Source organism: Mesorhizobium humile, assembly GCF_033977215.1.
GTDB classification, from domain to species: Bacteria; Pseudomonadota; Alphaproteobacteria; order Rhizobiales; family Rhizobiaceae; genus Mesorhizobium; species Mesorhizobium humile.
In genome coordinates this window covers 1-220615 of sequence record NZ_JAVIIV010000010.1, presented here as the reverse complement: position 1 = coordinate 220615, position 220615 = coordinate 1, and the positions used below count along the sequence as shown (strand labels likewise).

The 220615-nt window shown below is 64.4% G+C and carries 223 protein-coding genes, 2 tRNA genes and 1 riboswitch (1 of these 226 cut by a window edge); of the genes, 116 read left to right on the top strand and 109 right to left on the bottom strand.

Features of this window, described 5'->3' with window-relative positions; all coding sequences use genetic code 11:
• The 4 genes in view from pstA to phoB are tightly spaced (at most 20 nt apart) and all read left to right on the top strand, a layout consistent with a single transcriptional unit that may run on beyond the window.
• Positions 1-762 carry the 3' portion of a phosphate ABC transporter permease PstA gene (pstA, locus tag RFM52_RS17350; RefSeq protein ID WP_320296564.1) on the top strand. The gene continues 90 nt to the left of window position 1, outside the view, so 762 of the gene's 852 nt are visible here — the last part of the coding sequence; the start codon falls outside the window, past its left edge; it ends in the stop codon at positions 760-762.
• Positions 759-1562, top strand: coding sequence for a phosphate ABC transporter ATP-binding protein PstB (gene pstB, locus RFM52_RS17345; protein ID WP_320296565.1), 804 nt, complete (start codon positions 759-761; stop codon positions 1560-1562). The genes pstA and pstB overlap by 4 nt, the downstream gene beginning before the upstream one ends.
• 20 nt (positions 1563-1582) lie before the next feature.
• A complete protein-coding gene (gene phoU, locus RFM52_RS17340) occupies positions 1583-2290 on the top strand; it encodes a phosphate signaling complex protein PhoU (RefSeq protein ID WP_320296566.1) in 708 nt (235 codons plus the stop codon).
• A 16-nt stretch (positions 2291-2306) separates the two neighbouring features.
• Complete coding sequence (gene phoB / locus RFM52_RS17335) at positions 2307-2996, top strand: phosphate regulon transcriptional regulator PhoB (protein ID WP_010911896.1); 690 nt, start codon at positions 2307-2309, stop codon at positions 2994-2996.
• A gap of 328 nt (positions 2997-3324) precedes the next feature.
• Here the strand turns inward: phoB and RFM52_RS17330 are convergent, their stop codons facing one another.
• Positions 3325-4566, bottom strand: a complete 1242-nt coding sequence (locus RFM52_RS17330; protein WP_320296567.1) for an ROK family protein — start codon at positions 4564-4566, stop codon at positions 3325-3327.
• A gap of 366 nt (positions 4567-4932) precedes the next feature.
• Here RFM52_RS17330 and xylF point away from each other — a divergent pair, with 366 nt between their 5' ends.
• The 4 genes from xylF (at position 4933) to RFM52_RS17310 (ending at position 10185) form a co-directional block, all read left to right on the top strand.
• Positions 4933-5973, top strand: coding sequence for a D-xylose ABC transporter substrate-binding protein (gene xylF / locus RFM52_RS17325; RefSeq protein ID WP_320296568.1), 1041 nt, complete (start codon positions 4933-4935; stop codon positions 5971-5973).
• A 253-nt stretch (positions 5974-6226) separates the two neighbouring features.
• Positions 6227-7579, top strand: a complete 1353-nt coding sequence (locus tag RFM52_RS17320; RefSeq protein ID WP_320296569.1) for a sugar ABC transporter permease — start codon at positions 6227-6229, stop codon at positions 7577-7579.
• An 11-nt stretch (positions 7580-7590) separates the two neighbouring features.
• Positions 7591-8391: an ATP-binding cassette domain-containing protein gene (locus RFM52_RS17315; RefSeq protein ID WP_320296570.1), complete on the top strand. Its 801-nt coding sequence runs from the start codon at positions 7591-7593 to the stop codon at positions 8389-8391.
• A gap of 126 nt (positions 8392-8517) precedes the next feature.
• Positions 8518-10185 carry a CHASE domain-containing protein gene (locus RFM52_RS17310; RefSeq protein ID WP_320296571.1) on the top strand — a complete coding sequence of 556 codons (1668 nt, stop codon included), beginning with the start codon at positions 8518-8520 and terminating at the stop codon, positions 10183-10185.
• Between the two features lie 40 nt (positions 10186-10225).
• Here RFM52_RS17310 and RFM52_RS17305 read toward each other — a convergent pair whose 3' ends face one another.
• From RFM52_RS17305 to RFM52_RS17280, 6 genes are all read right to left on the bottom strand, one after another.
• A complete protein-coding gene (locus tag RFM52_RS17305; protein WP_027166589.1) occupies positions 10226-10471 on the bottom strand; it encodes a YMGG-like glycine zipper-containing protein in 246 nt (81 codons plus the stop codon).
• An 83-nt stretch (positions 10472-10554) separates the two neighbouring features.
• Positions 10555-10881, bottom strand: coding sequence for a hypothetical protein (locus RFM52_RS17300; protein WP_320296572.1), 327 nt, complete (start codon positions 10879-10881; stop codon positions 10555-10557).
• Between the two features lie 205 nt (positions 10882-11086).
• A complete protein-coding gene (locus tag RFM52_RS17295) occupies positions 11087-11257 on the bottom strand; it encodes a hypothetical protein (protein WP_320296573.1) in 171 nt (56 codons plus the stop codon).
• Positions 11258-11499: 242 nt separating this feature from the next.
• The gene (locus RFM52_RS17290; RefSeq protein WP_320296774.1) at positions 11500-12471 is read right to left on the bottom strand and encodes a sensor histidine kinase; all 972 of its coding nucleotides are present in this window, start codon (positions 12469-12471) and stop codon (positions 11500-11502) included.
• Positions 12472-12703: 232 nt separating this feature from the next.
• A complete protein-coding gene (locus RFM52_RS17285; RefSeq protein ID WP_018429836.1) occupies positions 12704-12868 on the bottom strand; it encodes a DUF1328 domain-containing protein in 165 nt (54 codons plus the stop codon).
• A gap of 170 nt (positions 12869-13038) precedes the next feature.
• Complete coding sequence (locus RFM52_RS17280) at positions 13039-13833, bottom strand: response regulator (RefSeq protein WP_320296574.1); 795 nt, start codon at positions 13831-13833, stop codon at positions 13039-13041.
• Between the two features lie 217 nt (positions 13834-14050).
• Between RFM52_RS17280 and RFM52_RS17275 the strand changes: the two genes are divergently transcribed.
• Together RFM52_RS17275 and RFM52_RS17270 are read left to right on the top strand one after the other, a co-directional pair.
• On the top strand, positions 14051-14254 hold the full coding sequence (locus tag RFM52_RS17275; RefSeq protein WP_320296575.1) for a NepR family anti-sigma factor: 204 nt from the start codon (positions 14051-14053) through the stop codon (positions 14252-14254).
• A 3-nt stretch (positions 14255-14257) separates the two neighbouring features.
• Positions 14258-14809: an RNA polymerase sigma factor gene (locus RFM52_RS17270; protein WP_040985057.1), complete on the top strand. Its 552-nt coding sequence runs from the start codon at positions 14258-14260 to the stop codon at positions 14807-14809.
• Between the two features lie 137 nt (positions 14810-14946).
• Here the strand turns inward: RFM52_RS17270 and RFM52_RS17265 are convergent, their stop codons facing one another.
• Positions 14947-15327, bottom strand: coding sequence for a response regulator (locus RFM52_RS17265; RefSeq protein ID WP_320296576.1), 381 nt, complete (start codon positions 15325-15327; stop codon positions 14947-14949).
• Positions 15328-15479: 152 nt separating this feature from the next.
• Between RFM52_RS17265 and RFM52_RS17260 the strand changes: the two genes are divergently transcribed.
• From RFM52_RS17260 to RFM52_RS17250, 3 genes are all read left to right on the top strand, one after another.
• Complete coding sequence (locus RFM52_RS17260; RefSeq protein ID WP_320296577.1) at positions 15480-16241, top strand: Crp/Fnr family transcriptional regulator; 762 nt, start codon at positions 15480-15482, stop codon at positions 16239-16241.
• Positions 16242-16345: 104 nt separating this feature from the next.
• Positions 16346-16672 carry an ElaB/YgaM/YqjD family protein gene (locus RFM52_RS17255; protein ID WP_320296578.1) on the top strand — a complete coding sequence of 109 codons (327 nt, stop codon included), beginning with the start codon at positions 16346-16348 and terminating at the stop codon, positions 16670-16672.
• A 6-nt stretch (positions 16673-16678) separates the two neighbouring features.
• Positions 16679-17140 carry a phage holin family protein gene (locus RFM52_RS17250; protein WP_320296579.1) on the top strand — a complete coding sequence of 154 codons (462 nt, stop codon included), beginning with the start codon at positions 16679-16681 and terminating at the stop codon, positions 17138-17140.
• 9 nt (positions 17141-17149) lie between these two features.
• Here RFM52_RS17250 and RFM52_RS17245 read toward each other — a convergent pair whose 3' ends face one another.
• Complete coding sequence (locus tag RFM52_RS17245) at positions 17150-17302, bottom strand: hypothetical protein (protein WP_320296580.1); 153 nt, start codon at positions 17300-17302, stop codon at positions 17150-17152.
• A 101-nt stretch (positions 17303-17403) separates the two neighbouring features.
• On the opposite strand from RFM52_RS17245, the gene RFM52_RS17240 reads away from it, so the two are divergent.
• Positions 17404-17607, top strand: a complete 204-nt coding sequence (locus RFM52_RS17240) for a hypothetical protein (RefSeq protein WP_320296581.1) — start codon at positions 17404-17406, stop codon at positions 17605-17607.
• Positions 17608-17615: 8 nt separating this feature from the next.
• On the opposite strand, the gene RFM52_RS17235 is transcribed toward RFM52_RS17240, so the two are convergent.
• On the bottom strand, positions 17616-18536 hold the full coding sequence (locus RFM52_RS17235) for a diacylglycerol/lipid kinase family protein (protein ID WP_320296582.1): 921 nt from the start codon (positions 18534-18536) through the stop codon (positions 17616-17618).
• 248 nt (positions 18537-18784) lie between these two features.
• On the opposite strand from RFM52_RS17235, the gene RFM52_RS17230 reads away from it, so the two are divergent.
• Entirely contained in the window at positions 18785-20140 is a 1356-nt protein-coding gene (locus RFM52_RS17230; RefSeq protein WP_320296775.1) for a PRC-barrel domain-containing protein, read from the top strand.
• A 111-nt stretch (positions 20141-20251) separates the two neighbouring features.
• Here the strand turns inward: RFM52_RS17230 and RFM52_RS17225 are convergent, their stop codons facing one another.
• The gene (locus RFM52_RS17225) at positions 20252-21805 is read right to left on the bottom strand and encodes an alkaline phosphatase family protein (protein ID WP_320296583.1); all 1554 of its coding nucleotides are present in this window, start codon (positions 21803-21805) and stop codon (positions 20252-20254) included.
• A 212-nt stretch (positions 21806-22017) separates the two neighbouring features.
• Here RFM52_RS17225 and RFM52_RS17220 point away from each other — a divergent pair, with 212 nt between their 5' ends.
• The 4 genes from RFM52_RS17220 to RFM52_RS17205 all read left to right on the top strand — a co-directional run bounded on the left by RFM52_RS17220 (position 22018) and on the right by RFM52_RS17205 (position 25203).
• Positions 22018-22950, top strand: coding sequence for a VOC family protein (locus RFM52_RS17220; protein ID WP_320296584.1), 933 nt, complete (start codon positions 22018-22020; stop codon positions 22948-22950).
• A 4-nt stretch (positions 22951-22954) separates the two neighbouring features.
• A complete protein-coding gene (locus RFM52_RS17215; protein WP_320296585.1) occupies positions 22955-23590 on the top strand; it encodes an alpha/beta hydrolase in 636 nt (211 codons plus the stop codon).
• Entirely contained in the window at positions 23583-23882 is a 300-nt protein-coding gene (locus RFM52_RS17210; RefSeq protein ID WP_027166574.1) for a GNAT family N-acetyltransferase, read from the top strand. The genes RFM52_RS17215 and RFM52_RS17210 overlap by 8 nt, the downstream gene beginning before the upstream one ends.
• A 262-nt stretch (positions 23883-24144) precedes the next feature.
• A complete protein-coding gene (locus RFM52_RS17205; protein ID WP_320296586.1) occupies positions 24145-25203 on the top strand; it encodes a dipeptidase in 1059 nt (352 codons plus the stop codon).
• A 41-nt stretch (positions 25204-25244) separates the two neighbouring features.
• Here RFM52_RS17205 and RFM52_RS17200 read toward each other — a convergent pair whose 3' ends face one another.
• From RFM52_RS17200 to RFM52_RS17185, 4 genes are all read right to left on the bottom strand, one after another.
• A complete protein-coding gene (locus RFM52_RS17200; RefSeq protein ID WP_320296587.1) occupies positions 25245-25496 on the bottom strand; it encodes a hypothetical protein in 252 nt (83 codons plus the stop codon).
• A gap of 1 nt (position 25497) precedes the next feature.
• Positions 25498-26751: an aminomethyl transferase family protein gene (locus RFM52_RS17195; RefSeq protein ID WP_320296588.1), complete on the bottom strand. Its 1254-nt coding sequence runs from the start codon at positions 26749-26751 to the stop codon at positions 25498-25500.
• Positions 26752-26962: 211 nt separating this feature from the next.
• Positions 26963-28537 carry a phytoene desaturase family protein gene (locus tag RFM52_RS17190; RefSeq protein ID WP_320296589.1) on the bottom strand — a complete coding sequence of 525 codons (1575 nt, stop codon included), beginning with the start codon at positions 28535-28537 and terminating at the stop codon, positions 26963-26965.
• Positions 28524-30143, bottom strand: a complete 1620-nt coding sequence (locus RFM52_RS17185; RefSeq protein ID WP_320296590.1) for a phytoene desaturase family protein — start codon at positions 30141-30143, stop codon at positions 28524-28526. The genes RFM52_RS17190 and RFM52_RS17185 overlap by 14 nt, the downstream gene beginning before the upstream one ends.
• A gap of 279 nt (positions 30144-30422) precedes the next feature.
• On the opposite strand from RFM52_RS17185, the gene RFM52_RS17180 reads away from it, so the two are divergent.
• From RFM52_RS17180 to RFM52_RS17165, 4 genes are all read left to right on the top strand, one after another.
• Positions 30423-31217, top strand: coding sequence for a class I SAM-dependent methyltransferase (locus RFM52_RS17180; protein ID WP_320296591.1), 795 nt, complete (start codon positions 30423-30425; stop codon positions 31215-31217).
• A 6-nt stretch (positions 31218-31223) separates the two neighbouring features.
• Entirely contained in the window at positions 31224-31910 is a 687-nt protein-coding gene (gene betI / locus RFM52_RS17175; protein WP_430699265.1) for a transcriptional regulator BetI, read from the top strand.
• Between the two features lie 146 nt (positions 31911-32056).
• A complete protein-coding gene (locus RFM52_RS17170) occupies positions 32057-33139 on the top strand; it encodes an ABC transporter substrate-binding protein (RefSeq protein ID WP_320296593.1) in 1083 nt (360 codons plus the stop codon).
• Between the two features lie 194 nt (positions 33140-33333).
• Positions 33334-34632, top strand: a complete 1299-nt coding sequence (locus tag RFM52_RS17165) for a flavin monoamine oxidase family protein (RefSeq protein WP_320296594.1) — start codon at positions 33334-33336, stop codon at positions 34630-34632.
• Here RFM52_RS17165 and RFM52_RS17160 read toward each other — a convergent pair.
• From RFM52_RS17160 to RFM52_RS17145, 4 genes are read right to left on the bottom strand one after another with little or no spacing between them, the layout of a single operon-like run.
• Positions 34596-35669 carry an ABC transporter ATP-binding protein gene (locus RFM52_RS17160; protein ID WP_320296776.1) on the bottom strand — a complete coding sequence of 358 codons (1074 nt, stop codon included), beginning with the start codon at positions 35667-35669 and terminating at the stop codon, positions 34596-34598. The genes RFM52_RS17165 and RFM52_RS17160 overlap by 37 nt on opposite strands.
• A gap of 37 nt (positions 35670-35706) precedes the next feature.
• The gene (locus RFM52_RS17155; protein ID WP_320296595.1) at positions 35707-36528 is read right to left on the bottom strand and encodes an ABC transporter permease; all 822 of its coding nucleotides are present in this window, start codon (positions 36526-36528) and stop codon (positions 35707-35709) included.
• Entirely contained in the window at positions 36525-37442 is a 918-nt protein-coding gene (locus tag RFM52_RS17150; protein ID WP_320296596.1) for an ABC transporter permease, read from the bottom strand. Before RFM52_RS17150 ends, RFM52_RS17155 begins: the two co-directional genes overlap by 4 nt.
• Positions 37439-37747: a hypothetical protein gene (locus RFM52_RS17145; RefSeq protein ID WP_320327864.1), complete on the bottom strand. Its 309-nt coding sequence runs from the start codon at positions 37745-37747 to the stop codon at positions 37439-37441. The genes RFM52_RS17150 and RFM52_RS17145 overlap by 4 nt, the downstream gene beginning before the upstream one ends.
• On the opposite strand from RFM52_RS17145, the gene RFM52_RS17140 reads away from it, so the two are divergent.
• On the top strand, positions 37736-39154 hold the full coding sequence (locus RFM52_RS17140; protein ID WP_320296597.1) for an aminotransferase: 1419 nt from the start codon (positions 37736-37738) through the stop codon (positions 39152-39154). The genes RFM52_RS17145 and RFM52_RS17140 overlap by 12 nt on opposite strands.
• A 42-nt stretch (positions 39155-39196) precedes the next feature.
• Here the strand turns inward: RFM52_RS17140 and RFM52_RS17135 are convergent, their stop codons facing one another.
• Both RFM52_RS17135 and RFM52_RS17130 read right to left on the bottom strand, forming a co-directional pair.
• Complete coding sequence (locus RFM52_RS17135) at positions 39197-40399, bottom strand: aromatic ring-hydroxylating oxygenase subunit alpha (protein ID WP_320296598.1); 1203 nt, start codon at positions 40397-40399, stop codon at positions 39197-39199.
• Positions 40400-40426: 27 nt separating this feature from the next.
• The gene (locus RFM52_RS17130) at positions 40427-40702 is read right to left on the bottom strand and encodes a hypothetical protein (RefSeq protein WP_320296599.1); all 276 of its coding nucleotides are present in this window, start codon (positions 40700-40702) and stop codon (positions 40427-40429) included.
• Between the two features lie 178 nt (positions 40703-40880).
• Between RFM52_RS17130 and RFM52_RS17125 the strand changes: the two genes are divergently transcribed.
• A complete protein-coding gene (locus RFM52_RS17125; protein WP_320296600.1) occupies positions 40881-41291 on the top strand; it encodes a hypothetical protein in 411 nt (136 codons plus the stop codon).
• A gap of 235 nt (positions 41292-41526) precedes the next feature.
• On the opposite strand, the gene RFM52_RS17120 is transcribed toward RFM52_RS17125, so the two are convergent.
• Positions 41527-43629: an ATP-binding protein gene (locus tag RFM52_RS17120; RefSeq protein WP_320296601.1), complete on the bottom strand. Its 2103-nt coding sequence runs from the start codon at positions 43627-43629 to the stop codon at positions 41527-41529.
• A gap of 251 nt (positions 43630-43880) precedes the next feature.
• Positions 43881-44657, bottom strand: a complete 777-nt coding sequence (locus tag RFM52_RS17115; RefSeq protein ID WP_320296602.1) for a response regulator transcription factor — start codon at positions 44655-44657, stop codon at positions 43881-43883.
• A gap of 45 nt (positions 44658-44702) precedes the next feature.
• On the opposite strand from RFM52_RS17115, the gene RFM52_RS17110 reads away from it, so the two are divergent.
• On the top strand, positions 44703-45404 hold the full coding sequence (locus RFM52_RS17110; protein WP_320296603.1) for a response regulator transcription factor: 702 nt from the start codon (positions 44703-44705) through the stop codon (positions 45402-45404).
• A gap of 57 nt (positions 45405-45461) precedes the next feature.
• Here RFM52_RS17110 and RFM52_RS17105 read toward each other — a convergent pair whose 3' ends face one another.
• Positions 45462-45626 carry a hypothetical protein gene (locus tag RFM52_RS17105; RefSeq protein WP_320296604.1) on the bottom strand — a complete coding sequence of 55 codons (165 nt, stop codon included), beginning with the start codon at positions 45624-45626 and terminating at the stop codon, positions 45462-45464.
• Positions 45627-45659: 33 nt separating this feature from the next.
• Entirely contained in the window at positions 45660-45992 is a 333-nt protein-coding gene (locus RFM52_RS17100) for a hypothetical protein (protein WP_320296605.1), read from the bottom strand.
• Positions 45993-46341: 349 nt separating this feature from the next.
• Here RFM52_RS17100 and RFM52_RS17095 point away from each other — a divergent pair, with 349 nt between their 5' ends.
• Positions 46342-46797 carry a L,D-transpeptidase gene (locus RFM52_RS17095; RefSeq protein ID WP_320296606.1) on the top strand — a complete coding sequence of 152 codons (456 nt, stop codon included), beginning with the start codon at positions 46342-46344 and terminating at the stop codon, positions 46795-46797.
• 199 nt (positions 46798-46996) lie between these two features.
• Here RFM52_RS17095 and RFM52_RS17090 read toward each other — a convergent pair whose 3' ends face one another.
• Together RFM52_RS17090 and RFM52_RS17085 are read right to left on the bottom strand one after the other, a co-directional pair.
• Positions 46997-50080 carry an efflux RND transporter permease subunit gene (locus RFM52_RS17090; protein WP_320296607.1) on the bottom strand — a complete coding sequence of 1028 codons (3084 nt, stop codon included), beginning with the start codon at positions 50078-50080 and terminating at the stop codon, positions 46997-46999.
• Complete coding sequence (locus tag RFM52_RS17085) at positions 50077-51378, bottom strand: efflux RND transporter periplasmic adaptor subunit (protein WP_320296608.1); 1302 nt, start codon at positions 51376-51378, stop codon at positions 50077-50079. Before RFM52_RS17085 ends, RFM52_RS17090 begins: the two co-directional genes overlap by 4 nt.
• A gap of 141 nt (positions 51379-51519) precedes the next feature.
• Here RFM52_RS17085 and RFM52_RS17080 point away from each other — a divergent pair, with 141 nt between their 5' ends.
• Entirely contained in the window at positions 51520-52053 is a 534-nt protein-coding gene (locus RFM52_RS17080; RefSeq protein ID WP_320296609.1) for a TetR/AcrR family transcriptional regulator, read from the top strand.
• Positions 52054-52201: 148 nt separating this feature from the next.
• Positions 52202-53812 (top strand): inorganic phosphate transporter, encoded by a 1611-nt coding sequence (locus RFM52_RS17075; RefSeq protein WP_320296610.1) that lies wholly within the window; start codon positions 52202-52204, stop codon positions 53810-53812.
• Positions 53813-53976: 164 nt separating this feature from the next.
• Here the strand turns inward: RFM52_RS17075 and RFM52_RS17070 are convergent, their stop codons facing one another.
• Positions 53977-55137: a patatin-like phospholipase family protein gene (locus RFM52_RS17070; RefSeq protein WP_320296611.1), complete on the bottom strand. Its 1161-nt coding sequence runs from the start codon at positions 55135-55137 to the stop codon at positions 53977-53979.
• Positions 55130-55918: an acetoacetate decarboxylase gene (locus RFM52_RS17065; protein ID WP_320296612.1), complete on the bottom strand. Its 789-nt coding sequence runs from the start codon at positions 55916-55918 to the stop codon at positions 55130-55132. Before RFM52_RS17065 ends, RFM52_RS17070 begins: the two co-directional genes overlap by 8 nt.
• Positions 55919-56167: 249 nt before the next feature.
• On the opposite strand from RFM52_RS17065, the gene RFM52_RS17060 reads away from it, so the two are divergent.
• The 3 genes from RFM52_RS17060 (at position 56168) to chrA (ending at position 59338) form a co-directional block, all read left to right on the top strand.
• Positions 56168-56956, top strand: a complete 789-nt coding sequence (locus RFM52_RS17060) for a 3-hydroxybutyrate dehydrogenase (RefSeq protein WP_320296613.1) — start codon at positions 56168-56170, stop codon at positions 56954-56956.
• 178 nt (positions 56957-57134) lie between these two features.
• The gene (locus RFM52_RS17055; RefSeq protein ID WP_320296614.1) at positions 57135-57953 is read left to right on the top strand and encodes a sulfurtransferase/chromate resistance protein; all 819 of its coding nucleotides are present in this window, start codon (positions 57135-57137) and stop codon (positions 57951-57953) included.
• Positions 57950-59338 carry a chromate efflux transporter gene (gene chrA, locus RFM52_RS17050; RefSeq protein WP_320296615.1) on the top strand — a complete coding sequence of 463 codons (1389 nt, stop codon included), beginning with the start codon at positions 57950-57952 and terminating at the stop codon, positions 59336-59338. The genes RFM52_RS17055 and chrA overlap by 4 nt, the downstream gene beginning before the upstream one ends.
• Before the next feature lie 34 nt (positions 59339-59372).
• On the opposite strand, the gene RFM52_RS17045 is transcribed toward chrA, so the two are convergent.
• A complete protein-coding gene (locus tag RFM52_RS17045) occupies positions 59373-59750 on the bottom strand; it encodes a hypothetical protein (RefSeq protein WP_320296616.1) in 378 nt (125 codons plus the stop codon).
• A gap of 153 nt (positions 59751-59903) precedes the next feature.
• On the opposite strand from RFM52_RS17045, the gene RFM52_RS17040 reads away from it, so the two are divergent.
• Positions 59904-60341 carry a hypothetical protein gene (locus tag RFM52_RS17040; RefSeq protein ID WP_320296617.1) on the top strand — a complete coding sequence of 146 codons (438 nt, stop codon included), beginning with the start codon at positions 59904-59906 and terminating at the stop codon, positions 60339-60341.
• Here the strand turns inward: RFM52_RS17040 and RFM52_RS17035 are convergent.
• Positions 60335-61309 (bottom strand): helix-turn-helix transcriptional regulator, encoded by a 975-nt coding sequence (locus tag RFM52_RS17035; RefSeq protein ID WP_320327863.1) that lies wholly within the window; start codon positions 61307-61309, stop codon positions 60335-60337. The two genes, RFM52_RS17040 and RFM52_RS17035, sit on opposite strands and share 7 nt — an antisense overlap.
• Between RFM52_RS17035 and RFM52_RS17030 the strand changes: the two genes are divergently transcribed.
• The 5 genes from RFM52_RS17030 (at position 61293) to RFM52_RS17010 (ending at position 63994) form a co-directional block, all read left to right on the top strand.
• Positions 61293-61577: a hypothetical protein gene (locus RFM52_RS17030; RefSeq protein WP_320327862.1), complete on the top strand. Its 285-nt coding sequence runs from the start codon at positions 61293-61295 to the stop codon at positions 61575-61577. The two genes, RFM52_RS17035 and RFM52_RS17030, sit on opposite strands and share 17 nt — an antisense overlap.
• A 206-nt stretch (positions 61578-61783) precedes the next feature.
• Positions 61784-61993 carry a hypothetical protein gene (locus tag RFM52_RS17025; RefSeq protein WP_320296619.1) on the top strand — a complete coding sequence of 70 codons (210 nt, stop codon included), beginning with the start codon at positions 61784-61786 and terminating at the stop codon, positions 61991-61993.
• 13 nt (positions 61994-62006) lie between these two features.
• Positions 62007-62576, top strand: coding sequence for a sigma-70 family RNA polymerase sigma factor (locus RFM52_RS17020; protein ID WP_320296620.1), 570 nt, complete (start codon positions 62007-62009; stop codon positions 62574-62576).
• Positions 62563-63471, top strand: a complete 909-nt coding sequence (locus tag RFM52_RS17015; RefSeq protein WP_320296621.1) for an anti-sigma factor — start codon at positions 62563-62565, stop codon at positions 63469-63471. Before RFM52_RS17020 ends, RFM52_RS17015 begins: the two co-directional genes overlap by 14 nt.
• A gap of 121 nt (positions 63472-63592) precedes the next feature.
• The gene (locus tag RFM52_RS17010; protein WP_320296622.1) at positions 63593-63994 is read left to right on the top strand and encodes an FHA domain-containing protein; all 402 of its coding nucleotides are present in this window, start codon (positions 63593-63595) and stop codon (positions 63992-63994) included.
• A gap of 70 nt (positions 63995-64064) precedes the next feature.
• On the opposite strand, the gene RFM52_RS17005 is transcribed toward RFM52_RS17010, so the two are convergent.
• The 6 genes from RFM52_RS17005 to RFM52_RS16980 form a co-directional block, all read right to left on the bottom strand.
• A complete protein-coding gene (locus RFM52_RS17005; protein ID WP_320296623.1) occupies positions 64065-64793 on the bottom strand; it encodes an SDR family oxidoreductase in 729 nt (242 codons plus the stop codon).
• A 33-nt stretch (positions 64794-64826) separates the two neighbouring features.
• Positions 64827-65933 carry an ABC transporter ATP-binding protein gene (locus tag RFM52_RS17000; RefSeq protein ID WP_320296624.1) on the bottom strand — a complete coding sequence of 369 codons (1107 nt, stop codon included), beginning with the start codon at positions 65931-65933 and terminating at the stop codon, positions 64827-64829.
• 3 nt (positions 65934-65936) lie between these two features.
• Positions 65937-66770 (bottom strand): carbohydrate ABC transporter permease, encoded by an 834-nt coding sequence (locus tag RFM52_RS16995; RefSeq protein WP_320327861.1) that lies wholly within the window; start codon positions 66768-66770, stop codon positions 65937-65939.
• Positions 66770-67711 (bottom strand): carbohydrate ABC transporter permease, encoded by a 942-nt coding sequence (locus RFM52_RS16990; RefSeq protein ID WP_320296626.1) that lies wholly within the window; start codon positions 67709-67711, stop codon positions 66770-66772. Before RFM52_RS16990 ends, RFM52_RS16995 begins: the two co-directional genes overlap by 1 nt.
• A gap of 100 nt (positions 67712-67811) precedes the next feature.
• Positions 67812-69098, bottom strand: coding sequence for an ABC transporter substrate-binding protein (locus RFM52_RS16985; protein WP_320296627.1), 1287 nt, complete (start codon positions 69096-69098; stop codon positions 67812-67814).
• Positions 69099-69223: 125 nt separating this feature from the next.
• On the bottom strand, positions 69224-70240 hold the full coding sequence (locus tag RFM52_RS16980) for a hypothetical protein (RefSeq protein ID WP_320296628.1): 1017 nt from the start codon (positions 70238-70240) through the stop codon (positions 69224-69226).
• Positions 70241-70625: 385 nt separating this feature from the next.
• Here RFM52_RS16980 and RFM52_RS16975 point away from each other — a divergent pair, with 385 nt between their 5' ends.
• From RFM52_RS16975 to RFM52_RS16965, 3 genes are all read left to right on the top strand, one after another.
• On the top strand, positions 70626-71894 hold the full coding sequence (locus RFM52_RS16975; protein WP_320296629.1) for an ADP-dependent glucokinase/phosphofructokinase: 1269 nt from the start codon (positions 70626-70628) through the stop codon (positions 71892-71894).
• Between the two features lie 12 nt (positions 71895-71906).
• On the top strand, positions 71907-72680 hold the full coding sequence (locus RFM52_RS16970; protein ID WP_320296630.1) for an SDR family NAD(P)-dependent oxidoreductase: 774 nt from the start codon (positions 71907-71909) through the stop codon (positions 72678-72680).
• 98 nt (positions 72681-72778) lie between these two features.
• Positions 72779-73621 carry a DeoR/GlpR family DNA-binding transcription regulator gene (locus RFM52_RS16965; RefSeq protein ID WP_320296631.1) on the top strand — a complete coding sequence of 281 codons (843 nt, stop codon included), beginning with the start codon at positions 72779-72781 and terminating at the stop codon, positions 73619-73621.
• Between the two features lie 3 nt (positions 73622-73624).
• Here the strand turns inward: RFM52_RS16965 and RFM52_RS16960 are convergent, their stop codons facing one another.
• A complete protein-coding gene (locus tag RFM52_RS16960) occupies positions 73625-74728 on the bottom strand; it encodes an ROK family transcriptional regulator (RefSeq protein ID WP_320296632.1) in 1104 nt (367 codons plus the stop codon).
• Positions 74729-74775: 47 nt separating this feature from the next.
• A complete protein-coding gene (locus RFM52_RS16955) occupies positions 74776-75426 on the bottom strand; it encodes an SGNH/GDSL hydrolase family protein (RefSeq protein WP_320296633.1) in 651 nt (216 codons plus the stop codon).
• Between the two features lie 443 nt (positions 75427-75869).
• Here RFM52_RS16955 and RFM52_RS16950 point away from each other — a divergent pair, with 443 nt between their 5' ends.
• From RFM52_RS16950 to RFM52_RS16920, 7 genes are all read left to right on the top strand, one after another.
• On the top strand, positions 75870-76895 hold the full coding sequence (locus RFM52_RS16950) for an ABC transporter substrate-binding protein (RefSeq protein ID WP_430699271.1): 1026 nt from the start codon (positions 75870-75872) through the stop codon (positions 76893-76895).
• An 80-nt stretch (positions 76896-76975) separates the two neighbouring features.
• Entirely contained in the window at positions 76976-78505 is a 1530-nt protein-coding gene (locus tag RFM52_RS16945) for a sugar ABC transporter ATP-binding protein (RefSeq protein WP_320296635.1), read from the top strand.
• On the top strand, positions 78502-79464 hold the full coding sequence (locus RFM52_RS16940; RefSeq protein WP_320296636.1) for an ABC transporter permease: 963 nt from the start codon (positions 78502-78504) through the stop codon (positions 79462-79464). The genes RFM52_RS16945 and RFM52_RS16940 overlap by 4 nt, the downstream gene beginning before the upstream one ends.
• 27 nt (positions 79465-79491) lie before the next feature.
• Entirely contained in the window at positions 79492-80418 is a 927-nt protein-coding gene (locus tag RFM52_RS16935; RefSeq protein ID WP_320296777.1) for an ABC transporter permease, read from the top strand.
• 56 nt (positions 80419-80474) lie between these two features.
• The gene (locus tag RFM52_RS16930; protein ID WP_320296637.1) at positions 80475-81155 is read left to right on the top strand and encodes an SGNH/GDSL hydrolase family protein; all 681 of its coding nucleotides are present in this window, start codon (positions 80475-80477) and stop codon (positions 81153-81155) included.
• 262 nt (positions 81156-81417) lie between these two features.
• On the top strand, positions 81418-81981 hold the full coding sequence (gene msuE, locus RFM52_RS16925; RefSeq protein ID WP_320296638.1) for an FMN reductase: 564 nt from the start codon (positions 81418-81420) through the stop codon (positions 81979-81981).
• A gap of 331 nt (positions 81982-82312) precedes the next feature.
• On the top strand, positions 82313-83719 hold the full coding sequence (locus tag RFM52_RS16920) for an NAD(P)-dependent oxidoreductase (RefSeq protein WP_320296639.1): 1407 nt from the start codon (positions 82313-82315) through the stop codon (positions 83717-83719).
• Positions 83720-83889: 170 nt separating this feature from the next.
• Here the strand turns inward: RFM52_RS16920 and RFM52_RS16915 are convergent.
• Positions 83890-83966 (bottom strand) — tRNA-Arg (locus RFM52_RS16915).
• Positions 83967-84107: 141 nt separating this feature from the next.
• Positions 84108-85271, bottom strand: a complete 1164-nt coding sequence (locus tag RFM52_RS16910; protein ID WP_320296640.1) for a M20 aminoacylase family protein — start codon at positions 85269-85271, stop codon at positions 84108-84110.
• Positions 85272-85493: 222 nt separating this feature from the next.
• Here RFM52_RS16910 and RFM52_RS16905 point away from each other — a divergent pair, with 222 nt between their 5' ends.
• Together RFM52_RS16905 and RFM52_RS16900 are read left to right on the top strand one after the other, a co-directional pair.
• Complete coding sequence (locus RFM52_RS16905) at positions 85494-86660, top strand: D-alanyl-D-alanine carboxypeptidase family protein (protein ID WP_320296641.1); 1167 nt, start codon at positions 85494-85496, stop codon at positions 86658-86660.
• Positions 86661-86668: 8 nt separating this feature from the next.
• Entirely contained in the window at positions 86669-87841 is a 1173-nt protein-coding gene (locus RFM52_RS16900) for a CobW family GTP-binding protein (RefSeq protein WP_320296642.1), read from the top strand.
• Between the two features lie 17 nt (positions 87842-87858).
• Here RFM52_RS16900 and RFM52_RS16895 read toward each other — a convergent pair whose 3' ends face one another.
• From RFM52_RS16895 to RFM52_RS16875, 5 genes are all read right to left on the bottom strand, one after another.
• Complete coding sequence (locus RFM52_RS16895; protein WP_320296643.1) at positions 87859-88098, bottom strand: sulfurtransferase TusA family protein; 240 nt, start codon at positions 88096-88098, stop codon at positions 87859-87861.
• 11 nt (positions 88099-88109) lie between these two features.
• A complete protein-coding gene (locus RFM52_RS16890; RefSeq protein WP_320296644.1) occupies positions 88110-89399 on the bottom strand; it encodes a murein L,D-transpeptidase family protein in 1290 nt (429 codons plus the stop codon).
• Positions 89400-89758: 359 nt separating this feature from the next.
• Positions 89759-90709, bottom strand: a complete 951-nt coding sequence (locus RFM52_RS16885) for an acetyl-CoA carboxylase carboxyltransferase subunit alpha (RefSeq protein ID WP_320296645.1) — start codon at positions 90707-90709, stop codon at positions 89759-89761.
• Positions 90710-90809: 100 nt separating this feature from the next.
• The gene (locus tag RFM52_RS16880; RefSeq protein WP_320296646.1) at positions 90810-91724 is read right to left on the bottom strand and encodes a site-specific tyrosine recombinase XerD; all 915 of its coding nucleotides are present in this window, start codon (positions 91722-91724) and stop codon (positions 90810-90812) included.
• Between the two features lie 10 nt (positions 91725-91734).
• Positions 91735-91887: a hypothetical protein gene (locus RFM52_RS16875; protein WP_042643428.1), complete on the bottom strand. Its 153-nt coding sequence runs from the start codon at positions 91885-91887 to the stop codon at positions 91735-91737.
• A 292-nt stretch (positions 91888-92179) separates the two neighbouring features.
• Between RFM52_RS16875 and RFM52_RS16870 the strand changes: the two genes are divergently transcribed.
• The 3 genes from RFM52_RS16870 to RFM52_RS16860 are packed head-to-tail and all read left to right on the top strand — an operon-like array spanning position 92180 to position 94868.
• Entirely contained in the window at positions 92180-92809 is a 630-nt protein-coding gene (locus tag RFM52_RS16870) for a shikimate kinase (RefSeq protein ID WP_320296647.1), read from the top strand.
• Positions 92806-93975, top strand: a complete 1170-nt coding sequence (gene aroB, locus RFM52_RS16865) for a 3-dehydroquinate synthase (protein ID WP_320296648.1) — start codon at positions 92806-92808, stop codon at positions 93973-93975. Before RFM52_RS16870 ends, aroB begins: the two co-directional genes overlap by 4 nt.
• Complete coding sequence (locus RFM52_RS16860; RefSeq protein ID WP_320296649.1) at positions 93972-94868, top strand: HlyC/CorC family transporter; 897 nt, start codon at positions 93972-93974, stop codon at positions 94866-94868. Before aroB ends, RFM52_RS16860 begins: the two co-directional genes overlap by 4 nt.
• Before the next feature lie 172 nt (positions 94869-95040).
• On the opposite strand, the gene RFM52_RS16855 is transcribed toward RFM52_RS16860, so the two are convergent.
• The 3 genes from RFM52_RS16855 to RFM52_RS16845 are packed head-to-tail and all read right to left on the bottom strand — an operon-like array spanning position 95041 to position 99876.
• The gene (locus RFM52_RS16855) at positions 95041-96585 is read right to left on the bottom strand and encodes a SpoVR family protein (RefSeq protein ID WP_320296650.1); all 1545 of its coding nucleotides are present in this window, start codon (positions 96583-96585) and stop codon (positions 95041-95043) included.
• Positions 96586-96596: 11 nt separating this feature from the next.
• The gene (locus RFM52_RS16850; protein ID WP_320296651.1) at positions 96597-97907 is read right to left on the bottom strand and encodes a YeaH/YhbH family protein; all 1311 of its coding nucleotides are present in this window, start codon (positions 97905-97907) and stop codon (positions 96597-96599) included.
• Between the two features lie 19 nt (positions 97908-97926).
• Positions 97927-99876, bottom strand: coding sequence for a PrkA family serine protein kinase (locus RFM52_RS16845; protein ID WP_320296652.1), 1950 nt, complete (start codon positions 99874-99876; stop codon positions 97927-97929).
• A 288-nt stretch (positions 99877-100164) separates the two neighbouring features.
• On the opposite strand from RFM52_RS16845, the gene RFM52_RS16840 reads away from it, so the two are divergent.
• A complete protein-coding gene (locus RFM52_RS16840) occupies positions 100165-100971 on the top strand; it encodes an alpha/beta hydrolase (protein WP_320296653.1) in 807 nt (268 codons plus the stop codon).
• 4 nt (positions 100972-100975) lie between these two features.
• On the opposite strand, the gene RFM52_RS16835 is transcribed toward RFM52_RS16840, so the two are convergent.
• On the bottom strand, positions 100976-101278 hold the full coding sequence (locus RFM52_RS16835) for a BolA family protein (RefSeq protein WP_320296654.1): 303 nt from the start codon (positions 101276-101278) through the stop codon (positions 100976-100978).
• A gap of 136 nt (positions 101279-101414) precedes the next feature.
• Here RFM52_RS16835 and RFM52_RS16830 point away from each other — a divergent pair, with 136 nt between their 5' ends.
• The 4 genes from RFM52_RS16830 to RFM52_RS16815 all read left to right on the top strand — a co-directional run bounded on the left by RFM52_RS16830 (position 101415) and on the right by RFM52_RS16815 (position 106115).
• Positions 101415-102038, top strand: a complete 624-nt coding sequence (locus tag RFM52_RS16830; protein WP_320296655.1) for a J domain-containing protein — start codon at positions 101415-101417, stop codon at positions 102036-102038.
• A gap of 124 nt (positions 102039-102162) precedes the next feature.
• The gene (gene cobS / locus RFM52_RS16825) at positions 102163-103149 is read left to right on the top strand and encodes a cobaltochelatase subunit CobS (protein WP_320296656.1); all 987 of its coding nucleotides are present in this window, start codon (positions 102163-102165) and stop codon (positions 103147-103149) included.
• Between the two features lie 54 nt (positions 103150-103203).
• The gene (gene cobT, locus RFM52_RS16820; protein ID WP_320296657.1) at positions 103204-105102 is read left to right on the top strand and encodes a cobaltochelatase subunit CobT; all 1899 of its coding nucleotides are present in this window, start codon (positions 103204-103206) and stop codon (positions 105100-105102) included.
• Positions 105099-106115, top strand: coding sequence for an esterase-like activity of phytase family protein (locus RFM52_RS16815; RefSeq protein WP_320296658.1), 1017 nt, complete (start codon positions 105099-105101; stop codon positions 106113-106115). The genes cobT and RFM52_RS16815 overlap by 4 nt, the downstream gene beginning before the upstream one ends.
• 45 nt (positions 106116-106160) lie before the next feature.
• Here RFM52_RS16815 and RFM52_RS16810 read toward each other — a convergent pair whose 3' ends face one another.
• The 5 genes from RFM52_RS16810 to rpmB form a co-directional block, all read right to left on the bottom strand.
• Positions 106161-106970 (bottom strand): hypothetical protein, encoded by an 810-nt coding sequence (locus RFM52_RS16810; RefSeq protein ID WP_320296659.1) that lies wholly within the window; start codon positions 106968-106970, stop codon positions 106161-106163.
• 223 nt (positions 106971-107193) lie between these two features.
• On the bottom strand, positions 107194-108969 hold the full coding sequence (locus tag RFM52_RS16805) for a GtrA family protein (protein ID WP_320296660.1): 1776 nt from the start codon (positions 108967-108969) through the stop codon (positions 107194-107196).
• A gap of 82 nt (positions 108970-109051) precedes the next feature.
• On the bottom strand, positions 109052-109726 hold the full coding sequence (locus RFM52_RS16800; protein ID WP_320296661.1) for a spermidine synthase family protein: 675 nt from the start codon (positions 109724-109726) through the stop codon (positions 109052-109054).
• Positions 109727-109811: 85 nt separating this feature from the next.
• Positions 109812-110498, bottom strand: coding sequence for a queuosine precursor transporter (locus RFM52_RS16795; protein ID WP_320296662.1), 687 nt, complete (start codon positions 110496-110498; stop codon positions 109812-109814).
• A gap of 111 nt (positions 110499-110609) precedes the next feature.
• Entirely contained in the window at positions 110610-110906 is a 297-nt protein-coding gene (gene rpmB / locus RFM52_RS16790) for a 50S ribosomal protein L28 (RefSeq protein ID WP_095767449.1), read from the bottom strand.
• Between the two features lie 257 nt (positions 110907-111163).
• Between rpmB and RFM52_RS16785 the strand changes: the two genes are divergently transcribed.
• Genes RFM52_RS16785 through RFM52_RS16775 form a run of 3 tightly spaced genes read left to right on the top strand, consistent with a single transcriptional unit; the run spans position 111164 to position 113553 of the window.
• Entirely contained in the window at positions 111164-111955 is a 792-nt protein-coding gene (locus RFM52_RS16785) for a DUF3108 domain-containing protein (RefSeq protein WP_320296663.1), read from the top strand.
• Positions 111956-111988: 33 nt separating this feature from the next.
• Positions 111989-112876, top strand: coding sequence for an aromatic amino acid exporter YddG (gene yddG, locus RFM52_RS16780; protein WP_320296664.1), 888 nt, complete (start codon positions 111989-111991; stop codon positions 112874-112876).
• Positions 112873-113553 (top strand): lysoplasmalogenase, encoded by a 681-nt coding sequence (locus RFM52_RS16775; RefSeq protein ID WP_320296665.1) that lies wholly within the window; start codon positions 112873-112875, stop codon positions 113551-113553. Before yddG ends, RFM52_RS16775 begins: the two co-directional genes overlap by 4 nt.
• Here RFM52_RS16775 and RFM52_RS16770 read toward each other — a convergent pair.
• Together RFM52_RS16770 and gloB are read right to left on the bottom strand one after the other, a co-directional pair.
• Complete coding sequence (locus RFM52_RS16770) at positions 113550-113984, bottom strand: cupin domain-containing protein (RefSeq protein ID WP_320296666.1); 435 nt, start codon at positions 113982-113984, stop codon at positions 113550-113552. The two genes, RFM52_RS16775 and RFM52_RS16770, sit on opposite strands and share 4 nt — an antisense overlap.
• Positions 113985-114105: 121 nt before the next feature.
• Positions 114106-114873 (bottom strand): hydroxyacylglutathione hydrolase, encoded by a 768-nt coding sequence (gloB, locus tag RFM52_RS16765; RefSeq protein WP_320296667.1) that lies wholly within the window; start codon positions 114871-114873, stop codon positions 114106-114108.
• Positions 114874-114989: 116 nt separating this feature from the next.
• Between gloB and RFM52_RS16760 the strand changes: the two genes are divergently transcribed.
• From RFM52_RS16760 to RFM52_RS16750, 3 genes are all read left to right on the top strand, one after another.
• A complete protein-coding gene (locus RFM52_RS16760; RefSeq protein ID WP_320296668.1) occupies positions 114990-115751 on the top strand; it encodes a class I SAM-dependent methyltransferase in 762 nt (253 codons plus the stop codon).
• 112 nt (positions 115752-115863) lie between these two features.
• Positions 115864-117693, top strand: a complete 1830-nt coding sequence (locus RFM52_RS16755) for an ABC transporter ATP-binding protein/permease (protein ID WP_320296669.1) — start codon at positions 115864-115866, stop codon at positions 117691-117693.
• 67 nt (positions 117694-117760) lie between these two features.
• A complete protein-coding gene (locus tag RFM52_RS16750; RefSeq protein ID WP_430699272.1) occupies positions 117761-118552 on the top strand; it encodes a DUF1194 domain-containing protein in 792 nt (263 codons plus the stop codon).
• 13 nt (positions 118553-118565) lie between these two features.
• Here the strand turns inward: RFM52_RS16750 and RFM52_RS16745 are convergent, their stop codons facing one another.
• Positions 118566-119525 (bottom strand): glycosyltransferase family 2 protein, encoded by a 960-nt coding sequence (locus RFM52_RS16745; protein WP_320327860.1) that lies wholly within the window; start codon positions 119523-119525, stop codon positions 118566-118568.
• Between the two features lie 301 nt (positions 119526-119826).
• Between RFM52_RS16745 and RFM52_RS16740 the strand changes: the two genes are divergently transcribed.
• Complete coding sequence (locus RFM52_RS16740) at positions 119827-120153, top strand: DUF1330 domain-containing protein (protein ID WP_320296673.1); 327 nt, start codon at positions 119827-119829, stop codon at positions 120151-120153.
• On the opposite strand, the gene RFM52_RS16735 is transcribed toward RFM52_RS16740, so the two are convergent.
• The 4 genes from RFM52_RS16735 to metX all read right to left on the bottom strand — a co-directional run bounded on the left by RFM52_RS16735 (position 120150) and on the right by metX (position 123853).
• Positions 120150-121103, bottom strand: coding sequence for a glycosyltransferase (locus RFM52_RS16735; protein WP_320296674.1), 954 nt, complete (start codon positions 121101-121103; stop codon positions 120150-120152). The genes RFM52_RS16740 and RFM52_RS16735 overlap by 4 nt on opposite strands.
• Before the next feature lie 135 nt (positions 121104-121238).
• A complete protein-coding gene (locus RFM52_RS16730) occupies positions 121239-121985 on the bottom strand; it encodes a Stf0 family sulfotransferase (protein ID WP_320296675.1) in 747 nt (248 codons plus the stop codon).
• 4 nt (positions 121986-121989) lie between these two features.
• On the bottom strand, positions 121990-122604 hold the full coding sequence (gene metW / locus RFM52_RS16725) for a methionine biosynthesis protein MetW (RefSeq protein ID WP_320296676.1): 615 nt from the start codon (positions 122602-122604) through the stop codon (positions 121990-121992).
• Between the two features lie 79 nt (positions 122605-122683).
• On the bottom strand, positions 122684-123853 hold the full coding sequence (metX, locus tag RFM52_RS16720) for a homoserine O-acetyltransferase MetX (protein ID WP_320296677.1): 1170 nt from the start codon (positions 123851-123853) through the stop codon (positions 122684-122686).
• Between the two features lie 95 nt (positions 123854-123948).
• Positions 123949-124026, bottom strand: a riboswitch (SAM riboswitch).
• Between the two features lie 128 nt (positions 124027-124154).
• Here metX and hisC point away from each other — a divergent pair.
• Together hisC and RFM52_RS16710 are read left to right on the top strand one after the other, a co-directional pair.
• Positions 124155-125267 carry a histidinol-phosphate transaminase gene (hisC, locus tag RFM52_RS16715; protein ID WP_488253296.1) on the top strand — a complete coding sequence of 371 codons (1113 nt, stop codon included), beginning with the start codon at positions 124155-124157 and terminating at the stop codon, positions 125265-125267.
• A 6-nt stretch (positions 125268-125273) separates the two neighbouring features.
• Positions 125274-126209 (top strand): prephenate/arogenate dehydrogenase family protein, encoded by a 936-nt coding sequence (locus RFM52_RS16710; RefSeq protein WP_320296679.1) that lies wholly within the window; start codon positions 125274-125276, stop codon positions 126207-126209.
• 315 nt (positions 126210-126524) lie between these two features.
• On the opposite strand, the gene RFM52_RS16705 is transcribed toward RFM52_RS16710, so the two are convergent.
• Together RFM52_RS16705 and RFM52_RS16700 are read right to left on the bottom strand one after the other, a co-directional pair.
• Positions 126525-127460: a sugar kinase gene (locus tag RFM52_RS16705; RefSeq protein ID WP_320296680.1), complete on the bottom strand. Its 936-nt coding sequence runs from the start codon at positions 127458-127460 to the stop codon at positions 126525-126527.
• Positions 127461-127467: 7 nt separating this feature from the next.
• Positions 127468-128466: a DUF2125 domain-containing protein gene (locus RFM52_RS16700; RefSeq protein WP_320296681.1), complete on the bottom strand. Its 999-nt coding sequence runs from the start codon at positions 128464-128466 to the stop codon at positions 127468-127470.
• Positions 128467-128589: 123 nt separating this feature from the next.
• Between RFM52_RS16700 and RFM52_RS16695 the strand changes: the two genes are divergently transcribed.
• The 3 genes from RFM52_RS16695 (at position 128590) to RFM52_RS16685 (ending at position 130892) form a co-directional block, all read left to right on the top strand.
• Positions 128590-129126, top strand: a complete 537-nt coding sequence (locus RFM52_RS16695) for a gamma-glutamylcyclotransferase (RefSeq protein WP_320296682.1) — start codon at positions 128590-128592, stop codon at positions 129124-129126.
• Between the two features lie 116 nt (positions 129127-129242).
• Positions 129243-130190, top strand: a complete 948-nt coding sequence (locus RFM52_RS16690; protein WP_320296683.1) for an aldo/keto reductase — start codon at positions 129243-129245, stop codon at positions 130188-130190.
• Between the two features lie 84 nt (positions 130191-130274).
• Entirely contained in the window at positions 130275-130892 is a 618-nt protein-coding gene (locus RFM52_RS16685) for a LysE family translocator (RefSeq protein WP_320296684.1), read from the top strand.
• A gap of 129 nt (positions 130893-131021) precedes the next feature.
• On the opposite strand, the gene RFM52_RS16680 is transcribed toward RFM52_RS16685, so the two are convergent.
• Together RFM52_RS16680 and RFM52_RS16675 are read right to left on the bottom strand one after the other, a co-directional pair.
• Positions 131022-131816 (bottom strand): lysophospholipid acyltransferase family protein, encoded by a 795-nt coding sequence (locus RFM52_RS16680; protein WP_320296685.1) that lies wholly within the window; start codon positions 131814-131816, stop codon positions 131022-131024.
• A gap of 161 nt (positions 131817-131977) precedes the next feature.
• Positions 131978-132880 (bottom strand): LysR family transcriptional regulator, encoded by a 903-nt coding sequence (locus RFM52_RS16675; RefSeq protein WP_320296686.1) that lies wholly within the window; start codon positions 132878-132880, stop codon positions 131978-131980.
• A 101-nt stretch (positions 132881-132981) separates the two neighbouring features.
• Between RFM52_RS16675 and RFM52_RS16670 the strand changes: the two genes are divergently transcribed.
• Together RFM52_RS16670 and RFM52_RS16665 are read left to right on the top strand one after the other, a co-directional pair.
• Entirely contained in the window at positions 132982-133533 is a 552-nt protein-coding gene (locus RFM52_RS16670) for a carboxymuconolactone decarboxylase family protein (protein ID WP_320296687.1), read from the top strand.
• A 43-nt stretch (positions 133534-133576) separates the two neighbouring features.
• Entirely contained in the window at positions 133577-134218 is a 642-nt protein-coding gene (locus RFM52_RS16665; protein ID WP_320296688.1) for a pyridoxamine 5'-phosphate oxidase family protein, read from the top strand.
• A 106-nt stretch (positions 134219-134324) separates the two neighbouring features.
• Here the strand turns inward: RFM52_RS16665 and RFM52_RS16660 are convergent, their stop codons facing one another.
• The 3 genes from RFM52_RS16660 to ftsE form a co-directional block, all read right to left on the bottom strand.
• On the bottom strand, positions 134325-135005 hold the full coding sequence (locus RFM52_RS16660) for a YdcF family protein (protein WP_320296689.1): 681 nt from the start codon (positions 135003-135005) through the stop codon (positions 134325-134327).
• 205 nt (positions 135006-135210) lie between these two features.
• Positions 135211-136203 carry a cell division protein FtsX gene (locus RFM52_RS16655; protein WP_320296690.1) on the bottom strand — a complete coding sequence of 331 codons (993 nt, stop codon included), beginning with the start codon at positions 136201-136203 and terminating at the stop codon, positions 135211-135213.
• A complete protein-coding gene (ftsE, locus tag RFM52_RS16650; protein WP_027167480.1) occupies positions 136196-136855 on the bottom strand; it encodes a cell division ATP-binding protein FtsE in 660 nt (219 codons plus the stop codon). The genes RFM52_RS16655 and ftsE overlap by 8 nt, the downstream gene beginning before the upstream one ends.
• 180 nt (positions 136856-137035) lie before the next feature.
• On the opposite strand from ftsE, the gene RFM52_RS16645 reads away from it, so the two are divergent.
• The 3 genes from RFM52_RS16645 (at position 137036) to RFM52_RS16635 (ending at position 138747) form a co-directional block, all read left to right on the top strand.
• A complete protein-coding gene (locus RFM52_RS16645; RefSeq protein WP_320296691.1) occupies positions 137036-137665 on the top strand; it encodes a hypothetical protein in 630 nt (209 codons plus the stop codon).
• Between the two features lie 84 nt (positions 137666-137749).
• The gene (hpt, locus tag RFM52_RS16640; RefSeq protein ID WP_095816886.1) at positions 137750-138292 is read left to right on the top strand and encodes a hypoxanthine phosphoribosyltransferase; all 543 of its coding nucleotides are present in this window, start codon (positions 137750-137752) and stop codon (positions 138290-138292) included.
• Positions 138293-138375: 83 nt separating this feature from the next.
• A complete protein-coding gene (locus RFM52_RS16635) occupies positions 138376-138747 on the top strand; it encodes a response regulator (RefSeq protein ID WP_320296692.1) in 372 nt (123 codons plus the stop codon).
• Here the strand turns inward: RFM52_RS16635 and RFM52_RS16630 are convergent.
• Entirely contained in the window at positions 138730-139683 is a 954-nt protein-coding gene (locus tag RFM52_RS16630) for a DMT family transporter (RefSeq protein ID WP_320296778.1), read from the bottom strand. The two genes, RFM52_RS16635 and RFM52_RS16630, sit on opposite strands and share 18 nt — an antisense overlap.
• 358 nt (positions 139684-140041) lie before the next feature.
• On the opposite strand from RFM52_RS16630, the gene RFM52_RS16625 reads away from it, so the two are divergent.
• Positions 140042-140926, top strand: coding sequence for a LysR family transcriptional regulator (locus RFM52_RS16625; RefSeq protein WP_320296693.1), 885 nt, complete (start codon positions 140042-140044; stop codon positions 140924-140926).
• Here the strand turns inward: RFM52_RS16625 and RFM52_RS16620 are convergent.
• The 4 genes from RFM52_RS16620 to RFM52_RS16605 form a co-directional block, all read right to left on the bottom strand.
• Entirely contained in the window at positions 140923-141525 is a 603-nt protein-coding gene (locus tag RFM52_RS16620; protein WP_320296694.1) for a 2-hydroxychromene-2-carboxylate isomerase, read from the bottom strand. The two genes, RFM52_RS16625 and RFM52_RS16620, sit on opposite strands and share 4 nt — an antisense overlap.
• A gap of 60 nt (positions 141526-141585) precedes the next feature.
• The gene (locus RFM52_RS16615; protein WP_320296695.1) at positions 141586-141951 is read right to left on the bottom strand and encodes a glyoxalase superfamily protein; all 366 of its coding nucleotides are present in this window, start codon (positions 141949-141951) and stop codon (positions 141586-141588) included.
• Positions 141952-142042: 91 nt separating this feature from the next.
• Positions 142043-144649, bottom strand: a complete 2607-nt coding sequence (locus RFM52_RS16610) for a TIGR02302 family protein (protein WP_320296696.1) — start codon at positions 144647-144649, stop codon at positions 142043-142045.
• Positions 144650-144763: 114 nt separating this feature from the next.
• The gene (locus RFM52_RS16605; protein WP_320296697.1) at positions 144764-145705 is read right to left on the bottom strand and encodes a threonine/serine dehydratase; all 942 of its coding nucleotides are present in this window, start codon (positions 145703-145705) and stop codon (positions 144764-144766) included.
• Between the two features lie 50 nt (positions 145706-145755).
• On the opposite strand from RFM52_RS16605, the gene RFM52_RS16600 reads away from it, so the two are divergent.
• Complete coding sequence (locus RFM52_RS16600; protein WP_320296698.1) at positions 145756-146058, top strand: ArsR/SmtB family transcription factor; 303 nt, start codon at positions 145756-145758, stop codon at positions 146056-146058.
• Between the two features lie 21 nt (positions 146059-146079).
• Here the strand turns inward: RFM52_RS16600 and lysA are convergent, their stop codons facing one another.
• The 3 genes from lysA to argH all read right to left on the bottom strand — a co-directional run bounded on the left by lysA (position 146080) and on the right by argH (position 149138).
• The gene (gene lysA, locus RFM52_RS16595; RefSeq protein ID WP_320296699.1) at positions 146080-147348 is read right to left on the bottom strand and encodes a diaminopimelate decarboxylase; all 1269 of its coding nucleotides are present in this window, start codon (positions 147346-147348) and stop codon (positions 146080-146082) included.
• 55 nt (positions 147349-147403) lie between these two features.
• Positions 147404-147610, bottom strand: a complete 207-nt coding sequence (locus RFM52_RS16590) for a lipoprotein (protein WP_127253283.1) — start codon at positions 147608-147610, stop codon at positions 147404-147406.
• Between the two features lie 127 nt (positions 147611-147737).
• Positions 147738-149138: an argininosuccinate lyase gene (argH, locus tag RFM52_RS16585; protein WP_320296700.1), complete on the bottom strand. Its 1401-nt coding sequence runs from the start codon at positions 149136-149138 to the stop codon at positions 147738-147740.
• A 33-nt stretch (positions 149139-149171) separates the two neighbouring features.
• Here argH and tlpA point away from each other — a divergent pair, with 33 nt between their 5' ends.
• Complete coding sequence (tlpA, locus tag RFM52_RS16580) at positions 149172-149858, top strand: thiol:disulfide interchange protein TlpA (protein ID WP_320296701.1); 687 nt, start codon at positions 149172-149174, stop codon at positions 149856-149858.
• A 29-nt stretch (positions 149859-149887) separates the two neighbouring features.
• Here tlpA and RFM52_RS16575 read toward each other — a convergent pair whose 3' ends face one another.
• Positions 149888-150928, bottom strand: coding sequence for an endonuclease/exonuclease/phosphatase family protein (locus RFM52_RS16575; RefSeq protein WP_320296702.1), 1041 nt, complete (start codon positions 150926-150928; stop codon positions 149888-149890).
• 253 nt (positions 150929-151181) lie between these two features.
• Here RFM52_RS16575 and RFM52_RS16570 point away from each other — a divergent pair, with 253 nt between their 5' ends.
• The 5 genes from RFM52_RS16570 to RFM52_RS16550 all read left to right on the top strand — a co-directional run bounded on the left by RFM52_RS16570 (position 151182) and on the right by RFM52_RS16550 (position 156387).
• Positions 151182-152534, top strand: coding sequence for an extracellular solute-binding protein (locus RFM52_RS16570; protein ID WP_320296703.1), 1353 nt, complete (start codon positions 151182-151184; stop codon positions 152532-152534).
• Positions 152535-152639: 105 nt separating this feature from the next.
• Positions 152640-153524, top strand: a complete 885-nt coding sequence (locus tag RFM52_RS16565; RefSeq protein ID WP_320296704.1) for an ABC transporter permease subunit — start codon at positions 152640-152642, stop codon at positions 153522-153524.
• Positions 153525-153532: 8 nt separating this feature from the next.
• Positions 153533-154447, top strand: a complete 915-nt coding sequence (locus RFM52_RS16560; RefSeq protein ID WP_320296705.1) for an ABC transporter permease subunit — start codon at positions 153533-153535, stop codon at positions 154445-154447.
• A 10-nt stretch (positions 154448-154457) separates the two neighbouring features.
• Complete coding sequence (gene ugpC, locus RFM52_RS16555; RefSeq protein WP_320296706.1) at positions 154458-155567, top strand: sn-glycerol-3-phosphate ABC transporter ATP-binding protein UgpC; 1110 nt, start codon at positions 154458-154460, stop codon at positions 155565-155567.
• 22 nt (positions 155568-155589) lie between these two features.
• Entirely contained in the window at positions 155590-156387 is a 798-nt protein-coding gene (locus tag RFM52_RS16550; RefSeq protein WP_320296707.1) for a phosphodiesterase, read from the top strand.
• A 1-nt stretch (position 156388) separates the two neighbouring features.
• Here the strand turns inward: RFM52_RS16550 and RFM52_RS16545 are convergent, their stop codons facing one another.
• The 5 genes from RFM52_RS16545 to RFM52_RS16525 all read right to left on the bottom strand — a co-directional run bounded on the left by RFM52_RS16545 (position 156389) and on the right by RFM52_RS16525 (position 161075).
• Entirely contained in the window at positions 156389-156787 is a 399-nt protein-coding gene (locus RFM52_RS16545) for a type II toxin-antitoxin system VapC family toxin (protein WP_320296708.1), read from the bottom strand.
• Positions 156784-157059 carry an AbrB/MazE/SpoVT family DNA-binding domain-containing protein gene (locus RFM52_RS16540; RefSeq protein ID WP_320296709.1) on the bottom strand — a complete coding sequence of 92 codons (276 nt, stop codon included), beginning with the start codon at positions 157057-157059 and terminating at the stop codon, positions 156784-156786. The genes RFM52_RS16545 and RFM52_RS16540 overlap by 4 nt, the downstream gene beginning before the upstream one ends.
• Before the next feature lie 181 nt (positions 157060-157240).
• On the bottom strand, positions 157241-158323 hold the full coding sequence (locus tag RFM52_RS16535; RefSeq protein ID WP_320296710.1) for an ABC transporter ATP-binding protein: 1083 nt from the start codon (positions 158321-158323) through the stop codon (positions 157241-157243).
• A complete protein-coding gene (locus RFM52_RS16530) occupies positions 158320-159894 on the bottom strand; it encodes an ABC transporter permease (RefSeq protein ID WP_320296779.1) in 1575 nt (524 codons plus the stop codon). Before RFM52_RS16530 ends, RFM52_RS16535 begins: the two co-directional genes overlap by 4 nt.
• 176 nt (positions 159895-160070) lie before the next feature.
• A complete protein-coding gene (locus RFM52_RS16525) occupies positions 160071-161075 on the bottom strand; it encodes an iron ABC transporter substrate-binding protein (RefSeq protein ID WP_320296711.1) in 1005 nt (334 codons plus the stop codon).
• 204 nt (positions 161076-161279) lie between these two features.
• Between RFM52_RS16525 and RFM52_RS16520 the strand changes: the two genes are divergently transcribed.
• The 3 genes from RFM52_RS16520 (at position 161280) to RFM52_RS16510 (ending at position 164590) form a co-directional block, all read left to right on the top strand.
• Positions 161280-161816 carry a sigma-70 family RNA polymerase sigma factor gene (locus tag RFM52_RS16520; protein ID WP_320296712.1) on the top strand — a complete coding sequence of 179 codons (537 nt, stop codon included), beginning with the start codon at positions 161280-161282 and terminating at the stop codon, positions 161814-161816.
• A 1-nt stretch (position 161817) separates the two neighbouring features.
• Positions 161818-162456, top strand: coding sequence for an NrsF family protein (locus RFM52_RS16515; protein WP_320296713.1), 639 nt, complete (start codon positions 161818-161820; stop codon positions 162454-162456).
• 229 nt (positions 162457-162685) lie between these two features.
• Positions 162686-164590 (top strand): PAS domain S-box protein, encoded by a 1905-nt coding sequence (locus tag RFM52_RS16510; RefSeq protein WP_320296714.1) that lies wholly within the window; start codon positions 162686-162688, stop codon positions 164588-164590.
• A gap of 30 nt (positions 164591-164620) precedes the next feature.
• Here the strand turns inward: RFM52_RS16510 and RFM52_RS16505 are convergent, their stop codons facing one another.
• The 7 genes from RFM52_RS16505 to RFM52_RS16475 form a co-directional block, all read right to left on the bottom strand.
• A complete protein-coding gene (locus tag RFM52_RS16505; RefSeq protein ID WP_320296715.1) occupies positions 164621-165499 on the bottom strand; it encodes a 3-hydroxybutyryl-CoA dehydrogenase in 879 nt (292 codons plus the stop codon).
• Positions 165500-165700: 201 nt separating this feature from the next.
• Positions 165701-166630 (bottom strand): electron transfer flavoprotein subunit alpha/FixB family protein, encoded by a 930-nt coding sequence (locus RFM52_RS16500; RefSeq protein ID WP_320296716.1) that lies wholly within the window; start codon positions 166628-166630, stop codon positions 165701-165703.
• Between the two features lie 23 nt (positions 166631-166653).
• A complete protein-coding gene (locus RFM52_RS16495) occupies positions 166654-167403 on the bottom strand; it encodes an electron transfer flavoprotein subunit beta/FixA family protein (protein WP_320296717.1) in 750 nt (249 codons plus the stop codon).
• A gap of 162 nt (positions 167404-167565) precedes the next feature.
• A complete protein-coding gene (locus tag RFM52_RS16490) occupies positions 167566-168369 on the bottom strand; it encodes a rhomboid family intramembrane serine protease (protein WP_320296718.1) in 804 nt (267 codons plus the stop codon).
• A 21-nt stretch (positions 168370-168390) separates the two neighbouring features.
• Positions 168391-168972, bottom strand: a complete 582-nt coding sequence (locus RFM52_RS16485) for a cob(I)yrinic acid a,c-diamide adenosyltransferase (RefSeq protein WP_320296719.1) — start codon at positions 168970-168972, stop codon at positions 168391-168393.
• 19 nt (positions 168973-168991) lie between these two features.
• Positions 168992-169183 carry a twin transmembrane helix small protein gene (locus RFM52_RS16480; protein ID WP_320296720.1) on the bottom strand — a complete coding sequence of 64 codons (192 nt, stop codon included), beginning with the start codon at positions 169181-169183 and terminating at the stop codon, positions 168992-168994.
• 25 nt (positions 169184-169208) lie between these two features.
• Complete coding sequence (locus RFM52_RS16475) at positions 169209-170075, bottom strand: SDR family oxidoreductase (RefSeq protein WP_320296721.1); 867 nt, start codon at positions 170073-170075, stop codon at positions 169209-169211.
• 58 nt (positions 170076-170133) lie between these two features.
• Between RFM52_RS16475 and RFM52_RS16470 the strand changes: the two genes are divergently transcribed.
• The gene (locus RFM52_RS16470) at positions 170134-170985 is read left to right on the top strand and encodes a YihY/virulence factor BrkB family protein (protein WP_320296722.1); all 852 of its coding nucleotides are present in this window, start codon (positions 170134-170136) and stop codon (positions 170983-170985) included.
• Between the two features lie 205 nt (positions 170986-171190).
• On the opposite strand, the gene RFM52_RS16465 is transcribed toward RFM52_RS16470, so the two are convergent.
• On the bottom strand, positions 171191-172066 hold the full coding sequence (locus RFM52_RS16465) for a DMT family transporter (protein ID WP_320296723.1): 876 nt from the start codon (positions 172064-172066) through the stop codon (positions 171191-171193).
• A gap of 154 nt (positions 172067-172220) precedes the next feature.
• On the opposite strand from RFM52_RS16465, the gene RFM52_RS16460 reads away from it, so the two are divergent.
• Entirely contained in the window at positions 172221-172514 is a 294-nt protein-coding gene (locus RFM52_RS16460; RefSeq protein WP_320296724.1) for a hypothetical protein, read from the top strand.
• On the opposite strand, the gene gluQRS is transcribed toward RFM52_RS16460, so the two are convergent.
• The gene (gene gluQRS, locus RFM52_RS16455) at positions 172509-173378 is read right to left on the bottom strand and encodes a tRNA glutamyl-Q(34) synthetase GluQRS (RefSeq protein ID WP_320296725.1); all 870 of its coding nucleotides are present in this window, start codon (positions 173376-173378) and stop codon (positions 172509-172511) included. The two genes, RFM52_RS16460 and gluQRS, sit on opposite strands and share 6 nt — an antisense overlap.
• A gap of 80 nt (positions 173379-173458) precedes the next feature.
• Between gluQRS and RFM52_RS16450 the strand changes: the two genes are divergently transcribed.
• Both RFM52_RS16450 and RFM52_RS16445 read left to right on the top strand, forming a co-directional pair.
• Positions 173459-174118 carry a DNA-3-methyladenine glycosylase family protein gene (locus RFM52_RS16450; RefSeq protein ID WP_320296726.1) on the top strand — a complete coding sequence of 220 codons (660 nt, stop codon included), beginning with the start codon at positions 173459-173461 and terminating at the stop codon, positions 174116-174118.
• A gap of 111 nt (positions 174119-174229) precedes the next feature.
• Positions 174230-174787, top strand: coding sequence for an HNH endonuclease (locus tag RFM52_RS16445; protein ID WP_027167440.1), 558 nt, complete (start codon positions 174230-174232; stop codon positions 174785-174787).
• A 320-nt stretch (positions 174788-175107) separates the two neighbouring features.
• Here the strand turns inward: RFM52_RS16445 and RFM52_RS16440 are convergent, their stop codons facing one another.
• Together RFM52_RS16440 and RFM52_RS16435 are read right to left on the bottom strand one after the other, a co-directional pair.
• Entirely contained in the window at positions 175108-175626 is a 519-nt protein-coding gene (locus tag RFM52_RS16440; protein WP_320296727.1) for a disulfide bond formation protein B, read from the bottom strand.
• 24 nt (positions 175627-175650) lie between these two features.
• Positions 175651-176238, bottom strand: coding sequence for a YqaA family protein (locus RFM52_RS16435; RefSeq protein WP_320296728.1), 588 nt, complete (start codon positions 176236-176238; stop codon positions 175651-175653).
• Between the two features lie 277 nt (positions 176239-176515).
• On the opposite strand from RFM52_RS16435, the gene RFM52_RS16430 reads away from it, so the two are divergent.
• Positions 176516-176600: transfer RNA gene (locus tag RFM52_RS16430), tRNA-Leu, on the top strand.
• 45 nt (positions 176601-176645) lie between these two features.
• Here RFM52_RS16430 and RFM52_RS16425 read toward each other — a convergent pair.
• The 6 genes from RFM52_RS16425 to RFM52_RS16400 all read right to left on the bottom strand — a co-directional run bounded on the left by RFM52_RS16425 (position 176646) and on the right by RFM52_RS16400 (position 182746).
• Positions 176646-177809, bottom strand: coding sequence for a YncE family protein (locus tag RFM52_RS16425; RefSeq protein ID WP_320296729.1), 1164 nt, complete (start codon positions 177807-177809; stop codon positions 176646-176648).
• Positions 177806-178639, bottom strand: coding sequence for a creatininase family protein (locus RFM52_RS16420; protein ID WP_320296730.1), 834 nt, complete (start codon positions 178637-178639; stop codon positions 177806-177808). The genes RFM52_RS16425 and RFM52_RS16420 overlap by 4 nt, the downstream gene beginning before the upstream one ends.
• 21 nt (positions 178640-178660) lie before the next feature.
• The gene (locus RFM52_RS16415) at positions 178661-179941 is read right to left on the bottom strand and encodes a GNAT family N-acetyltransferase (protein ID WP_320296731.1); all 1281 of its coding nucleotides are present in this window, start codon (positions 179939-179941) and stop codon (positions 178661-178663) included.
• On the bottom strand, positions 179941-181344 hold the full coding sequence (locus RFM52_RS16410; RefSeq protein WP_320296732.1) for a lipopolysaccharide biosynthesis protein: 1404 nt from the start codon (positions 181342-181344) through the stop codon (positions 179941-179943). The genes RFM52_RS16415 and RFM52_RS16410 overlap by 1 nt, the downstream gene beginning before the upstream one ends.
• Before the next feature lie 243 nt (positions 181345-181587).
• Entirely contained in the window at positions 181588-182043 is a 456-nt protein-coding gene (locus tag RFM52_RS16405) for a hypothetical protein (RefSeq protein ID WP_320296780.1), read from the bottom strand.
• Positions 182044-182473: 430 nt separating this feature from the next.
• Positions 182474-182746, bottom strand: coding sequence for a DUF4242 domain-containing protein (locus tag RFM52_RS16400; RefSeq protein ID WP_112131409.1), 273 nt, complete (start codon positions 182744-182746; stop codon positions 182474-182476).
• A gap of 238 nt (positions 182747-182984) precedes the next feature.
• On the opposite strand from RFM52_RS16400, the gene RFM52_RS16395 reads away from it, so the two are divergent.
• Positions 182985-185570 (top strand): ATP-binding protein, encoded by a 2586-nt coding sequence (locus RFM52_RS16395; RefSeq protein ID WP_320296733.1) that lies wholly within the window; start codon positions 182985-182987, stop codon positions 185568-185570.
• 200 nt (positions 185571-185770) lie between these two features.
• Here RFM52_RS16395 and secA read toward each other — a convergent pair whose 3' ends face one another.
• Complete coding sequence (secA, locus tag RFM52_RS16390; RefSeq protein WP_320296734.1) at positions 185771-188503, bottom strand: preprotein translocase subunit SecA; 2733 nt, start codon at positions 188501-188503, stop codon at positions 185771-185773.
• A 263-nt stretch (positions 188504-188766) separates the two neighbouring features.
• On the opposite strand from secA, the gene RFM52_RS16385 reads away from it, so the two are divergent.
• The gene (locus tag RFM52_RS16385; protein ID WP_320296735.1) at positions 188767-189690 is read left to right on the top strand and encodes a peptidylprolyl isomerase; all 924 of its coding nucleotides are present in this window, start codon (positions 188767-188769) and stop codon (positions 189688-189690) included.
• 278 nt (positions 189691-189968) lie between these two features.
• On the opposite strand, the gene RFM52_RS16380 is transcribed toward RFM52_RS16385, so the two are convergent.
• On the bottom strand, positions 189969-190574 hold the full coding sequence (locus tag RFM52_RS16380; protein WP_320296736.1) for a TetR/AcrR family transcriptional regulator: 606 nt from the start codon (positions 190572-190574) through the stop codon (positions 189969-189971).
• Between the two features lie 188 nt (positions 190575-190762).
• Here RFM52_RS16380 and argJ point away from each other — a divergent pair, with 188 nt between their 5' ends.
• From argJ to RFM52_RS16355, 5 genes are all read left to right on the top strand, one after another.
• A complete protein-coding gene (gene argJ / locus RFM52_RS16375) occupies positions 190763-192004 on the top strand; it encodes a bifunctional glutamate N-acetyltransferase/amino-acid acetyltransferase ArgJ (protein ID WP_320296737.1) in 1242 nt (413 codons plus the stop codon).
• A complete protein-coding gene (locus RFM52_RS16370) occupies positions 192004-192783 on the top strand; it encodes a GNAT family N-acetyltransferase (protein WP_320296738.1) in 780 nt (259 codons plus the stop codon). Before argJ ends, RFM52_RS16370 begins: the two co-directional genes overlap by 1 nt.
• Complete coding sequence (locus tag RFM52_RS16365; RefSeq protein WP_320296739.1) at positions 192780-193202, top strand: (deoxy)nucleoside triphosphate pyrophosphohydrolase; 423 nt, start codon at positions 192780-192782, stop codon at positions 193200-193202. The genes RFM52_RS16370 and RFM52_RS16365 overlap by 4 nt, the downstream gene beginning before the upstream one ends.
• 165 nt (positions 193203-193367) lie before the next feature.
• Positions 193368-193688: a hypothetical protein gene (locus RFM52_RS16360; RefSeq protein WP_320296740.1), complete on the top strand. Its 321-nt coding sequence runs from the start codon at positions 193368-193370 to the stop codon at positions 193686-193688.
• A 111-nt stretch (positions 193689-193799) separates the two neighbouring features.
• Entirely contained in the window at positions 193800-193979 is a 180-nt protein-coding gene (locus RFM52_RS16355) for a Flp family type IVb pilin (protein WP_320296741.1), read from the top strand.
• 31 nt (positions 193980-194010) lie between these two features.
• On the opposite strand, the gene RFM52_RS16350 is transcribed toward RFM52_RS16355, so the two are convergent.
• Positions 194011-194883 (bottom strand): methyltransferase domain-containing protein, encoded by an 873-nt coding sequence (locus RFM52_RS16350; RefSeq protein WP_320296742.1) that lies wholly within the window; start codon positions 194881-194883, stop codon positions 194011-194013.
• Between the two features lie 64 nt (positions 194884-194947).
• On the opposite strand from RFM52_RS16350, the gene RFM52_RS16345 reads away from it, so the two are divergent.
• From RFM52_RS16345 to RFM52_RS16330, 4 genes are all read left to right on the top strand, one after another.
• Positions 194948-195748, top strand: a complete 801-nt coding sequence (locus tag RFM52_RS16345) for a ComF family protein (RefSeq protein WP_320296743.1) — start codon at positions 194948-194950, stop codon at positions 195746-195748.
• Positions 195749-195819: 71 nt separating this feature from the next.
• On the top strand, positions 195820-196083 hold the full coding sequence (gene grxC, locus RFM52_RS16340) for a glutaredoxin 3 (RefSeq protein ID WP_320296744.1): 264 nt from the start codon (positions 195820-195822) through the stop codon (positions 196081-196083).
• 2 nt (positions 196084-196085) lie between these two features.
• Complete coding sequence (locus RFM52_RS16335) at positions 196086-196952, top strand: carbon-nitrogen hydrolase family protein (RefSeq protein ID WP_320296745.1); 867 nt, start codon at positions 196086-196088, stop codon at positions 196950-196952.
• Positions 196949-197374, top strand: coding sequence for a DUF1178 family protein (locus RFM52_RS16330; RefSeq protein WP_320296746.1), 426 nt, complete (start codon positions 196949-196951; stop codon positions 197372-197374). The genes RFM52_RS16335 and RFM52_RS16330 overlap by 4 nt, the downstream gene beginning before the upstream one ends.
• Here RFM52_RS16330 and RFM52_RS16325 read toward each other — a convergent pair.
• On the bottom strand, positions 197371-197865 hold the full coding sequence (locus RFM52_RS16325; RefSeq protein WP_320296781.1) for a MarR family winged helix-turn-helix transcriptional regulator: 495 nt from the start codon (positions 197863-197865) through the stop codon (positions 197371-197373). The genes RFM52_RS16330 and RFM52_RS16325 overlap by 4 nt on opposite strands.
• Positions 197866-197964: 99 nt before the next feature.
• On the opposite strand from RFM52_RS16325, the gene RFM52_RS16320 reads away from it, so the two are divergent.
• Entirely contained in the window at positions 197965-198897 is a 933-nt protein-coding gene (locus RFM52_RS16320) for a DMT family transporter (RefSeq protein WP_320296747.1), read from the top strand.
• Here RFM52_RS16320 and RFM52_RS16315 read toward each other — a convergent pair.
• Complete coding sequence (locus RFM52_RS16315; protein WP_320296748.1) at positions 198894-199475, bottom strand: winged helix DNA-binding protein; 582 nt, start codon at positions 199473-199475, stop codon at positions 198894-198896. The two genes, RFM52_RS16320 and RFM52_RS16315, sit on opposite strands and share 4 nt — an antisense overlap.
• Positions 199476-199586: 111 nt before the next feature.
• Between RFM52_RS16315 and RFM52_RS16310 the strand changes: the two genes are divergently transcribed.
• Positions 199587-200711 carry an LLM class flavin-dependent oxidoreductase gene (locus RFM52_RS16310; protein WP_320296749.1) on the top strand — a complete coding sequence of 375 codons (1125 nt, stop codon included), beginning with the start codon at positions 199587-199589 and terminating at the stop codon, positions 200709-200711.
• Between the two features lie 13 nt (positions 200712-200724).
• Entirely contained in the window at positions 200725-201228 is a 504-nt protein-coding gene (locus RFM52_RS16305) for a flavin reductase family protein (RefSeq protein WP_320296750.1), read from the top strand.
• A gap of 13 nt (positions 201229-201241) precedes the next feature.
• Here the strand turns inward: RFM52_RS16305 and ubiG are convergent, their stop codons facing one another.
• On the bottom strand, positions 201242-201991 hold the full coding sequence (gene ubiG, locus RFM52_RS16300) for a bifunctional 2-polyprenyl-6-hydroxyphenol methylase/3-demethylubiquinol 3-O-methyltransferase UbiG (RefSeq protein WP_320296751.1): 750 nt from the start codon (positions 201989-201991) through the stop codon (positions 201242-201244).
• Positions 201992-202274: 283 nt separating this feature from the next.
• Here ubiG and RFM52_RS16295 point away from each other — a divergent pair, with 283 nt between their 5' ends.
• Entirely contained in the window at positions 202275-202832 is a 558-nt protein-coding gene (locus RFM52_RS16295; protein WP_320296752.1) for a putative glycolipid-binding domain-containing protein, read from the top strand.
• Positions 202833-202857: 25 nt separating this feature from the next.
• On the opposite strand, the gene RFM52_RS16290 is transcribed toward RFM52_RS16295, so the two are convergent.
• On the bottom strand, positions 202858-203157 hold the full coding sequence (locus tag RFM52_RS16290) for an antibiotic biosynthesis monooxygenase family protein (protein ID WP_320296753.1): 300 nt from the start codon (positions 203155-203157) through the stop codon (positions 202858-202860).
• A gap of 212 nt (positions 203158-203369) precedes the next feature.
• Between RFM52_RS16290 and RFM52_RS16285 the strand changes: the two genes are divergently transcribed.
• The 9 genes from RFM52_RS16285 (at position 203370) to RFM52_RS16245 (ending at position 215753) form a co-directional block, all read left to right on the top strand.
• Positions 203370-204623: an aspartate kinase gene (locus RFM52_RS16285; protein ID WP_320296754.1), complete on the top strand. Its 1254-nt coding sequence runs from the start codon at positions 203370-203372 to the stop codon at positions 204621-204623.
• An 83-nt stretch (positions 204624-204706) separates the two neighbouring features.
• Positions 204707-206977: a phosphoenolpyruvate--protein phosphotransferase gene (gene ptsP / locus RFM52_RS16280; RefSeq protein WP_320296755.1), complete on the top strand. Its 2271-nt coding sequence runs from the start codon at positions 204707-204709 to the stop codon at positions 206975-206977.
• Between the two features lie 9 nt (positions 206978-206986).
• Positions 206987-208066 carry a peptide chain release factor 1 gene (prfA, locus tag RFM52_RS16275; protein ID WP_320296756.1) on the top strand — a complete coding sequence of 360 codons (1080 nt, stop codon included), beginning with the start codon at positions 206987-206989 and terminating at the stop codon, positions 208064-208066.
• Positions 208059-208937, top strand: coding sequence for a peptide chain release factor N(5)-glutamine methyltransferase (prmC, locus tag RFM52_RS16270; RefSeq protein WP_320296757.1), 879 nt, complete (start codon positions 208059-208061; stop codon positions 208935-208937). Before prfA ends, prmC begins: the two co-directional genes overlap by 8 nt.
• 304 nt (positions 208938-209241) lie before the next feature.
• Positions 209242-210273 (top strand): DUF4167 domain-containing protein, encoded by a 1032-nt coding sequence (locus RFM52_RS16265; RefSeq protein WP_320296758.1) that lies wholly within the window; start codon positions 209242-209244, stop codon positions 210271-210273.
• A 222-nt stretch (positions 210274-210495) separates the two neighbouring features.
• Positions 210496-213102, top strand: coding sequence for an ATP-dependent chaperone ClpB (gene clpB / locus RFM52_RS16260; protein ID WP_320296759.1), 2607 nt, complete (start codon positions 210496-210498; stop codon positions 213100-213102).
• A gap of 113 nt (positions 213103-213215) precedes the next feature.
• Positions 213216-213581, top strand: coding sequence for an MmcQ/YjbR family DNA-binding protein (locus RFM52_RS16255; protein ID WP_320296760.1), 366 nt, complete (start codon positions 213216-213218; stop codon positions 213579-213581).
• Positions 213582-213774: 193 nt separating this feature from the next.
• Positions 213775-215340 carry a L,D-transpeptidase family protein gene (locus RFM52_RS16250; RefSeq protein WP_320296761.1) on the top strand — a complete coding sequence of 522 codons (1566 nt, stop codon included), beginning with the start codon at positions 213775-213777 and terminating at the stop codon, positions 215338-215340.
• Positions 215337-215753 (top strand): lysozyme inhibitor LprI family protein, encoded by a 417-nt coding sequence (locus RFM52_RS16245; RefSeq protein ID WP_320296762.1) that lies wholly within the window; start codon positions 215337-215339, stop codon positions 215751-215753. Before RFM52_RS16250 ends, RFM52_RS16245 begins: the two co-directional genes overlap by 4 nt.
• Before the next feature lie 55 nt (positions 215754-215808).
• Here the strand turns inward: RFM52_RS16245 and RFM52_RS16240 are convergent, their stop codons facing one another.
• Positions 215809-216441: a TMEM175 family protein gene (locus RFM52_RS16240; RefSeq protein ID WP_320296763.1), complete on the bottom strand. Its 633-nt coding sequence runs from the start codon at positions 216439-216441 to the stop codon at positions 215809-215811.
• A gap of 166 nt (positions 216442-216607) precedes the next feature.
• Between RFM52_RS16240 and RFM52_RS16235 the strand changes: the two genes are divergently transcribed.
• Positions 216608-218161, top strand: coding sequence for an MFS transporter (locus RFM52_RS16235; RefSeq protein ID WP_320296764.1), 1554 nt, complete (start codon positions 216608-216610; stop codon positions 218159-218161).
• A 51-nt stretch (positions 218162-218212) separates the two neighbouring features.
• On the opposite strand, the gene RFM52_RS16230 is transcribed toward RFM52_RS16235, so the two are convergent.
• Positions 218213-220192, bottom strand: coding sequence for a M23 family metallopeptidase (locus RFM52_RS16230; RefSeq protein WP_320296765.1), 1980 nt, complete (start codon positions 220190-220192; stop codon positions 218213-218215).
• Between the last annotated feature and the right edge of the window lie 423 nt (positions 220193-220615).

The following is a 220615-nucleotide window of genomic DNA, read 5'->3' as shown; positions in this document are numbered from 1 at the left end:
GCCTGGCTGGCGTTGATCCTCGGGGCGCTGCTCTATAAGGGGCTCTCCGGGGTGAACCTGGCCGTGTTCACGCAGATGACGCCGCCGCCCGGCGACGCCGGCGGCCTGCTCAACGCCATCTACGGCAGCATCGTCATGACCATCATCGGCATCATAGTCGGCACGCCGATCGGCGTGCTGGCCGGTACCTACATGGCCGAGTACGGGCGCTTCTCGAAGCTCACGACGATCGTGCGCTTCATCAACGACATCCTGCTGTCGGCGCCATCGATCATCATCGGCCTGTTCGTCTATGAGCTGATGGTACGGCCGATGGGGCACTTCTCGGCGATTGCCGGCGCCGTCGCGCTGTCGATCCTGGTGATCCCCGTCGTGGTGCGCACCACCGAGGACATGCTGAACCTCGTGCCCAACGCGCTGCGCGAAGCGGGCACCGCCATCGGCGCGCCACGCTGGGTGGTGATCCGCTCGGTCGCCTACCGCGCGGCCCTGTCCGGCATCGTGACCGGCATCCTGCTGGCGATCGCCCGCATCTCCGGCGAGACGGCGCCGCTTCTCTTCACCGCGCTCAACAACCAGTTCTGGTCGAGCAATCTCAATGCCCCGATGGCCAGCCTGCCGGTGACCATCTTCCAGTTCGCCCTCAGCCCTTACGAGGAATGGCAGCAGCTGGCCTGGACGGGCGCACTCATAATCACCCTTACGGTTCTCGGGCTGAGCATCATCGCCCGCAGCCTGACCGGACGCAGAGAGGACAGATGAAACCGATGTTGTCCACCGACCTGAACGTAGCCGACACGACCGTCGAGAAGGCCAAGATCGAGGTCAAGAACCTCAATTTCTACTATGGCCAATCGAAGGCGCTGAAGGACATCAACCTGTCCTTGCCGGAGCGCAGCGTGACCGCCTTCATCGGCCCGTCGGGCTGCGGGAAGTCGACGCTGCTGCGCGTGCTCAACCGCATCTACGAGCTCTATCCGAAGCAGAGTGCCGAGGGCCAGGTACTGCTCGACGGCAAGAACATCCTCGACCGCTCGCAGGACCTCAACCTGCTGCGCACCAAGATCGGCATGGTGTTCCAGAAGCCGACGCCGTTCCCGATGTCGATCTACGAGAACATCGCCTTCGGCGTCAGGCTGTATGAGAAGATCAGCAAGGCCGAGATGGACAGCCGCGTCGAGTCGGCGCTGAAGCGCGCCGCGCTGTGGAACGAGGTCAAGGACAAGCTCAACGCCAGCGGCCTCAGCCTTTCCGGCGGCCAACAGCAGCGCCTGTGCATCGCCCGCACCGTGGCGGTGAAGCCCGAGGTCATCCTGCTCGACGAGCCGGCCTCGGCGCTCGATCCGCTGTCGACCGCCAAGATCGAGGAACTGATCGACGAGTTGCAGGCCGACTATACGATCGTCATCGTCACCCACAACATGCAGCAGGCGGCGCGCGTGTCGAGGCAGACGGCGTTCATGTATCTGGGCGAGCTGGTGGAGTTCGACCGGACCGAGAAGATCTTCACCTCGCCGCGCGAAAAGCGCACGCAGGACTACATCACCGGCCGCTTCGGCTGAGTTCATACGAGGACATCATCATGGCCGAACATACCGTCGCTTCCTTCGACGAGGATCTGAGGCAGATCAGCCGGCTCATCAACGACATGGGCGATCTGGCCGGCTCCATGGTCGGCGGCGCGACCAGGGCCCTGCTCGAAACCGACAATGCGCTGGCGCAGCGCGTCGTCTCCGACGACGCCATCATGGACGCGCGCCAGCGCGAGCTCGACGACCGCGCCATCACGCTGATCGCCAAGCGGCAGCCGATGGCGGACGACCTGCGCAACGTTGTCGGCTCGATCCGCATGGCGGGCGATCTCGAACGCATCGGCGATCTTGCCAAGAACATCGCCAAGCGCGTTGGCGCGGTCGGCGTCAGCACCGCGCCGCGCGACCTCACGCATTCGATCGATTCCATGGCGCAGCTGGTGCTGATCCAGGTCCAGGCCGTGACCCAGGAATATATGGTGGGCGACGCCACTGCGCTGGCCAAGCTGCGCAACGACGACGAGCGCATCGACGTCAAATACACGTCCGTCTTCCGCGAGCTGTTGACCTACATGATGGAAGATCCGCGCAACATCACCGCTTGCACGCATCTTCTGTTCTGCGCCAAGAATCTCGAGCGCATCGGCGACCATGTGACCAACATCGCCGAGAACGCCTATTATGTGCTCACCGGTACGCAATTGCCCGCCAACCGTCCCAAGCAGGACGAGACGGCAATGTCGGCGCCGGCGGCCTGACGAGAAGGTTACCCCGATGATCGCGCCACGCATCATGGTGGTGGAGGATGAGGAGCCGCTGGGGGTGCTGCTCCGCTACAATCTCGAATCCGAGGGTTACCAGGTGGAAGTGGTGACCCGCGGCGACGAGGCCGAAATCCGCCTTCAGGAAAACGTTCCCGACCTGCTCGTGCTCGACTGGATGGTGCCGGCGGTTTCCGGCATCGAGCTCTGCCGGCGCCTCAGGATGCGGCCCGAGACCGAGCGGCTGCCGATCATCATGTTGACGGCGCGGGGCGAAGAAAGCGACCGCGTGCGCGGGCTCTCGACCGGCGCCGACGACTACCTGGTCAAGCCGTTCTCGACGCCGGAATTCATGGCGCGCGTCAAGGCGCTGCTGCGCCGCGCCAAGCCGGAGGTGCTGTCCAGCGTGCTCAAGGTCGGCGACATCGTGCTCGACCGCGAGTCGCATCGCGTCTACCGCAAGAAGAGCGAGATAAGGCTCGGCCCGACCGAGTTCCGCCTGCTCGAATTCATGATGCGGCATCCTGGCCGCGTGTTCTCGCGCAGCCAACTGCTCGACAATGTCTGGGGCGAGACGATCTATATCGACGAGCGCACGGTGGACGTCCATGTCGGCCGCCTGCGCAAGGCGGTCAACAACGGCCGCATGCCCGACGTCATCCGAACCATTCGCGGGGCGGGTTACGCGATCAGGGAGGATTAGGGATAGGGCGCGGAAGCGCTGACGGGCTCCGCTCCCGGCATCTGCGATGGTGATTAGCCGAGACGCTTCTAGCGTCGTCATCCACGGGCGGAGCAAGGAGCGTAGCGACGCAGCGCAGACCCGAGGATCCATTCCGTGACTTCGACGCGCCGGGGCGGTGCAGAATTCTGCTCCGCTGCGCCTACGATCGAAGTAACGGCATGGATTCCAGGGTCTGCGCTGCGTCGCTTCGCTCCTGCTTCGCCCTGGAATGACGAAGCTGCGGGGCCATCGCTAATCTCAAGCGTCTGCTGCTGTCCTCAGCGACCAGCGGTCACTTCAAAGCCGCTCAGGCCACGTTTTTTCCGCTGCCCGCTCTTGCCTGCATGCCCGGCGCGAAAATCTCCTGGTCGACGAAGGTCAGCGCGCGCATGGCGCAGCCTTCGCGGATCAGCGGCAGCTCGTTAGGCTCGGTGTCGAAGGAGATCGATTCCGAGTGCTGGCCGCCCGCGGTCTGGGCGATCGCCGCCCTTAGCGCCGGCTCGATCAGGTCGAAGGCGGCCGCGCTGACGCCGACCATGGCCACGGGCGCCGGGTCGATGAGGGCGAACAGGCTGCCGAGACCGAAACCAAGCGCCTCGCCGGCCCGACGGTAAGCCTCCCGCTCGGGGCCGTCCTTCTCGCGCGCCTTGGCGGCGAGGGCTCGCATGTCGGCGTCGCCGACGTCGACCGGCTCGGCGTCCTCGCTCATTTTCATGGCGCTGCGCCAGATCGCGTAATTGCCGGCATAGGCCTCGACGCAGCCGCGCCGGCCGCAGCGGCAAAGCGCGCCGCCCGGGCGGTGGATCATGTGGCCAAATTCGCCGCCCGAGGAATGCGTGCCGGTGAACAGCGCGCCCTTCAGCACCAGACCCATGCCGATGCCGTGCGACAGGAGGATGGCGATGAAGTCGTCGCGATAGCGCTCGGGGTCGCGCCATTGCAGCGCCACCGCCATCATGTTGCAGTCGTTCTCCATGGTGGCGGGGATGCCGAATTCCTGCTCGAGGATGTCGGCGAAAGGAATGTCGGTCAGCGGCGTTATCGGCGACCACAGCATGGCCCGTGCGTGGGAATCGGTGATGCCCTGGATGCCCATGGCGAGGCGGGCGACGCTGCTCACGTCGAGGTCGGGATCCTGCAGCCGGCGCCGGACGATCGCCACGCATTCGCCGATCAAGTCGTCGCGGGGCATGACAAGCGTGTCCAAGCGCTGCTGCTCCTCGGCGACCACCTGGCCGGCATAATCGATCACGGCGACCGACAGGAAGTTCAGCGACAAGACCACGGTCAGCACCGCGGCGGCTTCGGGGTTCAGCGCCAGGCCGATCTGCGGCCGGCCGCGTTTCAGCGCCGTCGGCTCGCTGGCCTTGCTCTCGGTGAGAATGCCTTCCTGGATCAGATCGGCGGAGATCGCCGAAATGGTCGAGTGGCTGAGCCCGGTGGTGGCGGCAATCTCCGTGCGCGAAGGCTGGCCGGCGCGGCGCACGGCCGAAATCACCATGGCGCGGTTGCGCCGGCGCAAATCGTCGTGACGGATTCCGACCGACATGTCTTCGCACGTCCTCCCCGGTCATCGCGGCCTTGTGATGATGCCATGGCCTAGCGTTGACACGCCAGACGGTTCACCATTTGCGGAAACGGCGAACCGTCTGTCTTTTGTTCTGACGCAATTCCGGGCGGAAAACCGCTGCGCACTTTTCCTGGAATTGCTTCTGGATACTGGCAGAAGCCAAGGTCCATGTCATTATTTATTGCGGGTGTCGAAAAAAATGTTCGGACCCATCAAAACCCATCAGAATCGCAGTTGACAGCGTCGTTTTGCTGGATCACTATTTTTTTGAGGCTCGAAAAAAAGCCTCTTTACCGGCCTTCGGGCCAGTCTGGGTCGCGCCGCACAGAGCGCAGGGAGGATATCATGAAGAAATTCGCAGCCGCCATCCTGGCGGGCGTTGCCATGTCGCTGACGTTGGCGTCGGTCGCCGAGGCGAAGGACAAGGTGATCGGCGTCTCTTGGTCGAATTTCCAGGAAGAGCGCTGGAAGACCGACGAAGCGGCGATGAAGGCAGCCATCGAGGCCGCCGGCGACAAGTATATTTCGGCCGACGCGCAGTCCAATCCGGGCAAGCAGCTGACCGATGTCGAAAGCCTGATCTCGCAGGGCGCCAATTCGCTGATCATCCTGGCTCAGGATGCCTCGGCCATCGGTCCGGCGGTGCAGAAGGCGCTCGACGAAGGCATTCCGGTCGTCGGCTATGACCGCCTGATCGAGAACAAGGACGTCTTCTACCTGACCTTCGACAACAAGGAAGTCGGCCGCATGCAGGCCCGCGAGGTGTTCAAGGCCAAGCCGGAAGGCAACTACGTCTTCATCAAGGGCTCGGGTTCCGATCCGAACGCCGACTTCCTGTTCTCGGGCTCCATGGAAGTGCTCAAGGCGGCGATCGACAGCGGCAAGATCAAGAATGTCGGCGAGGCCTATACCGACGGCTGGCTGCCGGCCAACGCGCAGAAGAACATGGAGCAGTTCCTGACCGCCAACGACAACAAGGTCGACGCGGTCGTGGCGGCCAATGACGGCACCGCCGGCGGCGTCGTAGCGGCGCTGACGGCGCAAGGCCTGGCCGGCACCGTTCCGGTCTCGGGTCAGGACGGCGATCACGCGGCGCTCAACCGCATCGCGCTCGGCACGCAGACCGTGTCGGTGTGGAAGGACGCGCGCGAGCTTGGCAAGAACGCCGCCGAGATCGCCTCGCAGCTCGCCAACGGCAAGAAGATGGGCGACATCGCCGGCGCCAAGGACTTCACGACGCCTGGCGGCAACACCGTCAAGTCGCTGTTCCTGACCCCGATCGCGATCACCAAGGACAATCTCAACGTCGTCATCGACGCCGGCTGGATCAAGAAGGACGAAGTTTGCGCTGGCGTTGCCGCCGGCAGCGTCAAGGTCTGCAACTAAGTTTGCCGGCTCTCGATCAAAATCCTGCGCCGCGGCCTGGAGCGGTTCGATGAACCGCTCCAGTTCCTTGTTGCCGCAATCCCGGACGGGAAGCTACGGCGAAGTCGCCGATCCCAACCGCCACGCACTTTTCCTGGGATTGCTTTGAAGCCGCGGCGTTTTCTCAAAAAGATTTGTGTTTCCGCCTCTGGCGGATAGCTTCTAGGCTTGGCCAGGCATCCGCGTCAGACGGGCAGGCCGGCGGGAGGAAATCATGACCGATACGACGTCTACCCAATCGGCGGACACCGCGCGCGCGTCGGAACTTGGCGCTGTCGCCAGGTTCCTGAAGGCAACCGAGATCGATACCCGCATGCTCGGCATGATAGGCGCGCTGCTGCTGATCTGGGTCGGGCTGCACGTGATTTCCAGCCTGCGCCTCGGCGTCAATCCGCTCGACTTCGACAGCCGCACCTTCCTGACGCCGCGCAATCTGTGGAACCTGTCGGTTCAGACTTCGGCCGTGGCGATCATGGCCTCAGGCATGGTGCTGGTCATCGTCATGCGCAACATCGACCTGTCGGTCGGATCGGCCGAAGGGGTGATCGGCATGGTCATGGGCTTTGCCCAAGTGCATTTCCTGGTTCGCTTCGTCGGGCTTGAATTGGGCAATCCCTGGATCTGGGTCCTGGCATTGCTGATCGGCCTGGCGCTCGGCCTCATCATCGGCGCCTTCCAGGGCTTCATCATCGCCTATCTCGAAGTGCCGGCCTTCATCGTCACGCTGGGCGGATTGCTGGTATGGCGGGGCGCTGCCTGGTGGGTCACCAGCGGCCAGACCGTGGCGCCGCTCGACGCCACGTTCCAGCTGATGGGCGGCGGCCCGGCGGGCTCGATCGGCGCCAAGTGGAGCTGGGCCGTCGGCATCGCCGCCTGCCTGGCGGTCATCTTCATGCATTTCAACGGCCGCGTGCAGCGCAAGCGCTTCCGCTTCCCGCTGCGTCCGGTCTGGGCCGAGACGCTGCTCGCCACCGTCACCTGCGCGGTCATCCTGGGCGCAGTGTGGCTCGCCAATTCCTATCCCTGGCCGGTCGGCATCGTGAACCGCTACGCCGCCGCCAACAACATCACCGTTCCCGAAGGCGGGCTGTTCATCGCGCATGGCATCGCCATTCCGGTGCTGATGGCCGTCGCCGTCGGCCTGATCATGACCTTCGTCACCAAGCGCACGCGCTTCGGCCGCTATGTCTTTGCCATCGGCGGCAATCCGGAAGCAGCCAACCTCGCCGGCATCAACACGCGCTGGATCACCATGAAGGTGTTCATGATCATGGGCGTGCTGGCGACGATCGCGGCGGCGATCTCGTCGGCCAGGCAGAACTCCTCGACAAACGTGCTCGGAACGCTGGACGAACTCCTGGTCATCGCCGCGGCGGTCATCGGCGGCACCTCGCTCGCCGGCGGCTCCGGAACCGTGCTCGGCGCGATGCTCGGCGCGCTTCTGATGCAGTCGCTGCAGTCCGGCATGGTGCTGCTCGGCGTCGATTCGCCGCTGCAGAGCATCGTCGTGGGCGCCGTGCTGGTCGTCGCGGTGTGGCTCGACACCATCTATCGCAAGCGGGTCTGAGGAGAACGAGCATGGCTGAAAAATCCGCTCCCGCCGGCGTTCCGCTGGTCGACATGCGCAACATCTCGATCGCCTTCGGCGGCATCCGCGCCGTCGACGACGCCTCGGTCGATCTTTTCCCCGGCGAAGTGATGGCGCTGCTCGGCCACAATGGCGCGGGCAAATCGACGCTGATCAAGATCCTGTCCGGCGCCTACAAGCGCGACAGCGGGCAGATCTTCATCAATGGCGAGGAGGCTTCGATCTCCAATCCGCGCGACGCCAAGAAATACGGCGTCGAGACGATCTACCAGACGCTGGCGCTGGCCGACAATGTCGATGCCGCCGCCAATCTGTTCCTCGGCCGCGAGCTGATGACGGGTTGGGGCACGCTGGACGACGTCGCCATGGAAGCCGAGGCGCGCAAGGTGATGGGCCGGCTCAATCCACGCTTCCAGCGCTTCAAGGAGCCTGTCATCAAGCTGTCGGGCGGACAGCGGCAGTCGGTGGCGATCGCGCGCGCGATCCTGTTCAACGCCCGCATCCTGATCATGGACGAGCCGACGGCGGCGCTCGGCCCGCAAGAGACGGCGCAGGTCGGCGAACTGGTCAAGCAGCTCAAGGCCGACGGCATCGGCATCTTCCTGATCAGCCACGACATCCACGACGTGTTCGAACTCGCCGACCGGGTCTGCGTGATGAAGAACGGCCAGGTGGTCGGCACCGCGCGCACGACCGACGTCACCCAGGACGAGGTGCTCGGCATGATCATCCTGGGCAAATGCCCGCCAGGCGCCATCCCGGGTCCAGGCGCGCTGAAGATCGCGGCATGAACGGATAGCCGGCTAATTAACGGCTGCGTGATGTACCAGCCCCTGTGATGATTTGGCCGCGCCATTGTGTTGGCGCGGAGACTTGCCCATAAAGGTCGTCGACCGTCCACGGGCCGCATCGCTGATTTGAAGAAGCTCTTTCCGATCGTTGCCTTCGTCGCCGTCGCGCTGATCAGCCTGACGATGGCGGGGTTCGCTTATTTCGCGACGCAGGAGGCGGCGCGGATCAAGTTCGAGGGGACCGCCGACGACGCGCTCAACCGCATCGAAAGCCGCATCGACCTGCATCTGTCGCTGCTGCGTTCGACGCAGGCACTGTTCGATGCCCGCAACGGCGACATCACGCGCGGCGAATTCAAAGCCTTCTTCACCGCGCTCGACATAAGCGACAATTTCGCGGGGCTGCGCGGGATCGGCTTCCTGAGGCTCGCCAAGACCGGCGACGAGGCGGCGGTCGAACGCGACATCCTGCACGACCTCGGGACGGCGCATCCGGTCTATCCCGCAACGACCGAGCAATGGCGCACGCCCATCGTGCTGTTCGAGCCGCTCGATACGTCCAACCAGTCGATCATCGGCTTCGACATGTTCACCGAGCCGGTGCGGCGCGCGGCGATCGAAAAGGCGATGGCCGACGACCGGCAGCATGCGAGCGGCGTGGTCCAGCTCGGACAGGGCGCCGGCGTGGCGCAGACCTTCACGGGCTTCCTGGTCTTCGTGCGGCTGAACGTCGAAACCGCGCCCGAGGTCATCAATGCAAGCCGCTCTTCGACCGCCGGCTTCCTCTACGCGGCGTTCCGAGCCCAGGACCTGTTCCAGGTCGCGCTCAGCCGCTCGCCGCTGCTGCCGGTCAATGTCGAGGTCTTTGACGGCAAGCCGGAGGGCGGCAATCTGCTTTTCCGTTCTGAAGCACCGCCGGCGGAACGCATCGGCGCGAAACTTCTGGCGCGTCGCGATATCGTCGTCGCGGGCCGGCCCTGGACCGTGCTGTTCAGGCCGACAAGCGCCTTCGAGCCGCCGTCCTCACGCGCCATTCCGGTGATGCTCGGGTTGTTCGGCCTTCTGGCTGCCGGCGCTATCGCGTTGGTGGCGCGCTATCAGGAACGTGCCTATGACGCGAAATCGGCGCTGCACGAGGCGACCGAAAAGAGCCTGCTGGAGAAGGATCTGATCCTGCAGGAGATGAAGCACCGCATCAAGAATTCGATCACCCGCGTGCTGGCGATCGCGCGGCAGACGGCCTCGCAGGCCACCGACGTCAAGGAGTTTTCGGCATCGTTCTCGGCGCGCCTCCAGGCCATGGCGGCTTCGCAAGACATGCTCACCCGCTCGCGCTGGCAGAAAGCCGATCTCGGCGACCTGCTGCGCATCGAGCTCGGGCAGGTGTTCGGCAAGGACCTTCCCGCAGGTGTCTTGTCAGGCCCGGAAGTGCTGCTCGACGAGACGACGACGCAGGCGCTCGGGCTGACCTTCCACGAACTCGCCACCAACGCGCTGAAATATGGCGAAGCCGGCAGTTCCGTCGGCGCCCTCAAGGTCGACTGGAGCGTCGACGAAGGTCGCGGCCGGGAGCGGACGCTGGTCCTGAACTGGCGCGAGGCGGGTCAGAAGAAACTGGAAGCGCCGGCCAAGACCGGCTTCGGCACCAAGCTGATCGATCTCAACGTCACGCGCGAGTTGCGCGGAACGATCGCGCGCGACTATCAGGCCGAAGGATTGAAGGTGGAAATCAAAATTCCGCTGACCGCGTCAGCGGCCAAAATGTCCCCGATGGCGAGCCAACCAGCGGTTTGAAACCGGAGGCCGGTTGCCGGCCTCCGGTTCTCTTCCGGTATTAGTTACAGCGAGCCGTGTAGATCCGGCCGCGATGATCGCGATACTGGCAATAGCCGTTGCGCAGGTTGCGAACCAGGAGGCCAGACCCGGCGCCGACGGCCGCGCCGATCAGCGCACCCTTGCCGCCACCGACCAGGCCGCCCACGCCGGCGCCGATCAGGCCGCCACCGACGACATCCTGCTCGGTCGTGGTGCAGCCGCTGACAGCAACCACGGCAACCATGGCAATGATCATCTTCCGCATAGAATTGCTCCTCACTTTTGTCCTCACTTTTGGCAGTGCCGGCAATCATTTAGCATGAAAAACCGGGCTTTGCCTGTCCGATTTTACTGTTGCCTAACATAGTCTTTTTCGGGGCGCTCACGGTTCGACGCGACAAGCATGCCGGAAACCTCCAGGGATGCGACCAGCGTGCCGTCGGGTTTCACGTTCCAGACGATCTGGTCGTAATCATCCTCCCGCGCCGGATCGACGGCGAGGCATTTGCCGATGATGCGGGGAGCCTGGCCCTGCAGGTCGCCGAGGGCGAAAGGCCTTTCGGCCGTACAGGCCTGCTCGGTCTCGAAGACGCTGACCGGCACCTGGAGTTCGCGGCAGTCGGTCATCGAGCTGGAACAGCCGACGACGAAGAGCAATGCGGCGATGTGTTCCATGGGCTCCAAACCTCTCGCCGCAAACAACGATTCTCGGCGGACAAAAGTTCCGGGGCCCGAGCCTGAAGCGCTCCCAAAGCCGGTCGCGTAAAAAAAGATTCACGCGACCTGCTTTAGTTTTTGATTTTAAGCATGTCTTTGTCCCGAAACCGGCCCACTTTCGGGAGACATGCTTTAAAGCCTGGGCGTCAAAGCCGCATGCGGGTCAGAACAATTGCCAGGCCGCGGTCAAGGCCACGGCGGCCAGAAGCGCGATCGCGCCAAGGCGGAGAAGAAGAAGGGATGAATGTGGCGCCGGCGGCGGCTCGGCTTCCTGGAAGCCGCTCATCGAGACGCGGGCGGCCTGCTCCAGCCTGTTCATGTCGGCAACCATCATTCCACTCTCTCAGATCGCGCGCCGGGGGCGCGGACGGGTTTCCGGCAAATCGTTAGCCGGATACACAGGATCGGACTTTATGGTGAACAGCCGGTTAAGACCTTGGCCGGCAAGGCTCCGTTTCGGCGCAATTCCGGGCGGATAGCTACGGCGAAGCCGCCGAGCCTGGCTACGGCGAAGCCGCCGAGCCTGATCGCCAAGCGCCTTTCCTGGGAGCTGCTCTCGCGCCGTCGGCGGCGCCATCAATCCGTCTCGAAATTCCCATGCGGGACCGTGAGGCGGTATTCCATGCGGTCCTTGCCGATCTCCAGCGTCGCGGAGCCGTTCAGCGACATCGGCACGACGCGTTCCAGCGCCACGCTGCCGAAGCGCTTCTCATTGCGCGGCGCGGCGCCGACCACCTCCGTCCAGGTCAGCAAAAGGTTGGGCGCGATTCCGTTTTCGGCCTCGAGCCTGGCGCGAACCTCGACATGGCCATCCGGCCGGGACAGCGCGCCATAGCTCACGGAATTCACGGCCAGCTCATGCATCGCCAGGCCGATATGCAGGGCGGCATTGGGGTTGAGATAAGGATTTTCGCCCGCGAACCGCAGGCTCTGGGCCAGATCGCTGCTGTAGCGGCCGACCTGGCCGGATACGAGCTCCTGCAGCGCCGCTCCTCGCCAGTTGGAGGATGTGACCAGATCCTGCGAGGACGCGAGCGATTGCAGCCGGCCGCGAAATCGCGCCAGGAACTCACTGAGCGTCTCCGTATAGCGTCCGGTCTGGGTGGCGATGCTCTGGATGATGGCGAGGAGATTTTTCGATCGATGGCTGACTTCGCGCAGCAATGCCTTAAGCGTCTGCTCGCGGCGTTTCTGCTCCGTCGTTTCCACCATCGTCGTGACGACGCCGAGGACGTCGCCGGCGTCGCCACGGTCGGCATCGATCCAAAGCTGGAACCAGCGCACGCCCTGGCTTCCCGGAATGCTGAGCTCAAGCTGGTCCGCGTTGCCGGATTCGATTACCTTGAGTTTGGCGGCCCTTATGCGTTCGGCCTGCGCCGGCGAGAGCAAGTCCTTGCCGTCGGCGGTTTCGGCCGCCCAGGGCGCGTTCATGTTGCGCGCCCAGACCGTCTTCATCTGCCGATCCTGGTAGAGAACCGAAATCCCGGCATTGTGCAGGGCGTGAAGCAAGGCACGCCCGACCTGCATCCCGCTTTCGGAAGGATGCATCGCGATCACTTCACTGTTCTCCTTCTCAACCCTGTCCTTCGTGGGACCCTTGGAAGGCATTGGAAACATCCCCGCTCGGTCCTTGAACGGCTCAATCCGCAACTGGTTCCGCATGGTCACCACCCCGAAATTGCAGGGCTCTCCAAAAACGGTCCGCCGGACGGTGCTCTTTTGAAGCTCCGCCCGGCGGTGGCTGGAAACCGTTTGAGGGGTGCGGCTTCCAGTGTTGCGGTCAGGCTCTCCGGAAGAGGCCTGCGATGAGCGAAATCACCAGGAAGGCGAGGAAGATGAAGAACAGGATCTGCGCGATGCCCGCCGATGTGCCGGCAATGCCGCCGAACCCAAGCGCGCCAGCGATGATCGCAACTACGAGAAATACGAGCGCCCAGTACAGCATGATGCGTCTCCTTCTTACGTCGGGAAAAGAACGTGGTTCGGTGTCGTTTGTTCCACCATTTGCTGAAAAAGACGATCCCCTCGATGGGCTTTTCAGTCCGCAAACGGCCAAGCGTCACGCGCGGCGCGAAGGCCTAGCATGACGCTCGAAGTCCCAAGCTTCGGAAGGGATCAGGCGGCGGCTTTGGCCTGACGATCGAAGAACAGGGCCTGGCTGATCAGAGCCTTGACCATGTCGGGATTGAACGGCTTGGTGACCAGGAAGGCCGGCTCGGGCCGTTCGCCGGTCAGCAGGCGTTCCGGGAAGGCGGTGATGAAGATCACCGGTACCGGCGTCGAGGACAAGATCTCGTTGACGGCTTCGATGCCCGAGCTGCCGTCGGCGAGCTGGATGTCGGCAAGAACCATTTTCGGCCGCGTCTTGCCGAACACGGCCACGGCCTCGGCATGCGTGCGCGCCGTGCCGACCACACGGTGGCCGAGGCTTTCGACCATCTCCTCGATGTCCATGGCGATCAGCGGCTCGTCCTCGATGATCAGCACGTCGGTCGCGACCTGCCGGGAAATCTCGTTGCTCGCCTGGGCAAGCAGCTCCGAGAACTCATCCTCGTCGACATCGAGGATCTCCGCCGCCTCGTCCTCGCTGAAGCCCTCGACGGCAACCAGAAGGAAAGCCTGCCTCGGCAAGGGCGCGAGCGCGTTAAGATTGGCCGCGGCCCGCTGCTCCCAGGCTGTCTGCGCCTGTTCCTGCGGCACGCGGATGGCCACGGACGTGAACAGCCTGGCGAAAACCTTGTAAAGCGCGATGCGGTCGCTCGAGGCTTCGGGGAAGATATTGGTGTCGGCGATGATGGCTTCCAGCATCGCGGCGACCAGCGCGTCACCGCTCTCCTGCGATCCCGATACCGCCCGCGAGAAGCGGCGCAGGAACGGAAGATGCGGAGCGATGGTAGCGGACAAACCCATTGTTGACGTCTCCCTCAGATGACGTTGCACGTTCAAGGCCGCACTGATTGCAAGCCCCGGAAATCAAACGCCGGCTTTCGGAAAAAGTTCCGCCGGCTGTGGAACTAAATTAGCAGGCGGGCGTTTCGGGGGTCGGGATGGGCAACCAGACGAAGGTTCCGCTTGCGTTGTGGTTTGAAGTCGAAGAGCGGTTCAGGCGCTGGAAACTAGGGCTACTATGAAAGAAATGACAAAGAAACAGATGGCTGATGCCGCAAGCAGGCATTGGAACGGGGACGGCAATCCGCTGGGGGCAAACTCCGAGATAGCCCGCAAGCTCAAGCAGTATTATGACGAGTTGGTCTCGGACCATGTCCCGGACCGTTTCGCTCAGTTGCTCAGCCAACTGGAACAGACCGAACCTGCCCAGAAAAAGGACTGAGGCATGGCGGCGGTATCCCAGAGCTTCAAGACCGAGCTGCTCGGTGCGATCCCGAGCCTGCGGGCTTTTGCCGTGTCGCTGACGCAGAATGCCGACCGGGCCGACGATCTCGTCCAGGAAACGCTGGTCAAGGCGTGGGACAAGCATGAAAGCTTCCAGCCAGGCACCAATCTGAAGGCCTGGCTGTTCACCATCCTGCGCAACGAATTCTATTCGCAGATGCGCAAGCGCGGCCGCGAGGTGCAGGACAGCGACGGCATCATGACGGCCAGGCTTGCCGTTCATCCGGCTCAGCATGGCCAGCTCGACCTCAAGGATTTCCGCGGCGCGCTCGAGCAACTGCCCGAGGATCAGCGCGAGGCCATCATCCTGATCGGCGCGTCCGGCTTCTCCTATGAAGAAGCCGCCGAGATCTGCGGCTGCGCGGTCGGCACGATCAAGAGCCGCGTCAGCCGGGCGCGCGCCAGGCTGCAGGAGATCCTCAAGATTTCCGGAGAGGACGAGTTCGGCCCCGACGCGATCTCTGCGCAGGTGACAGGTTCGAACGCAGCCTAGAGCAATTCCAAGAAAAGTGCGCAGCGGTTTTCTGTCCAGAATTGCGCAAAAACAAGGAGTGAGAGCAGTTCAGCGATTCTATCAAACGCTGAACTGCTCTAAGCCGATCGCCAACGCTACCGATTGCAAGGATGGCCTCAGGCCGGGGCGACGCGGCCGCAGGCGATCGCCACGGCTTCGATCAGATCGTCGCCCGAGTAGGGCTTGGTGACCAGCCGGATGTCCGGGAACGAGCCCTTGATCTCGTCCGAATCCGAATAGCCCGAGGCGAACACGAACGGCACGCCCTCGCTGCGCAGCCGCGCGGCGAAATCCAGGGTCGAGACGCCACCGAGCATCAGATCGACCACCGCCGCGTCGAAGTTCGCAGGCAGCGCCTGCCCATCGATCTCGCCGAGCTCGCGCATGATCGTCACATCCGCGGCGCCGTGGTCGCGGCAAAGCTGCTCGACATCCATCGCGATCAGGAACTCGTCTTCGAGGACGAGAATGCGCAATCCGTCAAGCAATGCTGTCACTATCGATGTCTCCTTGGCAGGGGCGCACTGATGCGCGGAATCCATCACGATGTCATTTAAAAAAGACATGGGCGTGACGCTCCGCGGAACCCCTGCCTCTCTCGAACGTTTCCATGCGCCCATAAGGGCAGGGATTTCGAAGAGGGGTCGAAATGTCCAGCCAAAGCGCACGTCCGGCTGCCAGTCGTCAATATCCCTGCGAGAAGTGCCCGCTGCGGCCGTTGCCTGCATTTCGCGAGTTCGACAAGCAGGAGTTGTCATTTATCAGCACCTTCAAGCGTGGCGAGCTCGCCGTCGACAAAGGCGCGACAGTCCTCGTCGAAGGCAGCCACAGCGCGCATCTCTACACCGTGCTGTCGGGCTGGGCGTTCCGCTACAAGCTTTTGTCCGACGGACGCCGGCAGATCCTCAATTTTTCCATGCCTGGCGACCTCATTGGCCTGCAGGGAAGCCTGATGGGTGAGATGCAGCATTCGGTCGAGGCCTTGTCGCCGATGCTGCTATGCGTCTTTGAACGCGACCAGCTGCAGGAGCTCTATCGCAACCATCCCGGCCTTGCCTATGACATCACCTGGATCGCATCGCGCGAGGAACGCATGCTGGACGAGAACCTGCTCAGCATCGGCCGCCGCACCGCGCTCGAACGAGCGGCCTATCTCATCGCCTTCATCGCCAGCCGCGCGCGCAGCGCCGGGCTCAACGGCAAGACGCCGGTGCAGATCCCGATCACGCAACAGCACATCGCCGACACGCTCGGCCTTTCGCTGGTCCATACCAACAAGACGATCCGCAAGCTGATGGATCGCAAGCTTGTCATGTGGCGGGATGGCGGCTGCGAGGTGATCGACTATGACGGACTGAAGAAGCTTGCCCGATGGGAGGGGCTTGGTGAAGAACGCCGACCGCTGATCTAGGCCTGACCTGAATCCCAACATCCTCTACAGTGCTTGGGCGGCCAGGCCCGGAACCATGGCGCTGAACGGGCGTTGAAACCAACGCAAACGCAAGGAGTTAGAGAATGGCAACCGCCGCAGGCAAATCCGCAACGGACCAAGCAACCACCGCCGATCTCGAAGCCGATATCGAGCAGCTGAAGGCGGACATCCAGAAACTCACCGAGCAACTCGCCAGGACCGGTCAGCACGGCTATGGCGCAGCCCGTCGCGCCGCGCAGGACGGCGTCGAGCAATTGCGCGCGCAGGGCGAAGCCGCGTTCGAGAGCATGCGCGGAAGTGCCGAGGACATCGAAGCGCAGTTGATAGCCAAAGTGCGCGAGAAGCCGGTGACGTCGCTGGCGATCGCGGCCGGCGTCGGCTTCCTCTTCGCCCTGCTTTCGCGCCGCTAGCCGCAGATGGGGGCGCTTGTCTCGCTGATCTCGGCCCTCGTCTCCGGCGAGGCCATGGCCGCTGTGCACAGGGCTCGGACGACGGCAATCCTTTACGGACTTGCCGCCGTTTTTGCCCTGTGCGGTGTCGGCTTCCTCATCGGCGCCGCCTATATCTGGCTGGCGGCGCGTTATGGACCGCTGGCGACCAGTCTTGGCTTCGGCATCGGCTTCCTGGTGCTTGCCGGGCTCGTCCTTGTCATTCACAAGCTGACGACCAGCATGCGCAGCAGGCGGCGCGCGAGGCGGCGGCAGGCCGACATGACCGCGCTGGGCGTTACCGCGGCGCTTGCCCTGCTACCGGCGCTCGCAAAGAGCAAGGGCGGGTTGGGCGCCGCCGTCATCGCGCCCGCCCTGGCGGTCGTCGCCTACGCCATCTATCGCGAGAACACCAAGCCACCAAAGCCGGACCCGGAGGAGATGCCGTAAGCGGTTCGGTCACGCACGGACCGTCCACGTCAAGGACGGCTCCAGCGGCACCGACATCGCGGCGAAGACGCCGCCGGGATGGGAGAATTCGTGGCCGACATCGCGGTCGATGACCTCGGCGGGGCGGTGGTTCGGGATAGAGCCAAAGCACGATCGCCGCATGCTGCTTGAACGTGCTCCCCCGACGCGGAACCTTCCCGAACAGGGCCCGTTACCGCCATGTCGCAGCTGAAGCCCGCCGCCGTGCAGCATGGAGGCCTATCGTGACCAAGATCGTACCCGAAGACAAAGCACGCCAGGGACATTGGGGCTGGCATGCGCTCAGGATCCTCATCGCCGGGCTCCTGCTCGCCTTCATCGCGTGGGGGGCGGTCGAGATTTACGGCGAGCTGATCAAATCGCCGACGACGCAGCAGACCGTACCGCAAGCGCCGCCCGCGGCGCAGAAATCCGTCCAGGGCGGTTGATTTCCGCATCACGCCGCCTTTGCCTGCGCATTGCTTGACGGGACGAGCACCTTCAGCGCGCCCGGGTGAATCTCGATCGTGGTTTCGCGCTCCAGCCTGATCAGTTCGCCATCCAGCACCGCGCTGAATTTCCTGGTGGGCGAACGGATTTTCAGCACGACCTTGCCAGCCTGATGAACTTCGACATGCGCGCTCTGGCGCAGCCTGCCGCGCAGCATGTCCAGCAACAGCTTCGCCAGATGATGACGCCGGCGCGCGACGCTGACATAGATGCCGAGCACGCCGCCGGCCGGATTGTCGGCATAGGGCAGGTGGCCTTCGCCGAACAGATTATTGGAGATGCCGATGCCGGTCGTGCGGGTGACGATCTCGGCCTCTCCGACGCTGAGGCTTACCTTCAATGCCGGTGGGTTCTTGATCGCCGCCCATGCCGCGCGCACGGATGCCTGCATCTTCCCAAGGCGCGAGCCGAAATCCATTTTCTCGCGCAACTGAACCATCTTGGCATGCATACCGACGGAGAACTGATGCACGAAGGGCCGGCCGTTGGCGCTGGCCATATCGACGGCGATGACCTCGCCATCGGCGAAGGACTGCAGCGCCGCCTCGAGTGTCTGCGGAATGCCCAGGCCCCGCGCGAAAAGGTTCATCGTACCGGCGGGCAAGATGGCCAGGGCCTTCTTCTTGTTCATCAGGAGGGACGCCGCGGTGGAAATGGTGCCGTCGCCGCCTCCGGCAAGAACGACATCGATGTTTCGCCTGGCGATGGCCTTTTCCAGCGCCGCGGCGATGTCACGGCCGGCAACGATATCGACCTCGACCGAATGTCCCGCCGCTTCGAGCGTCTGACGCAGCTGTTCGGAAAATGCTTCAACGTCGATGGTGCGGAGCGTGCCGCCGTCCTGGTTCAGCACCGCAGCAAACCGCATACGCCACTCCATATCACCTTCGGGGCCGGTTGAGCCGACAGACCTCCTCAGCCGCAAGCCGGAACGAAGATGCCGCCGCAATGGTTCCACTACAGGGTCTAAACCAGGCACTCGTGAACGCGTCGTGGTTGGAACAACACTCCGGTCACAACGTTGTGAACCTGTCGATACTGCCGCTCCCGACCCGCCGATCAGAGGCCGGCCGAGGGAGCGTCATGCACACAGATCAGGCACGAGGAGAGACCATGATGATCCGCACTCTTTTTGCAACGACCGCGATCGCGACGCTGCTCGCGACCGGCGCTTTTGCACAGACGACGCCCGCTCCGGCTCAACAGGCCCCGGCAGCCGAAAATCCGGCTCCGGTCATGCGCTCGGACGGCGCGCTCATGACCAACATCATCGGCGAGTCCGTCTACAACGGCACCGGCGACGACGCCCAGAACATCGGTAAGGTCGATGATGTCGTCTTCGATGCCGGCGGCAAGGCCAAGTCGGCCATAATCGGGGTCGGCGGGTTCCTTGGCGTCGGCAAGAAGGACGTCGCCTTCGATTACAGCAAGCTGGAATGGGCCGAGAAGAACGGCGACCGCTGGCTGGTCGCCAAGTCGACCAAAGACGAGTTGAGCGCTTTGCCGGCATTCGACCGCAAGCCGTATGATCCGGCACCGGCGCAGTCGGCCGACGCTACGCAGCCCGCCAACAACACGACGACAACCCAGGCCCCGGCGGCGGCCCCGGCGGCCACACCGGTGAAGAAGGCGGATGGCAACCTCGCCAGCAACATCATGGGCGAGTCGGTCTATAACGGCACCGCTGACGACGCCCAGAAGATCGGCGACGTGAAGGACATCGTGCTCGCCAAGGACGGCAAGGCCGAGTCGCTGGTGATCGGCGTCGGCGGCTTCCTCGGCATCGGCACGAAGAACGTCGCCTACGACTTCGCCAAGGCCAAGTGGGCGGAGAAGAACGGCGACCGCTGGCTGGTGGCCGAGACGACGAAGGAGCAGTTGCAGGCCCAGCCCGAGTTCAACCGCAAGGCCTATGATCCAGCGCCGGGTTCGACGACGGCCGCGAACAACGCCCCCGCGGCGACCACGCCCGCGGTGGTGTCTTCGGATACGACCTCCGATAAGGGAGCGAAGCCGGCAGAGCCCGCCAAGTCGACGGCCGAGACCAAGCCTGCGGCGCCGGCTACGGCCACGGCTGAAAACAAGCCAGCCGACACCAGCGCCACCGACCAGACCAAGACCGCCTCCATCGACAAGTCGACGCTGACCGAGATGCCGATGGGCGATATTCGCGGCGACGATTTGAAGGGCGCAACCGTCTATGGCGCGAATGACGCCAAGATCGGCGAGATCGGGGACGTGGTGCTGAAGGACAACAAGCCGGATGCGGTGATCATCGATGTCGGCGGCTTCCTCGGGATCGGCGCCAAGGAAGTGGCGCTCGGCATGGATAAGCTCAAATTCATGACCGACAAGAACGGCAAGAAATATCTCTACACCAACTTCACCAAGGAACAGCTGCAGGCGCAGACGGCCTATGACAAAGGCAGCTACGCCGAGAAGCGCGACCAGCAGAGGATGATTTTGAAATAGGGAGTGAGGGAGTAGGGGAGTAGGGAGTAAGGAAGTATGGTTTGACGAGTGCCGTCGCGGCGCTTCGTCCTACTCCCTACTCCCTACTCCCTACTCCCTACTCCCTACTCCCTACTCCCTAGCGACATACCCGACCACGCCATCCTCCGTCAGTTCCGCCAATGCCAGCGACCGATCAAGATGCGCGGCGCGCCAGGCGAGCATGTTCTCGGCGAATTCGAGCCGCGTCGGCAGATAGGCCGGGTCGTTCGCCACGTTGTTCAGCTCTCCCGGGTCCTTCGACAGGTCGAAGAGAAGCGGCGGCAGGCCGCCGCCGAAATGGACATATTTGAAGTCCGCCGTGCGGATGACGGCGAGGTTGCAGGCGCTCGATCCGATACCGAAATGGCGTTCGGCTTCGCCTTTGGCGACCGTGCGGAAATCAAACTCCCAATGCGCGGCGTCGCGCCAGCTCTCCGGTCTCTTGCCCTCGATCCAGGGCGCGAGCGAACGGCCGTCGAGATGGCGCTGCGGCGCGGCGCCGATCAGGTCGAGCAAGGTCGGGAAGATGTCGACAGCCTCGGTGAAGCGGTCCACGGCCGCGCCAGCCGCGGCTCTGCGGCGCGGATCGCGGATGATCAGTGGGATATGATAGCTGGCGTCGAAGAAGCCGCCCTTGCCGAGCATGAAATGATCGCCCATCATCTCGGCGTGGTCGGAGGTCAACACGATCACGGTGTCGTCCCAGGCGCCCGCTGATTTGATCGCCTGCCAGATGCGGCCAAGCTGCGCGTCGACCTCGGAGATCATGCCGTAATAGATCGCGCGGATTAAGCGGAAGTTCTCCTCGCTCCAGTCCGGCACGTTGCCTTCGATGCCGGGAACGAATTTTGTGCGCTTCTGCCGGTCGAGATCATAGGCGAGATAGGGGTGGCTTTCCGCTTCGGTCCGCCAGCTTGCAGCGCGCCGGAAGGCCGGACCGTCGCCTGGATAATACATGGTGTTGTAGGGTTCCGGCACGATGAAGGGCGGGTGCGGGCTGATGAAGGAGATATGCGCGAACCACGGCGCGCCTTTCTCCTGCTCGCCGAGCCAGCGGATGAATTCGCCAGCGAGGAAAGCGGTCGGCGTCTGCTCCTTCGAATAGACCGGCGGCGCGTTGGTCACGTCCCCTTCCGTCTGTCCCTTGGCCGGGCGATGGATGCCGGGGCTGCCGGCGCCGGTGTCAATGCCCTGTGCCTTGAGCCATGACAGCCATTGCTTCTGATGCTCGGGCAGGGCCTGCCTAACGGTGAAGCCCGGCAACACGCCCTCGTAGCTGCGCAGGCGCGGATCCTCGGCCACAAGCTGGCGCGGATCGAGCGAGACATCGGTGTAGCCGAACAGGGTGGGATCGTAGCCCGCCGCGCGTGCCGAAAGCGCGATGTTGCCATGGCGCGCATCGAGCGGCGTGCCATTGCCGCAGACGCGGTTGTTCATCTGGTAGAGCCCGGTATAGAGGCTCGCGCGGGCGGGAGAACAGGGTGCTGCCCCGCCATAGTGACGCCGGAAAAGCACGCCTTCGGCGGCTAAAGCGTCCACATTCGGCGTCTGCACCAGCGGATGGCCGGCCGCCGAAAGGCAGTCGCCACGCCACTGGTCGCAGGTGATGAGGAGAACATTCGGGCGGCTCGTCGGATTGTCCAAGATCGTTTCCTTGTGGAAGCGCCCAGATGGAACGGAAATCACCGGCGTTGCAAGTCGATGCCTGTGATGGATTGGTGAACAAATTTTGAACAGTCGTTCACTTTTATGACACAGTCCATTCTGTGTTTGCCCGCTTTGCCGCGGGCCCGCCTATCCTCATATTGGCGTGGACAGCGGCGAGGGCCGCACAAGGACAAGGAAGGAGCAACATCATGCTCGATCAGATCAGGGGCCTGCATCACGTCACCTCTATGGCGAGCGACGCACGCCGCAACAATGAGTTCTTCACGAAGAAGCTCGGCCTGCGCCGGGTGAAGAAGACCGTCAATTTCGACGCGCCGGACGTCTACCATCTCTACTATGCCGACGAGGTCGGCACGCCGGGTTCGGTGATGACCTATTTTCCGTTCCCCGATATCGGCAAGGGCCGGCATGGCGTCGGCGAGGTCGGCACCACGGTGTTCTCGGTACCGGAAGGCACGCTGGCCTATTGGGAAAAGCGCTTCGCCGACGACGGCGTGGGCAATGTCGCCCGCACGGATAGCTTTGGCGAGAAGCGGCTCACCTTCACCGGTCCCGACGGCGACAGTTTCGCGCTGGTCGAGGACAAGGCCGACAAGAGAGCGCCCTGGGTCAAGGGCGGGGTTCCAGGCGACGAGGCGATCCGCGGCTTTCATTCGGTCTCGCTCCGGCTGAAGGACGGAGGCGCCACCGAGGAGCTGTTGAAGTTCATGGGCTATGAGGAGGTCGACAAGTCCGGCAACATCCGCCGGATGGCGATCAAGAACGGCAATGGCGCCGATGTCGTCGATATCGAATCGCTGCCGGGCGCCGGCTTTGCCAATCTCGGCGCCGGCTCGGTGCACCATGTCGCTTTCGCGGTCGAGGATCGTGCAAAGCAGCTCGAGGTGCGCAAGGCGCTGGTCGACACAGGTTACGGCGTGACGCCGGTCATCGATCGTGATTACTTCTGGGCGATCTATTTCCGCACGCCGGGCGGCGTGCTGTTCGAGGTGGCCACCAACGAGCCGGGCTTCGACCGCGACGAAGACACCGCGCATCTCGGCGAGGCGCTGAAGCTGCCGATGCAGCATCAGCATCTGAGGCCTTACCTCGAAGAGCACCTGCAGAAGCTGGAAGGCTGAAGCCATGAGCAAGGACGCTTACATCCACAAGGTGCTGCCCGGTTCGCCGGGCAGCCCGCTGCTCTTCGTCTTCCACGGCACCGGCGCGGATGAGAACCAGCTTCTCGGTTTCGGCCGCGAGCTTGTGCCTTCGGCGACGATCATCTCGCCGCGCGGCGATGTCTCGGAGCAAGGTGCTGCCCGTTTCTTCCGCCGCACCGGCGAGGGCGTCTACGACATGGATGACCTGGCGCGCGCGACATCGAAGATGGCGGGCTTCGTCAAGGCGCATGTCGAGGCGGCGAAGCCTTCGGCGGTGCTCGGCCTCGGCTATTCCAACGGCGCCAACATCCTGGCTTCGGTGGTGTTTGCCGAGCCCAGCCTGTTCGATGCCGCGGCGCTGATGCATCCGCTGATCCCGTTCGAACCCCGCGTCCAGGGCAGCCTTGCCGGCCGCCATATCCTGATCACGGCCGGCAGGCGCGACCCGATCTGTCCGCCCAATTTGACGTCGCGGCTAGAGGCTTATTTGCGCGCCGACGGCGCCGATGTCACTGTGGAATGGCACGACGGCGGCCATGAGGTTCGGCCGAATGAAATCGAAGCGGCGCGGCGGCTGTTCGCGCTCGCGCCCGCTGAAGGAGGCAAGAACAATGGCTGACCAACTGCCCGAGATCGAACTTGAAGACCGCGGCTCCAAAGGGCGCTACGTGCTGCGCGGACCTGGCGGCGCCGAGGCTGAGATGACCTTCACCAAGATCGGCGAGCACCAGCTCATCATCGATCACACCGAGGTGCCGGATGTCTTTCGCGGCCAGGGCGCCGGGCTTCGGCTCGTCACCCGCGCGGTCGAGGATGCGCGCGCCGCCGGCAAGAAGATCATCCCACTCTGCCCCTTCGCCAACGCCCAGTTCCGGCGTCATCCGGAATGGGCGGATGTGCTGAAGCAGTAGCGCAGCGCTCCCTTCTCCCCTTGCGGGAGAAGGTGGATTGGCGCGCAGCGCCAAGACGGTTGAGGGGTGCTCCAGCGGAGTGAGACGCCGGCTTTCCTTGGAACACCCCTCATCCGTCGCCTTCGGCGACACCTTCTCCCACAAGGGGAGAAGGAAAAGCGCGCCTCTGACATTTGCACCGCCCGGCCATCTTGCCTAAGTTGACAGTTCGCTCGGACGAAACCTGTCGTCCCGCCTGTCACCGATTTGAATGGCTTCCCTGATGACCGATACCGACCTGATCCCCGTTTTCGACGGACATAACGACACGCTGCTTCGACTTTACCAGTCGAAGGAAGCCGACGTCGAAAAGCTGTTCATCGAGGGGACGCCGGGCGGCCATATCGACCTGCCGCGCGCCAGGAAGGGCGGCTTTGCGGGCGGCATGTTCGCGATCTTTCCGCCGCCGGTCGAAAAGTCGAAGCGCAGCGCGGTGCCGCCGGCGCCGAGCGACAACGAGCCGCTGCCGCCGGAACTGCCGCAGGCCGAGGCGATCACCTCGACCATCGGCATGGCCTCGATCCTGTTCCGGCTGGAGCGCGCGGGTGCACTCACCGTCTGCCGCAGCGCAGGCGATGTGCGGAACGCGATGGCCAAGGGCTCGATCGCGGCCGTGTTCCACATCGAAGGTGTCGAGGCGATCGATCCCGGGCTTGCCATGCTCGACGTGCTTTATGCCGCCGGGCTGCGTTCGCTGGGCATCGTCTGGAGCCGTCCGAACGCCTTCGGCAATGGTGTGCCGTTCCGCTTTCCGTCGTCGCCCGACACCGGGCCTGGCCTCACCGATGCCGGCAAGGCGCTGGTCAAGGCGTGCAACCAGCTCAGGATCATGATCGACCTCTCGCATCTCAACGAGAAGGGTTTTCGCGATGTGGCCGAGCTCAGCGATGCGCCGCTGGTCGCCACCCATTCCAACGTGCATGCGATCTGCGGCCATTCGCGCAACCTGACTGACTGGCAGCTCGGCGCGATCCGCGAGTCGGGCGGCGTGGTCGGCCTCAACTTCGCCACCGGCTTCCTGCGCGAGGACGGCCGCATGAATGCCGACACCAGCATCGACATCATGGTGCGCCACATCGATTCGCTGCTGCAGGCTCTGGGCGAGGACGGCGTGGGTCTCGGCTCCGATTTCGACGGCGCCATGATCCCGGCCCCCATCGGCGACGTCGCCGGCCTGCCCAAGCTCATCGACGCGCTAGCGGCACGTGGTTTCGGGCGCGCGCTGATCGAGAAGATCGCCTACAAAAATTGGTTGAGCGTGCTGGAACGGACGATCGGATAGGATCGGAGCTCGGCACTTTTCTCGCGTCGTTACGGATCTGCCTAAGCACCCATGCGCTTCAGCCATTCCTTGCCGATGCCGCGGTCGCGGATGATCGGCAAGGGGTTTTCCGCGTCGAGCCGGGCGCAGATGCGGTAGACCTCCAGCGTCTCGGCGTTCATCTCGCCGCGCTTGAAGAAGAACATCGCCGCCGCGTAGCGGGTGCGGCCGGACCACATCTCGCCGAGCGGCGTGTTGACCAGCTGCCACTGCTCGGCGGCTTCCGTGTCCGGGTCTTCCGCTTCGCTTGCCATCTCAGAAATCCGCCGGCGGGTTGGCGGTGCGGCGGTCGAGCTTGATGAAGGGCCGCGGCACCACCTTCGCCTTCTTCATCAGCTTCTGGTACTGCAGCTCGCGCATGGCGTAAATCTCGACCCAGAGGTCGTCGACGATCGTGTCGCCATAGGGCCGCTGCAGCGAGGCGAGCGCGATGTTGCGCTTGGCCATGGGCGACCACATCGCCGCGCTGACCAATCCGACGTCCTGGCTCTTGCGATAATAAACGATGGCATGCTCCGCCGGGATGTTGCCTTCGATCTCCAGCCCGACCAGCACGTGGCGCAGCCTCTTCTTCGAGCGGGCTTCGAGGATCGCGCGGCGGCCGTTGAAATGCCCTTTGTCCGGGTCGATCATGAAACCGAGGCCGATCTCGTCCGGCATGCGCAGGCGGTCGGTGTGGATGGCGTGCTCGGCAGCAGTGAAGTCGGCATTGGCTACGATCAGGCCAGCTTCGAGCCGCGCCCGGTTCAATGCCGTGTAGCCGATGGCGCGGACGCCGCGCAGCTCGCCCGCCGCCATCAGCCGGTCCCACAGGCTCAGCGCCTTGTCCGCTGGCACGAACAGTTCGTAGCCGAGATCGCCGGTAAAGCCGGTGCGCGAGATGGTGACTTTGCCAGTTCCTTGGGGAGCGCCGTCAAGCGCGAATTCGGCAAGGTCGAAGATTTTCAGCCGCTCGACGCCGGCAAAGCCCGCGTCGCGCAGGATGGCGAAGGAGGTCGGGCCTTGCAGCGCCAGTCCGGCGATCGCTTCGGTCTCGTCCTCGATGCTCACCTCATAGCCGATCGCGCTGTCAAGCAGCCAGGGCAGATGCCGCTCCTGCGAGCACAGGCGGAAGCGCGTCGGCGAGAGCCGGAACAGCGTGCCGTCGTCGAGTACGAAACCGTCGTCGTCGCACCAGGCGGTGTAGTGGACGCGGCCGGGCTTCAGCCTGGTCACGTCGCGCAGCGTAACGCGATCGAGATAGGCTTCGGCGTCCGGGCCCTCGATCCGGTATTTGGTCATCGGCGAGATGTCGAACAGCGCCGCCTGGCTGCGGATGGCGAAATATTCGAGCTCCTCGTCCCACAGCGAATGCGGCGCGCGGTAGCCGGCCCAGCTGTACCAGTCCTGCTTCAGCCCCAGCGCGTCGATGCGCGGCTGGAACGGCGTGCCGAGCCGCAGCGTGCGGAAGTGGGATTGCGCGAGGGTGCGGGCTGCGGTTGACGGCTTGATGGTAGGATGGTGGTTCATGACGGCGTTCCTTCGCGCCCCTCTCTGTCCTGCCGGACATCTCCCCCTCTAGGGGGGAGATTGGCCGTCGCCGGCGATTTCGCCAATCTCCGGCGTTGCAAGAAGGGCGCCGACAAACCGAACTGCTGATCTCCCCCCAAGAGGGGGAGATGCCCGGCAGGGCAGAGGGGGGCGCCGTAGAGCGTGACTTCAGCGATTTGCAAAACCATCTCTATGTCCTCATCGCGATGATGCGGCGCGCGGCGTTTAGGCCGGGCGCGCCGGAAATGCCGCCGCCGGGATGCGAGCCGGCGCCGGCAAGGAAAAGCCCTTCGAGCGGCGTGTCGTAGCCCGACCAGCCGGAGACCGGTCGCGACATCAGCATCTGGTCGGCCTGCAATTCGCCATGGTGCCAGTGGCCGCCGGGCATGCGGTAGCGCGCCTCGATGTCGGCCGGCGTCAAAAGCTCGGCGTGGCGGACCGTCGCGCCGATGCCGGGCGCATGGGTTTCGAGCTGCGCCATGATTGCCTTGAGGAATTGCGGCTTGCCGGTGGCCCAGCCCTCTCTCAGCCCGTAGGGCGCGTATTGCACCACGGCCGACAGCACGCAGGCGCCGGAAGGGGCGAGCGAAGGGTCGACGAGGCTGGGCAGCGTGATCTCCATCACCGGCTCGGACGAGAACTCGCCATATTTCGACGGGTTGAAGGCGCGCTCGACATGGTCGGGCGAGGGCGCAATGACGAGGCGCCCCTTGTGGCCGGCGGCATCGACGTCAGTGAATTGCGGCGGCCGGTCGAGCGCCAGATGGAGTTTTGCTGCGTCACCCTTCATGCGGATGTTCTTCATCTTGCGCACGAAGCCGGTATCGACCTCGCGCGGGCCGACGAGATCGAGGATCGTCGTGGCCGGATTGATGGCGGAAACGACGGTCCTGGCGCGCAGCGTCTCGCCGCTCTGCGTGACGACGCCGACGGCGCGGCCTTTCTCGACGATGACCTTGGCGACCGGCGAAGCCGGGCGGATCGAAACGCCCGCTTTCTCGGCCGCCGCGCGGATGGCGGTGACGACGGCGCCCATGCCGCCTTTGGGTTGGATCTGCGCGCCGGCCAGCCCACCGATCTCACCGGCAAGCCGATAGTAGAGGCCGAGCAGCGAGGTCGGCGAGCGCGGTCCCAGATGCGAGCCCAGCGTTGCGTCGAAGGCAAGCAGGCCCTTCAGCCGGTCGTCCAAAAGCTGTTCGTCAAGCAGGTCGTAGACATTCATCAGAAGCACGCGCAGGAAGTCGCGCATGTCTTCCTTGCCGAGCCGTTTCAGGGCCAGCGCGGTCTGGCCAAGCCCGGTCATTTCGGCGAGCGACATGTTGCCGAGGTCCGGCGGCCGACGCGACAGGAAAGGCTTCAGGATGTCGGCATAGCGGAGCAATTGCGCGCGCAGGTCTTTCCAGGCGGACTGCTCCGCCGAAGTTGCACCGGTCAGCACCTCGCCATAGGCGCCATGCAGCACGAGCGGACCGTCCTTCGACAGCGCCACCGACGGCACGAAATCGCCGCGCTCGACCGTTAGCCCGTGCCGCTCCAGCTCCAGCGTCTTCACCACATCGGGGTGCAGGCGGTTCAGCAGATGCGCGACCGCGGAGACGCGGAAACCCGGCGCGAATTCCTCGGTGCGCGCGGCGCCGCCGACGTCATTGCCGGCTTCGAGCAGCAGCACCTTGCGGCCCGACTTCGCCAGCGTGGCGGCGGCGACGAGGCCGTTATGGCCGCCGCCGATGACGATGGCGTCCCAGTTCAAATCAGATGACGTCATGGGCGGGGCTCATATGCAGGGTTGGCTTGGCGAGGTCGCGCAGGATCTCGGCGGCGGCGTTGCGTCCGGGCGCGCCCATGACGCCGCCGCCCGGATGGGTGGAGGAGCCGCACATGTAGAGGCCGCCGACCGGCGAGCGGTATTGCGCGTAGCCCGGCACCGGACGGTTGAAGAGCAACTGGTCGAAGGTGAGCTCGCCCTGAAAGATGTTGCCTTCGGTGAGGCCGACCTCGGCCTCGATCTCGCGCGGCGTGCGCACTTCCATGTGGACGATGCGGTCGCGGAAGCCTGGCGAATATTGCGCGATCTGGGAAATCACGCTTTCGGCGAAGCCGTCGCGGTCGGCGTCGGTCCAGTCGCGGCCATCTATCTTCGGCGGGGCATATTGCACGAAGCAGCTCATGAAATGCTTGCCCGGCGGCGCCATGGTCGGGTCGAGCGTGGTTGGGATCATCATGTCGAGGAAGGGATCGGCCGACCAGCGCCCGGCCTTCCAGTCGTCATAGGCGCGCTCCATGCGCTCGATGGAATCGGTGAAGTGCATGTCGGCGCGGTAGACCGGCGAATCCTTGGGCAGAGCCGGGAACTCGGGCAGAGAATCCAGCGCAATGTTGACCTTGCCGGAGGAGCCGCGGATTTTGAAATTGCGGACACGACGCAGGAAGATGTCGGGCAATTCCTTTTCCTCGACCAGCTTCAGGAAGGTGCGTTTGACGTCGGCATTGGAGATAACGATCTTGCCGTAGATCTCCTCGCCGCCGGCAAGCACGACGCCCTTGGCCTTGCCGTTCCTGATCAGCACATGGTCGACCTCGGCGCCGGTGCGGATGGTGCCGCCGCTAGCCTTGAAGGAGGCGGCCAGCGCCTTGGTGACAGCGCCCATGCCGCCGCGCGCATAACCCCAGGCGCCGACCGAGCCATCGACCTCGCCCATATAATGGTGCAGCAGCACATAGGCTGTGCCGGGCGACATCGGCCCAAGCGCCGTGCCGATGATGCCGGAAAGCGCGAAGTTCGCCTTGATGACGTCGGTCTCGAAATACTCGTCGAGGAAGTCGGAGATCGACATCGTCCAGAAGCGCAGGGTCAGCGCCATCTCCTCGGCGGTTAAGCCGGCGAATTTCCTGCCGAGATAGAGCAGCTCGCCGAGGTCGCGCGGCTTGAGGCTGGTCGGGTCGGGCGCCGTGCGCATCAACAGCGGCTGGATGAAGCGGCACTGTCTGGTGACGTCGCGCGAATAGCGGTCATAGGCTTCGGCGTCGCGCTTCGAAAAGCGTGCGAACTCGCGGCGATGCGCGTCATGGTCGCGGTAGTTGGCGAGGTAGTCGCCGTCGCGCGTGAACACCGCGCCGCCTTCATAGGAGATCACCTGCAGGCCGAAGCGCGGCAGTTCCAGGTCGCGCATGATCTCGGGCCGGAACAGCGAGCAGACATAGGAGCAGTTCGAATAGAGGAAGCCCGGCGTCAACTCGCGACTGGTGGCCGCGCCGCCGACCCAGTCATTCTTCTCGACCACCAGCACATCCAGGCCAGCGCGCTGCAGATAGCAGGCGTTGACCAGGCCGTTATGGCCGCCGCCGATGACGATCGCGTCCCATGCCTTCATGCGCGCCGAACCTCCATCCGGTTGCCCTATCGTCTTGTTTCCACGCAATTCCGGACGGAAAGTTACGGCGAAGTGGCCGAACCTAACCGCTTCACGCTTTTTCCTGGGATTGCTCGGTGCTTTTTGTTCCCCGATTGCGCGAATTTGGCACGGATCACAGTTTTTTGTCCAGTCATATTGAATGAATGTTCAACAAATGGTGTTGCGTTTTCCCGTTGATGCGCTAGGCTTTGCCAGCATTCTGACTGATCCACATCGGCATTTGGGGTTGAGGATCCGATGATCGGGACGGCTGACGCCGAGCCGGAATATGACGACACCGCCATCCGCTTCCTCGAAGCGCTGTGGGGCGAGGGCTACCTGTCGCCGGGCGGTCCGGACGAGGTCGACCGGGTGGTCGAAGGCCTCTCGCTCAAGGGCAAGACGATCCTCGATATCGGCTGCGGCGCCGGCGGCATCACGCTGCATCTGGCCGCGCGGCATGGTGCGGCCAGGGCCACTGGCTTCGACGTCGAGAAGCCGGTGATCGAGGCGGCGAGGCGGGGGGCGGTCCGGCAAGGTCTCGAGGGCCGCGTCAGCTTCGTCCAGGCGCCGCCGGGGCCGCTGCCCTTCGCGGACGCGTCCTTCGACGTCGTCTTCTCCAAGGACGCGCTGCTGCATGTGCCGGACAAGGACGCGCTGTTCGCCGAAATCTTTCGGGTGCTGAAGCCCGGCGGGGTGTTCGCGGCGTCGAACTGGATGATCGGGCATGACGGCGAACCGTCGCCTCAGATGAAGGCCTATGTCGCGGCCGAAGGTCTCTCCTTCGCCATGGCCTCGCCGGCGCGCTATGCCGAAGCCATGCGCCGCGCCGGCTTCACCGAGATCACGGTGCGCGACCGCAATCCCTGGTACCGTGAGGTCGCGCGAGAAGAGCTCGCCCGCCTCAAGGGACCGCTTTACGCGCAGGCCGCGGCAGCGGTCGGCGCGGCCTATGTCGACAAGAACATCAAGACCTGGGAGGCGATGCAGAAGGTGCTTGACAGTGGCGAGCACCGCCCCACTCATCTGCGCGGTTGGAAGCCGGTTGGATAGCCGGCGATGCTGGAGACCGTCACCCTTATGAAGACAGCAGATGCCACCGACAACGTCGCTGAATCGGGACGAAAAGGCGACGCCGAAAAGCGCGGCCGCAAGGCCTCGAAAGAGGTCAGGCAGCTGCAGCTGATCGAGGCGACGATCGATTCACTGGCCAAGCGCGGCTATGCCGAAACGACGATGGCGGACGTGGCCGATGGCGCGGGCCTGTCGCGCGGCATCGTCAACTTCCATTTCGAGAGCAAGGAAAAGCTGCTGATCGCCACGCTGCAGCACATGTATGACGAGTATTCGGCGCATTGGCGCACAGCCTTGCAGAAGGCGGGCAACGATCCGGCGCGTCAGCTGCAGCATCTGGTGTGGGCCGATTTCGACCGCTCGATCTGCAACAAGCGCAAGCTCGCCGCATGGCTTGCCTTCTGGGGCGAGGCCAAGTCGCGGCCGACCTACCAGGCGCTGAGCAGCTCGCGCGACGCCTATTACCAGCAGGTCTTCATCGACCTCTGCACGACGCTCAAACAGAGCGGCAGCTACGCCTACGACCCTCAGGTCATCGCCCTGGCGCTCAGCGCCATGCTCGAAGGCCTGTGGCTGCGGCTGATGATGGGAACGGAGGACACGACCCGCGAAACAGCCCTGCAGTCGGCCAACGCATTCTTGGCCGCCGCCTTTCCGAAACACTATGGCTAGCAAAAGATGGGGCTAGCAAAAGATGGGGCTAGCAAAGGATGGGGCTAGCAAAGGATGGGGCTAGCAAAAGATGGGGCTAGCAAAAGCCGGGGTTAGCAACAGCCGGCCAAACAAGACCGGCAAAAACCAAAAGAGGATGGAACAGAATGAAGAAACTCAGCCGACGCCTGACACTGACATTGGCGCTTGGGAGCGCGATTGCGGCTTCGGCAGCAGCGTTCGCCGTCGCTGCCGACAAGGACCTGATCGTGTTCGACTGGTCCGGTTATGAGGATCCGAGCTTCCATGGCAAATATGTCGAGAAGAACGGCGCCTCGCCGACCTTCGCCTTCTTCGGCGACGAGGACGAGGCGTTCGAGAAGATCCGCTCCGGCTTCAAGTCCGATCTCGGCCATCCTTGTTCGCAGAGCGTGGTGAAATGGCGCGAGGCCGGGTTGCTGCAGCCGCTCGACACGTCGAAGATCGCCGGCTGGAAGGACCTCAACCCCGGCATCATGGCGATGAAGGATCTCGCCACGACGCCCGACGGCAAGGCCTGGTTCATGCCGTGGGACTGGGGCGATACCCAGCTCACCTACAATTCCGACAAGATCGCCGAAAAGGACGTGCAGTCGCTGAAGGTGTTCGCCGATCCGAAATATAAGGGCAGGGTGTCGATCGGCGACAATGTCGATGACGCCTATGCGCTGGCCAGCCTCGCCATCGGGCTGAAGGACTGGACCAAGATGACGGACGAACAGTTCAAGCAGGCGTCCGACTTCCTGCGCCAGGTGCACAAGAATGTGCGCTCCTACTGGACCGATACCACCGACATTGTGCAGTTGCTCTCCGGCGGCGAGGTCGATCTCGCCTGGGCCTGGAACGACGCGACGGTGCAGTCGGTCAAGGCCGGCGTGCCGATCAAGTCCAAGAAGGACACCGAGGAGGGCATGTCGACCTGGGTATGCGGTTACGTGCTGTTCAAGAACGCGCCGGGCAACACCGACAAGGCCTATGACTATCTCAACGCGGTCAACGACCCCGAAGTCGCCAAGACGCTGGTCAAGGACTGGGGCTACGGCCAGGCCAACGCCAAGGGCATGGCCGGCGTCGACCCGGCGATCCTGAAGGAAAAGGGCTACGACAACGTGGAAAAGTGGGTCGACAAGACACTGTTCCAGCAGCCGCTGCCCTCGGAGCTCAAGCTGAAGATGATCGCCGAATTCGAGAAGATCAAAGCCGGCTATTGAGCCTTGTGTTGGCGGTTGGCCAGGGCCTCGTTCCAGAGGCGGAGTTGCCCGTGACCCGCCTGCATGCATCCTCTTCCCGTCTTCGCGACGGGGAGAGTCGGTGCCGAGTTCAGCCATGTGACTTCGGTCGGGCTCGCCAACGGCTTTGAATCCTCCTACCTTCGGTCAGTATTCGTGAAGACCAAGGCCGGCTATTGAGCAGCATCATCGAAAGAACCGACGTCGTCATCGTCGGCGCCGGCTTCACTGGCCTTGCCGCCGCGCTCGAGTTTCAGCGCGCCGGCATCGATTTCCTCTTGCTGGAGGCGCGCGACCGCGTCGGCGGCAGGGTGGAGGCCGTCCGCAACGGGCTCGGCGAGCGTATCGACAGCGGCGGCCAGTTCCTGTGCGTGGACATGCCCGAAGTGATGGCGCTGGCCAAGGCCCACGGCAAGGCCTTCGTCGAGACCTATGTCGACGGCGAATTCATCACCCATCCGTCGTTGACGCCGGCGCGGGCGGAGCGCACCTACCATGTCTCGATGGCCATCCGCGAGCGTATGAACCGGATCGATCCGGACGATCCGGCCATTGCCGGGCTGACCGTTGCCGATTGGCTGCAGCGCCAGGACGATGAGCCCGATGCCAAGGCCGCTTTCCGTTCGCTGGTCGAGGGCCTGTGGTGCCTGGCGGCGGACAAGGTGCCGCTCTGGTACCTGATCGACAATGATCGCCGCATCACCAACGAGGTGTTCGAGCTGCAGTATTTTCTGGGCGACACCATGCAATCGCTGGCCGAGGACCTGGCCGGCGAACTCGGCGACCGGCTGCGGCTGAACGAAGCGGTGACGCGTGTCGAGCGGGGGCCGCAAGGCGTCCGCATCAGCACTGTTGCCGGTATGATCGAAGCGCGCGACGTCCTGGTCGCGCTGCCGCCGGCGACAGCCGCGAAGCTCGATTTCGCGCCTGCCCTGCCGGCAGAGCTCGCAGGCGCGCTCGGCGTCTGGGAAAGCGGCGCGGTGATCAAGATCCTGGTGCGCTACGCCAAGCCGTTCTGGCGCGAGCAGGGCCTGTGCGGCATGGTGATGTGGCGCGACCTGCCGGGGCTGTTCGCCTGCGACGGCAGCAAGGATGCCGACCATGCCGCGCTTGTCGTCTTTGTCGGCGGGCCGCTGGCGCTGCGCTGGCATCCGCTCGACGAGGCGGCGTTGCAGGCGGAAATCACTGCCAGGCTTGTTCAGGCGCTCGGCCCGCAGGCGGCCGACGTCGTCGATTTCAGCGCGCGCGACTGGACGCATGATCGTTGGAGCGGCGGTGCCTATAGCGACCTCATCGTCGACGTGACTGCGCGGCATGCCGAGCGCGTCATCCTTGCCGGCGCGCCGCCGGTCTATTTCGCTGCTTCGGAAGTCTCGCCGTCCTTCCCGGGCTATGTCGAGGGCGCGATCGTCGCCGGCCACATCGCGGCTGCGAAGATTCAGTCGGCCATCGCGACCAGCGCCTCGGGATCGTAGGCGAGGCGGATCGGCGCGCCGACCGGAATGTCGTCGGCGCCGAAATCGTTGGTCTCGGTCACCGAAAGCGGCTTTTCCAGTCCGGGGATCTCGACGATCAGATGCGTGATCTCACCGAAATAGTGACGCTCGACAACCTTGCCCGCGACCTCGAACTTCGCCGAGGCGTTGTCCCACAAAACGCGCAGCCGCTCCGGCCGTATGCCAAGCGTGGCCGCGCCGCCATTGCGCACGAAAGCCCTCGGCTTGTCGGTCCTGATGCGGCCGAAGCCCAGCGTGTCGAGCACCAGGGAAGCGCCGTTCTCCTCGACGATCTCAGCCTTGACGAAGTTCATGCCGCCGAGGAAATCGGCCACCTGGCGGTTGACCGGGCGCTGGTAGATTTCCTTGGGCGAAGCGACCTGCGCGATGCGGCCGCCGAACATGACGGCGATGCGGTCGGACATCGCCAAGGCCTCGTACTGGTCGTGTGTGACCAGCACGAAGGTGATGCCGACCGCCTGCTGCAGGCGGCGCAGTTCGACCTGCATCTGCTCGCGCAGCTTCTTGTCCAGCGCCGAAAGCGGCTCGTCCAGCAGCAGCACCTTGGGCCGCATGACCAGCGCGCGGGCCAAAGCCACGCGCTGGCGCTGGCCGCCGGAAAGCTCGGTGGCGCGACGCTTGCCGAGGCCGGTCAGCGACACTTGCGCCAGCGCTTCCTCGACGCGGCGCTTCTCCTCGCCGGCGCCGAGCTTCAGTCGCTTCAGCCCATAGGCGACATTCTGCTCGACATCGAGATGCGGGAAGATCGCGTAGCTCTGGAAGACCATGTTGGTCGGCCGGCGGTTGGCGGGGATGCCGTCCATCGGCTGGCCGTCGACGGCGATGGAGCCGCTGGTCGGCGTGTCGAAGCCGGCGATCATGCGCAAAAGCGTGGTCTTGCCGCAACCGGAAGGCCCGAGCAGCGAGAAGAACTCGCCCTCCCTGATCGCCAGCGAGGCATTGTCCAGCGCTTTGAACGATCCGTAGCTGCGCGTGACGTCGCGGATCTCGATCATGGTGCGGTCCGATTGCGTGCGCTCGGATTGGACCCGCTCAAGCATAGAGGCCTCCCTCGTTCTGGGTGCGTCTCGCCGCGCGGCGGCGCAGGATTTCGGCAATCGTCATCAGCAGGAAGGACGCGAAGAGCAGCAAGGTGCCGAGCGCCAGCACGCCGGGGAGCTTGGCCGCGAAACGCAGCTGGCCCCAGATGTAGATCGGCAGCGTCGCCTCGGTACCGGTGAGGAAGAAGGCGATGATGAATTCATCGAGCGAGATGGTGAAGCAGACGAGCAGGCTGGAGATGATCGCCGGCGCCACCATCGGCAGCGTAACCCGCCGGAAGGTGCCGAAGGCGCTCTCGCCGAGATCGGCGGAGGCCTCCTCGAGGCTGCGGTCGAAACCTTCGAAGCCGGAGGTCAGCACGGTCATCGAATAGGGGATGCAGACCAGCACATGGCCGAGCACGACGGTGAACAGCGACAGGCTGAGGCCGAGCTGCAGCATGACCAGCAGCATCGAGATAGCGACGATCACTTCGGGAAGCACCAGCGGCGCCATGATCAGCCCGTTGATGGCACGGCGTCCCGGGTAACGGTAGCGGGTGATGGAGCGGGCGGCGAGGATGCCCAGCACCGTCGACAGGATCGAGGCGGAGACGCCGACGATCAGGCTGTTCCAGGTGGCGTCGATCAGCGCCGGCGTGCGCGGCAGGTCCTCATACCAGTGCAGCGTGACGCCCGAGAGCGGGAATTTTGGCGTCGCCGCCGTGTTGATCGAGAAGATCGGCAGGAAGATCACCGGCAGATAAAGGAAAAGCAGATAAAGGACGGCGTAGGTCGACAGCCAGCCGGGCAGGAAACGTCTTATCGCCGTCATCGTGCCAGCCTCTGCAGGGCGCGGAAGACCAGCACGGTGGCGCCGGCCATCAGCGAGACGATGATCATGGTGGTGACGGAAAGCGCTGCACCCAGCGGCCAGTTCGACGCCTTGCCGAATTGCGCCTGGATGGCGTTGGCGATCATGACGCCGTCCTTGCCGCCGACGAGCTTGGGCGTGACATAGTCGCCGACCGTCGGGATCATGACGATGAGCGCCGCCGAGATGACACCGGGCGCCGACAGCGGCAGGGTGACGCGCAGGAAGGAGCGCAGCGGCCCGTCGCCGAGGTCGGTAGCCGCCTCGACCAGGGTCCGGTCGACTTTCTCCAGCGAAACGAAGATCGGCAGGATGGCGAAGGTCGCCCAGGCATGCGTCAGCGTGATGATGACGGCGGTGGAATTGTAAAGCAGAGCCGTCGACGGCTCGTCGATGATGCCGAGGCCCATCAGTCCGGAATTGAGCACGCCGTTGTAGCCGAGGATCACTTTCCACGACATCACGCGCAGCAGGTAGCTGGTCCAGAACGGGATGGTGATGAGGAACAGCCACAGGCTCTTGTGTCGGCCGCCATGGAAGGAGATGAAATAGGCGATCGGGTAGGCAAGCGCCACGGTCAGCAGGCTGACCGTCAACGAGATGTAGAGCGAGCGCCAGAGCAGGTCGCGGTAGATCGGCTCGGTCAGCGCGATCCGGTAGTTCTCCAGCGTGAATGTGTGGTCGATGGTGAGATAGTTCTGCGTCCAGAAGGAATGCGCGATGACGACCAGGATCGGCAGGACGAGAAGAATAAGGGCATAAACGAAGGTAGGGCTGATCAGCGCAAAGCCCTGGACGGCTTCCGATTGCAGAAGGGGACTTCGTCTCGATCCCGCCACGCGCAGCGGGGGCGACCCTTCCGCCGCCGCCGTCACTGCAGCGCTCCGGGCGTGATCTCAGTAGCTGGCTCGGACTGTCCCGCCATGCGGCCTTCCCATTCGCTCACGCCGACTGCCCGTTCCCATTTTATGCGTGGAGCGCGTGGCTCCTTAGGCTTGCCGGCTTTCTTTAATGAAGAGCGCATCCGCCGATTGAAATCAAGCGCTATTTCTGCAATATTGATTGAACGGACATTCAAAATGAAGTGATGAAAAGCTGAATTTCCATGGTTTTCCACGTCGTTTGATACCCGGCGAAAATTCAGCAATCCTGGCAATGCGAGGCGAAGATGGCGGCTCAAAGCAAGATCAAGGCAGGCGAACTCATCGAGCCCGGCGATAGCGATGTGGTCGAGCTCGCCAAGCGCCATCTCGTGCAGCCCTGGCCCTATGCCGGCTCGGTCGGCAACGAGGCGCGCGCGCTGATCGGCGAGGGCGACGGCATCTACATCACCGACGGTTCCGGCAAGCGCCTGATCGACGGCCCGGCCGGCATGTGGTGCATCAATGTCGGCCATCGCCGCGAGGAGCTGGCCAAGGTGATGTACGACCAGGCGATGGCGCTCTCCTACAACACGCCCTGGTACACGATGAACGCGCCCTCGGCCGAGCTTGCCCGGCGCATCGCCGATGCCGCACCCGGCGACCTCAGCCACACCTTCTTCACCACCGGCGGTTCGTCGGCGGTGGAGACGGCGCTGCGCTTCATGCAGTTCTACAACAATGTGCGCGGACGGCCGGAGAAGAAGCTTATCCTCAGCCGCGGCGGCGCCTATCACGGCTCGACCTATCTGTCGGCCTCGCTCAACGGCCGGCCGCGCGACCGCGACTGGATGGACGGCGCCGACGAGCTGGTGGTGAAGCTGTCCTCGCCCGATCCGTTCCGGCGCCCGAAAGGCATGAGCATCGCCGCCTTCTCCGATTTCCTTGTCGACCAGTTCCGCGACACGATCGCGCGTGTCGGCGCCGACCGGATCGGCGCCTTTATCGGCGAGCCGGTGCAGGCTTCCGGAGGCGTCGTCGTGCCGCCCGACGGGTATCTCAAGCGCATCCGCGAGATCTGCCGCGACAACGATATCCTCTATGTCTCGGACGAGGTGGTGACCGGCTTCGGGCGGCTCGGCCACGTCTTTGCCTCGGGCGACGTGTTCGGTATCGACCCGGACATGATCACCTTCGCCAAGGGCGTGACATCGGGCTATTTCCCGCTCGGCGGCGTCATCATCTCGGAGCGGCTGCTGGAAGAGCTGCGCCGCTCCAACCACCCGGATGCGCTGTTCGGCCATGGGCTGACCTACACCAGCCATCCGATCGGCTGCGCGGTGGCGCTCGCGAATCTCGACCTGCTGGAAGAGGGCGTGCTTGCCCATACGCGCGAGATCGCGCCCTATTTCCAGGCGCGGCTGAAGACGCTGGAGGAGCTGCCGCTGGTCGGCGAGGTGCGCGGCTTGGGCCTGATGGCTTGCGTCGAATGCGTCGCCGATCGCGAAAGCAAGGATCCGCTGCAGCTCGACAAGGATGTCGGCAAACGCATCGACGCGCATTGCCACGAGCTCGGCCTTCTGGTGCGGCCGCTGATCAACATGTGCGTGATGTCGCCGCCGCTGATCATCACCAAAGAGCAGGTCGACGACATGGTGGCGATCCTGCGCGAAGGCATTTCGCGCACCATGGATGATTTGCGGAAGGAAGGGGTCTGGCGGGGGTGAGCGCCTTGCCTTCTCCCCGTTCCACGGGGAGAAGGAAGAGGGCTACCCCCTCGACCGCAGCGCGTCGTTCAATCCCCACATGTCCTTTTCCTCGGGCGCCGTCTCGAGGTTCAGCACCGGGACCTGCTTGCGCAGATGGTCGTGGTGGGTGCGCACGCCATATTCGAGGTCGGAGAGATAAAAACCCTCGAAAGCTTCCGACAGCATGGATTCGTTCGACCAGACGGAAAGCTGGACGTCCTCGCTCATCGTGTCGCGGTCGATACGGTAGGCGAGGTAGCGCGCCGCCGCCTGCTCGCGCGTCTCGTCCCTGTATCGGTAGATGGCGCCGCGCAGCAGCGTCTCGCCGGTCGACAGCGGGAACTCCTGATAGAACTGGACGGATTCCGGCATGATCGACAGCGCGTTGTTGGGGAAGATGCCGTAATAGATCCAGGCCTTGCGCAGATGCTCCGGCAGATGCGTCGGCTCGGGCGAGAGCTTGATGTACTGGTTGACACTCCAGCGCCGACCGGCATGTGGATTGTAGGTCGCGAAGGAGCGCGACACGCCGTTGATGAAAGGCTCGTCGAAATAGGTCGCGCCATAGAGGTCCTGCAGCGCCGGATGCGCCATGGCGACGTGATAGCCTTCATTGTCGACGTCGCGTACCGACTTCCAGTTGACCGGCGATTTCTGGGTCCAGATGCCCCAGGACGGCACCATGTCGGCGATATTGTAATGCGCCATCTCGGCTTCGATCGGCTTCAAGAGCTCGGCCACCGAAGGCTGCGGGCCGCCTTTGCGGAAGCGAATGAAGATGAAGCCCATCCAGATTTCGAGGTCGAGCGGCATCAGCCCGAATTCGGTCTTGTCGAGCTCGGGGAAGGAGCGCGGACGGGCGGCACCTCGTAGCGTGCCGTCGAGATTGTAGACCCAGCCATGGAACGGGCACACCAGCGCGTTCTTGCAGGTGCCCTGGCTGTCGGCGACGACGCGGCTGCCGCGATGGCGGCACATGTTGTTGAAGGCGCGCACGACGCCGTCCCTGCCGCGCACGATCAGCGCGCGCTCGCCGATGACGTCCATGGTTAGATAGTCACCGGAATTGGGCACGTCGGAGACATGGCCGGCGATCTGCCAGTGATTGCGGAAGACGTGTTCCTTCTCGAGCTCGAGAAGGGCGTTGGAATGGTAACTCCACCCCGGCAAACCCCGCCGGTCCCAACCGTTGGGGATCGCCACGTCACGGAGGTGCGGGTTCATGGGAATGCTCTTCTTTTTGTTGAATACTCATTCAACATAAGCATATTTTTCTTTGAAATGCAATGGCTTGCGGAAATTCGGAAATTCCGTGACGGCAAGTTCGTCTCCGCCGGAGCCGGAAAAATCCCGGAAAATCCGGGTGTTAATCGAGGAAGCGGAACAGCGGTTTGCGAGCGCCGACACCTGCCTCGGAGAGGGCATGTCTCGATTGATCTCGAGCGTGCTGCAGATAGCGGCGGGGCGCTCGATTTCAGGCATTTTTGTGTGAGGCTGTTTACAGTCCGCCGGGCGCGGCAGGCGCATATTTTAGCCCGACCAGCTTCGATGTCCGGTCGAATGGTTGCCGCGGATTGGGAATGCCGCCGCGTCCGGCGCCTGTTTCAATCCTGTTACACAGGCAATCACCGCCGATCATCCGGCCGTTACTTGGTGCGATTATGTTCGTTTCATAGCAAAAAGAAAGATAACGAAGGGAACAACGATGTTTGCGAAAGCTCGTGCCGCCGATGCCAATCGTCGCCTGGATGGGCCGGAACGCAATGACCGCAGGCCGAAGCTTGCGCTGCGCCAGCGCGCCAGCGACCATCCGATGGCGATGTTCATGCTGATCGGTGCCTGCGCCTTTGTCGGCATGCTGGCCGCACCTGCCTCAGGTCCGGCTTTCGCCTCGATCAATCCGCCCGCCAATGTCGTCGAGGGCGCCCAGACCACGCTCAAGACCGCCCGCCTGCCGGAACCTTCGATAGATTTTGCCTGCAAGGGCCAAAATTGGGGCGCCGAGAGCATCGACTGCCTGCGCGCCATCGCCGAGCAGTCGGGCCAGCACAGGGAGCGCGCGGTGCGCATGATCGCCAACGCGGCGCCGCTCACCAACACGCCGAACGTTTTTTAAGACCTCCCCTGAGCGCACCCTCCGCGCTCGAGTCAGGCTCCCGCCGCTACGTCGGTCGGGAGCCTCTTTTTTTCGGATCCGGCGATATTCAGGTGAAGCCGGCCTGCGAGTGGCGGCTTCCTACGCTTCCGGTGCTCACGTACTATAAGTACGCTCCGCTCCGGTTCTCGGAAACCATCACTCTCGGCTCGGCTTGACCTGAATCTCGCCAGATCCTGCGGCGGTGCGGTTCGGCTCAGATGTGCGCGCTGTTGTCGGCGGCGGCTTCGTCGGCAACGGTCGATAGGATGCCGCGGACGTCGAGCGTCGAAAACGGCTTCTCCAGGATTTGCGGGCGCTGCTGCGGCGGCAGCGCTTCGATCTCCGCCTTGGCGCCGATCAGATCGCCGGTCACGAGCACAAAGCGCTTCGCCAGCACCGGCTTCTCGGCCAGCAGTTCGCGATAGATCGACATGCCGCTGGTGCCCGGCATGCGCAGGTCGGAAAAGACGATGTCGGGCGGCATATAGCCGTTCAGCACGTCGGCGGCGGACGTCCAGCTTGCCACAATGCGCGACTTCAGGCCCATCAGTTCCAATATATCCGAAAGCGAACCGGCGACGTCGGGTTCGTCGTCGATGATCAAGGCATGGCGCAGTCCGCTCGAGCGTACGGCACTCTCACCGGCCTTTGCCGCCTCACCGGCGATCGCCGGCAACTGCACGACGAAGCGCGCGCCGTGCGGCTCGACTTCCTCGAACCAGATATTGCCGTGGTGGCGCTCGACGATCGATTTCGAGATGGACAGGCCGATGCCGGTGCCCACGCCGACCGGCTTGGTGGTGAAATAGGATTCGAAGATGCGCGCGCGGATCGCCTCGGGAATGCCCGGGCCGTTGTCCTCGACGGAAAAGCCCGGATTGCCGTGCTCGTTGCGGAACGTCCGCACCTTGATGGTCCGCTCGCCGGTGACGCCGGCCAGCGCATGCTGGCTGTTGATGAGGAAGTTCGCCGCCACCTGCGTGATGTGGTCGGCGTCGGCCATGGCAAGCAGCGGTCCGCTGGCGAAGTCGGTGTCGATGATGATGCCGCTGGAGCGCGCGCCATAGGCAGTGACTTCGAGCGCCGAGCGCATCACCTGGTTGAGATCGGTCTCGGCCTGCTCGGTCGGGTGCAGCCTGACCATCGACAGGAAGCTCTTGACGATGCGGCCGCAGCGCTCGGCGGCGGCGCGCACCTTCTCGGCACGCACCTTGGTCTGCGGATCGCTGGCGAATTCGTGCAGCAGCGTTGACTGCGCCACCACCACCGCCAGCGGGTTGTTGAGCTCATGCGAGACGCCGGCAAGCAGCGAGCCCATCGCCGCCATCTTCTCGTTCTGGTGCAGCTTCTCGCGCTGGCGGTTGATCTCCTCCTCGGCCTGCAACTTCTCGCGCAGATCGCGGATCGAGCCGAAGATCAGGCGGCGGTCGGCGACGCGCATCTCGGTCGCCGTCAGTTCGATCGGGAAAATCTCGCCGGCGGCGTTCTGGGTGACGGTCTCCAGCCGCTGGCCGACCATCGGCGCGCCACGGCCGGCCATGTATTCGGCGCCCGAGGCATAGCCCTTGCGGTAGTATATCGGAACGATGGTATCGAGCAGGTCCTTGCCAAGGATGGCGCTGCGCTGGAAGCCGAACATCTTCTCGGCGGCCGGATTGAACTCGATGATCGAACCCGTCTCGTCGATGACGATGATGGCGTCGAGCGAGGCCTGCAGCATGGTGCGGCGGATCACTTCGCTGGCATGCGCCTCGGACGGCGAGCGCTCGATGGCGTCGCCGATCGCCAAGGCGATGATGTGCAGGGTCGCTTCTTCCTCATCCGTCCATTCGCGCTCGGCGACGCAGTCGTTGATGGCCAGCGTGCCCCAGAGATGGCCATGCGCGAAGACTGAAACAGAGAGGAACGACTTGATATTCTGCTTGTCGAAATCGGCCCGCAGGAACCCGTCGAGGTCGCGCGTGTGGCCGGAGAAAATCTTGCCTTGCCGCTCATCCTCTTGCAACTGCTCCAGCAGCGAGTCCGAGTTGATGATCGACTGCATGATCACCGTGGGCGAGGCCAGCTCGCCGCCGAAGTTCGGGTCGATCCAGTAGGCGGCGACGGACTGGGCGAAGCCTTCGCCCGGCAATTCACGCAGGCGGAAGAGAATGCCGCGCTGGCATTCCATCTTGCGGCACATCGTTCCCAATATATCGTCCATCTCGCGCTGCCAGTCGCCTGCCTCGCGCAGGCGGCGCACGACATGGACAGCCGCCATCGCGGCGCCGCCCGGACGCGAGCCATGCATATCGGTGCGTGCTGCATCACCAGTCATGGTCATTCCAGGCCCGGATGTCGGTCGTTCAGAGCGTCCCTCCGTCCCATGGAAACGGCCAACCGCTCTATCGCATTGTTTTGACGCAATTCCGGACGGAAGGCTACGGCGAAGTGCCGAGCCTACCGCCCCACTTTTCCTGGACTTGCTCTCGTGCTTTTCACCGTTTCACGGAAACGGCGAAACGCCCTATCTCTTTGTTTTGACGCAATTCCGGACGGAAAACCGCCCACACTTTTCCTGGAAATGCTCTATTTGGCGTCGCCGCTCGGCAGCGAGAAGATATAGCCTTCGCCGCGCACCGTGCGCAGGAATTTCGGATTGGCGGGATCAGCCTCGATCTTCTTTCGCAAACGCATGATGCGGATGTCGACGGCGCGCGAAGATTCCGGATCCTCGACGAAGCCGATGGCTTCCGAAATCGCCGCCCGCGTCAGCAGCCGGTTGGCGCGGGTGAGGAAAACCTCGAGCACGTCGAACTCGCTCTTGGCCATCTCGATGACCGCGCCATTGGCGCCGATGACCAGACGGCCGTCGAAATCGGCCTGGAAGCCGCCGAAATTCATGAAGCGGCGGTTGCCGGTTTCGGCCTTCTGCGCCTGCGGCTCGGCCGGCTGCGGCACGCGGCGCAGCACGCTGCGCACCCGCGCCAGCACCTCGCGCAATTCGTATGGCTTGACGATGTAATCGTCGGCGCCGAGCTCCAGCCCGACGATGCGGTCGAGCGCGGTGCCGGCGGCGGTGGCGTAGATGATGCCGATCTGCGTTTTCGAGCGCAGCCAGCGGCCGAGCGACAGCCCGTCCTCGCCGGGCATGGCGATGTCGAGGATGGCGAGGTGGAAGGACTGCGCCTCGAACAGCGCGCGCGCCGCCACGGCATTCTCGGCCGTGACGACGTCATAGCCGCTGGCGCCGAGATACTCGGCCACCGCCTCCCTCAGATCCGGCTCGTCCTCGACGACGATGATGCGTGCCTTCACGACGCGCTCGCTCCCGCTTTCAGCGGAAAGTAGATTGGGTATAAACATGATGTCCAGCACTCATCTCGAGTTGTCTGTGGCGGGGTGAAGAAAATGGCCGCACGATCCGTCATCGCGCTTGTGTCCGTCGCCGAGGTGGTGGCGGGCGATCTCGCCAATCATCTCGACCGGCGCGGTCACGACGTGCGCCAGGCGCGCCAGCCCTGGGAGGCGGAGACGCTGCTTTCGGCCGGCGGTATCGATGTCGTGATCGTCGGCGACGGCGTCACCCAGGCCGAGAGCCGCGAACTGCTCAAGCGTTATAGCGGCCAAGGCGGTGGCGGCGAGGGCGGCCCCGACTTCATCCTGATCTGCCGGCCGGGCGACCTCGTCGACAAGGTCCTGGCGCTCGAGCTCGGTGCCTCCGACGTCATCGAAAGCCCGCTCAACGTGCGCGAGCTCGCCGCGCGGATCGGCGGCCTGCTGATGAGACGCGGCAGGGCCCCTGGGGAACTGATCGTGCTGGAAAACGCCACCGTCGACCTGCGGTCGGCCATGGTGATGCATCGTTCGGGTACCGAGGATCAGCTTTCTCCGGGGCAGGTGGCGCTGCTCAAGCTGTTCCTGGCAAGCCCGCGCAAGGTGCTGACGCGCGACGACATCATTGCCGCGGCTCCGGCCGAGAATGCCGACGCTTTCGACCGTTCGATCGACTCGCGCATCGTGCGGCTGCGGCGCAAGCTCGACACCGAGACCATCACCACCATCAGGGGCGCCGGCTATCGCTTCGATCCGCCGGTTCCGCGCAACGAGTAGGCTTTCGAGCATCGGATTTCCCAAAGCGATGGTCATTCTGGGTCCGACGCCTGGCGCTCAGCGCACCACGATAACCGTGGGCCCGGTTGGAAGGTCGGCGCTGGCGGTTATCTCGGCCCTGGCGCGCTCCTTGAGCAGCACCGTCGCCAGCGCGGCGAAGCCGAGCAGACCCTGCGCGTAGAGCAGCGCGGAAAGCACGGAAGCGGCAAATTTCGTCTTCATCTCGATAATCCCCTAACTCGAAATTGTGGTGCTTCAGGAAACTCCCGAAGCGCCCGCGCCGCTGACGGAGCCCCCCGCTGCGGCGCGGGCCTTCGGTCCTCTCGGCAGCAAGTAGCCGGAGGGGCCGCGTGTCCTCATCAGCCGAATGCCGACCCGCCAGAGGGCCTTCAACCGGTGGACGCGCAGGCTGGAAACAATCCAGACCGTGGCGATGAACAGAGCCATGTGCAGTGTCGAAACCTCGCCGGAGCTCATCGCCGCCAGCGTCGTCGCCGGGTTGCCGGCCACCGGGCCGGCGCCGCCGAGCACGATCGCCGCGACGCTGATCCTGAGGAGCCAGGAGCGGAGTTTCGATTTCCTGTCCATTTTCGTTTGCAGATGTCTGTTCCCGTTGCGTCAAATCTGACGCCGGCCTGTATCCAGATCATGCCGCCGTGGCTGCACTTTGTTGCAGATTGGTTTCGAAAATGGCTCCGCCTCTTTCATATACATGTGAAATGAACTTTCGTTTCCAGTCTGAGCCGATTGTCCGGCGCTGGATCGCTTACTCTTGGAAAGGTCTGGCAGAATCCGCCGACGGGACGTCCTGTTAATTTTTGGAAACGAATTCGAAACAGAAACGAGCATCAAGCGAAATAGGTCTGAAACGGTCGGGCACGATAAGGGCCCATCGAAATTGAAGCCGGACACAACGGCAAAAAACAGAGGGACCGTCATGCACACCGCCATTTCCGCCAAGCTCATCAACATCACCGCCGCCGCGCTCACGGGTGCTGCGCTGCTCTTCGGCGCCGGCAATGCCGCGCATGCCAACCAGATCGTCGCCAAGGTCTCGCTGTCGCAGCAGATCATGGAAGTCACGGTCGACGGCCGTCCGACCTACACCTGGAAGGTGTCGACCGGCGCCAGGGGGCACATCACGCCAACCGGCTCGTTCAAGCCGACCCGCATGCATGAGATGTGGTACTCGAAGAAATACGACAACGCGCCGATGCCGCATTCGGTGTTCTTCAGCGGCGGCTACGCCGTTCACGCCACCTACGCCATCAGCCGTCTCGGCCGTCCCGCCTCGCATGGCTGCGTGCGGCTGCATCCCGATGCGGCGGCCGATTTCTATCAGTTGGTCGAGGCCTTCGGCCCTGCCAACACCAGCATCGTGATCGTCAAGTAACGGGCTGGGCAAAGTAGCAGGCGGGCTGCCGCCTTCGGAAATAGCGCCGAAGCCGTGGGGCAACCGCCAAAAAAAGAGGCCGGAATTTCCGGCCTCTTTTCGTTCCGGAGCGAGTAGGGAGTAGCGAATAGCGAGTAGGAGACGCGCCGTCGCACGAACGCCATTCTCTCCTATTCGCTACTCCCTATTCGCTATTGCTTCAGCTCGGCAGCGCCGGCATCAGCTTCGGATCGGGCTTCTCGGCGAGATGCGGCAGGTCCTTGCTGGCGATGAAGGTGTAGAACATCGGCACGACGAAGAGCGTGAACATGGTGCCGACGAGGATGCCGGTGAAGATGACCAGGCCCATCGAATAACGCGCGGCCGCACCCGCGCCGCTGGAGACGATCAGCGGCACGACGCCGAGCGCCATGGCGGCCGTCGTCATCAGGATCGGCCGCAGGCGCACCTTGGCCGAAGCAATGATGGCGTCGCGGCGCCGCATGCCGTGCATTTCACGTTGCTGGTTGGCGAATTCCACCAAAAGGATGCCGTGCTTGGTGATCAGGCCGATCAGCGTGATCAGGCCGACCTGGGTGTAGATGTTGAGCGTTCCCAGGCCGATGTTGAGCGGCACGATCGCGCCGAAGATCGACAGCGGCACCGCCATCATGATGATCAGCGGATCGCGGAAGCTCTCGAACTGGGCCGCCAGCACCAGGTAGATCACGACCACCGCCGCCGCGAAGGCGATCAGGATGGTGTTGCCCTGTTCCTTCTCCTGTCGCGACTGGCCGGAATAATCGATGAAGAAGGTGTCGGGCAGGGTCTCCTTGGCGAGGTTCTCCAGCACCTGCAAGCCGTCGCCGGTGGTTACACCCGGCAGCGGCAGGGCCGAAATCGTCGAGGAGTTCAGCTGGTTGAATTGCTCGATGGCCGCCGGCGAGGCGTTGGTCGAGATCTTCACGACCGCCGACAGCGGCACCATCTTGCCGTCGACGCTGCGAACGAAATATTCGCCGAGCTTTGCGGGATTGTCGCGGAACTCCTGCGGCACCTGCGGGATGATGTCGTAGCTGTTGGAATCGCGGTCGAACTGCGCCACCTCGGCACCGCCGACAAGCAGCGTCAAGGTGTTGCCGATATCGGCGATCGGCAGGTTCAACGCCGCCGCGCGCTCGCGGTCGATGGTGACGGTCACCTGCGGCGCATCGTAAGCCATCGAGTTCTGCACGACGATGAAGCGGCCCGAGGCCTGCGCCTTGCTCTTGATCTTCTCGGCCTGCTCGAACACTTCCGAGGGGTCGCCGGTGGAGCGCACGACCATGGAAATCGGCAGGCCGCCGCCGGAACCGGGCAGCGTCGGCGGCGCGAAGACGAAGGCCTGAACGCCGGCGACCTTGGCGAGCCGTGCGGTGATGTCGGCCTGTAGTTCCTTCGAATTGCGCTTGCGGTCCGCCCAATCCTTGAAGGCGAAACCGACAAAGGCGCTGTTGGTGGCGCCGCCGAAGGCAACGGCCGAGAACTGCGCCCTGGTCTCGGGAATATCCTTCACGAGGCCGAGGATCTGGTTGACATAGGTCTCGGTGTAATCCGACGTCGCATAGCGCGGCGCGGTCACGATCGAGAGGAGGAAGCCCTGGTCTTCTTCCGGCGCGAGTTCGGTCGAAGTCTTGGTGAACATGAAGCCGGTGAGGGCGACAAGCGCGACGACGATGATCAGCGTCACCGGCCGGTTCCTGAGCGAAGCGGTGACGGCCCGTTCATAGACGCGCTCGACGCGGCTGAAGGTCCCATCGACGATGCGCTGGAAGCGGCCGTGCTGGCCCGCCTTCAGCAAACGCGCCGACATCATCGGCGTGATCGTCATGGCGATCAGGCCCGACAGCACCACGGAGCCGGCCAGCGTCACCGCGAATTCGCGAAACAGCGCGCCGGTCAGGCCGCCGGTGAAGGCAAGCGGGGCGAACACGGCGGCGAGCGTGATGGTCATCGCCACGATGGCCGTCGCAATCTCGCGCATGCCGTTGAAGGCCGCCTGCATCGGCGACATGTGATCTTCCTCCATGTGGCGGTGGATGTTCTCCACCACCACGATGGCGTCGTCGACGACAAGGCCGATCGCCAGCACCATGGCCAGCAGCGACAGAAGGTTGATCGAGTAGCCGACCGAAAACAGAATGAAACAGACACCGATCAGTGACAGTGGGATGGTGACGATCGGCATCATCACCGAGCGGAACGAGCCCAGGAACAGAAGGATGACCACGATGACGATGGCGACGGCCTCGCCGATGGTCTTGAACACCTCCTCGATGGAGGCGCTGATCTGGCCGGTGGCGTCGTAGACGACCTCGATCGTCATGCCTTTCGGCAGCGTTTCCTGGATCACCGGCACGAGCTTGGTGACCGCGGCCGCGGTCGTCAGCGGGTTAGCGGCAGGCGTCGGGAAGATGGCAAGGAAGGTGCCTGGCTTGCCGTTGAAGCTCACCCTGGTGTCGGTGTTGGCCGCGCCGAGCTCGACACGCGCGACATCGCGCAGGCGCACCACCTGCCCGTCCGTCGAGCGGATCGGCAACTGGGCGAAGGCCTCGGGCGTCTGCAGGGTCGAATGCACGGCGATCGAGGAGACCACATACTCGTTCTGGGTGTTGCCGGGCGCCGACAGGAAGTTCGAGTTGTTGATCGCGGTCAGCACGTCCACGGCCGTTGCGCCACGGGCGGCAAGCCGGATCGGATCGATCCAGATGCGCATGGAATATTCCTGGGCGCCGAAGATCTGAACGTCGGCGACACCTTCCACGGTCGAGATGCGAGGCCGGATGACGCGCTCGATATATTCGGTGAGCTGCTCCTTCGTCATGTTCGGGTTCTGCATCGAGATGTACATCATCGCGAACTGCTGCCCGGTGCCCTTGACGATCACCGGATCCTTCGAGGCGGTCGGCAAGGTGCCGCGCACGCCCTGGACCTTGGACAACACCTCGGCCAGCGCCACGTCAGGATTGGAGCCCAGCTTCATCTGCACCGTTACCGTGCTCGAGGACGGACGGCTGGACGAGGTCACGTAGTCGATGTTTTCGGTAGAGGCGACGGCGCGCGCGATCGGGGCCGATATGAAGCCCTGGATCAGGTCGGCGCTGGCGCCGGGATAGGCCGTGGTGACGGTGATCGCCGTCTCGTCCACCTTGGGATACTGGCGGATCGACAGGCCGAAGATGCCCTGGAAGCCCAGAAGCAGGATCATGCAGGCCAGCACCGTCGAGAGCACCGGCCGGCGAATGAAGAGGTCGGAAAAGCTCATTGCTGAACCTGCTTGTTCGCCGATTTGCTGGGATCGATGGTGTTGTCGACGGCAACCGACATGCCGTTGAAGAGCCGGTTCTGGCCGGCCGTGACGACCTGGTCGCCTTCCTTGAGGCCTTCGGCGATCTCGACCATGCCGTTGTTGCGGCGGCCGAGCTTCACGAACACCTGCGAGATGGTGAGCGCAGGCTGCTGCGCGGCCTCGGCCGGCTTGGCGGCGTCGGCTGGCTTGGCGGCGTCGGCTGGCTTGGCGGCGTCGCCGGCCGCCTTGTCTGCCGGCTTCGTGTCCGCCGGCTTTGCCGCGTTGTCCGCAGGCTTGGCGGCGTCGGCCTTCTGCTCATCCGGCTTCGCCGGCGCGGCAGCGGCACCCTCGGCAGGCTTCGCCGGCTCGACCACGAAGACATAATCGCCATAAAGGCTGGTCGTCACCGCCGTCTGCGGCACGGAAATGACATTGTTTTCCTGCGGCAGCTCGACACGGACCTGCACGAACTGGCCAGGCGTCAGCTTGCCTTCCGGATTGGCGACCTCGCCACGTATCGAGACCAGCCGGCTTGCCGGGTCGATCTTGGGGTCGATGCCACGAATGGAGCCGGCAAAGGTCATGCCGACGAGGTTGCTGCCGAGCTTGACGGTCTGGCCGATCTTGAGCAGCGGCAGCTGCTGCTCGGGAACGGTAAAGTCGACCCGCATCGTGTCGAGATCCTGGATCGTCACGACCGAGTTGCCTGGGGCCAGGTACTGGCCGACGTCGATCTTCGGAATGCCGACAGTGCCGCCGAAGGGCGCGGACAATTGCTTCTGGTCGAGCACGGCCTGCATCTTGTTGACCTGCGCGGCCGAGGCGTCCGCCGCGGCACGCGCGGCATCGAGCGTCGCGTCCGTGCCGACGCCGCGCCGCTGCAATTCGATCGCGCGGGTCAGCGCCGCCTGGTCCGAGGCGGCCTGGGCCTTCTGGGCCACCAGATCGGCCTTCTCGACCGCATCATCCAGCTGCAAAAGCACCGCGTCGGCGGCAACCTTCTGGTTGGCGTGGAAGAGGATGTCCTTGACGATGCCGCTCGTTTCGACGGTAAGGTCGACACCGCGCACGGCATTGACGGTGCCGATCGCCTCTACGCCGGGCGTCCATTCGGCCGGCTTGACGATCACGGTCGAGACCGTCGCGGCCGGCGGTTTCATGGTGGCAAAGAATTGTTTGATGCCGGCATCGCGCATGAAGTTGAAACCAACGATGCCGACGCACACCAAGGCGAGCAGCAGCAAGAATCCGGCGATGATAAAAAAGCGCTTCACGGATGGTCCCCTCGAGCCGGCAACCGGCAAAACAATCGATTGCGGGACACATATCGACGATAAGTCCCGATTTCAAATGGCTTACTGTACCGGCTGGACGGTCTTGTCAATTCCGCCTAAGCTAATGTAGGGGGAAGCGCGATGAGACCACGCAGGGCAAACTCACGCGAGAAGATACTTGCCGCCGCCGCCGACGTGGCGCGCGAGGCCGGTCCTGGAAGCCTGTCGCTCGAGGCGGTCGCCAGCCGCGCCGGAGTGTCGAAAGGCGGCCTGCTCTACAACTTCCCGACCAAGGCCAAGCTGATGCAGGGGCTGGTCGAAAGCTATCTCAGCGACTTCCAGAAGGCGCTGGAGGCACGCGCCGCCGAGGCCGGCCACGAAAGCGTGCTCTCGGCTTATATCAAGCTTTCGGCCGACGACTGCGGGCGGCCGAAACCCTCGGCGACCTGGATGTTCTCGGCGATCGCCGAAGATCCTGATTTCCTGACGCCGATAAAGGCCTTCAAGCACCAGCTGCTCGAACGGCTGAAGGCGGAGACGGACGACCTCGGCTCGCTGCTGGTCTGCTTTCTCGCCATCGAGGGGATGCGCAGCATGAATCTGTTCGATTCAGACGTGCTGTCCGAAGACGAGCGCAAGCTTCTGGTGTCCTCGCTCCTGAAGATAGCCGGATAGGTCACCAAAGGCTTTGGTAGTGACCAAACGGTTTGGTGGTGACCAAACGGTTTGGTGGTGACCAAACGGTTAAGGGCGTCACACCAGCTTCATCCTGGGGACATAGCGTCCCTCCCGGTTCTTTGCTGCAATGCAAAAGGAGTGGGACATGGTGGACGTAGTTTCCAGTGAGGCGGGGATCCCGAGACCGGATCATCCCCTGGATCAATCGGGCGGCGCCAAATGGTTCCTGCCGGCTTTCGGCGTGCTGGTGCTCGTCGGCATCATTTATGTCGGCTATGCGCTCAGCCAGGATCTGGCCATCGCCAAGACGGTGCCGTGGATCCTGCTCGGCATCGCGCTTCTGATTGCGCTGGGCTTTGAGTTCGTCAACGGCTTCCACGACACCGCCAACGCGGTGGCCACCGTTATCTACACGCGGTCGCTGCCGGCCGAATTCGCCGTCATGTGGTCGGGCGTCTTCAACTTCCTCGGCGTCTTGACCTCGAGCGGCGCGGTGGCCTTCGGCATCCTGTCGCTGCTGCCGGTCGAGCTCATCCTGCAGGTCGGGTCGTCGTCCGGTTTCGCCATGGTGTTTGCCCTGCTGGTCGCCGCCATCCTGTGGAACCTGGGCACCTGGTTCCTCGGTCTGCCGGCATCGAGCTCGCACACGATGGTCGGCTCGATCATCGGCGTCGGCCTCGCCAACCAGTTCATGGCTCCGGCCGGCAGCGCTACCAGCGGCGTCGACTGGGGTCAGGCGACCAATGTCGGCACCACCTTGCTGGTTTCGCCGATCGTCGGCTTCTTCGCCGCCGCTATCCTGCTCTATGTGATGAAGCTGCTGGTGCGCAACCCGGCGCTCTATGAGGCGCCAAAGGGCAACGCGCCGCCGCCATGGTGGATTCGCGCGCTGCTGATCTTCACCTGCACCGGCGTCAGCTTCGCGCATGGCTCCAATGACGGCCAGAAGGGCATGGGCCTGATCATGCTGATCCTGATCGGCGTCGTGCCGACCGCCTATGCGCTCAACCGCACGCCCGACATCAACTATCTCGACGCCTACAAGGCGGCCTCCATCAGCGTCGAGACGGCGCTGGGCAAATACGTCAAGCCGGGCGTCACCGTTGCCGATGCCAATGCTGCCAAGGCGGCCGTTCAGGAAGCCGTGCGCAGCAAGAGCTGGACCGACCAGACTACGCTCGCGCTGCAGACTTATATCCACAACACGACCGCCGAGCTGCAGCCCTATGCGACGGTCGACAAGGTGCCGACCGATCTGGTCAGCAACGCGCGCAACGACATCTACCTGATCGGCGAAGCGCTGAAGCTGATCGACAAGAAGCAGCTGCTGCCGATGCAGGCTGCCGACCTCAAGGCGGTCACCGACTATCACAAGGCGGTCGACAATGCGACGAAGTTCATCCCGCTCTGGGTGAAGGTCGCGGTCGCGCTGGCGCTTGGCCTCGGCACCATGGTCGGCTGGAAGCGCATCGTCGTCACCGTCGGCGAAAAGATCGGCAAGAGCCACCTGACCTATGGCCAGGGCGCCGCCGCCGAGCTGGTGGCGATGATCACCATCGGCATGGCCGACCGTCTCGGCCTGCCGGTGTCGACCACCCATGTGCTGTCGTCCGGCGTCGCCGGCACGATGGCAGCCAACGAATCCGGCCTGCAATGGTCGACCGTGCGCAACCTTCTGCTGGCCTGGGTGCTGACGCTGCCCTGCTCGATCGCGCTGGCCTTCGTGCTGTTCGTGATCTTCCGCCAGGTTTTCTGAGCGGCCGGGACGGATTGGCCCAACTGCCCGACTGACGAGACGGCGCCGTTCGCGGCGCCGTCTTCTTTTCGCGCCGGGTTCAGCCGATAGCGAGCTTTGGCAATGCAAAAAGAGCCGCCGCCCTGGGGCAGCAGCAGACTTCGTTGAGGCAGGGTATCAGAAAGTCAAGTCGGATCTTCGCGGTGCAGGTCGTGGATGGTGACGCCGTCGGCATTGTCGGGCAGCATCAGCCACTTCTTGTGGCGCAGCGTGCGTTCGGTGTCTTCCAGGCCCATCTCCCAGTGCTCGCGCATCGAGGTGCCGGAAAACTCGTAGTCCTTGGCGTGGCCTTCATAGCCTTTGTGCTGGTAGATCAGATGGACGATGTTGACCACGCCGGCGTCGGAATAGTCGGCAATCAGTTCCTTCTCTCCGTCTTTGAGCTGGTCCGGCGGCACGCGCTTCAGCGCGTCGAGCAGCTTCATCTTGAGCGCATGGATGCGCTGGAAGTTGTCGGTATTCTGGCGCGTGCGGCTGGAATACATGATGTCCTTGTGGCGCGACAGAACGTCGGCCATGCCGCGCGGCAGCACGCCGCGCGCGCTGAACAGATCGACCTGGAACACCAGCGAGGAGCGGTCTTCTTCCTGATCGAGCAGATATTGCAGCGGCGTGTTGGAGACGATGCCGCCATCCCAATAGTACTCGCCCTCGATGCGGATGGAGGGGAAGGCCGGCGGCAGCGCGCCGCTCGCCATGATGTGCTCCGGCTCGATGCGCACCTTGTCGGTGTCGAAATAGACGAAGTTGCCGGTCCGGACATTGACCGCGCCGACGCTCAAGCGCTTCTTGCCGTCGTTCAGCACGTCGAAGTCGATCAGGCTTTCCAGCGTGTCCTTGAGCTCGGCGGTGTCGTAGAAGCTGGTGGCGCCTTCGGCTCCCGCCAGGTGGAACCAGGGGTTGGGACTGCGCGGCTTGAAGAAGCCGGGCTGGCCCATGGTCATGGTCATCAATGACGAGGTCTGGTTGCGGATGTCGCGATAGAGGTCGCCTTCGGGCGTGTAGGCCCAGATATTGCGGCCCGAGATCGTCTGCCAGAACTGCTCCAGCCGCTGCAGGCGGCGGCTCGGCTCGTTGCCGGCGATGATCGAGGCGTTGATGGCGCCGATCGACACGCCTGACAGCCAGGTCGGCTCGCAGCCGGCATCGGCAAGTGCCTGATAGACCCCCGCCTGATAGGCGCCGAGCGCGCCGCCGCCCTGGAAGACCAGAGCGATGCGGTCATATTGCGCCGTGATTTCCTGGATGGTGGCGGCAGCTGCCTTGCTGCGGTTACGCTCAAGCACCGGTCTTCTCCAGTTCCTTCGCGCCGGCAGCCGATCGGCCGTGGTCCGCGAGGTAATCATGCACGACTTCGCCCAGGCCGAGCGTCAGATCGGCGGTGAAGTGAACGGCCGAGACGATGTCGAGCACCGGCAGCTTGGCGACGTCGGCCATGACATGCGGGCGAAGGTCGAGCGCGGCGGGCGCCGTCCAGGCTTCCTTCAGCGTGATGTCGGTGAGGTAGTAGCGGACCAGCTCGCGGATGCGCGGGTTGCCGTCGACATGCGGGATGATCTTGATCAGGAAATTGGGCGCGGCGAGCGAGGCGAGCACCTGGTCGTGGTCGGCCTCGCGGTGCTTGTAGCCCATGGTGCCGGTGGCGCACAGAACGCTGCCATAATGCAGCGTGCCGACCACCACTTCGCCTTCGTGGACGATCTTGGGGCTGGCGAGCTTCTTAGGGAAACCCCAGAGCTCGCGGCCGCCGGCGATCGGCGCGTCGTCGTCGAGATACATGGAATGGACATAGCCGCCATGCTGGCCCTTGTAGCGCACCGGGATGACCTGGCCGGTCTCGGTATAGTCGCCGAAGCCGGTGGAGTCGGGCATGCGGATGAATTCGTATTTGACCAGCGGCTCGTCGATCTCGAGCGGCGCCGGCACGACCGCTTCCAGCGCCTCGCGCGTCGTGCGGTAGGTGATGATGATGTATTCGCGGTCGAAGAAGCGATAAGGGCCGGGCGGGAAGGACGGGTTGGTGAGCGGCATGGCATAGGCGCGCTTCACGACGTCGGCGATTTCCATGGCTGGTGCCCCAAACAGGTTTGAAATGACCCCGCGCGAATGCGCTGGCAAATATGTTGCACGGCAGCGTGACAGTGCCGTGTCAGCGCCAAGACGGCGCTTCCGGGAGCCGGCAAAACGCCGCGCCGCAGCTGTAATAGCGCCGACATATGGGTGTGGCATTGTGATGCTGCGGCGCACAAATCATGTGCCTTCCCGGCTGTCTGTCTCCATACTCTTCCCTCCTGTCCTCCTCTTGCGAGATCTCCCATGGGTTCCCTGTCTTCGAAGAATGCGCTCGTCACCGGCTCGACCAGCGGCATCGGCCTCGCAATCGCCCGTGCCTTCGCCGCCGAGGGCGCCAACGTCACCATCAACGGCTTGGGCGACGCCGCGGCGATCGAGCAGGAGCGGGCCGGCATCGAAAAGGATTTCGGCGTCAAGTGCCGCTACTCGGGCGCCAACATGATGGACGGCGCCGCCGTTACCGCCATGGTCCATGAGGCCGAGGCGGCGTTCGGCAGCCTGGACATCCTGGTCAACAATGCCGGCATCCAGCATGTCGCGCCGATCGAGGAATTTCCCGACGACAAATGGGAAGCCATCATCCGCATCAACCTTTTGGCCGCCTTCTACGCCATCAAGGCGGTGGTGCCCGGCATGAAGAGCCGCAAATGGGGCCGCATCATCAACACGGCTTCGGCGCATGCGCTGGTCGCCTCGCCGTTCAAGTCGGCCTATGTCTCGGCCAAGCACGGCATTGCCGGCCTGACCAAGACCGTGGCGCTGGAAGTGGCGCAGGACGGCATCACCGTGAATGCGATCGCGCCCGGCTATGTCTGGACGCCGCTGGTCGAAAAGCAGATCCCCGATACGATGAAGGCGCGCGGCATGACCGAGGAGCAGGTCAAGCACGACGTGCTGCTCGCAGCGCAGCCGACCAAGGAGTTCGTCACCGTCGAGGAACTTGCGGCGCTGACCCTGTTCCTCTGCTCGAACGCCGCCAGGCAGATCACCGGCACGACGCTGCCGATGGATGGCGGCTGGACGGCGCAGTAAGGGCAAGCGCCGTTTCAGGGAAGGGCGGGGCGGAGCTCCCGTTCTCCTTGGCAATTGAATTCTTGACAATCGTGGGGGAGCGTTCCAGCATTCCTGGTAAGGGGTTCCCCGCGACGACCCCGTGAGGCGTCAGCCCAACGATCGCGTCCAGACTCTCTTTGTTCAGGAGGTGGACGCCATGCCATCAACAACCGCAATTACCGTTCCGCAGCTTTCCCGTCTCGTCGGCCTGCCCGATGCGCCTTGCCTGGTCGATGTGCGCATCGACGAGGATTATGAAGCCGATCCGCGCCTGTTGCCGGCCTCATGCCGGCGCGATTTCAGGACGGTCTCGACCTGGGCGTCGGAATTTTCCGGACGCAGGGTCGTCGTCATCTGCCAGAGGGGGCAGAAACTCTCGCAAGGCGTTGCCGCCTGGCTGCGCCACGAAGGCATTGCGGCGGAATCGCTTGAAGGCGGCTTCGAGGCCTGGGCCGACGCCAGGGCGCCGTTGGTCGCGGCCGGCGCGATCCCGCCCCGCGACGTGAGGGGCCGCACCCTATGGGTCACGCGGTCCCGGCCAAAGGTCGACCGCATCGCCTGTCCCTGGCTGATCCGCCGCTTCGTCGATCCCGACGCCGTGTTCCTGTTCGTCGATCCGGCCGAGGTGCCGCTGGTGGCGGACCGCTTCGCCGCGGTTCCCTTCGACATCGAAGGCGTGTTCTGGAGCCATCGTGGCGATCGCTGCAGCTTCGACACGATGATCGAGGAATTCGGCTTGCGAGTCGATGCGCTCGACCGCCTGGCGCTGATCGTGCGCGCCGCCGATACGGCGCGGCTCGACCTCGTGCCGCAGGCGGCCGGGTTCCTCGCCGCGTCGCTCGGCCTGTCGCGCATGTTCCGCGACGATCTCGAGCAGCTTGAAGCCGGCATGCTGCTCTACGATGCTTTCTTCCGCTGGTGCCGCGACGCAGCGGACGAGACGCACAACTGGCCCGTCGGAGGCAAGGCGCAATGACGGCACTCGCCAAGGACGGCGCCAAACGGCCGGTGGAGGCCCCGGCCGTGCCGAGCTTCCGCGAAGCGACGCGGCTGTGGGCAAAGATCGGCCTGCTCTCCTTCGGCGGGCCGGCGGGGCAGATCGCGCTGATGCACAAGGAACTGGTCGAGGAGCGCCGCTGGATCGGCGAGGAACGCTTCCTGCATGCGCTCAACTACTGCATGCTCCTGCCGGGCCCGGAGGCGCAGCAGCTCGCCGTCTATATCGGCTGGCTGCTGCACCGGACGGCCGGCGGCCTCGTCGCCGGCACATTGTTCGTGCTGCCCGGCGCGCTGGTCATGTTGGGTCTCAGCAGCTTCTACATGCTCTACAACGACGCGCCGGTCGTCGAGGCGCTGTTCTTCGGCATCAAGGCGGCGGTGCTGGCCGTCGTCGTCGAGGCGGTGATCCGCATCGGCAAACGGGCGCTGAAGAACCGTGCGATGGTGGCGATCGCCGTGGCGGCCTTCCTGGCCATCTATGTCGCCAGGGTGCCGTTCCCGCTGATCGTGCTCGCGGCCGGGGTTATCGGCTGGGCCGGCAACCGCTTCGCGCCGGCGCTGTTTTCCGGCTCGGCGCATGGCAAGACTGCTGCCGGCACCGAGACCAGGGGCGCGGTCGACCTGATGTTCGAACGCGGCGAGCTCGGCCACGCCATGCCGAAGCGAGGGCATGCTCTCCGCACCGTCGCCATCTGGTTGCCGCTCTGGCTCGGTCCGGTGGCGCTGATCGCCGTGCTGGCGGGCCCGGGGAGCGTGTGGGCGCAGATCGGCGGCTTCTTCAGCCTGATGGCCGTCGTCACCTTCGGCGGCGCCTATGCCGTTCTGGCCTATGTCGCGCAGGCAGCGGTGACCTCGTTCGGCTGGCTTTCGCCTGGACAGATGGTCGATGGGCTCGGGCTTGCCGAAACGACGCCGGGGCCATTGATCCTGGTGCTGCAATTCGTCGGCTTCACTGCTGCCTATCGTCATGCCGGCTTTGCCAACCCGCTGCTGGCTGGATCGCTCGGTTCGGTGCTGACGCTTTGGGTCACCTTCGTTCCCTGCTTCTTCTGGATATTCCTCGGCGCGCCCTACATCGAGCAATTGCGGCGGAACAAGGCGCTGGCGGCAGCTCTCGGCGCGATCACCGCGGCGGTGGTCGGCGTCATCATGAACCTCGCGCTGTGGTTTGCGCTGCATGTCGTCTTCGGCAAGGTCGCAAGCGTCGGCTGGGGCGTGGAAGTGCCGGTCCCGTCGTCGCTCGACTGGCGCGCCGCGCTGCTGTCGGCGGCGGCGATGGTCGCCATGTTCAGACTGAAACTCGGCATGCTGCCGACGCTGGCGGGATCGGCGCTGGCGGGACTTGCGCTGCTGTCGTTGTGAGGCGGTGCCGGTTTCGTCGCGCTATATCTTCAGTTCAGCATTTCTGCGGTTTCGACGCCGAATTGTACTGCCCCGTCGAAGCGTTGGCGGTGCTATGCGTCTGCTTCTTGTAGGGCGCAGGACCGCCATGGCATTTCGCCGCGCCGCCCCCCTCGGTTGACGCAGACGCCGGCGGTGGCGGCGCGGACGCGGTTTTGACGCAATAGCCCTGTTCGACGTGCCAGCCGTTGTGGCACTTCGGCGTGCAGGCATAGGGTATGGGTTGGCCCTTCGTCGCTCCACCTGCTCCGACGATGCCATATTGTCCTGACGGGCACCCACTTGGCGGCCACGCCAGCGCGGCCCGAGGGCCGGGCAACAGCAGCATCATCAGACCGGTCGCGGCAAGGGCCGCCAGAAAGAGCTTGCGCATCGAACGCTCCTGAAACGCAGTTTCGATCGTCGATGCTAGCCTTGCGGGGTGAGGCACGCCTCTCCTGTTTGGGAGAGGCGTGCCCAAGTCGATCCACCCTAAAATCGGATCGACCGGTATCGATACCGGGCCAGGTCAGCGTGGAGCCATGCTATGCGACGACTGCTTTTCCTCGCGGTGTCGTTAGTCCCCTGGGTTGTCGCGGGGGCGCCGACGGCGACGCTTGCCGGCGATTTCGACCGGATCGAGATTCCGCGCGATCCCAACGGGGCCATCGAGTTCCATACGCCGTCCGACAACATCGCCTGCGGCCTTTCGGAGAGCGGCAGCGATGGATCAGGCGCCCCCGAGCTTGCCTGCGACCGCCTGGCTCCCGTCTATCTTCGCTTCATCCTGCCGGCGCGTGGAAAGGCCACGATCCTGCGTGATGTCGGAGACCAATGGTGCTGCGGCGGCTACAATGAATTGCCTTACGGCCGCGAGTGGCAGAGCGGGCCGTTCACCTGCGATTCGACGGCCTCGGGGCTGACCTGTGAGAACCAGCAGGGCCACGGCTTCTTCATCAGCAAGGCAAAGGTCAAAGCTTACTGAGAACGGCGAATTCGCCGGCCGCCATCGAGCAGCAGCGAGACCAGCGAGGCCTGGCTGTTGACGCCGGTCTTGCCGAAAATACCCTTGAGGTGGCTGCGGATCGTGCCCATGCCTATGTTGAGGCTGGGCGCGATCTCGGCGAGGCTTTTTCCCACCGCAAGTTCAACCGCGATGCGCGCTTCGCGGCCGGTCAAGCCGAAGCGACCGGCGATCTCGGCCTCCATAATCGGCGCGAGCGCGTCAGCCTGCTGGATGACGACGGCGACGCGCGCGGCGCGCACGCCTCTGGGTGTATATCCCGGCAGCGGGCCGCGGGAGACGGTGACCAGCATATCGGGCGCGCCGCCCTGTTGGGCCACGCGCAAGGTCGATGAAGTCGGGGCAGCCGCCTCGTCCAGCGCGAACGTCATCATCCGGGCGAGCGACCGGGTGGCGCTCGCGGTTTGTAGGACCAGCCCGTCGGAACCCAGTCGGAAGGGTCCGTCAAGGGCGGTGAGTGCCTGGGCCGCGTTGTTCAAATACATAGGCCGGCGCCACGCATCGAAGAGGAAAACGGCATCGGACAGTCCATCGATTGCCTGTTCCAGCGTTTCGACATGAACCGAGAGTTCCTGCAGCCGCCACTGCCAGGAGAGGATCGAGTTCAGCCTGTGCGTGGTTTCCTGCAGGTGGTCCAGTTCGCCGGCGTGATAGAGCCCGGCTGACCGCTCCCGGCAGACATTGACGTGAAAGGAAAGATCGCCGGCCTTCATCTGGATCACGGCGCCATAGAAGCAGCCGGTCGGCCGGATGATCTCATTGTAGAAGTCGAGCCGTTCGAACGCGCGGTCGGTCAGGATGTCGTGCGAGGCCTCAGCCCGGCCGGGTGTCAGCGCCATCTGCCAGGGGACCGACAGCTCGTTGGCGCGTTGCGACGAGAATCGGGCGGCCGCGCTGTCGTCAAGGCCGGCGATGACCACGAACGGCATGATGGTCCGGCTCGCGCCATTGGTGGCGATCATGGTGTGGTGGGCATTGAACCCGCGCCTGAGCAAATCCATTGCCGCCGCCCAGCCACCGGGCGCGGCAGCCGCTTCCAAGACGTCGTGGCCGGCAAAGCCAGTCATCCACCTCACCCCCGGGGATTGTCAGCCTTCGCTCGAATTCCGTCGGTGGAAGCTAATGAAACGCCGGGCTCAGGTCGAGGGAGCCGGCGTCGCTGCCGCTGCGCCTGCACTGCTGCTCACGCTTATGTGATCGAGATCGGGAATAAACCGACGGGTTAGCCGGTCTTCAGGGCATGCACCGCGTGTGCGCAACGGCAGGAGACCACCATGAGGCGGCGTGAAGATAAAAGCGCGAGGGCTGAAGAGGGCGAAGGCATCAGCCGCGCCCGGCCCTTGGAGCGTTGGAGCTGGGCGCACCTGTTCTGGGCGATACCGCCCCGCCGCCGGCCCTGATCCGTGCCGATCGCAACCATCGAGACCCACGACCATGACGGCGAGCATCTCATTGCAGCCAGCGATGCGCCGTTCCCTTCCGAGGCGCCCCTTGCTTCCGAGACACTTGACTCCGGTGACACCAATGCCTTCTCCTCCCTCGAAGCAGGCGCCATCGCCTGCGGTCGCGATCTTCACCCGCACGAGCAGGGACAGATCATCGCCTCCCGCTGAGGGCGGCAGACCCATGGCGGGAGCGCCCGACGGCGGAACGGTGTTGAGCGAAAAGATGCTGGCCGCGCGTTTTACCGAAGTGGTGCTGCCGCATCTTGGCGATGCGCTGTCGCTCGCCCGCTGGCTGACCGGCAATCAGGCCGATGCCGAGGATGTGGTGCAGGAGGCTTGCCTCAAGGCGCATGCCGGCATCGCGGGGTTCGCTGGGGGAAACCCCCGCGCGTGGCTGCTCACCATCGTGCGCAACGCCTCTTATACCTGGATGGCGCGCAACCGTCCGCGTAGCGTGGTTGCGGTCGGCGACCTCGCCGATCTCGACGACGTCTCGCCGCCGCCGGACAACGATGCCGACAGCCCGGAAGCCGCGCTGATCGCCAAGGCGAATTCGGCGGCGGTGGAAGCGGCGATCGCCAGGCTGCCGCAAGCCTTCCGCGAAACAGTGGTGCTGCGCGACATCAACGGGCTCAGCTACCGCGAGATCGCCGCCATGCTCGGCGTGCCGCAAGGTACGGTGATGTCGCGGCTGGCGCGGGCCCGCGGCCTCTTGATGACCGAACTTGGAGGGCGCCATGAGCCCGCATGAAACTAGCCCGCGCGAGGATGGATTGCCGCAAGACCCGCAGGATATGAAGCTGATGATCCACGCCCTTGTCGATGGCGAGCTCGATGCCGCGGCCGCTTTGGCGGTCGAGCGGCGCATGGCCGCCGATCCGGAGCTTGCCGCCGAACATGCGCGCCTGGTGGCGTTGCGCGGCGCTGTTGCCAACCTGCCGCGGCCGAGCGTCAGCGACGATTTCCTGGCGCGCATTGCGGCTATCGCCGAGGTCAAGGATGCCGGGGATACCGTGGCTGTCCGGCCCGCGACGGCGGAGCCGCAACAGCAGCAAGGCAATGTGATCGCGATGCGGCCGCGCGCGGCACGCTGGTTCAACTCCTTCGACTGGCGCCAGATGGCGGCCTCGATCGCGCTGACGGCTGTTCTCGCCAGCGGCGCGACGCAATGGATGACGACGGCGGACAATGGCTCCGACAGCTTCGCCGTGGCCGTCGCCAACGGCCATCGCCGCAGCCTGCTCGCGGCGACGCCGGTCGACATCGTCTCGTCCGACCGCCATACGGTGAAGCCATGGCTCGACGGCCGCATCGGCGTGTCGCCGGCGGCGCCCGACATGGCCAAGGACGGCTACGCGCTGCTCGGCGGCCGCGTCGAGGTGATCGGCGACAGGCCGATGCCGGCGCTGGTCTACCGCCACCACGAGCATCTGATCACGCTGGTGGCGGCGCCGCGGCAGAACGAAGCCAAGTCGATGCCGGTGGCGGACGATCTCTCGGCGGGCGGCTTCCTGCTGGTCCACTGGACCGACGACGCCTTTTCCTATTGGGCGATCTCGGACGCCGAGCGCCCGGCGCTCGACGATTTCGTCGCCCGCTTCCGGGCTGCGATCGTCGCCAATCCGGCGGCGGGAAGTCCCGGCTAGGGAAAGCAAACGCCTTTAATCGCGCCGAAGTACCTGCGCCGGCCCCCTGGCGTACAAGTGATAAGTCACGGTCGACTTTGGTATGTTATACAAGCCGCGTTCTCGGGGCGGATACGAGTCGATGGATCAGGAAAGACTTCTGGCAGCAGTCCTCCTGACTGATCTCGTGGGCAGCGTGCCGCTCTATGAGCGCATGGGGGACGATGCCGCCCTGCAGCAGGTCTCGGATTGTCTCGACGCGATACGCGAGATCGTCGCCCAGCACGGCGGTGACTTCATCCATTCGAAGGGCGATGACGTGCTCAGCCTGTCCAGGCGCCACGCGACTTTCACCATTTCGAACGGCAAGGCCCGGTTCATCGAGCGAAGCTCGTCGGGCACATTCGTGTCGATGGGACCCGGCCATGAAGTATTCGTGCGCCGCGAAGATATTCTCCTCTTCGGCTCCGGCGTCATCTCGCCAGGGCGCAGATCGTCCCTCGGCGACGCCCAGGTCCTTCGCTACGAAATTACCTCAAGCTGACCCGGCCGGGCCATCTGATTGTCCCGCTGCCGCAGGGGGGCTGGATCCAGCGTTTGCTCCACGCCGGTCCTCACCGGCAGGTGTAGCCGCCGTCGATCGGCAGATGGATGCCGGTGATCATCGAGGCAGCGTCGCTGAGCAGGAAGACGATCGGGCCGGCGACCTCGTCCTCGGTCGCCCAGCGTCCGAGCGGCATCTGCTTCAGGAACGGCTCGGCGACATGCGGCTGGCTCCAGTGGCCGGACGAGATCGGCGTCATCACCACGGTCGGGTTCACGCTGTTGACGCGGATGTTGTATTTGCCCAGCTCCAGCGCCGAGCAGCGGGTGATGTTTTCGAGCGCCGCCTTGGACGAGCCGTAGGAAATATGCCCGTCGAGCGCGACCAGCGCCGCCTGGCTGGAGACGTTGACGATCGCGCCGCCCTTGCCGATCGCCACCATCTGCCGCGTGGCGTATTTGGTGACCAGCAGCGCGCCGCGCGCATTGACGGTGATGACCTTGTCGAAGATGGCGATGTCGGTGTCCATCGGTGTCGCGATCTCGCCGCCGAAGCCGCCGCAATTGACCACGCCCCAGAGGTCGAGCCCTTCTAGAGCGTCGCGGATCTCGTCCTCGGAAGCGAGGTCGAAGGTGACTGTCCGGCAGCCGGTTTCCCTGGCGATTGCAGCGAGCGCCTCCTGCGAGCGGCCAGCGGCGATCACATTGGCGTTGGCCTTGACCAGATGCCGCACGGTGGTGCCGCCAATGCCGCCGCTGCCGCCCGTCACCAGAATGTTCCTGCCTTGAAAATCCGTCATGGTTCCCTCTTTGCGATGTCTATCGAGTTCGTGTCAGGCGGGCTCGGTGGTGGCCGCCGCGCCGGAAATCCTTTGGCCTGCCTTGTCGAAGAGATGGCAGGCGTTGGGCGGCAAGGAGATCGCAATGCGATCGCCGGCGCGCGCCACGCGGCCGCCGCTGTCGCGGATGACCAGGCTCTCCTCGCCGTCACGCACGTGAATGAAAGTGTCGCTGCCCAGTAGCTCGACCACGCTGGCCTTCAGGACGATCGCGTCGGCCTGTCCTTCGACAGCAAGCGCGATGTGTTCCGGCCGGATGCCGACGGTCACTTCGGCGCCCAGCTGGGGCGGCGTTGAAACGGGCATCCGGAGCGAAAACCCCACGTCCAGGCTGATCGTGGCCTGATTGCCCTCAACCGAGGCGACGCGGCCCTTCAGAAAATTCATCGCCGGCGACCCGATGAAGCCGGCGACGAACAGGTTTGCCGGCCGGTGGTAGAGGTCGAGCGGCGCGCCGACCTGTTCGATGCGGCCGCCATTCATGACGACGATGCGGTCGGCGAGCGTCATCGCCTCGACCTGGTCATGCGTGACATAGACCATGGTGGAGGCAAGCTCAGCCTTCAGCCGCGCGATCTCGACGCGCATGCCGACGCGTAGCGCCGCGTCGAGATTGGAGAGCGGTTCGTCGAGCAGGAACAGCTTCGGCTTGCGCGTCATGGCGCGGCCGATGGCGACGCGCTGGCGCTGGCCGCCGGAAAGCTCGCGCGGCTTGCGCTTGAGATAGGAGCCGAGCCGCAATTTCTCGGCGGCGCGGCCGACGCGCTCGGCGATCTCGGCGACGGGCGTGCGGGCAATCTTGAGGCCGAAGCCGATGTTGCGGCCGACATCCATATGCGGATAGAGCGCGTAGGACTGGAAGACCATCGCGACGCCGCGTTCCGGCGGCTCGGCGTCGCTCATGTCGGCGCCGTCGACCAGGATGCGGCCGGAGCTGATCGGCTCCAGCCCGGCGATGATCCGAAGCAGCGTGGACTTGCCGCAGCCCGACGGCCCGACCAGCACGCAGAACTCGCCGTCCTCGATGGTCAGCGACAGCTCGGGGATGACGGTGGTGTGGCCGAAGGCCTTGGTGATCTTGTCGATGGTCAGTGCGGCCATGGCCTAACCTTTCACCGCGCCGGCCAGCAGGCCGCGCACGAAGGCGCGCTGCACCAGCACGTAAAGCAGGATCAAGGGGAGCGCGATCAGCGTCAGGATCGCGAAGAGCGCGCCGGGATTGGCCATGTAGAGGCCGGAATACTGCATCGGCACGATGGTGAGTGTCTTCATCTCGCTCCTGGTCAGCACGATCAAGGCGAGGAAGAACTCGTTCCAGGTGACGATGAACTGCCAGATGGTGACGAAGACAAGCGCCGGCCGCACCAGCGGCAAAGCGACGTGCCAGTAGGTCTGCCAGGCGTTGCAGCCGTCGACCCGCGCTGCCTCGAACAGCTCGCGCGGCGCGTCCTCCATGAAGGCCTTGAGGATGACCATGGCGAAGGGCACGCCGAGCGCCGCATAGGGCAGAATGAGTCCGATATAGGTGTTCACCCAGCCGAAGGTCTTGAGCAGGATCGCCAGGGGCAGGACCATGGAGGCGAGCGGCACCATCAGCGTCGTCAGCAGCGTCGTGTAGAGCAGCATCGAGCCCTTTAGCCTGAGAATCGCGCAGGCGAAGGCAAAGAGGGAGGAGACCACGACGACGATCGCCACGGTCGCGACGGTGATGATCAGGCTGTTGAGGAAAATGCCGCCCAGCGGATTGTCGCGGATGACGGTGACGAAATTGTCGAAGGTCACCGGCCAGGTGAACAGAGCGGCATCGAAGGCCTGCGCCGGCGTGCGCAGGCCGATCGAGAGCATATAGACCTGCGGCACCATCCAGAAGCCGAGCACGATGAAGAGCACCGCATGGATGACTAGGCCGCGGACGCGGTTCCGGGAAAGCGGCGCCATCATGGCTGATCCTTCCCGGCGGGCGACAGGCGGGCGCCGAGCAGCGCGATCTGGACCAGCGACAGCACCAGCGCGATGACCAGCACGATGACGGAAAGCGCGGCGCCGCTGGCGGTGTCGCCGAGCACGAAGCTCTGCTTGAAGATGAAGGTGCCAAAAACCTCGCTGGCGCGGTTCGGGCCGCCGCCGGTCATCAGGTGCACGATCGGGAAGGTCTGCAATGTGCCGATGACGCCGAGCAGCAGCAGCGACTTGGTCGCCGGCGACAGCATCGGCACGATGACGTGCACGGCAAGCCGCCAGCCGCGCGCGCCGTCGATGCGGGCAGCGTCGAGCACCTCGCTCGGCAGGTTGGCGATGCCGGCGATGTACATCAGCATCGAGAAGCCGGTCCATTGCCAGATGTTGACGGCGATCAACGCGTAGATCGCGGTCTTCGGATCGCCGATCGGCGACGTCATCATGACGATGCCGACATGTTTCAGATATTCCTGGGCGATGCCGTAATAGGGCGCGTAGATCTGCACCCAGACCAGGCTGATGACCGAGACCGAAGTCACCACCGGCAGGAAGAACATGGTGCGGAAGAAGCCGCGCAGGGCATGGGTGTGGCGCTCGATGAAATAGGCAAGCAGCCCGCCGATCAGCATCTGCACGGGTATCGTGATGGCGCCCCACAGCACCATGTTGCGCACGACGGTCCAGAAGGTCGGATCGCCGAGGATGGTCGTGTAGTTGGCGAAGCCGGCAAAGACGGCGCGGCCGTCCGCCGTGCCGGTGTAAAAGCTTTGGCCCGCGACCCACAGGATCGGATAGGCAATGAAGACGACAAAGAGCAGGGTGGCCGGCAAGGCAAAGAGATAGAGCGTCGAAGCTCTCGACGCCGATCGCCGCTTCGCCGCTTGGACGGCGGCTCCGGCTCGCATGGCCTCTGCGCTCATGATGCTCGCCATCTTACACTGAAAAAGGGCCGGCACCGAAAAAGGGTCGGCATTGAAAAATGGGCCGGGCGCGTCTTAGCGCCCGGCGGTCGGTCTTGGGTTATTTCGCCGCGAGGGCTTTCTCGCTCGCCGCCTGGACGGTGGCCAGGGCCGCTTCCGGCTCGGTGCTGCCGGCGGCGACGCCGGCCAACGCATTGTCGAGCGCCTCGGCGACCGCGGGCGAGGCGAAGCGCTGGTTCTCGGCCTTGGGCAGGTCGGCCATGAAGCGCGCCGACATCTCCTTCACATGGTCGGTGATGTCCCCCTTCGGCGCATTGCCGTCAAAGGCCGGCAGGTCGTTGAGGTCGTTCAGCGCTTCCTGCAGGCCGACGCCGTTGGTGAGCTCGGCAAGGAAGGTCCAGGCTTCCGGGTTCTTGCCGCCGTTCTTGGTCAGGCCGTAGCCGATGTCGATGCCGCCGACTGGCGGGCTGGCGGAATTGCCGTCCTTGACCGGGGGCATGTAGAAGAAATCGAAGCCCTCCATGTTCTGGACATATTCCGACAGCGGCGGCGGGAACTTGCTTTCCTGCATCCACCAGGAGCCCAGCGCCATCATGCCGACCTTGCCTTGGGCAAAGAGCTGCGCGCCGGTCGGGTAGGCGTGGGCGCCCAGCGCGCCCTGCTGGAAGACGCCGTCGTCGAAGAGGCCTTTCCAGGCCTTCATCGCGGCGACCAGCTCCGGCGCCGTCCAGGGCGTCTCGCCAGCCTGCGCCTTGTCGACGATGCCGGGCGAGAACTGGTTGGCGAGCATCAGGAAGACGTTCTCGTTCTGCCAGCCGTCGGCCGCGCCCTGGAACATCGGGATGTAGCCGCCCTCGGTCAGCGCCTTGGCCGCCGCCTTGAGGTCGGCGTAGGTCTTCGGCGGGGACAGGTTGAGCTTCTCGAAGATCTTGCGGTTGTACCAGATGCAAAGCACCTGCGATTCCTGCGGGATGATGTAATAGTTCTCGTCACCCTTGGGATTGCCCATCAGCATCTGCTTGCGGTTGACGGGGAATATCTTCTCCGCCCACTTGTCGCCCCACTGCTTGGCGGCGCGTTCGTTCACTGCCTCGAGGTTTTCGCGATATTGCTGGGTGAGCGAGCCCGGCTGCAGGCCGATCACGTCGGGCAGGCTGCCCGAGGCGGCAGCGGCTTTGAGCGCGGTGATGTATTCGGGCGAATAGTTGTAATAGGTGTATTTGACCTTGATGTCCGGATGCGCCTTCTCGAAGGCGGCGATCGATTTTTCCATCGTGCTCTGGACGAACCAGGACCAGACGGTCACCTCTTTCTGATCGGCATAGGCGGATGCGGAATAAAGCGCGGCGGCGAGCATCGTCGTCGCAAGAAGCAGCATCTTTCTCATCATATTCCTCCCTTTTTCGGTTCCCATGTAATGCGCGCCGCGAGCCTCCATCTCGCGGATGCCTGAAAGCGATGCCGGCAAAGCCGCCACGCGTGGATGGCGGCAAAGCCGCCACTCTTGTTGCGTCAGGCCGCCTTGGCGGCCGCTGCGGTCAGCACTTCTTCCGTGATCGCACGGTCGTCGGCGAGCGACCGGTTCGGCGTCAGCCCGAGCTTCTGCAATTCACCGTGATAGGCGCGCACGGCTTCTTCCGGCGCGATCGTGCCGTCGGCCACGGCGCGCATCAGGACGATCAGCTGCAGCGGCGCCTCGGCGAGGTTGATCTTGCGGCCGAACAGCGCGAGGCGGGCGCCGTAACGCTCCGACTGGGCGACCAGCTCGAACGTGTCGCGCGTCGTGCCGGCGCCGCCACCGAGCACGCCGACGATCAGTTCGCTGTCGAAGCTGGCGAGCTCCTCCAATGCCTTCGGCCCGTTGTAGGCGGTCTTCAGGAACAGCGGACGCTCGGCCTTAGGCACGCTCGCCAGCGACTTGATGATGTTGTCGTTGACGAATTCGCCGACCTGCTCGCGGCTGAAACCGAGATCGATGCTCGGATTGAAGACCTCGTAGAAATATTTGAAGCCGACCCTGGCCGCCTCGGCGCGGAATTCGGCAAAGGCGTTCAAGGTACGGACGTCGAGCGCGACGTCGTTGCTGAACGAAACCGAGTAGAGGGCGAGGTCGGTGCCGTGCGCGGGATAATTGGCGAGGGCGCGCGCCAGGTTGGTGTCGCGGAAAGGAACCGATGGGGTCTGCACATAGGTGCCGTGGCGCACGGCGCCCCAGCACATCGTTTCCAGGTTGCCGCGGATGGCGGGTTTCATCTCGCTGCCGAAGAAGGCGCCGCGCTCGTCGAGAAGCTCGAGATTCGACTGCGACACCAGCATGATGTCGACCACGTCCTGTTTGATGATCTCCTCGATCTGGGCGATGAATTCCTGGCGGCTGCGGCGGCGCGGCGGCCTGACCGAATAGTCGAAGCCGGTGGCGGTCACGCCGGCGCCGACATCGCTGTCCTTGGCATCGGCGATGACGAAATCGGCCCGCGTGTAGCGGCCGGCTCTAATGTTCGCCAATTTCCTGTCCAGTCTCGTGACCATGATCTTCCTCGGTGAAATCTGCTGTGCGCCCGCCGCGGTGTCGCGATCCAAGCGTACCTCACTATGACGAAAGTTCTCATAATCTGTCAATAGCTATCTAACTCTCTCTAATCTGAGAGGACGCACACTCCGGGGCAAAAAGGTCGATGGAAGGAGAGTTTCCAATAAGAAGCTGATTTTGCTATATTTTATTTGCCGTGATCACTTTTGGGCGCATTTTCAAGTGAGGTTCGAGCCGCTGATGCAGGAGCCCGCGGCCACTCTCAAGGCAGCCTCGTTTGCGGTGTGCAAGCAAAAATCGCGTTGACGATTTGGAAGATAATGATAGCAATTGACAATGCTTCCGATTGAAGAGGGGCTGCCGATTGAGGAGGAAAGGCACGGCATGAGCGATGTCGCCACCGGGTCGTTCGCGGAACGCTATGCGGCCCTGACCGACCCGCGATCGGGTTCACTCGGTGCTGACGCGTTGTCGTCGGCAGGGCTTTTCCTGTGCGGCATCAGCGCATGCGTCGACGCGCGGGTCGAGATGAACGACATCCAGCCGCTGCTGGACGCGCCGGCCGACACGCAGGCGGCGCGGCTTGCGGCGCTGCTGCTTTCGCGCGCCGCGCGTGGCGTGGGTGGCGAGGTGCGCTTCGACTGGCCGGAAGGTCCGGCATGGTTGCGCGAGCGCCTGCGGCCACGCTATGCGCTGGGCGGAACCGGACCGCAGGCGGCCTGGGTGCTCGGGCAACTCGGCGTCCGCTCGCTGGTGGCGCTGGAAGATCGCCATGACCTGATGCTGCGGCAGATACCGCCGGGCGTTCTCCTGGCGCAAAGCGGAACACTCAAAGCCGTGGACGAAGTGCCGGCCGCCGGGCCGCATATCCCGGAAATCTTCATCTTCGAATTCACCGCCGGCCGGGCGATCGGTCCGGTGGTGCCGCCGCGCTCCTCGCGGGTCATCATCCGCTTCGGCGATCGCGGCATCCAGCATGACGCCGAATTCGAAAGCCTGTCGCGGCAACTGGCGCCGTTCGCCGCGGCCGGGCTGCTTTCCGGCCTCAACGACGAGGCGACCGAGAATGTCGGCGCCGCCAGCCGGCATGTCTTCGCGCTCAGCCGCGACTGGAAGGACGCCGGCCTGCGCACCATCCATTTCGAGCTCGCCGGCTATGCCTCGCAGCAGGCGGTCGACGAGCTTCTCTCCAATGCGCGCGGCGCGATCTCCTCGCTCGGCATGAGCCATTCCGAGCTGCTTGCCATGAACCCCTCCGCCCATCATCCGATGGAGGCGCTTGTCGCGCTCGGCGAACGGCTCGGCCTCGAGCGCGTCTGCGTGCATGCCGATACATGGGCGGCCGCCGTGACGCTCAACGATCCAAGGGAAGAAGAGCTGGCGCTGATGGCGGGCTGCGCGATCGCCAGCGCCAGGGCGGCGAACGGCGCGCCCGCGCGGGACATTTCCGTGTCACCGTCCGCCGAGTTCCATCCGCTGCCGTTCGAGGCGCCCGTGCGCAAAGGGCGCTGGACCTTCGTCGCCTGCGCGTCGCCCTATCTGGACAAGCCAGCGGCAACGCTCGGCCTCGGCGACAGTTTCACCGCCGGCTGCCTGCTGATCCTGGGGCGAGCGCGCCACGCCAATGCCGGCCAAAACCTCCAACACGCCTGAAGGACAATTTTGATGTTTCTCGAACGCTTCCGCCTCGACGGCAAGACCGCTTTCATCACCGGCGGCGGCCGCGGTATCGGCCTGTCGACGGCCGAGGCGCTGGCCGAGGCCGGCGCGAAAGTCATCATCTCGGATCTCGATCCAAACGTATTGGCAGCCGGGCGCGGTGAGCTGAAGCAGAAGGGCTATGCGGTCGAGGCGGTTGAGCTCGACGTCACCGATTCCAAGGCGGTCGCCGCCGCCGCGCGGGCCGCCAACGAGCGCCACGGCGCGGTCGACATCCTGATCGCCAATGCCGGCATCGCCTGGCCCGACACGGGCGGCGAGGAGATGAGCGACGAAGTATGGCTGAAGGTGGTCGATGTCGACCTCAATGGCGCCTACTGGTCCTGCCGCGAGTTCGCCAGGCCGATGCTCGAACGCGGCCGCGGCGCGATCGTGACGCTGGGCTCGATGTCAGGCTTGATCTCCAACAAGCCGCAGCGCCAGGCGCATTACAACGCGGCCAAGGCCGCCGTGCATCATATGACCCGCTCGCTGGCCGGAGAGTGGGCCGCGCGCGGCGTGCGGGTCAATTGCGTGGCGCCGACCTATGTCGATACGGTGATGTCGCGCGGCGGCTTCTGCGACGAGACGCTGATGCCGATCTGGATGGACATGACGCCGATGCGGCGCGTCGCGCAGCCGGATGAGATCGCCGCACCCATCCTCTTCCTCGCCTCCGACGCGGCCAGCGCCATGACCGGCGCGGTGGTGGTTGTGGATTGCGGCTATACGATTTGGTAGGGAGTCTCTTTAGTCTTAACGCAATTCCCGACGGAAAACCGCTCATACTTTTCCTGGAGTTGCTCCATTTGGCCCGTCGGCCGCCAGAGCAGTAAAGCATGGATACTCCAAGCAAACGCGTCGAAATGGTTCCCGCAAAGCGGCAGGCGCTCATCCTGGAGCATCTGCGCGTCAACGGCGCGGCTTCGATCCAGGAACTGGCCGACACGATCGGCGGCTCGCAGTCGACGGTGCGGCGCGACCTCGAGCACCTGGTGGAGAAGGGCTATCTCGAACGCACGCATGGCGGCGCGCATCTCTTGCAGCCGATGCGCGCGACCTTCGAGCGCGAGACCACTGTCAACGCCGAGCTCCAGCATGCCGAAAAGCTTGCCATCGGCCGCGAGGCGGCCGGGCGGCTGAGCGCCCGCGACAGCGTCATCTTCGACAGCTCCTCGACCGTCATGGAGGCGGTGCGCGCGGCTGCCGAACGCGACCTGCCGCTCACCGTGGTGACCAACAGCCTGGAAATCGCCGACTTCGCCGCCGAGATCAAATCCTGGCGCATCATCCTGCCCGGCGGCACCGTGCGTCCGGGCTACCGGCACCTCGCCGGCGAACCAGGCGAGAGCTTCATCAAGACGCTGCACGCCGACCTCTGCATGACCGGCGCCTCGGCCGTCACCGGCACGCTGCTGACCGAGACGTCGCTGGAAGTGGCGTCGCTCAAGCGCGCCATGATTTCGTCGGCGCGCAAGACCATCCTGCTCGTCGACTCCTCGAAGTTCACCGCACCTGGCTTCTGCACGCTTTCGGACATTTCCGAGATCGATGAAGTGATCACCGACGAGGGCGTCTCGCAGGATGCGCTGTCATCGCTCTACGCCGCGGAGCGCAAGGTGACGGTGGTGCGCGTGGGGGCGGGAGCGCCTCGCCCGCTCGGCAGCCTGCGACCGCTGTAAGCCTCACTCCACCATGAAGCGCGAGCTGAAAGGAAGGCCCGCCGCTCCCACCGCCTTGGGCGAGCGGTCGATGTTGCCGGCCATGGCGCTTATGCCCGGCATGGCCTGTTCGAGCTCGCGGCAAATCGCCTTGCAGACCGCCTGGGGCGCGTAGGAAGACAGGACGACCGAGGTGATCGGAACGAACTGCTTCAACGCTGCGATCGACGACTTCATTTGGCTCACCAGCTCGCGCTGCCATGCGATCTCGGCCTCGCCAAATGACGGCCAGTCCGCGCCTCTTTCCCAGAGTTCGGAAGTCTGCCTTCCTTGTTTGGTGATCTCTTGTTCGAGCCGCAGGATGCCGACGTCGAAGCTTACCGCGGCTGCTGCGTTGTAGATCTGATGGTTGAGGACCAGGCGGCTGTGCAGGCGTGCGCCGAGATAGAAGAAAAGATAGTCCGAAAGGTGCTTCGCCACGCCGAACATGCTTTCGCCCCCGGCCGCCGCGGTGATGTCGTTCTGGACGTAGACGGGGTAACCGATCTCCCGTTCGACCTCCTCCTGTAGCGCGTCGAACCGCTCGCGGGTCGCCTTGGGGGTCAGCTCGAGCTCCACCTCGTCGCCCGGCAGGGCAAGGCCGATGCCGGCGATGCGCGGGTGGAGATGCCGGGGCAGATCGGCGAGGGCCTTGGCGATGGCGCTCATGAATTGCGGATGGTTGGTGTCCTGCGCGGCGGCCGAGAACGGCAGCACCGCATGGGAGCGGATCGAGCCCACGAAGTCGACCAGCACGACCTCAACCTGCCGGTGGCCGACGCTAATGCCGACGGAATAGGCGCCCTCGGGGTTGAGCGAGATCGGCACTGTGGGCGGCCCGACGCGGCCGCGCTGGGCTTCGCCCTTGGCGATCAGCCCCTCCTGTTCGAGCGAGCGGACGATGACGGACACCGTCTGCGCCGACAGGCCGGTCCGCTCGCCGATCTCGAGACGGGTGATATCCTTGCTCTGGAGCAGCAGCGACAGCACGAGGCGCTCGTTGTAGCCGCGCACGCTGACGGCGTTGAGGCCGCTCGCGCGGTCCGCAATTCGCAGCGGGTTGGGCGGCGCAAAGCGCATGTCAGGCATGGTGCGTCCTCTCGCAATCGGTCGCGGGGGACACCCGTATGTCGCGTCTATCTCTCATCCGGCCACCCGATTGCTTCGATTTCCCGGGCCAGAGCACGGCCAAGCGACGCATGCGCCTGTCCGTTGATGTGGAATCCGTCGAGCGGATCGCAGGTCACGACCGAGCCCGCATCGAAGAAATGCACTTCGAGCGAATCGGCGATGATCTCGAATTCAAGCGCCAGCTGCCGCGACTTCTCCGGCGCGCCGGCGAAGATCGATCGCCATTCCTTGATGTCGTCCAGCATCGGCGGCGGAGACACGATCATGATCTCGGGCACGCTGCCGCCCGGGCCGGGCTTCAGCTCCTTGATGTCGTAGACGAGGCAGCCCATGGCCATGGCGACTTCCGAGGCCGGCTGGTTGAAGCGCGCCTTGAGGTCGTTGGTGCCCAGCATGATGATGACGAGATCGAGAACGGCATGGCTCTGGAGGCAAGGCCTGAGATAGGTACGCCCGTTCTTGTGGGCGCCCTCGATGGGATCGTCGCGCACCGTCGTGCGGCCGCTGAGGCCTTCCTCGATGACATGCCAGCCGTCGCCCAGCTCGCTTGCCATGATACCGGGCCACCGCTCGGCCGGGCCGTAGCGGTCAAGCGGTGTGCCGCCAGGCACTTGTCCATGCGTGTTGGAGTCGCCGTAGCACAAGACCGATCGCATGCTCCTCCCCGATCCAGCCAAGGTTCTGATTTGCAGAAATTATCGGACGAGAGTCGACCGTCCGTGTCCAGCGACCCTGCCATCCGGGGGAAAGATAGCGCAAGCAGCAAAGATAATCCATCACTCTGAATAATTATTGACAGCTCGCCGGATCGATGGTTGAACTGAGCCTGGGAGGAATGCCCCGAACCTTTTGCGCCGACCGGCTGCCATGGATCCATGGCGGCACCGCTGGACCTTTGTCTCCAGCGGCCATGCGCGCGGGTTGAGCAATGAACTGAAGCAGTGCCGGGCCCGCCCCGGCAGGTGCGGCGTTTGGCCATGGCCGAAGGCCGATGGGGAAGTCGTGACCCTGGTCACCAGGGTTCGTGGAGCTTGAGAAGGAGGATGGCTCAGTGAGACGGATTATCCAATCAATCGCAGCAGCAGTGATCGCGACCACCATGTGGTGCGCACCCTCGTTCGCCGACGACGCAGCGCTGCTCGACGGGGTTACCGCCCGAGGCGGCGACAATCCGACGGTCGAAGCGGGGAAATTCAAGAAGGATCCGCCCTGGGTCATCGGCATGAGCCATTTCGGCGTCAACGCGAACACCTGGACGGTGCAGGTTGCGCATGAGGCCGAGGCTGCCGCCGCCAAGGACAATCGCATCAGCAAATTCATCCTGCTCGACGCCGGCTTCGACCAGAAGAAGCAGGTCGCCGACATCGAGGACCTGATCGCCCAGAAGGTCGACGCCATCATCGTCCAGCCGGTCACCTCGACCTCGGCGGACGCCAGCATCGCCAAGGCCGTGGCGGCGGGCATTCCGGTCGTCGTGCACACCGGCCGCATCGAGAGCGACGCCTTCACCACCGAAATCCAGGGCGGCGCCGAGCATTTCGGCAAGGTGATGGGTGACTTCCTGGTCAAGGAGCTTGGTGGCAAGGGCAACATCTGGGTGCTGCGCGGGCTCGCCGGCCATCCAGAGGACACCAACCGCTACAACGGCCTGCTGCAGGCGCTGAAGGCAACCGACGTCAAGATCATCGCCGAGGAGCATGGCGACTGGCAGTACGACAAGGCCAAGAAGCTCTGCGAGACGCTCTACCTGAACAACCCGGAGGTCGACGGCATCTGGTCTTCCGGCGCCGACATGACGCGCGCCTGCGTCGACGTCTTCAAGCAGTTCGGCGCCAAGATCCCGCCGATCACCGGCGAGGGCAACAACGGCTTCTTCGGCCAGTGGATCGCAGACGGCTTCAAGTCGATCTCGGCTGAATACAGCCCGGCACAGGGCGCGGCCGGCATCCGCGCCGCCGTTGCCCTGCTGGAAGGCAAGGAGCTGAAGAAGCACTACGACTACAACCCGGCCGGCTGGGACATCGAGAAGGTCAAGAAATACTATCGCGACGATCTCTCGGCCAATGTCTGGTGGCCGTCGGACCTGCCCGAAGACAAGCTCAAGGAATTCTACGCCAAGAAGTAGAGGCGGCGCCATTATGGCGCGGGCGGCGACGACGTTGGCCCGCGCCACGGAACTCCCCTGAAAGCGGCGGTGCCTGTTTCGTGAAAACCCTTGTCGAAATGTCGGATATCCGTAAGGCCTTCGCCGGGACGGCGGCGCTGAAGGGCGTCTCGATCGCGCTTCAATCAGGCTCGGTCCATGCACTGATGGGCGAGAACGGCGCCGGCAAATCGACGCTGATGAAGATACTCGCCGGGGTCCACCAGCCGGATAGCGGCGCCATCCTGCGCGACGGGCGCCAGGTCGTCTTCCATAAGCCGAAGGATGCGCTGGAATCCGGCATCTCGACCGTGTTCCAGGAACTGTCGCTGCTGCCCAATTTGACGATCGCCGAGAACATGTTTCTCGGCCGCGAACCGACCACCGCTTTCGGTTGGGTCGACCATCGCCGCATGCGGCGCGAGGCGGGCAACGCGCTTGCCGAGCTTGGCCTCACGCTGGATCCCGGCACGCTGGTCTCGAAGCTCAGCATTGCCGAACGACAGTTCGTCGAGATCGCGCACGGCATCATGACCGATGCCAGCGTGTTCATCCTCGACGAGCCGACGGCGGCGCTCAATGCCGCGGATGTCGAGGTGTTGAACCACCACATCCGCAGGCTGAAGGATGAAGGCAAGGCGGTGGTCTACATTTCGCACCGCATGGACGAGATTTTCGCCATCTGCGACACCGTCACGGTTCTGAAGGACGGCGAACTCGTCGGCACCAGACCGCTCGCCGAGATGACGCCGGCCGCGCTGATCGCGATGATGGTCGGCCGCGAGCTGGCCGATCTCTTTCCCCAGCGCGGCGATGCCCCTGGCCCCGCCATGCTTTCGGTCGAGGATTTCCGCATCACCGAGCGCTCCAAACCGTTTTCGCTGGAGCTCAGCCGCGGCGAGATCGTCGCGCTGGCGGGCCTGGAAGGGCAGGGCCAGCAACGTTTCCTGCGCTCGCTGGTCGGTCAGTACCATCCCTTTGCCGGCCGTGTGACGATCAAGGGCAAGTCGCTGCCCTTGCCGGTGCCGCCGGGCGGCGGCGTGCGCCGGCTGCAGGCGATGGGCGTCGGCTTCGTTCCGGAGGATCGCAAGGAGGACGGGCTCTTCCTCGGCCTTTCCGTGGCGCACAACATTGCCGCCGCGCTCCATTCGAAACGGTCGGAACTGGCGCTGGCCGCCGGCTACCAGCGGCGGATCGCCGACACGATGTCGAGCCTCGCGGTGAAGGCGAGCGGCCCGGGCGCCGCCGTCGGCACGCTGTCCGGCGGCAACCAGCAGAAGGTGCTGCTCGGCCGCTACCTTGCCGCCGACATCGACATCCTGCTCGTCGAAGAGCCGACGCGCGGCGTCGACATCGGCGCAAAGTCCGAGATCTACCGGCTGCTGCGCGACTTTACGCGCAAAGGCGGCGCGGTGCTGGTGCTGTCGCGCGAGACGGTCGAGCTGATCGGGCTCTGCGATCGTATCTGCGTCGTCCACAACGACACGATCGTGAAGGAAATGCCGGCGGCCGACGCCACGGAGCACAACATCCTCGACGCCGCGCTCAGCGCCAACGGGGAGGCCAACGGGGCGGGAGGTGAGCGCCGATGACAGCCATCAGCAGACGCCTGACGGGCGCGAGAGGATCGCGGCAGGGCATGTGGATGCTGCCCTTGCTGATCGCGCTGGCCATCGCGCTTTGGCTCAGCCTCGAGACGGCGCAGTTCCTCAACGGGGAGAATCTGCTCAATCTGGTGCCGCAGGCGATGCCGCTCGTCATTACCGCGGTCGGCCAGATGTTCGTCATCCTGCTCGGCGGGCTCGACCTTTCGGTCGGATCGATGATCAGCTTCACGACGGCAGTGCTCGCCCTCGGCGGACCCGCCTGGGTGCTGATCCCGGCGGTGTTCGTGCTGGCCGCGCTGGTCGGCTTCACAAACGGCTTCATCATCACCCGCTTCAACGTGCATCCGATCATCGCGACGCTGTCGACGCAGTACATTCTGCTCGGGATCACGCGGGTGCTGCGGCCGGTTTCGGGCGGCACGGTGCCGGATATCGTCATCAGCGCCGTGGCCGGCTCCTTCCTCGGAGTACCCATGCCGGTATTCTGGGGGATATTCACCCTCCTTGTCGCCTGGAAGCTGCTCTACGGTTCCCGCTTCGGACTGCATCTTTTCGCGATCGGCGGCGGCGTGTCGTCCGGCGTGGAGGACGCGGCGCATAATTTCGGTATCGCCGACCGGCGCAACATCGTGCTGGCCTATGTGATCTGCGCCTGCTTCGCGGCGCTTGCTGGCATTTTCCTCGCCGGGCGCATCGTCTCGGGCGATCCGAATGTCGGACTGCTCTTCGAGCTCGACGCGATCACGGCCGTCGCCATCGGCGGCACCCAGCTTTCCGGCGGCATCGGCAGCCTGCACGGGACCGTCATCGGCGCGCTCGTCATGGCGCTGCTCGCCAACGGCATGAACCTGACGAACGTGTCGCCCTTCATCCAGACCACCATCAAGGGCGCGATCCTGCTTCTGGTGGTCGCCCTGCAGTCGCGCAAGAAGATGGGGTTGTAAGTGGCCGCTGCGCTCGCCAATCCCGTCATGCGCCGCGTGCTGCGCGTCCCGCCGGCCTACTACGTCTTTGCCGCGCTACTTGTGGTTCTGTGGATCGCGCGGCCGAACATGCTCAATCTCAACATCATGGGCATATTCGTGCGCCAGATCGTGCCGCTCGGCATATTGGTGCTCGGCCAGCTTCTGGTGATGCGGGTGCGAAGCATCGACCTGTCGGGCGGTGGCGTCATCCTGCTCATCAACTACACCATTTCGTCCGGCGTCTTTCCCGGCGCCTCCATGGCTTTCTTCATTGCCCTGGCGCTGGGCATCGGGCTGGCGGTCGGGTTCTTCAACGGCCTGATGGTCGGGGTGAGGCGGGTCTCGGCCGTCATCGTCACGCTCGCGGTCGGCATCGTTCTGGTCGGGGTCGTGCAGTACCTTTCGAGCGGCAAGCCGCCCGGCGATGTGCCCGGCATGTTCGCCGACATCTACAACACCAAGCTCGGCCCGGCGCCGACGCCGGTGATCTTCTGGGTGGCGGTTTCGGCGGCGCTGTCGCTGTTCCTGTCGCGCACGGTCTTCGGCCGCTACGTGATGTCGGTCGGCGAGAACGTGCAGGCGGCGCATTTCTCCGGCGTTCCGGTCGCCCGCACCGTGGTGCTTGCACACACGCTGGCGGGCCTGTTCGCCGGGATTGCCGCGCTGGTGCAGACGGCGTCGATCGCCGTCGGCAGCGTCAGGGTCGGGCTCGACCTGCCGATCATGGCGGTCGCAGCAACCATCCTCGGCGGCGTCGTCTTCGGGCGCGGGGAAGGCGGTGTCTGGGGACCTTTCTTCGGCGTGCTGTCGTTTGCGCTGCTGTTCGTCGTGATGACGACCTTCGGCGTCGACGAGCCCGGCAAGCTGATCGCGCAGGGCCTCATCATCCTGCTCGCGGCGATCTTCTACGGCATCAGGGGCAGGTCGAGCTGAGCCGGCAAGTTCGGAACGGCCAACAAGTTAATCGCATAGGGAAATGGATTGGAGACATGACCAAAAGATCGATCCTGTGTTTTGGAGATTCGCTGACCTGGGGCTGGATTCCGGTCATCGAGGGATCGCCGACGCATCGCTACGCCTATGAGGACCGCTGGACGGGCGTGATGGCCTCGCATCTGGGTGACGGGTACCATGTGATCGAGGAAGGTTTGAGCGCCCGCACCACCAGCCTCGACGATCCCAACGATCCGCGACTGAACGGCAGCGCCTATCTGCCCTCGGCCATCGCCAGCCACCTGCCGCTCGACCTCGTCATCGTCATGCTCGGCACCAATGACACCAAGTCGTTCTTCCGCCGCACGCCCTATGAGATCGCCAACGGCATGGCCAAGCTCGTCGGCCAGATACTCACCAGCGCCGGCGGCGTGGGCACACCCTATCCTGCGCCGCAGGCGCTGGTGGTCGCGCCGCCGCCGTTGACCCCGATGCCGCATCCCTTCTTCCAGGGCATGTTCGCCGGCGGCCATGAGAAGACGGCGGCGCTGGCGGCCGAATATCGCGCCATGGCCGATTTCGCGAAGGTCGATTTCCTCAATGCCGGGGATTTCATCACCACCGACGGCTGCGACGGCATCCACTTCACGCCTGAGAACAATCGCGATCTCGGCAAGGCGATAGCGGACAAGGTTCAGGAGATCTTCGCGCCTCAGCCCGATCGCAAGGTTGCCTGAGGTTCAAATATGACGGCGCATCGGCCCCCTCCAGATCGATGCGCCGATTGCGGGACCGGCGCGGCACCGCCGGCCCGCAATTTCGGTAAGCGGGCCGAGCGGGCCTCGTCCCGACCATGGAAACCACGATCGGTCCGATCCATGGAAAAATTGTTCGGGGAGACGCCTTCGAAAGGCGGATCGTTCCTTCTAAGGTGGGTCAGAGTCTATAAAAATTATAGACATTAGATCTGGCGTCGACTTGCCGAGAAAGTGCCACAGCATGGCCAACCCAACCGTTGTCGGTTTCTCCGGAAATTTCACCCGGCCGTCGAAGACGCGCGGCTTTGTCGAGCTGGTGATCAGGGACATCGCGGCCCGCAACAACCTGTCCGCGAGCACCTTTGACATCGAAGACGTTGGACCTTCACTCGGCAGCGCCAAATGGGCCCGCGATCTCGATCAGCAGGCCTTCGATATTCTCAACAGGGTCGTCAACGCCGATGTGCTGGTGGTCGGATCGCCGACCTACAAGGGCAGCTATACCGGTCTCTTCAAGCACTTCTTCGATCTGCTCGATCCGGCCTCGCTGAGGGGCAAGCCGGTGCTGCTGCTTGCAACCGGGGGCGGTGAGCGGCATGCGCTGATCGTCGAGCATCAACTGCGGCCGCTGTTCGGTTTCTTCGAGGCTCTCGCCTTGCCGACGGCAGTCTATGCGACGGACAAGGACTTCGCCGACGGCGTGCTGGTTTCCGAAGCGATCCGCAAGCGTGTCGCGCAGGCGGTCGACGATGCAGGCTATGCGCTCTCGCGCCGCGCCGCCGGCCACCGGATCGCGGCGGAATAGCCGAAGCAACCCGCGAGATTTCGACGGCACGCATCAGGATGGGCCATCGGCCGGGGACGCCGGCCCGTCATCGACCGCGCAAAGCGCGCGCAACGTCATCTACGCATTCGGCCATGGACATCAGGGGCGATCGGCGGGTCGGTCACCGGCAAGCTCGTCGTCGAGTTTGCCGCCGGGTTGCCGACGATGGTCGACCTGTCGCCATTCAGGGCCGACAGGTTCTAGCTCCCTGGGCAAATCTCTCGCTTGCGACCTGGATATGCCGCTTCACGCTTGGCCATCGATTTGCCGATTGGTGTAGCTGGAGACAGTTGCAGGGAAAAGACGTTCCATGACATCAGCCAATATTCTGATTTGCGACTTTGTCGGCCTCCGCTTCGGCGCCGACGGCAATCCCGACCATAGCGAGGTCAAGGCTCATATCGAAGCCAAGGGTGGCGTGTTCCACCAGACAGGAATTGGCAGCGCTGGCGCCCTCGATCCTGGCAGGCTGCATTTCTTCTACCTGCCGCAGTTGAGCACGCGGGAGGAATTGTTGGCCGAGGCTGGCGACGGCCGCTACGACGCCGTCATCGCTGCCGCGACCTTCATTCCGGCGGAGGCCAGGTTCCGCCTCGGCGGCGTGCGCATCGGAACCGGCACTGGCAATATGGGCTCTACCTCGTGGGGTGGGGGCAGCGGAGAGGGCGGCGAAGCGCCGCTCATGAACACGCCGGGCATCAACAGCCGCGCCACCGCGCAAATGGCCATGAAGGCGCTGCTGAAAGTCAGGCCGGATCTTCCCGTGGACAGGCTCAACACCCTGGTCGCCGGCGGGCAGTTCGACACGGGAAAAGACCTGCGGCATTACCCGACCGAAAAGCTCGAAGGCAAAAGACTGGCGGTGATCGGCTATGGCAACATCGGTCGGGAGTTCGCCAGGCTCGGCCAGGCCTTCGGCATGCGGGTCACAATCCATGCGCGGCCCCGTCACCGCAAATGGATCGAGCTTGAGGGCTTCGACTACGCCGCAAGCATGGAGGACGCGGCGCGTGGCGCGGACGCGCTTTCGGTCCATCTCGGCCTGGGTGCCTTCGATGCCGGCCAGAAAAAATACGCCAACGCCGGACTGATCGGAGACGAGCTGCTCTCCGCCCTCAACCCGGGCGCCGTGCTCATCAACTACGACCGCGGCGAACTGGTCGACGTTGCGGCGCTGGAGCGCGCGCTGGAGTCAGGGCGCATTTCCCATGCGGCGATCGACGCGGACCTGTTCAATGTCGGCGGCACACTTTCAGGGCCGATGCTGCCTTATCTCAAGCTGGTCGAGCGCCATGGCCAGCGTCTGGAGCTTCTGCCGCATGCCGCGGCCGACACTGATCATCCCTCCCGCGTCGCGGGCGCCAAGCAAGCGGTCGATCAGATCCACGCCGCCATCGTCGAGCATCGCGTCCACAATCTGAAAGGATCGCTGCCTTCGGGTTTTGTCGACATGGGAGCGAAAACCCCGCCGGGTATCGGCGGCATCGATCTCCGGCATCTGGCGACGCTGGCCGCCGATCGGGACGCGGCCGCCGACCTCGCCCGCTCAAGCGCTCTCGTTGCCGCGTTCTGGGAACGCGTCCTGGCCGCGTCCGAGCAGGAACGACCGGCGCTGATCGCTTCCGGAGGCGAAGCACTCGCCGAGGCCGCGAACCGTCTCTCCACACTTATACGCAGGCACCACCTTTCCGGGCCGTTCTCTTCAGGATCGCTCTGACGCTCACCATCGTGTGGGGGCTGGCACGCTTGCATCGCCTCGGCAAATCCTGGCGACGGAGCGGTCCGCGCCGCGCCGTCGGTGAAATCGACGTGTCGGATCCGCAGGAACTCGTCGTATCAGATTTCAGAAAGAGTGCGGCGAGCTGCTCGCCAAGCCTTTGAAAAACTTGGTGATCCCGACAGGAATCGAACCTGTGACCTACAGATTAGGAATCTGCCGCTCTATCCTACTGAGCTACGGGACCACGCGGCCCGACACATAGACGCTTCGGGCCGGTTCGCCAAGGGGCATGCTGACCTCCCATGGGCCGGATATCTTATCTCGGCCGGACCGAGCCGGCCAAGCCGTATGGCGGCGGGACACTCGCCGCCTTCGCCACGGCTGCTCAAGCGGCCAGCGCGGTCTCGGCCAGCTTCACCCAATAGCTCATGCCGTGCGGGATGACCTCGTCGTTGAAGTCGTAGGCCGGGTGATGCAGGCCGGCCGTGTCGCCATTGCCGATGAAGATAAAGGCGCCGGGGCGGGCTTCCAGCATATAGGAGAAATCCTCACCGCCCATCACCGGCTGGATGGCGCGGTGGACGTGGCTGTCGCCGGCGATGTTGGCCGCGATATCGCCGGCAAACACGGTTTCCTCGGCATGGTTGAAGGTGACGGGGTAGTTGGTGTCGTAGTCGACCTCGATGGTGGCGCCGAAGGCGGAGGCGAGCCCGGCGCAGAGCGCGCGGATGCGCTCTTCCGATTTCTTGGCCACTTCCTTCTTCAGCGTGCGCACTGTGCCGGCGATCTCGGCGCTTTCGGGAATGACGTTATAGGCGTCGCCGGCGTGGAACTTTGTCACCGACACCACCACGGCCTCGACCGGATCGGTGCTGCGCGAGGCGATGGTCTGCAGCGCGCCGACCAGCTGGCTGGCGATGACGATCGGGTCGATCGTGCCGTGCGGCATCGCGGCATGGCCGCCGCGGCCCTTGACGGTGATGGTGAACTCGGCTGTCGCGGCCATGATCGGACCGGGCTTGATGGCGAACTGGCCGACCGGCAGGCCCGGCATGTTGTGCATGCCGAACACTTTTTCGATGCCGAAGCGCTCCATCATGCCGTCCTTGACCATTTCGTTTCCGCCGCCGCCACCTTCCTCGGCCGGCTGGAAGATCACCGCCACGGTGCCGGCGAAATTGCGCGTTTCGGCGAGATATTTGGCGGCGCCCAAAAGCATCGCGGTATGGCCGTCATGGCCGCAGGCATGCATCTTGCCGCGCACGGTCGAGGCCCATGGCTTGCCGGTGATCTCGTCGATCGGCAGCGCGTCCATGTCGGCGCGCAGCCCGATGGTCGGGCCATCGCCGTTGCGGCCGCGGATGATGCCGACGACGCCGGTCTTGCCCAAACCAGTCACCACGTCGTCGCAGCCGAAGGCCTTCAGCTTTTCGGTGACGAAGCCGGCGGTCTGGAAGACGTCGAAATTCAGCTCCGGTGTCTGGTGCAGATGTCGTCGCCAGCCGGCAACTTCTTCCTGCATTTGCGCGGCGCGGTTCAGAATCGGCATGATCGTTCCATCTCTTGGTTGACTGGCGGCAATCGGTTCAGAGCCGCTGCTCAGCAATTGTGAATGTATGGCACTTTGCCATTTTGGCGTCACATAGGGTAAATAGCACGGCAACAATGCGGTCCGGGATCGAGGGTCGGGCCGAATTTGTGCTGGCGATGGGTAACGAAATCTTACGGACCCAGCGGCGATTACGGCAAGAGGCGATTTTCGGATTTGATCATGCGGCAAAGGCATTTCCTCAACCTGTTGCTGGCTGGCGCGCTGGCGCTTCCGGTGTTTGCCGGCGCTGCGCACGCCAATCCGGTGGTCCTATTCGATTTGAAGAGTGGCTCCATCCTGGAGCATCAGGACGCGTTCAAGCGCTGGTATCCGGCCTCGCTCAGCAAGCTGATGACGGCTTATGTCACCTTCCGCGCCATCCAGGCGGGCGAGGTGGCGCTCGATTCGCCGATCAAGGTGACGAAGCATTCGGCCGGCGAGCCGCCGAGCAAGATGGGCTTCAAACCGGGCTCGGTGATGCGGCTCGACAATGCGCTGAAGATGATGCTGGTCAAGTCGGCCAACGATATCGCCATGGCCGTCGGCGAGAATATAGGAGGGTCGCAGGCCGCCTTCGCCGACCGCATGAACGCAGAGGCGGCCCGGCTCGGTATGGTTGGAACGCATTTCGTCAACCCGAACGGGCTTTATTCGCCGGAACAATACACGACCGCGCGCGACCTTGCCGTTCTGGTGGCGGCGCTGCGCAATGATTTTCCGCAATATGCGCCCTGGTTCTCGATCGAGGGCCTTGCCGTCGGCAAGAAGGCCCTTCCGAACTATAATCTGCTGATCGGCCGCTATCCCGGCGCCGACGGCATGAAGACCGGTTTCGTCTGCTCTTCCGGATTCAACATGATCGGCTCGGCGACGCGCAACGGTCGCACGCTAGTCGCCGTGGTGCTCGGCGAGAAATCGGCAGTCAGCCGCGCCGAAGCGGCGGCAAAGCTGCTCGACCAGGGTTTCGATATGCCGGCGGCGGGTTCGACCACGCTGGCCGCACTCAAGCCCTATGGCGACACGCTGTCGCCCAACGACATGCATGACGAGATCTGCAAGAAGAAGCCGAAGGAGGAGCAGTCCGAGGCAGCCCCCGAGGTCGCCGCCAAGAACGCGCCGAAGTCGCCCTATCAGGTGAAACTCGACCATCCTACGCTGATCGCCGTCGGCTTGGGTGGCGCCACCGGACCAGCGCCGAAGGCCTTTGTCGACCAGGCCGATCCGAATTACGCCGATGTGCCGCTGCCGAGCTGGCGGCCCGACCGGCCGGCGCCGGCCGGCGTCGAGCCGTTGGCAACCGCCGCTGCCGGGGCGCAGGGCGACCAACCGGCCAAGACGGCGAACTGACCCCCGCTATGGGTAGCGGTTTTCCCATTCCCGTATCCGTGCTCACCGGCTTTCTCGGCGCCGGCAAGACGACGCTGCTCAACCGGCTGCTTAAGGATCCGGAGCTTGCCGACACGGCGGTGATCATCAACGAGTTCGGCGAGGTGGCGATCGATCATCTTCTGGTCGAGCAGGCGTCCGACGGCATCATCCAGCTTTCCGACGGTTGCCTCTGCTGCACGGTGCGCGGTGATCTGGTCGATACGCTCGCCGATCTCGTCGACCGGCTGCAGACCGGCCGTATCGCGAAATTGGCCCGCGTCGTTGTCGAGACGACGGGCCTGGCCGATCCGGCACCGGTGCTGCAGTCGATCATGGCGCATCCGGCGCTGGTGCAGGCCTTCCGGCTCGACGGCGTCATCACGCTGGTCGACGCCGTCAACGGCGAGGCGACGCTCGATGCCCATGTCGAGGCGGTCAAACAGGCCGCGGTGGCCGACCGTATCGTGTTGACCAAGACGGACCTTGCCGGCGCGGCCGGGATCAAGGCGTTGCGGGCGAGGCTCAGGCAGCTCAGTCCGGGCGCCGTCGTCCTCGATGTCAATGAGGCCGGTACGGGCGCCGCGGCGCTGTTCAACTGCGGCCTCTATGATCCTCAGACCAAGTCCGCCGACGTGCGGCGCTGGCTTGGCGAAGAGGCGGCGCATGATCAAGATCATTACCATGATCAAGATCATCACCATGATCAGGATCATCGCCATGATCATCGCCACGACCATCATCACCATGACGGCGACCATGATCATGGCCATCATCACCATGCGCATCGCCATGATACGCGCGTGCGCTCGCACTCGCTTGTCCATGACGGCCCGGTGCCATTCTCGGCGATCGAGATGTTCCTCGACCTCCTGCGCTCGACACATGGCGAGAAACTCTTGCGCATGAAGGGCGTCATCGAGCTCGCCGAGGATCCCTCGCGGCCGCTGGTCGTCCACGGCGTGCAGAAGATCCTGCATCCGCCGGCAAGACTGCCGGCCTGGCCCGACGGCCAGCGCGGCACCAGGCTGGTGCTGATCACGCTCGACATGCCGGAGGATTATATTCGGCGGCTGTTCGCCGCTCTCACCAACAAGCCGTCGATCGACACGCCGGACCGCGCGGCGCTGGAAGCCAATCCGCTGGCGATAGCCGGGTTATAAGCCGAAAAGGCGCCGGCTCAGGCCGCGTTGCCGCGCTCGACCAGGAAGCGGTGGCCGCCGGTGACCGCGGCCGTCTCGACCAATTGGTGACCGGCATCGGCGCAGAAGGCCGGGATATCGATGACCGCGAGCGGATCGGTGGTTTCCAGCCAAAGCCGGCTGCCGGGCCGCATCGCGGCCAGCCGCTTGCGGGCTTTCAGCACCGGCAGCGGACAATTCAGCCCTTTCAGGTCGTAGATGGCGGCCTTTTTTGCCAAGCTGAGGGCTCTCAGCCGCCGAACATGCCGAGCAGCTTCTTCTTCAGCTTCGACACGGTGCCTTGGTCGGCGTCGGCGGCCTGCTGCGTTTCCTGCGCGGGCGCTGCCTCGACGCCGGCGGTGACGACCGGCTGCTGCGCCGCCTGCTTGGCGGCTTCCTTTTCGGCCAGCGCCTGGGCTTTTGCCTGTTCCTTGGCGGCTTTGGCCGCCTCGATCGCCGCCAGGCGTTGCTCCTCGGCCTTGCGCCTGGCTTCCTTTTCCGCGTCGGCTGCGGCCATCTTGCGACCAAGCGGGGAATCGATGCGGCCCATGCGGGTCGTTTCGGTCACCGAACCGTCGGAATTCATCGACGGCGGGTCGATCGGCACGCGCTCGCCGCGGGCGCGGCGCTTCGACCAGTCCGAAACGATGCTGGCTTCCTTGACGCCGGCAATCGTCGGCTTCGGCGGCGGCGTGCTCGAGTTCACGGCTGAATTGAAGGCCGCGTCGTAGCTCTTCTCGTAATTGGCGAAGGCCGTCTTCAGCGAATCCGGCTGGGTCGTCGCGGGGCAGGGGCCGGTCGGATCAAAGGTGGTGCCTTCGGGCGCGACCTGGTTGAAGACGTAGCGTTTCTCGCAGACGTCGACCTTCGGCGGCACCTTGGTGATCTCGAAATTGTCGTAGCCGACCTTCAGCATCTTCCAGAAGTCGTAGTTCGGGTCGTTGCGGTAGCGCGCCATGTTGGCGGCGGTCATGCGGAAGGGGAAAGCCTGGATCTGAAACTCGGTCTGGCCGCCTTGGAAGGCATCGCGGCCGAAAGCATAGATCTGCTCGATCTGCGCATCGGTCATCGAATAACAGCCGGAAGACGAGCAGGCGCCGTGGACCATCAGGTTCTGGCCGGTGCGGCCATTGGCGCGGTCATAGGCATTGGGGAAGCCGATGTTGAAGGACAGATGGTAGTTCGAGCGCGGGTTCATCTGCGAGGGACGTACCGTGTAGAAGCCCTCCGGCGCCTGGCGGTCGCCCTCGGTGTATTTGGGACCGAGCTTGCCCGACCATTTGCAGATGTCGTAGCTGGCGACGAGATCGTAGCGGCCATTGGTCTTGGCCTTCCAGATCTCGAGCTTGCCTTCTTCCTTGAAGATGCGCGCCATCACCGAGGAGGTGCGGATCATGCCCTTGGCCCGCATGTCGGCAAGGATCTTGTCCGGCAACGGCTTGTTGGCCTCCGGCGCGAAATCCTTCATCGAGGAATCGTTGCAGCCGGCGACGCCGATGGCGGCGATCAGGACTCCGGTGCGGGCAAGCTTGGCAAACATCGATATGGCTACGTCTCTTCTCTCGGGCCGACGGCTCTCTGCATGGCCGGGCCCGCAGGCTGAACACCAGTGGACCGTAAGCCCGTTAACCTTGAAAATTCCTTACCGCAAGCCTTCGCCACAAATCCGGGCCAACCCCTCGCGATAATTCCATTGAGCCGAAAGCGGCGGCATTTTTGTGGCGGAATCGTGCCCTGCCGCCACTTTGCCGTGTGGTGGCCAAGGCAATTCCGGACGATCACACGTTGAGGGGGCCGGTTCTGACGGAACCAGGTAACGCTGCCACCCTGGTTATTGCCGCCACTATTGCCATGTCCATGGCGGCCCAAGGCCAACCACGGGATGATCGGTCATCCGCCTTAGAGGCTGCGGCCCATCGACAGGTACTTCTCGCGGCGCTGCTCGCGGAAATCGGTGTTGGCGCCGGCAAAGTCCTTCATCGTCCTGGCGATGAGGTCGCCGGTCGAGGCGATCACCGTTTCCGGCGCGCGCTGGGCGCCGCCCATCGGCTCGGGAATGATGGCGTCGATGATCTTCATCTCGAGAAGATCCTGCGCGGTGATCTTCATGTTGGTCGCCGCATCCTTGGAACGGGTGGTGTCGCGCCACAGGATCGAGGCGGCACCCTCGGGCGAGATCACCGAATAGATGGCATGTTCCAGCATGTAGACGCGGTTGGCGGTGGCAATCGCAATGGCGCCGCCGGAGCCGCCTTCGCCGATGACAATCGAGATCGAGGGCACTTTCAGTGCCAGGCAGGCCGAGGTCGAACGGGCGATCGCTTCGGCCTGGCCGCGCTCCTCGGCGCCGACGCCGGGATAGGCGCCGGCGGTGTCGACCAGCGTCAAAAGCGGGATATTGAAACGGTCGGCCAATTCCATCAGGCGCACCGCCTTGCGGTAGCCCTCGGGCCGCACCGAGCCGAAATTGTGCTTGATGCGGCTTGCCGTGTCCGAGCCCTTTTCCTGGCCGATCACCGCCACCGGCTCGCCGCGGAAGCGGGCGAAGCCGCCGACGATCGCCTGGTCGTCGCCGAAATTGCGGTCGCCGGCCAAGGGCGTGAAATCGGTGAACAGCGTCTTGATGTAATCGACGCAATGCGGGCGGTCGGGATGGCGCGCGACCTGTACCTTCTGCCAGGGCGTGAGCGCCTTGTAGAGGTCGCGCAATGCGTCGCGCGAACGCTTTTCCAGCCTGCTGATCTCTTCGGCGACATCGACCGCCTCGCCGTTCTCGGCAAGCTTCTTCAGCTCAAGGATCTTGAGCTCCAGATCCTGCACCGGCTTTTCGAAGTCGAGGTAGTTGTACATGCTTGGGTGGACCGGTCCGTCGGAAGGCAAATGGCTGGCGGAACCGCTGAAATGCCGGCCCCGGGCGGTGGAACGTCGCCCTCACATAGCGATATGAGGCCTAGTCGGCAAGCGGATGATGATCGTTGACCAGCCGCACCAGCCGCTCCTCCAGCACATGGGTGTAGATCTGCGTCGTCGAGATGTCGGCATGGCCTAGGAGTTGCTGGACGGCTCTGAGATCGGCGCCGTTCTGCAGGAGATGGCTGGCAAAAGCATGGCGAAGCACATGCGGCGAGATTTTTGCCGCGGCTATTCCCGACCGCGCGGCCAACCCCTTGAGATCGCGGGCGAAAACCTGCCGGGAGAGATGGCCGCTGTCGGAGGAGGCCGGAAACAGGAACGGGCTCTCGGCAAAGGCCGGCCGCTCGGCCCTTGCCGCGAGCCAGGCGCGCATGGCGGCGCGCGCCTTGGTCGAGAGCGGCACCATGCGCTCCTTGTCGCCCTTGCCGCGCACCATGAAGAAGCGGTCGTCGCGAAGCGCCACCGTGACCGGCAGCCCGACCAGTTCCGACACGCGCAGGCCCGTGGCGTAGAGCACCTCGACCAGCGCGTGCAGGCGCAACGCGGCCAGCCTGTCGCCGTCCGGTCCGGCTTCACCGGCTTCCAGGGCCGCGCGGTCGAGCAGGCGCCCGGTCTCGGCCTCGCTCATCGTCTTCGGCAGCGGCCGGCCCTTGCGCGGGCTGTCCAGCGTGCCGGTCGGGTCGTCGCCGCGCAGGCCTTCGGCATAGAGGAATTTGAAGAACTGGCGGATCGCCGACAGTTTGCGCGCCTGCGAGGTCGGCGCGAAGCCGCGCGCGGCAACGTCGTCGAGATAGGCGCGGATGTCGGCCGGTCCCGCGCCCGCCAGTCCGCCATTGATGGCTTCGGAGGCGTCTTCCAGGTCGCGGCGGTAGGAGGAAAGCGTATTCTCGGCCGCGCCGCGTTCGGCGCTCATCATCTCCAGAAAGGCTTCGATGCGGGCCGCGCTTTTCATCTGGCCGGGATCAATTCTTCTTCGGATTGAGCTTCTCGGCAGGAATTCGAATGCTCATTTCCGCCTTTTTCGGCTCCACGAACATCGCCAGCGCGAACATCGCGCCATAGGCAATGCCTGCAAGAACCGCCAGCGTCACGACGAAGCGAAACAAAGTCGGCATTAAAATTTTCGCCCGTCTTCTTGTTCTGCGTTTCCAAAGCCCTGTGCCCTTATGGGACGCCAATCCGGCCAATTCAAGGACGAAGGATTCGGCTCGATGCAGGTTTTGCCGGAAAAGCTCCTAAGCAGGCATTCGTGCGCAACCCCACGAATGCCTGCTTAGGGATTGTTGTTATTCGCAGGTTCTCTTCGCAAAACCGTGGGACACTTTTGCGGAACCTGCTTAGGGCCTTTGCCAGGCCGCGCTTGACGCAAACAGGCTTTTGATGTCGATACGGCGCAAAGAGGCCCCGATGAACGCTCTGCCACCAAATTCGACGGACGAAGGCCGCGCCGCGCTGATCGAAGCGCTCGGCAGCCGCTCAATCGTCTTCGTCGGGCTGATGGGCGCCGGCAAGACCGCGATCGGCCGCAAGGTGGCGGCGATGCTGTCGCTGCCCTTCATGGACAGCGACCAGGAGATCGAGAGCGTCTCGCGCATGACGGTGCCGGAGCTGTTCGAGCGCTATGGCGAACCGGAATTCCGCGCGCTGGAGCAGCGCGTTATCCTGCGCCTGCTGGAGAACGGACCGCAGGTGCTGTCGACCGGCGGCGGCGCCTTCATGAACGCGCAGACGCGCGAGGCGGTCGCGGCTTATGGCGTGTCTGTCTGGCTGGAGGCCGACCTCGACCTCTTGATGGAACGGGTTTCCAAGAAACAGAACCGGCCGCTCTTGAAGAATCCCGATCCGCGCGGCGTGCTGGAGCGGCTGATGGGCGAGCGTTACCCGGTCTACGCCACCGCGGACCTGACCGTGCCGACCCGTGACGACCGCAAGGAGATCATCGCCGGCGAAGTCGTCGCGGCGCTCTGCGCCCATCTCGGCGTCGATACGATCGCGACAGGCGCTACAAGCGCCACAACCGACGGGGTGCAGTCGTGAGCGATGCCGAACCGGTGAAGGTCGAGGTCGGGCTCGGCGACCGGGCCTATGACATATTGATCGGCTCCGGGCTGCTGGCACGCTCCGGCGAGGAGATCGCGCGCCGGCTTCCCGGCACGCGCGCGGCCATCGTCACCGACGAGAATGTCGCCGCCGCGCATCTCGACGCGCTGAAGGCGGGGTTGGACAAAGGCGGCATCCAGTCCGCCGTCATCACGCTGCCCGCCGGCGAAAAGACCAAGAGCTTTGCCCATCTCGAAGAGGTGGTCGACGGCGTGCTCGCGGCTAAACTCGAACGCCGCGACGTGGTCATCGCGCTCGGCGGCGGCGTCATCGGCGACCTGGCAGGCTTCGCTTCCGGCATCGTGCGGCGCGGCATGAATTTTGTGCAGGTCCCGACCTCGCTCCTGGCGCAGGTCGATTCCTCCGTAGGCGGCAAGACCGGCATCAACAGCACGCGTGGCAAGAACCTCGTCGGCGTCTTCCACCAGCCCAAGCTGGTGCTTGCCGACACCCAGGTGCTCGACACGCTGCCGATCCGCGAGTTCCGCGCCGGCTATGCCGAGCTTGCCAAATACGGGCTGATCGACCGCCCGGCCTTCTTCGCCTGGCTTGAACAGAACTGGGGGCAAGTCTTTGCCGGCGGCCCGGCGCGGGTCGACGCGATCGCCGAGGCCTGCCGCGCCAAGGCCGATGTCGTTGCCCGCGACGAGTTCGAGACCGGCGACCGCGCGCTGCTCAATCTCGGCCACACGTTCGGCCATGCGCTGGAAGCCGCCACGCGCTATGATGGCGCGCGCCTTGTCCATGGCGAGGGTGTGGCCATCGGCATGGCGCTGGCGCATCGCTTCTCGGCGCGTCTCAACCTGGCGAGCCCCGACGATGCTAGCCGTGTCGAAGCGCATCTTCGCGCCGTCGGCTTGCCCTGGCGCACGGCCGATATTCCGGGCGAGCTGCCGGACGCCGAGGCGCTGCTCGGCTTCATCACCCAGGATAAGAAGGTTTCGCGCGGCGCGCTGACCTTCATCCTGACGCGCGGCATCGGCCAGGCCTTCATCGCCAAGGACGTGCCGGCGTCGGAAGTGCTTTCCTTCCTCAAGACGAGCCATCCCGAACGGTCCAAGAGGAGCCGTTCCGGAGGGCTCAAAGTGAGCCATCCCAGATGACCGACGCCGGCTGGATCGTCGCCGCCGTCCTCGCCGTCATCCTGCTTTCGGCGCTTCTGTTGCGCACCCGGTTGCTTGCCGCCTTCGGCTACGCGCTGCGGCCGATCGAACCGCCGCAGCGATCCGAGCGCAGCGGCAAGGATCAAGACAGCGGCGATCCCCGCCGCGATGGCGATGCTGTCCGCGCGGAGCGCAATCGGCTCGAGGGCCTCTTCGACCTCGAGGAGCTCGAAGTGTCGGATATCATGGTCCACCGCACCAATATGCGCTCGGTCAATGCCGACAATGCACCGGAGGCGGTGGTGCGCGAGATCCTGCAGAGCCCGCACACCCGCATGCCGTTGTGGAAGGACTCGCTCGACAACATCGTCGGCGTGCTGCACGCGAAAGACCTGCTCAGGGCCCTCAACGAGGTCGGCAACGATTTTTCGCGGATCGACGTCATGAAGATCGCCGCGAAGCCGTGGTTCGTGCCGGACACCACCACCTTGCAGGAACAGCTCAACGCCTTCCTGCGCCGCAAGGCGCATTTCGCCATCGTCGTCGACGAATATGGCGAGGTCGAAGGGCTGGTGACGCTGGAAGACATCATCGAGGAGATCGTCGGCGAGATCGCCGACGAGCACGATGTCGACATGCAGGGCGTGAAGAAGGAAGCCGACGGCTCCGTCGTCGTCGACGGCACGGTGCCGATCCGCGACCTGAACCGCGCGCTCGACTGGGACCTGCCCGACGAGGAGGCGACGACGATCGCCGGCCTCGTCATCCACGAGACGCAGTCGATCCCGGAGGAGAAGCAGGCCTTCACCTTCCACGGCAAGCGTTTCGTGGTCATGAAGCGCGACAAGAACCGCATTGCGCGGTTGAGGATACGGCCCGCCAGCGAAGGCTAGTGCGTTTCACCGTTTCATGGAAACGGCGAAACGCCCTATCTCCTTGTTTTGACGCAATTCCGGACGGAAAACCGCTCACACTTTTCCTGGAATTGCTCTAGGTGTGCTGATATTCAGGTGATGCCGGCCCGCGAACCGCGGTTTCCTGCGCTTCCAGTGCTCATTCGCGATCTCACAATTCCTTGGTCGAACGCTCGCTGAGCATCGCGCCGGTTCCGGCATCGATTGCCGCCAGGCTGACGTCATAGCCCCAAAGGTTGCGGATATGGCGCAGGGTCGCGTCGCGGCCCTGGGCCTCTAGCATGACGCCGTCCTTGACCTTGTGCTGGAGCCGCAGATGCCGGTCGCCCAGGAGGTCGACGTCGACCACCTGGATGTCGGGACGGCTGGCGCCGATATCGTAGCTTTGCGCGAGCGCCGACCGTATCCTGGCGTAGCCGCGTTCATTGTGGATCGAGGCCACCTCATAGTGCGGCTCGTCGGCGCCGTCGGCGAGCACGAAGAGCCGCCATTTGCGGATCAGCGTCGGGCTCAGATATTGGCGGATGAAGGATTCGTCGCGGTGGTTGGCCCAGGCGTCGAGCAGGGTGTCGCGCCAGTCGCCGCGGCCGGCGATGTCGGGAAACCAGTCGCGGTCCTCGGCGGTCGGCGCGGTCGAGATGCGCTGGATGTCCTGCATCATGTCGAGACCCAGCGCATAGGGATTGATGCCGGAAAAGCGCGGATCGTCATAGGCCGGCTGGAAGATGACGTTCGAGTGGTTACGCAGGATCTCGAGCATGGCGCCCTCGCCAATGCGGCCACGGTCGAACAGCGTGTTCATGAGCGTGTAATGCACGAAGGTGGCGCAACCTTCGTTCATCACCTGGGTTTGCCGTTGCGGGTAGAAATATTGCGCGATGACACGCACGATCCTGACGATCTCGCGCTGCCAGGGCTCGAGCACCAGGCTGTTCTTCTCGAGGAAATAGAGCAGGTTTTCCTCCGGCAGATTGAGCGATTTCTTCCGCTCGGCAAGGATTTCGTCCCCTGCTTCCAGCTTGCTCTTGCCCGGCGAGGGCGGCAGCGTTCGCCATAGATCGTTGAAGGAGCGTTCCTCGTATTCAAGGCGTTCGCGCAGCCCTTCGCGCTGTTGCTCCGATGACAGTTTCGGCGGCCGGCGGTAGCGGAACACGCCTTGCTCCATCAGCGCGTGCGCGGAATCCAGGATTGCCTCCACGGCGGCCAGGCCATGCCGTTCCTCGCATCGGGCTATGTAGCTCTTGGCGAAGTCCAGATAGCTCAGGATGCCGCCGGCATCCGTCCATTGCCGGAAGAGATGATTGTTCTTGAAGAAATGATTGTGCCCAAGCGCGGCATGCGCCGTCACCAAGGCCTGCAGGGCCATGGTGTTTTCTTCCATGAGGTAGACGATGCAGGGGTTGGAGTTGATGACAATCTCATAGGCCAAACCCCGCGCGCCCTTGCGGTAGAGAAGCTCGTCGTGGAGAAAACGTTTGCCGAACGACCAATGCCGGTACATCAGCGGCATGCCGATCGACGAATAGGCGTCGAGCATCTGCTCGGAGGAAATGATCTCCATCTGCACCGGGTAGATGTCGAGGCGAAGCTCCTCGCGGCCGATGGCTTCGATCTCGTCATAGACCCGGGACAGCTTGTTGAAATCCCAGTCGGACCCAGAAAACAGCAGTTCGGACTTGCGCGCCTGGCTGACCATTGCCGAGGCCCTCAAGCGGTCTTGCGCAGGTTGGGCTGCCTGGCGAAGAGCTCGCGGAAGACCGGGTATATGTCGGCCGGCGCGGCAATGCGCCTCATCTGGAAGTTCGGCCATTTGCCGTCGACGGCGTTGTAGGCGCGCCAGAGCGATGTGCCGTTCTCGGTCGAGCCGAAAATATGGCTTTCCCGCTCGTCGATGATCTCCACATAGGCGAAGTACTGGCAAAGTCGCATCAGCTTGCGGTCGAGCAGCTCTATGCAGCGCTCGGAGTCGGTGGCGAAATTGTCGCCATCGGAGGCCTGGGCGGCGTAGATGTTCCATTCAGAGGCCGGATATCGCTCTTCGATGATGCGATGCATCTCCTCGAGCGCCGTGGAAACGACGGTGCCGCCGCTTTGGGTGTGGTAGAAGAACGTGTGCTCGTCCACCTCCTTGGCCTCGTGGGTGTGGCGGATGAAGACGATCTCGGTGCGCTCGTATCGTCGCGTCAGGAACAGATGCAGCAGCACGAAGAAGCGTTTGGCCAGATCCTTCTCTCGCTCGCCCATCGATCCGGAGACGTCCATGAGGCAGAACATGACGGCACTGGCATTCGGCCGCGGCTGAGGGTCGAAGCGATTGAAGCGGATGTCGACCGGATCGACATAGGCAATCCGCCTGCGCCGGCGCTCCAGCCGGTCGAGCTCTTCGCGCAGAGCCTCGATGCGTTCGCGCGTCTTTACATTCAGCGGCCTGGATTCCAGCTCGGCGATCTGCCCGGCGATGGCGTCCACGTCAGCCTGCTTTGGACGCCTGAGCGCGATGCGGCGCCCGTGGCTGTTTCGCATCGTGCGCCCGACATTGATGTTGGTCGGCGCGCCGCTTGCCGCGAAGCCCGCCCGCTTCGGCTTGAAGCTGAGTATCTGCTTGAGACTGAGCTTGACCAGATCCGGCAGTTCGAGGTCCTCGAAGAAGAGGTCGAGCACTTCCTCGCGCGACAGCATGAAGCGGAAGTCGTCCTCGGATTCCGTGGTTCCCGGAGCCGAGCCGAAGCCTCCGCCGCCGCCAGGCTTGTCGATAAGATCGCCAGGGCTGAACGTCCGGTTGCCGGGCAGGATGTGCTGGCGCCGGCCGCTTTCCTTGTCGTCGCCGAAGGTCGGTTCGCCGATGCCCTTGCGCGGCATCGGCACGGCATGCTCGCGGTCGAGCTCGGCGATGCCGCCGGCGCGGACCTTGTCGCGGATGCTGCGCTTGAGCTCCTCGCGGGCGCGCCTGAGGAAGCGCTGGCGATTGCCAAGGCTCTTGTCCTTCGGGTTCAGGCGGCGGTCGATGAAGATCGGCATGGAACCGTCCCGGCTTTGCTCAGCCCGCCTTGTTCACGCGCATATACCAGTCGACCAGCCGGCGCACCTGCCGCTGGGTATAGCCGCGTTCCACCATGCGCTGCACGAATTCGTTGTGCCGCTTCTCCGTGACGCTGTCCTGCTTGGAGCCGAAGCTGATCACCGGCAGCAGGTCCTCGACCTGGCCGAACATGCGCTTCTCGATGACCTCGCGAAGCTTTTCGTAGCTCGTCCAGGACGGGTTGCGGCCATGGTTGCGCGCCCGGGCACGCAAGGTGAATTTGACCACTTCGTTGCGGAAGTCCTTGGGGTTGGCGATGCCGGCCGGCTTCTCCACCTGCGACAACTCCTTCTCCAGGACCTCGCGGTTGAGGATCTGGCCGGTATCGGGGTCCTTGTAGTCCTGATCCTCGATCCAGGCATCGGCATAGGCGATGTAGCGGTCGAAGAGGTTCTGACCGTACTCGCTGTAGGATTCCAGATAGGCCTTCTGGATCTCGTGACCGATGAACTCGGCATAGCGCGTCGCGAGTTCCGACTTGATGAATTCGAGATAGGCGGCCTCCGTTTCCTTCGGGAATTGCTCGCGCTTGATCGCCTCTTCGAGAATGTACATCAGGTGCACGGGATCGGCCGCCACCTCCTTGGTGTCGTAGTTGAACGTCTGCGACAGGATCTTGAAGGCGAAGCGCGTGCTGACCCCGGTCATACCCTCGTCGACGCCGGCGGCATCGCGATATTCCTGGACCGACTTGGCCTTCGGGTCGACCTCCTTGAGGTTCTCGCCGTCATAGGCGCGCATCTTGGTGTAGAGCGGCGAGTTCTCGTGCTCGGCAAGGCGGGTCGAGACGGTGAAGCGGCTGAGAATGTCCAGCACCTCCGGCGCGCAGGGGCTGTTTGCCAGTTCGCTTTCGCGCACCAGCTTCTCGTAGATCTGCCTTTCCTCGGTGATGCGCAGGCAATACGGAACCTTGACCACGAGGATGCGGTCGAGGAAGGCCTCATTGTTCTTGTTGTTCTTGAATTGCTGCCATTCCGATTCATTCGAATGGGCAACGACGATGCCCTGATAGGGGAAGGCACCGAAATTCTCGGTGCCGTTGTAGCTGCCTTCCTGGGTTGCCGTCAGCAATGGGTGCAGCACCTTGATGGGCGCCTTGAACATCTCGACGAATTCGAGCAGCCCTTGCGTGGTCCGGTTCAGGCCGCCGCTGTAGGAGTAGGCGTCCGGGTCGGACTGGCTGAAATGCTCCAACTGCCTGATGTCGACCTTGCCGACCAGCGCCGAGACGTCCTGATTGTTCTCGTCGCCGGGCTCGGTCTTGGCGATGGCGATCTGGCGCAGCCGCGACGGCATCAGCTTGACGACGCTGAATTTGGAGATGTCGCCCGACAGTTCGTCGAGGCGCTTGGCCGCCCAGGGCGAAATCAGCCCGTTCAGGCGGCGGCGGGCGATGCCGTATTTATCCTCCAGCAGATCGCTCATGCGGTCGGGATGGAAAAGGCCAAGCGGCGATTCGAAGACCGGGCTGATCTTGTTGCCGACCTTGAGCGTGTAGATCGGGCGTTCCTCCATCAGCTTCTTCAGCCGTTCGGCCAGCGAGGACTTGCCGCCGCCGACCGGTCCCAGGAGATAGAGGATCTGCTTGCGCTCCTCGAGGCCCTGCGAGGCGTAGCGGAAATATCCGGCGATGCGCTCGATCGTGTCCTCCATTCCGTAGAAGTCGGAAAAGGAGGGGTAGACCTTGACGGTGCGGTTGGAGAAAATGCGGCCGAGCCGCTCGTCCTTGCTGGTGTCAATCAGGTTCGGCTCGCCGATTGCCGCAACCATGCGTTCGGGCGCCGAGGCATACATGGATTTGTCCTCGCGGCAGGCAAGCAGATATTGCTGGAGACTGATCTCTTCCTGGGCCGCGTTGGAATAAATCTCCGAAAACAGGTCGAAGACGTCTGATTGATTCTCGCGCATGATGCTTGCCTCGGAGCCGACCGGCAGCCAATCGGCTCATCGCTCCATCAACTGCCGGAAAGCAATGTGGTTCCCTTCTCGTGAAGGGAGAGCGCACCGCACTCCGACATCGGCCCTCGGGACGCCCGATTCGGCCGAAAATGCTCACCTGATAAGATACGTGGTGATTGCTGGCGGAGCGTCAAGGAGCGGATTTGTTTTCGCACCGAAAGTTGTCATTTTTGGTCCGTAAATGAGCTGCGTGGCGAGCGTCCGCGCGCTGTCGCCGCAACTTGGCCGGAGATGACGATGATCGATCGACGCAGCCTCATTGCGGCATCGCTGGCGGCACTGTTGCCGCCAGGTGCTTCGGCCGCCGGGCGTCCGGGCCAGCCGGAACCGCAAACCCTCGATTACGGTCCGGCCAAGCTCGATGTCTATGCAGTCGACGGCGCGAACAAGCTGCCGGTGGTGTTTTTCGTCCATGGCGGCGCCTGGCGGTTCGGCAAGCGCAGCCAGGTCGGCGCCAAGCCGGACTTCCTGCTCGCCAATGGCTTCGTCTTCGTCTCGATCGATTACCGCATGCTGCCGGAAGCCGATGTCGCTACCCAGGCCGGCGACGTCGAAAAGGCCTACGCCTATGTGCGCGCCAACATCGCGCGGCATGGCGGCGATCCGGATCGCATCGTCGGCATGGGCCATTCGGCCGGCTGCCATCTGATTGCGCTGACCGGCATGCGCGGCGGACTGCCCGGTGTCGCCGCGCTGATCCTCGACGACACCAGAGCCTATGATCTTGCGGCGTTATCCAGGAATGGCGGCATGGTTCGGGCCTATGCGCGTGTCTTCTCCGACCCGGCGCAATGGGCGGCGCTATCGCCGTCGAGCTATGTCGACGGCAAGAAACATCCGCCGACTTTCATCGCCTATTCGCGGGCATCCGGGCGAGGCGAAGAATCGAAAGCGTTCGCGGAACGCCTGCGTGCCACCGGCACCAAGGTCACGCTGTTCGACGGCAGCGCCTATACGCACATGTCGATCAATGGCGATTTCGGCAAGGACGGAGACGCCTTGACCGCGGCGGCGCTGGCGTTTCTCAAGGCGACCGTCGGCTGAACGCTTACCAGCGCGTCTTCTCGCCAGGCGCCGCCGGCTCGATCGCCAGCGCATGAACGCCGGCTTTCAATTCGTCCGCGAGCAGTTCGTTGACGGCGCGGTGGCGCTCGATGCGGCCCATGCCGGCAAAGTTCGGCGAAACGATGCGGACGCGGAAATGCGTCTCGCCGGTGCCGGCGAACGTCGCATGATGGCCGGACTCGACGTGATGATGGCCGGCGTGAAGGTGGCTTTCGTTGATGACGGCGAGCCTTTCGGGCGAAAACGCCGCTTTCAGCTTGTTTTCCATCGTCGACTGTATGGACATCCTGGCTTCCCTTCACCACATCTGCGGCACAGCCGCAAAATCCATCTTTTTGACCGCTTTTAAGCCGCGATTCAGCGGTTAGGGCGATCATCGGCGAAATGTCAATTCTTGTTTCGCACGTGCGAACAGCCCATAAATGGGTGAGATGAAAGCGTATCCCAAATATTTCGAGAAAATTCGTATCCGGCCAGAGAAGGACGCCGAGCTGAAGTCGCGCGCGCCGGTTTGCCAGTGGGACGGCTGCAACGAGGCCGGCACGCATCGCGCGCCGGTCGGGCGCCTCAAGGAAGGCGAATATTTCCACTTCTGCTTCGAGCATGTGCGCGAATACAACAAGGGCTTCAACTATTTCTCAGGCGTGACGGACAGCGAGATCGCCCGCTTCCAGAAAGAGGCGCTGACCGGGCACAGGCCGACATGGCGCATGGGCGCCAATGGCGGCGGGACGCGCTCGGCGCCGGATTTCGCGCAGCAGCGTTCGGGGCGCGCCGGCTACTACAACCGCATGCGCGATCCTTTCAACCTGTTCGGTGCCGGAGCGCGCGAGCCGCGCGAGCGCAAGGCAAAGCCGCTTGAGGCCAAGGCGCTGGAAACGCTTGGCCTTGATACAAAGGCGACTGGTCAGGACATCAAGGCGCGTTATAAGGAACTCGTTAAGCGCCACCATCCGGATGCGAATGGCGGCGACAGAGGTTCGGAAGACCGGTTCCGCGATGTGCTGCAGGCCTATCGCGTGCTCAAGCAAGCGGGATTGTGCTGAGCGGCCCTACGGTCCCGTGTCGTTTTCCAACTTTCATAAGGTTGGAAAAGGCTCTAAGACCGCCCCCGGACAAAATCGATTGCCGGCGAAACGCGGCGTTTCGCCCGTGGAGACGTTGATAGTGATGAACAAGGTCGATCGCGACATCGCCAACCTGCCCGACACGACAGTGTCGGTGAAGGAGAAATTCGGTTTCGATTCCAAGATGATCGTGCCTGCCTATTCGGCGGCGACCGAGCATGTGCCGGACATCGACCCGGATTATCTGTTCGACAAGGCGACGACATTGGCGATCCTCGCCGGCTTTGCCTACAACCGCCGCGTCATGGTGTCGGGCTATCACGGCACCGGCAAGTCGACGCATATCGAGCAGGTGGCGGCGCGGCTCAACTGGCCCTGCGTGCGCGTCAACCTCGACAGCCATGTCAGTCGTATCGACCTCGTCGGCAAGGACGCCATCGTCGTCAAGGAAGGCCTGCAGATCACCGAATTCCGCGACGGCATCCTGCCCTGGGCCTACCAGCACAATGTCGCGCTCTGCTTCGACGAGTATGACGCCGGCCGCCCGGACGTAATGTTCGTCATCCAGCGCGTGCTGGAATCATCGGGCCGGCTGACGCTGCTCGACCAGAGCCGCGTCATCCGCCCGCATCCGGCGTTCCGGCTGTTCGCCACCGCCAACACGGTCGGCCTCGGCGACACCACCGGCCTCTATCACGGCACGCAGCAGATCAACCAGGCGCAGATGGATCGCTGGTCGATCGTCACCACGCTCAACTACCTGCCGCACGACAATGAAGTGAACATCGTGCTGGCCAAGGCCAAGCACTATCGCGACAGCAAGGGCAAGGACATCGTCAACAAGATGGTGCGCGTCGCCGACATGACGCGCTCGGCCTTCATCAATGGCGACCTGTCGACCGTGATGAGCCCGCGTACCGTCATCACCTGGGCCGAAAACGCCGAGATCTTCGGCGATATCGGCATGGCGTTCCGGCTGACCTTCCTCAACAAGTGCGACGAGCTGGAGCGTTCGGTGGTGGCCGAGTTCTACCAGCGCGCCTTCGGCGAGGATCTGCCGGAGAGCGCCGCCAACGTGGTGCTGGGCTAGGCGCGCAGCCGAAAGGCCTCCAACCTTTCAGCATGAATCGCGCAGGGAATGATCATGGCGGGTCCGGGCGACAACACGCGCAACAAGCCGAAGACGGGTTCTGAAGCCGACAGCTTCAAGCGCGCCGTCACCGTGTGCATGCGCGCCGTCGCCGGCGACAAGGACCTCGAGGTCGGTTTCGCCAAGGACCGGCCGGCTCTGGCGGGCAACCGCGCGCGCCTGCCGGAATTGCCAAAAAAGGCCTCGCGCAACGACATCGCGATCACGCGCGGCCTGGGCGACTCGATGGCGCTGAAGCGCGCCTGCCACGATCAGCGCATCCACAACAAGCTGGCGCCGGAAGGCAAGCTGGCGCGATCCATCTTCGATGCCGTCGAGCAGGCGCGCGTCGAAGCGATCGGCAGCCGCGCCATGCAGGGCGTGGCCGACAATATCGGCTCGATGCTCGAGGACAAATACACCAAGGCCAACCTTGTCGACGTCAGGGACAAGGCGGACGCGCCGCTTGAGGAAGCGATAGCGCTGATCGTGCGCGAGAAGCTCACCGGCCGCGCGATCCCGAAGAGCGCCGAGCGGCTGGTCGATCTATGGCGCCCCTGGGTCGAGGAGAAGGCGAGCGGCGACCTCGACGGTCTGTCGGCCAAGCTCGAGGACCAGCAGGCCTTTGCCCGCGTCGTGCGCGACATGCTGGTTTCCATGGAAATGGCCGAGGAGCTCGGCGACGACCAGGAAACCGACGACTCGGAGGAAAACGAAGAGAACGAGCAGCAGGGCGAGGACCAGAGCGAGGAGGGCGGCGAGGAGGATTCAGGCTCCGAGCAGTCGCAGTCGGAAGATGCCGAAGCTTCCGCCGACGACGAAGAGTCGGCCGAGACCGAAGCGACCGACGCCACGTCCGATGACCTTTCCGACGAGGACGATTCCGACGCCGAGACGCCGGGCGAGGCCAAGCGCAACGACAATCCGTTCCTCAACCTGCCGAAAGAGATCGACTACAAGGTGTTCACCACCGCCTTCGACGAGACGGTGGGCGCCGAGGACCTTTGCGAGGAAGAGGAGCTCGACCGGCTGCGCGCCTTCCTCGACAAGCAGCTCGCCAACCTTTCCGGCGTCGTCGGACGGCTCGCCAACCGGCTGCAGCGCCGGCTGATGGCGCAGCAGAACCGCTCCTGGGATTTCGACCTCGAGGAAGGCTATCTCGATCCGGCCCGGCTGGTGCGCGTCGTCATCGATCCGATGCAGCCGCTGTCCTTCAAGCAGGAGCGCGACACCAAGTTCCGCGACACGGTGGTGTCGCTGGTGCTCGACAATTCGGGCTCGATGCGCGGCCGGCCGATCACCGTCGCCGCGACCTGCGCCGACATCCTGGCGCGCACGCTGGAGCGTTGCGGCGTTTCGGTGGAAATCCTCGGCTTCACGACGCGGGCGTGGAAAGGCGGGCAGGCGCGCGAGAAATGGCTGAAGGACGGCAAGCCGCCTAACCCCGGCCGGCTCAACGACCTGCGCCACATCATCTACAAATCCGCCGACCATCCGTGGCGGCGCGCGCGACGCAATCTCGGGCTGATGATGCGCGAGGGCCTGCTCAAGGAAAACATCGACGGCGAGGCACTGCTTTGGGCACATAGCCGCCTGATCGGCCGGCCCGAGCAGCGCAAGATCCTGATGATGATCTCGGACGGCGCGCCGGTCGACGATTCCACGCTCTCGGTCAATCCGGGCAATTATCTGGAGCGGCATCTGCGGGCGGTGATCGAGCTGATCGAGACGCGCTCGCCGGTCGAGCTTTTGGCGATCGGCATCGGCCACGACGTCACGCGCTATTATCGCCGCGCCGTCACCATCGTCGATGCCGAGGAACTGGCCGGCGCCATGACCGAGCAGCTCGCCTCGCTGTTCGGCGAGGAGAGCGCGCGCGACACGCGGCGCGGTGGATTGCGGCGCGCCGGATGATTTTTTCGGGGTGGCGCGCGCGGCGGACGCTTTTCGCCTGCGTGCTGGCCTGCGCCTCGCCTGCCATCGCCGTCGCGGGAGTTGCTGTCGAGACGGTCGAGATTTCGGCGCGGCCGATCCGTCAGTTCCATGTCGGCCACGACGAGACGCGCTTCGGGCCGCTCGAATTCGTCGGTGGACTGGAGATGACGTCGCCGGCGCGCGATTTCGGCGCGCTGTCGGCGTTTCGTTTCCTGAAGCCGGGCAGCGACTTCATCGGCGTCGCCGACACCGGTTTCTGGTTCTTCGGCGCGATCACGCATGGCGCCGACAAGCGCCCGTCGGGCGTTTCCAATTTCCGCATGCAGCAGATGGTCGATGCTTCGGGCCAGCCAATCGACCGGAAGTGGGAGGTCGACGCGGAAGGGCTCGCGGTCAAGGACGGCATCGCCACCGTCGGCTTCGAGCGCTACCAGCGTGTCGCCCAGTTCAAAATCGATCCCGGCAATATGAAAGCGCCGGTACGGCAGCTCGACTACCTGGTTCCCGCCAAGGAGCTGCGCCAGAATCGCGGCTTCGAGACCGTCACTCACGCCAACCCTTATGGGCAGCATGCGGGAGGCCTGGTGGTTGTCTCGGAGAGGAGCCTCGACGAGGCCGGCAACGTCTACGCCGCCATCATCGAGGGGCCGCACAAGGGCATCTTCACCGTCAGGCGCGACGGCGAATTCGACATAACCGACGGCACCTTCCTGCCGGACGGCGACCTGCTGCTCCTGGAGCGCAGCTTCTCGCTCGCGCGCGGGGCGAAGATGCGGCTGCGGCGCATCTATGGCGAAAGCGTCGAGAAGGGCGCGGTCGCCGACGGGCCGGTGCTGATGGAGGCCGACATGGGCTACCAGATCGACAATATGGAAGGGCTCGACGTCTGGACCCGCGACGACGGCGCGCTGATGGTGTCGCTGATATCCGACGACAACCATTCGATCCTGCAGCGCAACCTTTATCTGGAATTCATCCTGCACCAGGACTGAAGACGGCTGGTCGGCACGGTTTCAGCTGCGCCGCCGGCCGAGAGACTACCGGCCGACGTGGCGGACTTCGTTCATCACGAAATTGGCCGCGCGCTTGCTCCGGTTGCGGATCTTGAGTGTCGCGGTGTTGTCCACGAAATAGGTGTGGAGAATGCTGTCGCGGGTGCGGACCTCCGGCCCGACGGTGTCGACCGCGTGCCAGGTGTCGGTGCCGACCGCAAAGGCATAGCCGGTGTTCGGGGAAAACGACATCCGGTGCGAATTCTCGAAACGCCCGTCCGGCTTGCGCTCGGCGAAGCGGGTGCCGACGTGGTTGATCGAGTCGTCCTCCGGCAGGTAGAACTGGACTGTGATGCCCTTCCATTCCGTGTCGGTGTGGAAGCCGATCTTGTAGCCCGCCACGTCGCGCGTCAGCATCGGCACCGGATACATGCCGACTTTCATGAAATCCGATCCGAACCGGCGCTCCAGGCCCGGGGCAAGGCGGCGCATGAACGCGTCCTTCAGTTGCGGCGCATGCAGTGCCTTTCCGACCAGAGACCAGACGGCCCGTTTCTCGTCTGGCAGGTGACGGATGTATTCCGGGTAGAGGTCGATCTTGATCCGCGTCGCGGTGCCGTCGGCTTGAATGTTGACGTTGTTGCGTCCCTTGAGCGCGCGATATTCGCGCGCCTCGGGCATGGCGGCGCGCATGCGCAGGTAGAGGTCCGCCGGAAAGACATCCGTCATCTCAAGATGCCAGAAAGGCTTTTCCACAAACGTGGCGCGGTCCACGGCCTCGACCATGTGGGAGACAACATGCTGCAGCGTTTGTTTCGCCGATGCTGGCGCCACCGCGCCGCCTATGGCCGACATGGATACCCTTTCCCCAATCTCAAGAACCCCGAATCCAAATTTCTTGAATAGATATATTGCTGACCGCGCGGAATGCTAACCAAAGCACAGGCTGGATTGCAACGATCCACCAGGCTGATTTCGATCGCGGTTCTTTGAATCAACGAGTGACGTTGCATCGGCGCAAAGCAAGCGCGTTGCGTGGAGCGCAGCCGACGATGCTGATATGGCCGCAGGCCGATATTCAACGGACCTTGTAGATCTCGATCGGTTTTCCCGCGGTGGACTGGTCCAGCTCGAGCCACTTCGGCAGGTCGCCCCGCAGCAACGCCGCGGCAAGGCCGTTCGGCGCATCCAGGCCCAGCGATATTTCTTCCGTGTTGCCGCGGCAGATCGCGACCAGCCCCACATGCTCGCGCTCGATGACGGCGCGGGCGGCGTCCGGCGTTCCAATGAAGGCGTCGAGCATGGCAAGGTTGCCGCCGACATTGCGGTGGTAAGGGCCGGCCAGCGCGCGGTGGCCGGTGAACATCAATATTCCCGAGCCGAGATTGGACGAGGCAAGCACCGTCGTCGCCGGCATCGCGGCAAGATCGTGGAAGTCGCCCGGCTTGCCGCAGGTCACGGCATGGTCGGGATCGGAATTGATCCGCTGCGGCGCTTTCTGGACCACGGACTGCGCCGCCGCCGCGACCCCGGCCCAGGTCGCGTTGAGCGAGACCAGCCACGCCATGACGATGCCGGTCGAGAGGCGCCACGAGGGCGCGGCGTCCGCCCGCAGCCGGATTTTCGCGATCCAGGCCGAGAGCGGCAATACGGCGAAGGCGACGGAGAAAGTCGAGCCGCGCACCTGCCAGAGGCTGACGCCGAAGGCGACGACAAGCAGGATGGCGGCGAGAATTTCCTCGCGGCGCAGGCGGAGGCTTCGCAGTTGAAAGCCGATCAGCAGGATAGCGATGAAGGGCGTCACATAGCGCGCCGCCATCAGCTTCGGCTGGTGGATGGCGACGCTCCAGAAGGGCTGCGCTTCGACCACGTCGGCCAGCCAGTAGGTGCGGATGCGCTCGTCCATGCCCGCATAGGGCGACGCCAGGCATTGCGGGAAGAACAGCATCACGGCGGCCGCGACCACCGCCGCCAGCGCCAACATGGAGACCAGCCGCACCCGGACTGTCGACGCGGCCAATGCAGCGGCGATCGCGAGGCCGAAGCCGGACAGCGCTGCCACCGCGAACTGGAAGGACGAGAAGGCGTCGCATTGGGCCGTGCCCCAGTCGGCTGGCCGGATGGTCGCCACGAAGACCAGCAAGGCGATGCCGGCAAATCCGAGGCCGAAGCCTCGTGCGGTGATCCGCTCCCTGTCGTCGAGGACGAACAGGACGGCAGTACAAATGCCGAGCACCGCCACATAGGGAGCAGTCTCCATGCCGACAGCCAGCGTCAGGCCGGCGCAGATGCCCGACAGAAGGGCAGCGGGCCGCCAGGAGGGCGCTTCCATCAAGAGCCAGAGGCTGGCCGCCGTCAGCAACAGCTGGACATTGTGGTGGTCGATCACGCCCGGGCTATAGATCACCAGGAAGAAAAGCCCTGCCGTCGACAGGATGACCGCCGGCATCGCGACATTCGCGCCGGCGAAGCGCTGCGAGGCGCGCATCAGCACGAATATGGTCAGCCCGTAGAGCAAGGTCGGCCAGATGATCTGCGCGGCGCGTTCGGCGGTCGCGGGGCCGGCGCCGAGCGCATCGAAGGCCATGATGATCAGCGCGAGCGGCGTGTCCACCAGCCGCGACCAATGCATGACGAAGCCGCCCGAGGCGCCCATCCGGTATTGATGGAGATCGAACCAGCTTTGGCCGCCGAGCAGGTCGCGGACCTCGACCAGCCGCAGCATGCTGTCATTGTCGGCGCCATAGTTGGCAAGGGTGGGGAAGCCGGACACCGCGTTGATCGTCAGCACCACCAGCGTGGCGCACAACGCAAGCAGGAGATTGTTTTTCCAACCGGTGCCTTGCACGGTCATACTGGTCGCAATGCCCTGGAGAGTTTTCGCGATCCTGCATCATCGGGCGTAACAAAGCGTAAAGCGGCAGAGGCAATCCGGATTACGGCGTCCTGGTTGCAACCCAGATCACGTGACGGGCGCCGCGCTTGCCGTTGGCCCGCGTGTTGATCTCCTCGACCGCGAAACCGGCCTGCGTCAGGCGCCGGGTGAAGCGGCTGTCCGGCCCCTGCGACCAGACCGCCAGAACGCCACCGGGCTTCAAGGCGGCATGGGTGGCCGCCAGCCCGGCCGCGTCATAGAGCGTATCATTGCCCTTGTAGACGATGCCTTCGGGGCCGTTGTCGACGTCGAGCAGGATGGCGTCCCAGATAGCCTTCTCCGCCCTTATCAACTGACCGACATCGACTTCCTGAATGGTGACGCGCGGATCGTCGAGACAGCCGTCGAAGATTTTCGCCATCGGGCCGCGCGCCCAGGCGACGACCGCGGGAACCAGTTCGGCGACGGTGACGGTTGCGTCCTCGTCAAGCGCGGCGAGGGCGGCGCGCAAGGTGAAACCCATGCCGAGCCCGCCGATGAGGATATCTGGCTGGTTGCGCCCGGCGATCCGCTCGCAGGAAAACCTGGCGAGCGCTTCCTCGGAGCCGCTGAGGCGGCTGTTCATCAGCTCGTTGGTGCCGAGCATGATCGAGAATTCATCGCCGCGCCGCTTCAGGCGAAGTTCCTGGCCGCCATCAGGCGTGCGGGCGGAATCAACCTGAATCCAGGGGATCACGGCCTGATTCCACTTTTTGGGATCATGCTCTCATTTTTTGTTTGGGGCATAATCTTTACCAAAAACCGGGTCCCACTTTTTGGGATCATGCTCCGACCGCGACGGCCGGCTGGCTCCAGCGCGCGGCGAGCAGCCGGTAGGGGATCAGCGCCACGACGGCGATGATCAGCTTGACCGAAAGGTCGCCAAGCGCCCAGGACACCCAGCGCATCGTCTCGACCGGCAGCACGCCCACCAGCGGCGCGGTCTCCAGCGCGAAGCTGTCGTTGGGGCCGGCAAAGGCGAAGGCGGCGGAGAAGGCGATGCCGAAGAAGACGATCGTGTCGAACACCGAGCCGACCAGCGTGCCGATGATCGGCGCGCGCCACCAGCTCTGCCGGCGCAGCCGGTTGAAGACGGTGACGTCGAGCAATTGCGCGGCGAGGAAGGCGGCGCCCGAAGCGGCGGCGATGCGCACCAATCTGTCGGCGGCGGTCTCGAATTCGATCAGCCCGTGGCGGAACAGGAAGGGCGGGATCAGGATCGAGCAGGTCACCGCCGTCATAAAGCCGACGAACACCACCTTGCGCGCCACGGCCGGGCCGTAGCGGCGGTTGGCGAGGTCGGTGACCAAGAAGGAGAAGGGATAGGTGAAGGCGCCCCAGGTCAGCACGTCGGCCAGCGCCAGGCCGCCGACCTGGCCCTGCATCGGGAACTGCACGAGGATGTTCGACGCCACGACGACAAGCGCCATGGCGGCCACGAAGGGCAGATATCGCGTCAGGAAATTCATTTTTTTATCCTGGGTAATGGAACCAGCCGAGCGTCATGGCGACGCTCGCTCTTGTTTCGAGCACCGGTTTGCGCGGTGCTCGAGGCGGTCGTCCCCCGCCTGAAAGCTGCTTTAAGCGGCCGACTGCTCGGCAAGCTTCTTGGCGATCTGCTTCTTGAGCAGGCGGGCGCGCTGCGACAATTCCTTGACGTCGGCCTTGGCCAGGAAGGCGTCGAGGCCGCCGCGGTGCTCGACCGAACGCAGCGCGTTGGCCGAAATGCGCAGGCGAACGTTCTGGTTCAGCGCTTCGGAAATCAGCGTCACATTGACCAGGTTCGGCAGGAAGCGACGCTTGGTCTTGTTGTTGGCGTGGCTCACATTGTTGCCGGTCTGGACTGCCTTGGCAGTGAGTTCGCAGGTGCGGGACATTTGTCTAACCTTCAGTTTCTAAACCTGCCAAACCATACTGCCCGCGCCGGGCGGCGCGCGGTCTCGGTCAGGCGGCCTTTGGAAAAGTTGGCGTTCCATAGTGGCATTTCACAACTGCGTCAAGCTCCGGCACGCCGCCGGCAGCAAGTCACGCTCCATATAAAGGCCGGATTTCACACTATAAGCCATTCGCGAAGGGATATGCCAGGCTGGAGCCGCTGCGTTCCGGCCGAACCGCCAGGGATTCGCCAGCCGCCATGCTCCGTCCATCTCATGCATTTACCACCTTGCTTGCCCTTGCCGTGCCGGCAACAAGCTTCGCCGCCTCCAGCCCACAATCCTTCAAGGGCGAATATACGGTATCCTTCCTTGGCCTTTCGATAGCGAAGTCAACGTTTTCCAGCCGTTATGAGAACGGCGTCTACTCGATCGACGGCAGCGTCTCGGCCGCAGGACTGGCCAAGCTTTTTGACGATACGCGTGGGACGATCTCGTCCAGGGGCACGATTTCAGGTCAGAAAATGGTGCCGCAGGCGTTCCGAGCCGACTATACCTCCGGCAAGAAGGCGTCGCTGGTTGACATCCGTTTTGGCAATGGCGACGTCACCTCGACCAAGGTCGTTCCGGCGCCGGAAAAGCGCGATCCCAAGTCCTGGGTGCCGCTCGGCGCCGGCGACCTGAAGTCGGTGCTCGATCCGATGGCGGCGACCGTCATCTATGCCGACAGTCTCGACAAGGTGTGCGGGCGGACAGTCAAATTCTATGACGGCGAGATGCGCGCCAACCTGGCGCTGACCTACGCCTCGAAAGGCTCGATCTCGGTGCCTGGCTACAAGGGCGACACGGTGACGTGCAGGATGAACTTCGAGCCGGTCGCGGGCTACCGCAAGGGCCGCAAGGCGCTGGAGTTCCTGAAGAACAGGAGCCGGATGATGGTGACGTTTGCACGGCTCGGCAAATCCAGCGTATATGCGCCGATCCACGCGACGGTCGGGACCCAGATCGGTCCGTTGACCATCAGCGCGAGACGATTCGAAGCAGTCGATTAGGTCAGGCGCCACCGCGCGCCGGCGGGGGAATGGATGGGGCGCGCAACATTGATCGGGTTCTCGGCGGTCGCCATGTGGGCGCTGCTGGCGCTGCTCACCGACGCTTCGGGCCAAGTGCCGCCGTTCCTGCTGTCGGCCATCACCTTCGCCATCGGCACCTGCGTCGGCCTCGTGGCGCGGCTCGTGATGCCGGCTCCCGACCGGAGCCATAGGATCCCGCCGCAGGTCTGGGTGATCGGCATAGCCGGCCTGTTCGGCTACCACTTCTTCTACTTCACGGCGCTGCGCAACGCGCCGGCGGTCGAGGCGAGCCTGATCGCCTATCTGTGGCCGCTGCTGATCGTGCTCGGCTCGGCGCTGATGCCGGGCGAACGGCTGGCCTGGAACCATGTCGTCGGCGCGCTGCTCGGCCTTGCCGGCACGTTCCTGATCGTTACCAAGGGCGGCGCGCTTGCCTTCGATGCGCGCTACGCCTTCGGCTACGCGATGGCCGCCGTCTGCGCGCTGTCGTGGTCGTCCTATTCGCTGCTGTCGCGGCGCTTCCCCTCGGTGCCGACCTCGATCGTCACGTGGTTCTGCGCGGCGACGTCGGTGCTTTCGCTGGCCCGCCATCTTCTGCTTGAGAAGACGGTGCTGCCGGATGGCCCTGGACAGTGGCTGGCCGTCATCGGGCTCGGCCTGATGCCGGTGGGTGCAGCCTTCTATGCCTGGGACATCGGCGTCAAGCGCGGCAACATCCAGGTGCTGGGCGCCGCGAGCTACGCCGCGCCGCTTCTGTCGACGCTGGTGCTGATCGCTGCCGGCGTCGCCGAGCCGTCGCTGCGCATCCTCGCCGCCTGCGTGCTCATCACCGGCGGCGCCGTGCTCGCGGCGAAGTCGCTGTTGATGCGCAAGCCGGCGGCCAAAGAGGTCAACGCATGATGCCGTTTCCCGGCGGCATCGAGGCCAACGCGAACGCGACGCTGCTGTTCTCGTTCGTCGCGGCCGTGATCTACGCCTTTGCGCTCGACATGCCTCCGAAATGGACGCGCACGGCGGCAAAGACGCTTGCCGTGGGCTCGCTGGCCGTGCTTGCCGCCATGCAGGGCGGTCCGCTGCCGCTCGTCGCGGCGCTGGGCTTGAGCGCCGTCGGCGACGCCTTCCTGTCGCGCGACGGCGAGAAGGCATTTCTCGGCGGGCTGGCGAGCTTTCTGGCCGGCCACATCGCCTATGTCGCGCTGTTCTTGCAGGCGGGCGGCGGGCTCGGCCTGTTGAGCGCCGAATCGTGGCGTGGCGCGATTGCGCTGGCCATGGCCGCATTCAGCATCGTCATGCTTGCCGCGCTCTGGCGCCGCGTCGGCCCGCTGCTGCGGATCCCGGTCGCCGTCTATGTGGCGGCGATCCTCGTCATGGGTATTTCGGCGCTCACCACAGACCAGGTCTGGGTGATTGCCGGCGCGGTGCTGTTCATCGCCTCGGACGGGCTCTTGGCAACCGAGCGCTTCCTGCTCGCGGCGATCTCGCCGCATCGCGTTTGGATGCGCCATGCGGTCTGGGTTCTTTACTACGCCGCCCAGCTGGCGATCACGCTGGGATTTTTATTGGGCGTAGCCGGTTAGGACGTCTTGGGCTGCCAGCCCGGCTCGGCCAGCTCGAAGGCGGCAAAATCGAAGCCCGGCGCCACGGTGCAGCCGACCAGCGTCCATTCGCCGAGGCTGCGCGCCGATTGCCACCAGCCGGCCGGCACGACGATCTGCGGTCGCTCGCCTGCGGCAAGGACCGTGCCCAGCACCTGCTCGATGACCATGCCCGCGCCTTCCTCATGCATCGACAGCGCCAGCGGCGCGCCGGCATAAAAATGCCAGACCTCGGCCGCGTCCTTCACCCGATGCCAGGCCGAAAGCTGGCCTTGCTCGAGCAGGAAATAGATCGCGGTCGAATGACCGCGCGGGCCGCCGTTGGCGTCGCGGAAGGTCTCGGCATACCAGCCGCCCTCGGGATGCGGCTTGAGGCCTAGCGTTGCGATGATCTCGGCGGCGCTGGTGGTCATTCGCATCCTTTGTCTTGATGCATGTCGTTATCCCAAAACCGCTGAACACGTTTGAGCGACATATTTTGCATTGATGCGTGTCGTTGTCCCAAAACCGCTATGCACTTTTGGGCGACACGCATTAGAAATTATCCTTGCGCTTGCGGATCTCGGCAAACACCTCGGCGTCGGATGCGTTCTTCATGCCGAGATGCTTGCGGATCGCCGGATCGTGCCAGCGCAGGAACGGGTTGGTCGACAGTTCCTCGCCGATGGTGGTCGGCAGCGTCGGCCTGTTGTCCGCGCGCAGCGCCTCGATCCTTGCCGCGCGCTGCTTCAGCGCCGGGTTGCTGGGGTCGACCGACACCGCGAAGCGGGCATTGGCCAAGGTGTATTCGTGGCCGCAATAGATGGCGGTTTCCGCCGGCAGCGCCGCCAGCTTCTTCAGCGATTCATACATGACCGGCGGCTTGCATTCGAACAGGCGGCCGCAACCCAGCGCAAACAGCGTGTCGGCGGTGAAAGCCACCTTCGAGGCCGGCAGGTGGTAGGAGACGTGACCGGCGGTATGGCCGGGCGTCTCGATGACCTCGATCCTTTCCTCCCCAAGGCGCACGACCGAGCCCTGGCCGACCGTGTCGTCGATGCCCGGGATTTTCGCCTTCTCGGCTTCCGGACCGACGATGCGAAGCTTGAAGCGCTCCTTCAGTGCCAGATTGGCTTCGACATGGTCGGCATGATGATGCGTGGTGAGGATCAATGTCGGCGTCCAGCCGGTGCGCTTGATCGCCGCCAGGATCGGCGCCTCTTCCGGCGCGTCGATGATGGCCGTCTGTCCGCTTTTCGGGTCATGGACCAGTACGCCGAAATTGTCGGTGCGGCACATGAACTGCTCGATTTCGACCGCCATCGCATGTCTCCATTTGTCGTCGCAGACATAGGGCGGCCGGCCGCCGATGTCATCCGGGTTTGTCGAACTTGCCGCCTTTGTTGAACTTGAGCCCCTTCGCAGCTACCGTCCCGCGCATGCATTCAGATATCGTCGACCTGCGTTCCTTCTATTCGACCACGCTCGGACGCCTGGCCGAGCATTCGATCACCATGGCGCTTTCGTCCATATGGGCAACCGTTCCCAACGAGCGGCTGGTCGGCCTCGGCTACACACTGCCATGGCTGGAACGCTTCGGTACCGATGCCGAGCGGGTCTTTGCCTTCATGCCGGCGACGCAGGGCGCGGTGGTGTGGCCGGTGTCGGGGCCGGCGGCGACGGCGCTGGTCTTCGACGAGGAGCTGCCGCTGGTCGATTCCTGCATCGACCGCATGCTCCTGGTGCACTCGCTCGAACATGTCGAAAACCCGCGCGAGACGCTGAACGAGATCTGGCGCGTGCTGTCGCCGGCGGGCAGGGTTGTCATCGTCGTGCCCAACCGGCGCGGCGTCTGGGCGCGGTTCGAGCACACGCCCTTCGGCAACGGCCGGCCGTTCTCGCGCGGCCAGTTGACCGAGTTGCTGCGCGAGGCGAACTTCACCCCGGCGACATGGAGCGATGCGCTGTTCTTCCCGCCGTCGCCGCGGCGTTTCATGATGCGGTTCCACAATGTGCTGGAGAAAGCCGGCCGGCGGTTCTGGCCGATCTTTTCCGGCGTCATCGTCGTCGAGGCGCAGAAGCGGCTCTATCAGGGTGTGCCGGTCGCGCAGCGCGCCTCTCGCCGCGTCTTCGTGCCGGTCTTTTCGCCACAGGGCGCAACGCGGCTTGGCCGGCGATCGACGCCGCGCCCGGCCAAGTGACGCGTTCGTGATCGCCGCCGCGCCTTGCATCGCGCTTCGATCGTCACCCTATCTGAGGCATGCCCGCCCAGCGCGGTAATCATGACCGCCGCGGAAACCAGGAATATCCTTCATGGACGACCAGACCGATAGAAAGCCGGGCCCAAAAAAGGCCGCCGTCTCGGTCGAGGCGAGCAGCCTCGCCGACCAGGTGGCGACGATCAAGCAGGGGCTGAAATCCTCGCCTGTGCGCAGGCAGCTTACCTGGGTCTCCATCGGCATCGTCGCGGTCATTGTCGCGACCTCAATCGGACAGGTCTTGCTCAACCGCTGGAACCAGCCTTTCTACGACGCGCTGGCCCGGCGCGACATGGCTGATTTCCTGCACCAGCTTCTGGTCTTCGCGATGATCGCCGGCGGGCTTCTGGTGCTCAATATCGGCCAGACCTGGCTCAACCAGATGATCCGCTTGCGGCTGCGCGAGGCGCTGACACTCGACCTGATCGATCAATGGATGCGCCCGGCGCGTGCCTTCCGGCTGGCCAACGCCGGCGCCATCGGCGTCAATCCCGACCAGCGCATGCAGCAGGATGCCGCTCACCTGTCGGACCTGTCGACGGATCTCGGCGTCGGCCTGCTGCAGTCGTTCATCCTGCTCGTCTCCTTCATCGGCGTGCTGTGGGAGCTGTCTTCCGGCTTTGTCTTTCACGTCGGCGGCTATTCGCTGGCGATACCGGGCTACATGGTCTGGGCCGCGTTCCTCTATGCCGGCATCGCCTCGTGGCTGAGCTGGCTGGTCGGGCGCCCGCTGATCAGCCTCAACAGCGAGCGCTATACCCGCGAAGCCGAACTGCGCTCCTCCATGGTGCGGGTCAACGAGAATGTCGATGCGATAGCGCTCTATCATGGCGAGCCCGATGCCAGGCGCCGGCTCGAGCTCGATCTCGGCACGGTGCTGGGCGCCATGCGGCGCATCTTCACCGCACAGATCAACCTGTCCTGGGTGACCGACACCTATGGCTGGATAACGGTGGTGGCGCCCATCCTGGTGGCTTCACCGGTCTATTTCTCGGGCGACATCTCGTTCGGCGGGCTGATGATGGCGGTCGGCGCCTTCAACCAGGTCCATTCGTCCCTGCGCTGGTTCATCAACAACATCGGCAGCATCGCCGACTGGCGCGCGACGCTGATGCGTGTGGCCGATTTCCGGATCGCGCTGGAAGAAACCGATGTGCTGCACGGCACGGAAAGACGCATCGAGTTCAGAGAAAACGCCAATGGCAGCCTGACCTTCGAGAAACTCCAGGTGGCTTCTCCGGAAGGCTGCACCAAGCTCGCGGACCCGCAAGTCGAGATTCATCCTGGCGAGCGCATCATGGTCACCGGCGAGCCGGGCGCCGGCAAGACATTGTTCTTCCGCGCCATTGCCGGCCTGTGGCCGTGGGGGAGCGGGCTGATCGGCCTGCCGGCGGGAGAGACCCCGATCTTCGTGCCGCGCGTTCCATACTTCCCGGCTGGCACGTTGCGCGAGGTCCTCGACCATCCGAACGGATCTGCGCCGGCCAGCGATGCCGAAATTTCGGCGGTGCTTGCCGAGGTCGGCCTCGAGCGGCTGTCATCCTCGCTCGACCGCAGCGGGCGTTGGGAGCGTGAACTGGGCGATGATGAGCAGCGCGCGCTGGCTTTCGCCCGGATCGCCGTGCGCAAACCAAGATGGGTGATCATCGACGAGGCTCTGGACGCATTCGACGGTCCGTCGCTGCGGCGGGTGCTGGCCATGCTGCAGACCCGCCTGCCCGATGCCGCCATCCTCAATATCGGGCGCGGCCTGCACAACCCCCAGTTCTTTCCGCGCTCCTTGAACATCGTGAAGGATACGGGGGCTCCGGCTTTGAAGCCCGTGCGTGTGCGGGCCGGGGCGATCGAGCCGCCACCAGCCGCTGCCCGCGCCAAGAAGAAATAGCTTTATTTCGCCGCGATCGCCGGGAAGAGTGGACGGCGTCGTCAGGACGCTCGCGGCCATGCTCGAGATGCTCAGCCTGCTTGCCTGCCTAACCTGCGCCGAGGCAGCGCCGTTGCCGCCAATCGGCGACGGCGCGCCCGTGGATGTCGAACTCGTGCTTGCCGTCGACATCTCGCAGTCGATGGATGAGGAGGAGTTCGCCCTGCAGCGCGCCGGCTATGTCGAAGCGTTGCGGCACCCCGATTTCATCAATGCCGTGCGCGCGGGTTCCAGGGGCCGCATCGCGCTCGCTTATTTCGAATGGGCGGGCGTGGTGCGCGACGACGGGGTCATCGCCTGGCAGGTCATCGACAACGAAGACAGCGCCAACGCTTTTGCCGACAAAATAGCCGCACGGCCGTTCCGCAGCTTTCGCGGCACCTCGATCTCCGGCGCGCTCGGCTTCGGCGCGGGGCTTCTGGAGAGCGCCGGCTTTTCGGCGCCGCGACGTGTCGTCGACATATCGGGCGACGGGCCGAACAACACCGGGCTGCCGGTCGCCGCGATCCGCGATGCCGCGGTCGCCAGGGGCATCGTCATCAACGGCCTGCCGATCCTGATCAGCCCGTCGCCGAGCGTCAGCCATCTCGACCGCTATTATGCCGACTGCGTGACCGGAGGCGCCGGCTCCTTCGTTCTGCCGATTTATGCAGCGTCGGAATTCTCGACCGCCATACGCCGCAAGCTGATCCAGGAGGTGAGTGGCCTCACCGACGCCAGAGCCATCCGCGTCGAGGATCCGACGCCTGTCGACTGCCTGCTGGGCGAACGCCTGCGGCACCGGTATTCCGATCCCTACTTTCCGGAGCTCGACAGGTAAGCCGGCCGCTGCTTCAGACCGCCCTGGCGCCGTATTTGGCGCGGAACTCGTCGTAGCAGTCGCGCCGCCAGCGGCGGCCGACGACATAGCCGCGCAGGAGTTCGGCCGGCGAGTAGCCGAGCGACTTGGACGACCGGTTGGCGTTATAGCCCGAAAAGGCCTGCGGCAACCTGCCCTTGAGGATATCGGCGATGATCTGCCGCGCGATCATGTAAGGTGGAACTTCGGGATAGCGATCGGCAATATAAGGATGCTTGTCGATCAGATTGGCGTAGGCCTCGACATAGCCGTCGCGGCGGCCGGAGATCGAATTCTCCGAATTGTACTTCTTCCAGTCGATGTCCTCGGACAGCAAGGCGCCGCTGCGCTGTGCAAAGCGCAGCAGCAATTCGCGATCCTGCATGCGCGTCACGTCGCTGTCGTAGCCGCCGATCGCCAGCAGCGACTCGTGCCTTGCCGTGATCGCCGAGCCGGCAATGAAGATGGTCTGCGCGACCAGGGCGCGCTGCAGCGTGCTCTTGTCGAGAAAGGCATCGCGATTGATGCATTTGGTGCTGCGGCCGCCCTTCAGCGACAGGAAGGAACTGATCAACACCTCGAGCGAAGGGTTTTCGTGGAAGCGCGTCAGCGTCCGCTCCAGCCGGTCCGGCAGATAGACATCGTCCGAATCGAGGAACGTCACGACCGGCGCCCGCGCGCGCTCTATGCCCGCATTGCGCGCCGCATTGGCGCCGCGCCATTTGGCGCCGACATAGATCAGCCTCGGGTCGCGGATTTCGGCTAGCGCGGCGGCCGTCCCGTCGGTCGAACCGTCATCGACCACGATGTGCTCGAAGCGGGTAAGTGTCTGCGCCAGAACGCTTTCCACCGCGCGCACGACCTGGCTGCGCCGGTTGTGGGTCGGCGTGATCACTGAGATCAGCGGAACGTCCTGGTTCGACATCGGGCTGCCGCTACCGGTCGGATCTGGCATCTGTCGGAAAGTCGACGGCTATCTTGGTGTCCACCTCTGATTTGCGGTCGACGCTACAAAAAAGCCACCCTTGTGTCACGCCGCGCTCGCCAAGAAATGCCGAAATCAGCGGGTTTTCCGTAACCTTGCGGTCTGATGGCAACACTATCGGCGTTTCGCCTGGCGTAACTGCCCGCTGGGCGAGGTCAGAGGCCGGCTTTGTCTCGATGACGTCCAAGGTAATCGACCAGACTACCTGGCTTTTGCATGGTGACCCCACGAGGCCGGCCGATCGGCTTCGATCCCATGAAGGAGCAGGATCATGACCGCTTACGCCGTTGCCCATATGCGCCAAGTCACGCCGGGTCCCTGGATGATCGAATATCTGGAGAAGATCGACGCCACGCTGGCGCCGTTCGGTGGGCGCTTTGTCGTCCATGGCGGCGACGTCAAGGTCGTCGAAAACAGCTGGCCCGGGCACCTGATCGTCATCGAATTCGCCGACAGGCGGCATGTGAGGGACTGGTACCGGTCGCCGGCTTATCAGGCGATCCTCCCGCTGCGCACCGAGAATTCTGAATCCGACGTGATCTTCGTTGACGGCGTCGAGCATCCGCACAAGGCTACGGATGTGCTTGGAATTCGCTAACTGTGCACGACATAGTCGGGCACGATTTCAACCTTGTCGCGAACGAGCCCTGCCGCCAGGCTGAAATGGCCGAGAAACGCGAATGTGTAGAACGTCAGGCCGACGATCGCCGCGAAGGGAATTTGCCAGACCGGCATGCCGGTCTGCGGCGCGTGATTCACCACGCGCCGCAGCGTGCGCCACGACATTGTCCCCCAGCGCGTGAATGATTTGACGATGCGCCGGGCGCGGCTGGGGGAGTGGAGCTCGACGAATTTTCGATCGGCATCCCTGCCGGTCACCAGCGCGCGCCAAAAGAAGAACCGCCAGCCGCGCGGGGAATAGTGGTGGACGCGCGCGTCCACGTTGACGATTTTGTGGCCTTCACCCCAAAGCTGATGCATCAGGAGCGTGCAGGAGACCTTGAAGCCGTTGTGTGCTGGAAACGGGTGGCTGGATATCCAGTCGCGCCGGAAAGCGATGTTGTTGGCATTGATAGCACGCTTCGAGGCAAATCTCTTGTCTCCCTCAGCCATCGGGAAGAACCAGATCAACGCGAAGGTCCGCGAGAAGAAGTCATCATGGGAAAGATAGGTGTGCCCATTGACGCAGATGGTTTCAGGGTCGTCGAAGGGCTTCAGCAGGGTTGAGAGCCAGCTTCGTTCCGGAACTGTGTCGGAATCGAGAAAAACAAGGACGCTTCCTTCGCTCCAAGGGATGCCGTTGTTCTTGAGGTCGTAGTATCTGCCGCCAGGACAGGCAGCGAAGGCCAGGTCGGCAACCTGCGCCAATTGGGGCGCTTCGGCTCCGATGCGGCTTCGCAATGAGACGGCGTCAGTTTCGAGGCCGCCATGCGAGATAATGACCTTCGGCCTCGCAAATCCGGTAGCGGAAACCTGGGCGATCTCGCGCGCCAAGGCTTTGAGCCCAAGCCCAATCTCATCCCAATCGATGGATTTGGCATTCTCCATCTCCATGACGACAGAATAGGCAGGATGTTCAGCCATCGCGACACAGCCAATTAATCAAAAGTAGTGGCTATAGCCCTGACAGCATGCTGTCAAATCATCGAGATGCAATTGTGCACTGGGAATTTGTTAGATGGGCTATTTTATCATTCGGTATCGGAAGCTGGACGGGTCGGCATATTCGGACAGGAAACGCTTTCGCCATTCTTCATTGATTGCATCGCGCTGGATTTCGAGACCTGACCGGAGGTTGGTCTCCCAGTTGGGCTCCACATTCACGAGCTGCGCGAGTTTGGTCAGGCTCCCTGCCGGATCGCGCTGAAGCTGCTCGTAAGTCAGGGGGAGGAAGGACAGGCCGTTCTTCGCGAACCAACCGTCCCATGTCACGTTCTCCATCAAAATCTTTTCCAGGGACTCTGCGATTGCATGGCCGTCATAGCGTGGCGGTACATGGCTGATCTCGCTGGATCGGAATTCGCGGGTTTGACGCGCACGTGCCCATGAGATCGCCTGGCCGAGCAGATCGTCACGGGTTAAGCGTACATAGCTCAAATTCGGAAGGCTGGCCGGCAGCTTCACCTTCTTGGCCAGTTGTGTGAACTGGCTCGCAAAGAGCTTGATTGCGTAGACACCGGTAGAGGACCGTCCCTCGGTCAGCGCACGCAGAAGCTGTGCGCGGGGATCTCGCGGGTAACCCGGCAACTCCAGCAGACGTCGCCCGCCAAACCATTCCAGCGGATGGCCCAGCCCGGCGGAAGCCATCAATCCCGCGAGATGATTGCTGCCGCTCCGCGGTGATGTGCAGACGAGAATTCCCGCCCGTACTTCGGACAGAATGTTCGGCGGGATTTCCACCACTGCTGGGGGCCGGCGAAAGAGACGCATTCCGTCATCGCCTCAGCAGAAACACCGCCTGCTGGCCGAAGAAGTTCCAGAACCACCAGGGCATCGACAGGCCGATCTTCTGGCCGTTGGCGTCGAGCGCGGTCGCCTTCTCGACGGTCGCGCCGAGCTCCTCGCACAGGTTGACGAAGTCGCGGATGGTGCAGAAGTGGATGTTGGGCGTGTCGTACCAGGAGTAGGGCAGATCCTTGGTGACCGGCATCCTGCCCTTGACCAGCAGCGAAAAGCGCACGCGCCAGTGGCCGAAATTGGGGAAGGAGACGATGGCGCGGTTGCCGATCCGAAGCAGCTCGTCGAGCACGACCTTCGGGTTGCGCGTCGCCTGCAACGTCTGCGACAGCACGACGAAGTCGAAGCCCTTGTCGGCGTAGAATTTCAGATCCGTGTCGGCGTCGCCCTGGATGACCGATAGCCCGCGCGCCACGCATTCGTTGACGCCGCGCTGCGACAATTCCAGCCCGCGGCCGTCGACCTGCTTGGTCTCCTGCAACAATTCCAGAAGCAGGCCGTCGCCCGAGCCGACATCGAGGACGCGCGAACTGGGCGGGATGAGATCGGCGACGACGTCGAGGTCGACGCGCTGGGCGCGATTGACCGTCATGGCTTCGCCTCCTGCAAGGCGCATGATCCCGGCCCGAAAAGTCTGCAACTTTTTGCGTTCGCTGGCCTTCGGTTCGGGGTCATAGGTTGAGGCCCCTGGCGCGGGCGGCCGACGCGATGAAGCCGTTGATGGCCGCGAACAGCTCCGGCTCGTCGAGCAGGAAGGCGTCGTGGCCGCGATCGGTCTCGATCTCGACGAAAGAGACGGAAGCGCCCGCCGCGTTCAAGGCATGCACGATCGACCGGCTCTCCTCGGTCGGGAACAGCCAGTCGCTGGTGAAGGAGACCAGGCAAAAGCGCGTCTTCGTGCCGGCGAAGGCGTCGGCGAGACGCCCGCCGTGATCTGCGGCAAGGTCGAAATAGTCCATCGCGCGGGTCAGATAGAGGTAGGAGTTGGCGTCGAAGCGGTCGACGAAGGTCATGCCCTGGTGGCGCAGATAGCTTTCGATCTGGAAATCGGCGTCGAAGCCGAAGGTGAGCGCATCGCGGTCCTGCAGGTTGCGGCCGAACTTGCGGTGGAGCGCGGCTTCCGAAAGGTAGGTGATGTGGGCGGCCATGCGCGCGACGGCGAGGCCCTTTTCCGGCCGCTTGCCGAAATCGAGATATTTGCCGCCGTGCCACTCCGGATCGGCCATGACGGCCTGTCGGCCGACCTCGTGGAAGGCGATGTTCTGCGAGGAATGGCGGGCGCCGGTGGCGATCGGCAGGGCGCAGAACACGCGCTCCGAATGGCTCGCCGCCCATTCCAGAACCTGCATGCCGCCCATCGAGCCGCCAAGCACGCAAAACAGCTTTTCGATGCCGAAATGATCGACCAGCATCGCCTGCGCGCGCACCATGTCACGGATGGTGATGATCGGCAGATCGAGCCCGTAGGGCTTGCCGGTGGAAGGGTTGGTCGAGGCCGGGCCGGTCGAGCCGAGGCAACCGCCGATGACATTGGAGCAGATGACGAAGAAACGGTTGGTGTCGATGATCTTGCCGGGGCCGATCAGCACCTCCCACCAGCCGGGCTTGCCGGTCACCGGGTTGGTGTTGGCGACGTGCTGGTCGCCGGTCAGCGCGTGGCAGACGAGGATGGCGTTGGAGCGCGCGTCGTTGAGCGTGCCGTAGGTCTGATAGGCGATCTGGAAAGGCGAAAGGATAGTGCCGGCGTCGAGCTTCAGCGGCTTGTCGGGGCCGAACTGCAGCACCGGGCTCGACGGATGGTCGACCTCGTCCTTGGTTCTTGCAGCGCGCTGAGCGGCCATGTCCGTCCTCATCCTGTCCCGATCGGTCTCGTCCCGATGCGGTGTCCGGCCGGCAGCGGACAATAAAAAACCGGCATTGCCGTCGCAAAGCCGGTTACAGGTTGCAAACGGCCCTTTAGCGAGTTGTTTAACGTGGCTGCAAGCCGACCGGCCAAATCACCACGGAAGTCTGGCAGCTCTTCTAGGACCAGCGCCGCGCTTCGTCAACGGGTAGCCGCTTCGCGGCACCAAGCGGTAGCACTCGACATTCCAGCCCGTGGCCTGTATTTCCGCTGCGGCCTTGAAGAGGCCCTCTCGACGGATTTGTGACATGAAGCAGGATCAGCCCCGTCCGACGCCCCGCGCGGGCATCATGGACATCGAGGCCTATGTGCCGGGAAAAAGCACCGCGCCAGCCGGCGTGATGAAAGTCTACAAGCTGTCGTCGAACGAAAATCCGCTCGGCCCTTCGCCGAAGGCGATCGAAGCCGCGCGCGAAGTCGCGGCGAAGCTCGACGTCTATCCCGACGGCACGGCGCGGCGGCTGCGCGAGGCGATCGGCGAGGTGCATGGGCTCAATCCGGCGAACATCATCTGCTCCAACGGCTCCGACGAGATCCTCGGGCTCCTGGCGCAGGCCTATCTGGCGCCGGGCGACGAGGCCGTGTTCACCGAGCACGCCTTCATGGTCTACAAGATCTACATCCAGGCGGCGGGTGCCAAGCCAGTGGCGGTCAAGGAAACCGACGAGCGCGCCGACATCGACGCGATCCTGGCCGCGGTGACGCCGGCGACGCGGATCGTGTTCCTCGCCAATCCCAACAATCCGACCGGCACCTATGTGCCGTTCCAGGAAGTGCGCCGGCTGCACGCGGCCTTGCCGAAGGACGTGCTCCTGGTGCTCGATGCGGCTTATGCCGAATATGTGCGGCGCAACGACTATGAAGCCGGCATCGAGCTGGCGGGCAGCTCCGAAAACGTGGTGATGACCCGCACTTTCTCCAAGCTCGGCCTCGGCGGCGCGCGCATCGGCTGGATGTATGGGCCGGCGCATATCGTCGATGCGATCAACCGCGTGCGAGGCCCCTTCAACGTCAATGCCACGGCCATCGAGGCCGGCATCGCCGCGATCCGCGACCGCGCCCATATCGAGCGCAGCGTGACGCATAACGAGAAATGGCTGGCCTGGCTCAGCGCGGAGCTGACCGGGCTTGGCCTGCGCGTCACGCCCAGCGTCGGCAATTTCGTGCTGATCCATTTTCCCGACGGCAAGAAGCATTCAGCGGCGGCAGCGGACGATTATCTCAGCCAGCGCGGTTACATCCTGCGCCGCGTCACCGGCTATGGCTTCCCCAACGCGCTGCGCATGAGCATCGGCACCGAAGAGGCCAATCGCGGCGTCATCGACGCGCTCAAGACCTTCCTGAAAAGCTAGAACGCCATGGCATCACCGATGTTCGAGAAAATAGCGCTGGTCGGCATCGGCCTGATCGGCTCGTCGCTTGCGCGTGTCATCCGCCGCGAGGGGCTTGCCACGCACATCGCCATCGCGACGCGCAGTGCATCGACGCTGAAGCGCGCCGAGGAGCTTGGCCTTGGCGATTCCTACACGACGGATGCCAGGGAAGCGGTGGGCGATGCCGACCTCGTCATCGTCTCGGTGCCCGTCGGCTCGTCCGGCGAGGTCGCGGCCGAGATCGCGCCGGCGCTGAAGAAAGGCGCCATCCTGACCGACGTCGGCTCGACCAAGGCCTCGGTGATCGCGCAAATGCAGCCGCATGTGCCGGAAGGCGTGCATTTCATCCCCGGACACCCGCTGGCCGGCACGGAAAAGTCCGGACCGGATGCCGGCTTTGCCGATCTCTTCGAGAACCGCTGGTGCATCTTCACGCCGCTGCCGGGCACCGATCCAGCGGCGCTCGAGACGCTGTCTGAATTCTGGCGGCGCTGCGGCTCCAACATCGATACGATGGACCCGCAGCATCACGACATGACACTCGCGATCGTGTCGCACCTGCCGCATATCATCGCCTACAACATCGTCGGCACGGCGGACGACCTGGAAGCGGTGACCAAGAGCGAAGTCATCAAATATTCCGCTTCCGGTTTCCGCGACTTCACCCGCCTTGCCGCCTCCGACCCGACCATGTGGCGCGACGTGTGCCTGCACAACAAGGACGCGATCCTGGAGATGCTGGCGCGTTTCTCGGAGGATCTGGCCTCGCTGCAGCGGGCGATCCGCTGGGGTGACGGCGAGAAGCTCTTCGACCTCTTCACCCGCACCCGCGCCATCCGCCGCTCGATCATCGAGGCCGGCCAGGATATCGACGTGCCGGACTTTGGCCGCCAGGCGGTCGAACACCCAAGCAAGCCTTAAGCTTCCGCACCGGATTTTCACCGGTCGGCTACTTTCGAGATTGGCCAAAACGCCCGGTCGTTCGTCATCCACGGGCGGAGCAAGGAGCGAAGCGACGCGCGCAGACCCGAGGATCCATTCCGTGACTTCCGAGTGCGGCGGCGGTGCAGAATTCTGCTCCGCCGCATTCCACGGCTCAGGTCACGGAATGGATTCCAGGGTCTCCGCGACGCCGCTTCGCGGCTGCTCCGCCCTGGAATGACGAGGTTGAGCGCCCTCCGCCAATCCCCAGCGTTTGTGCCGATTTCGCGGAAATAAGCGAGATAATCTTGCGCGCTAGCCTTGCTCCGATGACGGCCAGTGCGCCGCCATCATCGCCAGGGTCTCGGCCCGGTCCGGCGCGCCGAGCCGCCCGCCGAAGCGCAGGCATTTGAGCGCGGCGGCGGCGCTGGCAAAGCGCAGGGCTTCTTCCACGGGCATGGCCTCCGCGAGGCCGACGGCGAAGGCGCCGTGGAAGACGTCGCCGGCGGCGAGCGTATCCACCGCCTTGACCTTCGGCGCCTCGACGTGGCGCACGCGCTTGGCCACCCGGTCGTGCCACCAGGTGCCGGCCGCACCGCCGGTCACCGCGACGAAGGCATCGGTGCGCGAGGCGAGGTCGGCGCAGGCGCTTTCGGGGTCGAGCGCGTGGCCGCAGACAATGCGCGCCGCCGGTTCGGACGCCACGATGTGCGAGGCCAAGGGCAGCAGGCGCTCCAGCACCTCGACGGGTGCTGTATCGGCATCCAGGATCGCCGGGCGGCCGATCGATCTTGCCGCGCTCAAAGCCAGCGCCGCGGCGCCCGGCCAGCGGACATCCACCAGAACGGCATCGAAGGCGGAGAGGTCGGCGAGCGGCAGCGCCTCGGGGTCGGCTTGCGCCTTTTTGTCGTAGAAGGGGACGATGACGCGCTCGCCATGCGCATCCACCAGGATCGCGGCCAGCGCCGATCGCGCGCCGGCGACGCGGCGGATAAGGCTGCAATCGACGCCTTCGGCCTGAATGTCGGCGATCAGCTGGTCGCCGACCGGATCGTCGCCGGCGCTCGCCCAAAGCGACACTTCGGCGCCGAGGCGGCGCGCGGCGCAGGCGGCGCTCGTCGCCATGCCGGAGGCGATCTGGACGCCGTCGCTGGCGATGAATTTGCCTTGATGCGCGGGCAGCGTCTCGACGCGAAGGATCGTGTCGAGGGTGAAGGCGCCGACGCTGAGCAGTCTGACCGGCGGCGGCATTGCTGCGTTACTCCAACGGCTTGATCTTGCCGAGCGGGATGAAGCCCAGCGAGGCCTTGCCCTTGACGATCTTCAGCGGCAGGGACGGCTCCTTGCCAAGCATGGCGATGGCGGCAAAGCCCTGCTCGATTTCGCTCTTGTGCTCCGGCATGGCGCCGCCAAGGATGGACGCCACCGCCTTGGGGTCCTTGAGCTTGATCGTCAGGCTTGCGTCGATCAGCCCTTCCGTGTCGACGGAGACCGGTCCGGACACGGTGATGCGCGCCGTGCCGGACGACAGGTCGAGCTTGGCGATGTCGATCGACTGGCCGCGCAGGCTTTTGGGCGGTGCCGCGATCAAGGCCACGCCGTTTTTCACCGTGACTTCGCCGCTGCCGTCCAAGGCGGGCAAGACGCGTCCGTCGATGGCATCCGCATTGATCTCCAGGTCGCCGAAGCTGCCGACATAATTGATGTCCTGGCCGGCCGGCTGCAGTTGGCCGGCCGCCTTGCCGGCGCTGAACAATTGCATCGGATCGGTGTCGTCCTGCGGATCGGTCTGACCGTTCAGGCCTTCAGCCCGCAGCGAGACACTCCGCGGCAGCGGCCACCACACTTTGACATTGGCCTGCAGCTGGTCCCAGTCGATCCACAGTGGCGGCATGCCGGGCGCCATCGTCCGCAGCGGCCCGCGCAGGTCGGCAACGGGTGACAAAGGCCCAGTGATCCCGGCGACGGCGTTGAAGCTTCCGGTGGAGGCCGCGACCTTCCGGGTGTCGTCCTCATAGGCGATGTTGTCGCAGGAAACCGTGAAGCTCATCGGATAGCCGCTGACGGCGAGGTTGGCGCAGCCGGCGGCGATCCCCTTGCTGCCCAGCCGCGCCACCGCCTGGTCGGCCTCGGTCTTGAGCCTATCGGCGAGATAGAACCAGCCGCCGCTGTAGATGGCGAACAGCACGACAAGGAACGCGGCAAGCCAGAACAGCCGGCGGCGAGGTTTGGGCGATCGCTCGTCACTTGACGTCATGCTGTGGCTCTCGTTAACCCCTGATGTGCGAGCGGGCATTTACTCTCACGCAAACAGCGGGGGACAGAAGAAGCACCTTGGCGGTGCGGTGTCGTTCACTCGAATGCGATCAGGCTTGGCGATATGGGCGATTTTTGGGTTTTTGGCTATGGGTCGCTGATCTGGCGGCCGGGATTTGCCCATGTCGAGACGCGCCGCGCCCGGCTTTACGGCTACCGGCGCTCGCTTTGCGTCTATTCCTTCGTGCATCGCGGCACACGCCGCCGGCCGGGCCTGGTGCTTGGCCTCGACCGGGGCGGCTCCTGCATCGGCCTCGCCTACCGTGTTCCCGGCAATTTACGTGACGAGGTGCTTTCCTACCTGCGCGAACGCGAGCTGGTTACCAGCGTTTATCTCGAACGCATGCTGGATATCCGGCTGGATGGCGGCGGGGGAGGAGGGGGCGGTCCGGTCGAGGCGGTCACCTACATTGTCGACCGACAGCATGAGCAATATGCCGGCTCGCTCGATGCCGATCACGCCGCAAACGTCGTTCGCGGCGCCGTCGGCCAATCTGGCCGGAACGAGGACTATGTCTTGAGCACGCTCGAGCATCTCGAGGCGCTCGGCATTCGCGACCACTGGCTGGAGGAGGTGGGCCGCCAGGTCGCATCTTTGTGAGGGTCTGGTCCGATCAAAAAGCAAAACCATGCCTTTGACCTCCGCCGGACACGACCTAGCTTAGCGGCAACCCATCCCTTGGCCATCAGGCCCGTTCAGCACCACGGAGATCAGTCTTGCAGAAACGCCGTCTCGGTCGCACCGACCTTTCCATCGCGCCGCTTGTCCTGGGTGGCAACGTCTTCGGCTGGACTGCCGACGAGAAGACTTCCTTCGATCTGCTCGACCGGTTCGTCGGCGCGGGCCTGAACGCCGTCGATACGGCCGATGCCTATTCTCGCTGGGTTCCCGGCAACAAGGGCGGCGAATCGGAAACCATCATCGGTAACTGGATGAAAAGCCGCGGCAACCGCGACAAGGTGGTCGTCATCACCAAGGTCGGTTCCGACATGGGCCAGGGCAAGAAGGACCTGTCCGCCGCCTATATCGAAAAGGCGGTGGACGCTTCGCTGAAGCGGCTGCAAACGGATGTCATCGACCTCTATCTGTCGCACTGGCCGGATCCCGCCACGCCTTACGAGGAGACGCTCGGCGCCTATCAGCGGCTGCTCGAAAAGGGCAAAATCCGCTATCCCGGCTGCTCCAATCTCGATGCCGGCCAGCTGCGGGCCGCGCTCGACGTCGCCAGCCTGCGCAGCCTGCCGCGCTACGAGGTGCTGCAGCCCGAATACAATCTGTACGATCGCTCGTCGCTCGACGGACCGCTGCTCGACCTCTGCAAGGCCGAGGATATCGGCGTCATCACCTATTTCAGCCTGGCCAAGGGATTCCTGAGCGGCAAATACCGCAGCAAGGCCGATCTCGGCCAAAGCGAACGCGGGGAGGATGTGGCCGAGTATCTCAACGAGCGCGGCATGCGCATCCTGTCCGCCCTCGATGCGGTGGCGGAGCGCCATTCGGCCAAGCAAGCGGAAGTGGCGCTGGCCTGGATCATCGCGCGTCCGGGCGTCACCGCGCCGATCGCCAGCGCCACGACGCCGGCCCAGATGGACAGCCTGATCCGCGCCGCGTCGCTCAAGCTTTCGGCCGACGACATTGGGGCATTGGATCGGGCGAGCGCCTGACAGCGCGCCGCGCACGATCGTCCAAGACGGCCATGACAAAACCCTCGTAAGTCCTGTCGCATTGCGGCAGCAGGAGGGTTCGGCTTGGCCGGTGGCATCTTGAGCGAAACGCAGCCCTGGCAGCAAGTGCTGGCGCTGGTCCTGGCGGCGACGGTCGTCATGGGCAGTCCGGGACCCGCTACCATCAGCGTCACCTCGGTCGGCGCGGCTTTCGGTCTACGCCCTTCGCTCGGTTACACGTCCGGCGTGGCGGTCGGCACGATCGCCGTGCTTCTGGCGGTGGCGACCGGGATTTTCGGCATGCTGACCTCGCTGCCGGTTCTCGCGCCGGTGCTGGCGATCGCCTCGGCGGCCTACATCCTTTTTCTCGCCTTCAAGATAGCGACAGCGCCGCCATTGGCCGAGCGCGGCAGTATGGCGACGAAGCCTGATTTTCCCGGCGGCTTCATGCTCGCCGTCGCCAATCCGAAAGCCTATGTGGCGATCGGCGCCGTGTTCGCCGGCGCTGCGTCGCAGGCCGATACGCTCGGCGTTTCCACCAGGCTGCTGGTGCTTGCTGTTATGATCGTCGCCATCCATGTGGTCTGGCTGCTTGCCGGAACGGCTTTCGCGCGCTTCCTGCGCCACCCGCTGGCCTCGCGGATCATCAATCTGGTGTTTGCCGCCATGCTGGTGCTGACCACTGCGCTGGCGCTGCGATAGTGCGTTTCACCGTTTCACGGAACCGGTGAAACGCCCTATCTCTTTGTTTTTACGCAATTCCGGACGGAAGGCTACGGCGAAGTCGCCGAACCTGACCGCTTACACTTTTCCTGGAATTGCTGTAGCCGATCAGGCCTTCGCGGTCACGCCGAGCTCGGCCAGCCGCTTCACCGCCGTCGGCGGCATGGGTGGCGGGTTCGGGCCCTGCGCCGCCTCGACGAGCATCTGGTCGCAGGCGGCTTCGGTCTCGCCGATCAGCCGCTGCATGAATTCGTCCTTGCCGAGCCCAGGCGGGATCGGCGGCAGGAAGCGGGCCTTGATGGTGCCGGGATAGCGCAAGAATTTGCGGCGCGGCCAGTAGAGGCCGGCGACATGGGCGACCGGCACCACGGGCACGCCCAGTTGCGAATAGATCTCGACGATGCCGTATTTGTAGGACGGCTCGGCGCCCGGCGGGCGGCGCGTGCCTTCGGGATAGATGATGAGCTGGCGCGGGTTGCGGTCCATCTCCTGCCTGGTCGCGGTGACGACCGCCTTCAGCGCTTTCGAGCGGCTGCCTCGATCGACCGGGATCATGCGCATCTTCATGATGTACCAGCCGAAGAAGGGGATCCAGGTCAGCTCGCGCTTGAGGATGTAGAGCGCGTCGTCGAGATAGGGGAAGAAGGCGATCGCGTCCCAGAAGGACTGGTGCTTCGGCGCCAGGATGAAGGAGCCTTCGGGCAGGTTCTCGACACCCGTGATCTCGCTCTTGGTGCCGGCGATCTTGTCGTAGAGCCACATCGAGGTGCGCGACCAGAATTTCGGCACGAACCAGGCGCGGTGGCGCGGCGACAGGAAATAATAGGGCGTCCAGAAGACCATCTGGACGATCAGGCTGAGATAGAAGACGAGGTTGAACGCCAGCGAGCGGATGGTGAGCATGCAAGGGGCCCGTGAGGAAGTGTGCGTTGGTTACACCAAGCGGCGGCAAAATGGAAACGGCACGGTGGTTGAATGCCGGCCACTCTTGTTTGCCGCAATTCCGGACGGAGGTTACGGCGAAGCCGCCGAACCTGACCGCGAGGCACTTTTCCTGGAATTGCTTACAATGACCGCGCCAGCCGTTCCTTGAGGCGGGGTGCTGCAAAATCGAGGAAGGCGCGCAGCTTGACCGGCAGTCGGCCCTGGCCTGCATGGACGAGGCTCACCGGCCAGGGCGGCGGTTCGAACGGCTCCAGCACCACCCGCAACGCGCCGGCGCGCACCGCGGCATCCGCCTGGTAGGAGAGCACTTTCGTCAGGCCAAGCCCGGCAACCGCGGCATCGATCGCCGCCTCGGCGGTGTTGACCTGCAGGCGCGAGCGGACCGCAATCGCGGTTTCGCTCCTGCCGGCGACGAAACTCCACGTCGCCAGGGAAGCAAGACCTTCGAAGGTGATGCAGTTATGGCCGGCAAGGTCCCGCAGCTCAGCCGGCGTGCCGTGCTCGGCAAGATAGGCCGGGCTTGCGCAGACGATGCGGCGGATCGAGCCGACGCGTGTTGCGACCATGGCCGAATCCGGCAGTTCCCCGATGCGCACGGCAAGGTCGATATGCTCCTCGACCAACTGGGTGATCCGGTCCGCCAGGGTCAGGCGGACATCCACTTGCGGATAGACGGCGAGAAAGCCGGTGACCACAGGCAGCACATGCAGGCGGCCGAAAACGACCGGCGCGGTGATCACCAGCTCTCCGGTCGGGCTTGAATATTCGCCGGCAGCAATGCGCTCAGCCTCGCTCACCTCATCGAGGATGCGGCGGCAGGCGGTGAGATAAGACTGGCCGGCCTCGGTCAACGTCAGGCGCCGCGTCGAGCGGTTGAGCAGGCGCGTCTTCAAATGCTTCTCCAGTTCGGAGAGTTTTCTGCTGACGGTCGCCAGCGGCACGCCGGCGCGGCGCGCCGCGGCTGAAAGGCTGCCGGCCTCCACCGTGGCAACGAACAGGGACATGGCGTCGAGGCGATCCATTATTCTTCCGGAAAATGGAAGGATGGATTGCGAATATGCCATCTACGGTTTGCATATGGAAGGACGCATTTTACTCCAGTCACCAACCAACAGGAGTTCAAATGCCCCGCATCCCCACGCCGCAGACCATTGCCGCCGCACCCGACGCCTCGCAGGCGATGCTCAAGGCCGTCGAGAAACAACTCGGTATCGCGCCGAATCTGTTTCGGCTGGTCTCCAACAGCCCGGCGGCGCTGGAGGGTTATCTTGGAATGTCGGCGGCACTATCCAAGGGCCGACTGCCGGCGCCGACCCGAGAGCGCATCGCACTGGCCGTCGCGGAGATCAACGAGTGCACCTACTGTCTTTCCGCCCATACCTACCTGGGCAAGAACCTTGCCGGTCTGGACGATCCGGAGATGATTGCTAACCGGGAAGGGAGTTCCAACGACAGCAAGGCGGCGGCGGCCGTCCAGTTCGCGGCCAAGGTCGCGCGCGAGCGTGGCCATATCGGCCAAGCCGACCTCGATGCGGTGAGACGTGCCGGCTACGACGACGGGCAGATCATAGAGATCGTGCAGCATGTCGCTCTCAACGTCTGGACAAACTACATCAACAAGGTTGCGGATACCGAGATCGACTTCCCTGTCGTTCAATCCCGTCAGGCCGCCTGACACAACTCACTGTTAGCTTTTCTCGGCCTTGGAGAATCCTGCCATGAATGCCCGCGCCTTCACCAGCGATGTCGCCTTTACCCCGACCGTGAAGGCCATCCAGTCCCGCAAGGGGTCGCGCGATTCCTATGCGCGCGTCGAGCAGCGCGGCGGCTGGCGGGCAGCGATCACGCCGGACCTCGCCGCCTTCATCGAAGCGCAGACCAGCGTGTTCCTGGCGACGGCAAACGCCGAAGGCCAACCCTACATCCAGCATCGCGGCGGGCCGGCCGGCTTCCTCAAGGTGTTGGACGAGCACATGATCGGCTTTGCCGATTTTTCCGGGAACAGGCAGTTCATCACCCAGGGCAATCTCGAGGACAACGACCAGGCCTTCCTGTTCCTGATCGACTACATGCTCAGGCAACGCATCAAGATCTGGGGCAGGGCGCGTGTCATTGAGAACGATTCCGAGCTGACAGCAAGGCTGATGCCGGCAGACTACAAAGCGCGGCCGGAGCAGGTGATCCTGTTCACGGTCACGGCCTGGGATGGCAATTGCCCGCAGCACATCCCGCAGCGTTTTGAGGCGGCGGATGTCGCGGCCGCCCTTGCCGAGCGCGACAGGCGCATCGCCGGCCTGGAGCAGGAGATTGCGCGCCTGCGCGGTGATGTGGCGGCTGGAGCAAGTCCAGGAAAAGTGTGAGCGGTTAAGTTCGGCGTCTTCGCCGTAACCTTCCGTTCGGAATTGCGTAAAAACAAAAGAGATAGAGCGGTTCGCCGTTTCACGGAAACGGCGAACCGCTCTAGCTTTAGTTCTTCACCACAGTCGATGCTTCGGCCAGCGTGACGCTCTCGGGCGTCGCGCGCACCGGCAGGAAGCCGCGCGCCAGCGACAGCACATATTTGCTGTATTCGGTAAGCAGCACGCGCAGGGCTTCCGGCTTGGTCAGCCAGCCGCCATTGCCGAGATTGGTGTTGACCACCGGATAGGGCTCGAGGCGCGCGCCATGCAGCAGCCGGCCCATCTCGAGCAGGCTGCGCGGCATGTGGTAATTGTTGGTGACGACGATGATGCTGCCATAGGCGTGGTTCTCCACCCATTTGGCGCTTTCCTCGGCATTGCCGATGGTGTCGAGCGCGGCGCGGTCGATATCGACGCAGCAGGAAAAGAGCTGCTTGTCGCCGCCCATTGCCGCCTGCAACTGACGCTTGGTGGCCGATGGATGGACGCCGCTGATCAGCAAACGTTCACCCTTGCCGGAGGCCAGCAGGTCCATCGCCGCGTCGAGCCGCGACTGCCCGCCGGTGAGCACGATGATGGCGTCGGCCTTGGCTGGATTGAGCGGAGTGGTCATGTGGCTGACCTTGTCGGCGAACCAGCCGAAGCCGCCGGCAAAAAGCACCAGTGCGGCAAGAACCACGAATCCGCAGACGCGCAGGGCAGGCCGCAGACGACCAAGCCTGGCGGGGGCAGCGTTGCGCGCACGCATCGCCGGCATCCGTCCAACCGTATCGATCGAATCCCGCGCTTCCATCATCCCCAGGTTAATCCTGAAAACTTCTAATGGTTAACTCCGAAATGCGGCCGTTGATAGGTGAGACGGCGCACATTGCGTTACGGCAGGTGTCCCACGTGTGATCGTTGTCTTGTTTGTATACAGCGCTTTGCGCCGGTTTTCGGATTGAGCTCATGGATCAGCCCGCATCCGGTTGGCGCACATCGATGTCGCTGAGATAGGCGACGACGGTCGCGTGCGAGGTGGCAGCGGTCAGCACGCCGATCACCAGCACCATCAGGCCGACGCCGAAATAGCCGGCCGAACCGATGGCGAAATTGCCGAACAAAGCGGTCGCCTGGTCGGCCTGGGGCGTGGCCATATTGCGTGACGACCACCAGGAAAAGACGATGAAGACGGCGATCGCCAGGGCGCCGCCGGCGGCCGCGCCCTTCATGCCGGTGACCAGGAAATGCCAGCGGAACTCGCGCGCGATGAAGCGCGCCTCGGCGCCGACGAAATGCAGCACCTCGATGATATGGCCGTTGCCGGCCATGGCGCCGCGCGTGGCGAACACCACCGTCAGCACGGTCGCCGACAGCATCAGCACCAGCACGGCGATGCCGATCGTCACCGTCGTGTGCGCCATGGCGACCAGCCGGTCGACCCAGGTGCGGTGGTCGTCAAGCGCGGCGGTCGGGATCTTCGGCGTGATGGCGGCGCGCATGGCGGCAAAGTCCGGCGGGCTGGCCTCGTCGATGGTGACGATGATGAGGCGCGGCACCGGCAGTTCGTCGATGTTGAGGCCGCTGCCCAGCCATGGCTCCAAAAGGCGCGCGGTCGCGTCGCGGTCGATGATCTTGGTGCCCTTCACGCCGGGGAACTCGCTGGCGATCTGCGTGGCCTGCACAAGCGCCGCCTCCATGTCGAGACCGTCGGCCGGCTTGATCTGGATCGTCGCCTCGCGCGAGATCTGGTTCTCCCAGACGGAGGCGGTATCGCGCACCAGGGTCACCGCGCCGAAGGTGAGGCAGGACAGGAAGGTCATGATGGCGATGACCAGCACCAGCGCCCGTCCGGCGATGTTCTGCGCCGGCACGATCGGCGCCGTCTTGCGCTGGATACGCCGGACCGTCACCGGCGCCTCGGCGTCGGCTTCATCGTGCAGGTGATCGGCCGGAAAGTCAGTCATAGACGTCCAACCTTCCGCCGGCCAGAATCATGCGGCGCGCGTCGACCTGCTCCATCAGGCCAAGGTCGTGGGTGGCGATCACCACGGCTGTGCCCAGCCGGTTCAATTCGATGAACAGCCTGAGCAGCCGGCGCGCCAGCGGCGGGTCGACATTGCCGGTCGGCTCGTCGGCAAGCAGGATCTCGGGCTGCTCGATCAAGGCGCGGGCAATCGCGGCGCGCTGCTTCTCGCCGCCCGAAAGCACCGGCGGCAGGACATGCATGCGGTCGCCGAGGCCGACCCATTTCAGAAGTTCGGTGACGTCGGTGCGGTAGCTCGCCTCCTCGCGGCCGCGCACGCGCAGGGGCAGCGCGACATTCTCGTAGGTGGTCATGTGGTCGAGCAGGCGGAAATCCTGGAACACCACGCCGATGCGGCGGCGCAGCAACGGCAGTTCGCCGCGCGAAATGCGCGAGCGGTCCTTGCCGAAGATGGTGATCAGGCCGCGCGTCGGCTTCAGCGACATGAACAAAAGGCGCAGCAAGGTCGTCTTGCCGGCGCCCGAGGGGCCGCTCAGGAACTGAAAGGAGCGCTCCGGAATGTGCAGGGAGATGTCGCGGAGGATCTCCGGACCCATGCCATAGCGGAGGCCGACATTTTCGAAGCGGATCACGTTCGGCGACCTGAAACTTTCGGCGGCGACGCGCCACAATCTACTTTAACAGACCATCGGCCGGCATGGTTAACCGGCGGTTAATTTTGCAACGTTCAGCGCGCATCAAAGCCATTCCGGTGGGGAAGCGTTAACCAATTCCGTTTACGCAAAAGAAACGAAGACTGCACTGGTGCCGCAATGGCTGACGAGAGAACCGCGCGCCCTGTTTCCGGCGAAATCATGACCGGTCCGGCAACAAATGCCGCGCCGGAACGCGTCATTTTCGATGCGGCCGACATCGTCGATGCCGACTATGTGGTGCTGCCGCGTTTTGCCGCGGCGCCCGCGGCGCCGATGCCGCAGATTCCCTCGACGCCATCGATCGAAGGCATGGGCATGCTGCGTAAACCGGAGGCCGCGCCGTCGCCGCCCTCGCGTGGCGGCCCGGCGTTCTGGATCGCCGGCGTCGGCATGGCGCTGATCTCGTTTTGGGTGTCGGGCGGTCACGCGCTGGTCCGGCAGAGCCCCTTCTGGACGACCGCAACTCCGGCAAGCGCGCTTACCATTTCCGGCGTGACGTCGCGCATCGATGCATCGGGCCTGAAGCCGGTGCTGTTCGTGGATGGCGAGGCGGCCAATGACGGGATGAGGTCGGAGGCGCTGCCGCCGCTCGAAATCCGCGTCACCGACAACAACGCCAACATCATCCGCTACAGGCTGGGGACATCCAACCGCTCGCTGGCTCCCGGCGAAAGATTCGGCTTTTCCAGCCGCCTCGATGTGCCTAAAGACGGCGTCAGGACAGTATCCGTAATCTTCGCCGGCTAGGTGTGCCGATATTCAGGTGAGGCCGGCCTGACCTGAATCTCAACCCGCCTATCGACGTTGCTGCCGATTTTGAAGGACAAAAGCATGCCAGTTGTGCGTGGCAAGGACATCGAGGTCCTGTTTTCGGCGTCGGCGATCGCGCGCCGCAATCTCGAGCTCGCCAAGGAAATCGCCGGGCGCGATTACCATGACCTCCTGGTGATCTCGATCCTCAAGGGCTCGTTCGTCTTCGCCGCCGATCTCATCCGCGCCATGCATGATGTCGGCCTGTCGCCGGAAGTCGAGTTCATCTTCATTTCCAGCTACGGCGCCGGCACGACGAGCGGCGAGGTCAGGGTGCTGCGCGACATCGACAATGAGGTCGCCGGCCGCGACGTGCTGTTGATCGACGACATACTGGAATCCGGCAAGACGCTTTCCTACACGCGCGACCTGATGCTTTCGCGCGGTGCCAAGAGCTGCGCCATCGCCGTGCTGCTCGACAAGCGCATGCGCCGCCAGACCGCGCTCAACGCCGACTATGTCGGCTTCGACTGCCCGGACTATTTCGTCGTCGGCTACGGCATGGATGTCGCCCATGCGTTCCGCGAGCTGCCGTTTGTCGGGGTGGTGAAGGGCGACGCCTGAAGAGGCGTTGAGCTCACCCCGAAAAGCCGCCGTTCGTTAGAATTTTCAGAAAACGTCAACGTTTCGGCGGCATCTATCTCGGCATGGCAAAGCTTCTGATCGTCGAGGACGATGAGTCCGTCCGCACCCTCGCCGCCCGCGCGCTTGAGCGCGACGGCCATAATGTCACCGTCGCCACCGACGGCGCGCAGGGGCTGGATCTGATCCGGCAAGCGCGTGGCGGCTACGATCTGGTGGTGTCCGACATCCGCATGCCGGAAATGGACGGCATCGAAATGGCGACGGCCGCGGCGAGAGAGTTTCCGGCGATGAGAATCATGCTGATGACCGGCTATGCCGACCAGCGCGAGCGCGCCGAGGAACTCAACGGCATCATCCTCGATGTCGTGCAGAAGCCGTTCACGCTGGCCGAGATCCGCGCCCGCGTCGGCAAGGCGCTAAGCTGCTTCGCTTGAGACCGCACCGGCTGCCGGCGCGGCGCCTCGCCGACGCCCGCCGCCGAGCGCAAGCAGGCCGGCGCCGATGATCAGCGCCGCGCCGAGCACGGTCGTTTCGCGCGGCACCTCGGCGAAGAACAGGAACCCCCACAGCGGCGACCACAGGATGCCGGTATATTCGAACGTCGCGACGCGGTTGGCCGGCGCCATCCGGTAGGCCTGCGAGAGCAGGATCATGCCGGCGGACGCGACGAAGCCGCAGGCGGCCATCTTCAGGAAATCCGGCATCGTCGGCCATACCCATGGCCGCACCAGGAATTCGACGCTCGGATGCGCCGCATGGGTGATGCCGGCCACATGAAAGACGGCCGCAACGGCGACGGCGCCGCTGAGATAGGCACCGTTCTGGTAGAAGGCCATCACCGTCGATGATTCAGTGTCGCCGATGCGGCGCGCCATCAACTGCGAAAAGCCGTAGAGGAAGGCCGAGCCCAGCGACAGCAGTGCTGCCCAGTCGAACACGCCGGCGCCCGGACGCACCATCACCAGCACGCCGACCAGGCCGATCAGCACCGTCGCCAGCGTCTTCCACGAGACGCGCTCGCCGAGATAGGGACCGGCCATCGCCATGATGAACAACGGCGCCATGAAATAGAGCGCCACCGCGTCGGCCAGCGGCAGGGCGGCGATCGCCAGATAGTAGACCGTATAGGACGAGAACTGGATGAAGGCGCGCAGCGTCAGCATGCCTGCCCGCTTCGACAGCACCGCCTTCAGCCCGACATCGACTTGGACGAGAACGATCAGGATCGGCAGCGCGACGATGGCGCGGATCGCCATCACCTGGGTCACCGGATAGCCGCTCGACACCGCTTTCACCAGCGGATCCTGCAGTGAAAAGACCAGCACGCCGAGGCAGAGGCTCAGAATGCCTAGCACCATCCGGTTCTGCATCAGTGTCGGCCCCCCGCGAGCCGTTAGGGTATTCATTTCACGCAATTCCGGACGGAAAACCGCTGGGCCTGGAATTGCTCCAGATCAGGATGACGTTTCGGTGAACCGCCACCATGATCTAGCTCTTTGTTGAAGCGTGATCTTCTCCGAAAACCGGTTCACGCCTTTCGGGATCACGCTCGTAAAAAGAACCCGCTACCATTTTCAGGCAGCGGGTACGAGTGAGGACTCTTCGATTGGTCCGCGGCCGATTTCGCGGTCGCATATCCAATGGGTATGGGGACTATCCCGCGGCGTTTGACATCTTGCAAACGAATTGGAATGATGCCTGCAATCAAATTTGCTTATGGCGGAATCGATGAAGCCCGTGCTCGACAGCGACCTCCTGCGCACCTTCGTGGCGGTGGCCGAAACCGGCAATTTCACCCGCGCGGCCGAGAAAGCCGGGCGCACGCAATCGGCCGTGTCGATGCAGATGAAGAAGCTGGAGGACATGGTCGGCGACGATCTGTTCGAACGAGGCTCGCGCGGGGTGGCGCTGACGCGCCGCGGCGGCGAGCTCATTGTCAACGCGCGCCGGATCGTCTCTCTGCTCGACGAGACGGCCGCCTCGCTGGTGGCGCCGCCGCTCGGCGGGCTGGTGCGCATCGGCATCCCGGCCGAATATGGCCGGTCGATCCTGTCGCGGGCACTGGGCGAATTCGCCAAGCGGCATCCGCGCGTCGAGGTCACGGTGCGTTACGCGCATTCGGATTCGCAGGTGAGGGCGCTTGCGGCCGGCGAGCTCGATCTCGCCGTGGTGTTCGAATGGGAGGGCTCTTCCGGCGGCGAGGTGCTGATGCACGATCCGACGGTGTGGGTGACATCGACGCTGCATCACATGCATGAGGAACGGCCGGTGCCGATCGCGCTCTACAGCCGCAACGGCTGGTGCCGCGACTTTGCGATCAAGTCGCTGCAGCAGCGCGGCCTCGATTACCGCGTCGCCTACACCAGCGACACCAATGGCGGCCTGACGCTTGCGGTCACCTCGGGCCTGGCGATCGCGCCGATCTCGCGCAGCAACATCCCGGAGGATTGCCGCGAGCTGACGGTCGCCGACGGTTTCGGCGACATCGATTCCTCGAATGTCGTGCTGCACCGCAATCCGCTGGCGACCGGCGAGGCGATCGACGGCATGGAGAACGCGATCCGCGAGGCCTTCATGCTGACCCGGCAGGCGAGCGTGGCGGTTGGGCTTTAATCCGGCGGGCCGCTTTCGATCTGCCTCAGCCAACGCATGGCATCGTTCAGTCGGTCGTCGCCCCAGAACACCTCGCCGTCGACGAGGAAACTCGGCGAGCCGAAAATGCCCAGCGCCTTGGCCTGTTCCGTCGCGACGGCGAGATCAGCCTTGGCGGCGTCGCTGTCGGCCTGCCGCAAGATGGGCTCGGGTTCTCGCCCGGCCTTTTCGATACTTGCCGAGATGTTGGGCTCGCTCCCTGCGGGCTCGCCCAGCTCGAACCAGCGACGGTAGCTCTCCCGCGCATAGGCCTCGCACCAGCCTTCACGCGCGGCGATGACGGCGACACGATTGGCGCGCTCGAGTTCGGCAAGCGGATAGGGCGCCGGCAGCTTCGGCACCATCCCGTACATCGCGGCGCGGCGCTCGATATCGCGCCACATATAGGCGGCCTTTGCCGGCTTCCTGGCGAAGGGGATGTTGTCCATCTCGATCATGATCGAGCGCACGTTGAACGGTCGCCAGCGGAACTCGATGCCGGTTTCAGCCTGGATGTCCGCCAGTCGCATCACCGAAAGATAGCTGTAGGTGCTGCCGATGGAAAACCAGAAGTCGATCATCGCCATATCCCCTTGACGGCGACGATATCGGCAGCCGGGCCGGACGACAACCGACCGCGCTCAGTCGCTCTCGAAGAAAGTCAGGTGGTTGCCGAAGGGATCTATGACCGTGACCTCCTTCGTCTGCCACGGCGTCGTCTCCAGGCCTGGCCTGTTGAAGCGGTATTTCTTGGCAATAAACTCGCGATGCAAGTCAACGATACCGGCGACTGCGACGCGAATGTGGGCGCCCGGCGACCCGTCGCCATGATGCTCGCTCAAATGCAATTCGCAACCGTCGCGCGCGATGCCCATGTAGAGCGGCGCATTGTCGTCGAAGCGATGTTCGAAGCGGACTTCGAAGCCGAGGAAATCGAGATAGAATTCGCGCGCCTTGGCGATGTCGAACATGCGCAGGATCGGCGTGACGGTTCCAAGCTTTGGCATAGGCGACGGCAATCCGGAAGGGTTTGAGTGGTTCACGCAATTCCGGACGGAAAACCGCTTCACACTTTTCCTGGAATTGCTTTGGGCGAGCTTACTTCAGTTCCAGCAGCCGTTCGAGATAGCTGCGCTCGATGTCAGGGCTGAGCGCGTTGCCGAGCCGCTTGCGGATCGCGTCGAGGATCTGGCGCGCGCGCTGGACGTCGATCTCGTCGGGAACCTTGACCGAGGTGCCGTCATCGGGGCCGTTGGTGGCGCGCGGCCGTCCCAGCGGATCGCGGTCGGCATCCTGCTGGCGGCCGCCCTGCTCGCTGCCGCCCTGGTCGCCCTGCATGGCCTGCATCTGCTTCATCATGTCCTTGGCGCCGCGGCGCAGCGCCTCGAGCGCGCGGCCCTGGTGGCCGACGGCCTGGTCGCCATCGCCCTGGCCAAGCGATTTTTCGGCATTGCCCATCGATTTGCCGGCCTCGCCGAAGCCCTCATTGGGCTCCATGCCCATGCCCTCGAGGCCCTTCTTCAGTTGGTCGAGCTCGCTCTGCAGCTGGCCCTGGCCTTCCTGCAGCTGCTTCAGCGCATCGGCCAAATCCTTCGGCGACATTTTCGGCCGTCCCAGCGGATCGCGGTCCTGGCCGGGGCCGGGCCGCTGCTGCTGGTCGTCGGACTGGCCCTGCTCGCCGTCCTCGCCAAGCTGCTGCTGCTCGCCGCCTTCGCCACGCTGCCCGCGCTGCATCTGGTCCAGCCGGAAGGTGTCGTTCATCATTTCCTGCTGGCGGCGCATGATGTCGCCGAGCTTGTCCATCTGCTGGCGCAACTCGCTATCCTGCTCGCCGCCCGGCTGCTGACGGCCGGCCTGCAGGTTGTTCATCATGTCCTGCAGCTCGGAGAGAAGCTGCTGGGCCTTGTCGCGATCACCCGATTTGGCCAGGTTCTCGATCTGGTCCATCATGCGATCGATATCGCTCTGGCGCAGCTCGCGGCCGTTCTGCTGCATCTGCGGCGCGTTCGGGTTCTGCCGCGCGCGCTGGGCGAATTCCTGCAGGAACTGGTTCATCGCCTCGCGCAGTTCCTTCATCGCCTTCTCGATCTCCTGATCGCTGGCGCCGTTCTTGATGGCGTCCTGCAACGCCTGCTGCGCCTGGCGCAGCCGCCGCTCGGCGGCCGACAGATTGCCTTCCTCGATGCCGAGCGCGATTTCCCACAGATAGGACACGACGTTGCGCAGCTGGTCGTCGCTCTCGGAGAGCTTCAGCCGGCTCCTCGCGCTCATGATGGCGAGATAGTTCGACATGTTGTCGAACGTGTCCTCGGGACGCAGCGTGATCGCGTCCATCAGGTCGAGGACGCGCGGCTTGGCATTGGTGTCGAGCGCCAGCAGCCGGCGCTGCTCGATCAGCGCGCGGGCGAGCGGGTTGGCGAAAGGCCGCTCCGGCATCGCAAGCGTCTTGGTTTCGCTGGTCGCGGTGTGGCCGGCATCGTCGGTGACGCTCAGCGTCAGCTTGATGTTGGTGCCGGCCCAGACATGTTCGGTCAGGTCCTTGGTCGTCTTGGCGGCGTTCGCCTTGCCGCCGCGGCGCGGCAGCGTCAACGGCATGTCGGGCGCGCCGTAGAGCGGATGGGCCTTGGCCGCCGGCGGGTCCGACAGCTCGAAAACGGCCTTGCCTGAGGCCGCGCCATAGTCGTCGTCGATCTGGTAGTTCAACTCGATGGAGCCGTTGACGGCACGCTTCGGTTCGCCGACGAAACGGATCGTCGGCGGCTTGTCGGGAATGACGGCGAAGGCCCAGTGACCGAGATCGCCCTCGCCGGATTTCAGCGTCAGCGTGCCGTTGGTGTTCAGCTTGCCGGAGAACTGGCGCACCTTTGGCGCCGTCTGGCTGGCGGCGGCGGGCACGGTTCCTTTGGGTACGGGGGGCGCCGTGGGCTCGATGGCGCGGTCATTGCCGCCTTGATCGGCATAGCTCAGCGTTTCCTCACCCGAGCCGCCAGTGACGCGCAGCGAAACGTCGCTGCCCTGCGGAACGGAGAAGGTCTGGACGGCCTGGTTGGCATCGGCGGTCAGGAACAGCGGAGCCTTGCCGGTGTAGGCGGGCGGCGTCACCCAGGCGTCGATGCGCGGCGGCACCGCGTCATGCGCGGCGCGGGCGACAAAAGCGTCGCTGACCCTGCCGCCAAAGGGTCCAAAGGAGAAGGCCAAAGCCGTGACGAACAGCAGCCCCGCCACGGCGCGCAGGCCCCAGCGGTCATACTCCGGCACGCCGGTGCGCGGCCGGTCGGCGCCAAGGTTGGAAAGCCGCTCGGCCATGCGCTTCTGGTGCTCGCGCCACAGCGCCTGCGAGAAGGTGCTGTCGGTGCCGCTCGGCCGGTCGGTCTGCACCTGCACTGGGCTGTGCAGCAATTCGTTCGCCGCCTCGATGCGCCTGTCGACCTCGGCCGCCGAGGGCATGCGGAAGAAGCGCAGCGGATAGAGAGCCGCGAGCGCCGCCAGCGCGAACAGGATCAGAAGGCCGATACGCGCCGCGTCCGGCAGACGCGGGAACAGGCCGAACCATGAAAAGCTGAGGAACAGGCTGGCGACGACCAGCAGCGGCAGCACCAGCGGCCAGGCGCGCTCGAAGAGCATCGAGGCCCGCGTTGCCAAGCGGCTGAGCGCCAAGCGCCCCGCCAGGCCGCGTTCGCCGCTGGAAATGGGTCGTTCGGTCATCGGCCCTTCCTGCCAGGGCACAATAGCCCGGACGTCATCGGCAGAAGGATACCAGCAAACACGGCAAAGGCGAGGCGGGTTCCAAAAACGTGAAGCGGTTTGGCCGGGTTATGATCAGAAATTGGCCGGATTCGTGTTGGAACCGCAGACGAGCACTGCCACGCGCTCGCTCTCCGCCGGCATATAGCGCCCCGACAGCATGGCGGCAAAGGCCGCGGCGCCACCGGGCTCGGCGATGATTCGCACGCGGTCCCACAGCGCCTTCTGCGCCACGACGATGTCGTCGTCGCTGACCAGGATCGAGCGTTCGACGAAGGCCTCGGCGATCGGGAACATCATTTCGCCGACGCGCTTCGGCGCCAGCGAATCGGCGGCAATGCCTTCGGCGGGCGCATCGACCGGATGGCCGGCCTCCAGGGCGCGGTAAAGTGTCGGCGCTCCCTCGGGCTCGATGGCGATGATGCGGATGCGCCCCGAGAACCAGGCGGCGATGCCGCCGATCAGGCCGCCGCCGCCGACGGCGACAAGCAGCGTGTCGATTTCAGGCAGGTCGGCCTCGATCTCCAGGCCGAGCGTGCCCTGGCCGAGCAGCGTCTCCGCCTGGTTGAAGGCGTGCACCTGCAGGGCGCCGGTCCTGGCTGCAAAATCCTCGCTGGCGGCGAGTGCCTCTGCATAGCGCGCGCCGCCGACCACCAGCTCCGCACCGTAGCCGCGAATGCGCGCGAGCTTCGCCGGCGGGCTGACCTCGGGCACGAAGATGCTGGCCTTGTGGCCGAGCTTCATGGCGGCGTAAGCGACCGCGGCGCCATGATTTCCGCCGGACGCGGCGACCACGCCAGCCTCGGGCACCTGGCGTTCGAGCAGGTTGGTGAAGGCGCCACGCGCCTTGAACGAGCCGGAATGCTGCAGGCATTCGAGCTTCAGATCGACCGGAAAGGCGGGACAGCCGAAATCCGCCATGTCGACGCGCATCACCGGGGTGTGGCGGATATAGGGGCGGATGCGCGGCTCGACAGCGGCGATGCGCTCGCGCGTGATCGTTCTGGTGTTCAACATGACCTGCTCCTCGGGATTGACTTCAATTAGTAACTTAGCAAAATGGCTAAATGCAAGAGGTCGACATCTTCAAGGCGATCGCCAATGAGCGCAGGCTGCAGATCCTCGATTGGCTCAAGGATCCGCGCGCGCATTTTCCGCGCCAGGCCGATGGCGACCTGGTCGAGGACGGTGTCTGCGCGCTGCTGATCGCCGAAAAGCTCGGCATCACCCAGGCGACGCTGAGCGAGCACATGCGCGTGCTGACCCAGGCCGGCCTGCTCAGCACCAAGCGCACCAAGCAATGGATCTTCTATCGCCGCGACGAGGGCCGGATCGCCGAGGCCAAGGCGCTGATCCAAGAGAAGATCTAGACTAGCTCTTCGTCAGGCGCGCTACTTCAGCCAGTCGGGGACCGAATCCAGTCCGAGCAGGTCCTCATAGGTCTGGCGCGGCCGCACGACATGGAAGCGGTCGCCGTCGACCAGAACCTCGGGCACCAGAAGCCTGGTGTTGTAGGTGCCGGCCTGCACCGCGCCGTAGGCGCCGGCGGTGGAAACGGCGATCAGGTCGCCGGCCTTCAGCTTCGGCAGGTCGCGGTCGAGGCCGATGAAATCGCCGGTCTCGCAGACCGGGCCGACGACGTCGACCTTCATGCGCGGCGTGGAAGCGGGTGGCTGCACCACCGGCTTGATGTCGTGGAAGGCGTCATAGAGCGTCGGCCGGATCAGGTCGTTCATGGCGGCGTCGACGACAAGAAAGTTCTTGGCGTCGCCCTCCTTCACATAGATGACCTCAGACACCAGGATGCCGGCATTGCCGACGATCAGGCGGCCGGGCTCGAACATCACCTTCAGGCCCAGCCTGGTGACGTGCTTCCTGACGATCTCGGCATAGGCGTCGGGCAGCGGCGGCGGGCTGTTGTCGACGCGGTAGGGAATGCCGAGACCGCCGCCGAGATCGACATGCTCGATGGCATGTCCGTCGGCGCGCAACGCCCCGACCAGTTCGACCAGCAGCGCGAAGGCATCGTCGAACGGCCGCAATTCGGTGATCTGGCTGCCGATATGGGTATCGATGCCGGTCACCTTGATGCCCGGCAGTTGCGCAGCACGGGCATAGACCTGCCGCGCGCGCTGCCACGGAATGCCGAACTTGTTCTCGGCCTTGCCGGTCGAGATCTTCTTGTGCGTTCTGGCATCGACATCCGGATTGATGCGCAGCGACATGGGCGCCAGCTTGCCGAGCGCCACGGCGCGCGCCGACAAAAGCTCCAGCTCGGGCTCGGATTCGACGTTGAAGCAGAGAATGCCGGCGGAAAGCGCGAAGTCCATCTCGCGCGCGGTCTTGCCGACGCCGGAAAACAGGATCTTGTTGGCCGGGATGCCGGCGGCCAGGGCGCGGCGCAATTCGCCTTCGGAGACGACGTCGGCGCCGGCGCCCTGCCTGGCCAGCGTCCTCAGCACGGCCTGGTTGGAGTTCGCCTTCATGGCGTAGCAGACCAGAGCGTCGAGGCCGGAAAAAGCTTGCCTGAAGACGCGGAAATGCCGGGTCAGCGTCGCCGTCGAATAGCAATAGAAGGGGGTGCCGACCTCGGCTGCGATATCAGGGATGGCGACATCCTCGGCATGGAGAACGCCGTCGCGGTAATCGAAATGGTTCACAGGGTCCGGTTCCGAAAAGTTGAAGCTCGATGAGATCGGGTCGATCTCATCGGCTCTAGAGCAGGGGATCGAGGATGAACTTCCTGTCCTTGACCGGTTTTTCCGGCTCGGGCGGCACCGGCTGCTTGGCTTTTTCCGCATCCTTGCGCGCCTGCTCCGCCGCCTCATAGGGCGTGTCGAGGCCGGTCTTCCTGCCGCAGGCCGTGACGGTGACAACCGCCGCCAGCAGCGCGAGCGTCACCAAAATCCTGCTACGGGTCATCGATCCATCCGTTCGAAACTGATTGCGTGCTGCGCTTTTAGCCGAGTTTTCAGCGCTTTGCATCCCGGCAATTGTTTTGATGCATGTCGTTGTCCCAGAACCGCTGCACACTTCTCGGCGACATGCACTAAGCTTTGTCGAGACGCTTTTTCCAGTAGCGGACCTGCTTTCGCACTTCCGACGGCGCGGTGCCGCCGAAGCTCGTGCGGCTCTTCACCGAATTCTGCACGGCAAGCACCGAGAAGATGCCGTCAGTGATGCCGGGATGGATCGAACGCAGGTCCTCCAGCGAGAGCTTTTCCAACCCGACCTTCTTCTCCTCGGCGAGCGCCACGGCGCGGCCGGTGACATGATGAGCCTCGCGGAAGGGCAGGCCCAGATTGCGCACCAGCCAGTCGGCAAGGTCGGTCGCGGTGGCGTGACCTGCGCCGGCGGCCTTCTTCATGGCGGCGGCGTTGACGCTCATGTCGCGCACCATGCCGGCGGTCGCCGCCAGCATCAGGTCGAGCGTCTCGGCGGCGTCGAAAACCGCTTCCTTGTCTTCCTGCATGTCCTTGCCGTAGGTCAGTGGCATGCCCTTCATCACGGTCAGCAGGCCGATGAGATGGCCGTTGACGCGGCCGGTCTTGCCGCGCACCAGTTCGGCGGCGTCCGGGTTCTTCTTCTGCGGCATGATCGAGGAGCCGGTGGAGAAGGAATCCGACAGGCGGATGAAGCCGAATTGCGGCGTCGACCAGATGATGATCTCCTCGGCGAGCCTGGAGAGGTGCGTCGCGCAGATCGCGGCGAGGCTCAGGAATTCGAGCGCGAAATCGCGATCCGAGACGCTGTCGAGGGAATTGCGCGTCGGCTCGCGGAAGCCCAGCGCCTTGGCGGTCATGTGGCGGTCAATGCCGAAACTGGTGCCGGCAAGGGCCGCCGCGCCCAGCGGGCTTTCGTCCATGCGCTCGATGGCGTCGTTGACGCGCGAGAGGTCGCGGCCGAACATTTCGACATAGGCCATGCAATGGTGGCCGAAAGTCACGGGCTGCGCGGCCTGCATATGGGTGAAACCGGGCATGACGGTCGCCGCATGCTCCTCGGCGCGTTCCAGGAGCGCGGCGATCAGATCCTTCAACGCCTGGGCGACGCGCTGGCACTCCTGCTTGACCCAGAGCCTCAGGTCGACCGCCACCTGGTCGTTGCGCGAGCGGGCGGTGTGCAGGCGTCCGGCCGCCGCGCCGATCAGGTCGGCAAGGCGGGCCTCGACATTCATGTGGATGTCTTCCAGCTTGGTCGAGAATTCGAACGTGCCGGCCTCGATCTCTTTCAGGATCGTGTTCAGCCCGTGAGCGATTTTTTCTTGATCTGCCGCCGAAATAATGCCCGTTTCAGCCAACATCTGGCTATGGGCGATCGATCCGCCTATGTCCTGCGCATAGAGCTTGCGGTCGAAGCCGATCGACGCGTTGATGGCTTCCATGATCGCGGCCGGACCCGAGGCAAAACGTCCGCCCCACATCTGGTTGCTGGCCTTCTTGTCGCTCATCGCTATAACCCGTGCTCCGGAGCAGTTTTGAAAATGGCAGACGGCAAGAGATTCTTTTTTCCGGCTACGCGCCTCATCCTTGCCGCTTTGGTGGCGGGCGTGCTGGCCGGCGCGGTCGCGGTATATGTCAGCGAGAGCGGTTCTGGCAACAACGCTGCCCCCGGGAAGGTCGCCGCGGCCGCCGGCAAGGACGATGCCGCCTGCGCGGCCAAGGCCGGGCGCGCCAAGCAGATCGCCGCGAAGGCCGTCGGCCAGGTCGCGGCCCTGCAGCCGGCCGACCCGCCGCAATCGCTGAAGAGCCTGGCCTTCAACGGCCCCGACGGCAAGCCGATGACGCTGGCCGATCATGCCGGCAAGACGGTGCTGCTCAATCTGTGGGCGACATGGTGCGCGCCGTGCCGCGCCGAGATGCCCGCCCTCGATGCGCTGCAGAAGGAAAAGGGCGGCAATGCCTTCGAGGTCGTCGCGGTCAATGTCGATACCGGCGACGACACGAAGCCGAAGAAGTTCCTCAAGGAGATCGGCGTCGAGACGCTCGGCTTCTACCGGGATCCGACGATCGCGCTGTTCAATGAAGTGAAGACGCGCGGGCTGGCGCTCGGGCTTCCGGTCACCATGCTGATCGATGGCGAAGGCTGCCTGATCGCGCATATGAACGGCCCGGCCGAATGGTCGAGCCCCGACGCCAAGCGGCTGGTGGAAGCGGCCGTGGGACCGTGACCGCCGGGTCGGTGCCCATCCGATGACCGTTACTTCACCCGCACCGTCACCACCAACGCCTCGTGATCGGCGCTCGGGCTGCCGTCCGGCAACACCGCCGGCAGCGTCGCCGGCGCGCTTGCCGTGAGGCCGCGGGTGAAAAACCAGTCGATATGACCGGCAGGCGTCAAATCGCCGGCCGCGCGCCGCTGGGTGGGCTTGTCGAAAGCATTGGCCGTCTTCCAGTCGTAGCCATGCTCGGCAAACACCGCGAACAAGGGCTCATGACGCTCCGGATCCATCAGCCGGTCCGGCTCGGCGGCGACGCGCTCTAGCCAAGCGGCGGGATCGTCATTGCGTTCCGGATAGGTGGCGGTCAGCGTATTGAAATCGCCGCCGATGAGGACCGGCGCATCCGCGTCATATCTGTCGATGGCGTCGAGCAGATGGCGCGTCTGGTCGGCGCGGCCGGCTGGCGTCGTGCGGTTTTCGAGATGCACCGAAGCGACGGTGACCCGATGGTCGCCGACCATCACCTGGCCGCCAAGCGCCATGCGGCCGCCGATGCGCGGCTGGCCGTGCTCCGGCAGGAACCAGGCGCCGGCGGCGTCCAGGCGAATGAGAAAAGGCCGCAGCAGCGGAACGGCGCTGGTTACGGCATTGCCGTGGAAGCCCTCGCTGTTCTCAGCGCTGCCATTTGCCGCCTGCTCCGTCTCGTTGCCGGTGCCGAGTTCCAGGAACTCGACGCCATAGGCGTAGGAATGAGCTAGGCGATCGGCAAGCCGGCTCAACAGATGGCCGTTGCCGGAGCGCGCCATGCCCTTGTCGACCTCCGACAGCAGCACGACGTCCGGCGCCCGGCCGGCGATCGTTGCGGCGATGGCATCGACATGACGCAGCCGCTCGACATTCCAGGCCAGCACGGTCAGGCTCTCGCCGGCGCTCCCACGCGACGCCTGGCCGCCGATCTCGATTTCACCGAGGGCGGGAACGGCGGCGGCATGGCGCAGATGGGTGGCGCTGTCGCGGGGCCCGTCCCGCATGGCGTTGCGGGCGGCGACGGGCACGTGCGTGAGCTGCGGGACCAGCATGTCTCTTGTCATCCATTTAGCCGGTTAATCACGGTAGGTCTTTTCGCCGCTTCGAGGCGCCCTAGCTTCCTAGAGCGCCGATGTGACGTTTTCATGCCGGCGCGACCGCTGCCAGGGGAGGAGAGACTGGCTGTCCACAGTGGCCGCCTGCCGATCCAGGGGGCACAACAGAACTGTCACATACCTTCTCTATGAGAGCGGGCAAGGACTTGCGCAAAACCCTTGTCACACTGCCATTCAAGAGGGAAAAACCATGACGATCATCAAGCGGGGCTTCGCTGCCCTTGCCGCCGGCGCGCTCAGCACCGCGCTTGCGGTTCCTGCTTTTGCGGAGCCGGTCAAATTCGACTTCTGGTTCGGTCTTTCGGGCGATCTCGCCCGCGTCGTCGATACGCTGTGCAAGAACTTCAACGATTCCCAGAAGGACTACGAAGTCGTCTGCACCAGCCAGGGCAATTACGACGCCACGCTGCAGAACACGATCGCCGCTTTCCGGGCCGGCAAGCAGCCCACCGTCGTCCAGGTCTATGACGTCGGCACCGCCACCATGATGCTGTCGGGCGCCTACAAGCCCGCCGACAAGCTGATGGAAGAGAACGGCTACAAGATCGACTACAGCGACTATTTCCCCGGCATCGCGCGCTACTACGCGACCTCGAAGGGCGAGATGCTGTCCTTCCCGTTCAACTCGTCGACGGCGCTGATGTACTGGAACAAGGACGCCTTCGCCAAGATCGGCAAGACCGAAGCGCCCAAGACCTGGGAAGACGTCGGCGCCGACCTCAAGGCTTTGAAGGACGCAGGCTATGATTGCCCGATGGCGATCAACATCTCGGCCAATGAAAGCTGGCAGCTGATGGAGCAGTTCTCGGCGCTGCACAACCAGCCGGTCGCCACCAAGAACAACGGCTATGACGGTCTCGACGCGCGTCTGGAAGTCAACAAGACCAAGTTCGTCCAGTACGTTACTGACCTCAAGAAGTGGTATGACGCCGGCCTGGTCAAGATCAAGTCGAAGGACCTCGGCCAGGATATGGTGCAGGCCTTCGCCACCGGCACCTGCCAGCTCATCCTGACCTCGGTCGGCGATCACGGCACGGTCGGCCGCACCCAGAAGGAAGGCATGAACTGGGACGTCGCCGAGCTGCCGGTCTATGCCGGCACCGAGCGCAAGAACTCGCTGGTCGGCGGCGCTTCGCTGTGGGTGCTGTCGGGCAAGTCGGACGCCGAATACAAGGGCGCGGCGGCCTTCCTCAACTTCATCCACGACCCCAAGACCGCTTTGTTCTGGTCGACCAACACCGGCTACATTCCGGTGACGAAGTCGGGCTTCGATTTCATGAAGTCCAACGGCTTCTACGACAAGGCCCCCTACAAGGGCCGTGAAGTCGCGATCGAGAGCCTGACCGCGTCGGAGCCGACCGAGATCACCCGCGGCGTCCGCCTCGGCAACTTCACCCAGATCCGCGCCGAGTTCGGCACGCAGATGCAGGCGATCTTCGCCAACAAGGTCAGCGTGCAGGAAGGCCTCGACACTCTGGTCAAGAATGGCGACGCGATCCTCGAGCGCTTCCAGCAGACCTATCCGGGTAAGACCCTGCCCTGATCCCGGATAGCGGAACGGCCGCCCGTCGAGATTCGACGGGCGGCCATTTCATATCTAGTTTGTCCCGCGAAGGCGGGCTGATGGTTCCACTGCATCGGCGGATCGATGGAAAAACGCGTCACTTTCGGCAGATGGACGATCGGCATCCTGTTCGCGGTGCCGCAGTTGTTGCTGATCTTCACCTTCTTCTACTGGCCGGCCGGCCAGGCGGTCTACTGGTCGCTGACGCTGCAGCAGCCCTGGGGCGGCGGCAACATCTGGGTCGGGCTCGACAATTTCCGCTCGATCCTGTCCAACGCCGACTACTGGAATTCCATCACCGCCAGCATGATCTTCGCCGGTATCAGCACGGGCCTTGCGATGGTCATCGCGCTGGTGCTCGCCGCCCTGACCGACCGGCAACTTGCCGGCTCATGGCTCTATCGCGTGGTGCTGATCTGGCCCTACGGCATCGCCGCGCCCGCTTTGGCGCTGGCCTTTCGTTTCATCCTGGCGCCGGAAGCCGGCTTCATGGCCGTCGTCAATAAGGTTTGGCCGGGCTTCTGGGATCCCGGTCTCGACGGCGCCGACGCGATGGCCTCTGTCATCATCGCCTTCTCCTGGAAATATGTCGGCTATAATTTCATCTTCTTCCTCGCCGCCTTCCAGGCGATCCCGCGTTCGCTGATCGAGGCGGCGGCGATGGACGGCTCCGGCGTCATCAGGCGTTTCTGGGATATCCAATTCCCGCTGATCACGCCGACGATCTTCTTCCTGCTGGTCATCAACATCACCGAGAGTTTTCAGGATTCCTTCGGCATCGTCGACATCATGACCGCCGGCGGGCCGGCCAACGCCACCAATCTGATGGTCTACAAGATCTATTCCGACGGCTTCAAAGGCCTGGATTATTCAGGCGCGGCCGCGCAGAGCATCATCCTGATGCTGCTCATCATCGCTCTCACCATCGTCCAGTTCCGCTTCATCGAGCGGCGCGTGCACTATCGTTGAGGCGGGCCATGGTCGAACGCACCCCGATCCTCAACTTCTTCACGCATCTCATCCTGTTCGTCGGCTTTGTATTCTGCGTGGCGCCGTTCGTCATCGTGGCGATTGCCGCCTCGCACAATCTGAAGGACGTCAACGACGTGCCGATGTCGCTGCTGCCGGGCAGCGATTTCTGGGTCAACGTCAAGACAGCGTGGACGACCGCGGATCTCGGCCCGAAGCTGCTGAACAGTTTCATCATGGCGTTCGGCGTTGCCGCCGGCAAAGTGATCATCTCGGCGTTGACCGCCTTCTCGATCGTCTATTTCCGCTACCCCGGCCGCATGCTGATCTTCTGGCTGATCTTCATCACGCTGATGCTGCCGCTGGAAGTGCGCATCGTGCCGACCTACGCGGTGGTCGCCAACGTGCTCGAGCCTTATCAGACGATCATGGACCTGACAGGGCTGTCCTGGGTGATCGAGAAGGTGTCCGGCGTTCAGGTCCAGCTCAGCCTGGGACTGCTCAATTCCTATAGCGGCCTGATCCTGCCGTTGATTGCGACCGCCACCGGCACCTTCCTTTACCGGCAGTTCTTCCTGACCGTGCCGGACGAATTGACCGAGGCCGCGCGCATGGACGGCGCCGGCGCGCTGCGCTTCTTCGTCGATATCCTTCTGCCACTGTCGCGCAACAACATGGCGGCGCTCGGCACCATCATGTTCCTGTGGGCCTGGAACCAGTATCTGTGGCCGCTGCTTATCACCACGGACCAGTCGCACGCGATGGCGGTGACCGAGCTGAAGCAGCTCATCCCGAATGTCGGCGGCGCGCCGGAATGGCATATCGCCATGGCCGGCACGCTGATCATCATGCTGCCGCCGCTGATCGTCGTGGTGCTGATGCAGCGCTGGTTCGTGCGCGGCCTGATCGCTACCGAAAAATAGGGAGACAAAAATGGCCTCCATAACCATTCGCGGCGTCAAGAAGAACTACGCCAAGACGCAGGTCGTGCACGGCGTCGACCTCGACTTCGCCTCGGGCGAGTTCGTCGTCATCCTGGGTCCGTCCGGTTGCGGCAAGTCCACGCTGCTCAGGATGATCGCGGGGCTGGAAGAGATTTCCGACGGCACGATCGCGATCGACGGCACGGTGGTCAACAAGCTCGAGCCGCGTGAGCGCGGTTGCGCCATGGTGTTCCAGAACTACGCGCTCTATCCGCATATGAGCGTGGCGCAGAACATCGGCTATTCGCTGAAGGTGGCCGGAGTTGCGTCGGCCGAGCGCACCCAGCGCATCCAGGCGGTGGCGCGCGTCCTGGAGCTGGAGCACCTGCTCGACCGCAAGCCGATGGCACTGTCCGGCGGCCAGCGCCAGCGCGTCGCCATGGGCCGTGCCATGATCCGCGAGCCGAAGGTGTTCCTCTTCGACGAGCCGCTCTCCAATCTCGACGCAAAGCTGCGGGTGCAGATGCGCTCCGAGATCCGCAAGCTGCACCGGCGCCTCAGCGCCACTTCGGTCTTCGTCACGCATGACCAGGTCGAGGCGATGACGCTGGCCGACCGGCTGGTGGTGATGAATGGCGGCCGCGTCGAGCAGGTCGGCACGCCGGCGGAAGTCTACAGCCGGCCGGCAAGCCGCTTCGTCGCCACCTTCGTCGGCGCGCCGGCGATGAACATGCTCGAAGGGACCGTCACGCTCGACGGCCTGTCATTGCTGGGCGACAGCCGCAAGCTCAACGTGTCGCGCACGGGCCTGCCCGTCGGCGCGCAAGTCGCGGTCGGCGTCCGGCCGGAGGCGGTACGCATGGTGGCGCCGGGCACGCCGGGGGCGCTCACGGCGAGCGTCGACCTCATCGAGGAGTTGGGCGCCGGCCGCGTCATCTATGTCGATCTCGACGGTGCGCCGTTCTCCATCGTGACGTCGGAGACCGTCCACCCCGAACCGGGCAGCACGGTCGGCCTGCAGTTCGCCGAATCGGACCTGCACTTCTTCTCCTCGGAGACGGGTGGCAGGCTCGACGTGTTCAAGGCTTCGGTGCCGGAACCGGCCCCGGCGACGTTGTGAATTTGATTTGAGGGTTCATGCAATGAAAATCATCCACGTCACCGACGTCCATCTCGGTCGTCGGCGCGAGATGCGCTACGGCGCGAACCTGAATGAGCGACTCGATCGATGCATCGATCATATCAATGCGCGGCATGGAGATGCCACGCTGTGCATCTTCACCGGCGACCTGACCGATGACGGAGAGGCCGAGAGCTATGCCGACCTGAAGGCGGCGCTGAGCCGGCTCACCGTGCCTTACCGTCTATTGCCCGGAAACCACGACCGGCGCGCCAATCTCATCGCCGCCTTTCCCGAGAATGGAACCGATGGCAACGGCTTCGCGCAGTCGGTTTTCGACACGCCGGAAGGGCGCCTGGTTTTTCTCGACAGCCTGGCGGAGGGCCGCGTCACCGGCGAGTTGTGCGACAACCGACTTGGCTGGCTCGATGCACGGCTTGGCGAGACGGCGGGCAAGGCGGCTTATATCTTCCTGCATCATCCGCCGGTCGAGCTCGGGCTTACATTGCTCGACCCGCTGGGCCTCGAACAGCCGCAGCGGCTCCTCGATGTGCTGACCCGCCACGGCAATGTCCGCTACGTCTTCTTCGGCCATGTCCACCGCGATATCGCCGGCACCATCGCCGGCATTCCGTTCTCGGTGCAGCGCGGCCTGCATGCCCGCTTCATGCTCGACCTGGTCGGCGATGAGGTGGTCGAGCAGGCGCCGCCCGCCTATTCGATCATCCTGATCGACGGCACTCGCGTCGTCATCCACAGCCACGATTTCCTGGAGCAATGGCCGCTGTGGTCGCCGGCGACGGGGCAGCGGGTGCGGTAGATCACTCAAGCAACAGTGTGGGCGTTCCCTGTCCTTCGACCAGCTTGATCGCTTTCCTATCGAAAGACACGAAGGTTTCGCCACCGAGCCACTGACCGTCGAACGCGATCACGCCATCGGCGAAATCTCCACCGGCGTCGAGCACGGCCAGGCCCGCTTCGATCGTTGGGCGGTTGGCCACGACGTTGCGCATGTCGAGGATGCGGCGGATCGAGGCGGATATATCAGGCCGTGCAACCCGGTAACTTCTATCCAGCACCCAAACAAACTCGCAGAGCGCTTGAACGCTGATCGCGACCAATTCGGCCCCCTCCAGGGCCTGGGCTGCTTTCTGTTGCTGCGTTGGGTCATCCCCGACGACAAGGCGCAACAGCACGTTGGTGTCGAGGCTGATCTTCACTTGCGCTCGATACCGCGCATCCCGCCCAAAGCGCCGGCGTCGGCGATCGCATCGTTGATCTCCTCGATCGAAAGCCGTGCGCCGTTCGTTTTGCCCTTGAGCATTCCGCTCAGCTCTTGCCAGGAGCCCTTGCCCTGGTCAGCTTTCAGCTCCGCTCGCCCACCGGGTAGAAGATCAAGCCTGATCTTGTCGCCGGGCTGGATGCCGAGGTGCTTGAGCACGTCCTTCCGGAATGTGACCTGGCCTCGTGCTGTAACCGTCAATGTCGTCATGATGTGGCCTGCTAGAGCGGTTCACCGTTTCACGGAAACGGCGAACCACTCTATCTCCTGTTTTGACGCAATTCCTGACGGAAGGTTACGGCGAAGACGCCGAACTTAACCGCTCACACTTTTCCAGGAATTGCTCTAGCGCTAAAAATAATGCATAATTGCATTATTCTCAAGACGGAGATCAAGCAAACACATGCGCCTTGCCGGTGACGGTGAGGCGCACGATCTCGCCGACAGCAGGCGCGTCCATGCCTGTCCTGCGCAGGACGAGCGGCGTGTTGCCGATGGCGGCGGCATCGGGCGGATCCGGGCTGTTGAGCAGCCGCACGGCGACGGTGCAGACCGAGCCCGCGAACTCGCAGTCCGTCACTTCGCCGAACAGCATGTCCGGCGTGCCGGACATGCCTTCGCGCGAGGTCCGCTTGAGCAGGACCTGCTCGGGCCGCAGCATGATGCGCGCAACATCGCGCCGTTCCTTGGTGTCGACCGCGATGCGGCCGAGCCGCGATACGGCAAAGCCGTCCGCGATCCTGGCCGGCACGATGATGGCGTCGCCGAGGAACTCGGCGACCATCCTGTCCCTGGGCTGGAAATAGAGCTCGCGCGGCGTGCCGACCTGCGAGAACAGGCCTTCGCGCATCACCGCCACCTGGCTGGCGAAGGACAGCGCCTCGGCCTGGTCGTGCGTGACCAGTATGGTGGTGATGCCCGCTTCTTCCAGAAGCTCGGCCACCGCCTTGCGCATCGAGGCGCGAAGCCCGGTGTCGAGCGCCGAGAAAGGTTCGTCGAGCAGCATCAGCCTGGGCTTCATCGCCATGGCGCGGGCAAGCGCCACGCGCTGCTGCTGGCCGCCGGAAAGCTCGTGCGGCCGCCGCTTCAGGATCGCCTTGTCCAGCCCGACGATGTAGGCGAGCTCGACGATGCGCTCCATGCGCTTGTCCTCGCTGCGGGCCATGCCGAAACCGATATTGTCGGCGATGCTGAGATGCGGGAACAGGGCGCCGTCCTGTGCCACCACGCCGATGCCGCGGCGATGCGCCGGCACGGCCGCGCCACCATTGGCGAGCACCTTGCCGTCGAGCGCGATACGGCCGCGGTCCGGCGCCTCGAAGCCGGCGATCAGCCGGAGCAAGGTGGTCTTGCCGCAGCCGGACGGTCCGACGATCGCGGTGCGGCTGCCGCTTTCCACCTTAAGGTCGACGCCGGCGAGCGCCGCCACCGGGCCGTAGTTTTTCGCGACGCCGCTGAGTTCGAGAAAGCTCATCGTCCGGCCATCCGCTTCGATTGGACGTAGAGCCACCAGGTCATCGGCAACGACATCGCCACCATGATCAGCGCGTAAGGGGCGGCGGAGGCGTAGTCGATCTCGCCGCTGTAGGACCAGAAGGCCATCGCCAGGGTGCGGGTGCCGTTGGGTGCCAGCATCTGGGTGGCGGTGAGCTCGTTGGTGATGCCGAGCGCCACCATCGCCATGCCGGCCGCCGCGCCCGGCGCCGACAGGCGTATGGTCGTCGACCACAGCGCCTTGACCGGCGACCGGCCGAGGCTGGAAGCGGCGCGTTCCAGCTCCACCGGCGCCTGTGCGATCGAGGCGCGCAGGCTGATCAGCGCCCGTGGCAGGAACATCAGCGCGTAACCGAACAGGATGGTGAACAGCGTCTGATAGAGCGGCAGCGCGACGCGCACGGTGATCGTCACCAGCGCCAGCGCGATGACCACGCCCGGCAACGCGCCGACGATATAGTTGCAGCTCTCGAGCAGGCGCTGCAGCGGCCCCGGCGCGCGGATCGAGATCCAGGCCATCGGCATGGCGGCCAGCGTTGCAAGCACCGCGCCGGCAATGGCGAGGAACAGCGTCTGGCCGAGCGCCAGGCCGATCTCGTCCCAACGCCAGACATCGGTGCCGCCGGCGAGCAGCCAGCGGCCGACCGTGACGAAGGGCACGCCGAGCGACAGCAGCGCGACGCCCGCCGGCAAAAGCAGGCAGGGCAAGGTGGCGCGGCCGAGGCGAGCGCGCTGCTGCTGGCGTGCGGCGCCGGAACCGACACGCGCATAGCGTTCCTCGCCACGGACCATCACCTCGAGGGCGAGCAGGAAAAGGCAGCAGACCACCAGCACGGCGGCCAGCATGTTGGCGGCCGGGCCGTTGAAGGTCGACTGGAACTGGTCGACGATCGCGGTTGTGAAGGTGTCGAAACGGATGAAGACATAGAGGCCGTATTCGGCCAGAAGATGCAGGCCGACCAGCAGTGAGCCGCCGCAGACGGCGAGCCTGAGCTGCGGCAGCACGACGCGCGCGAAAACCCGCCACGGATCAAGACCAAGCGCCGCGGCCGCATCCTCCAGCGCCGGATCGAGCCGACGCAGCGCGGCGGCGATCGGCAGATAGAGGAACGGGAAATAGGCGATGACGGAGACCAGCACGCCGGCCCACAGCCCGTGCAGGCCCGGAACGAAGCTGATCCAAGCATAGCTGTGAACGAAAGCAGGGATGGCGAGCGGCGCGACCGAAAGCCAAGACCACCAGCGGTTGCCCGGCAGGTCGCTGCGTTCGGTCAGCCAGGCCAGCGCCACCGAGAGCACGATGGCGATCGGCACGGTGACGGCGACGAGGAGCACGGTGTTGACCAGCAATTCGCCGACGCGCGGCCGCAAGATCAGTGCCACTACGGTGTCCCAGCCGGTCTGGATCGCGACCCAGACGATGAAGGCGAGCGGCAGCAGCGCGATAAGCGCGATCAGGGCGGCGGCGAGCGTGATCCAAGAGGTGGACCGGCGCTTCTTCATCCCGGCCGCAGGCAGTTTTGCCGGCATCATGTCTATCGCCGACTGCATCAGGCGCGCCACCATGTCGCCGGCGCCGTATGGCGGAAGCGATCTGATAAGCCGCGTAAGCGGCTCGAGGCGCAGCCGATCGTCATTCGACGCAGCGATCTCCAAACAAAAACGCTCCCGCGGATGGCGAATTGCCGCGGGAGCACGGTCGTTCGCCCTTTTAGGACGAACGTGAACTAAAGCAAGCCGGCTTGCGTCATCAGGTCGATGACCTTCTTGGAATTCAGCGTCGCCGGATCGACTTTCGGCGCCTGCAGGTCGGCCAACGGCACGAGCTTGGGGTTGGATTCGTCGCCCTTGCCGACGGCATATTCATACGAGGTACCGGTCTTCAGCACGTCCTGGCCGCCCTTGCCGGTCACCCACTTCAGGAACGCCTGGGCTTCCTTCGGATGCTTGCTGGAAGCCAGCACGCCGCCGCCCGACACCGAGACGAACGCGCCCGGATCCTGGTTCTTGAAATAGTGCAGGCCGACATTCTTGCTGTTCTCGCCGGTCTTGGCCTGATCGCCGATATAGTAATAGTGGTAGATCACGCCACCTTCGATCTCGCCGGCATTGACCGCCTTCATAATCGTCGAGTTGCCCTTATAGGCGGTGAAGTTCGCCTTCATCGCCTTCAGCCAGTCGGCGGTGGCGGCTTCGCCCTTGATCTGAAGGAGCGCGCTGACGATCGCCTGGAAATCGGCGCCGGACGGCGAGGCGGCCCAGCGGCCCTTCCAGCCCGGATCGGCAAGATCGAGCAGCGACTTCGGCAGTTGGTCTTCCTTGAGCTTGTCCTTGTTGTAGGCAAAGACGGTGCTGCGGGCGGCGACGCCGACCCACTTGCCGCTCGACGGCTGGTATTCCTGCGGAACCTGGGCCAGCGTATCGGCGTCGACCGGCGCGAACAGGCCGGCCGCCTCGACCAGCGCCATGGCCGGCGAGTTCTCGGTCAGGAATACGTCCGCTGGCGAGGCCGCGCCCTCTGCGACGATCTGGTTGGAGAAATCGCTGTCGCCGCCGTTGCGCAGCGTGACCTTGATGCCGGTTTCCTTGGTGAAGCCCGCGGCCCATTCCTTGGCGAGGCTCTCATGCTGGGCATTGTAGACGATGATGCCTTGATCCTCGGCCATGGCCGGGGCGGAAATCAGGCCGAGCGCCAGCGCGGCGCCGGCGAGCGTGGAAAGGGCAATCTTCATGACATCGTCCTCAAATCTGGAGACAGGGTTTCGGGCACGGCTGCACCTATCAATACCTGATTATTGTAGTCAACATTGTGACCCTGCTTCAACCGGTCGCCGTGCCGCAAACTTTCGTGATTTTGCGGTAGTTTGGCTTGGACATTATTTCGTCGGCCACGTAACAAACCAGGGCCGAGACGCGAACATCGGGGGTAAACTCTTGTGACCGGCAAGGACGAGGCCGAGCTTTCCCGGCTGCTCAGGGCCGCGATCGCGGGAGATGAAAGGGCTTATGCCGACTTTCTGCACCGGATCGCCGCCCTCGTTCGCGGCTTTGTCCGGCGCAAGATCGTTCAGGGCGGAGTCGACCCCGAGGATGTCGTGCAGGAAACCTTGCTGGCCATTCATGTCAAACGCCACACCTGGCGGTCGGATGCGCCGGTGTTGCCCTGGGTCTATGCGATCGCCCGCTTCAAGCTGATCGACGCGTTCCGCCGGCGCGGGCGGCGCATCGAGGTCGAGATCGACGAGATCGCCGAAACCTTCGCCGAGCCGGAGACGGAAACGGTCAGCGAGCGCGACATCAACCGGGCGCTCGACGGGTTGCCGGCGGCGCAGCGCTCTGTGGTCTCCTCGATCTCGGTCGACGGGCAGTCGATCGGCGAGACGGCGGCCAAGCTCGGCATCAGCGAGACGGCGGTGCGGGTGTCGCTGCATCGCGGCCTCGCCGCGATCGCCAAAAGATTTGGACGACAGTGACATGAGGACCGAGGATCTCATCAAGGCGCTCGACGCCGATGCCCGCGACAAGGCGATGCCGATGGGCAAGGCCTGGTGGCTGGCGGTCGGCGTGGCCGTGACGATCGCGGCGGCGGTCTTCTTTGCCACCATCGGGCCGCGTCCCGACATCATGCCGGCCATGCACACGATGCGCTTCATGTCCAAATTCGTGTTCACGCTGGTGCTCGCCGTCAGCGCCTTCGCGCTGATCCGCGCGCTGTCGATGCCGGGTGCTTCGACCAGGCGGGCGATGGCCTGGATGATTGCCGCGCCGCTCTTGGTCGTGCTGGCGGTGGTCCTTGAGCTGTTTGTCGTGCCCCAGGCTGATTGGGGCAAGCGGCTCGTCGGCTCGAACATGATGATCTGCATGACCTTCATCCCGCTGATCGGCATCGGTCCGCTGGCGATCTTCCTCGGCATGCTGCGCTATGGCGCGCCGACCCGGCCGGTGCTTGCGGGGGCGGTCGCCGGCCTGCTTGCGGGCGGGCTCGCGGCAACCTTCTATGCCGCGCATTGCTTCGACGATTCGCCGCTCTTCGTCGCCACCTGGTATACGATCGCGATCGCCTTCCTCACGCTGCTCGGGGCCATCGGCGGGCGGCTTTTCGTGCGCTGGTAGCCGACGCGCACCGATCCTTTGGTACGGTTTGGAAACGGTACCTTAATCATGCCGGCAATTGTTTGCCGGTTAGCGGAGGGATCGCCGCCGTCCACGCAACCATTCCTTAAAACCGATCCGCCAGGGTTGTGGCAACGTGCGTATTGGGTGGGATCGCATTGTGGCGTGGTTGAACTGGAAAGGGCTCCGTGCCGACGGGCACGCTGCGCAAGGTCTGCTGGCGGTCGGCATGGTTGTCACCGCCGCGTCGATCCTGCTGCCGCGCCTTGAATTGGGCGCCGACGCGCTGAGGCTCTGCCTGCAGATATCCGTCGCCATCACCGCCGCGACGCTGTTTTTGTCGGCGCTGTTCATTCACCGCATCGTCGATGACCGCCGTCAGATCGCCGAGAGCGAGCAGCGCTTCCGCCGCGCCATGGAGGATTCGGCGATCGGCGTCGCCATCGTCGGTCTCGACGGGCGCATCAAGCAGGCCAATCCAGCCTTCGCCGCGATGCTGGGCTACAGCCGCGGGGAGATCGAGGCGCTGTCCTTTCCGCAGATCACGCATCCGGACGATCTTTCGATCGGTCGCGAGACGATGATGAATGTGCGGGAAGGCCGGATCAGCTCCTACCATTTCGAAAAGCGCTACCTCAGGAAAGACGGGACCCCGGTCTGGGCGCAGCTTGCCGGCTCGGTCATCCGCGACGAGGACACCGGCAAGCCGCTTTACCTGGTATCGCAGATCGAGGATATCGACGCGCGCAAGCAGGCCGAGGCGCGCATCGCCGAGGCCGAGACCCGATGGAATTTCGCGCTCACCAGTGCCGGACAAGGCATCTGGAGCCTCGACATGCGCAACGGTGGCACGACCTATTCCGAAACCTGGGTGAAGATGCTGGGCTATGCCGACGGCGAGCTCGACGGCGATCCCGACCGCTGGCTGGCGATGATCCATCCCGACGATCGCGAACGCGTCGCCGAGGCGGATCGCGCGCATCTTGCCGGTGAGACGGCCTTCTTCGAGGCGGAGTTCCGGATGCGGCACAAGGACGGCCACTGGGTCTGGATCCTCGACCGCGGCAAGGCGATCGAGCGCGACGGCGAGGGCCGTCTGGTCCGGGCCATCGGCAGCCTGACCGATATCACCGAGCGCAAGGAGGCCGAAGCGCGGCTGATGGTCTCGGCGGCAATGCTGGCCGACGAAAAGGAGCGTCTCCGGGTGACGCTGCAGTCGATCGGCGACGCGGTGATCTGCACCGATGCCGCCAACCGCGTCACCTTCATGAACCCGGTCGCCGAAAAACTCACCGGGGTCGAGGTCGGCGAGGCCATGGGCAAGGTGCTCGGCCATGTCTATTGGGCCGTCGACGAGGAAAGCGGGCAGAGGATCGGCCTGACGCGTCCTTCGGCGAGCGAACGCCCGCACTGCGACCAGAACACACGCGCGGTTCTTGTGCGGCGCGACGATACGCGCTGCAGCATCCGCCAGGTGGTGTCGCCGATCATGAACGACCGCGAGGAGTTCTGCGGTCTCGTCATCGTCTTCCAGGATTTCACCGACGCGCGCGCTCTGCAGCGCCAATTGGCCTACGCCGCCACCCATGACGCGCTGACCGGGCTCGCCAACCGCTCGAGCTTCATCCGCACCATGGAGGAGCTGGTCGACCAGTGCCGCCGCAATGGCGGCGAGCATCAGTTCATGTTCGTCGACCTCGATCATTTCAAGGCGGTCAACGACACCGGCGGCCATGCCGCGGGCGATGCGCTGCTCAAGAGCGTGGCCGATACCTTGCGCAACGTGCTCGGCCCGGAAGACATCGTCGCGCGGCTCGGCGGCGACGAATTCGCCGTCCTCCTCAAATCGGGCGCCGCGGCGCGCGGACCGATCGCGGCGCGCTCGGTCATCGACGCCATCCGCAACCTCAATTTCAGCTGGGACGGGCGCTCGCATTCGATCGGGGCCAGCATCGGGCTCGCGCCGATCCGGGCCGGTTGCGGCGAAGTGGACGAGATCATCGCCCGCGCCGACGCCGCCTGCTATGCCGCCAAAGCGGCCGGCCGCGGCTGCGTTTCCGCTGCGCCCGACGAAGCTTCGTCCGACGAAATCTCGAAAGAAGTGCCGCCTCTGCCGCTCGCCGCGGCGTCCTGAGCCGCGCCGAAAGCCTTCAGCCGGGCAAGATCAGCGCGTCGGCACCGGATGGTCGCCGCGATAGTCGTAGAAGCCGCGGCCGGTCTTGCGGCCGAGCCAGCCGGCTTCGACATATTTCACCAGGAGCGGGCAGGGGCGGTATTTCGAATCCGACAGGCCCTCATGCAGCACCTGCATGATCGACAGGCAGGTGTCGAGGCCGATGAAGTCGGCAAGCTGCAGCGGTCCCATCGGATGGTTGGCGCCGAGCCGCATGGCGGTGTCGATGGCATCGACCGTGCCGACGCCTTCATAAAGCGTGTAGATCGCCTCGTTGATCATCGGCAACAGGATACGGTTGACGATGAAGGCCGGGAAATCCTCGGAAACGGTGATCGTCTTGTCGAGGTGCTTCACATAGGTCTTGGCGGTCTCGAAGGTGTGGTCCTCGGTGGCGATGCCGCGCACCAGCTCGACCAGCTTCATCACCGGCACCGGGTTCATGAAATGAATGCCGATGAAGCGTTCGGGACGATCGGTCTGGGCGGCTAGCCGGGTGATCGAGATCGACGAGGTGTTGGTCGCCAGGATCGCTTCCGGATTGAGCTGCGGGCAGAGCTGCGCGTAGATCTTGCGCTTGACCGTCTCGTCCTCTGTCGCCGCCTCGATCACCAGGTCGGCGGCCGCGAGGTCGGCCATGGCCGGTGCGGCGGAGATGCGCGCCATTGCTTCGTTGCGAGCCTTTTCCTCGAGCTTGCCGGAGCCGACCTGGCGGGCCATGTTGCCGCTGATGGTGGCGATGCCCTTCTCGATGCGGTCGGGCGACACGTCGTGGATCAGCACCTTGTAGCCACCCAGCGCCGAGACATGGGCGATACCGCCACCCATCTGACCCGCGCCGACAATGCCGATCGTCTCGATCTTGCTCATTACCCCGATCCCGTCCGGAGCATTTCCGCTTCTTTGAAGCGCGGAAACGCTCCTATTTGTTTATTTCCCGCAATCCGGGCGCAAAACCGCCGGATTAGCTCCGGGCCTTGATGGCCCGCTTTTTGTGCAGTGCAAACTAAAAGGGCGGGGCGACTTCGTCTACCCCACCCTTCGGATTTTAATATGCCAGGACTGGCGGCGTCAAAGCGCCTTTTGCAGTTCCGGCAGGATGACGAAGAGATCGCCGACCAGGCCGTAGTCGGCAACCTGGAAGATCGGGGCTTCCTCGTCCTTGTTGATGGCGACGATGACCTTCGAATCCTTCATGCCGGCCAGGTGCTGGATGGCGCCGGAGATGCCGACGGCGATGTAGAGGTCGGGCGCGACCACCTTGCCGGTCTGGCCGACCTGCCAGTCGTTCGGCGCGTAGCCGGCGTCGACCGCTGCGCGGGAGGCGCCGACAGCGGCGCCGAGCTTGTCGGCGACCGGCAGGATGACTTCCTGGAACTTCTCCGAGGAGCCGAGCGCGCGGCCGCCCGAGATGATGATCTTGGCCGAGGTCAGCTCGGGACGATCGTTCTCGGAAAGCTTGTTCTCGACGAAGGAGGAGAGGCCGGGGTTCGCGGCGGCGTTGGCCGTTTCGACCGAGGCCGAGCCGCCTTCCGGCGCCGCCGAGAAGGACGCGGTGCGCACGGTGACGACCTTCTTTGCGTCGGTCGACTGCACCGTCTGGATGGCGTTGCCGGCATAGATCGGCCGCTTGAAGGTATCCGGCGAGACGACCTCGATGATCTCGGAGACCTGGGCGACGTCGAGGAGTGCCGCCACGCGCGGCGCGACATTCTTGCCCGACGAGGTGGCCGGCGCGATGATCGTGTCGTAGCCGCCCGCAAGCGACACTACGAGAGCCGCCGTAGGCTCGGCGAGACGCTCGGCAAGCTCGTCGGCCTCGGCCAGCAGCACCTTGCGGACGCCCTTCAGCTTGGCGGCGGCGTCGGCCGCGCCCTTGGCGCCCTTGCCGGCCACCAGCACGTCGACGTCGGAGCCGATCTGGAGAGCGGCCGACAGCGCCTTGGCCGTCTGGTCGGAAAGGGTTGCGTTGTCGTGTTCGGCGATGAGGAGAATTGCCATTTTCTTTGTCCTTTCCTGACCGCTCAGAGCACGCCGGCTTCGTTCTTCAGCTTCTCGACGAGCTCGGCGACGCTCTTGACCTTGACGCCAGCTTTGCGGCCGCCCGGCTCCTCGGTCTTGATCACCTTGAGGCGCGGCTTGACGTCGGCGCCGTAATCGGCCGGGCTCTTCTCGTCGAGCGGCTTCTTCTTGGCTTTCATGATGTTGGGCAGCGAGGCATAGCGCGGCTGGTTGAGGCGAAGATCGGCGGTGACGATCGCCGGCAGCTTCAGCTCGACCGTCTGCAGGCCGCCATCGACTTCGCGCGTCACCTTGGCCTTGTCGCCTTCAAGCACGATCTTGGAGGCGAAGGTGCCCTGCGCCCAGCCGAGCAGCGCCGCCAGCATCTGGCCGGTCTGGTTCGAATCGTCGTCGATCGCCTGCTTGCCGAGGATGACGAGGCCGGGCTTCTCCGCCTCGACCACGCCCTTCAGCACCTTGGCGACGCCCAGCGGCTCGGTCTGTTCGTCGGTCTTGACCAGGATGGCTCGGTCGGCGCCCATGGCGAGGGCGGTGCGCAGCGTCTCCTGCGCCTGCTGCGGGCCGACCGAAACAACGATGATCTCTTCCGCCTTGCCGGCTTCCTTGATGCGGATCGCTTCCTCGACCGCGATCTCGTCGAACGGGTTCATCGCCATCTTGACGTTGGCAAGCTCGACGCCCAATCCGTCGGCCTTCACCCGGACCTTGACGTTGGCATCCACAACCCGCTTCACGGGCACAAGGATCTTCATTTTCCTGTCACCTCTCCTGAGATAGTCGGGGCGCTATACCAGCGTGCGCCCTGTCAGAGTTGTCGAAAGCCGACATTACGGGCGGAATATCCGCCCAGCGGTGCCGTTTCCGTAGTGGCGGCAAATCGGCGCGTCAATATCCCACGACACACCCAAATCGGTTCAGTCGCGGGGCGTTGCTGCTCCACGGCCCCATTGCGACGCCGGCTGCGTCGGATCGCCAGCGGCCGGTTCGACGGGAACAGGCGGCTGCTGGACGTTGGGCGTCGGGACCGGCTCGCCGTCGGCGCCGGCCAGCAGCGGTACGCCCCGGCTGCGCAGTACCAGAACCAGGATCGATCCGGCAATGATGCCGCCGATATGGCAGGCCCAGGAGATCTGGTCCTCGCCGCCCGCGGCAAACATCACGACCTGGAACAGGATCCACAGGATCAGCGGGATGAAGGCCGGGATACGCAACGGAATGCGGGCAAAGGCCAACACCCAGACTTTCACCCGGGGGTAGAGGATCAGATAGGCGGCGACGACGCCGGCGATGGCGCCCGAGGCGCCGATCAGCGGCGTTTCCGAATCCCAGGCCACCAGCCCCTGGAAGAAGGCACCGGCGACGGCGCAGGCGAGATAGAAGATCAGATAGCGTATGTGGCCGAGCGCATCCTCGACATTGTCGCCGAACACCCAGAGGAACAGCATGTTGCCGCCGAGATGGAAGATATCGGCATGCAGGAACGAGTAGGTGAGATAGCTGAGGCTTTCGGGGATGATGACGAATTCAGGCGACAGCTCGACCTTGTCGTGAACCACCGACGGGATGAAGCCGAGGCCGAGAACCGCGGCATTGTTGAAGTTTTCACCGCCAATCGTGGTCGCCAGATAGACCAGCACATTCGCCACGATCAGGCCGATCGTCACATATTGGAGGCGGATGTGGCGCAGCCTGTTGGTGTCGTAAAGCGGGATGAACATCGGACCCTCCCGCCCCTAAATTCAGCGGTTCTTGCCGGGCACCCATAGCACGTCGGCCTTTCCATTGTCATTGACCGCGCGGGCGGCGACGAACAGAAAGTCCGAGACACGGTTGATGTATTTGAGCGCCTCGCGGTTGACGTGCTCGGCCGGATCCTGTGCCAGCGCCACCATGAGGCGCTCGGCGCGGCGCGCCACGGTGCGGGCCAGATGGAGCGCGGCCGCGGCCGGCGTGCCGCCGTTCAGCACGAAGGATTTCAGCGGCTGCAGCTCCTTGTTGATGAGATCGATGTCCTGTTCGACGCGGCTGGTCTGGGCGGCGACGATGCGCAGCGGCTCGTATTCCAGCGGCTTGCCGTCGTCCGGCACGGCGAGGTCGGCTCCCAGATCGAACAGATCGTTCTGGATGCGCGACAGCATGGCGTCGATCGCCGGATGCTCGCTGCCGGTATGGATGCGGGCCATGCCGATGCAGGCATTGGCCTCGTCGACGGTGCCGTAGGCATCGACGCGCAGGTCGGATTTCAGCCGCCGCTCGCCGGTGCCCAGCCCTGTCGTGCCGTCGTCGCCGGTGCGGGTGTAGATCTTGTTGAGCTTGACCACGCGATCCCCCTGAACCGCCCTATTTGCGCGTGAAATAGACCACCAGCAACAGCAGCCCCAAGGCCACGGCCTGCAGCATGATGCGCGCCTGCATCAGCTTGTTCGAGGTCATGCCCGAGCCGCCGCGCATCATGTTGATCAGGCCGCGGACCAGCACGATCACCACGGCGGCCATGGCGATGACAGCGAGGATCTTCAAGGCGATGAGCATCTGGCTGGCTCCGGTTCGGGTTCGGTCAGGCGCGCCTGGCGAGCACGCGGTAGAGCAAGGACGCCGGCAGGACGCGTTTTAGCGCCGCGCCGATCTTAGCCGGCACCGTTACCACATAGTGCGGGCGCGGGCGCTGTGACAGAAGCGCGTGGCGGAGCGCCCTGTGCACGATCTCCGGTCCCGGCTTCAGCTTCGACACGCTGCCGCCTGCCTGAAGCCTTGCGAGCTGCGCCTGATAGTCGGCGCGGTGGACGGAATTTTCGACATCGATGTTTTTCAGGAACCAGGGCAGGCCGTTGCTGGCGATCTTCGATATCACCGGTCCGGGTTCAATGAGCGAAAGGTGGATGCCGCTGCCTTCGAGCTCCTGGCGCATGCACAGCATCAGGCCTTCGATGGCGTGCTTGGAGGCCGAATATGCGCCCCTGAAACGAACCGGAGCCAGGCCGAGGATCGAGGAGCAGTGGACGAGGCGGCCGTGCCCCTGGCGGCGCATGACCGGCACGACGCGCCGGGTGAGATCGTGCCAGCCGAAGACATTGGCCTCGAACTGTTCGCGAAGTGCGGCGACCGGCAGGTCCTCGACGGCGCCGGGCTGGGCGTAGGCGCCATTGTTGAACAGCGCATCAAGCGTGCCACCGGTGCGTTCAAGCATCGCCTCGACCAATGCCGCGATGGATTCGGGCTCACGATAGTCGAGATAAAAGGCCTCCAAGCCGTCGGCCTCGAGGGCTGCGATGTCGGCCGGCTTGCGCGCCGTGGCGAAGACCCGCCAGCCTTCCGCCTTCAGCGCCCGCGCGCAATAGGCGCCGATGCCGGACGAGGCCCCGGTGACGATGACGGTGCGCAACTGTTTCGCGACGGTGGACGTTGTCTGAACCGGGGTTGCCATTTGCCGCAATCACTTCCCATATTCGCGACGTCGACACAATCGAGCGGAGCGCGGGTCCTTGCTCAGGAATATCGTCGCCGTCAAACGCGTGCTCTACGATGCGATCGGCCATTTCACCAATGATGACGGCTGGGCGATGGCCAGCCATCTCGCCATCACCTCGCTGATGGCGCTGTTTCCGTTCCTGATCTTCGCCACGACGCTGGCAAGCTTTCTCGGCGCGCAGGCGTTCTCGGATACGGCTGTGCATCTCGTCTTCGACACTTGGCCGGAGCAGATCGCCAAGCCGATCGCACGCGAGGTGCAGAACGTGCTCACCGTTCGACGAAGCGATCTTTTGACCTACGGCGTCGTGCTTGCCGCCTACTTCGCATCGAACGGCATCGAGGCGCTGCGCACCTCGCTCAACCGGGCCTATCGTGTCATCGAAACACGCGGCATCATCTATCGCAGGGTGCAAAGCATCATTTTCGTGCTGATCGCCACGGCCTGCTTCCTGGCCGTCAGCGTGCTTCTGGTGTTCGCCCCGCTGCTGGCCAGGCTGGCAGAGGCGCATCTCGAATGGATCAAGCCCTATATGGGCACCATCACGCTGTGGCGCTACGTCGTCGCCTCGACCGTCATCGTCATCGGGCTGTTCTCCGTGCATATCTGGCTGCCGGCCGGCAAGCGCCGCTTTGTCTCGATCATACCGGGCATCGTCTTCACGCTGGTCGCCTGGCTCGCTGGCTCGACCATCTTCGCCACCTATCTCGACCATTTCTCGTCCTACGTGACCACCTATGCGGGACTCGCCTCAATCATGATCGCGGTGGTGTTCCTCTACATCATCTCGGCGATCTTCATCCTCGGCGGCGAGCTCAACGCCGCGATCAGCCGGTATCTCGAGGCGCGCGCGAGAGTTGGCTGAGTCGATGCGGTCGTATGAAGGAACTGGAGAATTGAAGAACTGGAGAATTGAAGAAGAGGCGCGGAGCCAAGAGTTGGTGCCTTTTTGCCTAGTGCGTTTCACCGTTTCACGGAACCGGTGAAACGCCCTATCTCTTTGTTTTTACGCAATTCCGGACGAAAAACCGCTTACACTTTTCCTGGGAATTGCTCTAGTTCCTCAATTCCTATTTCCTGGCCTGCCGCGCCGTCGCGAGGGCGACGCCGAGCGTGGCGATCGCCATACCGGCGATCTGCAGCAGGTTGAGCTGCTCGTTGAAAAGCAGCCAGGCGATGACCGCTGTCACGGCCGGCACGAGGTAGAACAGCGAGGCGACCTTCGACATCTCGCCGTCCCTGATCATCACCATCAACAGGAATATGGCGCCGACCGACAGCACCAGGACCAGCCAGGCCATGGCGAAGATCAGCTCGCCATTGACGGCAACGGTGCGCGTCTCGAGGGCGAGCGAGCCGAGGATCATCACGGCGGAGCCGCCGACATACTGCCACATCGTCGCCGACACCAGATCGCCGCCGGAGGCATAGCGCTTCTGCCAGATGGTGCCTGCGCTCATGCCGAGCACGGAGACGAGCGAAGCCGTCAGCGTCGCCGGCGTGACGCCACCGCCGAGTGCGCCGAGCTTTGGCCAGAGCACGATGACGACGCCAAGCAGCCCGACGGCAAGGCCGGCCCAATGGCGCGGCAGGATCGCTTCGCCGAGGAACTTTCCGGCGAGCACGGCGGTGATCAGCGGCTGCAGGCCGACGATCAGCGCCGATAGACCGGCGGGCATGCCCCTGTGGATCGCCCAGAAGACGGCGCCGAGATAGACGCCGTGCATGAGGACGCCGGCCACCGTTGCGTGCAGCGCTTCTTCGCCAGTCGCCCTGCGCGAGCCGAGCAGAACGGTCAGCCCTGCAAACAGGATCGCCGCTATCACGAAGCGGATGGCAAGGAAGGTAAAGGGTTCCGCCCAGGGCATGGCGTAGCGCGCGCCGATGAAGCCGGTCGCCCACAGAACGACGAAGGAGGCGGGAATGAACCGCTTGATGCTCTGCATTGGGGGAGGCTGCCAGGATGAACGGTTGATGACGGCAATTGCTCTAAAGCCGTTCAATCCCGCAAGCAAAACGAAACGGTTGATCCATAAGCTAAGTCGAATTCAACAAACCGTGCCAAGAGGGGCATGGCGCGCGGGCGCGCCATGGTGAGGCATGTTTTTGCATCTCGACACGACCTGGCTTCTGTTCGCCTTCGCGATCATCGCCGCCTTCGGATTCTTCTTCGGCACTTTGCTCGATGCGATCATGAAGGAGGGCGCCTTCGGTCCGAGCGGCAATACGCTGCTGTTCATCGTCGGCTTTTTCGTTGCGGTGGTGGTCGCCCATAAGCATGGCATCAGCCTGAGCGATCTCAGGCTCGCCGTTGCCTGGGGGCTTGGCGGCGCCTTTGCCTTGATCAGCGTGCTGGCGCTGATCAAGGCCGGTCTGGCGCGGCTCGGATCATAATCCGGACAACTGCCTGATGCCTTGCGGCGACACGCCTGTCTCTCGGAGCGCCGCAAGACCGGTGTCCTTGAAGCTCTTGGACAGTTTCCTGCCGTCCGGGCCAAGGATCAGGCGGTGGTGGAAATAGCGTGGCTGCGGCAGGCCGAGCAGGTCCTGCAGCAGGCGCTGCACCCCGGTCGCCGAATAGAGGTCCTGGCCGCGCACGACATGGCTGACGCCTTGCAGCGCGTCGTCGAGAACGACGGCGAGATGGTAGCTGGTCGGGATGTCGCGGCGGGCGATGATGACGTCGCCCCAGACCTGCGGCCGCGCTTCGATCGCTCGCGTCGCCGACATCGTCTCGTCGGTGAATTCAGTCCATGACAGGGCGCTTGAGACACGCGCCATCGCCGCTTCGACGTCGAGGCGCCAGGCAAAAGGCATGTTCTCGGCAATGCGTCGCTTGCGCTCCCGGGCCGGCAAGGCCTTGTCGAGCGGCGGGTAGTGCGGCACGCCGTCCGGATCGCGCGGCCAGTCGCGGCCGCCGGTCTCGGCGATGAAGGCGCGGATCTCGCCGCGGCTCATGAAAGCGGGATAGAGGAGCTCCTCGGCGATCAACCGGTCGAGCACTTCCCGGTATTCGGCAAAATGCTCGGACTGGCGGCGCACCGGCCGTTCCCAGCTCAATCCCAGCCATTCGAGGTCGCGAAAAATGCCGGCCTCGAATTGCGGTGTGCAGCGAGTGACGTCGATATCCTCGATGCGCAGCAGCAAGCGTCCGCCGGCCTGCGCCGCCATCTGCTGGTTGAGCAGGGCCGAATAGGCGTGGCCGAGATGCAGTTCGCCATTGGGGCTCGGCGCGAAGCGGAATGTCAGGAGCGTCATCTTTCAGGCGGCATTCAGGTTGTCAGGTGCTTCCGCCGGTTGATAGTTAGCCATCATTTGTCGCCCTGGGAACAAGCAACGTGCAACGCATCGCCTCGCTTGACGACATTGCGGCAGGGCTCGACGCGCTCTGCCGGATCGACCCGCGGCTGGAGACCGTGCGCGGCAAAGCGGGCGAAGTGCCGCTTCGGCTGTCGGAGCCGGGGTTTCAAAGCCTCGCCTCGATCATCGTTTCGCAGCAAGTGTCTCGCGCAAGCGCCGACGCCATCTTCGGCCGGCTGGTCAAGCTGGTCGACCCGCTCACGCCGCAGGGTATCCTTGCCGCCGGCGAGGACATTTTTCGTGACGCCGGGCTGTCGCGGCCTAAGCAGCGCGGGCTGCTCGCGGTCGCGCAGGCCGTGGCCGGCGGGCTCGATCTCAACCACCTGTGCACGCTGGATGCAGGCGAGGCGATCGCGGCGATGACGTCGGTGCCCGGCATCGGCCCGTGGACCGCCGAATGCTACCTGCTGTTTGCCGCCGGCCATCCCGATGTGTTCCCCGCGCGCGACGTCGCGCTGCAGACGGCGGTCGGCCATGCGCTCGGCATCGACCCGCGTCCGCCGGAGAAAATGCTTATCCAACTGGCCGAATCATGGAGCCCGTATCGGGGTGTCGCGTCGCGGCTTTTTTGGGCCTACTATCGGGAACTGAAGGGCAGGGATGCGACGCCACCTGTCGAAATGGCCAAAAAAGCATGAAAATCATGCGTTTTTAGCGGCTTCAGCGAGAGACAATCCGCTTCACATCCCTGTCATGTCAGGCTTACAGTATCCGCGCCGTTCGGTTCTGGAACGAAGGAGGCAAAGGACGTGACGGTCGCCGTATCTCCGGATGGGCTTCCCGCGCTGGTGCTGAACGCGGACTACCGTCCGCTCAGCTATTACCCCCTGTCGCTCTGGTCGTGGCAGGACGCCATCAAGGCTGTCTTCCTCGACCGGGTCAACATCGTCGCCGAATACGAGCACGCCGTCTCCTCGCCGACCTTCTCCATGAAGCTGCCGAGCGTGGTGAGCCTGAAAGCCTATGTGAAGCCGTCGCGGCATCCCGCCTTCACCCGCTTCAACGTTTTCCTGCGCGACCGCTTCCAGTGCCAGTATTGCGGCACGCCGGAGGATCTGACGTTCGACCATGTCATCCCGCGCCATCGCGGCGGGGCGACGACGTGGGAGAATGTCGTCGCCGCCTGCTCGCCCTGCAATCTCAGGAAAGGCGGCATGATGCCGGCGCAGGCCAAGATGTGGCCGCTGCAAAAACCCTACCAGCCGACGGTGCACGACCTGCACAACAATGGCCGCCTGTTCCCGCCCAACCATCTGCATGAAAGCTGGATGGATTATCTCTACTGGGATGTCGAGTTGGAGCCATAGGGCCGCTTTCAACGATTGGGGCTGGTTGGCTGTCACCCATGTACAGGACAACAATCGAGTGCCTCGATGTGCCGCCTCATTTGGGTCCGCAGGCGGCCATCGACATCGAGCAAGAGTTTCGCATCCATAGGACTTGGCACAAGGAGCCAAGCTGTGCCTACGACGATGGAAAAACTCCTACTCGTTGCGCGCAACGACTTTGACGTCGATGGCAGGGCGCTTCTCGACGAGTTCTGGGACTGTCTCGCCGCGTATCTCGGTGAGCACGGAGAGATGCGCATTCTCAGTGTCGAGCAAGCCTGAAGCCGCCACCGGATAGTTCAATCCCGCGCGAGCGCGCTGCGGAAGGCGACGGCGGCGAGGATGAGGCTGGCGATGGCGTTCCAGCCGGCGAGCGACAGGCCGAGGATGCGCAGCGCCGCCTTGTCGCAGGACGGCGGCACGAATTTGTCGAGCGCGTCGAGCACGCCCTTGCCGCCGGTGTCGACCGGGCCGGCGCCGGCGGTGCAGTCGGCCGGACCTTGCCACCACGCCCATTCGACGCCCGAATGGTAGACGCCGAGATAGAGGCCGTAGAGCATCAAAAGGCCGCCGATCGCGAGCAGGCCGCGCGTCACCCAGGCCGGCGCGCGCAGCATCGAGGCGATCACCGCCAGCACCATCAGCGGCACGCCGACATAATAGGGGGTGCGCTGCTCGAGGCAGAGATGGCAGGGGATGTAGCCGCCGATATACTGGAAGGCCAACGCCGAGCCGACGGTCGCGGCCATGGCGACGGCGAGAAAGAGCGCCGCGCGGGTGCGCTGGCGTCCGGTGTCGGCATTCATGGTCGCTGTCATCGATGGAGATCCGTTGTTGCGTCGCTATCCGTGGGCGTATCTGACGAGGATATAGAGCAAAATCAGGGCAACGGCGCCGGCGCCGACAATCAATCCCAGACGCTTTTCGATAAACTCCTTGATCTCCTCGCCATAGCGGCGCAGCAGCCAGGCAAGCAGCAGGAAACGGGCGCCGCGCGCCACGATGGCCGAGACGATGAAGACCAAAAGATTGACGTGAAGCGCGCCGGCCAGAATGGTGACCACCTTGATCGGCGGCAGGTGAGCGGCGCCGGATGTGACGAGCAGCACCAGCATCAGCCCGGCGCCGGACGACTGCCACTTCTCGAATGTGGCAATGCCGCCGAAATGCTCCAGGATCGGCCGTGCTATCGTGTCGTAGGCATAGTAACCGATCAGCCAGCCGGCAATGCCGCCCAGGACGGAAGCAGCCGTGGCGGTCAGCGCGTAGCGATAGGCGCGTTCGGGCCGCGCCAGCGCCATGGGCAGGAACAGCACGTCGGCCGGGATGAAGAACACCGAGCTTTCGACGAAGGCGATGAAGGCCAGCCACCATTCGGCCGATTTCCTCGCCGCCAGCGACAGGGTCCAGTCGTAAAGTCCGCGAAGCATCGGCTCTCCTAATCCTTGGCGCCCCGAGGCGCTTGGCGGTTTTGGGCAACGACAGGCAGGAAGACAAGGACCCAAAGCGCCGCATCCAGCTTCCGGAAGCGAGGCGCTCAACGCATAGCCTGTCTAAAAAGAATTTCCGCGCCGCACAATGTCTGCGTCGGCGCGAGGCCGAAGGGTGAGGCAATGCCGCCGGTTCCACTGGCAAATCCGCAACAGGCCAGTTGACGAACACCCATCCGCCCGTATAGTCCGCGCCCATCCAGGCCGCCCGGCCTGAGCCCCTATGGCGGAATTGGTAGACGCGCTCGACTCAAAATCGAGTTCCGCAAGGAGTGCTGGTTCGATCCCGGCTAGGGGCACCATCCTTCGCTCTGCGAGCTTCGGATGGCGGGCCATCCCAAAGCGCTTTACCGCATGTTCCCGGTGTGCCCTTGCGAGTAGCGCCCCGGCTGCGGCCAGACCGTCAGCCCATGCGGCTCGACGCCGACGCGGATTTTCGTCACCGCGCCGCTGGTGGTGTCGATCATGTAGACGTCGCTGTCGAAGCGGCCGGAAAGCCAGAGCTGCTTGCCGTCGGCGCTGACATTGCCCATGTCGGGGCTGCCGCCGTCGGGGATCGGCCATTGCGCGACCACGGCGCGGGTGGCGAAGTCGATCACCGTCACGCTGCCCGGGCCCTTGGCCTTGCCCTGCTCCATCTTGTGCGAGCCGCGGTTCGAGACATAGAGGCGCTTGCCGTCGCGACTGACGACGAAGCCATGCGTGCCGATGCCGGTCGGGATGAAGCCGATTTCCTTGAAACTGTCGCCGTCGACCAGGAACACGCCGTCATTCATCATGTCGGCGACGTAGAAGACCTTGCCGTCGGGCGAGAGGCGGATGTCCTGCGGCATGCCCATCTTGGAGAGATCGAGGTGGCCGAGCACCTTCTGGTTCTTCAGGTCGATCTTGGCCAGGCCGCCATCGCCATATTCGCAGGTGAAGATCGCATAGGAGCCGTCACCTGAGAAATCGGCATGGTTGATGCCGGGGCAGGTCGGTGTCGGCAGGCTCGATTTCAGCGCCATGGTGTGCGGGTCGCGGAAATCGAGCTGCTGCATCGCCTCGTCGACGACGATTGCGGCGCTGCCGTCCGGCATGAAGTACAGATTGTAGGGATCGTCGACTGGAATCTGCTTGCCGGGCTTGGCCGTCATCGGGTCGATCGGCGTCAGGCTGCCGTTGCTGCCGGTGCCGTTGTTGGCGACCCACAGCGTCTTCAGATCCCAGGACGGCACGACATGCTGCGGCTTGCTGCCGACCGTGAAGCGGTCGACTTCCTTCAGCGTCGTCGTGTCGATCACCGAGACGCTGTTCGAGGAACGGTTGGGCACGTAGACGCGCGGCAGCGCTCCGGTCGTCACCGGGCTCAGATGGCCGGCGGCGGTGTGCTTGTAGATGTTGACCGGCGGTGGTGGCGGATCGCTGCAATCCTCGGGGAAGGAGCCGGCGTGCAACGCGCCGGGCTGCAGCGAGACAAGCAGCGCCAGCGGCACGCAAAGACGGATGAAGCGCAGAGAAGTCTCGATCATTTTGGCTGACTTGCGATGAAGGCGCGGATTTCATCCGTCGTCCCGTTGACGATGAGATCCACGCCGAGCTGCCCGAATTGGGCGGAGGACCTTGCCGGATCGCCGCCGTAAACGCCATCCCCGGCACCGAGCTTCGGCGGGCCTGCAAGACGATCCCTGCGCACCAGCGACGGGTCGACGGCGAGCATCAGCGAGGTGTCGGCCAGGCCGGCATGCGTTCCGATTTCGGCGCGTGTGGCGCCGGCGGCCAGCAGTTTGTCGGTGTAAGGGCCTTGCGCGAACCGATAGTAATCGAGCGCGGCAAAGACCCGCACCGGCGTCCTCTTCCATTCGGCATTGAGCCGGTCGGCCACGTGGCGCTCGTCGGCCTGGTAGCCACCGTGATCGCCGATCAGCACGATGGTCTTGAAGCCGGCATGCCTGAAGCTGCGGGCCGTGGATTCGAGTAATTGCTCGAAAGTCCCGTCATCGACGGAGATGGTTCCCGGAAAACGCATGTGCTCAGTAGGCGGATCGATATTGCCTTCCGGCACATAGGCGATGACCGGCGCGACCAGCGCATTGCCCAGTTTCGCGGCAATCTTTTCGGCGAGGGCCTTCACCCGCACATTGTGCTTGCCCAGCGCCATTGCCGGGCCGCTCTGCTCGGTGCCGCCGATCGGAACGATGATCGTGGTCGTTCCCGCCGCGACCAGGTCGCGCAACTCGGTCCAGGTCAGATCTTCCAGGAAGACCGAAGCGTTTGCCGGGGTGACCGCCGGCAAGAACAACAGCAGCGTGGCCCCAGCCAGGATGCGCCGCAGCGCGCGCCTTCCGATCTCAAGATGCATGCCCTTGTACCCGCTGCCTTTCTAGCGCCGCTTCAGCAGGCTCCGCATGCGGTTGCGCAGGAGGCGCGCCATGTTGCGGGTCTCGCGGTAGAGATGCAGTTGCGAGGCCGCCTGGCGGGCCAGCCGGTCGGCATCCGGCGTCAGCCCGACCACCAGCGTGCCCATCGGCTTGCGCTCGCTCCACAGGCGGCTCATCACCGGGTGGTCCGGCACCGCGCAGGAATCGGTCATGACGATGTTGGGATCGTCGAGATGCTGCTTGGTCACCTCGATCATCAAAAGCGTGCCCGGCGAATAGGTGGCGAGCGCCTCGTCATAGGCCGTCTTCCAGGTGTAGGCGACGCCGGCCTCGACGAAGACGACCAGGCAGGCGATGGCGCGGCCGTCCAGCGTCAGCAGATGGATGCGGCACATGTCCTGCTCGGCCAACCTGTGCACGGCTTCGCGGGCGAAGGCGGCGCGGTAGCGGTCGATCGCCATCGCGGTGCGCTCGCGGCCTTTCCAGCCGGCCGCTTCCAGCGTCAGGAAGCTTTCGATGGCATGGCGGATCTCGTCCGGTCCGCGCGCCACGATGTGCTCGAGCTTGCCTTGATCGGCGAGGCGCCGCTTTAGGCGGCGGAATTCGCGATAATGGTGCGCGCGCAGCGAGGCCTTGAGATAGTCCTCGCCGTCGGCATCGCTTTCAAGCACCGGGCGCTCGACCTTGCCGGTGGTCACCAGGGTCAGGCCGCGGCTGTCGGCAAAGGAGGTGAGCAGGCTCGCCACCGGACCGTCGAGCCTCATGTCGGGCAGCACGAAGACCTTGGGCAGCTTGAGATGCGGCCTCGACAGCATCGAGAAGAAGTCCTCGATGACGCCGACCGGGTCGTCGCGGTCGACCAGCGGCGTGCCGAGCGGGCCGAACGGGCTCGACCATGTGCGCATCACCGGGACGCCGAGCGGGATAGCCGGCCGTTCGACCGAGAACGGCACCAGAAGCCGCAGCCGGTTGCGGTATTCGTCGCCGTCGCGGATGACGGCCAGCCGCACCTCGCGGTCTTCCAGCCGGGGCATCGCCGGCGCCAGGAAGCGCGGGTTGAAGAAGACGTTGGGCTCGATCGTGCGGGCGCTGAGATAGTCGAGCTCCTCGACTAGGTCGAAGCCGGCCGAGGCCGGGTAGATGGCGAGCTTGCGCTCCGGCCTGTTGCTGGCGAACAGCTCGATATGGGCGGGGTCCGCCTCGCGCGCCAGGCCGGCAAGGTTGGAGACCATGGCGCCGGCGGGGCCGCCGCTGGTCTCTTCGAGCAACGGGACGGCGGCCATCAGGCGACTTCCTTCTTTGCAGGCACGAAGATCGCCATCACGATGCCGAGCTTGCGCCAGACGGTGAAGGAGAGCGCGCTGGCCTCGAAGACCATGGCGAGGCTGGTGGCGATCGCCGCGCCCCAGAGGCCGAACAGCGGGATCAACAGCACGTTGAGGCCGATGTTCAGCGCAAGCGTCATGGCATAGACGGCGGCGCAGATGTTCTGGTTGCCGCTCATGGTGAGCAGGCTCTCGCAGGGGCCGACGGCGGCGCGCGCGACCACGCCCAGCACCAGCAGGAAGAGCAGTGGGTAGCCGGCGGTGAATTCGGGGCCGAACAGCACCAGCATCGGCTCGCCCAGCACCAGCACCAGCAGCGCCATCAAGAGCGAGGGCCAGAAGGTCCAGGTGACGGTCTCGCGGGCGAAGGCGGCGAGCCTGTCGGGATCGCCATGGGTGAACTGCGCGTAGCGCTGGGCAACGCCGGCCTTGACCGCGAAATAGACGAAATGCACCAGCGCCAGCGTCTTCACCGTGGCGAAATAGACGGCGACGTCGTTGGGCTGGAGATAGGCGCCCACCATCAGCACGTCGGCATTGGTGAGCAGGAAGAAGAAGCTCTCGACCAGGAAGATCGGCAGCGAAACGAGGATCCATTGGCCGAAATGCACGGCCATCGGCCCGGCCGGTATCTTTTTCTCCATGCGCGATGTGACGGCCATCAGCTGGCCGAGCGTCGTGACATAGGTGGCGGCGATCGAGGCGAAGATCGCCGTCTTGGCGTCGGGCTCGTAGTGCAGGCCAAGCATCAGCGCCATGAACGCCAGGATCAGTACCGGCCGCACCAGATAGGTGGGAGACAGCGCCAGCAGCGCCCAGGAATTGGCGCGCGCCAGCCCCTGCAGGAGATCGCCGAGCGCGATCATCGGCAGGCAGATGACGCCGAGGATGAAGGGGATGACGTAGTAGTTCTCGATCCAGTCCGAGGCGAGCCACACGCCAAGGGCGCCGAGGCCCGCGATCAGCGTCGAGGCCACGAGCACGAACAGCCGGCTGGCCAGCACGATGCCGCGCAGCTCGGCCAGCATGCCGCGCTCGCGATATTCAGGAATGAAACGGATCACCGAGGTGTGGAAGCCGAGGCAGGCGAGGTTGCCGACGATGACCATCGTCACCCAGACCAGCACCGAGATGCCGTATTCGAACGAGCCCAGCCAGCGCGCCATCAGCACCTGGCTGACGAAGGCGATGAAGGCGCTGATGATGCGGATGGAAAAGGCGATCAGCGACATGCGCCCGGCTTCGCCGCGTTCGTCGGCAGTGAACAGCACGGCGTCGATGCGGCCAAGCAACGGACGCATGCGCAGCGCCCAGCGCTGCGGCAGGAACCGCCCGGCAGTCGTCGCCGCGGAAAAGCGCACCCCGAATACTCTCCGTTTTCCGCCTCTTTTCAAGGTTTCGGTCTATCCGAAACACCTTAAGAAAGGGTGGGTGGGGTGCGGGGACTTGCCTTCTCCCCTTGTGGGAGAAGGTGGCCGCGCAGCGGCCGGATGAGGGGTGTTCCAGGGAAAGCCGACGTCCCACTCCGCTGGAGCACCCCTCATCCGTCTCGACGCTGCGCGCCGATCCACCTTCTCCCACAAGGGGAGAAGGAAGAGGCGCTGCTACATCCCTTGCATAGCGTCGCAGGAGACGTTCGGGTTCATGTCGGCGAAGGCGCCGGTCGGGTTCTGCTTCCAGGCCCAGACATGCAGCTCGTAGAACGGGCCGAGGCCGTAGCGGTTGGGCGCCGTGTTGAAGTTGAACAGATGACCCTCGAGCGAAGCCGGGCCCTTCGCGGTGATGTATTCGACCGCGATCAGCTTCAGCGTGCCGTCGGCCATCGGCTCGTACATCACGGCTTCCGGCTTGGCGACGTCGACGGCGTCGTCCTTCAGATAGGCGGCGTTGACGTAGTGGATGCCCATCGCGCCGCCGGTGAGGCCGCTGGCGCAAGGGATCGGCGCGTAGCCTTCGGCCTTGGCAACCGCGACGTCCTCGAAGCGGCTGTCCAGCGCCCGCACCTTTTCGGCGAGCGGGTTGACGATTTCGGCCGTGGCCGCGCCCGCTATCAGCATCATGAGCGGGGCAGAGGCGCCGATAAGGCATCTGGTCCAATTGTGGATGGTCATTTCATGTCTCCAATGCGGTTGAGGCGCGCAAACGGCGGGCCGGCCGCCAAGGCCAACTCCGGGCGCCGGCGACGCTTGTCGTCAAAAAGGATGTATGCTGACCCCGACGAAGCGGGATCAGCTGTGATGCCACCAATATTCCCAGTATTCGCGCGGGTTTTCCCGCTCATGGAGGCCGATGTCGCGCCTCAGGTAGTCGTCCTGCGGAGGCAGAAGGCGGCGCCGTTTCCGCAAGGGCGAAAACAGCGCCGACACGGCCCGTCGCATGTAGCCGGGCCGTGGCGCGAAGGTACCCGCTGGGGCGGATAAACTCGCGTCGTGTGGCACGGCGTCAGGTCCGCCGGCGACGGGTAACATCTGACCGACACGGTCTGCCCGATCAGCGATAAAAGTAGGGGTCGAGGACCCGCACCTCCGTGATCTTGTCGACGGGAAGCGCATTCTTCTGCGCAGTGCTGCGGATCGCCTCCGGCGAGGGCGCATCGTAAATGCAGAAGCTCTTCGACTTGTCCGGCGAGACGAAGGATTGCACCCAGGTCACGCCTTTCTCGGCGTTGCGGGCAATGACGCCGCCCATCGCGGTTGCGCCGGCATCGTTCATCGGCACGTTCAGGCCTTCCGGGAAGGTGCGTTCAACAAGGTAGCGAGGCACGATCGTTTTTCCTTTCGTTGATGAATCGCGCTCGGTTCAAGCGCGTCCCGGCAGAAATCACCTTCGCGAAAGGCGCGCATCGGAACCTTTCCCCATATTTGGCGGGACGATTCCCTATCTTTGCAGCGTTCTATGTGGAAGTAAGCACTTCAATGTGTGGAAGGTCACATTTCCGCTCGTTCGTACCGACTATCCAGCGGCATCCGCCGCGCCGACAATCCCATTCGCGAGAGTGACGATGCTTCTGGAAAGGCAGACGCAACTGAAGCAACTGGACGCGGCGCTGGCCGGCGCCGTGGACGGGCACGGCCGCGTCGTGGCGCTGTCGGGCGAAGCCGGCGCCGGCAAGACGACACTGGTCGAGGCCTTCATGGAGCGGATGACGGACGGTGTGACGCTGTTGCGCGGCGCCTGCGAGGACCTCTCGATCCCCGATCCGCTCGGCGCGCTCTACGATCTCGCGCGCGAGGCGGGATGGGAGTTGCCGCAGGCGATCGACGCCCGCGAGGGGCAAAGGTTGCCGCTTTTCTCCGACGCGCTCGAGGTCTTCGAGACGAGAGGCCCAAGCGTCCTGGTCATCGAGGATCTGCATTGGGCGGATGACGCGACGCTCGACTTCGTCCGTTTCCTCGGCCGGCGCATCGCAAGCACCCATATCCTGCTCGTGATCACCGCGCGGACCGACCGCAGCGAGGGCCAGATGCGGGTTCGGCGGGCGCTCGGCGAGATTCCGGCAAGCAACATCCATCGTATCGAGGTCCCCCTGCTCAGCGAGACGGCGGTCCTGTCGCTCGCCGAGGCCGCCGGCCGCGACGGCGGCGCTATCTACCGCGCCACGGCAGGCAACGCCTTCTTCGTGACGGAGTTGCTGGCCGGCGAGAAAGACGGCCTGCTGCCGGTCAGCGTGCGCGACGCGGTGCTCGCGCGCGCCGAGCAGCTCTCGCCCGGCGCCCGCTCGATGCTCGACGCGGTTTCGGTGTTCCCGCGCCGCGCCGATGCCTGGGCGCTGAGTGGCCTTTGCGGAATCGCCGCCGCCGGCCAGCTTGCCGAATGCGTCGCCAACGGCCTGCTCGAGGATTTCGGCGACGGCTATGCCTTCCGGCACGAGATCGCCCGCACGGCGATCGAGATGGCGCTGACGCCCAGCAAACGGCGCGAGTACAATGAGCGCGCCCTGGCAGCCTTGCGGGAAAATCCGCAAGTCGCCACCGCAAGGCTGGTGCATCATGCGGTGGAAGCCCAAAGCCTTGACGTGGTGCGCGAGCTCGCGCCAGTCGCCGCGCGCGAGGCTTCCCGCGTCGGCGCGCATCGCGATGCGGCGGGCTACTACGAGGTCGCCCTGCGCTACGCGGATATCCTGCCGATCGAGAAGCGGGCGGAGCTTTATGAAGGCCATGCCTTCGAGTGCCACCTGATCGGCCGCATCGACGCGGCGATGGAAGCGCAGGGCCGGGCGCGCCAGCTGCGCCAGGCGCTCGGCGACCGGCTCAAGGAAGGCGACAGCCTCAGGTGCCTGTCGCGCTTCGCCTATCTGCTCGGCGATCGCGAGGCGGCGGACCGCTTCGGCGAGCAGGCCGTGGAGCTTCTGGAAACCGCGCCCGACAGCGCCGAGCTGGCGATGGCCTACTCGAACCTCTCGCAACTGGCGATGCTCGCCGAGCGGCTCGAGGACACGCTTTCGCTCGGCGGCAAGGCGGTCGAGCTGGCGGAGCGGCTCAACCGGACGGACATCCTCTGTCATGCGCTGAACAATGTCGGCGCCGCCGGACAATGGCTGGACTTCGCCAAGGGACGGCGCGATCTCGCCCGCAGCCTCGGGATTGCCCTGTCGGGCAACTTCCAGGAGCACGCGGCGCGCGCCTTCACGAACTGCGCCTGCGTTGAGATGAACAGGTTGAACTTCAAGGAAGCGGCGTCGTTCCTGGATAGCGGCATCGGCTACTGCGTCGAGAACGATCTCGCGACATGGCGCGATTACATGCGCGGCGTGCAGGCGCAGCTTTTGCTTCGCCGCGGGTTTTGGGACGACGCGGCGACGGTCGCGCACGAGGTTGTCGACGACGACGCAACGACGCCGCTCGTGCGCTATCCGTCGCTGGTGGCGCTGGCAAGGTTGCGCATCCGCCGCGGCGACCCGTCGGCCGAGGCGATCGTCGAAGAGATGAGGCGGTTCCTGGACAAGGGCATGGAGCTGCAGCGGCTCGTGGCGTTTGCCGGGGTGCTGGCCGAATTGGCCTGGCTCGGGCAAGCCGACAGCCAGGAAGCCCTGCGCCTGATCGCGGTTGCCGAAAGCCTCGCGCCGACGCCGGCCGTGTTCGGCGAACTTGCCATCTGGCGGGAGCTGTTGTCGCCGGGATCCGAACCCGGCGACACGGGCGGCATGGCCGAGCCGCACCGCCTGCAACTGACCGGCGACTGGCGCGCCGCCGCAGCGCTATGGGCCGAAATGGGGGCGCCTTTCGAACAGGCAATGGCCCTGCTGCTCGGCGACGAATCGGCGCAGCGCGAGGCGCTCGCCATTTTCGAGGACCTTGGCGCGAGGGCGGTCGCGCAGTATGCCCGCGGCCTAATGCGGGAAAGCGGCGTCAGCCATATCGCGAGAGGACCGCGGCAGGCGACGCGCGCCAACCAGGCCGGCCTCACGCAGCGCCAGATGGAGGTCCTGGAGCTTGTCGAGCGAGGCTTTTCCAACAAGAAGATCGCCGCGCATCTGACCATTTCGCCCAAGACGGTCGATCACCACGTCTCGGCGGTGCTGGAGAAGCTGGAAGTCATCTCGCGCGGCGAGGCGGCGGCCGCGGCGCGGAGTTCGGGGCTGTTATGACGATCAGTTGATAGGGAGCCCGGAACGGCGTTCCACCGGGATCGCGGCACGCCGGCGCTGCCCCTCATCCGGCCCTGCGGGCACCGCCGGCCCTTCGCTATCGCTCCGGGCGTTCGTCGTTCGAAAAGCCAAGCAATTGGCTTTTCGTCCGCTGCGCGGACCACGCCTCACCCCCGTTGAACGGGGAGAAGGGAAAAGGGTCAGGCGAAGGTGCCGTGGCAGTGCTTGTACTTCTTGCCGGAGCCGCAGGGGCAGAGCTCGTTGCGGCCGACCTTGCCCCATGTGGAGGGGTTCTTCGGGTCGCGGTTTTCCGACGCCACGACGGCGTTGGTGTCCTGACGCATGAGAAGCGCGGTCTCACCGCCCTGGAAATCGTCTTCGCCGGTAGTGCCGTCGATGTGGCTGCCGAACATGTCGGGCGCTTCCGGCGGCGGGGCGTCCGCCGCCTGGCGGACCAGTTCGACGCGCATCAGCTGCGCGGTGACGGCCTGGCGAAGGTTGCCGAGCATGCCCTGGAACAGCTCGAAGGCCTCGCTCTTGTATTCCTGCAGCGGGTCGCGCTGGGCGTAGCCGCGGAAGCCGACCACCGAACGCAGGTGGTCGAGATTGACGATGTGCTCGCGCCACAGATGGTCGAGCGTCTGCAGCACCACCGACCGTTCGACATAGTTCATCACGTCGGGGCCGAAGCGATCGGCGCGCTCCTTGGCGGCGGCGTCGGCCGCGGCCGTGATGCGCTCGCGGATATCGTCCTCGGCGATGCCCTCTTCCTTGACCCATTCCTCGATGGGCAGGTCGAGATTGAGATACTGCGCCGCTTCCTCCTTGAGGCCGGCGACGTTCCACTGCTCGGCATAGGCGTTTTCGGGGATGTTCTTGGCGACGATCTCCTCGATGACGCCTTCGCGCATCTCGGCGATCGTCTCCGACAGGCCTTCGCCGTCCATCAGCTCGATGCGCTGCTCGAACACCACCTTGCGCTGGTCGTTGGCGACGTCGTCATACTTGAGGAGGTTCTTGCGGATATCGAAGTTGCGCGCCTCGACCTTCTTCTGCGCCTTTTCGAGCGCCTTGTTGATCCAGGGATGGATGATCGCCTCATCCTCCTTGAGGCCGAGCTTCTGCAGCATGCCGTCCATGCGCTCGGAGCCGAAGATACGCATCAGATCGTCCTGCAGCGACAGGAAGAATTTCGAGCGGCCGGGATCGCCCTGGCGGCCGGAGCGGCCACGCAGCTGGTTGTCGATGCGGCGCGATTCGTGGCGTTCGGTGGCCAGAACATAGAGGCCGCCGGCGGCCAGCGCCTTTTCCTTCAGGCGCTCGACGTCGGCCTGGATTTCCTTTTCCCGCGCCTCGCGCTCGGGGCCCTCGGGCATGTCGCCCAGTTCCTCGGCGATGCGCATCTCGGCATTGCCGCCGAGCTTGATGTCGGTACCGCGGCCGGCCATGTTGGTGGCGATGGTGATGGCGCCGGGCTTGCCGGCCTGGGCGACGATGGCCGCCTCGCGCTCGTGGTGGCGGGCGTTCAGGACTTCGAAATCCTTGAAGCCCTCCTTGCGCAGGCGCTCGGCCAGTTGCTCGGATTTTTCAATGGAGGTTGTGCCGACCAGCGTCGGCTGGCCTTTGGCGCTGGCTTCGCGGATTTCCTTGACGATCGCCTTGTACTTCTCCTCGACCGTCCGGTAGACCTCATCGTCCTCATCCTTGCGGATGACCGGCAGGTTGGTCGGGATCTCGGTGACTTCGAGGCCGTAGATGTTGCCGAATTCCTCGGCCTCGGTCAGCGCCGTGCCGGTCATGCCGGACAGCTTCTTGTAGAGGCGGAAATAGTTCTGGAAGGTGACGGAGGCGAGCGTCTGGTTCTCCGGCTGGATCGCCACGTGCTCCTTGGCTTCAAGCGCCTGGTGCAGGCCTTCCGAATAGCGGCGGCCCGGCATCATGCGGCCGGTGAACTCGTCGATGATGACGATCTCGCCGTTGCGCACGATGTAGTCCTTGTCGCGCTGGAACAGGCGGTGCGCCTTCAGCGCGTTGTTGACGTGATGGACGATGGCGACGTTCTCGACGTCGTAGAGCGACTCGCCCTTCAACAGGCCGGCGTCGCGCAGCATGTTCTCCAGCTTCTCGGTGCCCTCCTCGGTGAAGATCGAGGTCTTCTGTTTCTCGTCGATCTCGTAGTCGGCCGGGCTGAGCTTGAGCATGAAGGTGTCGATGGTGTTGTACATTTCCGAGCGGTCCTCGAGCGGACCGGAAATGATCAGCGGCGTGCGCGCTTCATCGACCAGGATGGAATCGACCTCGTCGACGATGGCGTAGGCATGGCCGCGCTGCACCATCTGGGCGCGCTCATACTTCATGTTGTCGCGCAGATAGTCGAAACCGAGTTCGTTGTTGGTGGCGTAGGTGACGTCGGAGGCGTAAGCCTCGCGGCGCTCGTCGTCGGAGAGACCGTGGACGATGACGCCGACGGTCAGGCCGAGGAATTTATAGACGCGACCCATCCACTCGGCGTCGCGGGTGGCCAGATAATCGTTGACGGTGACGACATGGACGCCTTGGCCTGCAAGTGCATTGAGATAGACCGGCAGAGTGGCGACCAGCGTCTTGCCCTCGCCGGTGCGCATCTCGGCGATGCCGCCATTGTGAAGCACCATGCCGCCGATCAATTGTACGTCAAAGGGACGCATGCCAAGCACGCGGCGGGCCGCTTCGCGCACCGTGGCGAAGGCGGGAACCAGCAGATCGTCGAGCGCAGCGCCGTTGGCGAGATCCTGGCGGAATTTTTCCGTGCGCCCCGCAAGCTCGGCATCGGAAAGCGCCCGCATCTCGTTTTCCATGGCGTTGATGGCTTCGACCCTTGGCCGGGTCGACTTGACACGGCGGTCGTTGGAAGAACCGAAAACCTTACGGGCGAGACCGCCGAGACTGACCATCCAATGGTCCTTTCGATAGCAATTTTAGCCGCTTGCGACAGACGCCTGGCGGGCCCATCAAATCCGCGTGAATGCGGACAAACGCAAAAAGCGCCCGGAAAACGGTTCTGGACGCCAAGTCGTTGGACAGATAAGAGGGGGCTCAATCGATGTCAACGCCGCGTTAGCCCTAAGGGCAGCGCCAAATTCCGCCACAATCCGACTGATCTGGAACCCTTGCGCTTACGCGATCCTCATTGGCAATCCCCTTGGAGTTTATCTTGATGTCCCTGTCGTTCCGCCGCGCCTCGCTCGCCAGCCTCGGTCTGGCCCTCGGGCTCTCGGCTCTTTGCCTGTCGCCGCTGATGGCGCAGGAGACCAAGCCCGCCCAGGACGCCACGGCACCCGCGGCCGCTCCGGCGGCGCCGGTCGATCCCAATGCCGTGGTCGCCACCGTCAATGGCGAGAAGCTGACCGAGGCCGACCTTCAGCTCGCCGAAGGCGAACTGTCGCAACAGTTCGCGCAGATGCCGCCGGAACAGCGCCGCGCGGCTGCCCTCTCGGCCGCGATCGAAATCCGCGTCATGGCCAAGAAGGCGGTCGACAGCGGCCTCGACAAGGACGCCGACTTCCTGCGCCGCATGGCTTTCCTGCAGGCACGCGCCCTGCATGGCGAGGTGGTCGAGAAGGAAGTGGTCGACAAGGTGACGGACGCCGAAGTGCGCGCCCGCTACGACCAGGAGATCGCCAACACGCCGCCGGTCAACGAAATCCACGCTCGTCACATCCTCGTGAAGACGAAGGAAGAAGCCGAGGCGATCATCAAGCAGCTCGACGGCGGCGCCGATTTCCAGAAGCTCGCCAACGAACACACCAGCGATCCGAGCGGCAAGACCAGCGGCGGCGACCTCGGCTGGTTCGGCCCGGGGCAGATGGTGCCGGAATTCGACAAGGCGGCCTTCGCGCTCGACGTCGGCAAATATTCGAAGGAGCCGGTGCAGTCGCAGTTCGGCTGGCACGTCATCAAGGTCGAGGACAAGCGCGCCAAGCAGCCGCCGGCCTTCGACGACGTCAAGGACCAGGCCAAGCAGGCGGTGATCCGCGACAAGTATTTCGCCATGGTCAAGGAGCTGCGCGCGGCCGCCAAGGTCGAGATCCCGGACGAGAAGCTCAAGAAGGACGTCGACACGATGGAAGCCGGCAAGTAATCCGCTGCCGACTGGAAACCTTGCAAAGGGCGCCTTCGGGCGCCCTTTCGCATTCGGGAGTCAAGCGGTCGCTAAAGCATGTCGCCCAGAAGTGTGCGGCGGTTCTGGGACAACGACATGCATCAAAACAAAGACTTAAAGCGCGTCGCCTGAATCCGATTCAGCGCGAGGCGCTTTAGAGCGTTTCACCGTTTCACGGAAACGGCGAACCCCGCTATCTCCTTGTTTTGACGCAATTCCGGACCGAAGGCTACGGCGAGGCGCCGAGCCCAACCGCTTCACACTTTTCCTGGAATTGCTCTGATTCCCCGCGTGATGTAGCGCACGGCGGCGCGGATCGCCGCGTCGTCCTCGTCGAGCCGTCCGGCCAGCAGGTGCCGCCAGGCGAAGGAAGCGATCAGGTCGGCGACGATCCCGGCATCGACATCGGCCGCCACCTCGCCACGCGCCTTGGCGCGCTCGATCATCCGACCGGTATGGCCGCGGCGCCCTTTTGAATATTCGGCGAGCGCGGCCGCGGCCGTCTCGTCCGACTGCGCCTCGGCGATCAGCGAGCGGAAGATGTTGCCTGACGGGGTGTCGCGCCAATGCGCGAACAGATTCTCGAGGAAGCCGGCCAGATCGTCCTCGATGTTTCCGGTGTCGGGCGTCTCGACGCGCTTCTGGCGCTGGTAGACCTCGATCAGCAGCGCCGCCTTGCTCGGCCACCAGCGATAGATGGTCGGCTTTCCCGCCCGCGCCCGCCGGGCGACAGCCTCGATCGAGAAACCGGCATAGCCCGCCTCGCGCAACACCGCCTCGGCGGCCTTGACGATGGCATCGGCGCTCTCGGGGTTGCGTTTCGCGCCGATCGACTTGCGCCCGCGAGCGGCGGCTTCGTCCATCGAGGTCTTCCTTAGCCGGTGAATCTGGTGCCGATCATATTGACTTCGGCGATGAAGCGAAACGACGCGTTTCCAATTGCAAAGCCGCCGGCCAGGCCGGGAGGGCGCGGCCAGAACGCCCCTTGCGCCGACGCGCGCTATCGGGCAAACCGGCCTTCTTTTCGTGTTCTTGCCGCTCCGGGGTTCCGATGTCCGCTACGATTTCGCCGCTCGCACCGAAGAAATATCCGAAGATGCCGGTCATCGAGGGTGTGCGCATCGCGACCGCCGAAGCCGGCATCAAATACAAGAACAGAACCGACCTGCTCGCCATGGTCTTCGATCCGGGCACGGCTGTCGCCGGCGTGTTCACCCGGTCGAAATGCCCGTCGGCGCCGGTCGACTTCTGCCGTCAGAACCTGCCTGCCGGCAAGGCGCGGGTCCTGGTGGTCAATTCCGGCAACGCCAACGCCTTCACCGGCAAGAAGGGCAAGGCTTCGACCGCGCTGACCGGCGAGGCGGCGGCCAAGGCCGCCGGATGCTCGGAAGCGGAAGTCTTCCTGGCCTCGACCGGCGTCATCGGCGAGCCGCTCGACACCACCAAATTCAGCCATCTGCTCGCCGGCCTGGTCAAGGACGGCAAGCCGGATCTGTGGACCGAGGCGGCCAAGGCGATCATGACCACGGACACCTATCCGAAGGTGGCGACGGCGACGGTCAAGCTCGGCGACGCCGACGTCACCATCAACGGCATCGCCAAGGGCGCCGGCATGATCGCGCCCGACATGGCGACGATGCTTTCCTTCATCGCCACCGACGCGCCGATCGCCGCCCCCGTGCTGCAGGATCTGCTTTCGCGCGGCACGGCCAAGACCTTCAATGCGGTGACCGTCGACAGCGACACCTCGACCAGCGACACGCTGCTCATCTTCGCCACCGGCAAGGCCGCCGCGCGTGGCGCGCCGGCGATCAGCGATCCCAAGGATGCGCGGCTCGGCGCGTTCCGTCGGGCGCTCGGCAAGGTGCTGAAGTCGCTGGCGCTGCAGGTGGTGCGCGACGGCGAGGGCGCGCGCAAGCAGGTCGAGGTCACGGTGACCGGCGCCAAATCGGCACGTTCGGCCAAGCGGGTCGCGCTTTCGATCGCCAATTCGCCGCTGGTGAAGACGGCGGTTGCGGGCGAGGACGCCAATTGGGGCCGCGTCGTCATGGCCGTCGGCAAGGCTGGCGAGCCTGCCGACCGCGACCGGCTGTCGATCTGGTTCGGCGACAATCGGCTCGCGCATGAGGGCGAGCGCGATCCAGGCTATTCGGAGGAAGCGACCTCGGCCTATATGAAGCGCGACGACATCCGCATCCGCGCCGATCTCGGCATCGGTCGCGGCAAGGCGACGGTGTGGACCTGCGACCTCACCAAGGAATATGTCGCCATCAACGGCGATTACCGGAGCTGATGGCGCCGGTGTCCGGGCATCCGGCAAGCGTGCTGGCGGTCGTGCGCCGCTACGAGGCGGCGGGCTTTCGTGCCTGGCCGGCGGCCGCGGTCCATTATGACGGGACCTGGGTGGTGCGGCTCACGGCCGGACACCCCGCCAAGCGCCTGAACTCCGTCAATCCACTCGATCCGGGCGACACGCACGCCATCGAGGAGCGCATCGGCCGCGCCGCAAGGCGGTTCGATGCCTATGGCCGGCCGCTGACCTTTCGCATGTCGCCGCTGTCGGGACAGGTTCTGTCCACGCATCTCGACAAGGCCGGCTGGAACAGGTTCGACGAATCCCTGGTGATGCGGCTGCCGCTGAAAGAGGTCGAGCTCGGCGCGGCCATGGACCAGATTCCGCTCAAGGACATCAGCCGCTTCATCGGCGCGTCGCTGAGGACGAGCGGCTCGGACGCCTCGTTGCGGCCCGGCCTGTCGGAGGTCATCGGCGCCATCCAGCCGGAAGCCGGGCTGTTCGCGCTCGAGGACGGCAACGAGCCGCTGGCGACGCTGATCTGCGTCCATGACGGCGATCTCGCGGGCCTGTTCGAGGTCGCCACCGAAAAGTCGGCGCGCAAGAAGGGCCATGGCCGCAATCTTATCCTGTCGGCGCTGAAATGGGCGCGGCTGCGCGGCGCGCGCGAGGCCTGGCTACAGGTCGAGGCCGGCAATCTACCGGCGCTCTCGCTCTACCGGTCGCTCGGCTTCGAGGAAGTCTATCGCTACCACTATCGACGGCCGCCGGGCGCATGAGCGAGGTCAAGCCAACCGGAAAGCGCCTGTTGCTGGTCGCTGCCTGCGCGCTGGTCGACACCGACCGGCGCGTGCTGCTGGCGCAGCGCCCGGAAGGAAAGCAGCTTGCAGGTCTGTGGGAGTTTCCGGGCGGCAAGGTCGAGCCGGGCGAAACGCCGGAGCAATGCCTGGTTCGCGAACTCAATGAGGAGCTCGGCATCGAGACGGAGATTCCGTGCCTGGCGCCGCTCACCTTTGCCAGCCATTCCTATGACGATTTCCATCTCCTGATGCCGCTTTATGTCTGCCGCCGCTTCCGCGGGATCGCGCAGCCGAGGGAAGGGCAGGGGCTCAAATGGGTCAGGCCCCGGCAGATGCGCGACTATCCGATGCCGCCGGCCGACGCGCCGCTGATCCAGTTCCTCATCGACCTTTTGTAGTTTCACGGTCGCCTTAGCGGCAGTTCATCGTTTCTCGGGCGCGGTGACGTTTCACGCTTTTTCCGGAGCTGCTTTAGCCAGCGTTAATGGAAGATTTATCTCGACGTGAAAAATTGCGCGAGGCCGTTTCGCGCGGCGATATCGTCGATGACTGGGAAACACGGCATGAGCCTTGAAAGAGACTGGGACTCGATCCGGCCCGACCGAGGCTTCCGCGCGGTGGACGCCGGCATGGGCATCCTGCGGATAACGCTTCTCTTCGGCTCGGCCGCAGTGGCGCTGGCGCTGATCGCGACGCCTTTCCTGGACAGCCAGACCCGGCCGCAGAGCGCCCGTGACGGCTTCTCCAGCGGGCTCGACATGACGGCGACCGGATCGATCGGCCATCGCCCCAATACATATACTGTGCGCCGAAGCGTGCTGCAGCCTTTGCCCAGTTCAATCTGCGTCATCCGCAATGACGGCAGCCGCAGCGGCGAGTGCTGACTTGGTTAATGATTTGGCGGCAGGGCGGCGTTTCACTCGCTGTTAAGCTTTTACCGTTAACCTTTCTTAACGGGTAGGACATTAGAGTTCCCGCATAAGGGATCGATGACCATGAAAAACCTGCTGCAACAATTCATTGAAGATGAAACAGGCGCCACGGCCGTCGAATATGGCCTGATCGTCGTGGTGTTGTCGCTCGTCATTGTCGGCGGGGTCAGCCAAGCCTCCAGTGCGCTCCAGTGGTTGTTCAGCGACAACAACAGCAGATTGGTCCAGGCCTTTTCCCACTGACGTGGGCCAACCGCCATCGCAGCTGAGGCAGTTAAGTCTTAGGCGGGTTCTCCAGGGCGGATTTCAGCGAAACCTTGGCCGATCCGGGTTTGAGCGGCTTTTGCTGCGAGGCGTCGGGCGCCCAACCCGACATCCAGACAATCGAAAAACTTGCGCGGATACGGCCATCCGGATCCGAGAATCGCTCGGCATAGATTTCGGCGGCGCGGGCAAACAGGCGTCTGCCGGCTGGCCGCCGGCTGCGATCGAGGAGAGCGCTGGTTTCGCCCATGGCGCGCAGATCGGCGGCAAGATCGAACAGCGTATCGTAGCGCACCGCGACCGTTTCGACATCGGCGACAGGCAAAGCCAGGCCGGCGCGCTGCAACAGCGCGCCCGCGTCGCGCACGTCGGTGAAAGGAAGGATGCGCGGGCTCGCGCCGCCAAAAAGCTCCGTCTCGGCCGCAAGCATGCTCTCGCGCAACTCCGTGAGCGTGCCTGCGCCGGCGAAAGCGCCGAGGAACAGCCCGTCCGGTCTCAGCGCCCGGCGGATTTGCGCCAGCACGCCGGGAATGTCGTTCATCGCGTGCAGCGAGAGCAGGGAAACGACGAGATCGAGGCTGCCTTCCTCGAACGGCACGGTCTCCGGCGGCGCCACCAGGCCGGGGCCGCCGGCCAGAAGCGCTTCGTCCATCTCGACGCGCACGATCTCGCCGACCTTGCCGCTGCCGGCAAGCACGTCCGCCGCCGCCGACGTCTGGCAGAACAGCGCGGCCGCCTTGCCGAAGCGGCGTTCGACGGCGCCCAGCCGGTCGGCAAGGTCTTCCGCGGCGCGCCGCATCAGGAAATCGGCGCCTTCGACGGGGCGGGCGAGAGCCCTGCGCTTGCGCGCGAGCCAGAGCTCGGTGTCGATCAAGGGCTGCAATGAAAAGCTTCCTGTTGTCCGCGCGTGCCGCAGTGGTGTTAAGGTGGCGCGAGGTTCCTTTCACGTGGCCGATCCGGTGCACAAGATCAAGACCACAGCGGTCCAGGATATGACGCGGCAGGCGCTGGCCTGGCCGGCGCGCCTGTTGTTTCCGCCGGTTTGCGCCGGCTGCCGTCGCCATGTGTCGCAGCCTGGCGTGCTGTGCGGCGCCTGCTGGCCCAAGCTGAGACTGCTGGAGAAGCCGTGGTGCCCGGTGATGGGCACGCCCTTCACCCACGACATGGGCGAGGGGTTTTTGTCGGCCGAGGCGATCGCCGATCCTGCGCCCTTCGAGCGGGCGCGGGCGGCCGTCGTCTATTCAGGCGTCGCGCGGCAGATGGTGCAGGGGCTGAAATATCAGGATCGAACCGACCTCGCGCGCTGGATGGCGAACTGGATGATGCGCGCCGGCGCCGAGCTGATCGCGGAGGCCGACCTGGTCGTGCCGGTGCCGTTGCACTGGCGGCGCTTCTTCCGGCGCCAGTTCAACCAGTCGGCGGAGCTTGGACGGGCCGTTGCAAAGCTCGGCGGGCTGCCCTTCTCGCCATCCGCGATCCGGCGCGTGAAGCTGACGCGCCAGCAGGTCGGGCTCGAACGGCACGAGCGCGAGGAGAATGTGCGCGCCGCATTCCGCGTGCCGCCGGACGCCGAGATCGAAATAGCGGGGCGCCGGGTGCTGGTGGTCGACGATGTCTACACCACCGGCGCGACGGTGCGGGCGGTCGCCAAGGCGCTGAAGAGGGGCGGCGCCGGAGCCGTCGACATCCTCACTTTCGCGCGCGTCCTGCCCGGGGACTTTCGGCCCGATGAGTCCGCGACTATATAGGTTTGAGTTTGTTGTTTGCCGCATGTCGCTTTCGTACCTGATTCGACGGCATGCATGAGGACTGCCGGCCAATGGCTGATGTGACGATCTACACCCGCATGATGTGCGGCTACTGCAGCGCCGCCAAGCGGTTGCTCGACCGCAAGGGGGTGCCCTATACCGAGCACGACGCCTCGTTCTCGCCGGAATTGCGCCAGGAAATGATTTCGAAGGCGCATGGGCGAGCCACCTTTCCGCAGATTTTCATCGGCGACACGCATGTCGGCGGCTGCGACGACCTCCACGATCTGGAGTCGCAGGGCCGGCTGGACGCGCTGCTCGCCAACGGGAGATGACCATGGGTAGTTTCAAGGCCGCCGCCGTGCAGATGCGTTCGGGCACCAGTCCGGAGCGCAACGCCGCCGACATGGAGATTTTGGTCCGCCAGGCCGCCGGCCAGGGTGCCACCTATGTCCAGACGCCGGAAATGACCGGAGCGCTGGTGCGCGACAAGGAAGCCGGCGCGGCCGCTTTCACCACCGAGGACAAGGACATCGTCGTCGCCACCGCGCGCAGGTTGGCGAAGGAGCTCGGCATCTACCTGCATATCGGCTCGACGGCGATTCGCCGCGCCGACGGCAAGCTCGCCAACCGCGCGTTCCTGTTTTCGCCCGACGGCGCCGCGATTGCCGGCTACGACAAGATCCATATGTTCGACGTCGATCTCGACAATGGCGAGAGCTGGCGCGAATCCGCGGCCTACGAGCCGGGGACGGAAGCTACCGTGACCGATATCAACGGGACGAAGCTTGGCTTTGCCGTGTGCTACGACCTGCGCTTCCCGCAGCTGTTCCGCACCGAGGCGATGGCCGGGGCCGAAGTGCTGACGGTGCCTGCCGCCTTCACGCGCCAGACCGGCGAGGCCCACTGGCATGTGCTGCTGCGCGCCCGCGCCATCGAGAACGGCGCCTATGTCGTCGCCGCAGCGCAAGGCGGCCTGCATGAGGACGGGCGCGAGACCTATGGCCATTCGCTGATCGTCGATCCATGGGGGCGCATCATCGCCGAGGCATCGCATAACGAGCCCGGCGTGATCGTCGCCGAGATCGATCCGGCCCAGTCGTTGGCCGCGCGCCGCAAGATTCCCAATCTGAAGAACGCGCGGGATTTCACCGTCAGTGCCGGGACAAGCGAAGCGCCGCGTCTCAGGGGTGCCGCTTCTTGATCCGTTTTTCACTGATCTGCGAACACGAGCACGAATTCGAAGCGTGGTTCCGCAGCAATGATGATTTCGACACCCAGAAGAAGCGCGGCTTCGTCGATTGCCCGAGCTGCGGCTCGCACAAGGTCGAGAAAGCGCTGATGGCGCCCGCCGTCTCCACGTCGCGCAAACAGGAGAAGGTCGCCTTGGCCATGGGCGAAGCACAGAAGCAGGCGCTGGCGCAGCTCAAGGCGCTGGCCGAGAAGGTGCGCGAGAATGCCGACTATGTCGGCGACAAATTCGCCGAGGAAGCGCGCAAGATCCATTTCGGCGAGACCGATCCGCGCGGCATCTACGGCGAAGCGACGCCCGAAGAGGCGCAGAGCCTCGCCGAGGACGGCGTCGAGTTCATGCCGATCCCGAGCTTTCCGGACGACCGGAATTAGGACGGCGAACTCAAGCTTCCGATCAGTTTTTCCAGCAGTTTCGCCAGCATTTCCCGGTCCTCGCGCGTCAGGCCGGCGAGGATCTCATGCTCGTTGGCGACGTGGGCGGTGAGTGCCTCGTCGGTAAGCTCGCGGCCTTTCGCGGTGAGCTCGACGACGACGCCACGCCGGTCGCTGGGGTGCGGCGCGCGCCGTGTCAGGCCGGCCTTCTCCAGGCGGTCGAGGCGAGCGGTCATGGCGCCCGACGTCACCATTGTCGCCTCGTAAAGCTCGGTCGGCGTCAGCGCGTAGGGCGCGCCGGAACGGCGCAGCGTCGCCAGCACGTCGAATTCGCCGGACTGCAGCCCAAAGCGGGCAAAGACCGGCGCCAGCCGGTCGCGCGCGATCAGCGACGAGGCCTCGTTGAGCCGCCCGATGACGCCCATCGGCGACACATCCAGGTCCGGCCGCTCACGTCGCCACTGCTCCATGGCCCTGCCCGCTCGATCCATATCGCTCACCGTGAAGTATCTTGACGTAAAGAATCTTTGCGCTATCTTATCGCAATGAGAACCGGCCGCCAAGCGGTCTCGCGGAGACAGGACAGCCCGATGAAACTTATCTGGGATTCGGCGATCGGCCTTCTGGTGGTGACGGGCGGGCTGCTCGGCATGACGTTGCCGTTCGGCAAGCTCGCTACCGGCGCCGGCGTGCCGGCCATGGTCTGGGCCTTCGTTATTTCGCTGGGCGCTGGCGGTGTGCTGCTACTGGCGCTTCTCTTGCGCGGCGAACGCATCCGGCTGACGCCGCGCAAGCTGCGTTATTTCTTCGTCACCGCGGCGATTTCCTATGCCATTCCCAATCTTTTGATGTTCTCGGCCATCCCGCATCTCGGCGCCGGTTACACCGGCATCATGTTCACGCTGTCGCCGGTGATCACGCTGGTGTTCTCGATCCTGCTCGGCGTCAGGCGTCCCAATCTGCTCGGTGTCATCGGCATCGTCGTCGGCTTCGTCGGCGCGGCGATGGTCGCGCTGACGCGCGGCGAGGCCGGCCAGCCAGCCGACTATTTCTGGGTTGCCATAGGATTGCTCATTCCGGTCAGCCTCGCCGCCGGCAACATCTATCGCACCGTCGACTGGCCGGAAGGCACCGGCCCGATCGAGCTTGCCGTCGGCAGCCATCTGGCCTCGGCCACGCTGCTTCTCGTCGGCATCCTCGGCCTTCTGGGCACGCATGCCTTCGCCCCGCTCGGCGCCGTGCCGCTGGTGGTGGTCGGCCAGGTTGCGTCGGCCTCGGCGATGTTCGCCTTCTTCTTCCGTCTGCAGGCGGTCGGCGGCCCGGTCTATCTCAGCCAGATCGGCTATGTGGCGGCGGCCGTCGGCCTGTTCGCGGGCACGATCTTCCTCGGCGAGCACTACCAGCTTCTGACCTGGCTGGGCGCCGCCATCATCACCGCCGGCGTTTTCATCACGACCAAGGCACAAAGCCAGGCTGGCGCGCCGACGCCGGTCCGGATCGAGCCGGCATCGTCCACGAGCTAATCCGCTTTGCCGGAGGATTCCGGCTGCGGATGGCGGCGGCGATGGGTGGCGGCGGCGCGCGCCGCCTGCTCATAGATGCCCGTCATCAACTCCAACGTGCGCGCGACGTCCTCGAGCTTCTCGGCCATCTCGGGAATGCGCTTCACCGCCTCGATGAGCAGGACCGAACGGATATCGGCATAGCGCTCCGTCACCCGATGACCGAGCGGCGTCACCTCATAGGTCACGCCCGCCCTGCCGCTGCCGGTGCGCGTGATCAGCCCGCCCTTCAACAGCTTGCGCAGGCTGTACTGGATGTTGGGAATGTCGTCGCGATTGGTCATCTGGGCGAGATCGCGGACGCTTTTGGGCCGATCGTTCATCCTGATGACGTGGAGCAGCGCGTTTTCGGGCCCGCTGGCCGAAAACTCTATCACCGTGGCGAGACATTCCGCCTGCCAGTGGCCGAACGCCTCATATGACCGCATCAGTGCGTATTCGACCTCGGTGACGTCGATCTCCAGCGGCGTGCGCGCCAGATGCCAGCCGCGGTCGAGCAGTTCTTCCTGTGTTTCCAAAGATTTGCGACGCTCGTTCATCCGCCTGTCCCTCCGCGCCAAGGATGCGCCGATCCATGCGATTGCGTCTACATGAATTTATGATAGACTTTCTATTATAAATTATAACGAAAAACGGAGGAGAACATCGTCATGAGCATGCTCGACAAGTCCGCGACCGGCACGCAGCCCTTCTTTCTCGGCACATTCGCGTCCAACTGCTCCGGCGGCATGACCGTCACAAAGGTCGACGAGCGCTGGGACAATTCCTGGGACAACAATGTCAAGCTCGCCCGGCTTCTCGACGAAGCCGGCATCGACTTCATGCTGCCGATCGCCCGCTGGATCGGTTACGGCGGTGAAACCAATTTTCATGGCAACGTGCTTGAGACGATCACCTGGGCGGCTGGGCTGCTGGCGCTCACCCGCAATCTCACAGTCTTTGCCACCACCCACACGGCGGCCAATCATCCGGTGGTCGTGGCCAAGCAACTGGCGACCATCGACCAGATCAGCCGCGGTCGCATCGGCCTCAACATCGTCGCCGGCTGGAACAAGCCGGAATACGAGGCGCTTGGGCTGACGCTGCCCGACGACCACATCACACGCTACGGCTATGCGCAGGAATGGTTCGACATCGTGCGCGCCCTGTGGAGCCGCACGGAAGCCTTCGACTGGGACGGCACCTGGTTCAAGCTCAAGAAAGTGCTCGGCGATCCGCGCCCGTCCTCGCCGCCGCCGATCCTCAACGCGGCCGGCTCGGAGGAAGGGCGCAAATTCGCTGTCCGCAACGCCGATTTCCTGTTCACGCCGGCCATCGACCTCTCGCGCTCGAAGGACGAGATCGCGGCGCTGAAGGAGCAAGGTAAAGTGGCGGGCAGCGACGTCGATGTGCTGACTTTCGCGCATGTCGTGTGCCGGCCCACGGAAAAGGAAGCAAAAGACTATCTCGAGCATTTCGGCCGCGCCAACGCGGATTGGGCAGCCGTGGACAATCTGGTGCGGCTGCAATTCGCCCATGCGCAATCCTTCCCGCACGATCTTCTGGCGCTCATCCGCGACCGCATGGCGGCGGGCCATGGCGGTTTCCCGCTGACCGGCACGCCCGAGCAGGTGGCAGACGGCATCACCCAACTGCACGAAGCCGGCTTCCGCGGATCGACCTTGTCTTTCGTCGACTATGTCGAGGAATTCCCCTATTTCCGCGACACGGTCCTGCCTATCCTTGAACAGAGGGGCATCCGCATCGCGCCGGCCGCGATGCAGTCGGCGGCTTAGCGAGGAGATGGCAATGCCCAACGCAGAAGGTCCGGTCAGCGTCGCGGATTTCCGCGCCGCCATGCGGCTCATCGTCGGCAATGTCAGCGTCATCACCGCCGGCGTCGGCGACGACCGTACCGGTCTCGTCGTCATTTCCGTGGTGTCGCTGTCGGCGGAGCCGCCGAAGGTGATCGCCTGCGTCAACCGCTCCTCGTCGACCTGGCCCATCATCGAACGCTACCGGCATTTCGGCGTCAACTCGCTCGGGCCACAGCACCAGCGGCTCGCCGAGCGGTTCTCGGGTTTCGGCGGAATAAAGGGCAAGGACCGCTACGAGGGCGCCGAATGGACGACGCTGAAGACGGGCGCAGCGCTGCTTGCCGAGGCGGTCGCCGCCTTCGACTGCAGCCTGGACGAGATGATCGACCGCGGCACGCACTCGATTGTCATCGGCTCGGTCGAGGCGGTCAGGACGCAGGATACCGGTCAGGCGCTGATCTACTGGCGGGGCGGTTATCGGCCCTTGGAAGCCTGACCGGCTGTCGAGATCAGACGGAAGCTTTCTCGGCCAGCACCATATAGTTGACATCCATGTCCCTGGACTTCTGCCAGCGGTCGGCCAGCGGATGATAGATGACGCCGGTGCGGTCGATCACCGTGAGCCCGGCGGCGCCCAGCGCCTTCCCAAGCTCCTCCGGCCGCACCAGCTTGCCGAACTGATGCGTGCCGCGCGGCAGCCAGCGCAGCACATATTCGGCGCCGATAATGGCAAGGCCGAGCGCCTTCAGCGTGCGGTTGATGGTGGCGACGAACATGATGCCGCCGGGGCGGACCATCTGGCCGCATTTGGCGACGAACAGGTCGACGTCGGCGACATGCTCGACCACTTCCATGTTGAGGATGACGTCGAAGGTTTCGCCGGCGTCGGCCAGCGCCTCGGCCGTCGTGGCGCGATAGTCGACGCTGACGCCGGCCTCCGCCGCGTGCAGCTTTGCCACTTCAATGTTGGTCGCGGAAGCGTCGGCGCCGACCACTTCGGCGCCAAGCCTGGCCATCGGCTCGCACAAAAGCCCGCCGCCGCAGCCGATGTCGAGGAAGCGCAGGCCTTCGAACGGCCGCGCGGCGCGCGGATCGCGGCCGAAACGCGCCGCCACCTGGTCGCGGATATAAGCAAGCCGCACCGGATTGAACTTATGCAGCGGACGGAACTTGCCGTTCGGGTTCCACCATTCGGCGGCAAGGGCGGAGAAGCGCTCGACTTCTCCGGCATCGATGGTCGATCGGCGGGGCTCTGGCATGGCGGGTCTCCAGCGCATGCCCCCGAAAGCCGGAATCGATTTTCGGAAAGGATCATGCGTAAAGTCAAAGTGCTACAGCGTCCCTTGCGCCTCCCAAAGGACGCGCGGCGCTGTAGGCGCTAGGAAGTCGGGTCCTTGGCGCCAAAAGTCAAGGCAAGGTTTTTCGGTTGTTGCCACGCGCCCACACCGTCAGCACGTGGCAGCTTGGTCGGACCAACGCTGAAACGGAATCACGACTTCGCACGAATGGGACGCCATAGACTGTTCGAAAAGGAGCTCGATCATGCAGCCCTCGATCCTCTGGCGCCGTCTCGATCTCGAAGGCCACGATGCCTGCCTGCTTTGCGCGACCGAGATCGGTTGGCGGCTCAACGGTCACGCGCTGTTCCTACATGACGGCCGGCCCTGCAGCCTGGCCTATTCGGCGGAGTGCGATGCCGACTGGCGCACATGTTCCGCAAGCGTCGAGGGCTTTCTCGGCACGCAAACCTTGCGCTATGAGGTCGAACGGCTGGCCGATGGCCGATGGATACTGAATGGTGCGGAGCAGGCGGAGGTTGCCGGGCTTGTCGATATCGATTTAGGCTTCACGCCGGCGACGAACCTCTTGGCGATCCGCCGCTTCGACCTTGCCGTCGGCGACGCGACGCCTGCCCCGGCGGCCTATCTGGCCTTTCCGGAGTTGAGGCTTGAACGACTGGACCAGAACTACCGTCGCCTCGACGACGGCCGCTACGCCTATGCCGCGCCGAAATTCGGCTACGACCAGGTGCTGGAGGCCTCGCCGGTCGGCTTCATTGTCGACTATCCAGGCCTTTGGAAAGCCGTTGTGCTGAATTGAGCCGCATCGGGCGTCGGCCGTCGCGTTAAGGCATAGACAGCGCAACCTCGGCATGGCTCATCTCGACGCTGGCCGGGTCGATCGCCTGCACCGCTTCGCTGCCGCCAATCTCGGCCATGATGCGGTCCGCCGCGGCCTTTGCCTGTTCCAGGCTTTGCCAGCGCACGACGTCGACCCACACCCCATCCTCGCGCCTGCCGAGCTGTCGGCTTAGAAAGCCAGGCTGCCGGGCAAGCCAATCCGTCATGAGCCCATTGTTGGCGACAAAGCCGGCTTCGGTGCCGGGCTTGAGGCGAAAGGTGACGATTTCCAGCGTTTCGGTCATCAGAATCTCCAAAGCCCCGGTTTCGGCAGCCTTATGGCATGACGGGCGACGGTATCCGTCAGGATGAGCGGTGCCGGGGCGGCTATAAGCGCGCTCGCTTGCGAAGCCTTGCTGTTTTGGCTAAGGAGGCCGCGCATTTCCGCGCCGGGTCGCCCTGGCGTTTCCTCCGGTGCCGGCCTTGAGCCGGCTTCAGTCAAAGGCATTTCGCTTCCATGGCGCGTATCGTGATGAAATTCGGCGGAACCTCGGTCGCCGACATCGCCCGCATCCGCAATGTGGCGCGCCATGTCAAACGCGAGGTCGATGCCGGCCACGACGTTGCCGTGGTGGTCTCGGCCATGGCCGGCAAGACCAACGAGCTGGTCGGCTGGACCCGCGAAGCCTCGCCCATGCACGATGCGCGCGAATATGACGCCGTCGTCGCTTCGGGCGAGCAGGTCACGGCCGGTCTTCTGGCGATCACGCTGCAGAATATGGGCATCCATGCACGATCCTGGCAGGGCTGGCAGATCCCGATCAAGACCGACAGCGCCCATGGCGCGGCACGCATCCTCGACATCGACGGCGCCTTCCTGATCAAGCGCTTCGGCGAGGGCCAGGTGGCGGTCATCGCCGGTTTCCAGGGCATCGGGCCGGACAACCGCATCGCCACGCTCGGCCGCGGCGGCTCCGACACGAGCGCCGTGGCGATCGCGGCGGCGGTCAAGGCCGACCGCTGCGACATCTATACCGACGTCGACGGCGTCTACACGACCGACCCTCGCATCGAGCCGAAAGCCCGGCGTCTGGCCAAGATTTCCTTCGAGGAAATGCTCGAAATGGCCTCGCTCGGCGCCAAGGTGCTGCAGGTGCGCTCGGTCGAGCTTGCCATGGTACACAGGGTGCGTACCTTCGTGCGGTCGTCCTTCGACGATCCCGATGCGCCCGGAATGGGGGATTTGCTCAATCCGCCCGGAACGCTCATTTGCGACGAGGAAGAGATCGTGGAACAGCAGGTCGTCACCGGAATTGCCTACGCCAAGGACGAAGCGCAGATTTCGCTGCGCCGCGTCGGCGACCGTCCAGGCGTCGCCGCCGGCATCTTCGGCCCGCTGGCCGAGGCCAACATCAATGTCGACATGATCGTCCAGAACATCTCCGAGGACGGCAAGTTCACCGACATGACCTTCACCGTGCCATCCGGCGACGTCGACAAGGCGCTTGCGGTTCTGGAGAAGCTCAAGCCGGAAGTCGGCTACGATGTCGTGCAGTCGGAAGCCGGCATGTCGAAGGTCTCGGTCATCGGCATCGGCATGAGGAGCCACGCCGGCGTTGCCGCCACTGCCTTCAAGGCGCTGGCCGACAAGGCGATCAACATCCGCGCCATCACCACTTCCGAGATCAAAATCTCGATACTGATCGATGGTCCCTACACGGAACTCGCGGTTCGCACTTTGCATTCCGTCTACGGTCTGGATAAGCAATAGCAGGAACTGAGTCAGTTGTTGCGTGAGCGCCGGCCGCGGGAGAAACTGCGGCGGGCGAAATGCCCATTGGAGAACAAGCCGCGATGCGTGATACGGCCAGTGGCCCGCGCGTTCTGCTCAAACGGCTTCGCGAGCTCATGCAGGAGCCGCTGGAGCCGCAGGAGCGGCTCGACCGCATCGTGCGCGACATCGCCTCCAACATGGTCGCCGAAGTCTGCTCGCTCTATGTGCTGCGCGCCGACTCGGTTCTCGAACTCTACGCCACCGAGGGTCTGAACCCGAACGCCGTCCACCTGGCGCAGCTCAGGCTCGGGCAGGGCCTTGTCGGCACGATCGCCGCCAGCGCGCGGCCGCTCAACCTCTCCAACGCGCAGGAACATCCGGCTTTCGCCTACCTGCCGGAGACGGGCGAGGAGATCTATAATTCCTTCCTCGGCGTGCCGGTGCTGAGGGCAGGGCGAACGCTGGGCGTGCTGGTGGTGCAGAACAAGACCATGCGCCACTATCGCGACGACGAGGTCGAAGCGCTCGAAACGACGGCGATGGTGATCGCCGAGATGATCGCCACCGGCGATCTCGCCCGCCTGACCAAGCCGGGGCTGGAGCTCGACCTGCGCCGCCCGGCGAGCTTCACCGGCGTCTCCTTCAACGACGGCGTCGGTCTCGGCCATGTCGTGCTGCACGAGCCGCGCATCGTCGTCACCAACCTGTTCAACGAGGACAGCGAGGAGGAAGTGCGCCGGCTGCAGTCCTCGCTCGGCTCGCTCCGGCTCTCCATCGACGACATGCTGGAGCGGCGCGAGGTCGCCTTCGAGGGCGAGCACCGCGAGGTCCTCGAGGCTTACCGCATGTTCGCCAATGACAGCGGCTGGGTGCGTCGTCTGGAAGAGGCGATCCGCAACGGCCTGACGGCGGAAGCGGCGGTCGAAAAGGTCCAGAGCGACATGCGCGCGCGCATGCTGCACATGACCGACCCCTATCTGCGCGAGCGGATGAGCGATTTCGACGACCTCGCCAACCGGCTCTTGCGCCAGCTGATGGGGCGCGGGCCGGAGGATGTCGCGGCAGCGTTGCCCAAGGACGCCATCATCGTCGCCCGCTCGATGGGCGCGGCCGAGCTGCTCGACTATCCGCGCGACAAGCTGCGCGGCCTTGTGCTGGAGGACGGCGCCGCCACCAGCCATGTCGTGATCGTCGCGCGCGCCATGGGCATTCCGGTCGCCGGACAGGTGAAAGGCGCCGTTTCCATGTCGGAAAACGGCGATGCCATCATCGTCGACGGCGAGGAAGGCACCATCCATCTCAGGCCGCAATCCGACCTGGAAGCCGCCTATGCCGAAAAGGTCCGGTTCCGGGCCCGGCGGCAGGAAGTCTATCGCGAGCTGCGCAAGAAGCCGTCGCTGACCAGGGACGGGGTTCCGGTCGATCTCCTGATGAATGCGGGCCTTGCCGTCGACCTGCCGCAGCTGACCGAGTCGGGCGCCGCCGGCATCGGCCTGTTCCGCACCGAGCTGCAGTTCATGGTCGCCTCGACCTTCCCGCGCGCCGAGGCGCAGGAGCGGCTTTACCGCGACGTGCTCGACGCCGCGCGCGGCAAGCCGGTCACTTTCCGCACCATCGACATCGGCGGCGACAAGGTGCTGCCTTACTTCAAAGGAGCGATCCAGGAAGAGAACCCGGCGCTGGGCTGGCGGGCGATCCGGCTGACGCTCGATCGTCCCGGGCTGCTCAGGACGCAGATCCGGGCGATGCTGAAAGCCAGCGGCGGCCGCGAGCTGAAGCTGATGCTGCCAATGGTCACCGAGCTGTCGGAAATCGCGCAGGCGCGCGAGATCATCGACCGCGAGGTTCGGCATTTGTCGCGCTTCGCGCACCACCTGCCTACCAGCCTCAAGCTCGGCGCGATGCTGGAAGTGCCCTCGCTCTTGTTCCAGCTCGACGAATTGATGAAGGCGGTTGATTTCGTCTCGGTCGGCTCCAACGACCTCTTCCAGTTCGTCATGGCCGTCGATCGCGGCAACACCCAGCTGGCCGACCGTTTCGACAATCTGTCGACGCCTTTCCTCAGGGTGCTGAAGACGATCGCCGATGCCGGCACGCGCAACCATACGCCGGTGACGCTGTGCGGCGAGCTGGCCGGAAAACCCATATCTGCCATGGCGCTGATCGGTCTCGGCTTCCGCTCGATCTCGATGTCGCCGGCGTCGATCGGTCCGGTCAAGGCAATGCTGACCGAACTGCCGCTGCAGGAACTGAAGGCCTTTTTCGACGACAATCTGATGGTGCCCAGCCAGAAAGTGCCGATGCGAGCCTTGCTGCAGGCGTTTGCCGACGACCGTTCGATTCCGCTATAGCGTCTCGCCATGATCAACCTTCCCCGCGACCGCATGGATCAAGTCGTCAAGCGTTTCGAGATGCTCGAAGCGCAGATGTCGGCCGGGCCGGCGCCCGAGGCCTATGTTCGGATGGCGTCGGAATATGCCGAGATCCAGGAGATGGTTGCCAAGGTCCGCGCGTTGCGATCAGCCGAACAGGAGCAGGCCGATCTCAAGGCGATGCTTGCCGACAAGAGCACCGATGCCGAGATGCGGGCGCTGGCCGAGGCGGACCTGCCGGGCGTGGACGAACGTATCGAGGCGCTGCAACAGGACATCCAGATCCTGCTCTTGCCCAGGGATGCCGCCGACGACAAGAACGCCATCCTCGAAATCCGTGCCGGCACCGGCGGTGATGAAGCCGCGCTTTTCGCCGGCGATTTGTTTCGCATGTACGAACGTTACGCAGCGGAGCGCGGCTGGCGTTTCGAGACGGTGTCGGCCAGTGACGGCGACGCCGGCGGCTACAAGGAAATCATCGCCACCATCTCCGGCAAGGGTGTCTTTGCCCATCTGAAGTTCGAGTCCGGCGTGCATCGCGTGCAGCGCGTGCCGGCGACCGAAGCCAGCGGGCGCATCCATACCTCGGCGGCAACCGTTGCCGTGTTGCCGGAAGCGGAAGAGGTCGACATCGAGATCCGGCCCGAAGACATCCGCATCGACACGATGCGCGCCTCGGGTTCGGGCGGTCAGCACGTCAACACCACCGACTCTGCGGTCCGCATCACGCATCTGCCGACCGGGATCATGGTGGTGCAGGCTGAGAAGTCGCAGCACCAGAACCGGGCCAAGGCCATGCAGATCCTGCGCGCGCGGCTCTACGACCTGGAGCGCAGCCGGGCCGACGAGGAACGCTCGGAGTCGCGCAAATCGCAGGTCGGCTCGGGCGACCGGTCGGAGCGCATCCGCACCTATAATTTCCCGCAGGGGCGCGTCACCGACCACCGCATCAACCTTACGCTCTACAAGCTCGACCGGGTGATGATGGGCGAGCTCGACGAGGTGGTCGACGCGCTGATCGCCGATCATCAGTCGAAGCTGCTTGCCGACATGAGCCTCGATGGCTGACCAACTGCCTGCCGCGCTCGGGCCGCTGCTCAGGGCGGCGCGCGAGTGCCTGGCCGCCGCCGGTATTGCCGATCCGGCGCTCGATTCCCGGCTGATCGTCGAGCATTTCTCCGGCGCGAGCCGCACCCAGGCCATTGCCCAACCGGAGCAAAAGGTGAGTTCTTCGGTGCTTTCGGCCATCGAAGCGGCCCTGAGGCGTCGCGTCGCAGGCGAGCCAGTGCATCGCATCCTCGGCTACCGCGAATTCTACGGCTTGCGCCTGTCGCTTTCGCCGGAGACGCTGGAGCCCAGGCCGGACACCGAGACGCTGGTCGACGCCGTCCTGCCTTTCGCCCGGGCAACGGCCGAAAGGCTAGGCGAATGCCGTATTCTCGATCTAGGCACAGGCAGCGGCGCCATCGCGCTGGCCCTGCTCGGCGCCGTCCCGGTGGCCACCGCGACGGGCATCGACATTTCGCTCGATGCACTGGCGACCGCGGCCGGAAATGCCCGGGATCTGGGGCTCGGCGAACGCTTCAAAGCCTTGCATTCCAACTGGTTCGAAAAAGTTTCGGGCCGTTACCATGTAATTGCCTCGAACCCTCCCTATATACCGACTCGAGACATTGGAAATCTGCAGGACGAGGTCCGCGATTTCGACCCGCACCGGGCCCTTGATGGCGGTGTGGATGGTTTGGACCCCTATAGGGTCATCGCCGCCGAAGCGGCAGCATTTCTGGAAGCGCAAGGCAAGGTAGCGGTCGAGATCGGCCACACGCAGAAAAACGAGGTCAGCGGGATCTTCGCGGCGGCCGGCTATACGTTAAACGCCGCACATTGCGACCTCGCCGGTAATGATAGGGTTCTGGTGTTCGAGCGGCGAAAGCCCTGATGCAGTGCGAAAAAACCGCTTGGCAATACCGGGGAATGCAGTTAGGGTCCGGCTCAACCGGATGAGACGAAGCAGGCAGTGCTCCCAGCGATTCGGTTTTCCTTGGAAATAGCTGCCTTCTTGCGCAAACGACGCCCAAGCTTCGTGCGGGAATCATCCGGCAAGTGATGTAACCGGAACAGGATGGCACGTGGCGCCAACGCAATTGATGCGGGCGAACGCCGGTGAAGAAACGAAACGGCTGGCTGCATGAGCGCCTCCGTTCGTGAAGTTTTTTTCGAAAATTCACTATGAAGAGAGTCTAATGAGGCCACAACAGCAGAACAGGCGCATGCGCGGTCGCAACAACAATGGCGGCGGCGGTGGCAACAACAACAACCGCAAGGGGCCGAACCCCCTGACCCGCACCTACGAGAGCAACGGCCCGGATGTGAAGATCCGCGGATCGGCTCAGCAGATCGCCGAGAAATACGCCACACTCGCCCGTGACGCGCAAAGCTCCGGCGACAGGGTGATGGCGGAGAACTATCTCCAGCATGCCGAACACTACAATCGCATCATCGCTGCAGCGCAGGCGCAGATGCCGATCCAGAACGTCCAGCAGAACCGCGATGACTTCGACGACGATCTCGACGAGGATCGCGAGGAGTTCGACAATGCCGGCAACAACAGTGCCGATGCGCCGGCCGCGGCGAACGGTTCAGGGCCGCAGCCGGTGATCGAAGGCACGCCGGCGGAACTCGCCTACAACCAGGAAAACGGCCGCGACAACAACAACCGTCGCGACAGTGGTCAGCGGGATGGTGGGCAGCGCGACAACAATGGCCGCGACCGGCACCGTGACCGCCGCAACGGCGGCTACGGTCAGTATGGCCAGAGCGGCCAGCGCGGTGAAAACAGCCAGCGTGGCGAGCAGGGCGGCCAGCAGTTCGACCAGAACCGCCGCAATGAGGCGCAGGCGCAGCCCGAAGCTCCCGCGGAAGCCGGCGCCGCGCCTGAACAGGCGCCGCAGTTCGACAGTTTCTCGCCAGCAGCCCTTGCCGCTCAGGCCGAGCTCAATGAAGCCGCCCAGGACAGCGGCAGCCGCCGCCCGCGGCGTCCGCGTCGTCCCCGCGGCAGCTATGCCGACCAGGCCAGTGGCGAACAGGGCGACCAGCCTGAAGGCGCGAGCCCGGAAAAGTCGGGCGAAGCACCTAGCGCGGTGAGCAATGGCGATGAGGTCAATGCCAGGCCCGCCGAAGAGGCAAGGCCGGCGAGCGAGCCTGTCGCCAGCGAGCCGGCGCCGGTTGCCAGCGAAGCGCCCGGCGAGCCAGTCGTCGCCGACGCGAACAACTGATCGAAACACCATTCCAGGCATTGCAGACGGCGGAGAGGAATCTCCGCCGTTTTCGTTCGTGCGCACCTGGAATATTCTGCTTTGATCGACATCAAGGCGTCTTGAGGGACCGCGGCCCATACACCATATCTGCGCTGAACAGGGCCCGGCTCGAATGAGCGGGTCCGTCACCGCAATCTGATCCGGTGCCGCAAAGCGGGCCGGTGATGGAAGGAGACAGACATGAATCTTGAAAAATACTCGGAGCGCGTGCGCGGCTTCATCCAGTCCGCGCAGACCATGGCGCTCTCGCGCAACCACCAGCAATTCACCCCCGAACATATGCTGAAGGTGCTCGTCGACGATGACGAGGGCCTCGCCGCGTCACTGATCGAGCGCGCCGGCGGCAATGTCCGCGACGTCAAGCTCGGCGTCGAGGCGGCGCTCGAGGCCATGCCCAAGGTCGAGGGCGGCAACGGCCAGCTCTACCTTGCCCAGCCGCTCGCCAAGGTGTTCTCGACCGCCGAGGACCTGGCCAAGAAGGCCGGCGACAGCTTCGTCACCGTCGAGCGGCTGCTGCAGGCGCTTGTCATGGAGAAGTCGGCCAAGACCGCCGACATCCTGTCCAAGGCGGGCGTCACCGCGCAGGCGCTCAACCAGGCCATCAACGATATCCGCAAGGGCCGCACCGCGGACTCGGCCAGCGCCGAGCAGGGCTATGACGCGCTGAAGAAGTACGCGCGCGATCTCACCGCCGACGCCCGCGCCGGCAAGCTCGACCCGGTCATCGGCCGTGACGACGAGATCCGCCGCACCATCCAGGTGTTGTCGCGGCGCACCAAGAACAACCCTGTGCTGATCGGCGAGCCGGGCGTCGGCAAGACGGCCATCGCCGAAGGCCTGGCGCTGCGCATCGTCAATGGCGACGTGCCGGAATCGCTGAAGGACAAGCAATTGATGGCGCTCGACATGGGCGCGCTGATTGCCGGCGCCAAATATCGCGGCGAATTCGAAGAGCGGCTGAAGGCCGTGCTCAACGAAGTCACCTCGGCCAATGGCAACATCATCCTGTTCATCGACGAGATGCACACGCTGGTCGGCGCCGGCAAGGCTGATGGCGCGATGGACGCATCGAACCTGTTGAAGCCCGCGCTGGCGCGCGGCGAACTGCACTGCGTCGGCGCGACCACGCTCGACGAATACCGCAAGCATGTCGAAAAAGATGCCGCGCTTGCCCGCCGTTTCCAGCCCGTCTTCGTCGACGAGCCGACGGTGGAGGACACGGTTTCGATCCTGCGCGGCCTGAAGGAGAAGTACGAGCAGCACCACAAAGTGCGCATCTCCGATTCCGCGCTCGTGTCGGCGGCGGCGCTTTCCAACCGCTACATCGCCGACCGCTTCCTGCCGGACAAGGCGATCGACCTGGTCGACGAGGCGGCATCCAGGCTGCGCATGCAGGTCGATTCCAAGCCCGAGGCGCTGGACGAGATCGACCGCCGCATCATGCAGCTCAAGATCGAGCGCGAGGCTTTGAAAGTCGAGAAGGACGAGGCTTCGAAGGACCGGCTTGCCCGGCTGGAGAAGGAGCTTGCCGACCTCGAGGAGGAATCGCGCGAGCTGACCACGAAGTGGCAGGCCGAAAAGCAGAAGCTCGGTCTTGCCGCCGACCTGAAGAAGCAGCTCGACGAGACGCGCAACGAACTGGCGATCGCGCAGCGCAAGGGCGAGTTCCAGCGCGCCGGCGAGCTTGCCTATGGCAAGATCCCGGAGCTCGAGAAGAAGCTCAAGGAAGCCGAAGCGCAGGACGGCAAGACCAGCATGGTGGAAGAGGTGGTCACGCCCGACCATGTCGCGCATGTCGTGTCGCGCTGGACCGGCATTCCGGTCGACAAGATGCTGGAAGGGCAGCGCGAGAAGCTTTTGCGCATGGAAGACGAGATCGGCAAGCGCGTCGTCGGCCAGGGCGAAGCCGTGCAGGCGGTGTCCAAGGCCGTGCGCCGCGCCCGCGCCGGGCTGCAGGATCCGAACCGGCCGATCGGCTCGTTCATGTTCCTCGGCCCGACCGGCGTCGGCAAGACCGAGCTCACTAAGGCGCTGGCCAGCTTCCTGTTCGACGACGAGACGGCGCTGGTGCGCATCGACATGTCGGAGTTCATGGAGAAGCACTCCGTCGCCCGGCTGATCGGCGCGCCTCCCGGCTATGTCGGCTATGAGGAAGGCGGCGCGCTGACCGAAGCGGTGCGGCGCCGGCCGTACCAGGTCGTGCTGTTCGACGAGATCGAGAAGGCGCATCCCGACGTGTTCAACGTGCTGCTGCAGGTGCTCGACGACGGAAGGCTGACCGATGGCCAGGGCCGCACGGTCGACTTCCGCAACACGCTGATCATCATGACGTCCAACCTCGGCGCCGAATATCTGGTCAACCTTAGAGACGACCAGGATGTCGACGCCGCGCGCGACGAAGTGATGGCTGTGGTGAAGGCCTCGTTCCGGCCGGAGTTCCTCAACCGCGTCGACGAGGTGATCCTGTTCCACCGGCTGCGTCGGCAGGACATGGACCGCATCGTCGAGATCCAGCTCAAGCGGCTGGAGAACCTGCTCGTCGATCGCAAGATCGCGCTGTCGCTCGATCACGACGCGATCGAGTGGCTGGCCTCGAAGGGCTACGATCCGGCCTATGGCGCCAGGCCGCTGAAGCGGGTGATGCAGAAGGAGCTGCAGGATCCGCTGGCGGAGAAGATCCTGCTCGGCGAGATCCTCGACGGCTCGACCGTCAAGGTCACGGCTGGCTCGGATCGGTTGAACTTCCGCTCGAAGCCGACCGTGGTGGCGACGGAAGCCGCCGCCTGATCTCGGGCAAGTTGAAACGAAGGGCGCGTCGCATCGGACTGGTGCGGCGCGCTTTGTTATTCCCGGCGACAGCGCATAATCGGTTGCCGATTCGAACGGCTGGGAAGAACGCGATGAAACTCGAAGACTATAACGGCTTCTGCGCCTCGCTGCCCGCGACGACGCATGTGGTCCAGTGGGGCGGGGCCCATGTCTGGAAGGTCGGCGGCAAGGTGTTTGCCATTGGCGGCTGGAACGAGGGTGGGCAGCTCTTCGTCACCTTCAAATGTTCCGAGATGGCCTATGACGTGCTGAAGGATCAGCCGGGCTGCCGCCCAGCGCCTTATCTTGCCTCGCGCGGCATGAAATGGATCCAGCGTCAGACAAGCCAAAGCATGGATGATGCGGCGCTCGAGGACTATCTGCGCGAGAGCCATCGCCTGGTCGTCCTCAAGCTGACCAAACAGGCACGTAAGGAATTGGGGCTTGCCGTGACTTAGAGATCTTATGCATGTCGTTCTCGCAAAACCGCTGCACACTTTTGCGCGACATGCACTAGCTGATATTCCTCAAGGTACCGGAAAACCGCCATCTTCATGCCCGGTTCATGTTGGAACCTTAAGTTGGGTAACTGGTTTGCTGGCGAAGGGGTTCGCCCGCCAGAAACCTAGTCGACCGGAGAGCTTGACCCTCATGCTGCGCTTGATCTTTTCCCTTTCGGCACTCGCGGCCGGGCTGGTGTCTTCAAGTGCGTTCGCCATGCCGAGCGTGGATGGCGCGCAGGGTGTGCGCCCGACCGAGCGCGGCGTGCTGATGCTGGCTCAGGAAGGCAATATCGACATCTACTACGACGCCAGGGGCAACCGCGTTCTGGTCGACGCCGATACCGGCAAGGTCATCGCCATCCAGCCGCCAGGCAGCAGGCTCGATCGCCGCGCGCTTCGCCGGCAGATGCGCATGCAGGAACTCGGCCGCGCACCGGCCGAGGGCGACGACCGCTATTATCTCGACAATCCCGAGGACATGGCCCGCTTCCGCCGCCGGCAGCTGGAGGAGAACGGCCGCGTCATCCCGCCGCCGGTCGATGAGTACGACCCCAACGATAACAATTCCGTCGATGCCTACCCGCCGGCGCCCAACAATGATGAGGGCTATGCGACCACTTATCCGGAGGCGCCGAAGTCCAACACCATCAAGCGCCAGCCGCTAAACGAGGCGTCGATCGACCCGGAGCAGCCGGGCCAGGGCGAAGTGCTGCAAACCAATCCGACCGCCGAGCCTTCACCGCCGCCGAACACCGGCGGCAAGGCCACCGTCGATCCGTCGTTGTCGCTCGGGGTGCGCCAGGACGTGGCGGCACTTCAGGTGCTGCTCGATCGCGGCGGCGCCTCGCCCGGCGTGATCGACGGGCGCTTCGGCTCGAATGTCGACAAGGCGCTGGCCGCCTACAACGAGATTAACGGCACCAGTTTGAAATCGACCGATGAAGTCGGCATCCAGGCGGCGCTTGCCCAATCCGGCGGCGACGCCTTTGCCTCCTACACGATCACGCCGGAGGATGCGGCCGGCCACTATCTCGCCTCGATCCCCGAGGACTACAGCCAGAAGGCCAAGCTCGACTGCATGTGCTACACCTCGGTCACCGAGGCGCTGGCCGAGCGCTTCCACATGGACGAGACCTATCTGAAGTCGATCAACAAGGGCCTGGACTTCAATCGCCCGGGCACGATCATCAAGGTCGCCAATTTCGGCAGGCTAGTGTCGACGCCGGTGGCGCGCATCGTCGCCGACAAGACCAAGAAGGAAGTCTACGCGTATGATGGCGGCGGCAAGCTGGTCGCGGCCTATCCGGCGACCATCGGCTCGGCCGACACGCCTTCGCCGACCGGCATTCATGCCGTCTCGCGCATCGCGCTCGACCCGAACTACACCTACAATCCGAACATCAATTTCAAGCAGGGCCAGAACGACAAGATCCTGACCGTCCCGCCGGGGCCGAATGGTCCGGTCGGCTCGGTGTGGATCGCGCTCGACAAGCCGACCTATGGCATCCACGGCACGCCCGATCCCTCCAAGATCGGCAAGACCGAGAGCCATGGCTGCGTGCGCCTGACCAACTGGGATGCGCGCGAGCTTGCCAAGCTGGTGTCGCCGGGCGTCACGGTGGAGTTCGTCGGCGGCTCTTCGGCCGACAACATTGCGCAACAGGATCCGCCCGGCGACGTGGACGTCGGTGCAAAATCTGAGGAGCTCCAGTGATCGCGAGATATGCGCTTGCCGGCCTGCTTTTGATCGTCGGCCAATCCGCATACGCGCAGTCGGACGACGAGATGGCGGCATGCGTCGATCGCGCAAACGGCGCCACGGATGAAATGCTGGACTGCGGGAAGGCGGAAATCGGCAAGTGGGATGCCAGACTGAATGCCGCCTATCTGACGCTGCTGCATCACGAGAGCGGTGCAGGGCGCGCCAGGCTGCAAGCGGAACAGAAAGCCTGGCTCCGCCATCACCTCAAGGAAACACATCGCCTTGCGGCCGATCCGGACACCGGATCGGGAGCATTCATGCTCTCGCAAGGGTTCGAACTGGACGATATCACCAAGCGCACGCTCGCCCTGGAACAGCGCGTTCGCGACGGCCACGGACAGCCAGGCCGGCTTCGCCACGCGTGAGAGCTTGCCAGGCCGGGTGTCGCTCGGCGCCACGGTGGAGTTCGTCGGCGGCTCTTCAGCCGATTATGTGGCGCAGCAGCGAACTGCGCGGCGCGGTGGCGTAAATCAGCTGCACCAGCAGGATGAAGACGATGCCGAGCAGCGGCGTGATCAGGCAAAGCGCTGCGCCGATCGCCCACAGGATCTGCGCCTTGACGATGCGATTGTAGACGGTGCGGCGCGTCTCGGCATCGACGTCCTCGGCGATCATGCCGTTCCTGTCGGCATACCGCCAGCTTGAAAACAGCGTGACGCCCAGCATCAGCAGATTCAGCCAATAGACCAGCACCGCGACCCTGAATTCCAGAAAATCGGCGAGAAGATCGGTGGAGAAAGGCAGCAGCGCGATAAAGGCAAGGAAGCACAGATTGAGCGTCGCGAGCCGCCGGTCCGATTTCGCGATCAGGCCATGCTGCGCCTGCTGGCCGAACCAGAAGATGGTCAATGTCAGGAAGCTCAGCGCATAGGTCAGGAACCGTGGCGCCAGCGCGAGGATCGCGACGAGCAATTCGCTTTCCGAATGCACCGCCTGGTGCGAGGGCACCCTGATCTCCAGCACGATCAAGGTCAGCGCGATGGCGAAGACGCCGTCGGTTATGCCGACGATGCGTCCGCGTCCTTCCGCCGACGGTTCGAGCGGCCGCTTCATGGCTTCCCCCCTTTCACGCACACGCACAATGCTGGAACCTAGCACGCGATCGGCGGTTTGCATCAGGAATGAGCCCACCTCGCCACCCGGTTAGTGTCTCTGGTTTCAAGAACAGCGATACTCTGGCTTGTTGTTGCGCTCACGCGAGGGGGCTAAGCAGAGCTTCATGTCATCCGCGAACGAAACCACAACCGATTCGCATCCGCCCGCGCGGGCGAACGGTACGTTCTGTCCTCAGACGCAGCGAAAATTCGTGCTGGTCGCGGCGATCCTCGCCTCGGCGCTCGGTTTCATCGACGGTTCGATCCTGGCGATCGCCATGCCGGCGCTGCGCGTGGATCTCGGCGCCGGCCTGGCGCAGGCACAGTGGATTTCCAACGCCTATGCGCTGACGCTGTCGGCGCTCATCCTGGCCGGCGGCGCCGCCGGCGACCGGTTCGGTCTGCGGCGTGCTTTCGTGACCGGGATCGCGCTGTTCATCGCGGCTTCGCTTGCCTGCGCGCTGGCGCCCGATCCGGCTGTGTTGATCGCCTTCCGCGCCATCCAGGGCATCGGCGCGGCGATCATGGTGCCGGGCAGCCTCGCCATCATCGCCAAGGCCTATCCGAAGAAGGAGCGCGGCCGGGCGATCGGCATCTGGGCTGCCGCTTCGGCGTTGACCACGGCGCTCGGTCCCGTGCTCGGCGGCTTCGTGCTCTCAACTTTCGGCAATGGGGTCTGGCGCGCGATCTTTGCCATCAACCTGCCGCTTGGGTTGATCTCCATCTATCTGCTTTTGGCCAAGGTGCCGGCCGACAAGCCGACCGAAAAACGCAGCCTCGACCTTGGCGGTGCTGCGCTGGCGACGCTTGCTTTCGGCCTGCTCGCCTACGGGTTGACGGCGATGAATGCCGAAGGCGCGGGATTGATGTCGGGCCCGGCGATCGTCGCCGGCGTGGTGCTGCTCTTTGCCTTCATCTTTTATGAGCTCAGGCGGCGCGACCCGATGATCGATCTCGGCCTGTTCCGAATCAGGGCCTTCGCCGGCGCCAATCTGGCGACGTTCTTCCTTTATTTCGCGCTGTCGGCCAATCTGTTCTACCTGCCGATGCTTCTGATCGCCGGCTGGCGGCTGAGCGAGGCCGAGGTCGGCTTCATCTTCCTGCCGCTGTCGGCGTCGATCGCGCTTTTGTCCGGACCGGTCGGCCAGTGGTCGGATCGTATAGGTCCGCGTTTCCCGATCGCCAGCGGCAGCATGGTCGTGGCGATCGCCTTCGCCGGCCTTGCCTTGCTCACCCATTTCGGCATCCACGATTTCTGGATCGGCACCTTCCCGCTGATGGCGCTGATGGGGCTTGGCATGGCGCAGGTCGTGTCGCCGCTGTCGACCGCGGTCATGACGTCGGTCGAGGACAAGGATACCGGGGCCGCGTCCGGCATCAACAACGCGGTCTCGCGCGTTGGCGGCCTGATCGCGGTGGCGGCAATGGGCTCGCTGGCGGCCTGGGTTTACGCTCGGATGACCGGCAATGCCTCCGGGATACCCGGTTTCGGCGAGCCGCCCGCATCCGGGCTTGCGGCCAATCTCGACGCGGCGAGAGTCGCGGCAAGCGATTCGGCTTTCGCCGCGGTCGCGGCGATCACGACGCTGCTTTGCGTGTTTTCTTCGCTCACCGCCTGGTTCACGGTTCCCGGACAGGCATCGCCCTGGCCGAGGCAGACAAACGATTCGCGTGATTAAGGTGCATTGAGATTCAGGTCAGGCCGGCATCACCTGAATATCAAGACACCCTTAGTTCGGAAGCTGCGAATCGGTCTTGGCGCTGGCAACTTTCAGCGAGTTGCCGTCTTCCTGCTTCAGAAGATCATCGATGCGCTCACGCTCGCGCTTGAAAGCCACGAGATCGTCGCCCTTCAGCACCTTGCCGACCGGCAGACGCACACGCATCGAGTCGACCTTGGTGCCGTTGACGATCAGCTCGTAGTGAAGATGCGGGCCGGTGGAGAGGCCGGTCTGGCCGAGATAGCCTATGACCTGACCCTGCCGGACATGAACGCCAGGTTCGATGCCTTTGGCGAAAGCGCTCTGGTGGTTGTAGGAGGTCTCGTAGCCATTGGCATGGCGAAGGATGATCTGCTTGCCGTAGCCGCCGGCCCAGCCGGCCTTTTCGACGACGCCGTTGCCGGCGGCGATGATCGGCGTGCCGACAGGCGCGGCCCAGTCGGTGCCGGTATGCATGCGCACATAGCCAAGGATCGGGTGCCGACGCGCGCCGAAACCAGAGGTGAAGCGCCCGTTGGGCAGCGGGTTGCGCAGCAGGAACTGCCTGGCGCTCGAGCCATTCTCGTCGAAATAATCGGTGCTGCCGTCCTGCATCTGGAAGCGGTAGAAGTTGCGCGTCTGACCGCCGAAGGTCGCCGAGACATAGAGGAGCTCGGAATTGTCGGAGGTCTGGTCGTCGCCGTCGGGTTGCGAAAACAGCACTTCGAGGCGGTCGGCCGGCGAAAGCCGCGACTGGAAATCAACGTCGGAAGCGAGAAGCTTGATCAGCTTCTGCGTCATCGCCTTCGACATGCCGTAGGAATAAGCGGCGCGGTAGATGCCGTCATAGATATTGGGCAGGTTGCCGCGGACCACGACGGGCTGCGAATCGTCGAACGCCGTCAAAAGTTCCGGATTGGCCTCGGGCTCCTGCGCCGGCACATACTGGCCGCGGTCGTCGAGGGCGATGGTCACGATATGCGTGGTCTTGTCGTAAACGCTGGTGCGCACGACCTTGGCGACATCGCCGCGCACTTCGAGACCGACGCGCAGCACGGTTCCGGCCTTCAGCGCCGGGGCGTTCAGGAGCTTGCCGATCGCCTCCGCCATGCCGGTGGCGTCATCGCCCGTGTAACCCGAATCGGCATAGGCCTCGACGATATCGGTATCCTTGGTGAAGGGGATGATTTCCTCGGCGAAGGCCGGGGTCTGATCGTCCGGCGTGGCGCGCGGCGCGACCGAGACGTTTTCCTGCGTGATCTTCACGTCATAGGAACCGGCCATCGATTCGGCGAAGGCATCGCCGAATCGCTGCGGATCGACATAATGCAGCGCCGCCACCTGGACGGCGCCGTCGCTCAAGCCGTTGCGGGCGTCCCGCACCACCTTTTCCACCTCGTCGGCGGAAAGGTCGCTCTTTTCGTCGAAGGAGGCCGTCTCGATCGGGAAATCGACCGTCTTCAGGCTCATCTCGCTTTCGACCTTGGCGCCGTAGATCTGCCCGGCGACCGCGGCGGCCATTGCCGGCTGCGCATTGTCGTCGCTGTCGTCGCCAAACACCTGCATCGGGTCGAATGGCGGGTAGGGGCGGTTGGTTGTGTGGCCGGCGGCGAGCGCCATCTTGACCTGCACGAAAGGCATGGTGTGGATAACGTCGCGATCGCCGACCTTGTTGACCATCGACACTTCCATGCGCCGCCGGTCCTTTGCGCGGGCGATCTGGCGCGGCGCGACCAGCCTGGTGGTCTTTGCCTGCTCGCCGGAATCATCGCCGCCGCCTGCAAGGCTGATGAGCTCGGCGATTTCGGGCGGGGTCGCCAGCTGCTGGCGGCCATCAAGCGCGGCGAACAAGGCCACGCCCATCAAAACACTGGATGTAACGCCGGTGAGGAACGTGCCCGACAGCCAGCGGGCCGAGACCTCGCGGCGGTCCGGCGGACCGCTGCGGCCGTCCGCGATCAGCGGCGGCTCGTTGCCGAGTTCGGCTATGACATCTTCCGTGTCTGGCATCCAGAAAGGCTGCTTCTTCCCCGGGCGAACGGCTTGTCGTTATCGTTGCGGCCATGACATTTGCCTGTCACGGCGGTTGAAGTCAACGAAACGGCATGCCGGGGCCGATATCCCCAATCATGCGTTCTGCGCACGGCGCACGTGTCGTCTGTCGTGGAGGCGCCTCACACATACGCGCGCGCATTCCTTATATGGGCCGGTTTCACGCCTCAATACGGCGGCAATAGGGCCTCGTTGTGGACGACACCAGGGCTGCCGCAAGGGCAGTCGGCTACCGAAAAAGCGGTTCGAAAAATTCGTCGCAAAAAATTCAAAAAAGTTCGAAATCGGTGTTGACGCGTCGACGGAGGTCCGACTATATACGCCCCACGAACGAGGGCGGTGCGCCGCTGGCGACGAAGAAGTTTGCTTCTAAATCTGCCC

What these genes read in the sequence shown, in the direction of transcription:
- pstB (WP_320296565.1), top strand. Translation starts at nt 759, where the DNA reads ATGAAACCGATGTTGTCCACCGACCTGAACGTAGCCGACACGACCGTC.
- phoU (WP_320296566.1), top strand. Translation starts at nt 1,583, where the DNA reads ATGGCCGAACATACCGTCGCTTCCTTCGACGAGGATCTGAGGCAGATC.
- phoB (WP_010911896.1), top strand. Translation starts at nt 2,307, where the DNA reads ATGATCGCGCCACGCATCATGGTGGTGGAGGATGAGGAGCCGCTGGGG.
- RFM52_RS17330 (WP_320296567.1), bottom strand. Translation starts at nt 4,566, where the DNA reads ATGTCGGTCGGAATCCGTCACGACGATTTGCGCCGGCGCAACCGCGCC.
- xylF (WP_320296568.1), top strand. Translation starts at nt 4,933, where the DNA reads ATGAAGAAATTCGCAGCCGCCATCCTGGCGGGCGTTGCCATGTCGCTG.
- RFM52_RS17320 (WP_320296569.1), top strand. Translation starts at nt 6,227, where the DNA reads ATGACCGATACGACGTCTACCCAATCGGCGGACACCGCGCGCGCGTCG.
- RFM52_RS17315 (WP_320296570.1), top strand. Translation starts at nt 7,591, where the DNA reads ATGGCTGAAAAATCCGCTCCCGCCGGCGTTCCGCTGGTCGACATGCGC.
- RFM52_RS17305 (WP_027166589.1), bottom strand. Translation starts at nt 10,471, where the DNA reads ATGCGGAAGATGATCATTGCCATGGTTGCCGTGGTTGCTGTCAGCGGC.
- RFM52_RS17300 (WP_320296572.1), bottom strand. Translation starts at nt 10,881, where the DNA reads ATGGAACACATCGCCGCATTGCTCTTCGTCGTCGGCTGTTCCAGCTCG.
- RFM52_RS17295 (WP_320296573.1), bottom strand. Translation starts at nt 11,257, where the DNA reads ATGATGGTTGCCGACATGAACAGGCTGGAGCAGGCCGCCCGCGTCTCG.
- RFM52_RS17290 (WP_320296774.1), bottom strand. Translation starts at nt 12,471, where the DNA reads ATGCATCCTTCCGAAAGCGGGATGCAGGTCGGGCGTGCCTTGCTTCAC.
- RFM52_RS17285 (WP_018429836.1), bottom strand. Translation starts at nt 12,868, where the DNA reads ATGCTGTACTGGGCGCTCGTATTTCTCGTAGTTGCGATCATCGCTGGC.
- RFM52_RS17280 (WP_320296574.1), bottom strand. Translation starts at nt 13,833, where the DNA reads ATGGGTTTGTCCGCTACCATCGCTCCGCATCTTCCGTTCCTGCGCCGC.
- RFM52_RS17275 (WP_320296575.1), top strand. Translation starts at nt 14,051, where the DNA reads ATGAAAGAAATGACAAAGAAACAGATGGCTGATGCCGCAAGCAGGCAT.
- RFM52_RS17270 (WP_040985057.1), top strand. Translation starts at nt 14,258, where the DNA reads ATGGCGGCGGTATCCCAGAGCTTCAAGACCGAGCTGCTCGGTGCGATC.
- RFM52_RS17260 (WP_320296577.1), top strand. Translation starts at nt 15,480, where the DNA reads ATGTCCAGCCAAAGCGCACGTCCGGCTGCCAGTCGTCAATATCCCTGC.
- RFM52_RS17255 (WP_320296578.1), top strand. Translation starts at nt 16,346, where the DNA reads ATGGCAACCGCCGCAGGCAAATCCGCAACGGACCAAGCAACCACCGCC.
- RFM52_RS17250 (WP_320296579.1), top strand. Translation starts at nt 16,679, where the DNA reads ATGGGGGCGCTTGTCTCGCTGATCTCGGCCCTCGTCTCCGGCGAGGCC.
- RFM52_RS17245 (WP_320296580.1), bottom strand. Translation starts at nt 17,302, where the DNA reads ATGCGGCGATCGTGCTTTGGCTCTATCCCGAACCACCGCCCCGCCGAG.
- RFM52_RS17235 (WP_320296582.1), bottom strand. Translation starts at nt 18,536, where the DNA reads ATGCGGTTTGCTGCGGTGCTGAACCAGGACGGCGGCACGCTCCGCACC.
- RFM52_RS17230 (WP_320296775.1), top strand. Translation starts at nt 18,785, where the DNA reads ATGATCCGCACTCTTTTTGCAACGACCGCGATCGCGACGCTGCTCGCG.
- RFM52_RS17220 (WP_320296584.1), top strand. Translation starts at nt 22,018, where the DNA reads ATGCTCGATCAGATCAGGGGCCTGCATCACGTCACCTCTATGGCGAGC.
- RFM52_RS17215 (WP_320296585.1), top strand. Translation starts at nt 22,955, where the DNA reads ATGAGCAAGGACGCTTACATCCACAAGGTGCTGCCCGGTTCGCCGGGC.
- RFM52_RS17210 (WP_027166574.1), top strand. Translation starts at nt 23,583, where the DNA reads ATGGCTGACCAACTGCCCGAGATCGAACTTGAAGACCGCGGCTCCAAA.
- RFM52_RS17205 (WP_320296586.1), top strand. Translation starts at nt 24,145, where the DNA reads ATGACCGATACCGACCTGATCCCCGTTTTCGACGGACATAACGACACG.
- RFM52_RS17200 (WP_320296587.1), bottom strand. Translation starts at nt 25,496, where the DNA reads ATGGCAAGCGAAGCGGAAGACCCGGACACGGAAGCCGCCGAGCAGTGG.
- RFM52_RS17195 (WP_320296588.1), bottom strand. Translation starts at nt 26,751, where the DNA reads ATGAACCACCATCCTACCATCAAGCCGTCAACCGCAGCCCGCACCCTC.
- RFM52_RS17190 (WP_320296589.1), bottom strand. Translation starts at nt 28,537, where the DNA reads ATGACGTCATCTGATTTGAACTGGGACGCCATCGTCATCGGCGGCGGC.
- RFM52_RS17185 (WP_320296590.1), bottom strand. Translation starts at nt 30,143, where the DNA reads ATGAAGGCATGGGACGCGATCGTCATCGGCGGCGGCCATAACGGCCTG.
- RFM52_RS17180 (WP_320296591.1), top strand. Translation starts at nt 30,423, where the DNA reads ATGATCGGGACGGCTGACGCCGAGCCGGAATATGACGACACCGCCATC.
- betI (WP_430699265.1), top strand. Translation starts at nt 31,224, where the DNA reads ATGCTGGAGACCGTCACCCTTATGAAGACAGCAGATGCCACCGACAAC.
- RFM52_RS17170 (WP_320296593.1), top strand. Translation starts at nt 32,057, where the DNA reads ATGAAGAAACTCAGCCGACGCCTGACACTGACATTGGCGCTTGGGAGC.
- RFM52_RS17160 (WP_320296776.1), bottom strand. Translation starts at nt 35,669, where the DNA reads ATGATCGAGATCCGCGACGTCACGCGCAGCTACGGATCGTTCAAAGCG.
- RFM52_RS17155 (WP_320296595.1), bottom strand. Translation starts at nt 36,528, where the DNA reads ATGACGGCGATAAGACGTTTCCTGCCCGGCTGGCTGTCGACCTACGCC.
- RFM52_RS17140 (WP_320296597.1), top strand. Translation starts at nt 37,736, where the DNA reads ATGGCGGCTCAAAGCAAGATCAAGGCAGGCGAACTCATCGAGCCCGGC.
- RFM52_RS17135 (WP_320296598.1), bottom strand. Translation starts at nt 40,399, where the DNA reads ATGAACCCGCACCTCCGTGACGTGGCGATCCCCAACGGTTGGGACCGG.
- RFM52_RS17130 (WP_320296599.1), bottom strand. Translation starts at nt 40,702, where the DNA reads ATGCGCCTGCCGCGCCCGGCGGACTGTAAACAGCCTCACACAAAAATG.
- RFM52_RS17125 (WP_320296600.1), top strand. Translation starts at nt 40,881, where the DNA reads ATGTTTGCGAAAGCTCGTGCCGCCGATGCCAATCGTCGCCTGGATGGG.
- RFM52_RS17120 (WP_320296601.1), bottom strand. Translation starts at nt 43,629, where the DNA reads ATGACTGGTGATGCAGCACGCACCGATATGCATGGCTCGCGTCCGGGC.
- RFM52_RS17115 (WP_320296602.1), bottom strand. Translation starts at nt 44,657, where the DNA reads ATGTTTATACCCAATCTACTTTCCGCTGAAAGCGGGAGCGAGCGCGTC.
- RFM52_RS17110 (WP_320296603.1), top strand. Translation starts at nt 44,703, where the DNA reads ATGGCCGCACGATCCGTCATCGCGCTTGTGTCCGTCGCCGAGGTGGTG.
- RFM52_RS17105 (WP_320296604.1), bottom strand. Translation starts at nt 45,626, where the DNA reads ATGAAGACGAAATTTGCCGCTTCCGTGCTTTCCGCGCTGCTCTACGCG.
- RFM52_RS17100 (WP_320296605.1), bottom strand. Translation starts at nt 45,992, where the DNA reads ATGGACAGGAAATCGAAACTCCGCTCCTGGCTCCTCAGGATCAGCGTC.
- RFM52_RS17095 (WP_320296606.1), top strand. Translation starts at nt 46,342, where the DNA reads ATGCACACCGCCATTTCCGCCAAGCTCATCAACATCACCGCCGCCGCG.
- RFM52_RS17090 (WP_320296607.1), bottom strand. Translation starts at nt 50,080, where the DNA reads ATGAGCTTTTCCGACCTCTTCATTCGCCGGCCGGTGCTCTCGACGGTG.
- RFM52_RS17080 (WP_320296609.1), top strand. Translation starts at nt 51,520, where the DNA reads ATGAGACCACGCAGGGCAAACTCACGCGAGAAGATACTTGCCGCCGCC.
- RFM52_RS17075 (WP_320296610.1), top strand. Translation starts at nt 52,202, where the DNA reads ATGGTGGACGTAGTTTCCAGTGAGGCGGGGATCCCGAGACCGGATCAT.
- RFM52_RS17065 (WP_320296612.1), bottom strand. Translation starts at nt 55,918, where the DNA reads ATGGAAATCGCCGACGTCGTGAAGCGCGCCTATGCCATGCCGCTCACC.
- RFM52_RS17060 (WP_320296613.1), top strand. Translation starts at nt 56,168, where the DNA reads ATGGGTTCCCTGTCTTCGAAGAATGCGCTCGTCACCGGCTCGACCAGC.
- RFM52_RS17055 (WP_320296614.1), top strand. Translation starts at nt 57,135, where the DNA reads ATGCCATCAACAACCGCAATTACCGTTCCGCAGCTTTCCCGTCTCGTC.
- chrA (WP_320296615.1), top strand. Translation starts at nt 57,950, where the DNA reads ATGACGGCACTCGCCAAGGACGGCGCCAAACGGCCGGTGGAGGCCCCG.
- RFM52_RS17045 (WP_320296616.1), bottom strand. Translation starts at nt 59,750, where the DNA reads ATGCGCAAGCTCTTTCTGGCGGCCCTTGCCGCGACCGGTCTGATGATG.
- RFM52_RS17040 (WP_320296617.1), top strand. Translation starts at nt 59,904, where the DNA reads ATGCGACGACTGCTTTTCCTCGCGGTGTCGTTAGTCCCCTGGGTTGTC.
- RFM52_RS17030 (WP_320327862.1), top strand. Translation starts at nt 61,293, where the DNA reads ATGACCACGAACGGCATGATGGTCCGGCTCGCGCCATTGGTGGCGATC.
- RFM52_RS17035 (WP_320327863.1), bottom strand. Translation starts at nt 61,309, where the DNA reads ATGCCGTTCGTGGTCATCGCCGGCCTTGACGACAGCGCGGCCGCCCGA.
- RFM52_RS17020 (WP_320296620.1), top strand. Translation starts at nt 62,007, where the DNA reads ATGGCGGGAGCGCCCGACGGCGGAACGGTGTTGAGCGAAAAGATGCTG.
- RFM52_RS17015 (WP_320296621.1), top strand. Translation starts at nt 62,563, where the DNA reads ATGAGCCCGCATGAAACTAGCCCGCGCGAGGATGGATTGCCGCAAGAC.
- RFM52_RS17010 (WP_320296622.1), top strand. Translation starts at nt 63,593, where the DNA reads ATGGATCAGGAAAGACTTCTGGCAGCAGTCCTCCTGACTGATCTCGTG.
- RFM52_RS17005 (WP_320296623.1), bottom strand. Translation starts at nt 64,793, where the DNA reads ATGACGGATTTTCAAGGCAGGAACATTCTGGTGACGGGCGGCAGCGGC.
- RFM52_RS17000 (WP_320296624.1), bottom strand. Translation starts at nt 65,933, where the DNA reads ATGGCCGCACTGACCATCGACAAGATCACCAAGGCCTTCGGCCACACC.
- RFM52_RS16995 (WP_320327861.1), bottom strand. Translation starts at nt 66,770, where the DNA reads ATGGCGCCGCTTTCCCGGAACCGCGTCCGCGGCCTAGTCATCCATGCG.
- RFM52_RS16990 (WP_320296626.1), bottom strand. Translation starts at nt 67,711, where the DNA reads ATGAGCGCAGAGGCCATGCGAGCCGGAGCCGCCGTCCAAGCGGCGAAG.
- RFM52_RS16985 (WP_320296627.1), bottom strand. Translation starts at nt 69,098, where the DNA reads ATGAGAAAGATGCTGCTTCTTGCGACGACGATGCTCGCCGCCGCGCTT.
- RFM52_RS16980 (WP_320296628.1), bottom strand. Translation starts at nt 70,240, where the DNA reads ATGGTCACGAGACTGGACAGGAAATTGGCGAACATTAGAGCCGGCCGC.
- RFM52_RS16975 (WP_320296629.1), top strand. Translation starts at nt 70,626, where the DNA reads ATGAGCGATGTCGCCACCGGGTCGTTCGCGGAACGCTATGCGGCCCTG.
- RFM52_RS16970 (WP_320296630.1), top strand. Translation starts at nt 71,907, where the DNA reads ATGTTTCTCGAACGCTTCCGCCTCGACGGCAAGACCGCTTTCATCACC.
- RFM52_RS16965 (WP_320296631.1), top strand. Translation starts at nt 72,779, where the DNA reads ATGGATACTCCAAGCAAACGCGTCGAAATGGTTCCCGCAAAGCGGCAG.
- RFM52_RS16960 (WP_320296632.1), bottom strand. Translation starts at nt 74,728, where the DNA reads ATGCCTGACATGCGCTTTGCGCCGCCCAACCCGCTGCGAATTGCGGAC.
- RFM52_RS16955 (WP_320296633.1), bottom strand. Translation starts at nt 75,426, where the DNA reads ATGCGATCGGTCTTGTGCTACGGCGACTCCAACACGCATGGACAAGTG.
- RFM52_RS16950 (WP_430699271.1), top strand. Translation starts at nt 75,870, where the DNA reads ATGTGGTGCGCACCCTCGTTCGCCGACGACGCAGCGCTGCTCGACGGG.
- RFM52_RS16940 (WP_320296636.1), top strand. Translation starts at nt 78,502, where the DNA reads ATGACAGCCATCAGCAGACGCCTGACGGGCGCGAGAGGATCGCGGCAG.
- RFM52_RS16935 (WP_320296777.1), top strand. Translation starts at nt 79,492, where the DNA reads ATGCGCCGCGTGCTGCGCGTCCCGCCGGCCTACTACGTCTTTGCCGCG.
- RFM52_RS16930 (WP_320296637.1), top strand. Translation starts at nt 80,475, where the DNA reads ATGACCAAAAGATCGATCCTGTGTTTTGGAGATTCGCTGACCTGGGGC.
- msuE (WP_320296638.1), top strand. Translation starts at nt 81,418, where the DNA reads ATGGCCAACCCAACCGTTGTCGGTTTCTCCGGAAATTTCACCCGGCCG.
- RFM52_RS16920 (WP_320296639.1), top strand. Translation starts at nt 82,313, where the DNA reads ATGACATCAGCCAATATTCTGATTTGCGACTTTGTCGGCCTCCGCTTC.
- RFM52_RS16910 (WP_320296640.1), bottom strand. Translation starts at nt 85,271, where the DNA reads ATGCCGATTCTGAACCGCGCCGCGCAAATGCAGGAAGAAGTTGCCGGC.
- RFM52_RS16905 (WP_320296641.1), top strand. Translation starts at nt 85,494, where the DNA reads ATGCGGCAAAGGCATTTCCTCAACCTGTTGCTGGCTGGCGCGCTGGCG.
- RFM52_RS16900 (WP_320296642.1), top strand. Translation starts at nt 86,669, where the DNA reads ATGGGTAGCGGTTTTCCCATTCCCGTATCCGTGCTCACCGGCTTTCTC.
- RFM52_RS16890 (WP_320296644.1), bottom strand. Translation starts at nt 89,399, where the DNA reads ATGTTTGCCAAGCTTGCCCGCACCGGAGTCCTGATCGCCGCCATCGGC.
- RFM52_RS16885 (WP_320296645.1), bottom strand. Translation starts at nt 90,709, where the DNA reads ATGTACAACTACCTCGACTTCGAAAAGCCGGTGCAGGATCTGGAGCTC.
- RFM52_RS16880 (WP_320296646.1), bottom strand. Translation starts at nt 91,724, where the DNA reads ATGAAAAGCGCGGCCCGCATCGAAGCCTTTCTGGAGATGATGAGCGCC.
- RFM52_RS16875 (WP_042643428.1), bottom strand. Translation starts at nt 91,887, where the DNA reads ATGCCGACTTTGTTTCGCTTCGTCGTGACGCTGGCGGTTCTTGCAGGC.
- RFM52_RS16870 (WP_320296647.1), top strand. Translation starts at nt 92,180, where the DNA reads ATGAACGCTCTGCCACCAAATTCGACGGACGAAGGCCGCGCCGCGCTG.
- RFM52_RS16860 (WP_320296649.1), top strand. Translation starts at nt 93,972, where the DNA reads ATGACCGACGCCGGCTGGATCGTCGCCGCCGTCCTCGCCGTCATCCTG.
- RFM52_RS16855 (WP_320296650.1), bottom strand. Translation starts at nt 96,585, where the DNA reads ATGGTCAGCCAGGCGCGCAAGTCCGAACTGCTGTTTTCTGGGTCCGAC.
- RFM52_RS16850 (WP_320296651.1), bottom strand. Translation starts at nt 97,907, where the DNA reads ATGCCGATCTTCATCGACCGCCGCCTGAACCCGAAGGACAAGAGCCTT.
- RFM52_RS16845 (WP_320296652.1), bottom strand. Translation starts at nt 99,876, where the DNA reads ATGCGCGAGAATCAATCAGACGTCTTCGACCTGTTTTCGGAGATTTAT.
- RFM52_RS16840 (WP_320296653.1), top strand. Translation starts at nt 100,165, where the DNA reads ATGATCGATCGACGCAGCCTCATTGCGGCATCGCTGGCGGCACTGTTG.
- RFM52_RS16835 (WP_320296654.1), bottom strand. Translation starts at nt 101,278, where the DNA reads ATGTCCATACAGTCGACGATGGAAAACAAGCTGAAAGCGGCGTTTTCG.
- RFM52_RS16830 (WP_320296655.1), top strand. Translation starts at nt 101,415, where the DNA reads ATGGGTGAGATGAAAGCGTATCCCAAATATTTCGAGAAAATTCGTATC.
- cobS (WP_320296656.1), top strand. Translation starts at nt 102,163, where the DNA reads ATGAACAAGGTCGATCGCGACATCGCCAACCTGCCCGACACGACAGTG.
- cobT (WP_320296657.1), top strand. Translation starts at nt 103,204, where the DNA reads ATGGCGGGTCCGGGCGACAACACGCGCAACAAGCCGAAGACGGGTTCT.
- RFM52_RS16815 (WP_320296658.1), top strand. Translation starts at nt 105,099, where the DNA reads ATGATTTTTTCGGGGTGGCGCGCGCGGCGGACGCTTTTCGCCTGCGTG.
- RFM52_RS16810 (WP_320296659.1), bottom strand. Translation starts at nt 106,970, where the DNA reads ATGTCGGCCATAGGCGGCGCGGTGGCGCCAGCATCGGCGAAACAAACG.
- RFM52_RS16805 (WP_320296660.1), bottom strand. Translation starts at nt 108,969, where the DNA reads ATGACCGTGCAAGGCACCGGTTGGAAAAACAATCTCCTGCTTGCGTTG.
- RFM52_RS16795 (WP_320296662.1), bottom strand. Translation starts at nt 110,498, where the DNA reads ATGAATTTCCTGACGCGATATCTGCCCTTCGTGGCCGCCATGGCGCTT.
- rpmB (WP_095767449.1), bottom strand. Translation starts at nt 110,906, where the DNA reads ATGTCCCGCACCTGCGAACTCACTGCCAAGGCAGTCCAGACCGGCAAC.
- RFM52_RS16785 (WP_320296663.1), top strand. Translation starts at nt 111,164, where the DNA reads ATGCTCCGTCCATCTCATGCATTTACCACCTTGCTTGCCCTTGCCGTG.
- yddG (WP_320296664.1), top strand. Translation starts at nt 111,989, where the DNA reads ATGGGGCGCGCAACATTGATCGGGTTCTCGGCGGTCGCCATGTGGGCG.
- RFM52_RS16775 (WP_320296665.1), top strand. Translation starts at nt 112,873, where the DNA reads ATGATGCCGTTTCCCGGCGGCATCGAGGCCAACGCGAACGCGACGCTG.
- RFM52_RS16770 (WP_320296666.1), bottom strand. Translation starts at nt 113,984, where the DNA reads ATGACCACCAGCGCCGCCGAGATCATCGCAACGCTAGGCCTCAAGCCG.
- gloB (WP_320296667.1), bottom strand. Translation starts at nt 114,873, where the DNA reads ATGGCGGTCGAAATCGAGCAGTTCATGTGCCGCACCGACAATTTCGGC.
- RFM52_RS16760 (WP_320296668.1), top strand. Translation starts at nt 114,990, where the DNA reads ATGCATTCAGATATCGTCGACCTGCGTTCCTTCTATTCGACCACGCTC.
- RFM52_RS16755 (WP_320296669.1), top strand. Translation starts at nt 115,864, where the DNA reads ATGGACGACCAGACCGATAGAAAGCCGGGCCCAAAAAAGGCCGCCGTC.
- RFM52_RS16750 (WP_430699272.1), top strand. Translation starts at nt 117,761, where the DNA reads ATGCTCAGCCTGCTTGCCTGCCTAACCTGCGCCGAGGCAGCGCCGTTG.
- RFM52_RS16745 (WP_320327860.1), bottom strand. Translation starts at nt 119,525, where the DNA reads ATGCCAGATCCGACCGGTAGCGGCAGCCCGATGTCGAACCAGGACGTT.
- RFM52_RS16740 (WP_320296673.1), top strand. Translation starts at nt 119,827, where the DNA reads ATGACCGCTTACGCCGTTGCCCATATGCGCCAAGTCACGCCGGGTCCC.
- RFM52_RS16735 (WP_320296674.1), bottom strand. Translation starts at nt 121,103, where the DNA reads ATGGAGAATGCCAAATCCATCGATTGGGATGAGATTGGGCTTGGGCTC.
- RFM52_RS16730 (WP_320296675.1), bottom strand. Translation starts at nt 121,985, where the DNA reads ATGCGTCTCTTTCGCCGGCCCCCAGCAGTGGTGGAAATCCCGCCGAAC.
- metW (WP_320296676.1), bottom strand. Translation starts at nt 122,604, where the DNA reads ATGACGGTCAATCGCGCCCAGCGCGTCGACCTCGACGTCGTCGCCGAT.
- metX (WP_320296677.1), bottom strand. Translation starts at nt 123,853, where the DNA reads ATGGCCGCTCAGCGCGCTGCAAGAACCAAGGACGAGGTCGACCATCCG.
- RFM52_RS16710 (WP_320296679.1), top strand. Translation starts at nt 125,274, where the DNA reads ATGGCATCACCGATGTTCGAGAAAATAGCGCTGGTCGGCATCGGCCTG.
- RFM52_RS16705 (WP_320296680.1), bottom strand. Translation starts at nt 127,460, where the DNA reads ATGCCGCCGCCGGTCAGACTGCTCAGCGTCGGCGCCTTCACCCTCGAC.
- RFM52_RS16700 (WP_320296681.1), bottom strand. Translation starts at nt 128,466, where the DNA reads ATGACGTCAAGTGACGAGCGATCGCCCAAACCTCGCCGCCGGCTGTTC.
- RFM52_RS16695 (WP_320296682.1), top strand. Translation starts at nt 128,590, where the DNA reads ATGGGCGATTTTTGGGTTTTTGGCTATGGGTCGCTGATCTGGCGGCCG.
- RFM52_RS16680 (WP_320296685.1), bottom strand. Translation starts at nt 131,816, where the DNA reads ATGCTCACCATCCGCTCGCTGGCGTTCAACCTCGTCTTCTATCTCAGC.
- RFM52_RS16675 (WP_320296686.1), bottom strand. Translation starts at nt 132,880, where the DNA reads ATGGATCGCCTCGACGCCATGTCCCTGTTCGTTGCCACGGTGGAGGCC.
- RFM52_RS16670 (WP_320296687.1), top strand. Translation starts at nt 132,982, where the DNA reads ATGCCCCGCATCCCCACGCCGCAGACCATTGCCGCCGCACCCGACGCC.
- RFM52_RS16665 (WP_320296688.1), top strand. Translation starts at nt 133,577, where the DNA reads ATGAATGCCCGCGCCTTCACCAGCGATGTCGCCTTTACCCCGACCGTG.
- RFM52_RS16660 (WP_320296689.1), bottom strand. Translation starts at nt 135,005, where the DNA reads ATGCGTGCGCGCAACGCTGCCCCCGCCAGGCTTGGTCGTCTGCGGCCT.
- RFM52_RS16655 (WP_320296690.1), bottom strand. Translation starts at nt 136,203, where the DNA reads ATGACTGACTTTCCGGCCGATCACCTGCACGATGAAGCCGACGCCGAG.
- RFM52_RS16645 (WP_320296691.1), top strand. Translation starts at nt 137,036, where the DNA reads ATGGCTGACGAGAGAACCGCGCGCCCTGTTTCCGGCGAAATCATGACC.
- hpt (WP_095816886.1), top strand. Translation starts at nt 137,750, where the DNA reads ATGCCAGTTGTGCGTGGCAAGGACATCGAGGTCCTGTTTTCGGCGTCG.
- RFM52_RS16635 (WP_320296692.1), top strand. Translation starts at nt 138,376, where the DNA reads ATGGCAAAGCTTCTGATCGTCGAGGACGATGAGTCCGTCCGCACCCTC.
- RFM52_RS16630 (WP_320296778.1), bottom strand. Translation starts at nt 139,683, where the DNA reads ATGCAGAACCGGATGGTGCTAGGCATTCTGAGCCTCTGCCTCGGCGTG.
- RFM52_RS16625 (WP_320296693.1), top strand. Translation starts at nt 140,042, where the DNA reads ATGAAGCCCGTGCTCGACAGCGACCTCCTGCGCACCTTCGTGGCGGTG.
- RFM52_RS16620 (WP_320296694.1), bottom strand. Translation starts at nt 141,525, where the DNA reads ATGATCGACTTCTGGTTTTCCATCGGCAGCACCTACAGCTATCTTTCG.
- RFM52_RS16615 (WP_320296695.1), bottom strand. Translation starts at nt 141,951, where the DNA reads ATGCCAAAGCTTGGAACCGTCACGCCGATCCTGCGCATGTTCGACATC.
- RFM52_RS16610 (WP_320296696.1), bottom strand. Translation starts at nt 144,649, where the DNA reads ATGACCGAACGACCCATTTCCAGCGGCGAACGCGGCCTGGCGGGGCGC.
- RFM52_RS16605 (WP_320296697.1), bottom strand. Translation starts at nt 145,705, where the DNA reads ATGTTGAACACCAGAACGATCACGCGCGAGCGCATCGCCGCTGTCGAG.
- RFM52_RS16600 (WP_320296698.1), top strand. Translation starts at nt 145,756, where the DNA reads ATGCAAGAGGTCGACATCTTCAAGGCGATCGCCAATGAGCGCAGGCTG.
- RFM52_RS16590 (WP_127253283.1), bottom strand. Translation starts at nt 147,610, where the DNA reads ATGACCCGTAGCAGGATTTTGGTGACGCTCGCGCTGCTGGCGGCGGTT.
- argH (WP_320296700.1), bottom strand. Translation starts at nt 149,138, where the DNA reads ATGAGCGACAAGAAGGCCAGCAACCAGATGTGGGGCGGACGTTTTGCC.
- tlpA (WP_320296701.1), top strand. Translation starts at nt 149,172, where the DNA reads ATGGCAGACGGCAAGAGATTCTTTTTTCCGGCTACGCGCCTCATCCTT.
- RFM52_RS16575 (WP_320296702.1), bottom strand. Translation starts at nt 150,928, where the DNA reads ATGCTGGTCCCGCAGCTCACGCACGTGCCCGTCGCCGCCCGCAACGCC.
- RFM52_RS16570 (WP_320296703.1), top strand. Translation starts at nt 151,182, where the DNA reads ATGACGATCATCAAGCGGGGCTTCGCTGCCCTTGCCGCCGGCGCGCTC.
- RFM52_RS16565 (WP_320296704.1), top strand. Translation starts at nt 152,640, where the DNA reads ATGGAAAAACGCGTCACTTTCGGCAGATGGACGATCGGCATCCTGTTC.
- RFM52_RS16560 (WP_320296705.1), top strand. Translation starts at nt 153,533, where the DNA reads ATGGTCGAACGCACCCCGATCCTCAACTTCTTCACGCATCTCATCCTG.
- ugpC (WP_320296706.1), top strand. Translation starts at nt 154,458, where the DNA reads ATGGCCTCCATAACCATTCGCGGCGTCAAGAAGAACTACGCCAAGACG.
- RFM52_RS16550 (WP_320296707.1), top strand. Translation starts at nt 155,590, where the DNA reads ATGAAAATCATCCACGTCACCGACGTCCATCTCGGTCGTCGGCGCGAG.
- RFM52_RS16540 (WP_320296709.1), bottom strand. Translation starts at nt 157,059, where the DNA reads ATGACGACATTGACGGTTACAGCACGAGGCCAGGTCACATTCCGGAAG.
- RFM52_RS16535 (WP_320296710.1), bottom strand. Translation starts at nt 158,323, where the DNA reads ATGAGCTTTCTCGAACTCAGCGGCGTCGCGAAAAACTACGGCCCGGTG.
- RFM52_RS16530 (WP_320296779.1), bottom strand. Translation starts at nt 159,894, where the DNA reads ATGCAGTCGGCGATAGACATGATGCCGGCAAAACTGCCTGCGGCCGGG.
- RFM52_RS16525 (WP_320296711.1), bottom strand. Translation starts at nt 161,075, where the DNA reads ATGAAGATTGCCCTTTCCACGCTCGCCGGCGCCGCGCTGGCGCTCGGC.
- RFM52_RS16515 (WP_320296713.1), top strand. Translation starts at nt 161,818, where the DNA reads ATGAGGACCGAGGATCTCATCAAGGCGCTCGACGCCGATGCCCGCGAC.
- RFM52_RS16510 (WP_320296714.1), top strand. Translation starts at nt 162,686, where the DNA reads ATGGTTGTCACCGCCGCGTCGATCCTGCTGCCGCGCCTTGAATTGGGC.
- RFM52_RS16505 (WP_320296715.1), bottom strand. Translation starts at nt 165,499, where the DNA reads ATGAGCAAGATCGAGACGATCGGCATTGTCGGCGCGGGTCAGATGGGT.
- RFM52_RS16500 (WP_320296716.1), bottom strand. Translation starts at nt 166,630, where the DNA reads ATGGCAATTCTCCTCATCGCCGAACACGACAACGCAACCCTTTCCGAC.
- RFM52_RS16495 (WP_320296717.1), bottom strand. Translation starts at nt 167,403, where the DNA reads ATGAAGATCCTTGTGCCCGTGAAGCGGGTTGTGGATGCCAACGTCAAG.
- RFM52_RS16490 (WP_320296718.1), bottom strand. Translation starts at nt 168,369, where the DNA reads ATGTTCATCCCGCTTTACGACACCAACAGGCTGCGCCACATCCGCCTC.
- RFM52_RS16480 (WP_320296720.1), bottom strand. Translation starts at nt 169,183, where the DNA reads ATGCTCATCGCCTTGAAGATCCTCGCTGTCATCGCCATGGCCGCCGTG.
- RFM52_RS16475 (WP_320296721.1), bottom strand. Translation starts at nt 170,075, where the DNA reads ATGGCAACCCCGGTTCAGACAACGTCCACCGTCGCGAAACAGTTGCGC.
- RFM52_RS16465 (WP_320296723.1), bottom strand. Translation starts at nt 172,066, where the DNA reads ATGCAGAGCATCAAGCGGTTCATTCCCGCCTCCTTCGTCGTTCTGTGG.
- RFM52_RS16460 (WP_320296724.1), top strand. Translation starts at nt 172,221, where the DNA reads ATGTTTTTGCATCTCGACACGACCTGGCTTCTGTTCGCCTTCGCGATC.
- gluQRS (WP_320296725.1), bottom strand. Translation starts at nt 173,378, where the DNA reads ATGACGCTCCTGACATTCCGCTTCGCGCCGAGCCCCAATGGCGAACTG.
- RFM52_RS16440 (WP_320296727.1), bottom strand. Translation starts at nt 175,626, where the DNA reads ATGACAGCGACCATGAATGCCGACACCGGACGCCAGCGCACCCGCGCG.
- RFM52_RS16435 (WP_320296728.1), bottom strand. Translation starts at nt 176,238, where the DNA reads ATGCTTCGCGGACTTTACGACTGGACCCTGTCGCTGGCGGCGAGGAAA.
- RFM52_RS16425 (WP_320296729.1), bottom strand. Translation starts at nt 177,809, where the DNA reads ATGATCGAGACTTCTCTGCGCTTCATCCGTCTTTGCGTGCCGCTGGCG.
- RFM52_RS16420 (WP_320296730.1), bottom strand. Translation starts at nt 178,639, where the DNA reads ATGCATCTTGAGATCGGAAGGCGCGCGCTGCGGCGCATCCTGGCTGGG.
- RFM52_RS16415 (WP_320296731.1), bottom strand. Translation starts at nt 179,941, where the DNA reads ATGGCCGCCGTCCCGTTGCTCGAAGAGACCAGCGGCGGCCCCGCCGGC.
- RFM52_RS16405 (WP_320296780.1), bottom strand. Translation starts at nt 182,043, where the DNA reads ATGATGCTGATAGCGGGCGCGGCCACGGCCGAAATCGTCAACCCGCTC.
- RFM52_RS16395 (WP_320296733.1), top strand. Translation starts at nt 182,985, where the DNA reads ATGCTTCTGGAAAGGCAGACGCAACTGAAGCAACTGGACGCGGCGCTG.
- secA (WP_320296734.1), bottom strand. Translation starts at nt 188,503, where the DNA reads ATGGTCAGTCTCGGCGGTCTCGCCCGTAAGGTTTTCGGTTCTTCCAAC.
- RFM52_RS16385 (WP_320296735.1), top strand. Translation starts at nt 188,767, where the DNA reads ATGTCCCTGTCGTTCCGCCGCGCCTCGCTCGCCAGCCTCGGTCTGGCC.
- RFM52_RS16380 (WP_320296736.1), bottom strand. Translation starts at nt 190,574, where the DNA reads ATGGACGAAGCCGCCGCTCGCGGGCGCAAGTCGATCGGCGCGAAACGC.
- argJ (WP_320296737.1), top strand. Translation starts at nt 190,763, where the DNA reads ATGTCCGCTACGATTTCGCCGCTCGCACCGAAGAAATATCCGAAGATG.
- RFM52_RS16370 (WP_320296738.1), top strand. Translation starts at nt 192,004, where the DNA reads ATGGCGCCGGTGTCCGGGCATCCGGCAAGCGTGCTGGCGGTCGTGCGC.
- RFM52_RS16365 (WP_320296739.1), top strand. Translation starts at nt 192,780, where the DNA reads ATGAGCGAGGTCAAGCCAACCGGAAAGCGCCTGTTGCTGGTCGCTGCC.
- RFM52_RS16360 (WP_320296740.1), top strand. Translation starts at nt 193,368, where the DNA reads ATGAGCCTTGAAAGAGACTGGGACTCGATCCGGCCCGACCGAGGCTTC.
- RFM52_RS16355 (WP_320296741.1), top strand. Translation starts at nt 193,800, where the DNA reads ATGAAAAACCTGCTGCAACAATTCATTGAAGATGAAACAGGCGCCACG.
- grxC (WP_320296744.1), top strand. Translation starts at nt 195,820, where the DNA reads ATGGCTGATGTGACGATCTACACCCGCATGATGTGCGGCTACTGCAGC.
- RFM52_RS16335 (WP_320296745.1), top strand. Translation starts at nt 196,086, where the DNA reads ATGGGTAGTTTCAAGGCCGCCGCCGTGCAGATGCGTTCGGGCACCAGT.
- RFM52_RS16325 (WP_320296781.1), bottom strand. Translation starts at nt 197,865, where the DNA reads ATGGATCGAGCGGGCAGGGCCATGGAGCAGTGGCGACGTGAGCGGCCG.
- RFM52_RS16320 (WP_320296747.1), top strand. Translation starts at nt 197,965, where the DNA reads ATGAAACTTATCTGGGATTCGGCGATCGGCCTTCTGGTGGTGACGGGC.
- RFM52_RS16315 (WP_320296748.1), bottom strand. Translation starts at nt 199,475, where the DNA reads ATGAACGAGCGTCGCAAATCTTTGGAAACACAGGAAGAACTGCTCGAC.
- RFM52_RS16310 (WP_320296749.1), top strand. Translation starts at nt 199,587, where the DNA reads ATGAGCATGCTCGACAAGTCCGCGACCGGCACGCAGCCCTTCTTTCTC.
- RFM52_RS16305 (WP_320296750.1), top strand. Translation starts at nt 200,725, where the DNA reads ATGCCCAACGCAGAAGGTCCGGTCAGCGTCGCGGATTTCCGCGCCGCC.
- ubiG (WP_320296751.1), bottom strand. Translation starts at nt 201,991, where the DNA reads ATGCCAGAGCCCCGCCGATCGACCATCGATGCCGGAGAAGTCGAGCGC.
- RFM52_RS16295 (WP_320296752.1), top strand. Translation starts at nt 202,275, where the DNA reads ATGCAGCCCTCGATCCTCTGGCGCCGTCTCGATCTCGAAGGCCACGAT.
- RFM52_RS16290 (WP_320296753.1), bottom strand. Translation starts at nt 203,157, where the DNA reads ATGACCGAAACGCTGGAAATCGTCACCTTTCGCCTCAAGCCCGGCACC.
- RFM52_RS16285 (WP_320296754.1), top strand. Translation starts at nt 203,370, where the DNA reads ATGGCGCGTATCGTGATGAAATTCGGCGGAACCTCGGTCGCCGACATC.
- ptsP (WP_320296755.1), top strand. Translation starts at nt 204,707, where the DNA reads ATGCGTGATACGGCCAGTGGCCCGCGCGTTCTGCTCAAACGGCTTCGC.
- prfA (WP_320296756.1), top strand. Translation starts at nt 206,987, where the DNA reads ATGATCAACCTTCCCCGCGACCGCATGGATCAAGTCGTCAAGCGTTTC.
- prmC (WP_320296757.1), top strand. Translation starts at nt 208,059, where the DNA reads ATGGCTGACCAACTGCCTGCCGCGCTCGGGCCGCTGCTCAGGGCGGCG.
- RFM52_RS16265 (WP_320296758.1), top strand. Translation starts at nt 209,242, where the DNA reads ATGAGGCCACAACAGCAGAACAGGCGCATGCGCGGTCGCAACAACAAT.
- clpB (WP_320296759.1), top strand. Translation starts at nt 210,496, where the DNA reads ATGAATCTTGAAAAATACTCGGAGCGCGTGCGCGGCTTCATCCAGTCC.
- RFM52_RS16255 (WP_320296760.1), top strand. Translation starts at nt 213,216, where the DNA reads ATGAAACTCGAAGACTATAACGGCTTCTGCGCCTCGCTGCCCGCGACG.
- RFM52_RS16250 (WP_320296761.1), top strand. Translation starts at nt 213,775, where the DNA reads ATGCTGCGCTTGATCTTTTCCCTTTCGGCACTCGCGGCCGGGCTGGTG.
- RFM52_RS16240 (WP_320296763.1), bottom strand. Translation starts at nt 216,441, where the DNA reads ATGAAGCGGCCGCTCGAACCGTCGGCGGAAGGACGCGGACGCATCGTC.
- RFM52_RS16235 (WP_320296764.1), top strand. Translation starts at nt 216,608, where the DNA reads ATGTCATCCGCGAACGAAACCACAACCGATTCGCATCCGCCCGCGCGG.
- RFM52_RS16230 (WP_320296765.1), bottom strand. Translation starts at nt 220,192, where the DNA reads ATGCCAGACACGGAAGATGTCATAGCCGAACTCGGCAACGAGCCGCCG.